This window comes from Symmachiella macrocystis, assembly GCF_007860075.1.
GTDB lineage: Bacteria > Planctomycetota > Planctomycetia > Planctomycetales > Planctomycetaceae > Symmachiella > Symmachiella macrocystis.
This window is the reverse complement of the sequence record NZ_SJPP01000001.1, coordinates 1,377,844-1,608,529: the sequence shown is the minus strand read 5'-3', so window position 1 is coordinate 1,608,529 and position 230,686 is coordinate 1,377,844. Positions and strand designations below refer to the sequence as shown.

Here is a 230,686-nt window from a genome sequence, read left to right as displayed (position 1 = left end):
CCATCTGCAAAAAGCGATCTGGTACCTGGAAGAAGAGTCACTCGGCGTGCACAACAAATACGTCGACTTGGCGTTGGCAGCCGGCTGGACCTCGATCGGCGATGTCCGCGTCCTGAATTTGATGCGGTACTCGAACGGTCAATTGATCAACGCTCAGGACCAACTAGTCCTGTTGGATCCCGGTCCCGAGGTCGCCCCGCCTCTCGTCCCCGAGCCTTCGACGTTCGCCCTGTTGGGCATCGGCGGCATGGCTTTGGTTGGCTACGGCTGGCGGCGGAAACGTCAAGTTGCGTAAGTGAATTGTTAGAATTCCAAAAACCGTCGGCGCGCGAGTGTCGGCGGTTTTTTTGCGCTCATAGGGTAGCAGCCATAAACTGTGGTTGTTCGGTCCGGAAATTCGCTGCATACTGAAGCCAGCGATTTGCTGAAAGTGGAAATTTTGCTCTACCGATGCACTCGCCCCAATGCGTTCAGGGGAGATCGGGTTATGACAAAAGAGAACCGCAGACCATACATTGAATTGCTAATTACTTTTACGATCCTCGTCTTGATGTTGGTAATGGCCTATTGGTTGGATCCCGATCGAGGAAGCATGGCATTCGCACGCAAAACACAATGTGTCAACAGGCTCACTAACATAAGGCTGGCTCTACTCAACTACCATGCCGACTATGGTTCTTTCCCCCCCACATGGGTTACCGATGAGAACGGGAAACCGCTCTATAGTTGGCGTGTGCTGTTGTTGCCGTACCTCGACCTGAAACCCTTGTACGATCTCTATCACCTTGATGAACCCTGGGACAGCCCGCAAAACATTCAGTACTCGCGAGCGAAATTGACCATATTTCAATGTCCGCTTAACGAACACGGCCCAGCAACGACAAACTACGTCGCCGTGCTGAGCGAGCACGGTCCCTGGCGTGGGGAGGAGGCGGTGTCGAAAGATGAGATTGGCGAGTTGCCGGAGGGCGTCTTGTTGGTTGTGGAACAGCATGGCGAGAAGATCCATTGGGCCGAACCGCGCGACTTGGATCTCGCCACGCTTCCGCTGTACATTAACGATGATTCCGGCCACGGAATCGGCAGCCCGCACGCTGACGGTGCGAATGTGTCGCTGTTGAAAAACGGCAGGGTCGAGTTTCTGGAGGATTCGTTGAGCAGTGCGGAACTCTTGAAACGTCTGCGTCTGGAAGCCGAGACGAAGCCCTGATACTTCAACCCGGCTCCGTGCGGTCTGCAGCTGCCGATTCTTGGATTAGCTGCCATTTGAGCATGAACAGGCTGCCTTGGCCGGGGTGGGATTCGACGAGGATGTCGCCGCCATGTTCGCGGATAATCTGGCGGCTGACCGCTAGCCCCAAGCCGGTTCCGCGGGCGCCTTTGGTCGATTCGAAGACCTGGAAGATTTTGCCCAGCAGTTCTTGCGGAATTCCCGGCCCGTTGTCCGAGACCAGCACGTTGAGGGCGCGGGCGAGGGAGTCGTATTCGGTGCTGATGATCACGCGGCCCCCCTCTTGACCTTCGACGGCGTCGATGGCATTGGTGACGATGTTCAACACCGCGCGATGGATTCCGTCGGGATCAAATTGGCTGGCGGGGAGATCGTCGGCCAGCCGCCGCTCGAATTTGACACCCAATTCCGCCGCCCGCGCTTGCATCAATTCGCAGACGTCAGCCACCGTTTCGTTTAGGTCTGCCTCAACCATGGCCGGCTGGCGTTCCTTGCTGACGGTCAGCATGTCCATCACCAGGTTGTAGATTTTGGTTTGGTTTTTATCGACAATGTTCCAACCCTTGCGGACGATCTCCTCGTTGAAGTCCTTGAGGCCCATCTCGATCAAGTAACTCCCGCCGCGGACGCCTTGCAGAATGTTCTTAATGTGATGGCTGAGCGTGGCGATGGTTTGTCCGATAGCGGCTAGGCGTTCCGCCTGGACGAGCGCTTGTTGATAGCGGTTGTCTTCGAGGGCCAGCGCCGATTGCCGGCCGATGGCCACCATTAGCCGCAGTAGGTCGTCATTGAACTTTGCCGCATGTCCGCCGTCGAGCAGGACCCGTTGCGGTGAAGTGGTGATGTCGACGTAGAGCACGCCCATCAACTCATAGCGGCCCTGCATGGGAACACAGATCGCTTCGCGGATGCCGGCTTGGAAGATGCTTTGCCCGGCGGTAAAGCGGCTGTCCGATTGTGCGTCGGAGGTGAGCACCCCTTGGCGATTGGCGACCACACTGTTGACGATCGTGTGCGAAATCGGCATGGGAGCGGACTGGTCGACGCCCCGGCGGTAACGGATGGCTTGTGGCGTCACTTGCCCCGTATCAACGTCCCGCAACAGCACGCATCCCCGATCCGCTCCAACGACGTCGATGGTCAAGTCGAGAATCCGCTCCAAGACCTGTTCAATCGAGGTCGAGTTCCGCACCGCTTCTTCAGAAATGCGATACAGCACCTGCAAATTGGCCAACGACTGGGCGACAGAATCCGGTTTTAAGTCATGGACGTGGGAAACAAGGTCGTGCCCTGCTTCGTGCCCAATGCTACTGACGATGCTGGAGAGGTCTTCGGCATCCCGTTCGGGAACGAAGGCGATTTTCTGCAAAGCGTCGGATTCGGCTGCCCGGTCCAATGATTGCGAAAAGAGCAGAACGGTCCGCCCGACCTGAATTTGATCGCCGTTTTTCAATTCCCGGCTACGAACGGATTCGCCGTTGACGTAGGTGCCGTTGGAACTATTCAGATCCGTGAGGACGTATTTGCCTTGTTCGGATTGAACCTGGGCGTGACAGCGGGAGATTTCCGTATCGTGCAGGCTGATGGTATTAACGACGTCGCGGCCGAGGCCGACCGGCTCATCGCCGATGTCATAACGAGTACCTTGGTCAATGCCTTGGATGACCAGCAACTTTGCATTTTCCACGATTCCGCTTCCGCAGTTCTGGGGGAATGACGATTCAGCCACCATGAACGGCGGCCTTCAACGGCCACCACAAAATCCGTGGCCACATCATACCAAGGCAAAGCGGTGCCTGGGGAGTCGGTCGCAAAAAATGCAGCGCATCCCTGAATTTTCAATCTGGGCGGGCGGCTGAGAGAAGCTGTTCAACCGCCTGAATCAATTCAGGAAACTGAAACGGTTTGGAGAGATGCCGCTGTGTCGCTGCGGGCCGCGGATCCGCTGGGATTGTTGCCGACCCAATAATCACCTGCGGGATTCCTTGCCAACGGACGGAAGCAGCCTGTTGTGATGGCAGTGAATCGGCATCGATGACCACGACGTCGGGAGCTTCCTCAAAGCGATTGAATGTGACCGGGGCAGCACGCTGGATGTGGTCGACGGTCAGGCCCCGCGGCGACAGAATCGCCTGCAGGACTTCCTGTGTCTCCGTAAGTTCGTCCACGACGAGGACATGTTGCCCGTCATTCACGGTAATATTCCTTGGGGAGTGAGAGAAATACGCGGCAGGAGGAGGGAGAATTGCCAGGTGGAGGGGGTGCTAATCAATGTGGGGCGGGAGCATAGCGAGAACCCCAATACGTGTCAAAATCAGTTTGAGTATTTCCGAATATCAAGATAAATCGGCTCGGAACTCGCCCGCGGACTCCAATCAATAGGAGCGACTTGACCGATTCGATATACTTCAAGTAGCTTCAAAACCCTCTGACGCGTCCTACGGACACTGATTTGCAAGTTTCGAGAACAAGCGCAACCGGGTTTTGAAGCAGGTTCTGGCGACACTGATCTTCTAGTGAGCGATTCGTACCATTTCGGAGAACGGCAACGATGCGACGTCAATGTGCTCTAACGTGTGGACTGATCTGGATGGCACTGCTTGTCACCGCTGTGGTGGTGCCGCTGCAGGCTGATGAACCGGCCACGGCCTTGGAGAGTCGTCTCTTAGACGGGGTGAAATATCTCGCTTCGGACGACCTTGAGGGGCGCGGAGTTGGGACAGACGGGTTGGACAAGGCGGCGGAGTTCATTCGAGAGCAATTCGAACAAGCGGGCCTCGACGTGCATGCCGTCAATGGGGGCGCGTTTCAAACATTTGAGATGACGATCGGCTCGAAACTGAGTTCGCCAAACACGCTGGTGTTTAACGGCCCGTATGATGCGACGCTGACGTTAGAAATCCCCAAAGACTTTACGCCTCTGTCGTTCGGCGGGAGCGGCAAGTTCTCCGGCGAATTGGCGTTTGTGGGCTATGGCATCGAAGCTGACGACAAGGGATACAACGAATTCACCGACATCGATGTGCAAGGCAAGGTCGTGATCATCATGCGTCGCAACCCGCAGCAAGGGAACCCGCACGGGAAATTTTCCGACGGGCCTCACGGCGGTGTTTCGCGGCATGCGGCACTGCGGACCAAAGCGGCGAATGCCTATGGCGCCGGCGCAACGGCCGTGCTATTCGTCAACGATCCCTACAGCGGTCAAGTCGATTTGGACAGTGCCAAGAAGCGCGTCGCCAAAGCCAAAGAGAAACTCATCAAAGCGGCCATTGCGTTTGAAGAAGTCGATCTCCAGCAGGCCGAAGCCTTAACGACGGCTCGGCAAAAACTTTCCACCGCTGTGAAAACGCTCGCAGAGCGAAAAGCAGATGTTGTCGCCGGGATGCCTGACGATTTGATGAAATATGGTTACGGCGGAAACACCGAACAGCATGCGATTCCGTTGATGCAAATCACGCGGGCTGTGTGCGATCAGATCTTAAAGACCAGCGGAACCGATTTGGCCACTCTGGAAAAAGAAATCGACAAAGACCTCAAGCCCCGCAGCCAAGTTTTGGATGGTTGGAGGGCTTCCGGCGAAGTGTCGATCGAGCGCGTGAAAGCCGAAGTGAAAAACATCATTGGCGTGCTGGAGGGAGAAGGACCTTTGGCCAATGAAACCGTGGTGATCGGTGCGCACTATGACCACGTGGGACGCGGCGGGGAAGGTTCGCTTTCCCCCGGATCGAACGAGATTCACAACGGAGCCGATGACAATGCGTCCGGCACGGTGGCATTGATTGAACTCGCGCGACGATTCGCTGCTCGTGACGAGAAACCACCGCGGCGGCTGGTCTTTATCGCCTTTACAGCCGAAGAGTTGGGGCTGTTGGGGTCGGCGCACTATGTCAAAGAACCGATTTTTCCGCTCGACAATACGGTCGCCATGATCAACATGGATATGGTGGGGCGGCTCAAGAACGACAAGCTGACCATCTTCGGCACCGGAACGGCACCGCGCTGGAACGGACTCCTGGACGAGTTGGGAAAAGAGTACGGATTCACCGTCACCAAAAAACCGGAGGGGTTTGGCCCGAGCGATCAATCCTCGTTCTACGGCAAAAAAATTCCTGTGCTGCACTTCTTCACCGGCACACACAGCGACTACCACCGCCCGGGCGATGATTGGGACAAGATCAATTCCGTCGGCATACGCCGCGTGGTGGATATGATGGAACGCACGGTGATGGACACAGCCAAGACGGTGGATCGCCCCAAATACGTGGCTGTCAAATCCTCGAATAGCGGCAACCGCGGCGGCAATCGCCCCTATTTCGGCAGCATTCCTGATTTCGGACAAGAGACACCCGGCTACCCGCTGATGGGGGTCAGCCCCGATAGCCCAGCGGACAAGGCGGGTCTGAAATCGGGGGATGTGATTGTCGCGATCGACAAGAAAAAGATCGGCAACCTCAGCGATTTTGACTTGGCGCTGCGGAAATACAAAGCGGGTGATACGATCGCCGTGACGGTGCTTCGTGGAAAAGATAAAAAGACGTTGGAAGTGACGTTAGACAAGCCGCGGTGATGGCTGAGTTACCCGTTTCAAAACCCAGTTGCGATTGTTCCAAGAACTTGCCGATCAGCGGGATGCGTGGGCGGGTTTTGAAACGGTTTGTAGAAAAGTACCGCGTGAAACGAGGATCGTTCGTATCCAGGAGGGAGCCTGCGAATGTCTGTCGGAGTGCCGAATCGCCCCGCCCCGGATGGGAATCAACGGGCTGTTGAGATCGAGGTGCGGATTGCCGAGTCGCGTCGCGCGTTGGCCGAGTTGTATGAACTCCGTAGCCACGATGTGGCTGCTGCTGGTCGTCCGGCAATCGCAGACCTCGCAACTGATGTCCCGAGCGAATCCGTACAACCGTCGGCCACGCATTCTCGCGCAAAGCGTTTGATCCGCACGGGACGCGATGTGCTGCGGCACGTTTGGCGATCGCCGACGGCACTGTTCGCTGATGTGGAACGCTACTTCGCGCGAAGCAAGCATCAACCGCAGCAGTGGTCAAATTCGATGAGCGGACGCGTGGCCGTCGAGGATCGGTTGCAGGATGTTTGGCCGCTCAACGTCGAGATACGCGCCCACCTTGCCCCCACGCTGAACGTCCTGCTGCCCAGCCTCCGCAAACAGGACCTGACCGGCGGCCCAAATACGGCATTGAACCTGACGTACCGTCTGGCGGCCCGTGGCGTGCCGGTGCGCTACATCGCCACCGATCAAGAACTGGATAGCGACGCATCATTCCTTCACGCGCATCTGCGCGCGGTCAGTGGAATCGACGAGACGCTCGACGACGTCCAATTTATCAGCGGCCGCAATCGTGGACGCGCGCTGGTGCTAGGCGCCGACGACGTCCTGTGTGGGACCGCTTGGTGGACAGCGCAGATGATCAAAGAGATCCAACCCCGGTTGCGGTCGCAGCGGTTTATGTACTTGATTCAAGATTTCGAACCCGCCATGTACGCTTGGTCGACCAAGCAAGCGATGGCCCTGGAGACCTACGACCTCGACTTCCAGGGAATCATTTGTGGCCGATTGCTCGCCGACTTTCTGACTAGCGAACGCGTCGGACGATTCAGCGAACCGGGATTTCTCGACAGCTGCGCCACGTTTGAGCCAGCCGTGGACCCCCAACGATTCGCACCACATTTTGATAGGTTGGCCCGCCGAAAAAAACAATTGTTGTTTTATGCGCGGCCCCAAGCGCCACGGAATTTGTTTGAGCTGGGCTTGGTTGCGCTCAAGCAAGCCGCGGCGCGAGGCGCGTTTCCTCCTGCGGAGTGGGAACTGGGATTCATCGGCGGCGATGAGATGCCCACGGCCGATTTGGGAGGGGGCGTTTTGGTCAAATCGCACCCTTGGCGCGACTACGAAGCGTATGCCCGTTTGTTGCAGTCGGCCGACGTGGGCCTGTCGCTCATGCTCTCCCCGCACACCAGCTATCCACCCTTAGAGATGGCCGCTTGTGGGGCAACGGTGGTAACGAATACGTTTTCCGTGAAAACGGCGGCGCGGTTGCAACGCATCTCGACCAACCTGCTACCGGTCGAGCCACGCGTTGAGGATATCGTGTCCGGACTCCTCGCAGCTGTCGAACGGGCCGAAGATCTGCCCGAACGCTTCTCCGGTGCCATGCTCGATGTGCCGTCGGATTGGGATGCGGCACTGGATCTCGTGTTGCCACGAATTCTTGATATGTGGAATGCCTGCCGCGGTCGCTAATGGATGCGTATGCGACGCAGCTAATCAATTCACCGAAAACATTTCCAAGCTATTCCAGTTGCCCCCCGATTTTTCTTCGCCTGTTTGGGGAACGGTAGTCGTAGGCAATGGTGCCGGCTCCAGCAGCACGCCGTACGGCCGGAACTTTTCGGTTTCGCCTGTCGAATCGTGGTAGAGCAATGCGCGATTGGGGCCCAAACGGCCGGCGGCGGGCGTGTCGATGATTTGACTGGAGTCGTTGGCGTTCATGCGGAAACAGACGCGGATTTCGATTTCCTTGAGCAGTTTGTTTCCCAACCAGCGATTGACGTTGTTGTAGGAATCGCACCACATCAAGACGTGTACGCCAACCGTTGGCCCGTCGGTGAGGATCTTGGCAAATTGCTTGCTAGCCGACAGCGGCTTGTCGTCGCTGCTGCCCCACGAGCCGAAATCGTCGTCGTCCTTGCGCAATTCGCGGAAGCCGGAGAGATTGACCGCGAAGAAATAAATCGGCGGCGCAGGTTCGTGCGGTGATTCGAGGCGGCGATCGACCACGGCCGCTAGTTCATCAATCATCCGCTCCACAGCATCCGGTCCACCGACGTCGACATTGTGCCGGGTGGGGCTAACCGCTTGATTCCACATGTCCAGCGATCCATGTTCGCTGGCGAGCGCATCGAGTACGTGGAATTGCACGGCAGGCTGTCCTGCTTCGTTCGGCGGCGGGTATTGATAACCCAAGCTGCTCAAGCAAGAGGTCAAGGTACCCAGCGCAGAATCGACGCTCTGTCCGGTGATCAGCAAATTGCTTCCCGCTTGTCGTGGAAACTCGACCGCTGAGGCAGCTTTGAGTTCCACCGGTTCGCCCAACCACACGCGGCCGCGTGTTGGTGGTGTTGATGGCGGAAAGGCGCTGATGAGTTCGTTGATCTCAGAATTATTCTGCGGATCCGAGGGGACGTTTCCTTCAAACACCACAGGCGGTTGGTGTGTCTGACCGCCGCGTAGGGTCGAGTTGTACATCCGCCGCAATTTTTCAGAGCGTTGCTCGTCGTTCAGCCAAGCGATCTGGAAGGGATGATTGCCGTCCAGCAGTCCATTTGCGTCGTTATAGATCGCTTCGCCCGGACGCGTGAGCAACCGCGCGGCCGTGTTGTCTTCACTGAGGATCAAATGCGCATCCGCTTCGCTACATTGCAGCGCGATCCGGACTGCGACTTGGCCCAAGGTGCTGCGTGCCAAGGAATACGCGCCGCCCAATGACTGTGAGCCGAGCAAAACGTGAATCCCAAACGCCCGCCCTTGCCGCACCAGCCGGTCCAGCAACAACGATGCGTTTTGCGACAGCTTGTCGTCTTCGGTGAAGAACTCTTGGAATTCGTCGACCAGCAGCATGATGCGAGGCATACGTTCGTTGGGCAAGGCATTGCGGAACATCTCGACATCCTGCACACCATGAGCACGGAACAATTCGCCGCGCTCGGTGAGTACCGCATCGAGACGTTGCAAAACGCTGACACCGAATTCGCGATCGCTCTCGATGGCAATCACGCGGGCGTGCGGCAGATGGCCGGTGGCGTATGCTTTGAATTCGACCCCCTTCTTGAAGTCGACCAAGTAGAATTCGACTTCATCCGGGCCGTAGTGCAGGGCTGTATTGGTGATCAACGCGTGGAGGAAGGTCGATTTTCCCGAACCGGTTTTTCCCGCGACCAATACGTGTTGCGATGTCCCACGTCCGAGCCGCAGATGTTGCAGGCTCGTTGCCCCCGCGCGTCCCAATGGGACGTCGATCCCGCTGCGGCTATCGTGTTGCCACATGTCGGCCTCAGCCGGAGCGATCCGGTCGAAGGGGACTTCGACACGACGAGCGTTTTTGGAGAGATCTCCTGCCCGGCGAACGATCTGGGTGAACTGGGCCGACTCCGGCGGAGCGTCGAGCTTTAAGGCGCTACCGGCCAGTTCTTCACCTACAAATTCAAAGTGATCGTCGTGCCAGACCAGATGGGTCGCGCTGCCGACAAAATCTTCGAGTTCGGTGCCGTGTGGCAGTGGCCGCGAGGGGTCGTAACTCATTAAGGTATTCACGCCGCACCGGGCACCGCTATTGACGATGCTGATGAGTCGCCGCGCGGCGACATCGCCGATATTGGCGGGAAAGTCGGCGACGACCAGAAAATGGTACGGCTCGGCGACTTCGCCGGCGAACTCGTTGTATTCCTCGATCGATTTGTATTCATTCCGCAGGTAGGTTTGGAAAACGTTTTCCATATGTTCGGTCAAATCGGCCAGCCGTTGTTCGATGTGTGTGCCTTCGGTCCAAATCCGGCTATTGATTAGCAACTCGTCGTAATCGGCCAGATGCATGAACGATGAAAACTGCTCGCCCAATCCCACAGGATCAATGATTGTGAACCGTACCTTGCCGGCCGGGAGTGAGGTCAATATACGCAGCATCACAGCTCGCAGTGTGTCGTTGGCTGTGCGGCGACCGGCGCCGTCGGCTTGTAAAAACAACGACGGACCGCTGGCAAAGGGAAGCAGAACGGGGAACTCCAAGGGAGATGCCGAGGCCACCCGTTCATCGTCCACCACCGCCGCGTCCGCACAGATGTCGACATCAAAGTTCCCAAACCGAATCCCCTCCGGAACTTGTTCCGGCAGTTGCCAGGAATCGCTTTGTAGGGCATCGTCAGACAATGCGCAGGCTGCGGCGCGTTGTGCGAGGTCTTGTTGTGTGGAAACGCAATTGGTCCAAAATTGATTCCAGCTTGCAACGATGTCGGCCGTCTCGGCTGTGTGCGTTTGTTCGGCCTGTTGCCGAGAAGTTTCGTACACCGACCGGATCGTCTCAGGATCCTGTTGTGTGCGACGGGCCAAGCTCGCCAGCGCTGCTTGCCGCCGGGAGTTGATCCGTTCCATCTGGGAATTGCGTTGCTGTTCCATTCCCTCAATTTGTGCGGCAAATTCAGTATCGAGTCGTTCCTGGTCCGCTTGCCGTTGCCGCGCGGCATGAGCCACGTTGGCTTCATGTTTTTCAGTTGCCTGCGCGACGGTGCGGTCGCGCTGTTCGATCCGGGAGTCATGCCATTGTTGAAACCGTCGCTGTTTCTTGCGCAGTTCCTGGTCCGACCACGATCGCCAATTGTGCAGAGACAATTCCGCTGTGGCAAAGGCATCTTCCATTTCCTGGATCGCTGATTCGCAGCGACTGGCGGCAATGGCATACAGAATCACCATCGCGACAACAGTCAGCCCCGCTGCGCTGCCCGCGGTCGTGGCGATCCATGCGATGCTGGATTGTTGAACCCCCGCGCCGAGTAATGTTGGCGGTAACAGCAGAAATGCCAATAGAAAGCACGCCGCGCTGGACACCACGAACAATACCGCTGGACGCCATCCGGTTAATAATTGTGACGGCACATCGCGCCGCAATTTCAATAACTGCCCCCGGCCCCGTTTGGTCGCCTTCTCACAGCATTCGTACGCCGCGTCCGGTTCGGTGGGAACGGGGTCGACTTCGGGAAGCAGACTTTCATGACGTTGCCGTCGCTGTTGCAAAATCGTCTTGGCTGTCTCAATGTCGTCAGCGAGAGCTTCGACGTTTTCGATCAAGTGCTCGCGGCTGTTTTGCAGCGTGTGCGTCAGTTCTTCCAGCTTGCGTTTGGGGCTGTCGCCGGAATCATCATCCAACACCGATGAGACCATCCAGGCCGTATCATCGTGCGTCTTTTTTGAAGCGGCGACGGCTCGGTCATATGTTCGATTGAATTCAGCTGTTTGCGCGCTGTAGTGATGGCGGGCTGCGCCAGATTCGGTGTTGTACTGCACTTCCACGTCCGCGGCCGCTACTGTCTGTTCATTTTCGATCACGCCCTGTGCGGCGGACAACTCCTCGTTGAGCGAGGTGAGGCCGTCGGCATAGAGTTCCTCAGCGGCTTGCAGCGCGCTGCTGTGTTGTTCTGCCGCGCTTCGCCAACGGCGATTTCGCGAATTGAGTTGGTCATGCAATTCAGCAACCAGCCGCCGCTCAACAGTTGTCGGATCCTCGTTCGACATAAAAGACTTCCTTTTTCCAGGCGAGCAACGCAAGCGTATTTGGTGACCGAAAAATCATGGCGGAGCGATGATCTCGCCCCGAGGGTGACACTCACAGTATCAATCATGAGCTTCGGCATTGCAGGCATTTTGAGCCTTCCGCACTACCGATCCGTAAAGCTGTGTCGACTCAATTGTTAACTTCACAGCATGCATCAGCGGCATTAACTCGGTTTCCTCAAAAGCGAGACTGTTCGCGTCGTTCCAATGTTCGCGCGTCTCAAGCCACGCCGCTTCCAATCGTTCGGCCGCTTTGGCTAACTGTGCTGATCCGCTACTGACGTCTCCTGCACGCATAGTTCTCTCTCCCCGTTATTCTTTTTTTGTCGGTCCGGGCGCTGTCGGTTTTGTTTCTTTGCCAGACTCCGTTGCAGAACTCTCCGTCGCATCTTGTCGCGGTAGTCGTTCGGCATATCGATCGAGTGATTCGACCATCCTTTGCAACTTGCCGATCGCCATTGGTAACTCGCGTTTGAGGATTCCTTCCAGGTGTCCGTTGCGTCCGCGAAAATCATCTGATTCGCGTTGCAGTTTGAGGGACCAATGCCGCACGACTTGGATTTGATCCTGCGCGAATTGCAGGCGTGCCTTAGCATTGGCCAGTCGTTTTCTTTCTTCGATACAAGCGGGGCCTTGGCCTTCATACGTGCGCATTTGGGCGATTTCCAACTGCGTGCGGGCTTGGGCGACGCCGTCGAAGTTTCGCTTCACCTGCTGTTTCCAATACCCCGGCCGGTCATGTTCGATCCATTCCATCGTCCGCAAGACCTCTTGCCGCAACGAATCGACCGCTGAGGTCGCCTCGTCCGCAAAACGAATCAGCGCTCCGCGAAAGGCATGCAGGGCTTCAATCGATGTGACGTGCGCAGGTGTTGTCATAACGGCAAATCGTAGTCTCGGTGTTTGAGGGAATTAGATCGCGGCAGCGCAACGGTTAACGTTGTTGCAAGTATTCCTCAATCCGTTCCGCTTTGCGCATCAGATAGGGGATGTGTTGTTCGTTGGCTTCGACAAAGCGGAGCAAAAACGTGAGGTGCTGTTTGAACTCTTCGGTGAATTTGATGTTTTCTTGGTCCCGCCAACTGGCGCCGAGAGCGTCGAGTTGCCCGGAAATTCCGGAGGCGCGGTCGACCAGTTCTACGTTGAATTTCTTCAGCGTCTGTGCGAATTGTCTCAGTTCACCCGGATCAACAACGGCCTGCGGCATAACGATACTCCACTGCGGACTCGACGCATTTTAACGGTTGTGGTGGAATGGAATCGTGCGGCGCGATGAAACCCATACTCGTTATACGAGAAACGGCAGCGACAATTCACAACAAATCGTCAGCCCATCGTACCGCCGCACCAGAGTATTCTACCGCGAACGGCCGACCGAAGTAGGTAGAATCGTCTTTCATTTGTTTGAGATAGCTAGGGCGGAAGGTTTTCTGCACAATCCCTGCTTCAGGGACTTGCCGCATCGAGCATGACTCTCGAAAAACCAGGCGGAAATGGGGGGCGTAGGGTGGGGCGGATGCGTTGACCGCAAGGCTGCGCTGCAGGCGGTTTCGTTACGGCTGCGCTGCCTGGAATGATGGCGAGCGAAAGACCCGCAAGGCCCGTTGATAATATCGGCGGTCGTAATCAGAGCCACCGTACTCGAAGCATTGATTGACAGTAAAACCGGTCGAGGACGATGCGCACGGTGTGACCGTGTGTGTGGATCGTCAGCGTAGTGACGTGTGCATCCTTGGTGCCGATCGAATGCCGGTGCGTGGGCTACTTTTCGCCGGAGAGGGCTTCGGCGACGTTCAACGCATGGTCGCGCACGCGAACGTACGAATTCAACGTCGATGTGAAGGCGACACTGACAAACGGTGCGACTTTTTCATGCGATAGCCATTCGACGTGTTGCTTCCGCAACTTTTTAGCAAGACGTTTGATTTCCGACGCTCGCCGTTGCGCCTCGGGCATCACATCTCCATGCCGAGCCTTGAACGATTCCACGATGAACTTGAGAAACGCCTCGGCTTCCTCGTGCAATCGATCCAGATCGGCACGATGTTTCTCATCAAAGCGGTGTCCTTGCTGCCGCAACTTGAGATCGAATTTCAGGATACTGCGAATGTAATCACTGATCGATTCCAATTCGTCCGCCATCCGCAGCTGCTGTCGGCCTTCCTCGATGATCTCGTGCGGAACATTCGCCGAGAGCAAGTTGGTCATGAAAACCACGACCTCGTCCTGAATCGAGTCGAGGACTTCCTCGCGGTGAAACAGTTTCTTTTTGAGTTGCTCGTCCGGCGTGTCCTGATGGATAAGTTCTTTCAACCAGGCCATCATTTTTTCGCAACCTTCGCCCATATGAATGATTTCGCCGCGCGATTGCTCGATCCCAATGACGGGAGTTTCCAGCATGCGGACGTCAAGGTTCGTCAGGTGCGGCGTTTCTTTAATACCCTTGTCGGGAACGAGCCATTTCATGGTTTTGGCAAACCGCCCGCCAAACGGAATAAAGACCAACGTATTGGCGATATTGAATACGGTATGCGTAGCGGCAATCGCCAACGCCACATTAGGAATGGTTTTCTCCGGCGGAACAAATTGACTGCCCGTTAAAAACGCACCCGTTCGAGGGAGGAAATCAAAAGTCAGCCAGGGGATAAAACGTACGTATTGAAAAAAGATGATCGAAATCCACAAGACGCCCACCATGTTGAAGATCACGTGGAAATAAGCGGCGCGACGGGCATTGGTTGTCGCACCGATCGAAGCCAGCAGCGCTGTGATCGTCGTGCCGATGTTTTCCCCCAAAACGAGCGCGGCTGCGGTTTCGTAATCGATCAACCCCTGCGTCGCCGCGGCAATCGTGATTCCCAAAGTGGCTGATGAGGACTGTACAAGTACGGTCAAAATGCAACCGACCAACAGGCATTGGACAACCCCCATGGCGCTGTCCGCCGTGAAGCGATGAATAGCCGCTTCAAAAGCGGGCAAATCCTTGATCAACGCACAGGAGTCTTTCATCAACTCCAGTCCGAAAAAGACCATGCCGACGCCCATGAATGTCATGGCGAGATATCGTAAACGGTCGTTTTTGCTGAACAGGTAAACAAATGCGGCAAACCCCAGCATCGGCAGTCCATATTTGCCGATTTTCAATACGAGAATCCAGCCCGTGATTGTCGTGCCGATGTTGGCCCCCATGATCACGCCGATGGCTTGGCTCAGTGTCATCAAACTGCCGTTGACGAAACCGACGACCATCACGGTCGTTACCGAACTGGATTGGACGAAACAAGTGACGACAACGCCCACAATCGTGGCCAAATAGCGATTGTCGGTCACGGCGCTGATCATGCGCCGCAAGCCGCTCCCGGCGACTGCCTGCATGCCTTCGGACATGTTTTTCATGCCCAATAAAAACAATCCCAAACCACCCACGGCCCCAAAAATCAGCTGAGTCAAGGTCGCGAGATCAATGGATGTCAGCTCGGTTCCGGCAGTTCCGCCGGCAGCAAAAAGAACGTCAAAAGGCATGTCTCACGTAATCCGTCGTTACGGGTGATTCCCGGAATCAAATCGGGGAGTGAATTTGGTGGTAGGTTAGTTGTGTAATGCGGCCAGACTATGAAGAATCCGTTAAGATTGTATGAATATCACAAGCTGCATCGCCACCATGGACGTCCCACTCCAGGGAATTATTTCACGAGTCAGTCCCATTGTGGTCCCTGGAGCCTCATTGTTGTCTCTACCGCTGGTCCTCCCTACAATAAACCGCGAGATTATCGTGGAATTACGAGAAATCGCCGTGTTTTCCGGACAAATGTGAGTCGCATGTTCGCCCCGCATCTACTGATTTATGAAAAGACTCCTCGTTGGGGGCCGGAACTCAAGCGGCATTTTCTCGGCAGCGGGGTGGTTTCTCGCGCCGCACGCTCCATTGCTGAGATCGGCCGATTGTTGACAACGGACCGGGAATGTCTGCTGGTGATGGATTTACAGGCTGGAGCGGGCGATTGTCTACGGTTTGTGGCTCAGGCACAAGAAACCAAATTGTGCGTACGTACATTGCTCATCGGTTCAGCACAAACCCGCGAATTGGAATGGGTGGCCCGAGAACTGGGAGCCGATCATTTTGTCGAGGAGAAGATTGGCGGCAGCGGATTGGCCCACCTGTGCCAAATTTATCTTGAGCAGTGCCGCACGGCCGCTTCCTCCAGCGACGGCCGATCGGTATCGGCAATATGACTTCTAAATTTCGTGGCTGGTCTGAAGGCGCAGCCGACGCTGTCCTACGTCAGCGCCGCAGGGTTCAACATTTTTCAAGATCCAACACGGCGGGCGGCCAAAGCCCGGTAAGCCGGCGGCAAAGCCCGACCGACAGACGCCAATTATTACCGCAACATATTTCGTAAAGGAACACTTTCGCTGGACGGTCGGCAGCCGCCGGCGAAAAACAAAGTTATGGCAGATACACCGATTTCAGAAGCAGCTATCATCGATTGCGCCGGTCGTGTGACCGATCCCGAACTGGGGCGTTCGTTCGCGGATGCCCACATGCTCACCGGCGCAACGGTCGAACCCTCCGGTGACATTCAAGTCCAGGTTGAGTTACCGACTCCCGCCTATCCAGGACGGGAACGCATCACCGACGCGATTGCCGCCGCTATCAAGGAAAAATTCCCCACAGCGGGACCTGTCACTGTCGATTACTCCTGGAAGGTCAGCGGCAAAGATTCCGGGGGCTCGATTGGATTGCGCTGCAAAAACGTGATTGCCGTCGGCAGCGGCAAAGGGGGCGTGGGGAAGAGCACCGTTGCGGCATCGCTGGCGTACGGCTTGCACACACTCGGGGCCCGCGTGGGTTTGATGGATGCCGATGTTTATGGTCCCAGTATTCCGCACATGCTGGGGGCTAGCGGCCAACCGGCGATGGTTGAAAAACAAGGTGAAGACGGAGAAACCGTGCGCCGCATCGAGCCGGTTGTCGTCGACGGGCTCAAAACGATGTCGATGGGTTATCTCGTGCCGCCCGAAGAAGCTGTGATCTGGCGGGGACCGATGTTACATGGTGCGATTACGCAGTTTCTAAAAGACACTGATTGGGGAGAACTGGATTACCTGTTCATCGACCTGCCGCCGGGAACCGGAGACGTCACGTTGACGTTGTCCCAGTTGTTGGGTTTAGCCGGTGCGGTCGTCGTCTGCACCCCACAGCAAGTCGCGTTGCTCGATGCGATCAAAGCGCTGAAGATGTTTGAGAAGGTTAAGATTCCCGTTCTGGGCATTGTCGAAAATATGTCGGGCGATATCTTCGGCCGTGGAGGAGCGCAACAGGCTTCGCAAAAACACAACGTTCCGTTTCTGGGGGAATTGCCCATCGATTCCCGCATCCGCATCGACGCCGATGCGGGCCACCTGCAAAAACTCTTCGACGACGACAGCACGGCCAAGCCGCATCTCTTGAAAATCTGTGAACGGGTGGCAATTGAAATCGCCAAGAACGCGCAAGTCAGCTCGCAGATGCCGTCGTTGGAAATTCTTTGAAGGGATGTGGCGAACGAGTTGATACCTGTCTGTGCAGGGGTTACCGAAATCCAGCCGAACACGCACCCATAACAGGCCGCAATGTACCAAAGCTTCAGCAAACTTTTTGAACGTGGTGAACTGGATGATTCCGGCGCGCGAGAATTTTTGGCGACTGTCGGTTTCACCGACCCGGCGGCGGCGTACGAACGTCTGACGCAAATCGCCGAAGCGGGGCCGCACCGTTCGGAGTTTTGCCGCTGCCTGCCGACCTTGCTGATTACGATGGCCGATATCGCCGATCCCGACGGCGTGTTGATTAAGTTTGATCATTTTTTGCAGAATGTGCCGGACAAACTGGAAATGTTCCGTTTCATGGGGGACTCGCCCCGTGCGGTGGAGATGCTCGTCGGACTTTATATGAGCAGCGAGTTTCTCTCCGAGATTCTTCGCAAAAATCCCGCTTACCTCGCGCCGTTGGCCCAGCACCAGCATCTGGCGGAATTGAAAAGTCGTCAGGAATTTTTCGCTGCGGCTCAAGAATCAATGGCCGGCATGGCCAACGACGCCGCCCAACTCGACGCCCTGCGCCGCTATCAGCGATGGGAATTGCTGCGAATCGGAGCCTGTGATCTGTTCGGTTTGGCCGACCTAAAATCCGTCACGGTTCAATTGTCGTTGTTGGCCGATGCACTGGTGCAATCCTGTCTGATCATCGCCGCACGGCAGGCAAAAGTTGCGACGGATAATTTTGCCGTAATCGCCATGGGGAAACTGGGCGGTGAGGAGCTGAACTACAGTAGCGACATCGATTTGATTTTTCTGACCAACGGCGATGCGGGGAGTTACCGGCGGTTGGGGCAAAACCTGATTCGGGGAATCAATCAATCCACCCAAGAAGGGTTTTTGTATCGCGTGGATATGCGGCTGCGCCCGTGGGGCCGGTCGGGCGAATTGGTGACGAAGGTTTCCGGGTATTTGGATTACCTCAATACCAATGCCATGCTGTGGGAGAAACAAGCGTTACTCAAAGGGCGGATCATCGCCGGCGAAATGGAACTGGGCAATGCGTTTCTGGCCGAAGCCCGCCAGGACATCTATGTGACGACCCCCGACGAGGTCCGCACCGGTGTGCATCGCATGAAGCAGCAAATCGAAGCCGATTTGAAGCAAAAGGGGCGCAAGTTCGGCGAAGTGAAACTAGGAGCCGGGTCGATACGCGATGTCGAATTTGTCGCCCAATACTTGCAATTGGCCTACGGCGGCAAACACGAACAGATCCGCACCTTCAACACACTCGACGCGCTAGTCCGCTTGGCGGATTTTGGACTATTGAACGCACAGGAATACCGCATCCTCACAGATGGCTATGTCTTCCTCAGAAAAGTCGAACACTCCCTGCAGCTAATGCATTACAAGCAAGCGCATACGTTGCCTAAAAGTGAAGAGGAACTCAATTACCTTGCGCGGCGATTGGACTTTCAGGACTCGGCTCATTTCCTCACGCACTATCGCAAACACTCCGAGGAAATCCGCAACATCTATCAACATCATTTCGAGTCAGACCGGGACCCGCTGGAAAACCTGGTCGTCGAAGTTCCCAAATCCGCGGCTTCTCCGACGCGGCCGCAAGATGCCGCTGAGAAGGACCTGTTTGCGCCGGAAGAAACTGCGCAGCACGAACGGATGGCGGCGCGTTTGTCAAACGACCATCTCGTCGAAGTCGCCGCCACCGCTGATGCGGACGGACGCTGGCAGGTGACCATCGTTTGCATGGATCATACGGGGCAGTTGTCGTTGATCTGCGGTTTGTTATTTGTGCATGGATTTCACATCGACGCGGGCAACGTCGTCAGCCGCTCTTATACGGACAGTTCAGCCGGGCAGGGCAACCTGCAGAGAATGGTGGCCGTATTGACCGTACGGCCCGACACGGGGGTGATTAGTGAGGAGCTGTGGACTCGTTACGCTGAGGAATTGTTGGAGCTGACCGCCAAAGTGCACTCCGGCGACCCGTTCGAAGCGCAAGGCGGATTGGCGCGGCGGGTTGGATTGGCATTGGGACAACTGTCGGGCGTTTCCACGACGTTGTATCCGATGAATATCAAAATCGACAACGATGCGTCCGCCGATTTTACGGTGCTGTACATCGACGCGGCCGATACGATCGGCTTTTTATACGAACTGACCAATTCGCTCGCGTTGAACAACATCTATCTGGCTCGTGTGGTGGTCCAATCTTCCGAGGATCGTGTGTATGACACGCTGTATATCACCGACGATCAAGGTCACAAAATCACCGACCCCGCGCAACAACGAGAACTCCGCGCAGCGACGGTACTCACAAAATGGTTTACACAGTTATTGCCAAACGCTCCCAACCCGGAATCGGCGCTACTCCATTTCCGGGAATTCGTCGAACAGATGTTCAGCCGCGATGATTGGCTTGATGAAATCGCGACGCTCTCCAATTCCAAAGTCCTAGAAGCACTGGCCCGCTTGTTGGGCGTGAGCGATTTTCTGTGGGCCGACTTTTTGCGAATGCAGCACGAGAACCTCTTTCCCGTAGTAAGCGATGTCGACGGTTTGGAGTCGGCCAAGACCAAAAATCAAATGCGGGAGGAATTGCTGGAGCTGCTCGAATCGGCAAAGGATCGTGAGGAAAAAGTTGAGCGGTTGAACAAATTCAAAGATCGCGAAATGTTCCGCGCGGATATGCGGCATATTTTAGGGCATGTCACGGAATTCGGTCAGTTTGCCTCGGAGTTAACCGACATTGCCGAAGTTGTCGTCGATGCGGCCTATCAACTAGTTATGACGCGTTTGCTACATCGTTTCGGTGAACCCAAGTTAAAGGACGGTTCTCCCTGCCCGATGGCCGTCTGTGCGCTGGGGAAGTGCGGCGGTCGTGAAATGGGTTACGCTTCGGACGTCGAGTTGATGTTCGTCTACGCAGGGGCGGGGCGGACGACCGGTCCTGAGCAAATTACGAATACCGAGTTTTATCGCAAGCTGGTGGAGCGGATTCCCCGCACCATTTCAGCCCGTCGCAAGGGGATTTTTGAAATCGATCTGCGGTTGCGGCCCTATGGCAAAGCGGGGGCGTTGGCCGTCTCTTGGGAGGCGTTTGATCAGTATTTCATGCCGGGCAGCCCGGCGTGGCCCTATGAGCGGCAGGCGCTGGTCAAATTGCGACCGATTGGTGGCGATGAGGAATTTGGCAAGCAGGTTGTCAGCCTGCGGGATCGTTGTATTTACGCAGGGGAACCGTTTGACGTGACCGCCATGCGGGGCATGCGCGAACGCCAATTGCGTGAATTGGTCAAACCAGGAACGTTTAACGCCAAGCTTTCTCCCGGGGGGTTGGTCGATGTGGAATACCTGGTTCAGGGTATGCAGGTCACCAACGGCCACACCGATCCGGAGTTGCGGGCCACGAATACTCGGGCGGCTTTGAAAGCATTGCGCAATGCCGGTATCCTGACGGAACTGACACGCAAGGAATTGCGTAAGGCGTATGTCTTTTTCCGGCGGCTGATTGACGCATTGCGGATGGTCCGCGGCGATGCCCGCGATCTCACCGTTCCTCCAACCGACAGCGAGGAATTTGAGACCTTGGCCCGCCGCCTCGATTATGAGGATGTCGCCGATCTGCATGACGATTTGATGCGACACTCACAAAAGGTGCAAGAATTGTCGCATTTGATTGATTGAGACACGCACAAGACACAGGCAACCACGAGACGATCGGCGCAGCCAGACCTTTTGGCCCGCCACACAAGGATAAGACATTGACCACACCGATTAGCAAGACCTTTGCCCAACTCAAAGCCGACGGACAGATGGCATTCATGCCCTTTATTACCGCCGGCGATCCCGATATCGAAACCACCGCCGCCTTGATTCGCGAATTAGCGACGCAGGATGTCGATTTGATTGAAATCGGATTTCCCTACAGCGATCCCATCGCCGACGGCCCGGTAATTCAGGCCTCCTACACGCGGGCGCTCGATCGAAAACTCCACGTCGACGATATTTTTGCCTGCGTGAAATCTGTGACCGAGTCTGCTACGGGAAAACTCCCCGATTTGGTCGCGATGGTCGCCTATGCCATTGTGCTGCGCGTTGGTCCGGAGACCTTCGTCGCCAAAGCTAAAGCGGCTGGGTTTGTGGGATTCATCATTCCCGACTTGCCCGCCGATGAGGCGGATGAGATGACACAGATTGTTCGCGGAGCCGGGTTGGATTTGATTCAATTGATCGCGCCGACAACCACCCGCGAACGGACGGCCAAAATTCTGGAACTCGCCTCGGGTTTTCTGTACTGCATCAGCATTGCCGGCACAACAGGTGTCCGCGACGACCTACCGCCGGAGTTGTACGAACAACTCGAATGGCTCAAAACGCAAACCGATGTCCCGCTGGCAGTCGGCTTCGGCGTCAGCCGCCCGGAACAGGTCGAACCGCTCCGCAAACTGGCGGACGGCGTAATCGTCGGCTCGGCCATCGTCCGCGCCGCCGAGAAGAGCCCCGAAGCGATGGGCGAATTAGCCGCCGCAATGACCGCCGCCGCACATGGCGGCTAGTAGCCCGCCCGACTCTGAAATGGCCTTGGTTTTTCGCAGCAAGTCAGTCCCGGCTGCGACCGCCCAGCAGAATCATGACGTAGTACAGGACCGTCATCAGTGTTTGCAGTGTGGCGGCGACGTACGTCCAACCGGCGGCGTTGAGTACGTCTTTGACGGCAATCGCGCCGTCACGGTCGACGATATTCAAGTCCGCCAGCACCGCCTTGGCGCGGTTACTGGCGTCGAATTCGACGGGAAGATTCACGAGCTGGAACAACAAAACGCCGCCGTAGCAAATCACACCCAACCACATCAGCCCCGGCATACTGAATATCAATCCCGCGAAGAACAAAACCATGAACGCTGTCGGTCCGTACATGGCGGCTGGGACGGCAAAATTGCGGATCACTAGCGGCGCGTACCGCTGCGCATCCTGCATGGCATGCCCGGCTTCGTGGGCGGCGATCCCCACCGCCGCCATCGAACGGCTTTGATACACCTCATGGCTGAGCCGCAGGACCTTTGCCTGTGGATCGTAGTGATCGGACAATTGCCCGCCGACTTCTTCAATCGCGACACTTTGGCAACCTGCTTGATCGAGAATATGCCGCGCCGCAGCTGCGCCGCTCAAGGGAGCGGGAATTTGCATCGCGCGGTGATACGCACTTTTTACACGTGCCTGTGCCCAGAGCATCAAAAGGAATGCTGGGGCCACAAACAGCAAATACCTGAAATCAAAACCAATCATCGTTCACTACTCCTCGCGCCGGTCGGTGGGCACGTGATTTTCATCTACCGTTTTCTTCGCAAATGAGCCTGCCGCCGAATATCAACATACTACAGCAGGAATCCGCTCACCAGAATTCTATTCCGGGAAAAATATCTGACAAGAGCCGTTCGCTGCCAACCGGCAGCGCAATCGGTACCTCCCACTCTCTGGGGGTCTCCCCAAAAATACGTCCTGAGGGCTATTCGTATTTGGTGAGAATATATTTTTCCCGCCCGCTTCAATTGAGAATCCGTCGCCAGATTGCCACACTGGGACCTACAAATCGAGAAACAGATACTAAACAGCCGGAACCTTTGCCGAAAATTGTGACGAGGAGCCCCCATGCGACTTTGCCGGTACGAACTGAATGGACAAACAGCAGTCGGTTTTTATACGGAAACTTCCGTCATTCCTCTCGTGGCCGCCGCTCAAGCAGCGCGTGTCGCACTGCCGGAGAGTAACAGCCTGCTCCCATATTTGACCTGCGGCGAATCGCGGGAAGCCGTTGCCGCTTTGCAGTCTCGTATTGAAAACCTCGACGACGCGGGCCGAGCGGAACTCTCCGTGCCGACCGATTCGGTGAAATTGCTGGTCCCCATTCCGAATCCGACGAAACTGTTGCTGCTCGCCGGAAACTACACAGCCCACATCGAAGAAGGGGGCGGCCGAGCGGAGGAACGGGCCGATACGTTTCCCTATGTCTTCATGAAGCCGCCACTGACGACGCTCACGCATCCCGGCGATCCGATTCGCGTGCCGGCCGTCTCACCCGATCATGTCGATTGGGAATTGGAACTGGGCGTAATCATCGGCCGCCAATGTAAAGGGGTCAGCGAAGCGGAGGCGCTGGACTATGTCGCCGGCTATACCGTCGTCAACGACATTTCCGATCGCCAATTCCAACCGAACCCCGGCCGCAAGCAGCGTGAGAAAGATGGCTTCTTCGATTGGTTGCACGGCAAATGGCATGACACGTTTTGCCCGATGGGTCCGTGCGTACTCGCCGCCGACGAACAACCCGACCCGCATACCATGAAACTGACCCTCCGCGTCAACGGCGACGTGAAGCAGGATTCCTCGACATCCGAAATGGTCTTCCCGGTCGCCGCGATTGTGGAGTTCATTTCCAGTTACGTGACTTTAGAACCAGGCGACATCATCTCCACCGGCACCCCCGCCGGCGTCGGCAAAACCACCGGCACCTTCCTGCACGCGGGCGACACGGTCGACGCCGAGATCGGCGGCATTGGAGTGCTACACAACCCGGTGGAATAGCTGCGTATCAGCCGTGCGACAAGGGAGGGCGAGGCTCCTGCCGAGCCGCGCAGCAAAAACACGCCGCAGCTCACCCCTTCACGCACTCAATAAATATCACCGGCTGCACGGTTAGAAACGTGTCCCAATAACCCGCCTCGTAGGCTGTTGTTCCTTCCGCGGAGACTCGCAGGGGCCGCCAATTGATTTCGCTAAAACCGGCACCGCGCAATGCCTCTTCGTGCGCTGATTGCGAGAGGTAATAATTTTCGATGTCGAACGTTTCGTTTTCTAGATAAAACTTCCACGTGATCGGCGCGCCGGGACGCAATTCGTCGCCGAACAATGCCTCGAAACCGTACTTTCGATAAGACGGGATTGTGGTCCAATCGATTAGTGGGCTGGAATTAACTGTTACAAACCGTCCGCCCGGCTTGAGGCATGCCGAGACAGTTTGGCACATTGCTTCAAGTTGCTCAGTCGTCGACGCGTAATTCAGCAGCCAAGCGGCCACTGCCAGATCAAATTCGCCCGCATGCACCATTTCGCGAACATCGCTCAACAGGTATTCGATCCCGGCTTGTTGCTCGACTTCCTGCTTGCTGGCCAAGTCGATCATGCCTTGCGACGAATCGACTCCCAAGACCCGCTGCGCGCCGCCATGTTTCAACAACCGCGAATAAAACCCCTCCCCACAAGCCAAATCAACAACCGCCTTGCCCGACAAATCACCCGCCAAGTCGAGCAAACCGTACGACTCGATATACATCCGCCAAGGTTGCTGCTTGGAGAGTTGGTATTGTTCCGCGATCGGATCATAGTCGGTTGTCATGCGCTGGGTGCCTTGAAGAGAATGGTGAGGCGTTCGGCGGAAAAAATAACACAAGCCGTCCGCCGCTGGTAGACCATCCTGCGCCGCGAGTTCAAGCACCCTTCGCGTTTTCTCCTCAAGCAAGACTCAGTCCAGTAGGTCCGGCTGTGCCGGACGAAACCGCGGTCAATTGAAGTCCAATTCGCAACGGCCGGTACAACCGGCCCTACCTTGCTTGGGACGGGTACGCCCGAATCACCCACCGCGCCGCGTCATCAAACACGACCAGCCCAACGGGCCGCGTAGGTCGGGGGCGTCTTCGAAGTAAAATGCTCGCAGTTGATCGATTTTGAATAGCTCCTCCAGGTCGCTGCACAGGTCGGCGGCGCGGAGGCGGGGCATGTTGTCGGTGCTGAGTTCGTCGCTGTTGCCGGTCAGCGTTAAGTACCGCGTGCCGGGGTGGGTGACGCGCTTCAGGAGGACCAACAGGCCCTGCAAATAGACCTTGCGGATGCAGTGGAACGCGCCGCGATCGAAAATGAAATCGAACGGCTCGGCGGGGGATTCGAAACCGCCGATGTGCGTGACCACAAAATTCACCTCGACACCAGCCTCCGTTGCTCGCGCACGGGCTGTTTCGATAGCGGTTGGCGAGATGTCGATCGCTGTCACTTGAAAGCCTTGGCCGGCTAAATAAATCGCGCTGCTGCCGGTGCCGCAACCGATTTCCAACACGCGGCAGGGGGCGATGTTTTGTTCGTCCAGCACGCGGCGCAATTCGGCCGAGGGGAGCCCGCTGTCCCAGGGCGTGTCGTCGTTGCGATACCGCTGGTCCCAATCTTTTTGCTTGTCTTGCTGATCTGGATGTTGCTCTGTGTGTTCTTCTGTACTCATGACATCACGATCCCGCCGTCTACGTTATAGGATTGTCCGGTAACCATTTTGGCATCGTCGCTGGCCAAGTAAACCGCCAACGGCGAAATGTCTTCGGGGACCAGCCGTCCGCCGATCGGTGTCAGCCCCGCTTCGTATTCGTCGTGGTCGACACCTTTGCGCTGCGCATCGTACTCAACACGGGCGTTGTTCATCACTGTCTTCACCGGGCCGGGGCAAATGCAATTCGAGGTGATGCCTGCGCGGGCATATTCGACGGCGACCGTACGGGCCAGGCCCATCACGCCATGTTTGCTGGCGTTGTAGGCGGCAGCGTGAAAACTGGGGATACGGCTATTGATCGACGCGACGGTGATTATGCGTCCCCAGCCGGCGGCTATCATATCGGGCAACACGGCTTTACAGAGTAGAAACGGCGCGGTGAGGTTCAATTGTAGGGTGCTATCCCAAAAGTCATCGTCGAACTCAGCGACCGGGGCGGGCTTGGCGCTGCTGCCGATGCCCGCATTGTTCACCAGGATTTCAACAGCCCCCATTTTAGCCTTCACCTCCGCGACCAATTCCGCAGCGGCGGAGCGGTCGAATAGATCTGCGGAAAAAGCTGCCGCAGTTCCCCCGGCAGCGGTGATTTCTTTGACGAGGCTGTCGAGCTGGTCTTGGGAACGGGCGGCGGCGGCGACGTGGGCGCCTTGTGCGGCGAAATCGAGTGCGATGGCACGTCCGATTCCCCGTCCTGCTCCGGTGATGAGTGCGATGCGTCCGTCGAGTTTGCCGGTCATGCGTTGTTCCTCTTTGCGCTTAATAGTGTGCGTGAAGTTCAATGCGCGGCAGCTTAATGGATGCGGCTGGGAGGGGACAAGCGTGCGGAGGGGGTATCTTGAAATCGGGGAGGTCGCTTCGTTTCTCCGACCGGCAAAATCTGCCGGTTCTTTTGGCGGGGACTCGCCTTGTTGGGAATCGGGCGCGTCGCTATTCTCCCGCCACTTCTACATACTCTCTCAACTCTACTCTCCTCTCAAAAGAGGCCACGGTTCGTGGGGACTGATTGGCAGTCCCTGCGAAAATGCTGTGGTCGATGCGCATGATCCGATTGGGAATCGTCGATTTCGATTCGTCCCACGCGGTTGAGTTCACGAAACGATTCAACCACGTGGGCGTAGACAGCGACCAATGCGTCGATGGTGCGCGCGTGGTGAGCGGCTGTCCCGGCACGTCGACGATGTCCCCGGAACGAATCGCGCCGCACTCCCAACAACTACAGGATTTCGGCGTGACGATCGTCGACGAGCCGACCGACATGATCGGCGAAATCGATGGCGTACTCGTGCTCTCTTTGTGCGGCGACGTCCATTTAGAGCGGGTCCGTCCGTTCTTAACAGCGGGCGTTCCGGCCTATGTCGACAAACCCTTTACCTGTTCGTTGTCAGCAGCACGGGAAATCGTGCGTCTGGCCGACGAAAGCAGCGTCTCGATCTTCAGCGCCTCAGCAATGCGATTCGCGGAGGAGGTGTTGGAATTCCAGCGCCGCACCGCGGACTATGGTCCGATATTGGGGGCGGTGAGCTACGGCCCCGCCTACCGGATGACGGGCAATCCGGGGCTGTTTCATTACGGCATTCATCCTACGGAATTGTTGTTTGCCGTCATGGGGCCGGGTTGCGGCGAAGTCACGAAATTGCTTACGGCAACGGCCGAAGTGGTCACGGGGCGTTGGCGTGATGATCGCGTGGGAACCTTGCGAGGACTGCTGCAAGGGGAGACGCGATACGGCGCGATGGCCTTTTGCGAACACGCGGTGGTGCCGATCCATGTTTCCGCACGCTATGCGTATCGAAATTTGTGCCGCGAAATCGTCCGCACTTTTGAAACCGGGACTGCGGGACTGACCACGGATGTGATGTTGGAAACGGTGGCCTTCATCGAAGCCACATTAAGCAGCGAGACCGCCGACGGCCGTGCGGTTTCATTGAATTAGACGACCAATCGAAGGACAAGCTGATGGCGTTAAAAATTGCATGCCTCGTTTGCATCAACCTATTGTTGATCTTTGGTGGTTCGTCGGTTCGCGCGCAAGACTTCACGGTGATTACCGAGACCGAACACGTCAATTCTGGCAAGATTGTCGGCCGCAGTCGGACGATCTTTCATGCGGGCGAGGCTTACGACCAAGTCCCGGGGTTGGGAGAAATTACGATCTATCAACCCGGGCGGCAACAATTCACAATCTTTAGCGAGGCGCGAAATTTGGCGACGACGATTTCGTTTGCTGATATCGTTGCCAACCAACGCGAATTCGATCGTCAAATCCTCAGTCATGTCGAACAGTTGGAACGCCGCGGGTCGCGCGAAACGCTGCAAAAGGCAGCGGAGTTGAAATTTCAATGGCAGCCCGAGTTTGATGAGCGCTTTGATGCGAAGAAAAACGAGCTGTCGATGACGAGCAAGTATTACTCCTACGTAGTTGAAACCAAACCGAATCTGCAGCCGCAGATTGTCAAGTCCTATTTGCGGTATGCCGATTGGACAAAACAGTTCAATGCACTGTTGGATCCGGCGTCGATTTTCCCCGCTCCACGATTGCTGGTGAATCAAGCGCTGCGCAAACGCGGCGCCATACCTTTGAGTGTTTCACTAAAGCACCCCAGCAAGAACGGCAAGAACGGCCTGCATTTAAAATCGCGGCACCAGATTCGGTGGAAGCTCACCGATTCGGACAGAGCAGCCATCGTCTCCTGGCAACGGTTCTTGGCTAAAGACGAGTTGAAGTGGATCACATTCCAGGAGTTCCAAGCGGCGGTCCGTCCCGCTGGGGATAAATAATCAGACCGTTTAGACGTTGTCGTCAATAGCGTCGTTGGCGGCCATTTCTTCCAGGAACCGGACTTGCGACCGCACGGGTGGTGTCCCTTTGCCGGGCTTGATGCGGCGGTACGATCCGTCGGGCTGCATCTCACGCGCCTTGACGTTGTCAGCTTGCAGCGTGGGGACGATCGACTCCATGATATGTTTTTTTAGCGTCGGTTCGAGAATGGGGAACATGGCTTCCACGCGGCGGCGGAAGTTACGCGGCATCCAATCGGCACTGGAGAGGTACACATCGGCATTTGAATCCGCGCCGAAGATGTAAATCCGGCTGTGCTCCAAGAAGCGGTCAATAATACTCCGCACGCGAATATTATCCGACAGCCCGGGGACTCCGGGGACCAAACAACAACTGCCGCGGCAAATTAGATCGATCTCGACACCAGCTTGAGACGCCTCGTACAGCGCTTCGATCACGTCGCCATCGACCAGCGAATTGAGCTTGCCGAATATCCGCGCCGGCTGCCCCTCGGACGCCCGTTTTGTTTCCCGATGAATGTGTTCTAACGTCTTGGCTTGCAGGTCATGTGGGGCGATGACTAACCGCTTCCACTGGTGCCCCAGTGAGTAGCCGGTGAGCATGTTGAACAAGGCGCTGACATCTTCGCCGTATTTTTGCCGGCAAGTAAATAGGCCTAAATCGGTATAAATCTTCGCCGTCGTGGCGTTGTAGTTGCCGGTCCCCAAATGCACATACCGCCGCAGTCGGTTCCCTTCGCGACGAACGACGAGTGTTGTTTTGCAGTGCGTTTTTAGATCCAAAAAACCAAACACGACGTGCACGCCGGCCCGCTCCATTTGCCGCGCCCAACTCACGTTCGCCCGCTCGTCGAAACGCGCCATGAGTTCCACAACCGCCGTGACGTTTTTACCAGCCTCAGCTGCACTCATCAGTGCGCGCACGATCGGACTTTCACTGCCCGAACGGTACAATGTCTGTTTGATGGCCAACACGTTGGGATCTTCGGCTGCTTGGTCGAGGAAATCAACAACGCAGCCGAAGGATTGGTAGGGATGGTGCACGAGAATATCCCGTTTCCGAATGGCAGCGAAGACATCGGCCTCTTCCGGGAATTCCGCCGGTCGTCGCGGCGTGAACGCGGCGTCGCGCAAGTGGTCGTATCCCGGCAAGCTCTGCCAAGACATGAGCGCCGTCAAATCCAACGGGCCGTCCACATGATAAATTTCTTCCGGTCCCAGCTGCATTTGCTCTGCGACCGTGGCCACCAGTTTTTCGTCAACTCCCGCAGTGACTTCCAACCGTACGGGGTCCCGATGTTTCAAGGCTCGCAGGCCTTCTTCAATGGCCTGCGACAAATCGTGCATCACTTCGTCGCCGTCGATGTCGAGATCCGCGTCGCGCGTCACACGAATGGTGGTCCAAGAGTTAATGTTCGACCCGCCGAACAGTCGGTCCAGGCGGGATGCGACCAATTGCTCCAACAGGATGAAATCGCTTCCCTTTCCCGGCAGTTCGACCATCCTCGGTAACACGGTCGGGATTTGCACCACCGCCAGTAGCCGTTTTGGCCCCCCGCGCGGGCGCAGCATCGGTTGGACCATCGCAGCCAAATACAGCCCGCGATTCTGCAAGTGCGGCGTCGGATGGCTGGGATCAATGGCCATCGGCGTGAGCACGGGGAACACCGTTTGTTCGAAATAGTCTTCGACGTATTGTTGCTGCGTTTTGGAAAGTTGTTCCGGTTCCAACAGGCGAATGCCATGTTGGGCGATCGCCGGCAACACTGCTTGTTGCAGGCAGGCGTATTGTCGACCGACCAGTTCGTGATTCCGCTCGTGGATGCGATTGAACAAATACCGCGGCGACGAACCGTCGGGTGTCTCATCGACCGGTTGCTCGGCGCCGTTTAATTGCGAGCGAATACCCGAGACCCGGACCATCATGAATTCATCCAGGTTACTGCTGACAATACTCAGGAATTTGACCCGTTCCAACAACGGATTGGTTTCATCCTCAGCCTCTTCCAGCACGCGCCCATTGAATTCCAGCCAGCTAACATCGCGATTGACGTAGCGGGGAGGGGATTCGGCGGAGGATTGTGCTTGTTCGTCAGCAATAGCCATGGGAAAACCGACTCATTCGTAGGGGAATCCAGGGAGTCAACATCCTTTGAAGGACGTACCGCACTCCGTTTTAGTCGGTACGACGAATACCAGAACGCTGCCCCCCCTCAGTCAAACGGGTGAGAATACGGAGCTGGAATCCGGTATGAATATCTTAGCATGTAAAAGGGGGCCGGTGACAGCAGTTGTATCGGATGTGGTGGCTTAGCTTATCGTTGGCCGGTAGGTCGGTCTCCGTTCTTACGCCGAAGCCTGCCGAATGATCTACATTTGACACGTTTTTGCCGCGATTGATTGCTCTGATCAGCAGGGCTTTTGCATTGCCCAACGGTTGGCTGGTAATGTCAGCCCCTTGCAACCAAGAGCGGACTGCTCGGTTGTTTGAGCCAATGCAGCACCAATGTTGAGATCATGGCCTCGTGAAATAGAACAACAGCGGCCAATTAACGACGGATGCAATCAATAACACCGCGGCCACTAACTCGCGCTTGTGATCTCCATGATTATTGTCCGATCGACTCCCACGCCATGCGAAGCACAGAGCAACCGGCGAGCCGAAAATCGCCGCCATTTCGCAGGTGATCCAAAAAACATGGAGAGCCTCAGAATGCCGACCGCGACAAATGACCGTAATCAGCACATTCAGAGCGAGCGCAATCCAAAGTCCCGTGATTGCTATTGTCAAAAATCGATTTGCCACATTCGATTGCGCTGATTTCATTATGGTCATGCTCAGCCCCAAATTGTCCATCACAGGTGCGGCTATCGAATACCAGGAATTCGCCGCCCGCCTACCAAAGTTTCGTCCGCAACACCTTCAACACCGGGCTTTGCTCGAAGTCAAGAAACGAGGGGATTTCTTCCGGGGTATTGCTTGCAGTGGTATTTTCTGAGGTGTCGCTTTGCACTTTGGAGGCCCGTTCCAGCAAGGAACGGATGTGCGACACTGGATACACAATCGTGATTTCGTCCATCGCAATTGCCGTCAGTGGGATCGCTTTTCCAAAATCCTCATTCCCTACCGCCAAGGCATCCGGGACACCGTCAACCGACACGCGGGCAACGACTTCTTCCAAGAAATCATTGAAGTCCTGGACCGATCCGCGCCCACCGGCACGTCCCTCCTTGAATTCAAAGATCCGTGCATTGACCAGCATACAGGTCTCCGCCAGACCGACGTTCATTGTTGCGTTGTACCGTCCCACGAATCCATTTCCATTGCGCAACGAACCGGCGACCGGTAGGTATTCAGCGGCATTGGCTTCCGTGCCGATCAATTTCAAGAAGTCATTTCGATGCATCGTGTACCTCGTGAATTGGGCCGTTATCGATCGTGAAGTGCAGCGGCGCTTCTCGACCCGACGATACGACAGCGACAAGATGGGAGAAAATGAAAAAATGAATGTCTGCCCGCATAGAGCGGACTTTATCAGTATCCAAACTCGTTCCCGGGAACGCAAGTTGCGATCTATAGAATCAGGCCGCCGTCTGTAAGCTCATCGTTGCAGATGCCGGTCGAAAAACTCGTAGGCCACCTGCCGCGCTGCGGGCGGGAAGTCGTGCGCACTGTCGGGATAGTTCGCTTGGAGATTGCCCGCCGCTCCAAGCAATTTGTAAATCGGTCGGGCAGCGGCGATACTTTCCTTGACGCCGGAGACTTCGAAATTGCTGTCACGCACCGGGGCACTGGCCAAAAACGGCCGCGGGGCAAACAGGGCTATGATTTCAGGGAAGTCAAACGGCACTTTGTCCGGGTCGTTTCCGTAATCGTTATTGATTGCCGGCATATAACGCGGACTCGTCCAGCCAACTAGTTTGCCGTCGTAATACTTGTGAAACCGGGTGAAGCCGCAGTTGGAGACGAGGCACTTGATCCGCTCATCGAACGCGGCGGTGAACATCGTGTTGTGTCCCCCCAGTGAATGCCCAATGCAACCGATCCGCTCTCCATCAACTTCGTCTAAATCTTGCAGCAAATCGATCGCGCGCATGTTATCCCAGATCGCCTTCATCGTTCCGCTACGAAAGCCGGTCTTTTTACGATCGAAGTCATATTCGTATTCACCGAACGAAGGATAATCGGGAGCCAAAGTCACGTAGCCCAGTTGCGCAAGATACAGCGCGTAGTGCAGGTTTGGCTTGCCTTCGAGGCCCGCTGGTTCACGTTTGCCAGGACGGGTTGTCTGATGCAAACACAACACCGCCGGCGTTTTTGCGCCTTCGGTTTTCGGCAAGAACAGATAAGCCCGCACACGCGTCGTTTTCTCGGTGTCATAAGCAATCTTGCACCGCACAAGGCCATCTTCGAGGACTGTTTCTTCCAGCACCTCAACATTGAGCGGAACACGTTTTTCGTCCCCCGGCACCGGTCCCATCACGGTTTGCATAGCTGCCAAAATCTGCCGACGACGGATCGCCCAATCGTCCGGCGTGCGAATGGGATGTCGTTTCCCTTCCGCATCGAGGTAGTAAGAAAGGTCCTGGTGTCCGGGATATTTCGGTAGTGGATCGGCTGCATCGGACACCGTCGCGAGCAGGCCGCCGAAGCTTACGACGGTGAAAATAGCGTGAAGCGGTCTCATAATTTCAAGCACTCGTTTTGGAGTTGATGGATGTGCCGACAGACTTCATGTGCGGGAAACTAACGCACGACATTGCTCATCCTACGTCGCCCAAACCACCCGATGCAAGAATCGCGGGGAGTTCCCGTAGGTCAAGATTGCCTCCCGAGAGTACGCCCACGACGGTTTGTTGTGAGAGTTGTTCGCGAAGTTTCCAAGCAGCAGCTAATGTAGCGGCACCGGCGCCTTCAGCGAGGTTGTGTGTCTGCCGCAGGATCTCAAAAGCGGCTTGCCGCAATTCCTCTTCGCTGACCAACACCACATCATCCATCAGTTGCCGCATGATCTCGAGGGTCATTGTGGCGGGGACGCGCGTAGCCATTCCCTCGGCCCAGGTCTCGGCTGAGGGAGCGGATTGAATCGTGCCCGACTGCCAGGAGTTTGCAACCGCCGCCGCCCGTTCGGATTGGACGCCGATGACTTTCGTGGCTGGCCGCAGATGTTTGGCAACAATAGCCGTTCCGCATACGCCGCTTCCCAGTCCGATCGGCACAAAAATAACATCCGGTGCGGGCAGTGTTTCAAAAATCTCGTGCGCCATCGTCCCCACACCGGCGATTAACAGCGGTTCATTCGCCGAATGCACGTAGCGATAGCCTTCTACTTTTGCTAACCGTTCCGTTTCCTCGCGAGCCTCATCAAAATCACGGCCATGTTCGATCACGGTCGCGCCCCGTTGCCGCATCGCGCGCACCTTGTCCGGATTATTACGTGCCGGAACGACAATCGTGCAAGGAACGTCATGCCGCTGCGCGGCGAATGCCAACGACTGACCGTGATTGCCGGTCGAACTGCCGACAATGCCCGCTTGTCGTTCCGCAGCGGACAATTGACTGACGAGGTTGACCCCACCGCGAACCTTAAAAGCGCCGACCGGCTGATGGTTTTCGTGTTTCAGAAAAAAACGTAGCCCCAACAATTGCGATAACCCCGGCCACTCCAAGAGCGGGGTAGGGGAGAGGTCCTTCCGGATGCGGGGCACAGCGGCGAGCACGTCGTCATAGGTGACCGGTAGCATGGCAGGGCGATCTTTGGATCCAGTGGAAGCAGTGCGGCAAGTGATGGCAACGCACACTCTACCCGATTCCCGGCACGGTCGTCAAAATCGCGCGGCGTCAATCAGCGAACCGACACCAGTCACAAACTGCTCGGTTTATTGCGTAGGTTTTCGTGGGCAAACTGGATGCGGCGTTCGTGATTCCAGCCTTGGCGAATGCCGTAGACCACACTGCCCAGGACGATCGAGGCGACTGTTGCGACTTTTCGGGGGAGTTGATAGTAGGAAAGATCGGCGTGCAATTGGTGTTGGCCGATAAACTCGCCGAATTTGTCGCCCTCGAACATCAATTCGATTCCGTGTAGATCCTTGCTCCACTGGTAGTCAAAGGGGCCGTATTCTTTGCCGCGATGCAACACCCAAAACGCGGTCTCTTCAAAGCGCAACACAATGCACCTCGCGGAGTCGCACGGCTTGTTTTTGCTCGCATAGCGGACATTTCATAATAGCGGCCCGTCGTTTTTAGACAGATGGATGTTTGATTAAGGAGATATGTGATACCAAATTTCCCCCACGCGCGGGAACACCAAACGTTTGCCATCGACAGCCGGGTGGTGCTTATCTTAAAACGACCGGTTGGACGAGACGAGCGAATTTTTGTAACCTGATAGACCAATGACCGGCCTGGATCGGGAATGGGCGAACAAGTTCCAGCGTTGCTCGTTTTCGGTGCATCGTCCGAATGTCCCCCAATGAAAAATGATGGACGCGGCAGAATGGCAAAAAAGCGCGCAGCAGGCTCTTCCGGAATTGCGATTGGCACCCTCGTGCGGGTCAAAGAGGGCGTCACGTCTCCCGACATGCCCGACTTCCCCTTGGCGGGCTGGACCGGCGCAATCGCCGAGGTCGCCAAGAAAAAACCGCCCCGCAAATACATGGTCGAATGGGACCAAAAAACCCTCGACAGAATGCCGGCCGAGTATCTGCAATTCTGCGAACAAAAACAGTTGTACCACCTGATGATTTGCTTGGCTGAGGACGAGATCGAACCGGCCGAGGCGGGGTGAACGGCCTTCGCAATAGCCGCTCGCCTAAAAATAGTTCGGGGCGGGCGCAGCCCGCAGGAACCCGCAATTGCCGCGCAGATTTGATTGAGGACTTTGCGAAACACTGCACGCGTTAATCGCGGCTTCTTGTGCCTGCGGCACACCGATTGCCTTTTGCAATCGCTGCCACCCGGTTCCGTTGTGAGTGATGCTCCTGCACCCGCAGATTGCCAGACTCACAAATTGCTGTTATTACGCCTTCACGGTTCGCGATTGCCAATCCAAACGCGTATCATGAGATATTGCCAACTGCGCTGACCGTACGATAACACCGCCGCGCGCGGTCGCTACTTTGTTTCAAGGATTCTCGACTATGTTCCGAAGTTTACTCGCAACTCTGATCTGCCTACTCTCCGCCACCTCAGTCCACGCCGCCAAACCCGACGTCGTCGTTATCGGCGGCACGCCGGGGGGGATCACAGCGGCGATTGCTGCCGGGAGGGCAGGGCGAAACGTGACGCTTGTTGAATACCACGACCACGTCGGTGGCATGATGACCGGTGGGCTGGGCAAGAGCGACATCGAACACCGTGAGATGGTCGGCGGAATCTTCACCGAATACATTGCGCGCGTTCGCGAACACTACGTTCGCACCTACGGCCGCGATCATGAAAACGTAAAAAAATGTCGCGACGGTTATTACTATGAGCCTTCGGTCGCCGAAGACGTGCTCGATGAGATGTTGCGCGAAGTCCCCACGATCACCGTGCTTAAAGGCTGGCGGCTCAAGTCGGCGACCGTCACCAACAACCGCCTGGTCGCTGTCGAAATCGTGAATCGCAAATCGGATGAATCGCGAACGCTCTCAGCAAAGGTCTTCATCGATGCGACCTACGAAGGCGACCTGTATGCTGCTGCCGGGGCAAAGTTCCGCATCGGCCGCGAATCGCGCGAGGAATTCAATGAGCCGCATGCAGGGGTGATTTATTTTGACTACCAAAACAAAACCATCCTGCCCGGCACGACCGGCGAGGCGGACGATCGGCTGCCCGCCTACACCTATCGCCTCTGCTTAACGACCGATCCGGCCAACGTCCATCCGCTCACCGAGCCGCCGGCCGACTATGACCGCACAAACTATCTGGGCTACTTCGACGACCTCAAAGCGGGACGGTTGGACGCACCGAAATCGTATAAACCGGGCCGCGGTTACAATCCGGCGCACTTCGGCACGCTGGTACGGGCGCTATCGGTCACGGAGATTCCCAACAATAAATCCGACGTGAACATCAATCCCCGCCCGTTGGGATTTCCCTTTCCCGAAGAAAATGCGGGCTATGTAGAAGGCGACGAAGAAACCCGCCAGCGGATCCGTGCGCGGCACCGCAATTTGGCATTGGGCCTTTTGTGGTTTTTGCAAAACGACGACGAAGTCCCGGCCGCTCATCGCAAATTGGCTAACCAACTGCATCTGGCGCAGGATGAATTCGCGGACAACGGGCATTTCCCGTTTCAGCTTTACGTCCGTGAAGCTCGGCGGTTGATCGGTGAGTACACGCTGACCGAACATGACATCACCGGCGACGGCCAAGACAACACGCCGCGTCATCACGACGACAGCATCGCTGTCGGTGAGTTTCCCATCGATAGTTTCCCCTGCCGCAAACGACAACCGGGAGACACGATCGTGCTCGAAGGTTATCTCGGCATGCTGGATCACATCACGCGGCCGTATGAAATTCCTTACCGCATAATGATTCCCAAAACGATCGACGGTTTGATTGTGCCGGTCGCTGCTTCGACGACGCACGTCGGGTTTTCGTCGATTCGCATGGAACCCACCTGGATGGCGCTCGGCCAAGCCGCCGGCGCCGCCGCTGACCTTGCCGTCGAGAAAAACGTCGCACCCCGCGCTGTTCCCATCGGACAACTGCAAGATCGCTTGGCGCAACGAGGCCAAGTCCTACGGCACAGCACTGCCACGGCGCCGCACCCCAAAGACAATCCGCTCTCACCGGTGATGCTCAAAGCCGATTGGGTGCCGGACGATCCGCACACGATCGATTTCGCCAAACTACCCCGCATCAAAAGCCAGCACACCGTGGTCAATGACGTGCGCAAATCGAAAGGAGTCAATCAACACAACTACCTGGTGCATCACGGCGGCAAGTATTGGGCGATGTGGAGTGACGGACCGGGTGTCGAAGACCGTGTCGGGCAGCGGGTGAAATTCGCCACTAGTCCCGACGGATTGAAATGGAGCGCGCCAAAATTCCTCACACCAATCCCACCCAACTCCGGTCCCGATTCAGAGCATTACAACACACGGACCACTAAGGGGTGGCGGTGGATTTCGCGCGGGTTCTGGCAGCGCGACGGCGAATTATTAGCGCTGGCCTCGCTGGATGAAGCCGCTGGGTTCTTCGGACCGGGGCTGGAACTACACGCCTTTCGCCTGAATCCTGCTGACGAAACCTGGGAGGACCAGGGGGTCATTTATGACAATGCGATCAATAACTTCCCGCCCCAAAAAATCCCCACCGGCCAATGGATGATGTCACGACGCCCGTACAATTACAAAAAAGCGGGCGTGCAGTTTCTCGTCGGCGGCGTGGAAGGCATCGACCAATGGGAGTCGTTTCCGGTGCTCGGTTCGAGTAGCGAACTGTCGGCGGAGGAACCGTTTTGGTGGCAATTGCCCGACGGCAATTTGATGGCACTGTTCCGCGACAACCGCCGCAGCGGATTTTTGTACCGTTCGTTTTCAGTCGACAACGGCCGGACCTGGAGCAGGCCGACCAAGACCGATTTCCCCGACGCCACCTCCAAGATCAACGGTCTGCGCCTTAAAGATGGCCGCTACGTCCTGGTCTCCAACGCCAACCCCAAAAAACGCGACCCGCTGGTCCTCTCGATCAGCGACGACGGCCTGGTCTTCACCCGCATGGGCTACCTGATCGGCGGCCGCCGCATCGACTACCCCCACGTGATCGAGCACGAGGGGCATCTACTGGTGGCATTTTCGGGCGGGAAGCAGAGCGTAGAGGTGTTGAAGATTCGGCTGGAGGACCTTGATGGGTTTGTGAATGGGGGTGCCGAATGATAATTGGCTTGCGGGGAAATCAGAATTCAGACTGCGATGCAAAGTGTTATTGAATTTCGTCCCGAGGAGCGGCTTGCCGTTCTAGGGCGTGATCGTGAAGGCGGCGAACTTTGGGTTGTTAATCTGCAGAAATGCCTTTTTCGCAAAGTGCGTTGCGCGGGCGGCGCCCACAACCTTCGCTTCCCTGAACCCACAATGTAGAATGTTTGGTGGCCCTCAATCATCGATCACCGGCTACGTCCTCAATTCACTCTATAAGAGATTCAGTTTGAGCGAAAGAAGTATAGACGAAAACAGAAACGATAACCCAATGAACGAGTTAAATGATCTGAAGAGAAGTGGGAGTTTGAGGCGTTTTTTGGCCGGAAGCGTCTTAATCGCAATGGTGCTGTTCGTTGTCTTCGGCATCGTTTTGCTGCGACCGAAGATCGATGAACTTCCGTTCGCATCGGAGACGTGGGTGGCCTGGGATCCCAACGATGTCCCCCGGCGCGATGCGAAGGCATTTACCATTCCTCAGAGAATGATTAATGACTTGGTTTCAAATCACCTTGTGGGCAAAAATAGGCAACAGATTGAAGCGATTCTGGGAGAGTCGCCGACGTGGAGTGAGGAAAGACGCCATTCCACATTCAACAACGTGTTGTCTTCGGATGGCACCTATTATGTCCGAAACGGCGAGGGACATTATGGAGATGAATATGAGTGGGACTTGATTTACGATATTGGTGCGTATTATCCACCGGAAGGGTTAGAATCATTCGGCGTAGATAGTGATATGGTTGACGAGCAATTGGTGATTCGACTCGACGCAAATGGGAGATTCGAAAGTTGGTATGTTATTGGCTCACCGGAATGGCCAAGTCGGTTAAGCAAAGAGGCTGCGAAGTGGTTTCGGCAGACACGGCGTGATCAATAGGTAATTATTGACGAAAACGCACGGTCCAAAGTGCCGTAGGGCAGCCTCCCGCCCATAGTTTCTTCGCACATCAACATTTCGATCACCAATAGCCCCCTCCGCGCTGCTCTGTGTCCTCTGCGGTGAGAATAGCCGACCGAAAGACATATGACGCAGCGACGCGCATCGAAGGCGAGTGGTCGGCGTTTGCGTGTCGGGGGGGGTGTCGGATGCAAGAGCATTGCAGCGCTGTTTTTGTGAGGAGGATCAATCGTCCTGCCTCGGAAGGTGCATCGCGATGCACTCGACGCTTGCTCGCAAACGGATGCCGCAAACCATCACACGACCGGGACACGGTGCCCCAGCCGTGTGAATAGCGGTTTTTGGCACGTGACTTCACTTCAGCGTGATTGTCACCTTGTCAATCTTGCCCGTGAACTTGCTGCCGGAGCGGTCGTACTCTTCCGACACAGGCGTTTCCATGTCGATGCCCACCCCAGCTGATTCGTCCGCTGAAAAGACAGAGAACTCCGTTTTGGGGATTTTAGTCGACGCGACTGACTTACCGTTTACGTAGAGGGTGGCTGTGCCGCCTGCTCCTGGTTTCTTTCCACCCTTATAGGCAAAGTCCATTTTTACGGTGGATTTACCGTTGGGTAGTTTGGTCTTGCCAGCGGCGACAGAATGCTCAAGGCCCAGATAGTTGTAGGTGTATCTTGGAATGCCGTCTTTGACATGCAGTGACCAACCGCCGAAGCGACCACCTTGAGCGACAATGACTCCGTTGACCGGTTTGTCTCCGCTATCAACCTCGGCAACGATTTCAAACGACGTGTTCTTGACGTTGATGAAATCATTTTCGAGCAATCCGTCCATCCCTTCGTACAACGTTAGTTCTTTGCGACCAAACATCAGGTCTGGGCGGCCGGCCAGTTTGGGGTTGAATAGTTCCTGTCGGCGGTCGTCCAGTGGCAGCACTTTGTACTTAACCGCTTCACCGAGAAATACTTGTTGCAGCTTGGCGAGGATGTCGGGATGCTGCTTGGCTAGATCCGTTGACATGCTGAAGTCTTCGGCGACGTGGTAGAGTTCCCATGTATCTTCCGGGAACCGGTTTTCGGGATTTGCCCAAGGCTTGACGTGAACCGTGCCGGCAAACCAGCCATCGAAGTAGATGCCACGGTTACCGAACATCTCGAAGTACTGGGTCGTATGTTGACTTGGCGCATTTGGATAGTCCCAAGTGTAGGCCATACTGGTTCCTTCGATCGGCCGCTGCGGCACGCCGTTCACGATTCGCGGTTGAGGCAATCCAGCCGCTTCAAGAATGGTGGGTGCGATGTCGATCACGTGGTGCCACTGCGAGCGGATCTCGCCTTTCGCTTTAATACGTTCCGGCCAATGCACCACCATCGCGTTGCGCGTGCCGCCATAATTGGACGCGACTTGCTTGGTCCACGTAAACGGCGAATCGAATGCGACCGCCCAACCGGCCGCCATATGCGGGTAGGTGGATGGATCACCCCAGTTGTCATAGTGCTTCAGCATCACGTCAATGTCCGAACCTTGCGGTTCAGCATTGAAGTACGTCATCTCATTGTACAGCCCAGTCATCCCGCCTTCGGCGCTGGTACCGTTGTCGCCTGCGATATAGAAGATCAACGTGTTGTCAAGTTCGCCCATATCTTCGATCGCCTGGATGACGCGACCCGTTTCGTAGTCGGTCATGTCCAGGAACGCGGAGAAGACTTCGGCCTGACGGGCGTAGAGTTTTTTCTCTTTGTCTGAGAGCTCGGACCAGTCCTTGATATCATCGGGCTTTTTGGCAAGCTTCGTATCGGCTGGGATGACCCCCAGTTTTTTCTGTTGCTCAAAGATCCGTTCACGGATCACGTCCCAACCTTCATCGAAGCGTCCCTTCTGTTTGTCGATATACGATTTTGGCACGTGATGTGGTGCATGCACCGCCCCTGGAGCGAAGTAAACAAAGAACGGCTTATCGGGTGTGAGTGCCTGTTGGAAACGCATCCACTCAATGGATTTCGTTGCCATGTCGTTCATGAAATGGTAGTCGGGATCGTCCGGCGTCTCCACGCGATTCAGATTGTGATAGACCGCCGGCGACCATTGATTGGTTTCACCTCCCATGAATCCGTAGAACTCATCGAAACCGACAAAGTTGGGCCAGCGCGTAAATGGTCCTGAAGGACTGATTTCCCAAACGGCTGTTTCATGGTGCTTGCCATATGCCGCTGTGCTGTAGCCGTTGAGCCTGAGCGTCTCAGCGACTGTGGCGATGTCGTTCGGCAACATACCTGTTGCGCCTGGAAAAGAAGTCGCGACTTCCGTGATCTTGGCCTGGTTGCACGAATGGTGATTGCGACCGGTGATCAAGGCTTGCCGCGTCGGCGAGCAAAGCGCCGTGGTGTGGAACTGGTTATACAACAGCCCGTTCCTGGCGAGCTTGTCGAAGTGCGGTGTTGGCAAGACGCTTCCCGTCGCGCCCGTGCCGCCGAAGCCAAGGTCATCAAGCAGGATGATCACAACATTCGGAGCATCCTTGGGCGCTTTGACTTCGAAAACTGGCGGCGCCTTAGCATCCCGTGCATCAAGCGTTGTGATGGGGGGATACCACGGTCCCTTGAGAGGAAGTTCGGTACGGTCGACCTGAGCCTTTTGGGCCATGGCGACCGTGGCACTCAGGACGGAGAGCATCAGCAAAGTAAACGCCCCAAGGAACACATTTCGTCTTTTCATTGTCATCTCCAAGCGTTTTTAAATGTACACAGGTCTATTCAACAGCAGCCGAGTTGGAATGATGAATTCTGCCGCCATGAACTTGCCAGACAAAAGCGCTTACAGCATCAATGAAGGGAGGCCAGTCAGCCGTGCTCTTTACGTTTGCTAGAACCAGTTTCTAAACCCGGTTGCATTGGTTCTCGAAACGTTTGGATCGGTGTCAGTGCGACGCGTCAGATGGTTTTGAAACTACTTGTAGAAATGGGACCAGATCTTCACGCGTCAAAGTCTTCCGGAACTTCGAATGCCGCATTAGACGAGCGACCATGCGCGCAGGGTGAGAGAGATCCGCCAGGAGTTTTATGCTAACCAGGACATCGCTGGCTCGCAATGATAAAATGTCCCGTATTCAGAGAATATTTAACACCCTGAGGGCGTATTTTGAAAATTTGTTTTTCGCCCTGGTCTTTCGGCCTAGCGGGAGGACCAAACTTCTACTGAGCCGCTGTTCGTCTGGGGAACATCATTCGCCCAACCTGGAAAGGTACTTCGCGACGCATCCTCCGCTCTGCTCAGAGTTGTTCTTTGGCTTCGTCCCAGAAGGCGAGGGCGCCGGCGGAGAAGTCGCTCAAGAATTCTGGTCCATAGTCTTTGCCCGGAATCACCTCCACGCCGACACGCTCTTCCCAAAACGGCTTCGCTTGGCGCCGCACTTGTTCGACGTCGGCGGGATACAACTTCGCTTCCTCGGTGCTATGCAGGCGATCTTTGTGGCCCAGTACCCAGGCTGTAAAATCACGGAATAGTTTTTTGACTTTGCGTCGATCGGAAAACCGCGTCTTCAAGTCTTCCCACGTCCCATCGAGCAGCGGCCCGGCACAGAACTCTTCCAGTCGCTGCAATTCCACAGGATGCGCATCGGCCATCGCCCAGTGCTGGCCTAGCACATAAGCGCGTCCGGTGGATCCACCATGCCGGGCCTCAGGTTCATTCTTCAGACGCCGCAACCGTTCGATGGCGTCGTCTTTGTCGGGTAGTTCGGGCATCGGCTGCTCCTTGTTTGCGTGTCCTGAGAGCCAGGCTTCAAATGCTTCGGACGCCACCGCTGACCAATTCACCCGCTCCCCGGCAGCTTTCATGCGCGCCTTGAGCTGGCGAGGAATCGTAATCGTGGTCCGGTCATAGGCTGACGGCTCTGCTTGACGATCCGTGCGGCTCCGCGGCCGCGTTTGTCGAGATTTACGTGGCATGATTTCCCTCCAGTTGGATAATATGCATTGATGCATAATTAGTCAATACCGGAAAGTGTGGCAGCTGGTCATCCACTGCTCATTGTTTGTTGTTTAAAAAACCGCTTCCCCACTAAAATAGCACGTGAGACCCACCTTCCATCGAAGCTGGTGCATGACGAAATTTGGATTCGGCGGAGAGCGTTAGAAATGGCCTATGACGAACAACTTGCCGAGCGGGTGCGGCCGTTGATGCGGCGGCGCAAGGGGTTTTCGGAAAAGAAGATGTTCGGCGGCGTGGGGTTTATGCTGTCCGGCAATATGTGTGTCGGCGTGTGGAAAGAATTTTTAATTCTGCGTCTGGGGGTGGAGAATTACGAAACGGCATTGAGCGATCCCGACACACGCGAATTCGACATCACCGGCCGGGCCATGCGAGGTTGGGTCATGGTCGAACCGGCCGGCGTTGAACTGGAGGCGGATCTGATCGATTGGATCGGCCAAGCGGTGAAATTTGTGCGGACTTTGCCTGCGAAATAAAAACCTCGCGCAAAGAAGCGGAGACGCAAAGAAAAATCGAATAGCCAGTTTATTGCGACACGTTAACAAACTAGGCATCCAACGGGCGGCGCAAGATTTCCTTGACGAGATATCGCCAATCTTCTTCAATCCAATTGTCTCCCCAAGGGACAGCGCGGATCACCTCCCAGCCTTCGATTTCCAATGCGCCGGTCATGTAAACCGCCCGTGGGGAATTGGTCGTGTGAATGATCACCGGGCAGCATGGCGGTTGCTCAACGAGAAAGTTTGCGACATCGAGCCCATCTCCCGGATCAATATCGGATTCGGTATACAAATCGTGGTCCAATGAAATAAATGCCACATTGTGCAATTCAGCTGGCGCTTCAGTGATCATGCTATGCGCAGTCTCCCAGACTATTAACCGCAGGGCAGAATTGAGTTTCGCAAGTACCTTGCGAAAACGAACAACGCGTTCTTCCTCGTCTTCAAGCATTAATACGCGATCAACAGTCATAGCAGTACCTTGCGTAGAGCAGCAGGGTCGACAAGGAAAGATCGGTCCAGCGCCCCGTTGTTGTCGCCAACAAAAAATCCAGCTAACATGGCCGGTGTCGCTGCGGCCGAAAGTCGTCGCCGACAGACCGCACCTCAATTTGCATTCTAATCCCCCAACGATCACGAGACCACCACCATGAATATCGAAACCCAATGCCTGCACGCCGGAACCGAGCCTGATCCGACAACGATGTCTCGCGGGGTGCCGGTGCATCGCACGAGTTCTTATGTGTTTCGCGATACCGAACACGCAGCTGACTTGTTTGCGCTGCGTGAGTTGGGGAATGTTTATTCGCGGATCATGAATCCCACGCATGACGTGCTCGAAAAGCGGGTGGCGGAGCTCGAAGGGGGCGTCGCCGGGCTGGCGGTCGCTTCGGGGACGAGCGCGATTTTTTACAGCGTAATCAACATCTGCGGCATGGGCGATGAAATTGTGGCCGCCAACAATCTGTACGGCGGAACGTTCACACAGTTCAACGACATCCTGCCGCAATTCGGCATCAACACCAACTTTGTCGATGCCCGCGATCCGGAAAATTTTCGTGGAGCGATCACCGACAAAACCAAGCTGCTGTTTTGTGAAACGATCGGGAATCCCGGACTGGATGTGACGGACATCGAAGCCATCAGCCGCATCGCTCACGACCACGGGTTGCCGCTGATTGTGGACGGAACGTTTTCAACGCCGGCCTTGCAACGTCCCTTGCAGCAGGGGGCGGACATTGTGGTACACTCGCTGACCAAGTGGCTGGGCGGTCACGGAACGGGGATCGGCGGCATCGTGGTGGATGGTGGCAAGTTCGATTGGGCGTCGGGAAAATTTCCGCTGATGTCCGAGCCCGATGCCAGTTATCACAACATCCGCTGGGCCACCGACCTAGGCGATCTGACGCCGATGGCCTATCTGCTGCGGATGCGGGTCGTGCCGCTGCGGAACCTAGGCGCCTGTATTTCCCCAGATAACGCTTGGATGTTTCTGCAGGGCATCGAAACGTTGCCGCTGCGGATGGAACGTCACTGCGAAAACGCCGTAGCAGTCGCCAGCCATCTATCGCATCACGACTCCGTCGAATGGGTAACATATCCCGGCTTGGAGTCGAATCCAAATTACGAGAAGGTGCAACGCTTGCTGGGCGGCAAGGGCGGGGCAATGGTCGTGTTCGGCATCAAAGGGGGCGGGGCCGCGGGGACAAAGTTCATCGAAAGCCTCAAAATGTTCTCACACCTCGCCAACGTCGGCGACGCCAAAAGCTTGGCGATCCACCCAGCAACCACCACGCATTCGCAACTCACGGAAGACCAACAACGCGCAGCCGGCATCACCCCGGAAATGGTGCGACTGTCGGTCGGGATCGAGCATATCAATGATATTCTGGCAGATCTGGACCAAGCGCTAGCGGCGGCGAGTTAGCATGCTCATTCCGCGTTCCCAAGCTCCACTTAGTTGGCGGTCCAGAGCGATGTGCTCTGGGCTGACTAAAATTGGCTTGAGGACTTTTGGACGAGTTGCCGGCAATCCACAGACCTCTGCGATTGCGCCGCCCCGAAAAAAACTTTCGGAGCGGTGGGTGCTCGATTTTTATTGCGTGTCGAGTCTCTCTACGGGATCCGTTTGAGCAACTTTTTTAGCAGGAGTTCAACCTGCGGCATTTCGAAAAAGCGGCGTTGCTAGAAAGCCCTGAATAATTACGGCGTTAGCGATGTCTAGAAAGAATGCTCCGACAAGCGGCACCACCAGAAATGCTTTTTGGGAAGCCCCATATTTTTCGGTGACCGCATGCATGTTGGCAATCCCGACCGGTGTCGCCCCCAAGCCAAGTCCGGAAAAACCGGCGGCGATCACGGCAGCATCATAGTCCCGGCCCATCGCTGGAAAAACGACGTACAAGGCAAACAGGACCATGACCGCGATTTGCGTTAGCAGAATGATCAACAAGTAACCAAACGCACCTTGCAAGCTCCACAATTGTAGGCTCATCAAGCTCATCGCCAAAAAGAGCTGCAAACTCACATCGCTACAGAGGCTGATCGAAGCTTTGTGTAAATCAATCTTCAGGACATCGAGACAGTTTGTAATCACGATACCCACAAACATTGCAGTTAGAAATCCAGGAAGCGGGATTTCACTGCGTTGTGTGTACCATTCATTGACAGCGGCCCCAGCGGCAATGCAAATCGCCAGTGCGAAGATCGAGTCGAGCATCCCATTCAGAGTCACGGGCCCGGGATCGCTCGTTTCATCCGGTCCGGGAACGAACGCCTGATTCTTGATTTCTCCGGACAGATTGTGCCCACTCATAAGTCGCCGAGCGATCGGTCCCCCAATGAGACCACCGGCGATCAATCCGAACGTGGCACTGGCCATCCCCAACTCCAACGCTCCAGGAAGGCCTTGTTCAGCGGCAAGTTGGCCGTAGGAAATAGCGGAGCCGTGACCGCCCGCGAATGCAATACTGCCCGAAATCAATCCATACGCGGGATGTTGCCCAAAGCTCATCGCCACAGCAATGCCTGCCACGTCTTGTAAAATCAAAAATCCTATTGAGCAGACGACCAGCAATGCCAAGGCCTTTCCGCCCGCGAGCAAGGTGCGAAACTTTGCCGACAATCCAATCGTGCTAAAGAAAACCAACAACAGCGTATCTCTCAGAGTCAAATCAAATGTTATCTGATGATTTGACATCGAGAAGACAATTGCGACCACGACAGAACACAGTATGCCCCCACTGACCGCCTCAGGGATATTGAATTCCCGCAAAAACCGGATGTGCGAGGTCGCAAATCGACCTGCATAAAGCACAATCACGGCAACAATAATTGTCCATGAACTATCGAGGTTGACGATTATGGGCTCGTCCATGTGGAATCCAGTCGATGCTGCACCGACGGGCCTTTCTTCAGCCAAGCAACGGGAACAATAGTCCCTGATGCCGTAGTCTTAACGCTTGTTTTCAAAATGAATGACTTGTTGAAAAGGTCTCGTTCCCGTTTAGGAAATAGGCATGTTGGAAACAATTCCCTTGACAACGTGTCGCGCGAAGTATGACATGGATCTGAGAGACGAACAATGGTAAATAATCCAGAAACATCTCTTGCGGCTGCTCGACTCTGAAATGAACATTGGGAACAATTCACGCGCAAGAGCGTCGCACTGAATGATGACCCGCCATATGATCGACATGACATTCAACACGATTTGCACCAACTGTGGGGAGGTCGGTACGTCAGGCTGCGAGACTTTTCACTTTCCAGGCATCTCAAACCACAACGTCAACAGCCCCGCGTACTGTTACTACTGTCCGATCTGCGGACTGCAAGTTCGCATTCATCAGAAGATCGATGGCCAAGTTCTGGAGCACATCCAAAAACCGCCGCAATCTGCCATTAGCTTTGTTGATCCGTACTACCACACGGTCGCGGATCGGCTCTACGCATTTTTTGATCCAGCACGGAAGTACTCTGTGATTTCAATTCCCCAGCTAGATTTGGAGTGCCCGCGTCACAAAAAACCAATGCTGCTCTCGGCAAACTGGCTGGCCCAGCCGCCACTTGATTGCCAACACTGTGGTGGCATCAGATTCGTCGTCCCCTTCGACGATCCACCCAACATGTGATAGAGCGGAAGAGCGAACTGTTGCATGGGAACCGTGGTCCGCATAATGCGTCGCGTTATCCCTCGTTCCCAAGCTCCCGCTTGGGAACGCATCTTCGCGAAGCTCCGCTTCGCTGGCGGAATTACACAATAGCGTTTCCAAGTTTCGTGTGCGATGCCGAAGCGGAGCTTCGGCGAATGAGGTTCCCAAGCGGAGTTTGGGAACCAGGAAAAGAATCCCATTGATCACTTCCAACGTACCAGCGCGGCTCAGCAGGATCTTCGCCCTCCCGTTACGCGTGAACTGTCATTACGCCCGTACCTTCACCCCTTGTTTATCCAGTCGTTGCAGCGAGATGGTGATCCTGGTGCTGAGTTCTTGGACGAACAATAAAACGCGGAGTTCTTCGAGGCTCGGCTAATTGTCTCCGCCATACATCACATCCGTGCGTAGCACGTATTTCTTCCCTTTCACAACAACAGATCCTTCATGTAGCTGTGGATGATGAAACACGAGGGCTAATCCCGTTTCAGGTTTTACACAGATCGATTCTGGTTCAAAGAATCTCGTTTCACCGCCATCAAAGTCGTCGTTCAAATAGACTAAGAACGTAAACTCGCTGCGTTGTCCATTGGTGCGGGCAAAATAACCGTCAAAATGCGGTTTGAACGTTTGTCCAACTTCATAGCGGTAGAACCGAAACCTTTCGTTGAATCCGACAGGCTTACGATAGGACCAAGTCGGTACCAAATACTGTTCTGCACGCGTCCAGAGGTCCTCCGCTAGCGCAACATCATCAACCATCACACGACTGTTATTTCGGACGTCCTTCCGCATTTCGAATCCTGACGACGTGGTGATCGGAGCATCTTCGAACCCTCGGATTTCACTCATACGGATGAGTTCTTTACTTTCAGAGTGCGAAAGAAAATTCTGAATCACAAAAACAGAGTCACCGAGTAATTGCACTTTTTGCATCTCAATCACCTAGTTAGGTCGTCATCCCAATTTATAAGGGAGCCTAAAATTAAGTACCACAGAAAACGTTAATTCCTTAGCCGTAGGCATGGGATGCGAACTCATACGCCCATTAGGGCACACGCATTAGCAGTGCGATCCGGCCAATCGTATCCGGCTACCTTCCGAATACCATTGAGACGAATCTGACGGGCACTAGGTTCGTCGAATGCCGTAGTTTTTTGCAATTTTCTCCTACAGCCTTAGGCCCGGACCTTCGCCCCTTGCTTATCCAACCGCTGTGGCGAGATCGTGATGCTGGTGCCGAGTTCTTGGACGAACAATGAGATGCGGAGTTCTTCGAGCATCCAGCGGTATTGGATCAGTTCTGGGTCGTACACGCCGCGCTGGTGATGTTCGGCGGCGCGGGTGCGGTAGGCGTTCCAGCGGGGTTGAATGACGGCGTGTTGCTCTTTGTCACGCGGGGCGCCGCCCTGGGCGAGTTTGTGGAGTCTACGACGAATGCCTTCGAAATAGCGCGGGTGTTGTTGCAGCCAATTCCACGGGGTGCGCGTCAAAAAACCGGCTGTGGTCAATTCTTGCAGTTGCAATCGCATGTCCGCAACGGCCGCATCCCACCCCTTGCCGGCGGCCGATTCCACGGCGACCAAGGCCTGTTGATAGGCGGTGAGCATCGGTTCCAACAGGCCCGCAACTTCCTGCACGGCGCGGCCGATTCGCTGATTGCCGGTGTGGCGTTGCTGTTCGAATTCTTCAGCCGAACGGGGAATCGCGTTGGTCGGTAAAAAAGCCCGGTCAGTGAGCAATTCGGCGATGCACTGCCGGAATATCGCAGAATCCGGCAGCGTTGCCGCATTGAGCAAAATGCGATCGATGTTCGGCAGCCAATCGGCCTGTGCTTTTAATTCGCGGCGCTCCGCTAGATAAAACAACCGCCGCAATCCGCCACGGGTTTCGAAGGTCGCCTTGAGCGGACAATCCAACAACCGTAGATTCACTGCTGCGCCGGTATCGATCAGTGCGGGATACCCTTTGAGCGCTAAACCCCCGTGCTGAATGTCGACCCGTTTGGGAAGCTCGCCGAAGTCCCACGTGACAATGCCGTCGCGGTTCCAAGTGGGATCGTCGATGGCGGAGAAATTCGCGGCCGCAGCGGCCCCTAGGCTCTTACGGATTTTCGTCAGGTCCCGCCCCTCGCCAAGCGCTTCGCCTTCGGAGTCGATCACGCGGACGTTCATCCGCAGATGATTGGGCAATTGCACCTGTTGAAACTCCGATGCGGCACAACGGGTGCCGGCGATCTCCGCCAACTTGTCTGCCACCGCCGTTGCGAATTCTCCTTCACCAAAGCTAATTTCCGCCGCCACCTTGCGGGCTGTCTCGGCCAAGGGATTCAAACTTCGCCGCGAGGATTTGGGCAGCGATTTGATCAGCGCCAGGATCTTCTCTTCAATCAATCCCGGCACAAGCCATTCCAATCGGTGCGGCTGCAATTGATTCAGACCGGCCTGCGGAATCGTCAACGTCACACCATCTTCGTCGCTGCCCGGCTCGAGATGGTACTCGAGCGGCAATTGCATTTTGTCGATAGTGATCGCATCGGGGAAATCGGTATCCGTAACAGCTTCGGAATGGTCGACCAACAGATCCGCTTGCGTCATGTGCAAGATGTTTGGCGTGGTCTGCTCAACTTTACGGAGCCACTTCCGCAGTCGTGCTCCATCATAGGCGTGCGGGGGAATGCGGCTGTCGTAAAATTCGTAGCGGGCTTCCTCGCCCAAAAAAAAATCACGGCGGCGCGACTTGGCGGCCATCTCTTCGAGTTGTTCGATGAGTTGCTGATTGTGCGCGAAAAACTTGACTGGGGTCTGCCAGTCGCCTTCGACCAGTCCATGTTGAATAAACATCTCCCGCGCCACCGGAGCATTGACGCTGCCATAGGGAATCCGCCGGCGCGGAATGATCGGCAGGCCAAAGAGCGTCACTTTTTCATACGCCATCACCGATCCGGTTTCGGGGACCCAATGCGGTTCACTGTGCGTGCGGACGACAAGGTGACCAGCCAGCGGTTCGATCCAATTCGGATTGATGCGGGCCACAACGCGGGCGTAGCGCCGTGTGGTTTCGACCAACTCAGCGGCGACAACCCACTTTGGTTTTTTCTCAAACGTCGCCGACCCGGGCCACAGGTTTAGCTTTTGTCCGCCGGCGCCGGTGTATTCATAGGTGTCGGTCCGGTTCGCGATCCCAGATAATAATCCGGTCAGCAGGGAGCGATGAATGGCATCGTAATCGTCGCGACGCGGCTGTTGTTTGAGTTTATTCTGCTCGACGATTTGCAACAGTTGCCGGTGAATCTCCTGCCATTCCCGCATGCGGTTGTAGGAGAGAAAATTTTGCTGGCAAGCCTTACGCAACCGATTCCGCGAAAGGTCATGTTTGAGACCTTCGTAGAAATCCCACAGTTTCAAGTAGCCCAGAAAGTCCGATTCTTCGTGAACAAATTGTTCATGGCAGGTGTCGGCCGCCTGTTGTTTGTCGACCGGGCGTTCGCGGGGGTCTTGCAGTTCCAATGCAGCGGCGATGATCAGAACTTCCCGCAAACAGTTTTCTTCGTGAGCGGCCAAGACCATCCGCCCCACGCGGGGATCGACGGGCAGACGGCTCAGTTTGCGGCCGATGTCGGTCAGTTGATCGCGGTCGTCAATCGCACCCAACTCAAACAGCGTGCTATAGCCTTCGCGAATGGCAATGGGTTTGGGCGGATCGAGAAACGGGTACTCTTCAATGGCGCCCAGTTTCAGCGACAACGTTTGCAAAATGACGGCTGCTAAGTTGGTGCGTTGAATCTCCGGCGAGGTGAATTCATCGCGCGTCAGGTAATCTTGCTCACTGTAGAGACGAATACAAATCCCCGGTCCCAAACGGCCGCAACGGCCTTTGCGCTGGTCGGCCGACGCGCGGGAAATCGGTTCGATCGGCAGACGTTGAACCTTGGACCGTGCGGAATACCGGCTGATCCGCGCGGTCCCCGCATCGATCACGGAACGAATCCCCGGCACGGTCAGCGAAGACTCTGCGACATTGGTCGCGATCACAATACGGCGATGGTTGTGCGACTGAAACACGCGGTTCTGCTCAGCAGTCGATAAGCGACCGTAGAGCGGAAGGATCTCGGTCCCTTTCCCCATGCGGCTGCCGGCGATTTGTCGCCCGCGGAGAGCCTGTGCCGTTTCGCGGATGTCGCGTTCGGTCGGCATGAAGATCAACACGTCGCCATCATCTTCGGCGGTTAGCTCTTCGACCGCATTCAGCACGCCTCGCTGCAGATCGGCCTCTTCGCTGTCATTGTCTCCTTCGAGCGGGCGATAACGAACTTCGACGGGATAGGTCCGTCCCGAAACTTCGATCACCGGCGCCGGTCTCGTCGCCGTGGCAAAATGTTCGCTGAACCGCTGGGCATCGATCGTGGCCGACGTGATGATCAACCGCAGTTCCGGCCGTTTGGGTAACAGGCGTTTGACGAAGCCCAGCAGAAAATCGATGTTCAACGACCGTTCGTGTGCTTCGTCGATGATGATCGTGTCGTACTGATTAAGAAACGTGTCCCCCTGCGATTCGGCCAACAAGATCCCGTCGGTCATCAGTTTGACATACGTGCGGGGACTGGTCGCATCGGTGAAGCGAATTTTAAAGCCCACCGACTGGCCGACTGTGCTGCCCAATTCTTCGGCGACGCGGGCGGCGACAGAACGGGCGGCGATGCGCCGCGGCTGGGTATGCCCGATCATGCCATCGATACCGCGTCCCATGTCGAGGCAGATTTTAGGCAATTGCGTCGATTTACCCGATCCGGTCTCGCCGCTGACAACCACAACTTGATGGTTGGCAATCGCATCGGCGATTTCCTGCCGCTTAGCGAAGATCGGCAGTTCTTCATCAAAAGTCACCGTCGGACGGCCTGCGAGCCGCGATTTCCTCAGCTGGACGCTCTGCTGGACTTCGTCCGCCAGCCGGGCTAGGTTTTTATCAAACGGCTGTTTGCGCTGTTGGGCTTGGCGAATGGACCGTGCGCGACGGCGCAAGCGATGCCGATCCGCCGCCAGGGCATGCTGGATTTGCCGTTCAAGAGCGGCCAGTGAAGGTTCGAGGGGAGCGGAGGACATCGAATCGATTTTTGCAAAAAACGGGGCCGTTGACGTGCGATATGTTAGCGAAGCAGCGCAAGGTAAACAATCAGATCCCGTGGTGGAATTGCAAAGCGGCCGCACAACCGATAGGACAGATGGTGTGGCAATCGTTGTCGACACGTAACAGCCGAGATTGGTTCGGGAGGTAGGGGGATGGTATGCCGATTCATGTGGAGTTATTCGGAATTCCGCGACAACGCGCCGGTGTGAAGGAATTGAACGTCACGGCCGGTGATTTGCGATCGCTGTTATTGGCCGTCGGTCGCGAACTTCCGCAATTACTCGATGTGTGTCTGGAGCGTGATGGTCGCCTCAAATCGGGCTATCTAGCAAACATCAACGGCCGCGCCTTCGTCACTGCCGCCGAAACCCCACTAACCGACGGCGACAACGTCCTCATCCTCTCCGCCGACGCAGGGGGGTAGGATTCGTGGTGATTTCAATCTGTGGCCAAGAGTTCTAATAAAAATCGCGGAATGCCTCACGGAATCGCGTAAAACGAGAAATCATGTCTTCTACCCCGCCCGGTTATCATGGTCGCTTTTTGCGTGTGGATTTGTCCGCGCGTACGGCGGTTGCGGTGCCGATTTCGGGGGAGGTTTTACGGCGGTTTGTGGGGGGGAGTGGGCTGGGGACTTGGATTTTGCTGCAGGAGAGCCGTGATGGGTTCGACCCGCTCGCAGCCGAGGCGCCGTTGTTATTTGTGTTCAGCCCGCTGGTGGGGAGTCCGCTGACGACGTCGGCTAAGTTTGTGGTGATGGGCAAGTCGCCGCTCACACAGCGGATCAACGATTCGCTCTCTTCATCGCACTTTGCAATCGCTGGAAAAAAAACCGGTTACGACGCTCTGGTGATTGTGGGTGCGGCCGAGGAACCAACTTGTTTAGTGATTGAGCCGGAGAGTGTGCGTTACGAGCCTGCTCAGGCGGCGTGGGGCCTAAGCAGTAGCGCTGCTTCAGAAACTTTGAGCCAACAACTTGGTCAGGGATTTCGATTTGCTGCGATCGGACCGGCCGGTGAAAACCTGGTGCGGTATGCCACGATTTCACATGACGGTCGGCACGCGGGACGCGGCGGCATGGGGGCCGTGATGGGGGCCAAGAATCTCAAGGCGGTTGCGGTGCGCGGTGATCGGCTCACTCCGTTTCATGATGCGGAAGGGCTGGTTGCGCTGAGTAAAACGCTGTCGAAAAAATCATTCGGCCCGGCGACAGCCAAGTACCGCGAATTGGGGACAGCGGGGAACTTGTTAGCGTTCAACCGGTTGGCGGTGTTACCGACGCGAAACTTTCAGACCTCTACTTTCGAGGGCGCAGCCACACTGGCGCCGGAGGCAATGGCGGTCTCGCACGAACGAACCCGCGCGTCGTGTGCCGCTTGCACGATCGGTTGTGAGCACATTTATCATCGCCACGACAACCAGGCCGGCGTGCGGATGGAATATGAAAACCTTTTCGCCTTAGGACCGCTGTGCGGCATCGCCGACCCCGAAGCGGTGCTGGCTGCGTCGGCATTGTGTGATGAACTCGGCATGGACACGATCAGCGCAGGCGCTACGATCGCTTTTGCCATGGAGTGCGCGGAGCGCGGTTTCTTAAAGGCTGCAGATCTGCGCTTTGGAAATAGCGCCGCCGTATTGTCGATGCTTAAGCAAATCGGAGCCCGGCAAGACTTGGGAGATTTGTTGGCGGAAGGGTCGCGAATTGCAGCGGCGCGGATCGGACAAAATACCTCGGATTTCGCGCCGCACGTCAAAGGACTTGAGTTGCCCGGTTATGAACCACGGGCACTGCAAACCATGGCTTTGGGATTTGCCGTCGGGACGCGTGGTGCAGATCATAATCGTTCGGGCGCCTATGAAGTCGATTTCAGCGCGCAGTATGACCGACTACATGCCGGTCCGGAGGTTGTCGCCCCGGCGATTGAAACCGAAGACCGAGCTGCACTGATGGATTCTTTGATCCTCTGTAAATTTCTGCGGGGCGTTCTCGTTGATTATCATGAGGAGTTGGCCGAGATGTTGAATTTGATCACCGGATTCGGTGTCACAGCTGCTGAACTGCGGACGACGGCGCAGCGGATTGTGACGGCCAAGAAGTTGTACAACATCAGGCAAGGCTGGACGCCCGCCGAAGATACACTGCCCGCGCGGTTTTTAAGTGACCCGCTTCCGGAGGATTCCGGCCCGAGCGGCGGTGCGAATTTATCACCGACACAGTTGAGTGAATTGGTAGCGGCGTATAATCTGGGGCGTGGATGGGATCGCGACGGCTGGATTCCTGCTTCACGACTGCAGGAGTTAGAAGCGGAGTAGGTCCTCTTTAATCACGCGCGAGAGCGCAAGGCCTGTGGGAGGCGCTCGAAAAATGTCGCTCAGTTTCTTCGTGGGAGATTTGGCCATCTGGATCTTTGCCGGCGGTTTTGCGCTGTTGGCGGTTGTGCTCGTCGTGTATCAGATTTTAAATCCATCCCGCGAGCTGGAAAAACAAAAATGCCCCGGCTGCAGCCGGGCGATTGCACGCATCGCCGATTTCTGTCCCGACTGCGGCAAACCATGGCCCTTCGGAAAGACGTGAGCGAGGTTGTCTGGGCGAAGCCAATTACAAAGGCGTCTTGTGCAATTCACCGGCGATTTCGCGCACGAATTGTGGTACCGCATAACCGGGCAGTCGTTTGCGCAATTCCTCAATGATGCCGCCCCCGGTTTGTTCCGGAACTTCAAAGTGAGCCGCGCCGCTCACCCGGTCGAGTTGGTGTAGGTAATACGGAATGACTCCCAAATTGACTAGACGTTCGCACAGCTCGGCTTGGGACTCGGTCGTATCGTTGATGTCCCTGAGTAGTACGGCTTGATTCAGCACCGTCACGCCGCCGCGCACCAATTCTCGCAGCGCGGCTGCGCAGTCGCCTTGCAACTCGTGGGCATGATTCGCGTGCATGACAACAATCGGCGTCAACCGCATTGTGGTGAGCATTTCCAACAACGTGTCCGTGACACGTTGCGGCAGCACGATCGGCAGGCGGGTGTGAATCCGCAAGCGACGCAAATGCTCAATGCGATCCAACCGCTCGATAAACATGGCCAGCCGCGCATCGGTCAGCATCAGCGGATCGCCGCCGCTGAGGATGATTTCGTGCAGAGAAGAATCGGCCGCGATATCAGCGAATGCCGGTTCCCAATCCTCCATCGTCCGTGGTTCTTCGCCGTAAGGAAATTCGCGGCGGAAGCAGTACCGGCAATGTACCGCACAGGCGCCGGTGGTGATCAACAGTGCCCGGCCGGTATATTTTTGCAACAGCCCGGGCGAGCGATGTGCCTGAGCATCCCCGACCGCGTCGGCAGAAAATCCATCGACGACCGCTTCCTCGTTCGCCAACGGCAGGACTTGCAACAACAGCGGATCGCGGGGATTGCCCGGTTCGATCCGCGCCAGGTAATCACGCGGGACCAGCAGGGGAAATAACCCTGCGGCTCGGCGAGCCGGTTCGCGATATACGTCACCCAGTCCTAGCAGGTCGATCAGTTCATCGGGATCACGCACGGCAGCGGCCAACGCGCGATGCCAATTCGCTGTATCTTCTTGTGGTGAAAGTGTTTGACGCGTGGTGGCGTGAGGAGTTGGCACGGGGAGTCACCTTGTGGGAAAACGCCCAAGGTTATGAAAATCCAGGAGGGTCAAGTCGCTGCAGGCATCGCATGGCGGCATGACCACGGCAGGTCCTCACGGTAGCTAAGCGGAGAGGATTTTGCTATTCTCGCGGCGATTTCCACGACCAAAACAGGTCCGCGGACTGCTTGTTATTGCTGATTCTAAAACAGCGGCGGCTCAGATTGCTGTGTCGCTAGGCTTTCATTCACCAGAGTTTTTCGAGTTCAATCCATGCCACAGATCAACGCCGGCGACTTTCGTAAGGGTGTTAAGGTCATCATCGACGGTGAACCTTACAACATGCTGGAATTAAACTTTGTCAAACCGGGCAAAGGGCAAGCCCTGTATAAAACGCGGCTGAAACACCTATTTAAGGGCACGATTTTGGATCGGACCTACAAGAGTGGTGATAGCCTGGAAGGCGCCGATGTCCGCCAAGGCGAAGGTCAGTTCACCTATCGCGACGGCGAAAATTTGGTCTTCATGGACAACGAAACCTACGAACAATATCCATTGGCCCAGGATGCTTGTGGAGATGCGGCGCAGTACCTGCAAGAAGGTATGACCTGCGGACTGCTCTATTGGAACGAGCAATTGATCGACATCACGGCTCCGCCACACGTCGTGTTGGAAGTCACCTATACCGAGCCAGCCGCGCGGGGAAATACTGCCAGCTCATTGACCAAGCCGGCAACGGTAGAAACAGGCGCCACGATCACAGTCCCGGCATTCGTCGAGACTGGCGAGAAGATCAAAATCGATACGCGAACCGGCGATTACATCGAACGCGCTCGCGAATAATGTCTTCGCCCTGTTAGACGGCTTTGGCCGATGCGGCTTGCGGCGCCAATTCCGAGGTGGCAGCAACGGGTGCAGCAACCCGTGGGAAATGATAGACCACCAACAGCGCAAATCCTGCCGCTACGAATTCCGCAATTTCCTCAAAGCTCCGTCCGGCGAACGTACTGTTCAACCACGATCGGTCGGAGATCTGCGAAGCGGTCAATGTGGTGAACCAAGCTAATCCAAAAATAGCCCATGGCTCGGCCCGTTTCAAATCACGTAGAGCCTGTCCCGTCATCCGCACCACAAAGGTAGCGATGATGGCGATGACAAATACTACGAACGCCCCAAAGCACAGTTTTTGCCACAGGGGGATCTCGGGCATCAGGTAAAAATCCAGGCGCGTATAATGTTCGCGGAGAAACTCCAACCGATGCAGGTCATGCTCGCGACCGGCGTAAATTGCCAAACCACAGGCTAACAAACCGAGGTTCACCCGATTTTGCGGACAACGAATCGCGAGCGTCGCGGCTGAAATCGTCGCCACAATCAGAATCGCCAATGTTCCCATCTGCACAAGTCCCGCGTCGGCAATGTATGCTTCGCCGACTTCCGGTCCGGAATACGTGAGCGCTAGCAGCAGCGCGGCACCCATGACGAACCAGATGGTGATCAATTGCAGAACACGGTCGTGTTGTTGTTTCTGTGGAGTTTTCAACTTCTAGAGTCTCGCAGAATTCTCGGTCAGCGGACGGAGTTGGAATTCGGTAGCCTGGAGCAACGGCTCGCGAATAAGGGGCGGGGATCATAATGAGGCGTCCCAACCCCGGCAAGGCGAATTTGGCAGGTTCGCCCTATCTCAAAAGACGCCGTTGTCAGTTTGATTCTGCAGGAACGGCACCCGCTCCGTATTCGCCCGAAAATGTGCAGCAACGCGGTTGAGTTGTTTCGCATTGTCGATTTGGGATAGGATGGCTGTCTTAAAACTTCAAGCCTACGAATTCCTCCTGTGGCGCAGTTCGTCGCCACGGATTTACAGGAATAGAAACACCGATCGATCGAGTGTTGCAGCGTCGCTGAGCGACTAACGACTGCCGCCGCCTGACGGGAAAGAGACAGACACCATGCCGACTGAATTAGAAGATGCCCAACAAAGCCCGGAACGGCAGATGCTCATCGAAGCTGCTCAGAAAGGCAGCGGAGCAAAACTTTGGACCTACCTGCGGCTCTCCGGTCCCGGTTGGTTGCAATCGGCGATCACACTCGGGGGTGGTTCGCTGGCGGGCAGTTTGTATTTGGGAGTGCTGGCCGGTTACAGCCTGATGTGGTTGCAAGTCATGGCGATGGTGATGGGCGTGATTATGCTCAGCGCCATTTCCTACGTGACCCTCTCCACCGGCAAACGACCGTTTCAGGCAATCAACGATCACATCAATCCGGTACTGGGCTGGGGGTGGGCCATCGCTACGCTGGTCGCAAACATCGTTTGGTGTCTCCCGCAGTTTAGCCTTGGCACAGCGGCGGTGACTCAAAACCTGTTACCCAGCATGACCTCAGATACGGACATCGCCATCATCTGCGCTGTGATGTTGACCATCGCCATCATCATTACATGGTTCTACGACAGCGGAAGTTGGGGCATCCGACTCTACGAAGGCATGTTGCGCTTGCTGGTCGGCGCAATCGTGATTTGCTTTTTTGGCGTGGTCATCAAAATCAGCCTCAGCGACGAAGGTTTGCCGTGGGACGAAATCATGGCTGGCTTCATTCCCAATCTCAATATGTTGAGCCAACCGGCAGCCACGTTTAATGAAGCTTTGGCCGCCACGGGAAGCTCCTCTGAGTTCTGGTCACAAATGATTGTGGAGATGCAACGCGACGTGATGATCACCGCTGTGGCGACCGCTGTGGGGATCAACATGACGTTTCTCCTTCCGTATTCTATGTTGCGTCGCGGCTGGGACAAACATTTTCGTGGCTTGGCCGTTTTCGATTTGTCGACCGGCATGGCGATTCCGTTCATCATCGCCACCGGCTGCGTGGTGATCGCCTCAGCCAGTCAATTTCATGCCAAGCCGGCAGCGGGGTTGTTGGATGATGGATCGGGCGTCACGGCTCCGGCGAAAATAGTGTCCGCCTATCAAGGGATTCTGCAATCCCGCGTTAGCAATCAAGCGGGTGCCGACTATGCCAATCTCAGCGACGACGAAAAACAAAAACTGGCCGATGCACTGCCCGAAGCGGACAAACGGATGGCAGCGATGCTGGTCAAACGCGACGCCTTCAATCTAGCGAATTCACTGGCCCCGCTGATCGGTCGAGACTTCGCAAATTATGTCTTCGGGTTCGGTGTGCTGGGCATGGCGCTGTCGACGATCACAATTCTGATGCTGATTTCTGGATTTACATTCTGCGAAATTCTGGGACTTCCCCCCGAGGGACTGCCACACCGTTTGGGGTGCTTGGCGCCGGCTATCGGCGTGCTGGGTCCGTTTGTCTGGTCCGGAAAAGCCGCGTTTTGGCTGGCGGTACCGACCAGTGTGTTCGGGATGGTCCTACTACCGATCGCCTACGGTACGTTCTTTTTGATGATGAATAGCCGCAGCATCCTGGGTAGTAATCTGCCACAGGGCGGAAAACGTATCTTTTGGAACGTCCTCATGCTAATCGCCCTGTCGCTCTCCGCCTTCGGCGCAGGTTGGGCGATTTGGTCCAAGTCACAATGGTACGGCGTCGCCGGCGCGGCCGCCTTTTTGGGACTGGCACTGCTCGTGCACTTCATTCGTCCGCCCAAACCAGGGCCGATTGATACGCCTTAAGTCTTTGCGAGCATCTCGCAATTCTTGGGCGAATAGGTTTTTCTGGATCGCCCAGCCCTATAGCGACGCTCAAGAAGGTTGGGCTGCCAGGTCCGCCAACGGATGCGTGCGTGATTCAAGTGGCAATTGTACGCGCTCGCCGTTTTTAACGTGCGAGGCAAACGCCGCATGAATCATCTCCACGATCGCGCGGCCATCTTCGGCACTGGAGAGCGGGGGGCGGTCTTCCGAAACGGCGGCCAGTAGATCGCGGGTCGCCAGGATGTGCTTCGACACCAGTCTTCCGAGATTCTCAATCGGCTCGGGCTTGCCGATGCCAGCGCTGCTGATCGGAATCCAAGGTCGCGCCTTGTCCGTGGGAAAGAAAGGGTTACCCGGCACTAAGTGCACCAACGGTTCAATGTCGATGCGGAAATCCATGAACCCTTTGTTCCCGATCAATTGCACTCCAAAATTCGCTTCCTTCACGCCTTGGTTTTTGATCGAGTCAAAATACAAGGGGATCCCGCTTTCCATTTCGTAACGGGCAAACAGTCGATCCCCGGCCAACGGCCCCAGCCCTTCGCCACCTTCGACAACATCCTCCTTCGTAACCGGCCGCGTCCCATTTAACAGCACCGCCGAACAGGCGGTGGCGTTTCCGCCGTAATAATGAGCCAAATCCAACAGATGCGTGCCCAAGACCCAAATGTCCTGTGCTCCACCGCGGTGGTCCTCTTTTCCTCGGCAACGAATCTCCAACAAATCGCCGATCACTCCCTCCTTCAGAGCGGCCATTGCCACCGGAACAGCCGGGTGATAGCGATTGCGATGCGCTAGCCCCAAACGCGTTCCGGACTTTTCGCAGGCTGCCACGATTTCATCCGCTTCCTGCGGGGTACGGCAGAATGGCTTCTCGCAATAAATGCCCTGCGCGCCGGCATCGATCGCGGCAAGAATCATGTCGTGGTGTTCGTGAAGATGCCGTGGGCTGACTGCGACGATGTTGGGTTGCGTCTGTTTGAGCATCTCACGGTAGTCGGCGAAATCCGGCACCATGCCGATTTTGCGATTGCAAGCAGCACGGCCTTTGTCGTTGGCATCGGCCAAGCCGACAATCTCGGTTTCCGGTAGGCTCAGCCAGACGGTATCCAAACCGTGACCGTAATTTCCCGCGCCGGTGTGTCCAATGACACCCACTCGCCATTTTTTCTCCGGGGCGGCATGGGCAAAATTCGGAAGCATGGCCGTGGCGGCCGCTGCCGTGGCGGCGGAAAGAAACAGTCGCCGATCGACTCCCGCATGCCGGACGCAAGCTGTTGTGTGGATATCGTTCGTGTGGCTGTCACGGGACTGATCAGGACGCATGAGTCACTCTCCGGATGAACGTACGAGACGGCGCTGCACCGCCATGAAGTGAACCAACAAGGAATTCGCCCCCCAACGGTCAATATCGTGCGTTACACATAGCGCTATGAAATCGTTGAGGTCAATTTCCATTAGCCATCTTTTTAGTGCAGAAAACAAGCGTCGTCCCGATTTTTTCCGCAGCAATTCACGCAACAAGTCGGCGGAAATTCACTACGATTTCCGACGGCTTGGAAAAATACCGAGAAGCTGTTTTCGCGGACTACTCTTTGTGGCCAATGACTGTCAACAATTCGCGGGGATAGTAGCGGATCGAACCTTGCTCTTCACCGCACAACAAATCGATCTTGCCGCGGCCGACGTCGAGCGGGATCGGGGAGCAGGAGTGAATCCCCAGCTTGATCCGTTCACCGTCAAAGGCCAACTGTTGGATGTACTCGAATTGTGGGTGAGTATTGTCACCGACGTTGCGCAGAAACAAAATCGAAGCGGCGCGATCGTCGCCATAATCGCTGGGCAAATGGAACGACTTCGACGCTGGAAACGACAGGCCGCGTGACGTTCCGAGCAACAGATCGACATCGCCATCGCCGTCCCAGTCATGGGCCACCAGTTTGGCACGACCGGTCTGCCCGGCTGCTTCGTCGACGTTGGCGGGGATCGGCGAACCATCTTCAAAGGTCAACAATTCACCGCGATCGACGTTTTGATCGTCGACGCGCCAGAATTGACGGAGCAAGTTTTTCTCATCCAACGCAATCAAGCAGAGCGGGCCGTCGGTTCCCCAGTCCGTGACTGCCGGTTGGTTGCGCCATGCCAAGTGGAGTTGAATGCCGTCGCCATACATCGTCTTGGGGGCGGAAAAGACCGGTTGGCCGTCGGACGTGGATTCCTCTTGCAACAGCAACATGTAGTCGCCCAAAGAACTATTGAGGATCACATCCTGCCGGCCATCGCCGTTCCAGTCGCACACCGTGGGACAAGTATAACCCCACATCGCTTCGCCGGGCCCTTGAATGGATCCGCGGTACCCGGGCTTGATATCCAACGGTTTTCCACCGACCAATACGGCCACAGGGTTATCGAATTCCGCGCGCTGCTTGGTGCCGATGTTTTTGACAAACAACAATTTGCCGGCATCATTTCCAGCCATGAGGTCCACGAGGCCGTCGCCATCCATGTCTCCCGGACTGATCACCGGCAGTTGGCCCAATGCCAATCGCAAACCTTCAGCTTTCACCGGCTGGGCTGCGCCGTAAATCGGCGAACCGTTTTCTGAGAACTGACCCGTGTGCGGATAAAACCAAACCAGACCGGTGTCGGTGACAATCAGATTCGACAGGCCTGTCTCGGGATTGGGAATCGCTTTGACAGCGGCGTTGATGACTGAATGCCGCAGGGCGACTTGGTCTTCGTTGTTGACGTACTGTTTGGGGCCGAGTTCTCCGGTATCGGGGTCAATGGGGAAAAATCGCAACACGCTTTGCTTTTCAGTCGTCACAATCCCCGGCGACCGTTCCGCGCCGAGATTGAGAACGTCCATTCCGTTCACGCTAAACAGGAACTCGCCGGGACCTTCCCCGCTGCGATGCACGCTCTCGGTCTTTTTCAAACGGAGCGAATCAAATCGGGCGTGGTACATCATGCGACGGGGAATTTTTCCTCGCCAAAACCCGGCGCCGTCATAAGGGATGTACGCCGGAGAATGATGATGCGGCCCCGGCGGGCGGTATGCGACGCCGTCGGAAATTGTAAAATAAACGTCCAGCTTGCCATTGTCGTCGATCCGCGCAGCCATCCCACCACCAACGCCAGCGGGCACATCCAGCTGTCCCGATTCGGCGTAAGGTTGGAACTCTTTTTTGCTACGGTCGAATTTGGAAACGCGGATTTTGCGGCGGTGTCCATGCACGCAATATATCTCATTGTCCGGACCGGTGAGGATCGCTCCCTCCATCCGCGCATCATGGTTTTCCTTGATCTTCACCACTTTTCCATAATAGGGCGTCCCTTGTTCATCAAATCCTCGAAATGGAAAAATGCGATCGGGGTAGAGAAACAGGTCATAGGGGCCGTTGCCAAATACATCCGCCGTCCCAATGACACGTCCCATGATCACCGATTCGAATTCTTCGGTATTGCCGATCTGTGCCAGTTTTCGCTGGGGGGAGACGGGAATCGATGCGCCGGGGGGGAAGACCTGGTTCCCGCTGCTTGTGTTTGATTTCGCCGTCGCGCGCGGTTTGGTTTTGTCAGCTCCGCTGGCGGGGATGGCGACGCAACTTAATAGAATAAGTGGTATGGCAATTAAGAGCTGTTTCATTGGGTGGTCCTTATTCACTGCAAGATGAACGTGGGATCGGCTCGCCTCAAGAATTGAGCCCATGAAAACAAATACAATGCAGATTCGTGCTGACCAGTAAGATTTCGCCGCGTCATATTGGCAAAAACTACGAATTCCGTGACCCGCGTCAACGACCGTTCAGCAAGGTGGTTTGCGTCAATAGTTGTGCAGAAATGCATGAACGTTAGCGCGATGTCGACACGCTGTGGGCGAAATGAACTTCAAAAACGGATTTCCCATTCATCCTCAAGCTACTTGCGACTTGCTGCTATTTCTACGGGAATTAAGAAAAACTTAAGGAAAATTTGAATAAAACTAAGAAAATCTTTTATTTATTTTACGGAAACGTTTATAAGTGTGGATGTTGTTTCAAATATTGCTGGGCAACTCCTGGCTGCGGCACTTTCAAACTTCACCGCCGCAATTCGTCGTCACTTCGACAAGGCATGACGCTCGGCACGACATCACCAATCAAAGGGAGGCACTTCACATGCAGACAAGAAACAGTCGGCGCGGATTCACTTTGATCGAACTATTGGTGGTCATCGCCATCATTGCCATCTTGATCGCGTTGCTTCTGCCAGCAGTGCAACAAGCGCGTGAAGCTGCCCGCAGGACCCAGTGCCGTAACAATCTCAAACAAATCGGATTAGCGCTCCACAATTACCATGACTTGTTCAGTTGTTTCCCGGCAGGATTTCTTGGTGACCCGCCCAATGAATCAGCGACTGGTTGCGATCAGGTATCGGCCTCACTCCTTGCGAATAAAGGCTGGGGTTGGGCGGTAATGATCATGCCGCACTTGGACCTGGGGAATTTGTACAAAGAGTTAGATCCCGGCAATAACGTAGTTGTGTGCGCTAAAGCGACGGGAGCTCAGGCTCTCGCCGGCAATGCCGAACTTCAACGTACGGTCATTCCCGCCTATATTTGTCCGACAGCTGTTGATCCGGACTTAAATCCGTCGCGTTGGGAACGCCCCCCCGCAACCGCAGGTGCTCACGGGAAATCAAACTACGCGGCTGTTGCAGGAATCGACTGGGATGGCTCGGGTATACATCCGGTGACTGGAAGGCAAGTCGAAGCCATGTTCGTGAACGGTACCACGGTCGGGCCTGTGCGGATGAAGCATATGACTGACGGTTCGAGCAATGTTTTCGCTATCGGCGAAAAGATTCGTATCGACGTCGACGACGATAAAACACGGGCAGCAGGTGCATTGTTCGAAAAATATGGCGCCTATTGGGTGGGAATCGCCCCCGATACGCGATCTGCTTCGTGTGCGATGCGACTGCAACCGGCGCCCTCGTCGTTTGCAGTTAATGGCACATCAGTGAATGCGTTTGCTAGCCAGCATACAGGCGGTTGCTTTTTCTTATTGGCTGACGGCCATGTCCTTTTCATCAGCGAAAATGCGGATCAGGACATGATATCCAACATCGGTCTTAGGAACGATGGCGAAATCATCGATGGCAGCATTGTTTCTAACTAATTCGTATCAGCCTGTATCGGCGTAATCAATCAAGTCTGTTTACGTCTCGCCCGCCAAAGGGCCTTTGGAGAAATCAATGTTCAGCGGTTGGAATCGATTATTGTTGTCTAGCATTGTCATGTTTCTGGTGACTGGTTGCGGTTCGAGTGATCAACCCGAGTTGGGCCAGGTCTACGGAACCATAACGATGGATGACGCGCCTTTGGCGGGTGTTGAGGTCTTGTTCGGTCCGAAGGGTGCCCGCTCTTCGGCCGGATATACGGACGCAGAAGGCCAATACACGTTGTATTATCTAGCCGGGGTAAAAGGGGCCGTACTCGGCGAGCACAGGGTTGAAGTGCGAACCCCCATTGAGGACGAATCCGACCCAGAAACGGAAGCAAACTTCGTTGAAAATATTCCCCCAAAATACAATTCCCAATCGGAATTAACAGCCGTTGTGAAAGCAGGGGATAATCCGATAGACTTTAATCTGAAATCCAATTGACTATTCTTGAATTGTCCGGCCGTCCATTGCACTCGCTGATCGAATGGGGATGTACTGATTTACTAGAGGAACGAATTCCGTGAAAGAAACCGTCACAATTAGAACCGTCGCGGAAGCGGCGAATTGTGCCGTCAGTACCGTCAGTCGTGCCCTGCGCGACGACCCGGCGATTAGCGAAGCATCCAAACAACGCATTCGAGAAGCGGCCGAGGCGCTGAATTACCGTCGTTTGCGGCGACCCAGCGTCAAAGAGGCGAACAACGGCCATGGCACCAACGCGTTGTCCGGCAAGCGGCTCGTCGTGGTTACGATGGGCTTGGACAGATCGTTGACGTCATTGCCGGTTGTGAACGCCACCCTGTGCGGCGTCGAAGATGCACTGTCCGGATTCGGACTACGGCTGCAAATGACGCATGTCCCCGACTTGGATGAAATTCCTGATCATTTAGATTCCAACGAACTCGATGGCGTTTTTCTAATCGGACCGTTGCAAGGTCGCATGTTGGCCGATTCCAATTGCCGGTTATTGCGAGAATTTCGGGAATTGCCCACCGTTTGGTTGCACGGCCGCCCCGACGGTTGCGACTGGGGTGACAGTGTTGGTGCTGACGACGTGCTAATCGGAAAAATGGCCGCGGATTTCCTGGCCGATCATGGCCATCAATGTGTGGCCTTTGTGAGTCCTAAGCCGAGTCAACTGCTGATGCTCAATCGGGAAACCGGATTCCTTGCGCAGGCTCATCGTCGTGGCTTACATGTTCAACGGTTCGTAGAACCACCAACCGGCGGGTGGACAATGCCTATCAAACCACCGCTCACCATTGAAACCGTGCAGCACCTGGTAGAAGCAGTCCTCGCTACCGATCCGAGGCCCACAGCCGTGTTCGCAGCATGCGACGGGGTCGCCACAGGAGTCTACGGTGCCCTCACAGCCCGCGGCATACAAGTCGGTAGAGAGATGAGCATCATTGCCGGCAACAACGATTGGGCTTTGATTTCAGGACTGCATCCTTCGCTGACAACTTTTGATATTCAGGCGCATGAAATCGGGCAATTGGCTGTGCGGCAAATGGAATCGCTGCTGCGTACGAAAGAGCAATTGCCAAACGCCTGTCTTTCCATCGAGCCGCGCTTCGTGCGGGGAGATTCGGTCGGTCATCGTTGAGAGCCCCCAGCGAAAGCGGACGGCTTCGCAGGCTTTCGACGTCGACACCGTGGTCATTGGGCAAAAAGAATGGCAGGGCGCTTGACTCGACTGTTCGCATTCGCCCAAACTAAAGACTATGAAAGAACTTGTAGGTGGAATTGAAGCTGGCGGAACAAAGTTTGTGTGCGCCATCGGGACCGGACCCGATGATGTCCGTGCCATCGAACGTTTTCCGACGACCAGCCCCGAAGAGACGCTGCAAAGATCGATCCAGTTCTTCGAAGCCCAGTCCACAGAATTTGGCCCGGTCGCTGCGATCGGTGTCGGCTCCTTTGGACCGGTGGATCCCCATTTGCATTCCTCGACGTTCGGGTACGTTACATCGACGCCCAAGCCCGGTTGGAGAGACACCGACGTCGTCGGTCCGTTGCATGAGGCGTTGGGTGTCCCGGTTGCCTTCGATACCGATGTGAACGCGGCTGCCCTCGGCGAATGGCGGTGGGGGGCGGCAAAAAACCTGGAGTGTTTCATCTACTTAACCATCGGGACGGGTATCGGTGGCGGTGGGATGATCAACGGCCAATTGATGCATGGTCTCATCCATCCGGAAATGGGACACGTCCGCATTCCGCATGACCTCAGCCGCGACCCGTACCCCGGACACTGCCCATTCCACGGCGATTGTCTGGAAGGCTTGGCAGCCGGCCCGGCAATCGGCGAGCGTTGGGGACAGCCTGCCGAAGAGTTTTCCGATGATCATCCCGCTTGGGAGCTCGAAGCGGAATACCTGGCGTTTGCACTGGTGAACTTTCTCTGCACACTGTCGCCTCAGCGAATCATCATCGGCGGCGGCGTCATGCGACCGCATCTTTTCGAACCGGTCCGCAGGAAAGTACAGGAACTTCTCGCCGGCTATGTAGACTCTGCATCCATCACCGATGCGATCGACACGTTCATCGTCCCGCCCGGCCTCGAAAGCCAAGCTGGCGTGCTCGGCGCAATCGCCCTGGGGCAACGTTTGTGCAATTCCTGAGGAATTGCGGCCATCGCAGCGAAACGCCGATCGATCCCCGGTAGTTAGCGTGGGCGTGAGTGTGTGTGAAGAGTGAGGCAACATCTCATCTATCCCTCGGTGTTATGCTGCGGATGACGAAACACCAGAACGCAGGCGTTGTGGATTAAAGCGGGTGCCATGCTGCGAGCGCAAACACGATGGTGATATAAAGAAACGCAACCGTCAGCCCATGGTAGCCAATCTTTAAGAACGTCGTGGTGAGGTAGGACTTGGCATCAAAGACAAAAAACTGCACGCCCAACCTCGCTCCCCAGAATATGGCAATGAACAGACAAACGCCTCGCGCGAGATGCGTACCGCTGGCCAGTTCGCCCGCACAGAACAGCGACAGCAACCCGAACCCAACAATCACCAGAACAATAAACGCACCATGCACCCACACCAATTGACGCGACAGGCTGTCGAGTTTGGCCAGCGAGGATTTCCAATCCAAAACTTGCGGCACGAGCGCGCTGGCAATCAGAATCCCAAAGTGCAGCATTCCGCCACAAAAAATGAGTAGTTCCAGGTTCATTGTCTAACTCCTATCCCAGCGGAGAATCGTGAGCATCGGTACAACAACGCGCTCTACAAATGGCGGATGGAATAACAAACCGACCGGTGCCAAAATCAGCGCCGCACAATAGATGCGGCCGACCGCGCCGTGCCGCAGCCCCAGATGTTTGCCCAGACGGCTACGCTCGAACATCACTCCCGCGCCTTGTACCACGAAATACAAAGTCGGCAGGCCGTACCCCGCCCGTGCAGGAAGGGAGATCACCACATCATGGATCACGCCCGACACAACAAATACGGCCATGGTGGCGGCGGCGATTCCCCATCGTCCCACGCACATTCGAAAGACATAGGTGTGCGCCAAATCTCGAAAGGCGAGGTTCCAGCGTTTTCCCCAGAAATTGTTAAGAGATGTCGCCAGCAGCGGGGCGTGCATTATCGGGCATGCGTCGATCCCCGCTTGCCTCCAAGCGGTCGACAGCAGATGAAATACTCCAAAATGCAAAGCCAACGTAATGCCCACCATTCCCATCCAACCTGCCACCCAAATATTCCAGTCCACAAGCGCAACCGCAATTCCGATCAACGCACATCCAATGACCGTTTTTGCGACGGCAGCGCACCATTCCCGCGGGTGAGGTGGTGCAACGTTTCGGCTTGTACTCAGAAATGACTTCGCATCCATTCCCGGCCACGCGACCAGATAACCGATGGCGCGCCGCACTGTGCAAACATGGTTTTCAACGTATTTGGAGTAACTCAGCCACTTGAGTCCCGCATAAATAGAAAACGCGAGCGCCCACATGCACAGCCAAGCCGCGCTGTTGCGCGTCGACCACATAGCAACGACCGGCAAAACAAACAGTGGCAACCATGCGGCGAGTTTTGCGTCGTGATTGGATCTCAAATTGGTGACGGATGCCATTTGAATTCCCCAGTGAAAAAAGACAACCACTGGGAGAGAAACCGCTACGCGATTCTAAGATTAACGCGAAACCGTTCAACTCCTTACTGATGCTCACCTTCCAATCCGCCGGGGTTGTCTGTCGCATGCATCGAAGCCCAATTGCTGGGTTAGCACACGTCTTGACAGTGTTGCCAAGGCTGTACTACACGATTTGCGTTGCTCTCTTGCTTCTGAGTTGCTCCGCATCTCATTTGTCCCCATCCGCGCACGCTGCACGGATTTGATCAACAGACGCGTGAATCTAGTCCGATACTACCGATTGTAACGGCTGCTTCGATTCCGGGCGGCTGGATGCGCTGAGCTTGGGAACCGTTATCTCCTATCCGTACCGTTCGCTTTTCTGAGAGAAGTTGAGTCATCATGGCGACGCAAACATCGACCGGGAATAATCTCGACAACCTCACGCTCAAAAGCCGAGGTTGGCTGGATACGATTTTCATGTCCCCCGTGCTCTGGGGGGCAGCGCTTACCGCCGGATTCTATGCGGCGTTGCCTTATCTACCCGTGCAACAGGCGCTCGCCCGCCGGTATTGCACGGGGCATATATTGTCCTATACCGAGACGACGTTGTTCTTTTTGGGCATCGCGATTTTGGCGATGAAGGCCCTCTCGCTTACCACACAACGACGGGCTTTGAAACTACAACGACTTTATGAGTTGCCGGGCGAAACCGACGACGCCGTGCAAAATGCCACACGGATGATGGTTGTCGTTTGCGAACTCCCCCGGCGGATTCAACGCACTTTTATAGTACGCCGCATCGCCGAAGTCTGCCAAAACGTGCGGGGATTGCGCTCAACAAAAAACCTATACGAACATCAACAGTACCTCTCGGATATCGGGTCGGAACGCTTACACGAAAGCTACAGCCTGATCCGCACCATCACTTGGGCGATTCCCATTTTGGGTTTTTTGGGCACAGTGATGGGGATCACGATCGCGATTGCCAATGTCAAACCGGAGCAACTCACCTCCTCGATGGACAAAGTGACCGGTGGTTTGGGAATTGCCTTCGATACCACCACACTCGGTTTGGGGCTGACGTTAGTGCTCGTCTTCTTGACCTTTTGGGTTGAGAAATCAGAACAGAACATTTTGCACGAAGTCGACGAACTCGCCTTCAATCACATTAGCAGTTGGTTCCCAGAGACGGATGCGACCAGTCCGTTGCTGCAAGCCGAACAACAGGCGGCTGCACAGTTGCTGACTCAAACAGAAGCCATCGTCGCCCAGCATGCGGACGCTTGGCAAACGAATCTCGGGCAATTGCGCGAGCGGTGGTCGGAGACCATGGAGAAACAACAGTCCTCCCTAGCCGCCTCGCTGCACGCCGGGACGGAGTCGACGTTGGCCGACCACGCCCAGCAATTGGCCACAGCTCGCCAAGAACTGCTCAGCGGTTACCAAGGTGTCTCACAGCAAATCGCCAGCATGATGGATGCCCAGCGCGAATCCATGACGGAACAACAACGAGCCGCGCAGGAATCGATGGATGAGCAGCGACAATTGTTGTTCAATCAAATTGCCACTGTGCGAGACGATCTCAAGGTGCAAACCGAACAGATCACCACCTCGATTTCTTCGACCGCCGAACACTGGAATTCAGAACTGAGCACCGCTTCACAAGCGATGACGGCTCAGGTTGGGCAACTGCAGCATCAAGGGGAGTTGTTGTCCCGCATCGTCGAACAGGAAGAAAACCTAGTGCGTCTGCAGGGAACACTTGCCGAAAACCTCAGCGCCATTCGTTCCGTCGAAGCGTTTGACGAAACGCTGCACAACCTCAGCGCAGCGGTGCACTTGTTAACGGTCCGCAGCAAAGCGGCGTAGTGTTTCGAGTCTTGAAGTCGCAAATTGTCCCCAGCAGGTTGTCTCCGACTTTCAACATCGCCTCACACAGCTTGCCTGTTGGGTTGATGTCCTCCCTCCCTAGCGGAAACCGGAATGAGCCGCCGTCCATCACGCTCTAATTTGACCGTCTCGCTATTTCCGTTTTTGGCGGTTTTGGTGTGCGCGATGGGAGCGCTGATCTTCTTGTTGATCGTCACCACACAAATGATCGGTGATGAGTCGGCGCAGAAGAAAAAAGTTGTGGAAGTCAAAGCCCCAGAGCCAACCCCCACACCCAATCCGTTTATCGAGGTCGCCCCCTATGAATCGCCGGATCGCGAGACGCTCGACGCCGCGCCGGAGTTTGTTGTGGTCCTTCCCAAAGTCGAACCGCCGCCGGAACCCAAACCGATCCCACCGCTCATCACCGTGCCGGATCCCAATATCAAACTCCGCCGCCAAATCGCGGATTTGAAAATTCAGCAAGAGCGCCGCCGGCAACAACTGGCTGAACAGTCCGCGGAATTGTTGGCAGCCCAGCGCGCATTGGATGCCGCGCGGCAGGATCTGAAACAACAACAGGCAGCGCTGGACAAATTGCAGACCGATCAATCGCGCGTTGGCGATGAGAGCCAGGAAATTCAAGCGGAGCGGAAGCGGTTGTTGTTGAAAATCCGCAAAACGGAAGAGAAATTGGAGGAACTGGAAAATCGCCGAGCTACGTCGCCCAGTAAATATGCGTTGATTCCCTACGACGGTCGTCAAGGAACAACGCGGCGGCCCATTTTTGTCGAATGCACAAAAAAGGGTATCCGTTTTCTCCCGGAAAACGTCTTTCTCGGGCCGTCGCAATTGGAAGGATTCACCGATGGCTACAACCCGTTGCTGGCCGGGGTCCGGGCGCTGAACGACCATTGGACCCGGTTAGCCAATGCGCCGAACGCTCTGAACGCGGAGGAACCGTATGTCATGTTGATCGTGCGGCCCGAAGGGAGTGTGACCTATTATATGGCCCGCAAATTTCTCACCGAATGGCAAGAGCCCTACGGCTATGAATTGATCGAAGAAGACTTCGCCTGGGAATTACCGGCCGCTGATCCTCAAGCACAGCAAGTTTTGCGACAAGCCATTGCAGAATCACTCAAAAATCGTAGCGACGTGATTCGCAAATACGCGGTCCGCGGCAGCATGGATGCATTGTCCGAGTTTCCTGACGAGGAAGAAATGGCCGACCCGGAACTGCCATTCTCTCAAGGGACCTCCAACGCCTCACGCTTTGCGGCAAAAGCTCGTCGGCATCGTCGTCGCATTGCCGAACAGGGAAATGCTTCGGGGGGCAGGGGGTCAGCTAGTCGCGGGACTCAGGGGCCCAGAACTCAGGGTCGCGGACCAGGCGGACGTCGCTTGCAACCAACACAGCCGAAACAGAATCCGCAATCATCGTTGCCGGGATGGGATGAAGTTCCGTCGCAGTACGGTCAAAACGGCTCTAAGAATCCGGGCGGGCATCAAATCCCAGCGACCCGTGCACCGGCAGAAGATCCGACCGACGCCTTTGAGCACGCCGGTGAAATCCCGCGACGCTTCCTCTCCCCGTCCGACGCGCAGGCCTTGGAACCGGGTTGGAGCCGAGGAGCTGCAAACGAAGACCAAGCGGCAAGCCTCGCTGGACTGGGACCTAAGGGGAGTAACCCACAGGCCTCCGGCAGGACGCAATCGCCCGGCGGGAATCCACAGTCCTCGGGGGGCAATCGACAGCCCTCGGATAGCGACAACGGCACCTCTCCGCTGTTCGATGATCTCGATCCAACGCAGGCGGGAACTCGCAACCCGCTTGAGCAGAATCTGAGCGGCAACAACAGCGGGCAAACCGGCTCGACAGAGCAAGGGGGGCAACCGGGAAGTCCGCCGCAAACCAGCACAGAGGCGAATGCGCGTGGACCGCAATCTCCTTCGAGCGATGGAAAACCGGGCCGCGGACAAGCAGGCCCTCAAGCGCATCCCACTGGAAACGAATTGGCCAAAGCGCCTTACGTCGGTCGTTCGACAGGCTCGCCGGGGCAAAACTCTGCACCAAAATCTCCGCAAGCTGGCGGAACGTCATCGCCGTCGGCGATTGGACAGCAAGGCCAACCCACTTTGCCGCAGTTGACCCTCAACCGTCAACAACAAATGGATCGGATGCAAAAGAATCTATCCAAGCGAGGCTGGGGTTTGTCGCGCCGCGCGGGAATCGGTATCGAACGGTCTGTCAACGTGGTGGTCACGCCTGACCGCATCCAAGTTGGTAAGTTGGAGATGGCGATCGTTCTTGGACATGGGGAAACAGAGCAACAAGTGGTGCGCGCGGTGATCGTGGACATTGATGAAAACGCCAAGACGTGGGGCGATCCCCCCTCGGGATTTTATTGGGTTCCCTATGTCAGATTTCGCGTCTCGTCGCAAGCGGTCCATATTTCCAAGCCAATCGAACAGGCGCTCCGCAAGGGGGGACTTTCGACTAAGACGACTTACGGAGAGGCAGCCGCTGTTGGAACAAAACAGGAGGTCTCCCGATGAGCCGCCGTCGCAAAAAGGGTGATCTGGAATCGGGATCCGACTCGTTTCTGGATATCATTGCCAACATCGTTGGAATCTTGATCATCCTCATCGTGATTGCCGGAGTCCGGGTGAGCCAGATGCCGGCCACTCCGGAGACCGAAACGGCGGCAATCCCCGCTGAACCCGTGCCCGCGCCGATTGTTGTGGAACCGCCACCCAAGATCGAAGTGGCAATGGGCGCTGCCACGGAATCACCCAGCGAGGAAGTGCTACCGCCCGAACCGCCCCCCCCTGTTGTCAAAGTCGAACCCAAGCCAAAACCGGAGCCGGTCCGGCCGCCGCAACCTTCTCCACAATTGCTGGCCGACATCACACAACTGCAGCGAGAGATTGACAAACTCAATCGCGACGTCGCAGATGTCACGCCGCAGCTTGCCAGTGCCATTGCCTCGCAAGACGAACTCGCGGCAGCGGCAACGGCAGCTCGAAAAGAGTCGAAGCAGATCCGCGCCCAGGTGGATCGGCAAACGGCAGAGCTCAACGCGCGCAAGCAGAACGTTGCGGACGATATGACGCACTTGGCGATCTTGGCCGACGAAATCAAAACCCGCGATACCCAACGACCGCCAGTCAAAGAAATCATCCACAAGCTGACGCCGGTCAGCCAAATTGTCGAGGGAGAGGAATACCACTTTCGTCTCGAAAACAATCGTATTTCCTACGTTCCGCTCAAACAGTTGATCGATAGTTTGAAAACCCATCTCGGGCACCGCCGCGCGTTGCTCTCGCGGACACGCACGCATCAAGGATTCATTGGGCCCATTGAAGGTTACCGCATGCGCTACCTCGTCGAACGCAAGCCATTGTCGATGGTCGATGAGTTGAAGCACGGTCCGGGAATGTTCCGCGTTGCGGTGACAGCGTGGCAGATGCAAGTGACATCGGAGGTGGATGCGGAAACCGCCGAGGAAGCGCTCCGCGTTGGATCGCGATTTGTGGAAGTCCTCAAAGGCGCCCCACCTGAGACGACCCTCACCATGTGGGTCTACCCCGACAGCTTCGGCTTGTTTCGCGAATTGCAAACGGTCGTGCACGCCAACGGCTTCAACGTCGCAGCTCGCCCCTTGCCGGAGGGTATTCCCATCGCCGGTTCGCCCGACGGTAGCCGCTCCGCAGGGCAATGACCGACGGCACGCGTGTCAGCGGACGTGGATCCCTGCGGGCGCCCTACAAAAATACAGCCACCGCAAGCGTATGGCTTACGGTGGCTGAAATCTGTCATTGCTGATCCGGCAGTTGCCTAAGCGTCGGCGGTTACCGGTTCGCCTTCGGCTTCAGCGTTTTGGAACTCTTGGCCGGGCAGGTCTTCCACAAACCCCTTGAGCTGATTGCTACGGGTGTGGTGCTGCAATTTCCGCAATGCTTTGGATTCGATTTGCCGAATCCGTTCGCGGGTGACTTTGAAGATCCGGCCGGTTTCTTCCAACGTGTAGCTATAGCCGTCTCCCAGCCCGTAGCGGAGTTTGATAATCTCGCGCTCGCGGTAGGTCAAGCTTTTGAGGACGTGGCCAATTTTGTCCTTGAGCAATTCGTGCGTTGCCGAATCGAGCGGATTGACTTCGGCGCCATCTTCGAGGAAGTCGCCGAAGCTGCTGTCTTCGCTTTCCCCGACAGGGATGTCGAGGCTGATCGGATGCCGCCAAGTCTTCATGATCCGTTCGGTCTCTTCGGTCGACAGTCCAACCGCTTCGGCCAATTCTTCACTCGTCGGTTCGCGACCAGTCCGCTGCCGCAACTCTTCGCTTTTGGCTTTGAGCGTCGAGATGCTTTGGAACATGTGCACGGGAATCCGAATCGTACGGGCATGGTCGGCAACCGCTCGCGTGATTGCTTGGCGAATCCACCATGTGGCGTACGTCGAGAATTTATACCCGCGACGATATTCGTACTTTTCGACGCCCCGCATCAAGCCGGCATTGCCTTCTTGGATCAAGTCCAAGAAGCTCAGGCCGCGATTACGGTATTTCTTGGCAATGGAGACCACCAGCCGCAGGTTTCCGCCGGAAAGCTGCTGTTTGGCCTCGGTCCAAGCTTCGAAGCGGCGGTTGACCTCTTCGACCCGCTTGAGCATGCTGTCAGGCGTTTCGAGGGTCATTTCCATCAACTCGTCCAATTCGCGTTGAGCGAGCTGCAATTCCGGATTGTGCCGAGTCTGTTTCCGCATGCGTACGACTTGCGATTGCAGATCAAGCATCCGATCGCAAATCTGTTTCATGCGTTTGGTGATCGGCTGCAGCCGTTGCGTCCGCAGGCTGAGTTCTTCAGCCAACGTGGCGGTTTTGCGGCGGCTGACAATCAATTCGGTGGCGAGTTCTCGCTGGCGTGAGGCGGATGCCGTGCCGGCTTGAATTTGGTGGAACGTATCGGCGTTTTGTTTCATCAACCGCGCCATCGTTTTCAGATTGTGCGGCATGCGACCGAGGATTTGTTCCTTCTCGACGTTTTCGGTTTCCGACGTCCGCAGGGTGCGCTCAAAGGGGAGTTCCCCGTCGAAGACTTTTTGCAGTGTGTCGATCGCGATCCGCAACGAGAAGTCGCATTCGAGAATCGCGCGGCGGAACCGCCGACGGGTCAGCTCGATTTTTTTCGCAAGAAAAATCTCGCGAGTCCGCGACAGAAGCGGAATGTCTCCCATTTGACTGAGGTACATCCGAATCGGATCGCGCGACGACAAAGACGCGGAGGGTTCTTCGGTAACGACCGGTGTCGAGTCCGACGGCGGCGGTTCCGACAATGTTGGACGAGGCTTAACGATCGTCGGGTCTTCGATGACCGAAATCCCTAATTCCTCTAGCGCTAATACAAGTTCATTCACGGTGTCGACACTACCACCCTCGTCGGGTAGGTATTGGTCGACCTCTTGAAAGGTGATGTAGCCCCGAGACAGCCCCTGTTCCATCAAGACCATTAGTTTGTCATTAAAATGATACACCGGTTATCACTCCCTTTCTGGAAAGTGGTCTACGCACGTCCGTGTACGGCCCCTGGTGTGCGGCCTCACTCTTTGATACGTCGGTTCCCAAAGTTCCATTCAATCTGTTAGTTTCTGTCGTTTCCGATCCAACGACAACATGCTATTCACCCGACATTTCATTGTCAGATGCGGCGCGTGGCCAGCGGTCTACGCCGTGGCCCTATCGCCATTATTTTCAGACAGAGTTTTATTCTGTTTGTTCATCCAGAGAGTCAGCAATGTCCCTGAGGGGCTTGTGGAGCGCAATTCATCTCTCCTTACACACCTCGGATGTAGAAATTTTGCGCCTCCTCGATGAGGAGCCGCTTGATTTCCTTCGCCTCCCCAGACGTGCGGCCACGTCGAGTGGGGCGGTTTTTGAAAGGGTCGCATCGTCGCTTGGATAGCGTCCATGTCTCTGTCGCGAAAACCGTATCACCCTTCTTTTTGATGTTGGGGGAAATCCAAAATACCCAGACTGTCGGACTACCATTCCGATCATCAAATCCTGGGCATTTCCCGTCCAGACTCAGACCCGGCATCACATTCGGCGTGACGAATCTCAATAGTTGGTGCTCCAATCACCGGCCGGACATCCCAACTCTGCCGCATTCCATTATTCGCAATTTGCAACTCACAAGTCAACCGGCAGCATCAACAACTTTCCCTGACCGTGCCCAATTCTTGAGGAATTGTCAACCGAACGGATCGTTTTTCTGACCTTTTTCAACAGATCATGCGAGCCGAGGAGAATTGGCACCGTTGTGGAGGTTCTCTCCGGCAACATCGGCTACCGACATCTCAATAAGCCAATCTGGAGTTCTTTGCCCTAGCGTTCCCCGCGCCGCCGCGCAAATCCGGCTTGTCATTCAGTTATTGCTAAAGTTCTTCAGGACACTTTGGACTCATCATGTCCAACTGCAGCCGGCCGTTCAGTGGGCCTTTTTCCGCAAGGGACCTTTCAGAGGATGATCGCCCACGTGTGCCGAATCCTGCGATAGTGGCGGCGTGCGCGTCGTCCGGCGGGGGCCTGTACCTACCGGTCCACGCCCGTCCTCCTCGTCAGCTGCACCGTTATCCAGCGAAATCACGTTTTCTTCGCTGTAGCCGCCGACCACCTGCAATGCGGTCCGCTGTTGGGACTGCACATGGTGCAACTTGCGATACAGATCGCACTCCTGGAGGAGTTCCTCGTGCGTCCCCATCGCCGTCAATTGCCCGTGATCCATGACAGCAATCCGCGACACCAGATTCAACATGCTTTGCCCCAGAGAATGGGTGATGATGAACGTCGTCCGCCCCGTGGTGAATTCCTCCAGAGTCTCGTGGATTAACAATTCACTGTGGGAATCGATGGCGCTGGTTGCCTCGTCTAAGATCAGAATCGACGGATTTCGCAAAATTGCCCGAGCCAGGGCGATCCGCTGCCGTTGCCCGCCAGAGAGCCGGCAACCTTTTTCCCCCACTCGGGTCTGCATTCCGGCGGGAAGCTTGGCCAGAAACTCCATCACGTGCGCTTGCCGCGCCGCTTGCTCCACCTCCGCATCGGTCGCCCCGGGGCAGCCGTAGCGGATATTGCTCTCGATCGTCTCGTCAAACAGCAACGTTTCCTGGGTGACGACGCCAATCTGAGCACGCAGATCCGCCAACCGAACATCGCGAATATCAATGCCGTCGACCATCACACTGCCGTGGTCCGGGTCAAAAAATCGGGGCAACAAATTGATCAAGGTCGACTTGCCTGAACCATTCGAGCCAACCACCGCGATCGTTTCACCAGCCATGACCGACATGTTGATCTCCCTCAGAGCCAACGGCGGCGTATGCTCCGCTTTGGAGTGATAGGCAAAATTCAAATCATTGAACTCGATTGAAACGCTATGCCGAGGCAATTGTTTCGGTTGCCGTGTCTCCACGACGGCCGACCGCCGGTCCATGAATGTGAAAATTCGATCCGCTGCGGCCGAGGCGCGTTTCAATTTCGCGTAAATGCTCGACAATTTTCGTGCCGGGTCGCTAATGCCCACCAGGAAGGAGTATAGCAACGCCAATTCCGGGAGCGTCATGGGTCCGTTGGCCAGTCGAATTCCCCAAATCGATTCATTGCCACTGAGAACCAAATAAACAGCCGGAAATAAGCCGAGCGAAACCGCCACCAAGCCCAAAAACTCTGTGGTGGGACTGGTCAACGCATCGATTTTGACCAACTTCATGGACTTTTCAAAAAATGTCTTGTTTTCGTGGTGAAATCGCCGCCGCTGTGCACGCTGCCCATTGAATGCCATGACAACTTTCAGCGAGTCAAACGTCTCGCCGATGACTTTGTACATCCGCGCCATACTCTCAATCGAGCGATGACTGGCCTTTTTCAGGGTGCGGCCAAAACGATAAAACACGATGCCCGCCAGGGGCGCGATAATGAACGAAAGCACCGTCAACCGCCAATTGATCCACAACGCCCCACTCAAGCAGACGACGGCTTTGATCGGCTCGCGAATTACCTTGCCCCCCAACAGGTACAAGCCGTTGGTTAGCACGTCCATGTCATACGTGAATCGCGATGTCAGTTCCGAGGTCCCTTCGGCCGAGAGAGACTGATAATCCAGCGCCAGCGTATTGCGAAACAGCCGTTTGCGAATGCTCATAATGCTCAATTGCACAACGCCACCGACGAGATATTCCTGAATGAAAACGCAGATCCCTTTGAGGACTGTCGCTACCAATAAAACCCCCATGATCGCAGCGAACGCGCTAAAGCGGTCCTCAGACAAATGCTTATAAACGTGTGCCAGCAGCCAGCGTTGCCAAGCGAGTTGGGTTTCCGTTTCCGATAGCTCATCCGTATTGACTTTGATTTCGGACTCAATTCGCGATTGGGCCCGACTACTCCCTGCTAGTTCCATTTCCTCATGGAGTTCGGCAATATCCTGCCGATGCTTTTCTTTGTCCGCTTCTAGTTTCGCGATCTCCTCCAGTGCATGCTGGTCCATATTCTGGTCCCCCAGCAATACCTCAAACACTGGGTACGAAATAGATAGATTGGTTCCCCACAACAAACCCACCGCTAAGGCAAAGAAGACCGACACCATCAGGCGGCGTCGGTAGGGCCAGATGAATGGAAACGTGCGGGCTATGCTGGTTAACACCGGTGAGTCGTCCTTGACTATGGCAAACCGAAGTCGAGGCGCGGCTTCGCTGCCGCGCGCATTTGAGATGGGGTTTTACTATGTCCGCTCAAAGAGGGCAAGACGAGGTTTCCCCACGACCCGCGACAAGGCCACCCAGTCCCTCTTACATGAGCGCTTGACTCTGTCGGCCACCTATCGACCCAATCGCCGCTAACCCGGTCTGGACCCCTCCTCGACACTTCGCATACTATCCCGCCGCCTTGTCTCGGCAACGATTTGGCTGTCAGTCGCCCTATCTCAAAACTGAGCAACTTTAAAAACGTGGAAACCAGCCTACACCGGCAACTCAAATCGCTCTATTGCACCGACGAGTCACAACAAGAAGTGACGCTCGCCGGATATCGCATCGACGGCATCGTGGATGAGATGCTGATCGAAATCCAATGCGCGTCGCTCGGCGCCATTCGCGACAAAATCCGTGCCCTGACGAAAAAACACGACGTGATCGTCGTCAAACCGCTTGCCGCTCGCAAACAACTCGTCAAATACGATCGCAAGCGGGGTAAAATCATCTCCCGCCGCGCCAGCCCCAAGCGCGAAACGTTCCATGACTTGTTTCTAGAACTGGTGCACTTCGTCAATGTCTTTCCGCACCCGCGATTGACGCTGGAAGTGCTGCTCACCGAACAACAAGAGCATCGCCTGCCCCCGCTCAAGTCGCGGCGGACCCGCAAGAAATATCGTGTCCAAGACCGTTCGCTCGAACGTGTTGTCAGCAAACTCGTGCTGCGGACCAACAACGATCTGCTCACCATGCTCCCCCCCGACCTGCCGACGGAGTTCACCACCGCCGACATCGCCCGCGGCAGCGAAATCCCTCGCTGGCTGGCACAAAAGATGGCCTACTGCCTCCGCAAAACCGGCGCCGTCTCCACCATCGGCAAACAAGGCAACGCCATGGTTTATCAATGCGAACAAACCAAACGCGAAAAAACCAAGCGCAAAGCCGCATAAGGTCGGGTGCGTCACGACGCACCTTTTTCACGCAGGACGACAGATCGCCCCTTCGCAAGGTGGTGATATTTGACAGCTGTGGTGCGAAAACCCTCACCCCGGCCCTCTCCCAGAGGGAGCTTGTTTGTTCGTGCCTGTCACGGTTGCAAGTACGCAGGGCGGTTGGCGAAACGTTTTAGTCCAATCTCCAGTCGTCCCACGCCGCTGGGGACCAAGTGGACCTGAAACGTCGGAGCATCGACTTGGTAGAACTGGTGTGGGTAGTGCACGATTTGGCGGACGGTCGTGATCTGGTGTTCGCCGTACGCACCGCCTTGGATGATCACATTCCGTGCTTCGGTCGGATGCAGGTTGACCAGTTTGAGTGAGATCCCCGCGTCGGTCACACGATCCACCAAAACCGCCACATCGGGGGGGACTCCCGCGCGGTGCCGGTCCGCATCGAAATACCGCACGCTGCAATTCACCAACCCGCCGTGATAAATGTGGTTCGGGCCGCCGAGCATCGTTTGCACCAAGCCCTCTAAAACCACTGGGTTCAATTTCTGCCAGTGATGCACATCCTGTTCGTGCGGCGTGGTGTGGTCGTTGCGAATCTCCTTCAACCGCCGCTGCGTTTCCAGCCAAGTGCTCTTGAGGATTTGCACCGGATAGTCGGGGTTCTCACCACGGAGAAATCCCAGCCAAGGCACAATGTGTTCGGCATCGCCTTTGGCTTTGTGGTAGTTGAGCGTTTTGAAATCTTCCGGTTCTGTGAATTTCAGCAAACGTTGCCAATCATCCTCGTCACGCGACAGAAACCACAATTGCGCCGGGTACTTGGGGTTGATCGGGCGATAGTCATACCAGCCATCATCCCCATGCCGATGCGGGACGACGATCTTGCCCTCTTCCTTCTTGGCTTGTTGTTCCACTAGTCTGAACACGTCGCGGGGCAACTCCAGAGAATCGGCATTGCCGGTCACCAGATAGGCGTTGCCGCCGCCGATGATTGTCGCTTCCATTTGATTGAACAGTCCGTGCGGCCACCGCCAACCGTAATAGCCGCCCCACCATTTGCCCTCCATGTTCTCGCCAATTTTCCCCGACAGCCCTACGTTGTCCGGTAGGATGCCGTTGTTCTGTTTCGTGCGCTTTTGCCAAGCAGCAACATAATCGGCGATCCAAGTTTTGTATTTCTCATCGCCTGTGAGCATGTACGCATTGGCGATCAGGCTCGTCGATGTCAGGTTCAGCGGCACATCCCCTTGCATCATCCGTTTGTTGAGTGCCTCAAGAATATTGGGAAACTTCGCATCATCATCCCAGTCGGCGCTGCTGGAGATATTCGGAATGTCGTCAAAGGGCAGGGGATACTCGGACAAAATTGGCCGATGCGTGACCCAATCCTCCGCCGTATTCACATGCCGTGGCCCCCGACTGCCGGTCAACGGCGAACGAATCAGATGTTTAGCCGCGTCGTAGTTCTTTGCCTCAGCGTCTTCGCCAAGATACAGTCCGGCAAACCGTGCCGCCCGTTCGCGAAATTTCGCGTTGGTCGGATCGGACATGCTCAAGAAGTAAAAGTAGGTATAACTTTCCCCGTGATGCATCCAATCGTAGTAGGCGTCGAATTCGTTGTGGACTTGCCCGTACTTGGTGAACTGTCGGGTCACCGCATCCCACAATTTGTCCGAGACGTCACGGATTTCCGTAGGGCCGCCCAGCGCATAATAAAGCGGGAAATTGTAGAAACTTTCATACCCATCATCCGAACCATCCATGCCGGGCCATTCGTCGCGCCAAATCAACGTGCCGTCGGGCCGCGTGTATTTGTGGACGAACTCCATCGCCGCCGGCGCGAGTTTGTCAATCAACTGCCGCTGCCAGAATGCCCATTCAGGCGGCGCATCGGTCGTCCAGATCTCGACCTGTTTTAATGGCTGTTGAGTCGCAAGGGTTTCCTCCGCAACAGCACTCCTAGCCTGTCCTACGCAGGTCAGTGCGGCAATGAAAGCAACGACAGCAAACAGCCTGTTGCGGCAGGTCTTAGAAATACAGATCACGGTCGGCCTTCCTGCTACGGCGAGGTCTGGTGAAGATCAAAGGTGCGATTCTTCATCATACCCGCATTCACAGGCAACAGCACTCAAAAACGGGGCCGTCATCAGAAAGGAGCTGATCACTGAATGGCCCTGTTAACCGCCTCCCAATGACGCGTCGCAACAATCTCCCCCTCTCCCTCTGGGAGACGGGCCGGGGGTGAGGGCCGGCGCAACGTGAGCCGGATATCGCGCACTCACTGCGACCACGAAAGCAAAAACCACGGATCCAGACAACAACCGCTGAATAGCGTTTGGGGCCTGCGTCAGTCTCCCGGCTTCTCGCTGACCCTCTTCCCTCATTCATCATCCTTGTCGCGGCGACCACGCTTGAACGCTTCGCGCAGTTCCTCGATGGTGATCAGATTGTCATCATCGGTGTCAATTTTCTTGAACCGGCCCCGCAATAACAGCGGCACTTCACTGACTTCGATTTTTTCGTCCTGATTGGCATCCAATCTAGCCATGATCGATTCCGGTGTCGGCCCGCGATTGCGCCGCGGGGGAGGGAAGGGCATCTCTTTTCCCGATTCCACCGGAAAGGCGACGTCGAAATAACCGATGAACATTTCATTCCAAGTTTGATCACCCCAGGCGACCGACTGGGTGGGGTCTGGATTGTTGAGGTTCTGCTTCGAGTTATCAAAAGCTCCCACGCAATGGATCGTCGTGCCGGCCGGTAGTTCTTTATGGTTCACCAGTCGATACGAAGTTTGCCAGTTGAAATCGTAATGCGGCACGTCCAACAACGTTTCTGTTTTTCCATCTGGATATCGCACCTCATAACGGAATGATTTTCCCCGGAGGTGCATATGCGGCATCATGTTGAGCAGTTGGCTGGCGAAGGATGACTTCGACGTATCCGCTTCGACCTTGTGATTCGAGGCACCGGGCGGAATCAAAAACTCGTTGGTGACCGCACTGTGCGTGCGGACTTCGTGCGTGACCGCTTCCGGATCCGCAAAGATCATCCCCAAGGAACTCAGATCGATTTGTTCTGTGCCGATCGGCGTGTAGTGCATTTGAAACACGATCTCCGAACCGGCGGGAATCTTTTTAGCCATCCCCTCGGGAAACGGCTCCGCCCGCAGGCCCGGTACATAGGCTGCTAAAAATCCAAGCGCCCCACCCCCCATACCGACGCGCCGTTGGCCTGGTTCGCGCGTCATGATCAAAATGTGATGCACGACCGCGCGATTGCCCGGCGCTGCTTGAAAGGCGGTCACCCATTTGTCTTCTTTAAAACCGGGGTCGACGGAAAAGTATTTGTATTCTACCGTCCCCGTGGCCGGCACACGATACGGTTCTTCTCGCATGTTGACCACCAAATCAGGCTCGCGAGGCAACTCCCATCCGGACACGAATTCCCGGGCGGGGGGAAGTTGAGTCTTGTCCCCTTCCGGAGCTCCGTTTTTCACCCAAGTAAAGATCTGTTCTTTTTCTTCTTTGGTCAGCGCGCGGTCGTTCTTGAATTCGCCATGTTTGGGGTTTGCATGCCAAGGGGGCATCCGTTGTTCATCCACGACCTCGGCAATCATCTCTGACCAACCCACGACCTCGTCATAATCGGTCAAGGCAAACGGAGCGATGTCCCCCTCGCGATGGCATTCGACACAACGATTTTGCAAAATGCGCGCGATCTGATTCGAATAGGTCACTTCGCTGTTTTCATTCGGCTGCTTGACGCGACCAATGTGACAGCCAACGGCGGCCGTCACCGGCGTGGAGACTGGCTTGCCGGAGAGTAACTCTTGCAGCGCCAATTCCAGATCGTTTCGTTGCGGTTGATCGCGCTGATAGCCCACGCCGTATTGATCGTCCACGCGTCCCCAATATCGCACTGTCCGATCTTTGTCGAGCACGAACACCTCCGGCGTACGGACGGCACTCATCTGATCGGCGACTTTGTTCCCGGCATCTTTGAGCATCGGAAAATCAATTTTGTGCAGCCGCGCATAAGCGGCCATCTCGGTGATCGAATCTTGCGAGTTGGCATTCACGGCAATAAATGCCACGCCTTGATCGGCGAATTTTTTGTTCAAAGCCACTAACCGCGGAGCGTACAGCTTGGCCAAAGGGCATTCGGTACCGAGAAAAGCGACCACCACCACTTTATCTTTGCCAATCTCCGAGAGCGATTGCTCCTTCCCTCGAAAATCGGAAAGCGTGAAATCGGGGATGACCTGCCCGATCGGCGACTTGGCTGGTTGGGTCTCAGCGGAGAATGCAGAACTCGTCAGCGTCAATACAACCGCAATCGTGGCAAACCGCAAACAATTCGAAGCGAGTCTCATGTGCAATTCTCTCAATAAGGCCATGGAATTCATGAGCAATTAATTCTGGACAATCGGCGACAACGGTTAGTATGCGAATCAATGCATGCATTAGCGATAGGGAAAAACCGGATGCCGTCTGCAGAATTTCGGCAAAACGCTGCTGTAGAACAATCTACCTGTCTACCAGACTAACCGGTCGGACGGTTTTGGGGAAGCACGGTTTTTTCAAAGGTGTGCCTGGGTAAGCAGTTTCGCTCGTCTCAGTCAATCGCCGATCAATACACTCTTGTTCGTGAGACCAGCACAAATCTTGAATAGGTGTTCTGACTTTCCTGATCAAGAACACTGGCTGCCGCGAATGGCCAATCTGGCGACTTCCTACAAGGTATCCGCCAAACGACGACGACACCGGCAGGGCTATCGACCCGACCGGTGTCTGGATGCGTCATTTTTGGGTTTCCGAAATTCGCTTGTCATTTGACCATCAGATTCGACTGTCGGCACATTATGCAGACGACGGATGGCTATTCGTCGTTATTCTGTCGATCACGATTGCGGCGCGGGCGATCCCCACGTTGTCGGTCTCCGCGTTGTCGATCTCCCCGTCCCCGACCGCCTAACCGGCGTTGCGGCATGTCGAACTTCTTGCCCTGCATAGCGGCAAATTGGGCCTGTTGTTCTTTGGTGAGAATATCCAGCACGCTGCTTTCGGCCGATTTGCGCAGTTCTTCCATCTTTTTCATCGCAGCTTCACGATCTCCGCTTTTGCGTCCTCCACGACGTCCTCGCATCGCTTCCTGCTTTTTTTCGCGGTTGGCTTCTTCGGCCGCTTCGATCTTGCCTTGTTGTTCGTCAGTGATTTCCAACTTGGCTGCCACTTCGTTGTCGTTGAGCGCGCGAACACCCTCGACCTGGATTTTAATTTCGTTTAGCCGTTTCATTTGTTTTTCGTTTAACACGCCAGCCAACATTTTTTTCGCTTCGGCGGCACGCTTTTCAGCGGCTTCGCGGCGTTCAGCGAACATTTTGGTCCGTTCTTCTTCGGAAAGATCGCGGAAGTTACGTCGTTCACCACGTTCACCCCGCTCGCCCCGCAGTTTCTTGGCGATTTCATCGACCGATTCCTCTTGTCCTGTTTCCAGCTTGATTTCCGTACGGACTTCTTCAATCCGTAGCAGCGAAAGTAAATCTCCCCCGCGTCGGGGACCAGCGCCGCCTCGTCCCCCGCGACCTTCACGTGGTCCGCCACCGTCACGCCTCCGCCGTTGCGGGCCTTCGTCTTGGGCCTCGACCAAACTCGTAAAAATGAACGTCGAAAACACGACACCTGCCAGCAAGGGAAACCATCGTTTTTGCATTGTTTTGCTCCTGTATGAGATATGTCGCAGCCACATGACCGGTCGGGAAGAGCCGATTCCTTATAGGGGCCCGTGCGGGTTGAACATTCGCCAAGTCGGTACGATCACCAGAAGTTGCAACCCCGCATCCAATAGAAACACCGCACTAGCAAAAAAGATTCGCCAGCAATAACAAAAAACAACGTTTTCCTAAGCTTTCCCAACATTTTCTTCTCACGCCGACCGAAGACGTCCCCTCGCCCCCAAAGCGTAATGTGCAAGTTCGTTAGCCCAAGCAGCACCCCATACCATAAACTGCTGAAGAACAAACCCTGGCCACTGGCCACTAATCACCGGCCACTTTTTCAGTACGGCCACGGTCCTTGCGACCAAAGCCCCCCATCCACATAGACGGTCTGCCCGGTGATAAAGTCCGCGCCGTCGCCGGCGAGATAAACCACCGCTTTGGCGACGTCGTCGACTTGCCCCACGCGACGCATAGGCGTCAGTGGACTCCAGGTTGCCGAATAGTCACCACTCTCCAGTTTCGTCCGTTCGATTTCGATGGCACCGGGGGCGACGCAGTTCACCCGAATGCCGTGTGGCCCCAACTCGACCGCCGAGACGCGCGTGAGGTTCTCGATGCCCCCTTTCGAGGCGGAGTAGTCGACCAGATTCGGAAAGGGGGTTTTATTGGCCCCCGAGCCGATGTTGATGATGCCCCCACCCCCTGAGTCCTTCATGTGCCGCGCGGCTGCTTGGGTGCACAGAAACGTTCCTTTGAGATTCGTGCGAATCGTGCGGTCGAAGTCCTCTTCGGTCAGTTCCAACAGTGGCGCCCAGGTTTGTACGCCGGCATTATTGACTAGCAGGTCGAGCGTCCCGGCTGCTGCCTCAAGTTCGGCAAACATGCTCTCGACTTGATCGCGGTAACCAATGTCTCCCTGGAGCACCCAAGCCTGTCGACCCAGCTCACTGATGGCTGCCGCAGTCGCAGCGGCACCGTTGCGGTCCCCGTTGAAATTCACGGCCACATCCCAACCGTCGCGGGCTAATCCGACTGCAATCCCCCGGCCGACCCCTTTGCTGGCTCCGGTAACGAGAGCGATTTTACGATCCGTATTCATGTTCGTCGTTCGTGTAAAATTGTTGCTTGAGAAGTTAGTTCGACTGTCGGGCTGCATGCTATCGAAACGCAACCGCGCGGCAAGATTTTACAATGCCAACAGTCATGCCGTCCACCAGGTGCCGCCGAACCCAATCGGTTGAGAATTTAGGTGATTGGCAAAACCTTCTCGCTCGAGCGGCATCGATAATTCGATTTGTTCAGAAAAAAGAGGAACCACGAAAACGACGAATGTCACGAAAAAGAACCGACGTTGTTCACCCAACTTTTTTTCTTTGAGTTCAACGGAAATGCCACAAGACGACGTCGCAGCCTCTGTCTGTATTTTCGTGTATTTCGCGTCTTTCGTGGTTGATCTTTTTACTGAGGGTAAACACAAAATTTCCGACGTTGGCAGCACGAGCACAGCTGGGGTCAGTCCCAGTCATCTGTTCCCATATCGGCGAATTCGTCGAGAGTCGTCGTTCGCAAGATCTCTCGCCGCCAACCCGGTTCGTGCACTGGCCAGCATTGGACTTGGAGGCCCCTCTGGCAATGCGTGCGGGACTTTTGGACCTGGTGCACATCCTGCCAACAATTCTTTTCTAGCGATTCCAACTGAGGCGGACTAAATCCGGTATTCGCGCGGCGGCTGGTGATGTGACCTTGGTCAAATATCGTAATCACCGTCGGTCGCAGCAGGTCCAACAACCGCCAAGCGATCGCTTCATGGCTGCTGGTGCGATAGATCGTTTTTAATTCCAACACATCTCCATTTAGCCGCGTTGCATCCTCAAAAAACCATTGTCGGGGCAACATCAACCGGGCAGCGAGAAGGTTGGCCCATGTCTCTCGGTCTGCTGCGGCCACATCCTCGTCGGGCAGCATCAATTTTTCGCAAACACGATAGGCGGTCGATTCCCCCAATTCGTGAGCGACGGCCCACTGCAGGCGTTCCGGGCGGTCGTCCGGTCGGACAAAAATCGAGGAGCGTCCCGACAACCGTTTGTGGACCCCTCGCGGTTGTAAGGAGCGATCGATTGCCACCGTAATCCGCAACCGCCGCGCGATGAGTGCCGCATCCACCGGCGGAGCGATGATCTGCGCTTCGTCGAGCATTTCTTCTGCGACAGCTTCCAAGGCCGCATTCCATTCAGCGATCGTAGTCTCTGTTTGCATGGATTCAGCGCTTTCAGGGAGGAGGTTATGTGTATGCATGTACACTATCCAGCGCAGGGTCGGATATCCAGTCAAAATCAATAATTCGGGTCGTGATTCCGAGATGATTTTAAATCGACTGTGCCGATTATGGCGGTTATGCACGATGGACCGACTCCGGAGTTCAAAACCCTTATACGGCGCGCCACCTAGTTTCGTGTTGTGATTAGTAGATTTGTGCCGAATCTAATCAATCGATGCGTCATTCGGGCCGATCCGAATGATGCTGTGGAATCGATTGCGATGTCGGGAATGCCGCCCGCTCTTCGAATTCCGATATGTATGGGCCCAATGAGACGTAGCCGCAGAGACTTGAAACAGTAGGGTGCGCAAAGTTGACTGATAAGCAAAAAACACGGAGGCAACTCCAAATGCACAAACCCGTCATCGAAACCGAACAGGTTGTCCAAGAGGATGATCAACACCTGCACCCCCGCCGGCCGCTCTTGGTGTTCGCCTTGGTGCTAGCATCGATCGGAACCGGATCAGGGTTGGCGCTCTGGGTGCAGCGTCCCAGTGACGCCGAGTACGTGGGCTACCTACACGTGGTCTCAAAACCGGTGATCGCTGCACGCAATGCGCGCATTGCCGAAGTGCTCGTCAGCGAAGGACAATCGATCGAAACCGGCGACCCGATGTTTGTACTCTCCGATGCGCAGTTGGATGCGGACCGGCTCAAGGCAGAAAATGCCGTGGAACAACTCGATGCTGAGTTGTCCCAAGCTCAGGCGCGGGCTGTGGTCGAATTGCAATGGCGGCTCGATGATCTCGATCACGAGATTTTCGAATCACGTCTCAAATCGGCGCGGTACCTGCAGGACAAACTTTCGCGCGAAGTCGATCAGATCGCTCACAAACAATTGATGAAGAAGTTCCAAGAGAACAACCGTCAGCGGACCCCGGTCGGTCTCATCCGGCAGATTGGGCAGGACGAACCCTCCTTTGTCGACGAGCAAGCCCGCGTCGTGACGATGCTCAAGGTGCATGAATCGGAAAATGCAATCGAAGTCGCCTCCGCTCAAATCGATTTATGCGAAGCCCGCGTGGCGGAATTAAAACAACTTCAAACCGAACTTCCGGATAAAGTCCGTTTGTCGATGGGGATTCACGTCGCCGAAGCCCGCTTGGCCGAAGCACAGGACACACTGCGGCGGTTGGAAGCGACGCAAGCGGATCTCACCGTGCGAGCCACCTTGCCGGGCACAATCGGCGTCGTCGCTGGAGAAGCAGGCGACACTGTCTCCGCAACGGAGCCGCTGGTCGAAATCTTGGATCCCGAGCAGCGATACCTCATCGTGAACATCCCCTCGACCCAAGTCAACAAATTCGAGAAGGGAAGCGAACTCGATTTGGAATTCCCCAACGACGTCCACCGCGTCGGTCGTGTGGTGAAGACCTCGTCCCAGGCGCTGCCTGCCACAGGATCCAGATCGCGCAGCAACTGCGTCACCGAAGTCGCTGTGCATGTTGAACAGGCCGGCAAACTGTGGCCGACCGTGCCCTATCGCACGACCATCAAGGTCCGCCCGCAGGACTAATTGCCTTGTTCAGGCCAGTCTGCTCAAATCCGGCAAAACAGCTAGATCCTTAGGACTAGCTGTTTGTGGATCCCATTTCGAATTGCCTGCGCAAACGCATCCTCGCTTTTGAGATCGCTGTGTTCTCCGCCACTGCTCACGTGGAAAATCCTGTAAGTTTCGCGGTGGATTCGCCAAATTGGCTGCCACTGCGTAGAATACGCGAATTGGGGTTTTCCTGAGTTTCAGCGGAGCGAGTTCTACGGTGGTGGCAAAACGTGTTGTGTTGGCGATGAGTGGGGGCGTCGATAGTTCGGTCGCGGCGCACCTGTTGCGTAACGATGGCTACGAAGTGATCGGGCTGTTCATGCGGTCGGGCGTGCATGAAGAGACGACCTGTGCCGTGGGGAGCGATGCGCTGCCGATTGTGGCGAGCCACAAACAGGGCTGTTGTAGTGCCAGCGACGCCGCCGATGCGCGCCGCGTGGCCGATGCACTCGATATTCCCTTTCACGCGGTCAATTTTCGCGACGCTTTCGGGCGGATCAAGGATTATTTCGCCGACGAATATCTCTCCGGGCGGACACCCAACCCCTGCGTGATGTGCAATAACTGGCTGAAGTTTGGCAAGTTGTGGGATTATGCGCGGCAAGTCGGGGCTGAAAGCATCGCCACCGGACATTATGCACGCCTGGTTTCCGCAGAGGGTGAAGACCGGCCCGCGTTGGTGCGTGGGGTGGATGACAGCAAGGATCAATCCTACGTCCTGTTTGGGTTGGATCGCGACCTACTATCCCACGTGCAGTTTCCTGTGGGGGAATACAACAAAACCGAGATCCGCGATATCGCCCGCGAGGTGGGGTGCCGGTTGGCGGAGAAGCCCGATAGCCAGGAAATCTGTTTCGTTCCCGATCAAGATTACGCCGGATTCATTCGCCGCTACCGCGGGGAATTTGAGACAGCCGGTGAGATTGTCGACACGGCGGGCAACGTCGTGGGACAGCATGCGGGTTACGAACAATTCACGATTGGCCAACGCAAGGGATTGGGAATTGCCTTCGGCAGCCCGCGGTACGTGGTCTCCATCAATGCTGACTCAAAACAGGTGGTAATCGGCGAGCGCGAAGATTTGGCCTGCCGAGAAGTGGTTGCGGACCGGTTGAATTGGCTGATCGATGACCCGCCGGGCAAATTCCGTTGCCGGGCGAAGATCCGCTACCTGCATCAACCCGCCGAGGCCGAGGTGGAAATCACCGCGGCGGACCGCATGACCGTCCACTTCGACGAGCCGCAGTATGGCGTCGCGCCCGGGCAAGCCGTTGTCTGTTACGACGACGACCGTGTTTTGGGTGGCGGTTGGATTTCGTAGCGCGCGTTATTTCAAAACGCGATTGCGTTGTGATATTCGGTGCATCGGCAAAATTATGTGCCGCCCTTTCAGGGTTGGATTGTTGCCGGTCCCCCTCGACCCAGGGCGGCGGTATGTTCGCTTTGCTCATGCACCTTGCCCTGGGCTGGCTTGTTTTGCCCCTGTGGGGCGGTGGACTGGCCCCTCTAAAGCATTCCTGTTTGACTGGTCTTGACCCATTAAGCAACTGTGCTTATTCTCCCGCCACTTCTCACCTCTCTCTTTAGACATTTCACACTATTCCGATCACAGTTCGTCACGATTTCGGCTCTGGCCGTGGTCGTGTGCTGTGCGGGCGGATGCGGCATCGATTTTCGGATTCGCGAAAACGATGGCCAAAATGCCGTGTATCCGGAATCAGGCTTACTCAAAATCGACGGAGCGATTTCGTGACCCGATCTACAAAAATGTTGTTGTGGGGCCTGTTGTTCTCAATCACGCTGACAGGCTGCGCCGAGATCATCAACTTTCGGTCTCAGACGCCTGAGGACGAAGAAAATATCGACCTCAACAACAATGCCGTCGAGACCGATTACCTGGCTAAAATGATCACCATTGCTGGAACGCAGGCGATGGAAGTCAAAGGGGTCGCATTGGTCACCGGCTTGGACGGCACCGGCGGAGATCCGCCGCCATCGATTTATCGCTCCTGGTTGTTGGATGACATGCGTCGCCGCAAGGTGCGCAATCCCAATAAAATCCTACGTTCTCCCAATACAGCACTGGTGCTCGTGCGGGCCTATATTCCGCCGGTCGTGAAGAAGGGGGATATTTTCGACGTCGAAATCGCGTTGCCTCCCAACAGCGACTCCACAAGCTTGCGTGGTGGTTGGATGATGGAATGCTTTTTAACCGAACAAGCGATCGTTTCCGGCCGTGCTCCGATGAAGGGGCATACTTGGGCGACCGCCAAAGGCCCGGTCTTGGTCTCAGCCAGTTCGGTCGAGGATAGCGACGCTTCCACGTTGCTCAAACGAGGACGTGTCCTGGCCGGCGGTAAAGCCCGCAAGGAACGGACGCTTGGCGTTTATCTGCAAAGCAAGTACATCAGTTTTCGGAACGCACGACGTGTAGAAAACCGCATCAACCAACGGTTCTTCGGCTACAAAAACAGCCAACGCAAAGGCCTAGCTACAGCCAAGACCGACGAATACATTCAATTGGACGTGCAGGAAAGTTACAAGAACAACCATTCTCGGTACCTGCAAGTCATTCGCCAAATCGCTTTTCGAGAAAACGCCGTTCAACAGCGGGAACGGTTGGTCCGTCTGCAAGAAAAAATGATGAGTCCTTCTCTAGCGGGTATTTCGGCCTTGCGGTTCGAAGCGATCGGCAAGCCGTCCATTCCGTTTTTAAAACAGGTTTTACAGGACAGCACGAGCCTGGAAGTTCGATTCTATGCCGCGGAAGCATTGGCCTATTTGGGTGACAATAGCGGAGCGGAAACATTGGTCGAAGCGGCTCGCGAGGAACGCGCGTTTCGTGTTTATGCCTTGGCCGCCTTATCGATCATCGACGATACGGTTTCCTATTATGGTTTGCGGCAGTTGATTAACGAAGAGAGTGTCGAACTGCGTTACGGTGCGGTGCGAGCCTTGTGGACGCTCAACAAAGACGACCCCTTCATTCGTGGGGAACATCTGAACGATCAGTTTACGCTTCGCGTACTGCCTTCGTCGGGTGAGCCGATGGTGCACCTGACGCGTTCGCAACGCTCTGAAATCGTAGTATTCGGCGATGAACAACGCATGCAGACTCCGGTCGCTTTAACAGCTGGACCACACATCATGGTCAATGCGCGATCTGGCGACGACAAAATTATCGTTAGCAAGTACAAATTGGGCGAGCCTGACCAGCGTAGAGAAGTCAGTACCCGTGTCGCCGACGTCATTGCGGCTGTCGCCGATATGGACGCCAGTTATCCTGATGTGGCCCAAATGTTGTCACAAGCCAGTGTACAGTTCAATTTGCCGGGCCGGTTGGAAGTTGATGCCTTGCCCCAAGGGGGACGGGTTTACATGCGTCCCATCGCCGGGAGCGAGTCGGGTTCGTCCGGCGGTCGTCGCAAGGCACGGGTTGGCGGCGTGAACCGCACACCGAACCTGTATCCGGTCATTCGTGACTCAAGCGGCGAAATCATTGTTGAAGAAAAAGAATCTGACGACGTCGAGGAATCGGACGAAGCCGGTGAGGCCTCGGTGACGGATGTGCGTCCCGACGAGGAGGCTGAACCGGAAGTTCTTAAGAAGCCGGGATTCTTAAGCGGGATTTTGAATTTGGACGACGAGTGATCGTCGTCATCGTCGGACAAGCCTCTTGGTCAACGGGAGTGGCGAGGCTTTCGCGAAACTGTGGATGCATCATACGGTTGCAAAAACAGCGGATCGAGAACTTCGCCCATCCCCGTTTTTGTGCGGAAAACAAATTGTCAACGCGCGACCGAACCTCGACCAAGTCACGTTGCATTACGGATGCAGACGTTTTCAATCATGTTTCCAAGTGTTAAGGGCTGCAGATGTTGAAGTCGCTCGAGATGTTCGGCTTCAAAAGTTTTGCCGACCGGACCCGATTCGATTTCGCACCCGGTGTCACGTGCGTTGTCGGTCCCAACGGGAGCGGCAAGAGCAACGTCGTCGACTCGATTAAGTGGATTCTCGGCGACCAAAGCGCCAAAAGTCTGCGCGGCAAGGAGATGACAGACGTTATCTTCAATGGAGCCGCGGGCCGTAAACCCTCGGGATTCGCCGAAGCGACGCTCAGCTTCGACAACTCCACGCGGTTCTTGGGCATCGAGGCGGATGAAGTCCAAGTCGGCCGCCGGTTGTATCGCAGCGGCGAATCGGAATATCTGATCAACAAGTCGCCCTCGCGACTGAAAGATGTCCGCGACTTGTTGATGGGCACCGGCACCGGCGCCTATAGCATCATCGAACAAGGCCGCGTCGATCAGTTGCTGCAAGCCAGTAATGTCAACCGCCGCGCGGTCTTCGAAGAAGCAGCTGGAATCAGCCGTTTCAAGGCCCGCAAAGTCGATGCGCAACGCAAATTGGAACGGGTCGATCAAAACCTGTTGCGGTTGAAAGACATCGTGCAGGAGTTGGGCGGGCGACTCAATACGATGCGGCAACAGGCGAAAAAGGCCTCCCGGTATCGCAAGTACTCCTCGGAATTGCAGGAATTGCGTGTCGGATTCGCCGCTGACGAGTATCGTGAGTTGACGACGCAACTGGGCGCGATTTCTCAAAGCCATGACGGTTGGCAATCTGAAATCGATGAATTGAAAGCCAAATCTAGTGAAATTGAAAAACAACAGGCCGCGCTCGACATCCGACTGACAACGGTCGAAGATGCGCTGCAGGAGTCACAACAACGGACCGCCGCCAATCGAGAAGCCATCGCCGGTTTTCAGGCGACCTCCCGACATCAAAGCGGTCGTCGCGACGAACTCTCGGCCGAACTTCAGCGGTTGATGTCGCAACAATCCAATCTCACGCTTCGCGCCCGCGATATCGCCGGAGAGTTGCAGCAGACGCTCGCCAGTTTGGAGGACTACGAACAAAACTATGAAGCCCGCAATGCCGCTTTGATCGCCCGCGAACAGGAGTTGTCGCAGTTCGGACAAACCCTGACCGACCGGTTGCAGCAATTGGAAGCGGCACGGGAACAAACATTAGAGGCAAAACAACGCGTCGCCGTGCTGGGCGGCCGGATAGCCACCAACGATGCCCGGATCAAAACCATAGAAGCTGCGTTGGTCGAAGACGAAAAACGCATCGGCGCCCGCCAACAGGAATTGACCGCGGCCAACTCAAAACTCGAAGTGCATCACCGCGAATTGCAAAATTCGCAAAACCGGCAAACCGAATTGCGGACCCGACTGACCGAAGAGCGGACACGGCTTGAAGAATTATCGCAAGCACGCATGGACGCCGAACACGCTTTCAACACACATCGCGAACAGCGGACCGGTTGGAAAGCCCGCTTGCAGGTTCTGGAGGATTTGGAATCACGCAACGAAGGCATCGGTGTCGGTGTCCGCGAGATTCTAACGCGTGCGCGGGAAAGTCATCTCACCCCGTGGAATCAAATTCGCGGAAGCGTTGCGGATCTGTTGCAAGTCGATTTGGAACACGCGGCTTTGATCGAAGTCGCCTTAGGAAGCCGTTCGCAATTAATCGTGCTAGAAGATGCGGATCCCTTGTTGGAATACTTGCAAGGCACGGCATGCCAGATTTCCGGGCGCGTCGGATTCTTAGCGGTCACTGACAGTACTGGACAATCTGCCGAAAACGGTCCCTCAGCGACGGTCGATCTGTCGGACCGGCCTGGCGTGATTGCGCGTGCGGACCAGTTGGTCAAATCCGCCGCAACGGTTCCCACCTTGCCGGCGGCGTTGTTGCGAGATACGTGGATCGTCAATTCGCTCAAAGTAGCTTTGGAATTAGCGGCCGGCGCCGGTCACGGTTGCCGGTTCGTCACGCTGCAGGGCGAATTGTTGGAAGCTGATGGACGTGTCTATGCAGGTACGTTTCAGGGAGAAACGACCGTGGTCTCGCGGCGCAGCGAATTGCGACGTCTGAAAACTGATTTGCAACGGCTCGATAGTCGTATCGAGGAAGCTGAACAAGAATTCATACAAAAACAGGCCGAATTAGAGGCCTGCACCGTGGAATTGCGGACACTCGAAGCGGAGCAGGAAACGCACGCCGAGACCTTGGCGGAAACCAAATCCGCTATGCTCAGCCAACAGATGGAATGCGAGCGACTGGAGCGGAGCGTTTCCGATGCCCGCGAGTCGGTTGTGGAGAAAACCAACGAACTCGAAACATGCCGCGCTGAGCGCATGGCGGCCGCCGAAGCGCTGGCGAAAGTGGAGTCGCAACTCGCCGATGAACAACAGTTGATTCATAACGGCGAACGCAAGGTCGAACAAATGGAACAGGAGTTGACCGCCCGCCGCGAGCAACTCAGTTCAGACAAATTGGAAATGGCCAAGCAGGAAGAACGGTTGGAAAACCTGCAATCCGCACGTTCCCGCCTGGGGGAAGAGCAATTTCAACGCGATGCGCATCGTGAGGAAGCGGTACGGCGGTTGCAAATCGTTCGTGAGAAACGAGACAACCTGACGTTAGGACTGCTCAATTCGACCGCGGCTTTGTCGGAGCACGCGTTGATTCAAGAGGGCCTGTCCATCGATCTCGCGCAACGCGAACGTGAGCGGGAAGAGGTCCGCGCGATTCGCAGCCAACTTTCGGCGGAGGAGCTGAAATATCGGCATGCGCTGCGCGAGTTAGAAGAACGCGCGCATGAACAGGAAATGAATCGACGCGACTTACGACACCAAATCTCAAATGTCGAAGAGCGGCTCCAAGAAGAATTCGGCGTCAACGTCGTGGAAGTTGCCGAACAGGGCGTTTCCGCGATTCAGCTGTATGTGGACGAAGCCCGACACGAACAAACTCCCGAAACCGCTGCCTCGAGCGAAGAAGAGGCCGGCAACGACGTCGATTCGGTAGAAACCGAGACGGAAACGGCCTCAGCCGACGATCCGGAACAGCATCTTGATGAAGCAGAGAAGCATCTCGACGCCGACCAGGAGCAAAACGAGGAGGCCACGATCCGCGAACCCAGCGAATCGTGGGAGGCACAGCCGCCGGAAGTGATTGTCGAAATTCGCAAAGCGATTGAATCTCGAATCTCAACGCTGCGCCGCAAACTCAAATCAATCGGCAATGTCAGCGTCGACAGCCTGCAGGAACTCGAAGACTTAGAATCGCGTCACGGCAAGCTCAGCGAACAACTTCAGGATCTGACGGACGCCAAAAGTTCGTTGGAAGAGATCATCCGTCGGATCAATTCCGAAAGCCGGCGGTTGTTTAAGGAGACGTTTGAAGAAATCCGCGGACATTTCCAAGGCTTATTCCGCAAATTATTCGGCGGCGGCGATGGCGACATCATCTTGGAGGATGCCGAGGACATTCTAGAATGCGGCATCGATGTGGTTGCGCGACCGCCGGGTAAGGAGTTACGCAGCATCTCATTGTTGAGCGGTGGAGAAAAAACACTCACCGCTGTCGCGATGTTGATGGCCTTATTCCAAAGCCGTCCCAGCCCGTTTTGTATATTGGACGAAGTCGACGCGGCTTTGGACGATGCGAACATCGAACGTTACGTGGGTGTGATCGAAGAATTCCAAGACACGACCCAGTTCATTGTGATCACACATGCCAAACGGACCATGGTCGGGGCGGATGTGTTGTATGGGGTGACGATGGAGGAGTCGGGCGTCTCCAAACGGATGTCGGTTCGTTTCGACGATGTCAGCCCCGATGGCCATTTCAAGATTCGTCCGCATGGCGATATCGATGAATCCGAAACGAGCAGCGATGCCGCTTGAGGTGTGAACCTTGCTCGTCGTCGGCGTGTCTGGCGAGCAGCGGTACGTTGTGTACGACTATTCGGCCCCGTTAAGGCCGTTGAAATTGATTGGTCCCTCAAAATCCGCACAAAATCCCGGGCCTCTCTACCTTTATGCGAGTTATCCGATTTGGTAGGGGAAACCGCCCCTGTTTCGAGTCGGAAAACCGCCGCTATCCTCGTTGCCGACAACACGTTGCGGTTATTCGGGCAAGCCGTGTCAATCGACAGGTCCCCGTCGATGGTTCCAGTGGAAAGCGTTGGTACTTTCGGTGTGGTCTTCAAAGAACCTAAAGTCGCACCCCCTGTTGGATCGAAAGTAGTACTCAGACGGTTTGGTTTTTCAACTCCTCGACTCAGTGCCAGAACGCGATTGGCGGCATGCAGGTCGAAGAGTCTGAAAGGCAAGACGTCTGAAGGGGGGAAGTTTCAGTATGGCATACCAGTCCTACCGCAGCAGCCGTGCGCCTAGACCTTTAGGCATTCGGTCCCGCCTTCAATTTCCAACACACGACGTGTTTTACGAACACATTGCGTTCTACAGCACGTAGAGCGTGCGTAGTGTGTGGAAATCCCACCTGACGGCACTGCCCGTCACCTTCCGACTACGTAATTTGTTCCCAATTGATTCCTTACCTCATTGAAGCGCAAGATTGGCCTGGCGAGAAACCTCAAGGCCGGTCTTTGACCAAGAAGCATGCCCCGACCCAGCCGTGACGGTTCGCCACTAGGACCCGAGGGCTAGGAAAGCCGGTCGTCATGGCGGAGTGTGATTCTGGAGGGCCCGCAAGACCCTCTGCGTTTGCATACATTGAACAAGTGATTGGAGAGCCGGCAATGAAGACGATCTTCACTACTGGACAGGTAGCCAAGATCTGTAAAGTTGCGCCCCGCACCGTCAGCAAGTGGTTCGACTCAGGTCGCCTTCGAGGTTATCGCATTCCCGGATCGCAAGACCGGCGAATTCCCCGCGAGCACCTCATTCGGTTCCTGAAAGAACACGGTATGCCCTTGGGCGAGCTAGAAGACGAAGCCGTTGGCAAAGTCTTGCTCGTCGGGTCTGACACGGTGATTCGCAACAACCTGACCGAACACATGCCCCCTGATGTGTTTAAACTTGAATACGCCAACAGCGGCTTTGAAGCGGGCATTCAAGCCGAATCGTTGCACCCTGACTGTGTCGTTATCGACTTTGTCATGGGACGTAACGATGCGATCATGATCGCACAGAACCTTAAAAAGAATAACGAGTACGCCGAAACAGTTTTGATCGGTCTACTCAACGACGAAGATAATTCGGCCGGATTCGACCGAACGATCTTCAACGAGACCTTCCGTAAGCCTTTCGACGCTGCCCTGCTCGCGGAACGTATCCGCACGCTGGTCGGTCGTCGCAAGCAACTTGCTTAGGCTCGACGACCAGACTCCAAAGTTGCAAGGAAACTGGGAACAACCGGGAATGCGGAAGTCGGAACGCCGGCTCTCAACCAACGGTGCTTCCAATCGCGACCTCCCGGAGCCAAAACGACGATAATCGACAACGTGTCGCTATTCATATCCGAAAGCACGAAACTCCGGTTTCGTGCTTTCGGCGTTCTTTGCCAGTGAGTAGCCCAATGTGTGTAGGGTGCGTCGCACCGCACCTTACTATGTAGGACAAGGAATTCCCCCATCGAAATGTGGTGATGATCGACAACAGTTGTGCGGAAACCCTCACCCCAGCCCTCTCCCAGCGGGAGAGGGGGAGGAATTTCATCGTGCGCCTTACGGCATGGCGGCTTTGCGTTCTTTGATCACTGTGTCGTAACTTCTCGGTGTTTGCTCCGCGTCGACGTACTTGGCCAAGTCCCCCAGTGATATCACCTTGTATTTGTGCAGATGCAAATACTTCATGAATGCGCGGAAGTTTTCTTCCGGGGTGTGCACCCAGGGATGTTCGTTGTCCGGGACGCCGTGAAATTGTAACACAGCGATCTTGCCGTCCCGCGCCTGTTCCACAGCACGGATCAGATCCGGCAGCTGCCAATCGGGCCGCGCGTCACCGGCGGAGGGGATCAACAGTGGGTGGTCGCGTCCCGGTTCGTAGGCAAAGCCCCGTCCATGATCATAGGGATACTCCGGCGCGCCGCCGCGGCGTGCGAACTTGATCCCCGCCTTTTTCAACAGCGCAAAGCCGTCCGGATCAAACGCATTGCCGGGATATGCAAAGCTGACGGTGCGTGGGATGCCGTGTTCTTTACAGCGGGCGTTGATCGCTTCGAGTTGTTCATGCACCTGATCCAGACTCTTAGCAGTCACCCCTTTGTGATCGCGGGTATGATTGCCGATTTCAAATCCATCGCGATGCAATTGGGCGATCTCTTCCCACGTCATGTAGTCCCGTTTGTTTGTCTTAAACGTAAACCCTTCGGTGATGAAGAAGGTCGCGCCGAACCCGTAATCCTTGAGAATCGGCCGCGCGTTGGTGAAGTGCGATTTCACCGAATCATCGAATGTCAAAACCACCAGCTTATCGGGGATCGGTTCTAAGGCGGCAGCCTGATTCGCAAATGCGCAGACAATCGCCAGGCCTCCCATGACCGCCAACATCCAATGCTGCTGGTGTAATTTTCCGTCATTGCCATTCATCTATTGGTCCTCCCCCGAATCCGCATCATCAATCCCTAATACTTCCATGCGACGATACAGTTTCGCGCGATTGATTTGCAACAGGTCGGCTGCTTGGCTTTTGTTTTGCTTGCATTGCCGTAATGCCCGTTGGATCAATTCAGTTTCGTACTCGGACGTCAGTTGTTCCAGCGGAATGCTGGTGAACTGTTCCACCGGCGGAAGGTGTTGAGCATCAAAACCGGTGCGGAAACGAAACGGCAGGTCCGCCGGCAGGACCATCTCTCCGGTCGCTGCGGTATGCGTTTCGCCAACGACTTTGAAGAGTTCTTCCAAGTTACCCGGCCAATTGTATTCGGTAAAAAGTTTCACCGCATCGCGCGCGAAACCACCAACCTGTTTTTCGCCACGGCGATTCAAATCCTCAAGAAAGTGCTGCGCGAGGAGTAGCAAGTCCTCCGGCCGGTCCCGTAGCGGCGGTACCTCGATCGTGACGGTTGTTAGTAATGCCTGTAATTCAAACAGCAGATCTTCGCGTTCGACCGCCTCGGCCAGCGGAAAACAACTGGAACTGAACAACCGCAATGCGGGCGGTTCTTCCCCATCGTGCGCTTTGACAATGCGGCGCTGCACGTCGCGGGGCAAATGTTCGACATGGCCCAGAAAGAGAGACCCTGCGGAAATGCCCAGTCCGCGCGCCGCAGGGTCGGTTGCAGCTTCTAAAAAACGCGTAACGGTGCGGTCGATCTCTGAGGCGGCTAGTTTCCGGCAGTCCACAGCAACAAACGCGGTGTTTTTCGCGTCCCCGCCGTAGTGTACCACCCGGGCAATATGTTGCTTGCCGGTTCCGGGTTCCCCTTGTAGAAAAACCGCTGCTCGGCAATGCTGCGCCAAATCGATTTGATTTAGCATCCGCGTTGTCGCCGGGCCTTTGCAAACCAGCGTTTGCCGTCCGAAGCGTTGCCGTAGATTGCCCCGCAAAGCGGCTAACTCGGCATGCACCGTTTGAGCTGCCGTAGGGTCGGCTACGTGCGGTGGTTGGGGAATCGCCGACACGATGCCCAACACATGAATCACCTGTCCCTGCTCATCGCAAAATGGATAGAAATTCAACATCCGCGGCAACGACGCGCCGGTTGCTGTGCTGAGATAAGCCGGAGCGCTGCGTTGCTCACCGGCCAATACCTCGGGCGGGGGGCAAAGTCCGGCCGTTAGTTCCTCTACCGGAGTCTCGCCGCTGCTGCCGTAATGGCTAATCCGACCAACAATGTCCTCCGCCGTAAAGCCGGTCAATTCTTCGCAACCGCGGTTAAACACCAACAGCTTCCGCTGTGCGTTCATCACGAACAGCGGCGTCGAACCGCCACCAAGTAGCCGCGTCAAATTGCCGGTCGTAGTTTGGCGGCGTTTCATAAATGTCGTAGTTTCAATTCGTTCAAACGAGAATTTCAGCTGATCCTAACCACCTAGGGTGGCGCGGCTTTGGCCGCTTACCCTAGGCTACGATGAACTACCCCTTCGGGGTAGGGGCAACACTTGCTGCCCAACAAAAACCAACCGACGAGAACAACAATTTCACTGGCCACTCTTTAACCTGCCATCAACGCTGCACACGCCCAGAACCGCTGCCGGAAACCAGAGCGTCAATCTCCGCTCGGGTAGCATAATTGAAATCTCCCTTGATGCTGTGTTTCAAGCAACTGGCGGCGACGGCATAACGCAAGGCTGCTTCTGGATCGGCCGATTCGGGTGTGTTCAAAGCAAAGACCAATGCCCCCGCAAAGGAGTCGCCGCCACCGACCCGGTCGACAATGTTGCGGATTTCGTAAGGCTTGTAGTTTCCATTTTTATCCAGCGGCGCCGCAAAACTGCGGTCATGAGCGACGTCGAACAACAAAGCGCCCCAGTTATTATGACTGGCAGAGAGGCTTTCGCGGAGCGTGATGGCGACTTGTGAGACGTTGGGATACTGGGCCACGATTTTTCTTGCGACGGTCTCATAGGCGGCGACGCTGATTTGCCCCGCTTCCACGTCGGTGTCGTCGGCGCGAATGCCCAACATCATGTCGGCGTCTTCCTCGTTGGCGACGATGACATCGACATAAGGCATGAACTCCCGCATGGTCTGCTGTGCGAGATCCTTGGTGCCGGTTCCCGGTTTCCAGTTCCACAGTTTCTTGCGAAAGTTCAGATCACAAGAAACAGTCAGCCCCTGCTGTTTGGCCTGTTTTATGGCGGCCAAACCCGCCTCTGCGGCTGCGGCGCTGATCGCTGGGGTGATTCCGGTGATGTGAAACCAATTGGCCCCGGCGAAGGCGGTTTCCCAGTCGTATGCATCGGCGGCTGTGAGGGAAATCGAACTATAATCGCGGTCGTAGATCACCGTACCCGCGCGTTGATTGGCGCCGGTTTCGACGTAATAGACGCCAAAGCGGCCCTCGTCGCTTCGTTGGACCAGTTCGGTTCCGACATTGAATTTGCGGAGTTCCGCCTCAAAGGCGTCGGTGAGTGGATTGTCAGGCAGGCTGGTTAAAAACGACGCAGAGCCTCCTTGCCGGGCGATTGAGACAGCCACATTCACCTCGCCGCCTCCAAAGGTGATCTCCAGCCGCCCAGGCAGAGCTTGCGGAATCCGCATGAATTCTTCCGGCGCCATACGAAGCATGACTTCACCGAACGTCACGACGTGCATTGCAACTCCCATTTCCCAAAGCGGTTGTGCGGTCGACTCAGAAAGTCAATGTAGCCAACCCCGGCGGGAAATGCATCCTTAGGCCGCCAGACGTGGTGCAGGAAGCTGCCATGGGATTGAGATTTAAAAAATTAGCACAACTTGAAACAGCTGTGCCAATGTGTTGTCACCGCTGTCTGCTAAATCAGATTCATCAGCCTATGTGCTCGACGGCGGTGGTTTTGCGACCCATGTTTAATTGAGATGGAATTGGCGTGGGCATGCCTGCTGCGAAATCACCGCCGTTTATTTTCATAACACCGCACCGGCCTGGGAAATCTCGCTCTTACCAGCGGCGGCCGCGCACTTAACGGATGAGCCAATCCCACACAGCCCGCGGAAAGAGGCTCGCGGCGATGAGCGCGAATGCCAGTGCGACGGCAACGAGACGTGCTATATGACCCTGTCGCGGCTGGGGTTTGTTCAACGGCGGATGGAAGAACATCAGGCTGATTGTGCGTACAGCAACGGCTGCCATGACCATCCCGCCGACGACGCCCGCGCCGGCAGCCGTGACGAAACCGCGGTGAAACGCGACTAGGTCGAGCGGATTCGGCACATACGCTGCTAAGGCCGTCCACAACAGAGCTGCTTGACTCCAAAAACCTAACAGTGGCGGAAGGCCTGCGAGGCTGAATAAAAATAGCAACACGGCCGCTGCCAACGTTGGCTCAGTCCGTGACAACCCGGTCAGTTCATCCGTGAACCGGCATTTTTCATCGCCACCTCCCAAGGACAAAAACACGGCGGACAAACCGGCCAGCGCGAGGGATGTCGCCCCTAATTGACCGGTCCAAGCGGCGCGTGCTTGTTGCAATTCCAGGCTGTCTCCTTGTTGGACGCGCCAACAAATGACCGCCAAACCGAACAGCCACCAACCGGTCTGGGCCATCGCCAAGTTGGCCAAGAGTCGTGGAACACGAGTTTGAGTCAGCGCCATCAACGCCCCTCCCAACATCGTGATCACCGCCAAAACCAACAGCAAAGCAACTCCGACGTGCGTCGCTACAGGGGAAGGCAGCAAGCAAATTCGCAGTAAGGCAGAAATCGCAGCCAGACGCGGTACGAGCAACAGGACCCCCGCCGTCCAACCGTCGACGCCATTTACGACGTCGACCATCGCGAAATGAAACGGCACAGCTGCCAGTGGAATCGCCAAGCCGGTGATCAGCAAGATCAAGGCGGCGCTAGGCATTGCTGTATGATGCGCTGCGGTCGTTGCGTTGAGATTCATTACCGACAGCGTCGTCGTGCCAGTCAATGCATACAGGAACACGAACCCTAAAACGGTCAGACTCAACGATAAACCCGCCATGATGGCGAATTTTAGCGTCGCTCCTTTTGCCGTTGGAGTCCGCTCACTAACAAACAGAACCAAAACCAGTGGCAAGTAGGCCAAGGCCAGCGCAGCGGTCAGCAACACCAGATCATCAGCCATCGCCGCCAACAGGCCTCCAGCTGTGCTGAACAATAGCATCGCCACACTTTCCACGGCCGATCGTTCGCCGCAAGAGCGTTGCGACAGTAAGCCGGCGAATACGCCACCGACGCCGAGCATGATCCACTGCAATGTCTCGATATGCGGATCGACGGTAACCTCGGCGATCTCTGTTGCATCAATGCCGGAGGAAATCCACGCTTTAGCGGCGCCGGCGGCGATGAATATGCAGACGCCGATCGCGCCCACCCATACTTTGCTGAGACGGCGATGTTGAAATACCATCAGCAACAAGCAGGCTGTGGCAACCAGAATGATCTGGGGACAAAGTATCGCGAGGGTCGGATTGGTCATACCTGCCTCCCCCCCTTTAGCGATCTAAGTTGCGGTCATCAATGCGTACGACGGCAGCAGGCAGCGACTGTTGCTGTGCGACAATTTGCGACACGGCCGTATCGGTGCGGCTGAAGAAAATTTGCGGCGCCACGCCGATGCACAATACTGCGATGATCAGCGGCAACACAGCCGCCATTTCTCGCAGATTCAAATCTCCGCGAATCGCCTGGGTGATGGTCTCTTGCGGCGTCCAGGAGGGATGATCGATGACCGGTTCGCGAAACGTTCCCCCAAACACGCGTTGCATGACTCGCAAGAAACACCACGTGCACAGCACAAGCGCCACTAGACCAGTGATCGCAAACCCCGGATGAATCTCCACGACGCCCATGGAGACTGTGGCTGTCGCGATAAATCCACTGGTCAACGGCAACGCAATCAGAGAAGCGACGCCAATGAACGTCACGCCTGCCAAGCGAGGATACCGACTCGCAAATCCGCTAAACGCCTCGGCTTCTCGCGTGCGATACCGCGTGAACAACGCGCTGGTCACACAGATCACGATTCCCAGCGACAACCCATGACTACACAGTGCCAACAGGCTGCCGTTGATGCCGATCACGGTGCTTGAAAACAGTCCCAGTACCGAAAAGCTGGCGTAACTCACCGTCAAGTTTGCCGTTAAGCGCTTGAGGTCATCCTGCACCAGCGCCAGCATCACGCCATAGATCGCACCAATAGCGGCCGGCCAGAGAAAATATCCGGAGAGGTCGCCGCACAGTCCGGGAAACAGCGGCAATAACAATCGCAACCAGCCATAGAGGCCGATTTTTATCCAAGCGCCGCATAGCATCAACAGTCCCGCCGTCGGCGCTTCGACTGCGGCATCCTGCAACCAAATATGCAGTGGAAACAATGGCACATGAATCGCAAAGCCCAAACCAATCGCCGCAAACAGCCACAATTCAATCCCGGCCCAATACTGAGCGTTTTCGGAACTGGCCGCCGCGAGTTGTGGCAATTCCGTGACCAATTGCTGCAGATTCAACGTGAATTCCGCGCTGCCCGACATCCAGTGGTGCGAAAGCACTAGCAGCCCGCAACCGGCAAACGTCAAACCGCTGCCGACGAGCGTAAACAAAAAGAACTTGATTGCCGCCGGCCGTCGATCGGTTCCCCCCCAACCGCCGATCAAAAAAAACAGAGACACCCGCGTCACTTCCCAACAGAGAAACAACCACAGAAGATTGTCCGTCACAAAGACTCCCAGCAGACCCGCTTCCAGAATGAGCAGGCATGCCAAATACAAATCAATCCGTGGATGGGCGCGGATGACGGTGATCAATACAGCGGCATAGGTCAGCAAGGCCGTTAAGACCAGCAACCAAACGTTGATACCATCGACGTGCCATGTGGGTGGAAAGAATAATGAACTGGATGTCGAATGTGTGTCGACGGCCAGTGGATCATAGGTAACGGCGATCCAGAGCGTTGCCGCCAATGTTGCTATGGTGAAGCCGGTCGCTATCCCCTGCGCCGCCCGCGGGCGCGCACGCCCCCCAACGAGCACGGCGATGGTACCGGCCAGTGGGAGCAGGACGAGTGAAGAGACTAAGTCGGACATCAAATCATTTCAGGCGACGCCAGAAGGGATGGTCAGCGCACGCCGGTGCCGGACCAGAGAACGACCGCGAAAATCATGGCCACTGCTGCCACGATCATCAAGGCATAAAACTGTATCAAGCCGTTTTGCAGCGACTGCGCGGACTTCGCGAATCTGACCGGCAGTCTCGCAAATGTGCCGATGAGTATGCGATCAATAAAAAACCAATCCACAAACCGGCAGAGCAACGACCCGGCGCGTAACGGCAGAGCGACGCCCAAGAAGTAATAGTCACGCAAATAGAATTCGCGGCTTCCCAAAGTCGTGAATGGTCGCAAGAGGCGCGCGACCGGGGTGGGAAGACGACTATCGGCAACGCGCGCTAGCCACGCCGTGATGACGCCGCCCACAACAGTCGCGGTGAGGATGGTTTGTACAAAGCGATCCTCACTCATCGGCGCGACGCCGGGCAATAGATAATTGTTCAGCCATCCAGTCAACGGACCAAGCACCGCACCCGCGGCCAAGGTCGCCCCGGCGAGCAGCAGCAACACGCCGTGTTGAGGCCAAGTCGGGGGCGCTGCCTTTGCATGATTCTCGCGCATGGCTGCGTCGTGGACAGCTGAGGGCCACAGTAATCGGAACAGGCCGACCGTCGTGAAAAAAATCGCCCCCACCGCACACCAGAAAAATACCGACCACCATGTTGATGTTGTTGCGTCGGCGACAACACCCGCATTGCGGACGAGGGAAAGAATCGCTGTCAGGCTCCAAAAACCCGACAGCAGGGGAACTCCACACAGCCCGACGGTCGCGCAAAGAGCGACTGTTTTTTCAATGCGAGAGCGGCCAGTCGCCAGACAAATAACTGCCATGCCGGTCGAGAGGATGGCCAACTGCATCCCGGCGACCGCGATACCATCCGGCGCGCCGGTTCCCACAGCCAGCCAAATCAATCCCAAGTACGCAATCGTAACAAAGGCGAGAAGTCGTGCACGTGACGTGAGCGTGGCGGCGATCCACCCGGCGGCCAGTGCCGTCCCGCTGCCGATAGCGGCCACCACCAACAATCCGTTGGGTATGTGCGCGAGAAACGTTTCGAAGCGTAGCAACAGAGAAATCCCGGCGACGCCGCTGCCCACACATTGCAAACAAGCCGCCACTATGGGGGATTCTTCACCCGCATCGGGCAACCAAACCCACAGCGGAAACTGTGCGCAACCCGCAATGGCCGCCACCAAGATGCCGATCCCGGCGATTGTCTCCTGACTGGTGAAATCTCGATTTTGAATAGCGGCCAATAGCTGCGCGCTTTCCAACGTTCCCGTCGTCCCCCACAAAATGCACGCTGCGATCAGCAATCCACACCCGCCGACTGAAAGCACTAGCGCGGATTTTCGCACGGCCATGCGACGCCGCAAATCGGCCCCTGCTTCACCCGCTAAGCCGCACACAGCGACGGCCAGCAATTGCCAGGCCACAATCAATTGCAGAAAATTCTCGGAGGCCAGCAACAAGACGGTCACGCTGACAGCACCTGAAAGCAGACACAACCGGCACCAATCCGTGGCTGCCGTTGAAGGCCCCATTGCCGCATGCAGAACAATCAGCCCGCCAACTACCGTGACGATAAAAATCAGCCATGCGGTCGTGTGGTCGGCAACCAGTGACAGCGAGACGGTGAACGGGATTTGTCCCGGCAGGGAAAACCATTCGCCCACGACCACTTGCAACGGTTCCGATTGTTGCGACGTGACATACAACAAGCTTGCGCCGGCGGCTGAGGTTGCCAGTCCACCGAGACCGGCGAGCGCCCGGCAGGCGCGGGGCATGCGCAGTAATCCCCCCAGCAACACGACCACGCAAGTCGTGAGTGGAATAAAAAATGTCGAAATGAGACTAACGTGGATCACGCGCGGCAATCTTCCTGTGGATGCCCGGTTACAGTTTCGATTGTGCGGCGGCGGGACAGGACCCGAAAAAATGTCACTGCCACGACGGTTTGAGCAGTGGCCAGGCCCCCGATGAGGAATAACCAAGCAGCGCCGCTGACATCTTCCCGCGATGCACTAAGCGCAGCAAGGGCGACGCACGTACCTTGCAGCATGATTTGTCCCCCCAAAAGCAAGTGGAACATACTCCGCCGACAGATCACGCAAAGAGTTCCTGCGACGAACTGAAACATCGCGAACACGAGCAGATTGTGCAACATCGCCGGATCGATTGTCATGCCGCTGTGCCCTCCGCAGGTTGCGCCGTCGGCTCCGAAGGTCCGCCCGTCATCATACGCGACACGGTTACCATGGCGATCATCAACAGCAGACTGACAACGGTCAGGCTGATGCCGTGATCGAACAACAGCGAACGTCCCAAGTCACTCCAGCCAAATCGACTGGAGGAATCTGCGATAGCTGTCGCGCGGGGCGGTTCTGTAGAGACGGCGGGTGGCAGTGCACTGAGTAGTCCTGTGAATAACAAAGCCGAGACCGCACAGGCGAGCCCGGTGATTCCCCAAGACGATTCGGGGGGCGATTCGTCGTTCGTCTCCGAAACGGCGGCAAAGAGGAGCAAGGTTCCGAGGAATCCCACGTTGACGATGAGGTTCATCACACCGACGATCACCGTGCCGCCGACAAAAAGCAGTACTGTATTGGCCAACACCGCAACAACAAACCAAGCCAGCCCACGGCGACGACTGCGGCTGGTAATGACGGCAATGGTAGCCACCAATCCACAACCGGCTGGAACCAGAAAGGAGAGCGTCGAAATAAACGACGACGAGATCGCGATGAGAGAATCGCCGCTGGTGAGTGGGAATAGGCTCAACAGGACGGCCAAGGCGATGATGGCGATAGCGGTTCCCGTGCGGCGCGGTGCGGGTTTGCGCTGTATTAGCAGCAGAGCGACTCCCCCAGCCCCCAGTCCGCAGACGATCAACGTCGTTATCGGCAGTCCTTGCACGCTCATCCGTGAATCCCTGGAAAAATCCTCACCTGGGGACGCGACAGGCGCTCGATCACGTCCCGCTCTTAAACAAACAGGGGCTAACAGCCGGTTTCTGTTTTGTCGACAACCATGCCTTTCCACAGCGCGGTTACGTGCGTGCGGTGAAACATCAACCCGTAGGTGATCATCCCGCCGGCAACGATCCATGACAACAACCCGCGCGTCATGAAGTCATCGGGACGTAACCACGTTTCGGTGGTCAACGCGATCATCAAATTCGTCCCCGCCACCGCCAGCAATAAGTTTCCGGCGATGTTCTCGACATCAGACGTTTGCCGTGCCGCACATTTTGTCCGCAACCATGCCAACCCGCACAAAACAGCCGCCAATTTGACGGCTACCACCATCGCCCGCAAAACCACGGCGGCCGTAGTGAAAGTGTCGTCGGTAGTGTACGTCGTGATTCCCCAGAAATACCAGCCTCCGCCGAACAGCCCGATCGTCAACAGCGCCAAGACGATGCACTGGAGATGCACAATCAATTCGATCTCCTGCGGAGGATCGGCCCGGCTCAGACACAGAACTCCTACCGCAAGCAAAAACACCGCACATCCCAACGGTTGAACGATTGCCACCCAGGATCCCGCTTGCGCTTGGACATTTGCAATATTGGCAAGATTATAACTACCGAACAAAAATCCCAGACCGGCCAGTGCGCAGACCATTGTCAACCAGGTGGTCATGGTGCGGAGCAGCGCTGAGAATTCCCCGCAACTCCCCACCACCGGAAGGTAACGTACGATTTCCAATCCGCCGCACGCGACAACCAGCCAAACGGCGATCCCCTGGGACGCTGGCCAAGCGGACATCATTTCGGCCAACACACTCCCCAGCGCCGCCGTCCAAGCAAAGAGCCGAAATGCCCCGCCGAATGCGTGTGCAAGGGATGCAGGCTGGGAGATCAGTCCCGCCCCGAAGATTTTTCGCCCACGTTGAACCAAACGGGCACGCGTGATGCGACGGCCGGTAATGAGGTATTCCTCAACGACGATCATCCAACAGACCGCTGCCGGAATTCCACAACAGAGGATCAAGAAAGTTGTCCACATGGTCGTCTCACTTCACATCCGGTCGCCCAAACCGGCAGCCATAGAAAACGCACAACAGTAACGGAGCCAGAAAAACCAACGTCCGCACAAACGCCTCCACGCGATTCGCCGCCACCGGTTCTGCAGCATGCAAGGCCGCGGCGATCGGCAGCAGCAATACCATGCCGGTGCCCAGCAGAGCGATCAAGATTGTCCGCCGCCACAAAGCAGGTCCCGGTGTTTTTATATCGAGTACTTGCGTGTCTGGATTCTCAAGGTTCGAATCAACCGAAGCACCACCGTCCCGCCGCCGCAGTCGCAGCGCATTGATCAACAGCACTGCAACGAGACTGCCGCAGACGACGAACAACAGTACCAAATTTGTGGAATTGACAAGCATGGGCGGATGTTGGCACAGATTGCTCAGTGGGTAAAGAGGAGTCCGGGGGGGGGACTAGTGGCCGGTGGCCAGGAAGAGTTGGCGGTAGCTAGTAGCCAGTAGAGTTGGTTGGGGATGGGTGTTTGGCAGTCATCGGGTGGCAGCGATTGCCAACGGCAATCGGTGTGCTGTAGGCACAAGAAGCAGCAATTTCAGCTGTCCCTACCAACAGACTCTGCTTGTTTAAGATCGCGGAAATTGCGGATTCTTGCGGGCTGCGCCCGCCCCGATAGCAGAGCTATCGCGGCCACCCCGGAGTTTTTCATTAACCGGACCAACGCCCGTTCTAACGCCGCCCTTTGGTCACGCGCGCACGGGCATCCAGATAAGCCCCTAAGGCGCGGGCGTAGGGCATTGCTGTGGTGAATGGGCAATAATCGACACCGATTCCAGTCGAGAGACCTCGCAGCTCGTTGCAGAATTCTCGGTACTTGGTCAAATAGTGCGAACGCAGGCGATGGGGGTCGACCAATTGCGGTGAATGGGTGCCTTCCAAGTCGCGGAATTGTGTGGGGCGGCTGAAGGGGAAATCTTCCTCTTCGGGGGCGACAATATGAAACAGTAGCACTTCGTGCCGCGCGTGCCGAAATTGTCGCAGCGCGCGGGATAAAGCGTCGAGATCGTCAAAGCAATCGCTCAGTAGGACCACCAAGCTGCGACGGCTGAGCGTCGGGACGATCCTTTCCAGCACCGACCCTAGACTGGTTTCGCCCCCCGGAACAACGTGACTCAATGATTGTACGAGTTGCGGGAATGCCTGCGGCTTGGCGGATGGTTCGATGTTGTCCCGAATCTTCGTGTCGAACGTCACCCAACCCACAGCATCGCGCTGTAGCAGCAACAGATATCCCAAAGCGGCCGCTAATTGTCGAGCATAGGCGAGTTTGCTGAGCGTCTTGCCCGCATACGCCATGCTGCCGGAGCAATCGACGATCAGTCGACAGCGGAGATTGGTTTCGTCTTCATACTCTTTGACGAAATACCGCTTGGTCTTTCCATAAGCCCGCCAATCAATGTGCCGGACTTCATCGCCGGGGTGATATTGCCGATGCTCCACAAATTCCACGCTGGAGCCTTTGTGGGGGCTGAGGTGTTGCCCCATCATGAATCCCTCGACGATCCGTTTGGCCACGACCTCCAGATTGCCGATTCCGGCCAAAGCGGTGGGGTCGTGCAGAGCGGCATCCTGGGGGGACATGGGCAGATCCGTGAAATCGGTGTAGAATCAGCGGTATCGAAACTCAGTATCGGAGAATCGAGGAGTCGTTTTTGATAGCGGTCTCCCTACCGTCCTACCGATCTGTGCTGATGATCGCAAGCGAAATGCCTGACCTTGAACTCGCGGCGACCCACAAGAGTACCTATAATTCCGCTATAGCGATCCCCTGTTTTCTCAACACGGCCGAGTTTAAAACGATGCCTGAGACCCCGCCCCGCAACAACATTTTTTTCCCTCTGACGATCGTCGCTGGGACATTGTTTGCGATCACAATTCTAGCCGTTACGATGGCGACGCTCAGCGACCCCCGTGCGCCGGTGGCGAAATTCCTCAATGCCTATGCCGGAATTCTGATCGGTGTCGAAGTGGGAGCCATCTTGACGCTCGGTTTTCTGGCCATGACCGTCGACCGGCTTCATACTTTGCGAGAAAACCGCATGACTATCACCAACCCGCCTGAAGCGGAAACCTCCACGAAAGGGCCCGAATCATGAAAGTTCGCAATCACGAAGCGATCACACAAACCCCGGTCGAGATGGAAGGGGCCGTCGGCGCCAAGGTGCGGTGGTTGATCGGCGAAGACGATGGAGCTCCCAATTTCGCCATGCGAATGTTCGAACTCGAACCGGGAGGCGAAACCCCCAAGCACAATCATCCCTACGAACATGAAGTCTATGTGCTCGAAGGCAACGGACGAGTCTACGAAGGGGAGACCGAACATTCGATCGCTGCCGGCGACTGCATCTACGTCGTCTCTGACGAGGTGCACCAGTTTCGCAATACGGGCGATGCTCCGATGAAATTTCTCTGCATGGTGCCGATCATGAACAAATGCACCGATTGAACACCGCGCAATTTCGCTGGGCGGGAGGGCGAAGCTCCCGCTGAGCCGCGCGCTACCCAAACGGTTTCCTCTCTAGCGGCCCGGCGGAAGTCTCGCCCTTCCGGTCAACCCCTTCTCCCATAGCGCTGCCCGCCATGTCTGCCAAAGTTCAAAAGCAAATCGAAAAGCTCCGCGACGAATTGCGGCGGCATAGCTACTTGTATTATGTCGAGGCACGCCCGGAAATTCCGGACCGCGAATTCGACAAACTGCTCAAGCAACTCGAAACGCTCGAACAACAACACCCCGAATTCGACACGCCCGACAGCCCTTCGCACAAGGTGGGCGGCGAACCGATTGCCGGGTTCAACACGGTCGAGCATCGAGAGCCGATGTTGTCGATCGACAATGTCTATGATGTCGACGCTGTGCGCGATTTCGACACGCGCCTCAAAAAACTGCTCGGCAGTGACGACGATTTGGCCTATGTAGCGGAGTACAAAATCGACGGTGTGGCCATTTCGCTGATTTACGAAAATGGTCTGTTGGTGCAAGGTGTCACCCGTGGCGATGGGCGGCAGGGGGATGACATCACGCACAATGCCCGCATTTTACGAGGCGTCCCGCTGCGGCTGCGGGGAGACAATCCTCCCCCCGTGCTCGAGGTGCGTGGCGAGGTCTTCATCAGTAATCCCGACTTCGCGCACATCAAAGCCGCGCAGGCCCAAGCCGGTGAGCAAGTCTTCATCAATCCCCGCAATTCCGCCGCCGGCGCGCTGAAGTTGCTCGATCCCAAGATCGCCATCCAACGCAAGCTGCGGTTTTTTGCTCATGGAGCGGGGTATGTGGAAGGCGTTGAATTCCCCACGCAGATGGAGTTCCTCACCGCCATCCGCAATTGGGGCATTCCCACCACTCCCGGCGTCACGCTATGCCCGTTCCTCGATGTGGCGCTGACCCAATGTGAAACATTCATTGAGAACTTACACTCGTTGGATTTTGAAGTCGACGGCATTGTGCTCAAGGTCAACGACCGGGAAGTCCAGGAGGAATTGGGGCGGACCAGCAAAAGCCCGCGCTGGATTTTGGCTTACAAGTGGGAGAAGTACGAAGCGGTCACGCAGATTGAAAGCATCGACGTGCAAGTCGGCAAGACCGGCGCGCTGACACCCGTAGCGCATCTCAAACCGGTGGAAATCGATCTGACGACCGTCTCGCGAGCCAGTTTGCACAATCGGGACGAAGTCGAACGGTTGGGTGTTCGTATCGGCGACTGGGTTGTGGTCGAAAAAGCGGGCAAGATCATTCCGCACGTCGTCCGTGTCGAGGAAGACCGTCGCGATGGGACCGAAGAGGAATTCCCATTCCCCAAGAATTGCCCTGTTTGCGAGACACCGGCGGTGCAAGACGAGGGAGGTGTCTACGTCCGTTGCCCCAACCCCGATTGCCCCGCGCAATTGCGCGAAACCTTACGGTTCTTCGCCTCGCGGGCAGCGATGGATATCGAGGGCTTGGGCATCAAACTGATCGAACAATTGCTAGCGGCAAAGCTGTTGACGAGCCTGACCGATGTGTATCGTTTGTCTGACCGCCGCGAAGAACTGCTCGCGCTGGAACGGATGGGAGAAAAATCAGTCGACAACCTGCTCGCCGCCATCGAAGGTTCCAAGACGCAACCGCTCTGGCGGCTGCTGACGGGCTTGAATATTCGCCATGTCGGCACGAACACGTCGCAGGTCTTGATGCGACGGTTCGGCACGTTGGATGAAATCATGCAGCAAACCGAGGAACAGTTGGCCGAAGTCGATGAGATCGGCCCGGTCATCGCCGCAGCTGTGTCCCAGTTTTTCCATTCCGAAGTCGGCCGCTGCATTGTTGAGGAGTTGCGGGGGTTTGGATTGAACTTCGGCGAACCAGTCGAAGCGCAAGAAACCGTGGAAGGTGATTTGGTTTTCGACGGGAAAACGATCGTCGTCACCGGCACGCTGACAAAATTCACGCGCGACGAGATCAAGGAGTTGATCCGCAATCATGGCGGAAAGGCGGCCGGTAGCGTCTCGAAGAAGACCGACTACGTCGTCGCCGGCGAAAAAGCGGGCAGCAAACTCGACAAGGCGACCAGCCTGGGCGTCCCGGTGCTGACCGAAGACGAATTCCTGGCAATGGTGAAATAACACCCCCCCTCAGCCCCCGGCTCCGCCGGGGGGTAACGCGGATGGGTCATTTCCCCCCCGGCAAAGCCGGGGGCTGAGGGATGAATTGGCGGAATTCGCGGGCGGATTATTTTTTGGCCTTCGCGTCGAGTTCGTCCATGGTGAAACGAACGCTGACGATATAAGGCTTCTTGCCTTTTTCCCAATGACCGTACGTGGTGGTGACAAACGTGCCATCGGGCAGCAATTCAACGGCGGGGTAGGCACAGTCGGCTCCGCGATGATTGTCCATCAACCGCACACGGTATTGCCCTTCGGTTCCGTTGACGATGTCGTCGTACGTTCCGACCCAGCCAACCCAATCCCCTTTGGTGGGACTCTCGTGTGTGGTGTCGCGGAACGAGATGAACAACCGTCCGTCGGGCGTATAACGCCCCGTATGCCGGTCGCCGGTCAATGCCGCCGGAAGTTGTCGCGGCTTGCTCCAAGTCTGACCTTCGTCGTCGGAGAAGATGACGAACGAATTCAGTGTGCGGCTATTTTCCCGCAGCAACACGGCGATCTGTTTCCCATCAGGCGAACGAATCCAACCCGGTTCGCACAGATGCGCTTGTGGGTGTTGGGCAATCACTTCTGGTTGGCTCCAAGTCAAACCTCCGTCGCTGCTGACGGTTTTATACAAATGGAACTGCACTGGTTTGGTTTGTTTGGAGTCCTTACGGAGAAAACGACCGTCGTCATGAAACAGCGCCATGTAGTCGCCATTGGCCAAACGGCCCACGCAGGACATGGTGACGATTCCGCCAAAATCACCGATCGGTCTCAGCGGACTCCAACTGGCGCCGTCATCTTCAGAGACCGCCATGCGAATCGGGTGTAGTCCCGAAAACATAATCAACCGTTTGACGCCTTGCTTGTCGATCACGCGATGGATCGTGGGAACTTCTTTTGATGTCGACCAGTTTTCCGGCACAGGCAGACGCTCCGACCAGGTCAATCCGCCATCGTTCGAGCGTTTCATCACAATCGCGCCACGGCCATGCCCCTGGGGATAGACGCAAATCATGGTCTGATTGTCTTCCAACAGCACCGTCGTCGGATGTCCCAAATATTGCCCCGGCTCACGGTCCACGACGACTTGCCGCTCGGTCTCGCCGGCCAAATCGACCACGGGGATCGTATAATCCCGCCGTAACGGTTTCTCAGTTTCGTCTCCTAGGACGGCGCTGCTGACGACAGTCAAAATAATGAGCGTACAAAACGGGACGAAAGCGCGGTGCATGGGGTAACCTCGTCGTTGTTCGATTGATAACCAGTTCGGATAGACCAATAACCATATCAGCATAAACGGTGAACTACCGGTGAGGAAAGCGAGCGGAGTAAAGAATTCGCACGGTGATGCGTCACTGTCGCCGGCCATTTCCCAAACCGACGGCGTGCCAAACGCTACGATTGTCGGTCGCCTGCATTTCAACCATTTCGCATGCGCGTTAAAGTGGTATCTCACCCGGCGAAAGCCGTTGCCGGGTGACCTCCACCAAAATTCCCACCACGAAGCGAATAGAAGGCCCTCAGCAAAATGTTGATTTTCGACGCCCACCTGGATATGGCTTGGAATGCTCTGGAATTCAATCGCGATTTGATGCTGCCGGTCAGCGAGATTCGCAAGTTCGAGCGTCAATTCACGGACATCGTACCGGGTGAAAACACCGTTTCCTGGACGGAGTTACGGAAAGGCAATGTCTTTCTCACCATCTCGACGCTGATCGCCCGGCTGCATCGCAAAGATGCGGTGCGAACGTTTTACCAGTCCCGCGAAGCGGACTATGGAGCTGCTCGCGGCCAAATGGCGTATTACCAAGCGATGGTCGAACGGGGCGTGCTGCGGCCGATCACCGACGCAGCGACTCTCGATGCGCACGTCGCCCAGTGGGAAAGCGGCGACACGGATGAGCTGCCGATGGGCTACATCCTGAGCATGGAGGGGAGCCAGCCGGTTCAAAATCCGGAACAGATTCACCACTGGTATGAGTTGGGTCTACGGATTTTGGGCCCCGCGCATTACGGCGAAAACCCGTATTGTTTCGGCACCGGCAGTAAAGGAGGCCTGAAAGCAGACGGACCGGCGCTGCTCAAAGCGATGGATGCCGTCGGCATGTTGCTGGACGCCACGCACTTGGCGGATCAATCCTTTTGGGAAGCACTGGACATCTTCGAAGGCCCGGTCTTGGCCAGCCACCACAATTGCCGCGCACTGGTCGACGCCGACCGGCAATTGACGGATGAGCAAATCAAAGCCCTGATCGAGCGCGGTTCAGTCATCGGCGCCGCCATGGATGCCTGGATGATCCAACCCGGCTGGGTCATCGGCGTCACACAACCGAGCGACGCGTGTACGTTGTCGACATTAGCGGACCACATCGACCACATCTGCCAAATCGCCGGCAACGCCAACCACTGCGGCATCGGCTCGGACCTGGACGGCGGGTTCGGCAAGGAACAATCCCCCCACGACCTAGAGACGATCGCCGATCTGTACAAACTGGGAGAAATCCTCAAATCCCGCGGCTACAGCGATGCCGATGTTGAGGGCATCATGTATCGCAACTGGGTGGATTTCTTCCGGCGGGCTTGGGCGTGAGTAGTAGGCGGTAGGCGGTAGGCGGTAGGCGGTAGGCAGTAGGGCTGGTCGGGGGCGGGATTTGGCTTTGGATCGCCTGCTGTTGAGCGGCTGCCAACCCTACGGTCTAAGGACTACAGCCTAAAGCCGAGCAAAGTAACGCGCGGTCGCACTTGTGCGAATTAGCGTTTCCGGCGGACAAGGCCGCCTTCACGAATCACGTAGGGATCGACCCAACAGGCGTGGCAATTGTTCGCGCCTCCTGGACAGGTTGTTCGCAGTTCCAATATTTCGACGTCGCGAATATCGATGGCAAAATCTTCGACTTGCTGAGCAGCTTGTTGGGGCTTTGATGTCCAGAGCAGGCGGTTGTCTGCGATAATGCTGAAGGTTACCGGCGATTCGCCGGAACTCCCTGCTGCGGCTGCGAGGACCGCTCCTCCGAGTAACGTGCCAAATTTTCCTCCCAGGTTGTATCGCGCACGCGAGTGCCCGCCGCCGGGAGGGTGCATGCCGATTCCATTCTCAACATGACTTCCATGGACCATGATTGGATCCGGATGATAGGCCCCTTTTTTACCGTGCTTGGCAAATCCCCACGGTCCCAGAATTAGGTCAAACTCCGGCAGATCGGTCAGGAAGAATTTTTGGTCAGGGAACGGGGCCTCCAAGGCCTGCTGAACGCGCGAAGCAATCCATTTCTGTTGAAAAGTCCCCGGTGTTGTCGTCGCCTGTTCATACCAATGTCGAGCACGTTGCTGGTAACGTTGCTGACTCTCTCCAGTGGCTCGTTCGGCTAACTTCCACCAGGCATCTCCAATCTGGGAGACGTCAGTCGTGTTCTGTTTCTGCTCAAGTTGAGCGGCCAATTTAATTTCCTCGTGATCGGACCGTGCGAGATAAAACGTTCCTTGTTCCCAATCGTTTTCCACAAAACAGAGGAAGTGCCCCAACGTATCATTGGCGCGGCCATCGAGCGGTTGAGTCTCTAAGAGTTTTCTCGCGTTCATCGCATCGGACGATTCGTCTTGCAGTTGCTGCGTTCGATCATGCACGACGCGTGTTTCCACCAGTAGCCTGGGATTCTTGGACTTTCGGGCGATGGCTTGCGACAACGCGGCAATTTTCGATGCCGATTCATAGCGTCTTGCGCGAAGTGCGTCTTGGGCATTTTGCAATGCTTTCTCGGCAAGTTTTGCGAAGGCTTCCGGTTGACGTGTTAATCGGAACTGTCGGCGTAAGATCGCATGTTTGAAGGCAAACACGTCAACATCGTACCAGCGGTCGAGCTCGGTCACTGATTCTTCGGCCAACTGGTCATCCGCAGCTGTGTCTGCCAGCTCTTTGGCCAACGTGAGGCTGACGTACCTTTCGGAGGGATCGAGGTCCTTTTGTTTCCCGAGTTCGAGTAGTTTTTTTGCCAGGGCCGTTTTTGCTTCTGTGCGACTGGCGTAACGAAAGTCTTTTTCGAACAGCTGGCGAATCTTTCGTTGCGCGACAATTTGGGAGGATTCATCGGGGATTTTAAGTTTCGCCTTATCAGTGATATCCTCGTTCGGCGTAACCGTAGTCGCTTGTTCCGTGACAGTGGGTGGGCGATCGGGTTGGGCGTCAACTTCGTTTTGAGCCGGATCCAGTTTATTGGGATCGGGATTGGGACCTGGGTCGATCACTATTGGTGGGGGCTCGACAATTGTGGACTCGTTGCGATTACCAGAGTCCTCAAGCACAAGCTGTTGATCAGCGTCGCTGACGACTTCAATCGAGTTATTCACAGCGGCCGATTCATTAGAAGGTCGGCGTAACTCCGCATCGTCCCCCGCGAGTTCACGGCCATGGCTGGGGGGAATACCGGCGTTGCTGTTTGGCGTCGAGATTGTCTGATCGGCGACGTCGTCGCGTTGATCTGTGTCTGCCACGCGCGATACGAAAACGAACACACAGATCAACACGGCGATGGCGGAGAGGGCAACGCTCATGAGAATGATGCGAAATCTTGCCGACCCGTGACTTGGGAAGGGAGAAGTCTTGGCAAGGCTCGCGAGTTGCTGATCGTAAAGGCGACGACGTTTGGGGTCTAATAAACAAACTCGCGCTGCAGCAAGTTCGTTGAGCAGACCTTGGGCGTCCGCGATGTGATCACCCGTGACATATTGATGCAGAAACGACATCCGCCGTTCTGCCGCAGCTTCAATGACCTCTGGATCGGATTCGTATTCATCAATTCCAAGCAAGCGATAATGGCTCGGTGGCTGGTCTCTCGGAGAGATGCCCAGCCACTTATGGTAAGGATCGAATTCTCCCATAATTCCCGCTCACTCCATACCAAACAATCACGCCTTGCAGCAGGATGAACGCCTACGAACAAGATTCTGTTACCTGTACAAGTCGTTTCAAAACCCTCTGGCGCGTCTCGCTGAGACTGATCTGAATGTTTCGAGAACAATCGCAACCGGGTTTTGAAACGGGTTCTCGCAATGAAACGAAATTCTAATCTCCGCACAACCGCAGCGACTAGCCGCGCACCGCTTCGGCCTCCATCGCTAACAAATTCTCTTTCAAACTGATGCCTTGCGGGGCGGAGTAGCCGCCCAGTTTTCCACCGGAGGCGACGACGCGGTGGCAGGGGATCAGGATGGGAAAAGGATTCGAGGACATCACTGTGCCGACGGCACGGGCGGCGCGGGGGTAGCCGGCCAGCTCGGCCAATTCGCCGTAGGAGACCGTCTGCCCGTACTGGATTGCGCGGGTGGCAGATATCACCGATTCTTGGAAAGCGGTCAGTTTCGAAAATGCGACCTGCACGTCGGAGAAGTCGACGTATTCCCCCTGACCGTATTTCTGTAAGCGGCGGCGCAAGTTGGGGAACCAGTCCGCATCGGCAGGCGGGGGATTGTGGTCGGTCGCCTGTTCTTGGCAGATAGACTCACGAACTTCGCCGTCGCTACTGTGTCCTACAGTCAGACGATAGACGTGGTTGCCGTTGCCGGTGAGTCCCATCCAACCCAGATCCGTTAAAAAGATCGACATCTGTTGATTCGAATTCGACGAATTGTCTCTTTGACCCATCTGGGCGTCCTTTATACAATGCACCTCTGGCAGACCGTCGCTGCCATTATACCGCAATGCGGCCAAGGAAACAGGATCGGGACGGGGGTCTGTTGGGACAACTTGTCACTGTTCCTGCCGAATGGATGGCGACCAAGTGCGGATGACCATATTTAAAAAAGCTTTTTTCAAGTTTCAACGAAACATTTGCCTGGGGCAACGACACTTTAGTGAGTGATTCACCTTACTTTAACAGCGAGGACAACCGAATGGACGAATTCAGTTCTCTCGCGGACGATTTTTACGTCAACATGAACCTCAACACGGAGATGCCGCTTCCGCAACAACGCGAAACCATCCTCAGCTTTTTCGAGCGGATTCAAAAAACCTATCCCACGATGCGGAATTTTTATACGCGGGATACCGGGGATTTTGTGCTCGAAGAAGATAAAGAGCACAACAGTTATCGCTGGATTTCCATCGAGCCGCGCCGCGTCTGTAGCGGCTATGTGAATCCTCCGAACCGCGAATTGGCGATGGATCAGCACAAATTGGTGTTGGAACTCATTCCGTACATGTTGTCGGTCAGCCCGATGGATTGCGAAGCTCTCGATTTCATGCTGGGCTTCGATTTCAATTACAAAGGCAACCACGACGCGCTGGTCGCCGAAGCGTTGGGGACCAGTTCAGCCATGGACGGGATGGTGGACTTTCCCGATGCCCGCGTGATCAATTACGAACCAGCCATCACGATCAGCCTCGACGACAGTTGCCGCCTGCAGGCGAGATTAATGATCGAAACTCGTACCAGCGCCTATCACGTGCGCCGCGACGACTATCCCGAAGAGCAGATCAGCGTCTACTTCACGACCCGCAAATATGGCAGCTTAGAACCGGGCGCCACGTTCGACGACACGTTGGATGTGCTCCGCGAACGGAACGACCATCTCTTAAAGAAATTCGTGATCGACGAAGTGCTCAACCCTCTGAAATCGACGATCTCCACCAAATAAAGAGGGGTGTCATCCCTCCGAATTGAGTGGCACTTGCCCGCTTGTTGTCTTTTGCCACTTGTTGAGGAATGAACGAACAGCCGCCAACAACGACCGCTCCGCCGCAGGCCACGCGGGCCATCGAACTGCGCGGCGTGCGGGTGCACAACTTGCGGGGCATCGATATCGATATCCCGCTCAAGCAGTTGGTAGTGATCACCGGCGTCAGCGGTTCGGGCAAAAGCAGCCTCGCGTTCGATACCTTGTATGCCGAAGGCCAGCGACGGTACATTGAAAGTTTTTCTGCCTATGCCCGGCAGTTTCTCGACCGGTTGGACAAACCCGATGCCGATCGCATCGATCATATTCCGCCGGCGATCGCCATCCGCCAATCAAGCCGCAGCCGCAGTGGACGCTCGACGGTCGCCACTGCAACGGAAGTCTATGATTTTTTGCGGCTGCTATACGCCAAAATCGGACGCCTGTATTGTCCCGATTGCAGCGTGCCTGTCCAACGGCATTCGACGGCCTATATTTGCCAACAGGTCGAAAGCCTGCCGCCCAAAACACGGTTCCAAGTCTGTTTTCCGGTGATTGCCGAAGGCTCGGAATCGTTCGATGCGACCATCGCCGGATTGCTCGAAGCCGGTTTCACACGCTGCATCACTGCGGGACAAACAGTCAATCTGAGCGACCATCCAGTTGGACTTGCCGAACCGTCCGCCGATGCGCTGATTGTGGTTGATCGGCTGTCGGCGGGGACCGCCAGCACCGCGCGGCTGGCGGATAGCATCGAAACGGCCATGCAGCTTGGGGCAGGGCAGTGTGTGTTGCTGATTGCCGCGGATGCAGATGCGGATTCTACATCGTCGATTGCAGTCGACGGCAAGCATTGGCAGCGGTGCGCCTTTTCCAACGGTTTGCGCTGCGAGGAGTGTGGTCGTGAATTCGAGTCACCACAGCCCTCGACCTTCAGTTTCAATTCACCACTGGGCGCCTGCCCGCAATGCCAGGGGTTTGGATCGGTCTCGGCGATCTCCTGGGAAAAACTGGTACCCAATCCAACGCTCACTTTGCAGCAAGGCGCCATCGCCTGCTGGACGACACCGGCGTACGAACATGAGTGGCACGAACTGTTGGCCTTGGCCAGCGACTATGATATTCCCGTCGATATTCCCTTCGCAGATCTCACGGACGATCAAGTTCAACGGATTCACGACGGCGTCCCGGAACGAAACTTCGGCGGGATGGTCGGGTTCTTTCGTTGGCTGGAACGCCGCAAATACAAGACATCCGTGGCGGTCTTTCTCAACCGCTGGCGCAGTTACGAGCCTTGCCCTGCGTGCCGTGGGGCGCGATTGAACCCAACCGCATTGGCGGTGCAAATCGGTGAAAAAAACATCGCTCAGTTTTGCGCACAGACCGTCGGGCAAGCTGGCAAGTGGCTCGATGAGGTTCCCGGCAAAACGTCATTCGATGCCTCGGGGGCCGCTGTCGCCGAAACGATTTTTGTGCAATTGCGCGCCCGATTGCGGTATTTGAACGACGTCGGTTTGCACTACCTGACACTCAATCGTGTGATGCGGACGCTCTCCGGCGGAGAAGCGCAGCGGGTGGCATTGACCGCTGCGCTGGGGTCGAGTCTGGTGAATGCCTTGTACGTGCTGGATGAGCCGACCGCCGGACTGCATCCTCGCGACACCGAACGCTTGATCGACGCCATCGGGCAATTGCAACGGGCCGGTAATTCGGTGGTTGTGGTCGAACATGACGAAGCCTTTATGCGCGCCGCCGAACAACTGATCGACATCGGCCCCGCCGCCGGACGCAACGGGGGGCAACTCGTCTTTCAAGGCCCGCCGGAGGAGATCGTCGCTGTCGAAGATTCCGTCACCGGCGGATTTCTCTCTGGTCGAAAAACCGTCGCCAACGTTTCGCAGAAACGCCATCCACAAGGGACCATCAACCTCCGTAATGCGCACCTGCACAACCTCAAACACATTGACGTCGACTTCCCGCTCGGAATGTTGTGCGTCGTCACCGGTGTCAGCGGCAGTGGAAAGAGTACATTGGTGCAACAGACACTCTATCCGGCGATTTGTCGCGCCTTGGGACAAGCCAGTGCGACCGTCCCGCGCTGCGACGACATCAGCGGCATCGAGGCGATCGACGAAGTCATCCAAGTCGACCAAAACCCCGTCGGCCGTTCTTCACGTAGCAATCCGGTGACCTATTTGAAGGCGTTTGATGAGATTCGCAAGTCGTTTGCCGCCACGGCTGAGGCCAAGGTCCGCAACTTTACGGCGTCGCACTTCAGTTTCAATTCCGCCCAAGGGGGCCGCTGTCCCAAATGCCAAGGGGCGGGGGCGGTCGAGATTGACATGCAGTTCCTTCCCGACGTAACCATGACCTGTCCCGATTGTCGCGGCACCCGGTTTCGCCGCGAGATCTTAGGCGTCAAATACCGCGGACGCTCCATCGCCGAGGTACTCAATATGACCGTCGGCGAGGCGTTCGCATTTTTCCGGGGCAAACGCAAATTGCAAAAGCAGTTGATGTTCCTCCGCGACGTCGGACTCGATTACCTGCCGTTGGGCCAACCAGCCAACACACTCTCGGGAGGAGAATCACAACGCCTCAAGCTCGCCGCCCATTTGTCCTCCGGCACAAAAACCCGCACACTGTTTCTACTGGACGAACCCACAACCGGCCTACACGCCGCCGACATCGTCAAACTGCTCGGTTGCTTCGAAGCTTTATTAGACGCTGGTCATTCGTTGATCGTCGTCGAACACAACCTCGACGTCATCCGCGCCGCCGATCACCTGATCGACCTAGGCCCTGACGCGGGAGACGGCGGCGGCGAAGTGGTAGCAAAGGGCCCGCCGGCGGAGGTGGCGGGTGTTGCGACGTCGTTGACCGGGCGGTATTTATCAAAATGATCAACGCTGCGTCATATCGCCAACATGAACGGTCCCCGTCCAGTTGATTCTCCCGCCGAATTCAGGTATCGAAACAAACGGAAGGAGAACAAGACCATGACCAACCGCGCATTTCTTGACGACCTGCAGACCCAAACCGACATGCTCCGTGATCAGGGGCTTTATAAGGCGGAGCGGACGATTACTTCGCCGCAACAAGCTTGGATCGAAGCCGACGGCCGCCGGGTGCTCAATTTGTGCGCCAACAATTATCTCGGACTGTCGAATCATCCCGCTCTTGTCGAAACGGCTCGTGAGGCGCTCACTCAATATGGCTTTGGCCTCTCCTCGGTTCGCTTCATCTGCGGCACGCAATCGATTCACCGTGAGTTGGAGGAAAAACTCTCCGAGTTTCTCGGTACCGAATCGACGATTCTGTATTCTTCCTGCTTCGATGCCAACGGCGGATTGTTTGAAACGCTGCTGGGTGTCGAGGATGCCGTCATCAGCGACGAACTGAATCATGCCAGCATCATCGACGGCATCCGGCTCTGCAAGGCGGACCGGTTTCGCTACAAAAACAACGACATGGCCGACCTGCGGCAACAATTGGATGCCGCTGCCGGCGCGCGGTATCGCATGATCGCCACCGACGGCGTCTTCTCGATGGATGGGAAAATCGCCGACCTCAAGTCCGTCTGCGACTTGGCCGATCAATCCGAGGCGCTGGTGATGGTCGACGATTCTCACGCCGTCGGCTTCGTCGGCGACGGCGGGCGGGGAACGCATGAAGCATGCGGCGTGATGGACCGCGTCGACGTAATCACCGGCACGCTCGGCAAAGCCCTGGGCGGCGCTTCAGGCGGATTCACCTCGGGACGCAAGGAGATCATCGACTGGCTGCGGCAACGTTCGCGGCCCTATTTGTTCTCCAACTCCGTCGCCCCGGTGATCGTCGCCACTTCGCTCAAGGTGTTGGAACTGTTGCAGTCGGGCGATGAATTGCGGACGCGCTTGCGCGAGAACAGCCAATTTTTCCGTGACGAAATGCAGCGACTCGGTTTCGACCTCGTCCCGGGCAGCCATCCCATCATTCCCGTGATGCTGGGCGATGCGGTCTTGGCGCAAAACATGGCGGCGCAGTTGATGAACGAAGGGGTTTACGTGATCGGGTTTTCCTTCCCGGTCGTCCCGCAAGGCAAAGCCCGCATCCGCACCCAAATGTCCGCTGCACATACCCGCGAAGACCTGGAAAAAGCAGTCGCCGCCTTCGAAAAAGTCGGCCGACGATTAGGCGTGATATAATGCAAGCTGAATGCTTCACCTCCTAACAATTCCCAAGACGACCGTTTGCGGTCGCGCACGGCGATCAACTCGGAGCGAACTCGCATATGAAAGCCCTCGTCAAAGCCAAGTCGGAACCGGGTCTGTGGATGCAGGATGTGCCGGTTCCCGAATATGGGCCCAACGACCTGTTGATCCGCATCACGCACACCGCCATCTGCGGCACCGATCTGCATATCTATCATTGGGACGATTGGGCGCAAAAGACCGTTCCTGTGCCGATGGTGACCGGCCATGAATATTGCGGCGTGATCGAAGCGGTCGGGGATCTCGTTGCCGACTTCAAACCGGGGGACCGCGTCTCGGGCGAAGGGCACATCACTTGCCGCCATTGTCGCAACTGCCGCGCCGGGCGGCGGCATCTGTGCCGCAATACGCAAGGAGTCGGTGTGGATCGACCCGGTAGCTTCGGCGAGTTCTTTTCGCTGCCGGCGACCAATGGCTTCAAAATCCCCGACGACATCCCTTCAGAAATCGCCACGATTCTCGACCCCTTCGGCAATGCCACGCACACCGCCCTGTCGCAAGACATGGTGGGCGAAGACGTGTTGATCACCGGAGCCGGCCCGATTGGTGTCATGGCCGCTGCCATCTGCCGGCACGTCGGCGCCCGGCACGTAGTCGTCACCGACATCAACGAATACCGCCTCGAATTAGCCCAACGGCTCGGCGCAACCTACACACTCAATCCGCAAGAGAAATCACTGCAAGCTGCGATGCAGGACTTGGGCATGCACGAGGGCTTCGACGTCGGCCTAGAAATGTCAGGCAGCCCGGCGGCGTTTCAATCAATGTTAGAAACCATGAACCACGGCGGCAGCGTCGCCCTGCTCGGCATCTTCCCCAAACCAATCGTCACCGATTGGAGCCAAGTCATCTTCAAAGGCCTGAAGCTCAAGGGCATCTATGGCCGCGAGATGTACGAAACGTGGTACAAGATGACCACCATGCTACAAAGCGGCCTCGACATCACCGGCGTAATCACCCACTGTTTCCAAGTCGACGATTACGAACTCGGTTTCCAAGCAATGGAGGAAGGCCGTTCGGGGAAGGTGATTCTAGAGTGGTGAAGGTTCACCACGGAGCCACGGAGGGCAAATGTAGGGTGCGTCGCGACGCACCTTTCTGTGTAGGACGAACGGCTTTCGGTGTAATAGAAAGTCGTAGCATTTTGTTGGGTTTATTTATAGCGTGCAGGGGAAGGAGCAGCGAGTTGGCGAGTGTTTCTAATGTCCAGCGATCACGTGCGATGCGGCTTCTTCCACCGATCTTGGTCGGGCTGATTGTCGTGGCGGTATGGTGGAATGCAGTCCCGCACGGCGGTCGCACTGTCGATGAGGCGACGGATATCGCCCCATCGAAACTTGAGGAAATGACGAAGGATCTCCCCTTTATTGAGTATGTCGGATCAGACGCTGCCCACCATTACTTACTGGTTGGTGAACTTGGATATTATCGCGTGCCGATTACGGAAAAGTCGCGAATGATGGGTTTGATGTCGCAGCTTTCGGGAATCCCATTGGACTACACAAGGTTGTTTGTAAAGATTGTTGATGGTGAAATCACGACTCCCGATCCCAAGGACTTGTCGGAGTTCATGAAGGAAATGAAAATCGACGAATAGCGAAGTACGTTCGATGGTCGCTTGGCAAGCTAGGGCTTTGCCAACTCTTAGTACCAATTTCTATCGTCATATCCCGTCACCGTGACAACCAAGAAACCGCCTTACCCTCCAATGCCGGCATTTGCGGGTTGCGGGCGAGGCGATAGCAAACGGTTGTTAGCTATGAATATTCATCACGAGATAAACGACGCACAAAGTGTTCGACAGCCTCCCGCAAATCTATCTCGCAAAAACGTGCGGCATCGTTCATGAGACCCTCTATGGATGCTCGACCAAATTTCAATGAGTTGTGTCCGTTTTTTTACGGTTCGCTACGTACCCAGTTGCGCTACCCCCAGCTGGCCGAGCTGTTTCGCAATCACGATTGGAAGGTTGTTCAAGTCGAGCCTCTGACAATGTGGCCGCCCAATTATGAAGTATTCAATCAGTGGGCCAACCTGCTGATAAGTGACGAAAACCCAATCATGTTGACAGGTCAAATTACTTCGATCGAAGTTGTTCTGCCGATGATTGAGGCCGTGTTTGCTGGTACGGACGTCGAATACAGCTATGAATCGTCGCTGATTCATGACAATCTTGTCCATGAGGTTAGCTGTAAGAATACTTCTGCCATCAAGCGACTTTTGGCCTCAGGAGTGAACCTCAATCGGCGGGGGCGTTATTCATTGTCAGCAATCGCGTGCGCGGCTGAAACAGATGAAACGGGCGAAATCATTCGATTGTTGGTGACTGCTGGCGCGGACGTGAACCTGCCGGATGCTCGTGGGACGACACCACTTTTTGTAGCCGTAGATGTCGCCATTGACGGGGCAATCCAAACAAATAAGCCAACATTTGATTGGTCGGCCGTCGCTGTGTTGCTGGAATCGGGCGCCGATCCGTATCTTAAAGACGGCCGGGGAAAGACCGTTTTCGATGTCGCTCGCGCCTACGGCCCGTATGCAGATACATCATTTCGCGCGTTCATGGAAACGCAAGGTCACTGACTCCTCCGTCACCGCACCAACCAAGAAACCGCCTTACCCTCCAATGCCGGTAATTGTGGGTCGCGGACGAGGCGATAGGTGAAGGCGCCCAGTAGATCGCCCCGGGAGACATTGTGGCATTCCAGGCATTGGTTGATCGCCACGATCGGGCCGAGCATGCGGATGTCGTTGTGGTCTTGGTGCACGACCAACGTTTCGCCTGCGCGCAGTCGAGCCAGTGCAGCTGTCTCGAATTCATCGAGCGGCCGCGTCGGTGCTGTGCTCAATTCATCCATGCGGGGCAGGTTTTTCGACTCGTACACCCGCGGCGTGTCGTGTTTTAGCAGGCTGACCAGTTCCAGCTTTTCGATCAGCCACCGCACCGACTTGTCGCTGTTGGTGAGCGGCTCGGGAAATTTGCGAAACGCATGCGGTTGAAACCCGGTTACGCGGTCGAGGTGATGTTCCAATTTGTGTTCATTGTAATTCCAGGATTCTTCGACATACCCGAACCCGATGGCATCGGCAAAATCGGCCATACCGTCTAAGTGGAATTGATCCAAGTACATTTTGTCGAGCGGAGTGTCGGGAGCCATTTTATCCTCCCGAACGAATTGTTCGGGTGTCGGCTCGGCTTGGGGTGAGGGCTTGGGAATCGGAATCGGTTTTGTTTCAGGGATCTCTATGAACTCCCTGCGTGCGGGGCGGCGGGGCATGCGCATTACGCCGGCTCCGTCTGCCGTTATAAATTCATGAACGAAACCTTTGTGGGCATCATTCAACGCAGGGCGATACAAAGAGGGGAGAGATCTCTTCCTCCGCGCGAAGACATCGTCACTCCAAAGTCTATCCTCATTTCCCAATTTGGATTCGACTTCGTCCAGGTACAAACTGGAATAGCCTGTTCGCGGATCCTCGTTGCCTGTTGCATCGCTTTCTTTGGAAGTCTCAGGCCGATTCTCATAGGCCAAGCGTTCGACCAACGACACTTGCGGATACTCCTCACGCAATGCTAGCCGTTCCTGGTATTCAGGGATGAACGCAACCGCCGTGATCAGATAGGCGGCTGCCGTCGCAGTGAGACCGCAGACTAATGTTCGCTGCACGGACCACTTCATTGAAGCAGCAACGATCGTAACCAACAGCAACAGGGCCCAATTCCACAACAACACTGGTGACATCGTGAAGGCGAAGAACCAAAAGAGCGTCACAAGCCCCCCGAACAGCAAATATCCAAAGGCCGCCCCGGCCCAATGAATGCGCGCCGAAGCAATACAAAACGCAAGCAACAGCGCCGAACAGATCAAGGCCCAACAGAGCCCCACCGGGATACTCGCCAGCACAGGAGTCATGAGCGTCTCTCCTTAAATCTGCGACTGCGGTTTTCGAAGCACGAACATCAACTGGTATTGTAACAACCTGCTGCTTTCCCCTGCGAATAAACGTCGAATACGTCGTTGGATTCATCAAAAATCCGGCCGGCATCAGCAGTTCCTCCATCCAACGCACTGGGGGCGGACTTTGTCCGTCCCCAGCCACCCTCAAACTATCACCCTGCCCCCGCCATTGAAGCAACCCCACCAAACCGGTATTCTCTCCCAAGACCGCCGAGGAACGGCCCCGGGAACGCCGGAACCCAATTCCTACAGCCTAAAGTTTATAGCCTAAAAACCTTCACCACACCGCATATATCAAGGAAACTCCAACCATGGGGATGTTTGACGGAAAAAAAGGAATGGTGTTTGGCATTGCCAATGATCATTCTATTGCCTGGGCGATTACCGAAAAATTGCACGCTGAAGGGGCTGAGATGGGGTTTACGCATATCCCCGACAAGAACCCAGAGCGGCCCCGCATGGAACGCCGTTTGCGCAAACTTGTCGAGCCGATCGGCGCCAAAGTCATCATGCCTTGCGACGTGCAAAATGAAGAAGACATCGACGCCGCCTTCGCTGCCGCCAAGGAGACGTTTGGCGAATTGGATTTCGTGCTGCACAGCATCGCCTATGCCCCGATGGACGACCTCAAAGGCTTGGTGGTCAATTGCAGTCGCGAAGGATTTAAACTGGCAATGGACATCAGCGCTTACAGCCTGATTGCCTTGGCCCAACGCGCGCAACACGTGTTGAAACCGGGCGGCAGCATTTTGACGCTGACCTACTTGGGTGGCGAAAAGGTGATCCCCGGTTACAACATGATGGGCATCTGCAAAGCCGCACTCGAAAGCACGACTGAATACCTAGCCAGCGAAATGGGCCCGATGGGAATTCGCGTAAATGCCATCAGCGCCGGTCCACTGAAGACGCTCAGTTCCTCAGCAGTGGGCGAATTCGATTTGATGCTCAAATTGTACGAAGACTTCTCGCCAATGCGACGCGGCGTGACTCCCGAAGAGGTCGGCAAGTCGGGTCTGTATCTGTTGAGCGACTTGGCGAGCGGTGTGACGGGCGAGACGCTGCACGTCGACGGTGGCTATCACATTATGGGTGGTCCGCCGGTTGAGCTCCAGGGGAAATAAAGGAGTGGCCGGTGGCCAGAAAAGTAGGCAGTAGGCAGAGAAGGACTGGTGGGGGGGCGGCATTTGGCTATCGATGGCCGAATGACGTGTGCCTGCCAACCCTATGGCCTACTTACTACAGCCTACGGCCTAACGAAGTGCCCAGAAATAGTTCGGTGATTCACCTGTTTCGCGATCCCTAGTGCTCCCCAAACCGACGACTTTGTCGTCGTGCGCGGCGGCCATTCTTCGATGGACTTATCCAACGGTTTTCGCGATGAAAACTCACTCACCGCAGGTCATCGGCATTGCCGTCTTGGAATCAGGTGGACGGTTTCTGGTCGGGTGTCGCGGTTCGGACGGGCCGTTGGCTGGTTATGATGAATTTCCCGGTGGGAAGTGTCGTGCGGATGAATCGCCAGCTGCTTGCGCCGTGCGGGAATGTGGCGAGGAAACTGGGCTGGCTGTTGAGGCGGTGGAATTGTTGTTGCGGCGGGAATTTGCCTACGCACATGCGACGGTCGACTTGCATTTCTGGCGCTGCCGGCCGGTCGATACAACGGGCGATGCGGCTCCCGAAAACGGTTTTCGATGGGTCACAGCGGACGAATTGGCGACGTTGCACTTTCCCGAGGCGAACGCTCCGCTGCTGGAATTGTTACGGTCGCTATGAACGTCGTAACTCTGCTCGGATTTTCGGCGAAAACGTCGGAACGGCGGGTTTGGGATGCTATGCTATCAGCAACACCGGCCTGAACTTGCGGCCGATCGCAGGCAAACCCTCGAACACAGACCATTCCAGCTCAACCGGCGCCAGAACCCCAGCCGGCCTTAGCGATGCAGACTATTGGAGATTTGATGACCAGCAGCACCCCAGCGCGGATCAGCATTTTTGGACTCGGTTATGTCGGGTGTGTCTCAGCCACGAATTTAGCAGCTGCGGGCAACACCGTGATCGGTGTCGAGTTGGTGCCGGAAAAAGTGGATGCGATCAACTCCGGCAGCGTACCGTTGTTTGAACCCGGCTTGGCGGAGTTGGCCGCCTTGCAGGTTGAAGAAAAACGTCTCAGCGCGACCGCCGACACGACGGCGGGAATTTTGGCGACCGATATTTCGTTCGTCTGCGTTGGCACGCCCAGTTTGCCGAGCGAGAAAATTGACCTCTCCGCCATCGAAGCGGTCTGCCGTGATATTGGAAAAGCCATCGCGCAAAAAGAGACGCGGCACGTGGTGATCATCCGCTCAACTGTTCTGCCCGGCACTTGTGATCGCTGTGTTGAAGTCATCGCCGAAGCCAGCGGCAAAAGTTGTCCTGAAGATTTCGCCGTGGTGAGCAATCCCGAATTTTTGCGAGAAGGAACGGCGCTGAAGGATTACGAACATCCCCCCTTTACAGTTGTCGGCGCATCGCGTCCCGAAGACGCACAAATCGTGGGCGACCTGTATGCCCACATCGACGCGCCGCTGTTCCTCACCGATCTGCGCACAGCCGAGACGATCAAATACGCCTGCAACTTGTTCCACGCCACAAAGGTCTGTTTCGCCAACGAGATTGGCCGCATCTGCAAATCACTGGAAGTCGACAGCCATGCGGTGATGGAGATCTTTTGCGCAGACGACAAATTGAACCTCTCGCCGTATTACCTAAAACCGGGTTATGCGTTCGGCGGTTCCTGTTTGCCCAAAGACCTACGAGCCATCATGGCGCTCTCCCGCGAACATCATGTCGCGCTGCCGATGTTGGAGCGGATTCTGGAATCGAATCGTCAACAAGTCGAGTTGGCGATCAAAACGGTGCTTGCCACCGGCAAACAAAAAATTGGCATGTTGGGATTCAGCTTCAAACCCGATACCGACGACCTCCGCGAAAGCCCGCACGTTGCCTTGGCTGAAGCGTTGATTGGTCGCGGTAAAAAGGTGATGATTTTTGATCCCCATATCCAGACATCACGGCTGATGGGATCGAACCGTAAATTTATTGATGAGAAGATCAGCCATGTTTCGGAACTGATGGTCGGCAGCCTCGATGAGGTGATCGAGAGCAGCGAATGCATCGTCATCGGGAATAAAGACGCCCATTACGAAGGCATTTTAGATCGTGTCCGCGAGGATCAGATCGTGATCGATTTGGTGCGGATCGATAAGGAGCGGACCTCTGCGGACGGTTACCACGGTCTTTCCTGGTAATCCCGAACTCTCCGGTTTGCTGCGAAATACGCCGGATTGTGCTTGACCGGTCGATTTCAAAGTGCGAAGCTCACATTCGTTGGTAAAAGCGTTTCTCCTTTATCACCGAAAGGCGGGCCATGAGCGATCGCATGCACCGTGCGCGCACAGCGCAGCAACCCCGGACGTCGAGCGGATCTTTCCCTCGACTCGACACCCAAGCTTCGTATGCGCGGAAATCGCGTAGACGCAACCGCGGCTCCTTGATCGCGGCGTGCACGTTGACGTTGGTGTTCGTTGTCACATCGATTGGAATCGCATCACGCTGGATGAACCGCCCGACGACAGTTACTGCCACGGGAAACCCCACGGCGGCTGCAGCAGTTCCAATAATTGTTCCAGCGGATGTGCAAACTCCGCAACCGGCGGACCTTCCCGCAGTCACACCTGTTGCGATTGCGAGTCCGGATGCTGAGGCCGAAGAAACTCCCACCGCTGTGGCCGCCGTCGCCCCGGCCTATCAACCGGTCTTCCCTGATTTGGTCGCACCGGTGGCAGCAGCAACAGCGGCTCCGCCCGTTGCGACGCGAGAGTACGGACCACCGGCACCACCCGCCGGGGGATCGGGAGCGGATTTTGATTCGCTGATCGATTTGATCACCACCACAGTCGAGCCGGATGGCTGGGAAGACGTCGGCGGCCCCGGCACAGTTTCCTCCTTCGAGACCGGCGTCCGCGCTGATCCGCACGGACAATTCGACCAAATAGCCCGCGTGGATCACGACCCCAGTTTGCAAAACTTGGCTGCGCAATCCGCGCCGGCCGCCGCACCTGTGGAAGTCACTGGTGGAAGTTCATTGCGGATCGTCTCATTGCCGAGACTGGAACGCATTGTCGCCCGCTATCGCGAAGCCGACGCGCCGCTGCCGGACGATGTGCGGTACTTGGCCGGTTTGACGGCTGTGCAGTATGTCTTTGTTTATCCCGAACAGGGCGACGTGATGATCGCCGGCCCCGCTGAATTGTGGCAACTGGACGACGAAGGCCGCGCGCTGGGCGTCGATTCCGGACGGCCGGTGTTACAACTCGATGATCTGGTCACACTGCTCCGCGTCTTTGCTCCGTCGGGAAATGGTAGTTTCGGCTGTTCGATCAATCCCCGCGAAGCGAACCTGAAACAGTTGAAACAATTCGTCGAAACCTCACAGGCGAACGGTCCGTTGCGCCCCGGTGCGCGGAATGGTTGGCTCCGCGAATTGCGCGATCACATGGGCCTGCAGGATGTGCAAATCTACGGCGTGCCCCGCGCGTCTCACGTCGCGCAAGTGATCTTCGACGCCGATTACCGCATGAAATTGATCGGCATCGGCAAACTAGATGGCGGGCCGAACGTCCCCAGCATCTTCTCGCTGTTGCGCCGCAACGATGATATTCAAGGCGTTCCCCTGGCGGCGCTCCGTTGGTGGCTGACGATGAAATACGAAGCCGTGCTGCACAGCCCGCAGCGCGACGCATTCGAAATCCGTGGTTCGTCCGTCTTGGTCCAGTCCGAAAACCAATTCGTGACCGCACAGGGCCGGCGGATCCAGACCGGCAAAGCGGAACCAATCAACCGCGAATTCGCTGAGAACTTTACGAAGCACTACGCCGAGATCGCCGAGCAATACAAGGTCTTCACTGAATTGAAAAACCTATTCGATATGGCGATGGCGGCTGCGATTTGCCAACGCGACGGTCTGTATGAATCCGTCGGCTGGGACATGGGCAGCTTCGCCCCCGACGGAGCGCATCAGGTCGCACAGGTCGAGACACCGACTGAAATCGAATCGGTCATCAACCATCGAGTCTACGGCGGCCGCGACATCGTCGTGCAAGTTGCCGGCGGGGTCGTTGGCAATGTGCGGAAGGTCGTCAACGATCGGTCACGACAAGTCGAATCGGTGGACTTGGTCCGCCCCCGTGAATTGGCCACGCTCGACGCAGCCGACTCCCAGCACTGGTGGTGGGACGCCACCCCCTAGGTTCCTTCCCACACCGTAGGGTGCGTCGCGACGCACCTTTCTCGCATAGGACGGCAGATTCCCCCAACGAAAAACGTTGGTGACCGACAACTGTTGTGTGAAAACCCTCACCCCGGCCCTCTCCCAGAGGGAGAGGGAGGTGCTTTTCGGGGGCTTTGTTATGTATTCAGTCGTCCTCAATGCGTGTGAGAACAATAATCGGTGTGCCGTAGGCACAAGACGCAGCAATTTCCGCTCGCCCTGCCACCGAGACTCTGCTCATTTATGAGTGCGGAAATTGCGGCCTCCTGCGGGCTGCGTCCGCCCCGAATTTTTACATAGAACAACAGATCACTCCAACGAAAAACGTTGGTGTCCGACAACTGTTATGCGAAAACCCTCACCCCGGCCCTCTCCCAGAGGGAGAGGGAGGTTGTTATTGGGGGTGTTGTTACGTTCTGAGTCGTCCACAATACGTTTCATGCGGCCACAATTGTTGACCTTCAAGTGAAGAATTTGACAGGCAAATTCTTGGCATCCGGATTGCGCGGGTCGCTAGCGGTAGGAAAACGGGCCGTTCTCCCTATAATACATCGCAATAACATCTCCCTGCGGATTGCCTCCATCCGCGCACTTAACGCATAGCGACGAGGAAATTATGGCTACCCCGGACGAAATGTACGACGAAGCGACCGCTCTTAAAGAAGCAGGCGACCTGGAAGGCGCCGTTGCCAAGCTGGAAGAAATCCTGAAAGAGGACGAAGGGCACCTGTTGGCACACTCCGCCTTGGCAGTCCATTTGCAGCGGTTGGGCCGCAATGATGAATCCATCGCGCACGCCCTGAAGGTTGTGGAGTTGGATCCCAAAGATTCGTTTAACTACACGCAGTTGTCAGTCATTTATCAGCGGTGCGGCAAGATTCAAGAGGCCGAAGATGCCATGGCCCGCGCCCATCAACTCCAAGCCGGCGGATGATGAACGCGCATGCCCGACCGATCGCGGTTTTACGTCACAACGCCGATCTATTACGTCAATGATCGGCCGCACTTGGGCCACGTCTATACGACGATGGTCGCCGACGTCGTCGCGCGGTATCACCGGCTGATTGGTGACGAGACTTTCTTTCTCACCGGCGTCGACGAACATGCGGCCAAGGTCTCGGAGAAAGCGGCCGAGATGGGGATGACCCCGCAAGCCTGGGCCGATCAAAACGCGGCCGCCTTTCGCGAAGTCTTTGAGCGGTTGGAAATCACCAATAACGATTTCGTCCGCACCAGTTCCGAGCATCACAAGGCGGCCGTCTCGCGCTATGTGCAAGCGCTGCTCGATTCGGGCGACGTCTACCAAGGGGACTACGTCGGCTGGTACGACGCAGGCCAAGAAGAATATGTCCCCGACAACAAGGCGCTGCAAAACGACTACAAGTCCGAGGTCAACGGCAAGCCGCTGATTCGCAAGTCGGAAAAGAATTATTTCTTTAAGCTCGAATCTTATCGCGAACCGCTCCTAGCGTTCTACGCACAGCGCGACGCGGACGGTGTGCCGTTCGTGCAACCCGATGCCCGCCGGAACGAAATCGTCAACCGCATCAAAGAGATGGATGACGTTCCCATCAGCCGCAGCGGTTCGGGCGGTTGGGGCATTCCCGTCCCCGGCGAAGCAGAGCAAACGATCTACGTCTGGATTGATGCGCTGTTCAATTACCTCACGTTTGTCGATACCGATGCCGACAGCCCCATGGGGGACCGCCGCAAATTCTGGCAAGCCGGAGCGGTGCATTTCATCGCCAAGGACATCCTCTGGTTTCACGCAGCCATTTGGCCGGCACTGCTGTTGGCGCTGCAAAAATGTCCTGGATTCGAATGGGTCAACCTGCCGCGACAGGTCTACTCCCACAGCTATTGGGTCAGCGACTCGGGCCAGAAGATGAGCAAATCGCTCGGCAACTTTCTCGACCCCGCAGCCATCGATAATTACGTCGAAACATTCGGCCTGGATGCCTTGCGTTATTTCCTGAGTACCCGCGGACCGTTGGGCGTTTCCGACAGCGCGTTCAGTCCTGAGTTGTTTATTGAAGTCTACAACAGCGATCTAGCCAATACCTTCGGCAACAGTTGCTCGCGGGTCGCCAACATGATTGGCAAGTATTTCGACGGACAACTCCCCGCACCACTGCCTGCCGACGATCCAGCGTACCTGCCACTCAAGCAATCCGACTGGGCCGGCGAATACATGCGGCATTTTGAAGTCCTGGACCTGACCCGCGCCGGTGACGCTGCCCTGCAACCGGTGCGCGACGTCGACAGCTTCATCGAACAAACACAGCCCTTCCGCATGGCCAAAGACGAAACACAACGACCGGCCGTCGGCACGGTACTCTATCAATGCACCGAAGCCCTGCGCATCGCCTCGGTCTTATTGTGGCCCTTTCTCCCGGATGCGTGCGAAATCTTCTGGCAGCGCATCGGCTGCGGGGCGTATGCTGACATGCTAGCCGACAACGGTAGCGGCCATTGGGAACAACTCACCACCTGGGGCCAATTGCAACCAGGCACGCCAATCGAAAAAGGGGCGGCGCTATTTCCACGGTATGATGCGGAGCGTGCGGGTTGAGAGTGCGATTGGCGCATCGTTGGTTAGGTTAATTGGTTGAGAATCAATTCCTCCCATTTGTTGGAAAACTTTCTTCGATGCAACGAATTATTCGCTTCTGGCGAAATGTTGGGATTTTGGGCGGGCTCGTTACGACTTTGATTAGTTCGCTAATCGTCATAACAATGTGGGGCGAAATCCAAACTGGTGGTTGGGTTTACACCTTACCAGTCCTTTTAGGGGCCGTTTTGCTCGGTTTCTTGATCCGGAATTTTCTGTTCGAACATTTCCCAATGTCAGGGAGTGTGTTGCACGTGAACTCAATTTTGATCGCTGTGCTCGCATCAATTTCGGCCGAATTCGCAGATTTGGATGCCCTTTGGTTACGTCTCACTTTTTATGCCGTCGTGGGATGCCACCTGAGCAGCTTGTTCTTCTTAATGTCCGATGAGCGCCTCGTCGCTGTTCGGTGAATCACATGCACTTTCCCACCCCAAGACCAAACAGCCACCGACCTTGCGGTGATCATCAGTCTGGTGCCGGATATGCCGCTGGACTGGGGGAATTCGGGACGGTTGATTCAAAAAATCCTTGCGTGTGCTAAGCGTATTTGTTCCAATTGATATGGAAAGTCGCTATGGACCGGGGCGGATTGCGTGGGCAATGCTCCAGGGTCGGCAACTTCAGGGCAGCACGGATGCTTCGAATACCATCAACTTCACGAGTGGTATCCACAAGACACAACGCCGTTTTGCGTCAATTTTTTCAGTGAGGCCTGAGACGCTCGCTTGCGGCTCAATTTCGGACACCTTGATCAGGAACACTTTGATGAATCCCATTCGACACAAAAAATCTTCGTTCATGTTAGCCGCCATCGCTGTGATTGCCTTCGGAACCTATGCGACCGGGCAAGTCCGTGTTGATGGGGAGCGCGGCGTTGGGGGAGCTTCCACCATCCATAACCACTTCAACTACGGCCACCATTACTATGGCGGGGGGTATGGCTTGGGCTATGGCGGGTACGGTGGATATGGGGGAATGACCGCCGGCGGTTCGACCGGTTATGGGATCGGCCAAGCGGCACAGGGACTCGGCCAAGCCCGGCTCGATACCGCTCAATCAGCGCAGATCTACGCTAAAACGGCCCATCAGTCCATGCAAAACCACAACTATGCGGTCAACAGCTACTACGCCAACAAGGATGTCCACGATAAGTACATGAAGGAACACGAAGGACCGCAAATCACTCAGGAAGAGATTGATAAGCTCGCCAAAGACGCCCAACCAGGACGTCTGGATCCAGCACAGTACAACCCGTCCAACAGCTTGATCCATTGGCCGCCGCTGTTGAGGGACAAAGCCTTCACCAAGTCGCGGAACAAAATCGATCACCTGTTCGATGAGCGCACTCCGGGAAATTCGGGTGTCGATTCCGACAGCTATGGCGAAATCCAAAACGCTTGCAAAGAAATGCATGCGACATTGCGGGGCATGATCAAATCCTTGCAACCGATGACCTACGTCGCCGCCGAGCACTTCATCAAAAGCTTGGCCTACGAAGCGGAATTCCCCCCCAAGAAATAATCGGGTGATTCTGTCGGCATGTAAACAAGAGCGTTCGCGGGGAAATCCGCGAACGCTCTTTTTGTTTCTTTGTTGTTTGCACGTCACTCACACCGCGGCCCCGGTTATTCATCCATGCGGTTTCGTTGGCGTTTTTTTATCAAAACCCGATCGATGCTCCATACACTGGCGAGTAAAGTGCACGTGAAAATGCAAACGAACAGGAAGTCTGTTATTTTTATAAACAAATTACGCTTATTGCCTCCAAGCAAATCCACTATGACACCGCCTCCTAATCCTCCGATTGCGGCAGTGCACCAATAAACAGATTCTGGCAGGACATGAGATTCTCGCCATATCGCATTTCGGTGTTCGGTCTCCTCTTTGGACTGTTGTTCGATCATATCAGCCCTTTCAGGTGTTAGCGCTGAATCCAGTAACTGCCATTGTCGGAAAACAGAGAACCCAATGACTACTAACATCCATATGGTGCAACCGAGAGTAATCGCGGAATCTAATGGGTTTGGCGCCCTATTTGCGAATCCCAAATGGATCATGTACGCAACAGGTCCAACGGCGACAATGAGCGTCAGGAAACTCCAGAGATATGTCGAAACGATCGACGAAATCGACAGTGGGAGTTTTTCTGCGACGATGAGTTGGTAGCTACTATTGTCTTCATCGTGCGCGTCTGCTCCGCCAAGATAGAGGCATCGTGCCCGGCGCAAAGGGAGCAGCGGGACATACAGCACGGTTAGCCATTGCGTAACGACAACATGATTATCCGGTTCCGGTTCGATACCGTAAAAACGCAAACCACACCCATGACTCGACTGGCTGTGCAGCACCATCTCATTCCACCCCCAACAACTTCCGCACCGCCCCCATCAATACCCCCTCCACCTCCGGGGCCGTGTTCGACGCCCGTGGGCTGGTTTCGTAACCCCCTTGGCCGTAAGCCTCCTCGGTGCCGATGTAGCCGGGCGAGTAATCGCCGTAGGCCGCCATGGCGACGAACAAGTCCGGCCGTAGTTTGGCGGCGTTGAGTTGATACTCGACAAACAGTTCGCCCGGCATGTGCAGCACGCGGGCTTTGCCGAGGGTCAGGCAGGCAATGTCGATCGTTGCTCCGGCGCGGGTCCGCTGTAGCATCGAGAGGTCGTGGGCGGCGGCCACGCGCGCAGCAGGCTTTGCCGATTCATCAGTGACGGTGGCTCGCAATTTCTCTTCGTCCAAGTGATCAGCTAGCGGCAATGAGACCGGGACCGTCTCCCAACCGAAAGTTTCGTCCGTGACGGGAAATTTTTCCGTCGCTTCAAAGGCACGCTGCATACCGGTGGCGAGTCGTCCCGCCAAACGCAAGCGGTTGTCGTGCGCGCCGTCGTTGTATTTGCCCGCTCCGATATTCCCACCCGCGCCATTGAAATGAATGTGCGGAACCTCCAGTGCGTCTTCGCGTAGAATCCGCGCCATACCGGGGAAATCGGTGTCGGCCGCTCCGGTGCGATAATAGCTTTGCGGATGCGTCGCATAATATGTGATCACGGACAGCAATTGATCGCCGTTATAAAAGCTGATCGATTTCAAAAGCGGATCGATGGTCCCATCGGGAAAGGCGCGGATTTTCGGATCCTTCGTAGCTGTGAACCGCATGTGCTTCACCTTGCCATCGGGTCCCAAAATCCGCCGATTGGAAGCGACCTTCTCCACCTTGGCTTGTCCCAGTCCGATGTGCGTCACCGGTTGGGCTTTGTCGACAGCTGCTTTTGCCGCCGCTGCGGTTTTTTGCATGACTTCGCGAGCAAAGGCGACGTCGAACATCTTGCCGGAGAGTCCCTGCTCAGCCAGAATCTCTTCGGTGCCCCAATCCAAACGTGGCGCATCATGTTGATGCAACGCATGCACGGTGACCCGCTCAGTCGTCGTGCCGACGGCGCGAGCGATCGCTTCGCGAAAGCGTGTGTTCCCTTCGCCCCCAATCCCAATCCAATCCACGGCGACCACCACGACCGGTTTTTCATCGGTGACAAACACCATCCCCTTCAGCCACAACGAATTCCCCGCCCGTTCCATGGGATTGTACGCCAAGGGAGCACCGATCGGCGGCGTAACATCGACCGTAAACGGCGCGACTTTGAGCGGCGTGTCGTCGGCCAATGAGGGGACCGCGGAGAAGGCGAGCAGCATGACGAGAATTAAAAATCGGGGGTACATCATCAATCGTAACCTCAGTTTTATCGAATAGCATGTGAACAACTTCTCCCCTCTCCCCCTAGGAGAGGGGTCGGGGGTGAGGGCTTTCGCACAGCGTGCTTTTTACGGTGTCGTCCGGATCTTTTTACCATACAGCCGCGTCAACGCCGTGGCGACACATGCGGCCATATACCGATTCCCTCGCGCATTGGGATGCAATCCATCATCGCTCAAATGCCGTGCCGCGTCGAGCCATAGACCGGGCGGTGCGTAGGGGCTCCATAGCACAAGGTTGCGAATCGCGCCGTCGGAGACCAACTCCAGATCGTTCTCCCGAGTGAACTCGCGTTCCAGGCCGCCGAACGGATCGATGATAAATCCACGCGGGACTTCCATCACGATCACTACCGCACCGATGTCGTGACAGGCATCGACGATTTTTTGCAGGTTCGCTTTCGTGGCTGCCCGCGTTTTGCCTTTGAGGAAATCGTGGCCGCCCAGTTCGATAACAACAATCTGCGGATTCGCCGCGATCAAATCGGGCAAGGCCTTCAAGGCATCGCTGGTGGTGATACCGTCGGTTCCTTGATTGATCACCGGAATGGTGAGCAACTTAGCCAATTCGTCGGGATAGCCAAACGAGGTGAGACTATCTCCAACGCAGACAACCGGACGCTCGCCCTGCAAGTGTGCCATCTCGCTACTCCGTGCGGACGTCCACCACATCCACGATAATGCCAGCCAGGCCCCCCAGAGGGCGATCATGCTGACGGCAATGCCCACGCGGTTGCTCGCGACAGGCGGCTGTTTTCGGGAATCAGCGCCGCGCCAAATCCCCACAGCCAACATCACGCTGGCCAACAAATAAATGGCCGACGGCCAGTCCACGTTTTTAACCAGCACAATGCTCGCGCATACCAGTAACGGAAGCCAACCCGGACGGCCACTCGCGATCAACACGGTCGAGTACAGCAACCACCCCGCAATCATCCAAGGCACAGCAGCGGGAAACGTGATCAGCGAGGCAATCACACCAGCGGCAATCGCCACGATCCAACCCAACCGCTTAGTCGATGTGGTCATGTGAGTCCGCCGCAGGTCGTCGTTTTACCATGGAAATTCTTGTGCGACGTTGTTACGAGATTTGTTTCGCTAGTCTCGCATTACGCGCATCGGGCAGCGTGACAGATCGATTCTAGCGATCAATGAACGACATAATCTGTTGGATAAATGCAGGGACTGTCGGTTCAGGACCGCTTCCGTAATTACTATGCGTTGAGTCTGACCATTCACATAACACGGTTTGCTCAGAATCGTCAAATGACATCCCCTTTTCCAAGGTGAAATACCTCGCCTCGACATTATCCAATTCTGTAGGAGTCTCCTCAGTCGTATCCAATAATGCGACTAATGCCACGAAATACGCTTCGGTCACGTCGACCGGCGGGGGCATTTGGATGACTGCACAGGGGTACTTCCCTGCTCGTCCCAAGTGAACTTCCAATTCATTGACACTAAAGTCCGGCTTACCGTGCTCTTGACATGTTTCGCACGTCGCGTCATAAGCGAATTGCAAAAACTCCTGAGACCGCTCTGACGCGAGAGTGCTTAAACACGCCAAAGGATTTTCTAAAGCGATAGTGCGAAACACTACGTGGGCGAAGGCATAATGATGATCACGTGGACTTGAGCTGCTAGGTTGAGGAGGAGGCGCTTCAGGCTGCTTACGCTTGCCGAAATTAAATAGTGACATGGTAGGAGATCGCTTTCTACCTTGTACCGTATTGCATCCTGCGACGGCTTGATGGGAAGAGACAAGCACGACTGTGGTTCGTTGTCCATGAGATGGACTGACAGGAATTACGCCGTTGAACGATGATTCGAGTATCCTCGCTGCGGTGACCTTTCGCAAGGCTAGGAGTAACCACAGTTGTTAGGCATTCTCTTCGTAGTTGTCAGCAAAATGTGTCCGATCAGCCGCCCAGCGCCCCTGCCGGCGTGTGTTCCGCTAAGTCAGCGATCATGTCCCGTGTTGCCGCTTCGACGGCGGACTCCCATTGCTCTGGGGCGAATTGGTCTTTGTACTTCGCGTTGTTGTAGGCAAAGATAATGCCGCGGCTGCTGTTGACGATGGCGCCGAGTCCGTCCGCGTCGAAGGCGGCGGCAATGTCTTGGGCGGTCCCGCCTTGGCTGCCGTAACCGGGGATGAGGAAATGCGTATGCGGCATCGCGGCCCGCAGCTCTGCCAACTCTTGGGGATAGGTGGCTCCCACAACGGCGCCGACGGCGCCATAGGTTTGCTCACCGCGCGTCTCTTGTGCCAATTGTTCAACCGCCGCTGCCACGTGGCGATAGTGCGTTTGTCCGTCGGCGATTAAGTCCTGGAATCCAGCAGCGCCGGGATTGCTAGTGCGGACCAACACATACAATCCCGCTTCGCGTTGAACAGCCACATCGACAAACGGCTGCAGCGTGTCGGGACCGAGATACGGATTGACCGTCAGCGAATCGGCCGACCAGGGAGCGGCGTTGCGGTCCGAGCCGGCAAGATAGCCGCGGGCATAGGCTTCGGCCGTACTGCCGATGTCGCCCCGCTTTGCGTCGCAAATGACTATCAGCCCTGCTTCTCGCGCGCGGCGAATGACTGACGCGAGCACGAGTGAACCGCTCGGCCCCAATTCTTCGAAAAACGCAGCTTGCGGTTTTACCGCCGGGACCAGGGGGGCAACAATGTCGATGATCTGAAAACAAAACCGTTCATACGCCGTGGCTGTCGCATCGGAATAATGCGAGTGCCCGCTCTTCGCAGACTCCATCAACCCCGGCGGCAATTGTTCCTTGCGGGGGTCCAAACCGACAACCACCGGGGCCCGTTTGGCGATAATGGCCGAGTTGAGTCGTTCGATATAGGAGGCCATGGCTGATTGTCGTCCTTGTGCTGAAACCAGTTTCAAAACCCGCTCGGGCGTGTTCTGGGAACTTACAGATCCATGTCAGCGGGATGCGTCAGTGGTTTTTTTAAACTGTTTTGTCGTGGGTACGTCCGTTTTTAAGGCCAAATCGCCGCAGATTCTCCCCTGTCCCGGCTGCGATGGGGGTAGCGCTACGCGGCACGAAGTCCGGAGTGGGAAATTGGGCGAAGAAAAAGGCGGAGGCCGTGAAATTGCCCGGATTTCTGTCGGAATTGCGGCTAGGGGCATTGTGTTGTTTTGCGGGGCAGAGATAAAGTATGGCGAGACGAGAATATGGAATTCCGCTGGAGAAATTGAAAATCACCTTAGCGTCGATTTTGCGGTTTGCCCGCGACTTCGCTGCTGTGAATGGCAACCTTGTGGATTCTCCTGTCTATTTACTTACCGCGCCGCACATTACCTTGGCTTGTTTCCAACCCATTTCAAAGCCCGATTACGCCTGATTTCGAGGTGAGACTTCGTTATTCTCCGCGTGATGCGTTCGAGGGTTTTAAAACGATCAGTAAGTAACGCGCTATCCCCTAAACATCCCCTGAGGAGTCAGACATGGCCAAAGACCAATCCGCCAGCGCCCCAGCGAATCCGACAGATGCTAAAGGCCAGCCGGCGCCGCAAATCAGCTTCGATTCCGAACGAATCGCCGCACTATACAGCAATTTCGCCCGAGTGACTGGGTCGCCGGAAGAGTTGATCATCGATTTCGGTTTAAATCCGCAGCCTTTCGGCGGACAGACCGAAGCGGTCCCGATTTCGCAAAGGATCGTGATGAATTACTACACGGCCAAACGGTTCCTGGGAGCCTTGCAGATGGCGGTGCAACGGCACGAACAGGCCTTCGGCGTGCTGGAAACCGACGTGAACAAGCGAGTCGTGTCCGGCGGTGCCCCAAAGAAATAGTGGGCTGCGGGTAACCAGTTTCGCTCCGCCTCTGGGAGTCGGGCAATTCCCACGGGGACCGCGCCAGGGGTAGCTCTGAGGGATTGATTCGTCGGGAACCGGGGAATTTTGGCTCCTCAACGTTGAATCAAGTGTCGAAAGTCGCTAATCTTGCACGTTTCCGTGCCAGTCACTAATGTGCTGCGCGGAAAGGCGTTGAGGCGGCTTTCGATTCTCAACGGCTGGCAAGCGGCCCAGTTGCTGTTCTTTTTGACGCAGCTGTAGCACTTGCCCAGCGTGTTAACCTATTGTGAATACGGGGGTTATGTTTAATCCCCGCTCCGTGTCCTGTCGGCGTCGAGAATCCGTTTCACGCGTCGACAACCGGACTTTATTAGTGTCACTCGCACCGTGTTTTTTGGATGGCGGTGCAAATTGTTGTTGGGAAGTAGACACGTGGCAAAGACCTACATGGCAAAAGATATCGACGTGCAGCAAGATTGGCACGTCGTTGATGCGGACAATCAAGTCGTCGGGCGTTTGGCGTCCAAATTGGCAACGATTTTGATGGGCAAACACAAGCCGACGTACACTCCGCACGTCGATTGCGGCGATTATGTCGTGGTTGTGAACGCCGAAAAGGTCCGTTTTTCGGGTCAATCCATCGCACATGAAACCCATCCGTACTTTACGGATAAAATGCTGAATAAAGAGTACGACCGCTACTCAGGTTATCCCGGTGGTCGCCGCGTGACAACGGCAGCCAAGTTGCTGGAAACCAAACCGGAATTTATTCTTCGCGAAGCGGTTCGACGCATGCTGCCCAAATCAAAATTGGGTCGTGGTATGCTGGACAAACTCAAATTGTATGTGGGTGAAAGTCACCCGCATCAAGCCCAAGACCCACAGCCTTTGGACCTGTAGGTTTTGCTCGTTGTTTAAAGTTTGAATCTTTCAATTCTCAATAAACGATTAGACTGTTATGGCAGACGAAGTCAACGAAACTCCGGAAATGACTCCGCAACCGACTGAGGGACTGGTTCCCCAGCCGACCGAGGAAATGGCGCCCCAGCCGAGTGGCGGTTTGCCGACTCCGGCCGCTGAAGAACCGGCGACGGAAACTGAATCCTTAGCTGCAGGGTTGAACTTGGGAGGCGAAGCGGACGAAGCGGGTGAGGAAGCCGAAGTGATTGCGGCTCCCGTCGTGATTCGCGGACACCTCGACAAGTTCGGCGTGGCCTGGGGAACAGGTCGCCGGAAGTCATCGGTCGCCCGCGTCCGGGTCCGTGAAGGCAACGGAAAAGTGACCATCAACGGCCGTCCGCTGGATGAGTATTTCCATGTCGAACGTGATCGTCACACAGTGGGTGCTCCGCTGGATGCAACGAACATGACCGATTCCGTCGATGTGATCGTCAACGTTAAAGGGGGCGGGACGACCGGTCAAGCTGGGGCCATCATGTTGGGAGTGGCACGTGCCCTGCAGGTGATGAATCCTGAACTCCACGAGACATTGAGTGCCGGACACTACCTGACACGTGATAGCCGGATGGTGGAACGCAAAAAATACGGATACAAAAAAGCCCGCAAAAGCTTTCAGTTCTCCAAACGTTGATCAGCCATATTGCCTTCTGGTCATTCGCACAGGGCTGTGTCTAACCAGAATGCCATTCTGCTTGCTTGGTCCCCTGATCAGAATTACTGGGGCGTGCAGCAGAGCGGCGACGATCAGGAACAAGAAATCACCGAACCCCCCGTTGGATTTACTCCGCCGGGGGGTTTTTTGCAAACAGTTCTGACTTGCCATTGTGCATGGCAGCTGCCGAACTGATGTGGTTTCGTTCGTACTGCGCGAGTGAATATCGACCAGCCCCACGACTCGCCGGTCGAGAAAGAATGCGCTGGTATGGTGGTGGGAATGAGGTTGCTGGATTCGATGGCCGTTTGGTTTGCGAGCAGATTGGAATGGGGCGTCGCGGTTTTTGGCGGCGTTCATTCCCGAGTAAACGTGTAGAGAGACACCCTATTGCCAGCACACGGTTCTACCGTCGGCATCAATGACCGGGGTTGAGGAGGCTTGTTATGTACAATCCACTGCTGTTGCCCGAAGTGCGGGAGATGTTGGATTCCGGTGACGATGCCGGCCTGATTGAATTCTGCACCGCCTTGCACCCGGGCGTGGTGGCCGAGGTCATTGAAGGGCTGAGTAACGAAGACATCTGGCGCGTGTTGTCGCATTGCGACGTGAATAGCCGCGTCCAGATTTTCACCTTCTTCGATTTGCCTAAGCAAGAAGACCTCGTAACCACGACGGACCGCAAACGGGTGTCGGCGCTGCTGGAAGAAATGGCTCCCGACGACCGCGTTGACCTGCTGGAACGCCTCGATCCCAAGCACGTGGATTTGTTATTGCCGCTCATCGCACAAGCGGAGCGTAGCGACATTCGCAAGCTGCTGTCGTATCCGGAAAACAGCGCCGGTTCGATCATGACGACCGAATATGCGTCGCTGCCTCAGGAAATCACGGTTGAAGAATCCTTGCGGCGGCTGCGGCGCATCGCGCCGGATCGAGAGACGATCTATTACGTCTACGTACTCGATGACCAACGGCATTTGCATGGGTTTGTTTCATTGCGACAATTGATTCTCGCGAAACCCGAAGCGATCGTGGCGGACATCATGGATCACGACGTGATCTCGGTGAACGTCAGCGATGACCAAGAAGATGTCGCCAGCATGTTGGGGCGCTATGACCTGTTGGCGATCCCCGTTGTTGATGACCACAATTGCCTCGTGGGCATCATCACGCACGACGACGTGATCGACGTTATTCAAGAAGAGGCAACCGAAGACGCGCATCGTGCTGGTGCTGTGGAACCGTTGGAGGACAGCTACCTCTCCACGCCGATTTTGACCATCACTTGGAAACGCGGCATTTGGTTGTTGTTTTTGTTCACGGTCGCCCAAGGAATTTCCGTGGTCGTGGACAGTTATAAAGAGATTTCTGAACACGTGGAATGGATGGGAACCTTCATTGCGCTGGTGATTGCCACCGGAGGGAACGCCGGTTCGCAATCGGCGGCGCTGGTCATTCGTACGCTGGCATTAGGCGAGGCGGGGCCGTCGGATTGGTTGCGCATCGCAGCCCGCGAAGCAGCAATGGGGCTCATGTTTGCAGTCGTGTTATCCACGCTCGGATTTTTCCCTGCCTGGGGACTACAAGGCTGGGATGCGGCGATCATCGTCTCGGCAACCGTGGCCATTATGGTGATGTGGGGCTCGATGATCGGCGCCATGCTGCCGATTGTGTTTAAGAAAATCGGCATGGACCCGGCCCTCATTTCCAACCCACTCGTGGCCGCGATTGTCGATTTCACCGGCATCTTGGTGTACTACGAATTCGCCCAATTTTGGCTCACACCGGTCGTCGAAACACTCCCGCACTGATTATTTCGAACCGATTCAGTTTGCCGCGCCGTGTGCCATTCGTCAAATCGGCCGCACATGGTACCCGTGCTTCTCGCGGCGCGCCCCAGCCAATCATGGCCGGGCCACTTTGGGGTAAACCGGGCTAGCCTGCTCTCTTAGAATCCGATATCGTTTGAAATTATAAGTTGTCCGAAACCCAAGCATCGTCTTGACGTTCCGTTGCCCCGATATTTCGATCGTTATGCCTTTCAACGACATCGGCAAATTCGTTGGTCGCTATTTCCAGGTTCTTGCCTGGCTGTCGATCATCTCGATGATCGTCTCGCTGATTTTCTTTGACTACTTCGTCTTCGAATTCGACCTCAGGTTCACGTTCATATTCATCCTGCTCTTCTGGGCGGCTCATCACCTCATCCGGCACAATGCTACCGCCCGTAATTGGACGATCGGCATCACGGGTTTCTATGTCGCTTTAATCATCTTGACGCTGCTTTTTGCGTCGCTCGTCGGTACAGAAGGCATGAGTGTCACTCTCGACGGTCGAATCATCGAGAACCCTTCGATTGGTCAAGTTGCCACAGTCGCAATGCCAGTTCTCCTCCTAGTTGGTATGCCGTTGGGATTGCTGTTAACACCAAAAGCGCGCCGAGAATTCGGCGTGGTGGGCGGACCTCTCTCGGCCGATGAAGCGTCACAGACTTGCCAGTAGCGTTGTCACGCGCCGCTATTCTTCGTCGTCGGAGGTAATGACGTATTCTTCCCCCTCGGCAATCACGCGGTCGCCGGGGCGGAGTTTGCGACGGCGACGTGTTTCGACTTCGCCATTGACGGTGATTTGTCCGGCTTGAATCAATACCTTGGCCTGTCCCCCCGTTCCGGCAGCACCGGATAATTTTAAAAATTGGTCCAGGCGGATCGTATTATCATCAGTGTCTGTCATGGCTGTCCGCGGATCGTTTTGATCGCGTTCCCGGGGTCAAGGATTCAGTTCCGCTGGTTTACAAACTTTGTGGGGCGGCCGTGCGGTCGTCGCTATCGAGATAATTTTGCAGCATGATTTGGGCAGCGACCATGTCCATCCGCGCTTTGCGTTTTTTGTTCGACAGATCCGCTTCGTGCAGATACAACTCGGCGATCAACGACGTATGCCGTTCATCCCAGTAGCGCACCGGCAGTTTGGTTAAATGGCTCAGCCACTTGCCGAAGTTGCGGGCCTGCCGCGATTTTTCGCTTTCGTCGCCGCTCATGTGCACCGGCAAGCCAATAACAAGTCCTACCACGCGGTATTCGTTGGCGATTTTTGATAGGAACTCGCCGTCCAACGGTTTTGTCCGCCGGTTGTAATTCTCCAGCGGACTGGCGATCGTTTGTTCCGGCGTCGAAATAGCGACGCCGATCCGCTTGGTCCCAAAATCGATGCCCAACAAACGCCCCTCAACGGGATACGTGCCTGCCGTGGGGGGATCAGAGGAAGCGGTCATAGCCCCGTTCCTCGATCAAGGCCACCAATTGTTTGATTGCATTTTCGTCATCTTTGCGGGCGACTAACGTGGCATCGGGGGTGTGTACGATCACACAGTCCTCCATGCCGATCGTGCCAATCAGATGTTCTTGTTCCGTTGAGCGAATGATGCAACCGGTTGTGTCGACGCCGCAATGCGGAGCATCAATTACGTTTCGGTTCTCGTCAGCCCCCAGCAACCGCTCCAAGGCGTGCCAACTCCCGACATCATCCCATTCAAACGGCGCTTCCAAAACCGCTACGTTCTCGGCATGTTCCAACACCGCATGATCGATAGAAATGGATGTCATCTGCGGGAACTCACGGTGCAGTGCCGCATCTTCATCGGGCGTTCCCAGCGATTCTCGCAACGTCGCCAAACGCCGCGAGATATTGGGTTGTTGAGCCTCCAAGGCTCGCAAGATGGCGTCGGCGCGCCAGACGAAAATTCCACAATTCCAGTAATAGCAGCCGGCGTCCAGAAATCCCGTTGCTGTCTCACGGTCCGGCTTTTCACGAAACGAAGCAACCTGATAGGCATCGTCCGCATCGTCGGTGAAGGATCCACCACGTTCGATGTAACCGAATCCGGTCGACGGAAACGTGGGGGGGACGCCAAACAGCACAAAGGTGTCGGGAGAATTCGCGACGACGTCGGTCGCGCGTTGGACCGCTTTTTGAAAGGTCTCCGTGGGGCGAATGACATGATCGGCCGGCACGACCAACATCACCGCATCGGGGTCTTGCCGCAACAGGTGAATAGCGGCCAAGCCGATGCAGGGTGCGGTATTCCGCCCGCATGGTTCGACGAGGATGTTCCCACGCGGGACGTCGGGCAATTGCGCCGCGGTCGCGTCAGCTTGCACCGCGTTGGTAACAACCCACGTTTGCTCAGGCGAAATGAGCGGGGCGTTGCGGGCGCTGGTCTGTTGCAACATCGTTGTCTCACCTGCCAATGGCAGAAGTTGTTTCGGCAGCGTCTTGCGGCTTTGGGGCCAAAAACGAGTCCCGCTCCCACCGGCCATCACGACTGAATGTAGCACGGCTACGTGTCTTTCTAAATGCGATTGATTCAAATATCAGCGAGGTCAATTGGGGCCAAGCGACCGGTGCAAGTATAGCGGCCCATGGAGTTCGTGGGCAGGCTGTTTGCATCGTTGAGCAGGTGATTCTTGGTTCGCGAAAATTGGAAGGCGGCTCTCTCACCTTGTGTTCCCGATTACAGTCGGAAACCGCCGACTTATCCAAAGGGATTCGGCACGGCTGAGGAATACCGGACCAGCAACGTAAAGCTATAAATCACGACGCATGCGACCAAGGCGGTGGCAAAATAGAGGATGCGGCGGGCGATGTCTTCGCGTTTGAGCGCGATGATCTGACACAGAACCGCCACAAAGGCCACCATCACAAATTTGAAATAGACTAAGCCCCGCGGGCCCCAATGATCGAGAAAAAATCTAGCGATCGGATTCGATTCGACAAAGCCGTCGGCGTGGTACTTATTCAACAATATCCAAGTCATCACCACATCCAGCGCGCTGGCGACTACAAACAGTAACGTTTCTCGCTCCAGCGGAATTTGACTTCCCAACAACCGTTTCGTGGGCGACAAGGTGTTGTCGTCTTGTTCTTCTGTTGTCTCATCCATTACCCGCTCTCCCCCCGGCGGTGCATTTCATCAGACAAGAGCGTGTTGATTCCAATGACGCTCTTCATGAGATTACAAACTATCCGATTCGCCTGAATTTCGCCAGATGATTTTGACGTGCTCCGCCGTTGCGGGTTAAACGTGGGACGGAGCGATGGGCGAAAGGTAGGTGGTGATTTCCAAGTCTTGACCGATCCGAATTCGCACAGTTTTAATTGAGCGGCGGCAAGCCGGTGCGGTCGCAGCACTTGAGCAGGGGGCATTCCGGGCATTGTGGACGGCGGGCGATGCAGATTTCGCGTCCCAGAAAAATCAACCGGTGCGGCGTTTCGATCCAACTCGATTTGGGCAACAACCGCGTCAGGTCCCGTTCGATCTGATCGGGATTCGTTTTTTTGGTCAGCCCCAACAGACGGCTGATGCGTTTGACGTGCGTGTCGACGACAAATCCGCTGGGGATGTCAAATGCATTTCCCAAAACCACGTTGGCCGTTTTACGACCGACACCCGGCAATGCCGTCAATTCCTCCAATGTCTGAGGAACTTCGCCGTCATGTTCTTCTACAAGCGCCTTGGCCATGCCTCGCAGGTTGGTGGCTTTGGCGCGAAAGAAGCCCAGTGAATGGATGATCTTCTCCACCTGTTTCTGCGACGCGCCGGCCAGGGCTTCAGGGGTGGGGAACTTGTCGAACAACTTCGGCACGACCATGTTCACCCGTGCATCGGTGCACTGGGCTGAGAGAATCACCGCCACCAGCAATTGAAAGGAGTTGTCGTGCTTCAGGCTGCACTCAGCCACGGGATATTTCTTCTTCAAGGCACGCAGGATTTTGCGGCCTTGTTGCTTCCGGGCAACATCGCTGCCGGTAGATTCGGACTTGGGCATAATTTCTCCGGGCTTGTCCTCACAACGGCCATGGACAATGCCAGGGGAACGCGTTTAGACTCGATATTTGGAAGTGACTGGATTATGGAAATGACCGGTCGGCGCACAACCCCTCAGCCCTCACCCCTGAGCATATCGGAGCACGAGGCTATGGACGGGCCGCACGAATATCCCCCAAAATACCTGGAAGGGTTACGGCTTTTCAATGACGAAGAGTTTTTCGCCTGCCACGATGCCCTCGAGGAAATCTGGACTGAGACGGTCGGTGCGGAGAAACAGTTCTACCAGGGACTGATTCATGCCGCTGTGTCGCTGTTTCATTTCGAAAACGGCAATCTGGGCGGCGCGCGAAAAATGCACCGGTCGTCGTTGAACTACCTCGAACCATACGGCAAACATTATCAAGGCATCGACGTCGAAACCTTGGCGGCCCAATTGTGGTTTTGCTTTCAGGAACTTCGCGCAGCCACGGATCCCTCGGCGGATTTGCAACTCGATCGGACTTTGATTCCGAAGATACTGATTCCAACATCGATTGAAGAATTATGACGCATACGACGGATAATGACGTGGACAAGATGGGCGGCACACTACCGATTTTCGCGCAACCCCACTTCGTGCTATTCCCCGGGACGTCGCAGATCATTGCCGTCACCACAGAACCGCTCCGGCAACTGGTGGCTGATGTGCTTCGCGATCAAGGACTGTTGGCCGTTTCGCTGTGCTCGGCGGTTGACGATTTTGTCTGTGTGGCGCGGATTGTCACTCCCATGTTTTTTTCGCCGGCGGCGAACTGCATTCACATTCAGGGCGTCTGTCGCGCACAGATCAATTCTCGGCATCCGGCGGACGACTTGTCTCAGCGGGCGACGATCACCGCGCGGCCCGATCACTACGCCATGACACCCGTCATCGATCGTCACCGTCGCCATGAGGAATTGTTGGCTGCATTTCGCGAGTTGTTTCCGCACATCCTGCGCAACGATCTGTTCCAACTGTGGGCAGGCGACCAGCTTACCTTGGGTGAGTTGTGTGACCAGCTTGCCGACCAATTACCCCTTGCACCTTCCCACAAACAATCAATGTTGGCAGAACCGAATGTCGACCTGCGCAGCGATTTGTTGCTCGCCCAATTGCGCGAATTGCTCCGCGGACAAAGGGAAGCCACGATCGAGCAGTCAGCGAATCCACAATTCAGCGTGAATTGATCGGTTTGGCTAGGGATGGTCCACTGTGACGTCATTGAGGTTTGAGGTTTCAATCGCCGATGATTGACCGTCGCTGGGGCAACACGTAGAATCCCGTTGCTTTTCTCTCACACATTTTTGCCTCCCAGACGGTCGATTCATGGAACACGGACCTGTTGATTTGCCTCGTATTGAGCGCGCGGTGCGCGAAATTTTACTCGCAGTCGGAGAAGATCCCGACCGGGACGGGCTACTCGAAACGCCCGCCCGTGTGGCACGCATGTATAAGGAGCTGTTTTCCGGTCTGCATTCCGAACCGGGGCGGCATCTGGAGAAGGTCTTCGAGGAAAAGTACGACGAACTCGTGCTGGTTCGCGACATTACTTTCAACAGCACCTGCGAACATCATCTGCTGCCATTTTTGGGAGTCGCCCACGTTGGCTATCTACCCAACGGCCGTGTCGCCGGGCTGAGCAAGTTAGCCCGTGTGGTGGACGAGATTTCCCGAAAACCGCAGGTGCAAGAACGGATGACGCATCAAATCGCCGATTTGCTCAACAACGAGCTCGACGCCAAAGGGGTGGTCGTGGTCTTGGAAGCGGAGCATACCTGTATGTCGATCCGCGGCATCCGCAAGCCGGGCGCATTGACTGTCACCAGCGCCGTCCGCGGGCTGTTTAAGTCCAATCCTCCCAGCCGGGCGGAGGCGATGGCGCTGATCAATCGCAAGTAACCCCGCCCCCGCGCTAGGCAACGAGTGCTCAATAAGAAAACCGGCCTTTGATCGGGTGTTCTAAGGTGTCGTAATCCTCGAAGCGCATGCGGATCGCCTCTGCGTGGGATTGGTTTTCAAAGACGATCTCTTCATCCTCCGCCAACGAACTGTCCATCAACGTGGGAACGTCATAGAGACTGCCGAAGGGGGGCATGGCTCCTGGTTCACAATCGGGAAACATGTGGGCGATTTCATCTTCGCTCGCCATTTCCACATTCTCTTCACCCAGACGGCGGCGAATGCGTTCCATGTCGACATAGTGGGTGGCCGGCAATACGACCAGCACATAATCGCCTCCACTACGCAACAGCACAGACTTGGCGACCTCTTTGCCGGGAATGTGCAGCACCTGTGCCATGCGATTGGCTGTAAAAGTAGGCCGGTGCTGCAGGGATTCGAAGTGAACATGACGGCTGGAGAGCATTTCATCGATTCTCATGGTCTTTGCTCCTGACGATGGGGATAGCGACGACTTAAAAACGCAGCGGTCAAAGAATTTGATCGTGCGGTGATTGCCGAAGGCGAGAGAAAAGCGGGCCAATCATCAGTCGGTCGCCAGGAGTTTCTTACCCAGCCGCATCGGACATTATACCTGGCCAGTCGTAGGAATTCCAGATGTTAAATTCGGGAGCGAGTGTGGAATCGTGTCATTCTCGTTCCCAAACTCCATTTGGGAACGCCCCTTCACGAAGCTCCGCTTCGCTAGACACAAAGAACGACTCGCCGAGTCTGAGTTTTGTTGAACAGGATTCCTGATCTAGTCTCCATCCGCCCTAGTCCCGCGCAGCCGTCCCCGTAGCATAAACGCCAATCCCCAGGCCACCACGACCACCAAGCACAACCCGCCCAGCGCAATCCAGCGAGAATCGTGGTCCCAGTACCCTTTGACTCCCAGCGCCAAAAACACCACCGCCGCAAACAGATTCAACAGCCACAGCCAGGTTGGCATCCGTAGCATGCGCGGCAAAAAGCGGTGGTCCATCCAGGGATTAAGTAGGCACAACAGTCCGCACAGCAACACACCGGTAAAGAGGTTGGCTGGTGTCATCACCACCAACAATGCCCGCGGTTTATCGGCTCCGCCGCTGGTGGTATAAAAATATTGCCATGTCAACACGCCATAGGCAATCAGAGCGCACCAAGCCACCGTGTAGGATTTCAATCGCCGCTGATGCTGCACTGCCCAAGCATCGTTGACGCTACGAGCCATCTCGTTGAGGACCGTATGGGCGACTTCCAATGTACCGTACAGCGTACCGAGCATCGTCAAAAACGCCCCGGCCACGTACAACGGTAAAAGGACAGGACTGAGGCCGACGACGAATTCCGCCTGCAGGTTCAGCAAGTTCTTTTCGTCGGGGATCTTGTGTTCGGGAGCGAGGATAATTGTGCCCGAAGCCACGAACACCGCGCTGAATGCAATCACGATGATGAAACTGATCGAACAGTCGATATACGGCGCCCGCAACCAGCGGCGGACGGCGTGGTTGGGATCGGCGGCGATTGTTTCCAACCTCTGCCGCGTAGCGGGAGCAGTCCCGGCGTTGCCCCACCGTTTTTCTCGTAGAAACGAAGTATAGGCTAGATAGTCATAGCCCGCTCCGCCGATGACGCCGACATAGCGCGTCGTCTCGACCCAGACAGGTTGCGTGGCGATTTTGGGGTACTCACCAATCCAGTTGGGATATTCGTAAGCCGACGGAATGACCGCCCCTTTGAGCAGCGCCCACCAGTCGGGGCTGTAGAGGACTAAGGAGATCCCAGCACAGATGATCAAGGCGGCGACGATCGCCAATTGCACGCGTTCGAGCACCGTATATCCCTCAGTGGCGGACAACAGCAACAGTCCGGAGAGAATGGCCGCTCCCCAAACGAAATCGGCGCCGCCGTTAAACATCGCTTCGGTTCCTGAAACCCAAGAGGTCAAGTTGCCCAACACGCCGCTATGAAAGCTGACCCAGATGGGAATGCAGACGGCAGCCAAAATAAAGAAAGCCATCGGTGCCCAACCGCGGGGACCGGGAAGGTCCATCATCCGCTGAAAGGGATGCACACCGGTGAGTACCATGTGCCGGGCTGTTCCGAGCACGAGTCCCCACTTGAGAATGGAAATCACCACGAACAGAAACAGGATGTTGTAGCCGAACAGCGCGCCGCCGCGGGTGGAGAAAATCAGCTCGCCAGTTCCAATGGTCAACGAGGCAATGATCGCGCCCGGTCCAAAAACCTTGATCCACGATAACGGATTGCCGGACAACAACATGGGCGGAGCCGATTGTGGCGGACCAGGCGTGACGTTGAGAGCTTCGGACATGGGTTGCTCGTTTCTCATCCAGCAGTAAATGGCATGTTGGGTGGTGCAGAGAACCACCCTAAACCGCCGCGGTCGGCAATTCAAGAAATGTCCCAGAACACGCTGCCGCTGGATTTGTGATGCCGCGAGTCACGTTTTTAGCGGATTTTGAAAAAGTTTTCCGATTTCTTTGTAACAAATCGCGGTGGGTTACGCTGGCAAGAGTGTCGAGAGAAATAACGAGCACAAAACCGCCCACCCATCCCTGCCCAAAGCCCGGTACGAGACAAGTGTTGTGTTGTGTGTGTGTGAACAGCGGGTGGCCATCGCGCCGCCCGCTGTTTTTGTTGCCTAGAAGGGGGGCGGCCCTGCGCTGAACGTTCTCCGCTATTCGGCGACGCGCATGCGTATGCAGGGGGATAGTAGCGACTTGAGTTGGTTCAACTCCGCTTCAGCGGCGCGCATTTGGCCCTCGGTTGCGCGGTGTGTCATGATGAATACCGGGACAACGGAGTTCTTACTGGATTCCACTTCCGGGCTCTCATGCTGGACTACCGAAGCGATGCTGATTTCGTGACGGCCCAGAATATCGGTGATGTCTGCCAACACGTGGGGACGATCCAGAGCGTTAAAGCGTAGATAAAACTTGCTGAGGATTTTGTCCGTCGGTTGGACACGAAACGTCGTCCGCCCGCCGAAGAGGTCCAGCGTGGGAAAGGTCAGTTGTGACCGGCCGACTGCCATGTCGACAATATCGGCTAGAACCGCGGAGGCGGTGGGAAGCTGCCCGGCGCCTTGCCCGGAGAACCAAGTTTCCCCGACGACATCGCCGGTGACTTTCACAGCGTTAAAGACGCCTTGCACATCTGCCATCGGCAAATTATTACGGACCAACGTCGGCGAGACATGCATCTCCAGTAGGTTATCCACCAGCCGCGCGACCGCGAGTAGCTTCACCATGTAGCCAAGTTCGGCGGCGCATTTCAAATCTTCCAACGTCAGTGTATCGATTCCGCTGCAAGGAAACTCTGCGACGGCGGCACGGACACCAAAGGCCAATTGGCTAAGGAGCACGAGTTTTTGTGCGGCATCGGTACCGTCGACATCCATCGCAGGGTCCGCTTCGGCGTAGCCCAATTCTTGCGCCCGTCGCAAAGCCTGTTCATAGGTCTGATTCTTATCGGCCATCTCGGTGAGGATGAAATTACTCGTCCCATTGAGGATGCCCGAGAGCGAGGTGATTTGATTCCCGGCCAGCGCGCTGCCAAACGCGGCAATAATCGGGATGCCACCAGCGACGGAAGCCTCGAAGGCGATCGACCGTCCTAATTCCCGGGCGCGGGTGAACAACTCGTCGCCATGTTCGCACAACAGCGCCTTGTTGGCGGTGACGACGTCTTTTCCTGCGGTGAGCAGGGCCAACATGATTTCACGTGCCTCTCCGGTTCCCCCAATCAATTGCACAGCCACGTCGATTTCCGGATCGTCAATGACATCCTGAACTCGATCGGTCAAGATTTCGGCGGGCAAATCCACGTCGCGTTTTTTCGTCAGATCGCGGACCGCGACCCGCTGTAGAACAATCGGACGTTGCGCGCGGCGTTCAATGCGGTCGGGGTGCTGGGTGAGGATCTTGGCGACGCCCCCGCCCACGGTGCCCAATCCAATCATGCCAATTTTCAAAGGAGTCATACGTTGCTTTCTGTCGAATCCGTCAGCCGCTCGATTTCGATTGTGATTTTCTGTTGAGTCGTCGTTTCAAAAACCGTTGGACGCATCCCGTTGACACTGATCTGCAAGTTTCCGGAATAAGTGTAAGCGGGTTTTGAACTGGTTCTCGGTGCGGGTTTGTGAACGCTTTTTAATACGGCCCACGATCATTCGTCGCTCACGCGTTCCACATATAACATCTCGGCGGCCGCTTGGCCCAATGTGACCAGTTTTTCCTGCATTTGTACTGCGACAATGTCACCCGCGTCGCTGTTTTCCTGCACCGTGCCAACAGCGCCCAGTGCCATTCCGTTATCGGCGAGGTACCTGAGAAACTCCGGTTGCTGGTTACGGACACGGATAATACGAACTGTGTCACCCGTGTCGCTATCAGACAACGGCAGACCGCAGTCCTCCCCGGTCAAAGTCCCATCGGCAGAGGGAATCGGATCGCCGTGCGGGTCGACCTGCGGTCTCTCCAAGTATTCGTCGATACGATCAATCAATTCGTCGCTCACGGCATGTTCCATCCGCTCGGCTTCGTCATGGACCTGATCCCAGGTCAACTCCAAGGTGCGGACCAGAAACAATTCCAATAATCGATGTCGCCGCAACATCCGCACGGCCAACATCCGGCCCTGCTTGGTCAGCTTGACGCCGGAATACGGTTTATAGTTTGCCAAACTGCTGTCGGATAGCGTCTTGAGCATGCTGGTCACTGTGCCGGGCGAGACGTTCAGCGCGGTGGCGATTTGACCGGTCGACGCCCATTCCGAATCGGCTTCGATGCAGATTTGCAGGACGGTTTTGAGATAGTTTTCGACAGTCAAACTGGGCATAGGGCCGATCCGTGATTTTGGTTAATCAAAAAATTAGTTTGCGTCGATATTGACTTTGTTCGTGGTCGATGAGAAAATATATTGAACCGGGTGCAAATTCTCAGCGGACGCCTGCGTTTCGTCTTACCGATTGTATGCGGAGATTCGCCCCTTTGCTATTCGCATCGGTCGGCAATTGAGGGGGTGGGTGTTTTTCTCCGCCTGCCAATTCGCCCGTTAACCAAACATTCTCTTTAGCGGAACAATCGCGGCTGAGACGCGCGCCGAATTTTGCGATTTTCCGCATGACCCCTGTATTGGGTGGCCATGTCACCGGACTGTACCAACTATGTCTCTCCACAGTAATTCAACCAGGAATTTGCTGAATCGCCTGCGAACAATCTCCACAACTGCATTGTGCAGCTGGTCATTGATGCTTCTGCTGGCCGGGGGGCTATCGGGCTGTTCGTCCGATGCGAAAACCAGCGAGGTCGCGGGAGGGAAGTCGGCGCCGAAATACAAAATCCTAGCGACGACGCTCATGATCGCCGACGCTGCTCAGCGGATCGCTGGCGAGGAGGTCCAAGTCGAATGGCTGATGGGGCCGGGAGTGGATCCGCACCTGTATCAGCCGACGGCCAAGGATCGCATCAAACTGCAATCGGCCGACGTGATCTTGTATCAGGGACTGCACCTGGAGGGGAAAATGGTCGACACGTTTGAGTCGATCGCAAAGCAAGGGCGCACGGCTGTCGCGGTTTCACGCGACATCCCCGAAAGCGAATTGCTCTCCTGGGAAGGCGGCTTGCACGATCCGCACGTCTGGCATGATCCAAAATTATGGAAACAATGCGTGCAAACAATGCTGGAGACGTTGATTGCTCAGGATCCCGAATACGCATCCGCGTATCGCGAGCGAGCGGCCGCGTACGTGGCCGAACTGGACGAGTTAGACGCGTTTTGTAAACAGCGCGTCGCAGAGATTCCCCCTGAACAACGTTGGTTGATCACCAGTCACGATGCGTTTCACTACTACGGTCGCGCGTACGGATTTCAGGTGGTGGGGATTCAAGGGATCAGCACCGAGAGCGAAGCGGGGCTGAAGGCAATCACCGACGCTGTCGATTTGATCAAAACACACAAAATCGGGGCAATCTTTCCCGAGACCAGCGTGCCACAGGCAGCGATCAACCGCGTGGCCCACGACAGCGGAGCCAAATTGGGGCCGGAATTATATTCCGATGCTTTAGGGGGTGTCGGTTCCGGTGCGGACACGTATGTCGGTATGATTCAGGCAAACACCAACAGTGTGGTCGACGGCCTGAAGACTCCTTCCGTCAGCGTGAAATGACTTGGATGGGGTCATCCTCGTTACGGATCGATATTCCTAACGAAAGGCCATTGATTCCGATGTCTCCGGTCGAAAGTTTGATGCACGCGATGACACAACCCCGCGCCAATCCGCCGGTAGATTCCGACGCCCTACCTGCGCAGGACAAGGCGTCCGGGAATTCCCCTGTGCCGGAGGCGTCTCCGCTGCCACTTGAGGTTCGGGACCTAACCGTCAGCTACGATCGTAAAGCGGTGTTGTGGAACGTGAACCTGGACGTGGAGGCGGGCCGGATTGTGGGGATCGTTGGCCCCAATGGTGCGGGGAAAACGACGTTGATCAAAGCGATCATGGGTTTGCTGCCGCAGCAAGCGGGAACGGTGCTCATCAATGGCGGTCCGTTACAAAAACAGCCGGGCGCGATCGGTTATGTGCCGCAACGCGAATCGGTCGACTGGGATTTTCCGGTCACGGTGCACGATGTGGTGATGATGGGCACCTACGGCCGCCTGGGTTTGTTCCGGCGTCCGGGACGTCGGCAACGCGAATTGTGCGAGCAGTGCTTGCAGCAGGTGCAGATGTTGCCGTTCGCGCACCGTCAAATCGCCAACCTGTCGGGCGGACAGCAGCAACGGGTCTTTTTGGCTCGCGCTTTGGCGCAGGAAGCCATGATCTATCTCATGGACGAACCGTTTGCAGGGGTGGATGCGGTGACTGAATCGGCGATCATTGATTTGCTACGCAAGCTCCGCGACAACGGCCGCACGATACTCGTCATTCACCATGACCTGCAAACAGCGACCGAGTATTTCGACGAGATCCTCTTGCTGAACCGTCGCGTCGTTGCCTATGGGCCGACTAAAGACGTCTTCACAACAGAAAATCTCCGCGCGACCTATGGCGGACGATTAACCGTCATGCCCGATACCGTAGGCGGCGAGACATGAACACCGCATTCTCCCTCGCAGCTTCGCTGGGCGGCGTGGTGGCGGCGTCCGACTTTGGCACGCAAATGCGCCGCTTTTGGTCGCTGGAAGATCCGTCCGTGCGTACGGCGATCCTGGGCACGTTGTTGTTGGGGATGACCTGCGGCTTGTTGGGAAGTTTCGTTGTGTTGCGGCGGTTGTCACTATTGGGGGACAGCTTGGGACATGCCGTGCTCCCGGGGATCTGCGCCGGATTTTTGGTGACGATGACCAAAGACATTCGCTGGATTTTCACTGGTGCCGCTCTCTCCGCCATGTTGGCCGCCGGCGTGATTGCGCTCATTCAACGGCGGACGCGACTCAAACAAGACGCCGTGATGGGGTTGGTCCTCTCGGGCTTTTATGGATTGGGCGTGGTGATGCTTACGCGATTGCAGAATTCTTCCTCGGGAAATCAGAGCGGGTTAAATCGATTCTTGTTCGGCCAAGCCAGCGCCATCTCGACGGAAGAACTGAAGATCATGGCTGTGCTCGCCGGGATCGTGCTTGTGGTCGTGTTGTTGGCCTATAAGGAACTGGCGGCCACCAGCTTTGACGAAGAGTTCGCCGCTGCCTGCGGAATTCCGGCGCGGGCGATTCACTATCTGTTAATGATGCTGGTCGCGATTGCGATTGTGATATCGATCCAAGCGGTAGGAATTGTTTTGCTGTCGGCGATGTTAATCACCCCGGCGGCGACTGCGTATTTACTCACCGATCGTTTGAAAGTCATGATCCTGTTGTCCGTCATGTTCGGCGCGGTGGCCGGTGTCGCGGGGGCCAATATTAGTTTTCTGGAGAGTCATTTACCGACCGGTCCGTTTATCGTAGCGGTCTTGACGTTGTTTTTCGTCGCCGCATTTTTCTTCAGCCCACAGCAGGGTTTGCTCACGCGATTGCATCGTCGGCACCGCCGCCAACGACAGACACTGGCCGATCAACTCGTCCGCTTATTGCATGTCGGTACTTCCTCGCAGGCGCAAAGCATCGAGAAATTGGCGCAAGAGATGCATACCTCAGACTCTCAAGTCCGCAAGGCGGTCAATTTATTACGCGGCGATGGGCTCGTGAAAACCGATGCAGGCGGATTGCAATTGACCACGATCGGCCGGGAATACGCTGAGATGTTAGATCGCAATGCAAAGTTATGGGAGTTGTTCTTGGCGCAGGAAGGAACAATCGCCGACGTCCCGTTTGACCCCGATACAGACGACATCGAACAGGTGCTCGGTGTGGATTTGAAACGACAGTTGGAGGGGCAGTTGAATGGCGTGCATTAGTACGGGGGAAGAAGTGGCCGGTGGCCAGTGGCTAGAAAAAGGGGGGGCTCGTTCGGTATGCACTAGCAAACAGCCAGCCGTCGCCAATCCAACAGTCTAAGGTCTACAGCCTACAGACTGAATACGCGGGATTCCGAGACCCGCACCGAATCTGTCCAACGGAATCGTAAATGACCATACAGCAATGAACGTTTCTTCACTCATACCGCCGTTTGATTTTCAGGACCACGTCGTCGGACTGTGGGCGTCGCCGGATATTGCGGTGGGGACGGCTTGGACGATTGCGGCGGCCTGCTTGGTGGCGATTGCCTGTGGATTGTTGGGCTGTTTTTTGATCGTGCAGGGATTGGCACTGATTGGCGATGCGATTAGCCATACCGTTCTGCTGGGCATTGTGGTGGCATTTTTGCTTACGGGGCAATTCAGCGGACCGGCGATGTTTGTCGGTGCCGCGGTAACGGGAATTCTGACGGCTGTCTTGATCGAATTCATCCATCGGCATAGCCGCGTGAAACAGGATGCGGCTATTGGGATTGTGTTTTCCTCGCTGTTCGCCCTGGGGGTGATTCTGCTGAGTACAATGGCCACGCACGCCCATATCGATGCCGACTGCGTGCTGTTCGGCAAGTTGGATACAATATCGTTTGATAAAATGGCAGTGGCGGGATTCATGATTCCCGTGTCCGTCGTACAACTCTTGATTGTGACGGCGGCGGTGATGTTGATGATCGTGCTGTTTTACAAAGAACTGTTGGCAGCGGCATTCGACCCGCAATTGGCCGCTGTGCTGGGGTTGCGTCCCCGCGTGGTGCAATACGGATTGATGGGCATGCTGTCGCTGACCGTCGTCAGTTCCTTCACAGCTGTGGGAGCGATTTTGGTCGTGGCGATGATGATCGCGCCACCGGCAACTGCTTACTTATTGACCAAACGGCTGCCGGTCATGCTTTTGCTGTCTGCACTGTTCGGCGTGACCTCGGCCGTACTCGGTACGCATCTCGCGTTTTGGTTGGACGCCTCGACGGCGGGAGCCATGGTCTGCGTCGCTTGCGGGCTATTTACGCTGTCGTTTTTATTCAGCCCCAGCCAAGGTTTGATCGCGGGGAGTTATCGGCGACATCAAATGAAAGGGAGTGCGGAAGAACCACAATTTGCGCCGTAGGGGAGTTTGTACGCCGCCTTTGTGTTTCCGCGTCCAAGGCCTCGACGCAGAGGTATTAGGTTGGATTGTCACTGAGTCCTCGGTTAGAATCGCAAGTCGCATTGTTCCACACGTCTGTGACTGGAGACGCGACGATGATCACCATGCTGGGAAGCCCGCGACGTTGTTGTGATGGCCTTACCCGTCGCGAGACACTAACCGCCGGCGCATTGACGGCTTTGGGCGGAATTGGTCTGCCGCAAATGCTGCAGGCAACCGAAGCAGGACAGGTCCGTCCGGCGAAGGCCAAAAGCGTCATCTTGCTGTATCTGCTGGGCGGAGCGGCGACGCAGGATATGGTCGATCTCAAGCCGGAAGCTCCACAAGAAACTCGCGGGGAATTTCAACCGATTCCCACGAACGTGCCCGGCATCGATGTCTGCGAGCATTTACCCAAGCTGTCGCAGTGGATGCACCGGATGGCAATCATACGGTCGGTGAACCATAAGGCGGGCTGCCACAACTGTTTGCCCAGCTATACCGGTTGGGAAGTGACACCCAAAGATCAACACCCTTATCCGACCGACCCGCCCAGCATGGGGTCCGTCTGCGAATACCTGAAACAACAGCGCGGTCCGGCGGCGCCGGGCGAGTTTCCGGATTACATGTATTTGCCCTGCTACCTCGGATGGGGTCAGGCATTTCGGCGGGGCGGCCCTTATGGCGGCTTTCTTGGTAAGCAATTTGACGCTCTGACAACGGAATGCCAACCATTTCGAGACGAGTCAATTCCCGCTCCGGTCGCCGGTAAGCCGCAAACCGTGCTCGGCAAACCGGAGCTACCGAATAGCGTGCTTGAAAAGGATATCACCATCGACCGGCTCAGCGCGCGGCGGGGGTTGCTGCAGCAAATCGATGCGCAATTGCGGCGGCAAGAGTCGCGGGGAGATGCTGGCCAATTCGGTCGCTATCAACAACGGGCGTTCGACATCCTGACCTCGTCGCGTCTCAAAGCAGCATTTGACGTGATGACCGAAGACCCCCGCACGTTAGATCGCTATGGACGGACGTTATTCGGACACAGCACATTGATCGGCCGCCGCTTGGTAGAACAAGGGGTTCGCTTCGTTAATGTGACGTGGGACCTGTTCTGGGATCGGATCAAAATCGATTACGATGCCTGGGATACGCACACAAACAATTTCGCGATTCTCAAAGAAAATAAACTCCCCACCTTCGATCAGACTTATTCGGCGCTGATGGAAGATTTGGATTCGCGCGGATTGTTGGATGAAACTCTGGTGGTGGTGATGAGTGAAATGGGACGTACACCGAAAATCAACGGACGCGCAGGTCGCGACCATTGGACGTATTGTTATTCTGTGATGCTGGCCGGTGCCGGCATTCGTGGCGGCACGGTGTACGGCGCTTCCGATGCACAGGCAGCCTTCGTTAAAGATGCGCCGGTCAGTACCTCGGACATTTGCGCCACGATTTATGAATGCTTGGGGATCGACCCGGAAATGCGGGTCAATGATCGCGGCGGCCGACCGGTGGAAATTGCCCATGGTGGGCGGGCGGTGCGGGAGGTTCTGGCGTAATTTCTACAAGTCGTTTCAAAACCCTCTGACGCATCCCGCTGCCACTAATTTTCACGTTGCGAGAACAAGCGCAACCGGGTTTTGAAGCTGGGTTCTAAGGACTCGTCGTTGCTATGCGTCAATCAGCGCATCGACGAATGCATCGGGGGCGAAGAGTTGCAGGTCGTCGATTTGTTCGCCAACGCCGATGTATTTGACCGGCAGCCCCATTTCGCGGCGGATGGCGACGACGACTCCCCCCTTGGCGGTCCCGTCCAGTTTGGCCAATACGATTCCCGTGCACTTGACCGCTTCGGAGAAATTCTTGGCTTGGCTGATGCCGTTTTGGCCGGTCGTTGCATCCAGGACCAACAACACTTCGTGCGGGCCTTCGGGAATGACTTTTTGAATCACCCGCTCGACTTTGGACAGCTCGTTCATCAAGTTTTTCTGCGTCTGCAAGCGACCGGCGGTGTCGATGATTACCACATCGATTCCCTTTTCCACCGCAGCGGAGCAACCGGCATGGGCCACAGCGGCCGGGTCGGTGCCGTCCGGTTTGGTGACAATCTCGCAGTTCAGCCGCTCGCTCCACATCGTCAATTGTTCGACGGCGGCGGCTCGAAAGGTATCTCCGGCGGCTAGCAGGACGGTCTTACCCTGTTTTTGCAGAAAATTGGCGAGTTTAGCAATCGAGGTCGTTTTCCCCACGCCGTTGACCCCGGCGACCAGAATCACCGTCGTCCCTTCGGGACTCAGATTGAGGGGCGAAAGGGGATCCTCGGGATCCCATACGACGTCGTCTTCGCCGGTCAGCAGGCCTTTGAGCGTGTCTTTGACCGTCAGCCAGAGGGCATCGACATCAACGGTGCGGCCCAGGTGTTGTTTCCGCAATTCGTCGGTTATCGCTTGCGCGGCGACGACACCCATGTCGGTGGAAATCAAACGGGCATGAAACTGTTCGAGCTGCTCCTCGCCCAAAATCTCGCCCGCTTTGAACAAGTCGCGGACGTCGGTCGTCAGCAGGGCCTTGGTTTTGGCCAACCCTTGTTTGAATTTGTCAAAAAATCCCATCGATCCCCTCGTCCTCGTTTCCGCATTGCCTGTTTCGCGAAAATCATAGGTGTTCCGGCGATGCGCGACAAGCGAGGTGGATTTGGGGGAAACGAGTGGCCGGTGGCCGGTGGCCGGTGGCCGGTGGCCAGTAGGCGGTGGCCAGTAGGCAGTGGCCAGTAGGCAGTAGGCAGTAGGCGGTAGGCGGTAGGCGGTAGGCGGTAGGCGGTAGGCGGTAGGCGGTAGGCAGGAAAAATTGTGTGGGGGGGGACTTGCTTCCAAACCGACGGCTTTGCCGTCGCTATCGGCGCGATCGACCGGATCAGCGTCCGATTAGTAATACTTCTTGCGAGCGGTTGTTCTTTGAGAGTGCGTATTGGTAGCGACCTAACGGGATTTGTTCGACGCGCGATTTGTGACGCTGCAGCAGTGTTGTGAGTTCGTCGATACTGGGGATTCCATCGCTACGGTAGGAGACGACCAGAATCGACTCGGCGAAACGGGCGAAGAGGTTGTCGAAGGCGGTGTGGATTTGGCGGGGGTCGGTCCACGGTGAGCGGGCTCGGGTCAGTGGACGGTGTTTCCGCGTGTGGTCGATTTGCGACTCCCAATTCTTGTAGTCCACCAGACCTTCTAAAAAGTGATAGAAGTCACGGTAATCGACGCCGGTCCCGCGGCCGTTGATGTAGGGGGAATCGATGTAGACCAGGTCGAATTGACTGTTCACATCCAAGACATCCTCGCACGTTGCGCGGCATGCGACACCGCTGTCGAAGATCGTGGCATTGGCGGCAGCAGCGTGGCGGCGGAAATGGTCCTCAAACGGTTTGTCCCAGGTGGCTTTGTTCCCAAAGCTCCGCTGCACTTGCGCGGTGCGCATATAAAGGTTTCGGCGATGAAAGAGGTTATACGGCCGCTTGGCAATCGCCGCCTGAAACAACGCGTAATACGCCAGCGCCCGTTCGTTATCGTCGGCGATGTGCGGAAGATTCTGGGCGACGACATCCAGCCAACGATTTTCCTCGTCGGTAAAATAGATTCCCGCGAACGTCCGTTGAATCAAATCGTCATAGTCACGCCCCGGCTGGGGTTGCAAGAGAGCGTCGATCGTGTCGTCGGCGAGAAAGGTTCCCTGGTTTTCAATCAATGCTCGCAATGACAGTTGATTGGAACGCAGGTAATCGTTGGCGGTGACCTGTTTGCCCAAGCTCTTGAGTAGATAGGCGACCGAACCGGTTCCGGCGAAGGCGTCGAGCGCAGTTGTGAAATCCAGTTTGTCGAACTGGCAGCTCAGTTCCGGGAGTAGTTTGAATTTGCTCCCTTGATACCGCGTGGCTGGCGGGCGGCGGAGTGGTGTTTGTGTGGAATCCATTCGTGCCGCCGAAATCGATAGGTCTTACTCGGAGTCGCGTAACGACAGGCAGTATCCATTCGTGGGTACTGTTTTGAGATTGTCGTTGAGTTCTCAATTGTTGCAAGGGTAACGTTTCGGACATTGTGAATTTGGATGAGTTCATAGGCGACAATTATTGCGACGCCATGATCCGCTAAATAATTGAGATGGGATCTGTCGCGTCGGCGTTCGGCGAATGGAATGGATTTCGCCAGTAAATCTGCGGAGAGCGGCAGAATTTCTGCGGACTGCGGTTGGTTTGTACCGATAAGGTAATCCACGGGCTGAGAAAACCGCCCACGAAACACTCGACGGTCATCGCTCCACCCACACTCGCTGAAAGTATCAGGACATCGGCATGAACGAATCAACGCAGCCTTTGGTCTCGCCCCATTTCGCACTTGGCGATACGCCTCAGCCGCCGCAAGTCGACGCGCAGCCCACACAGGCAGAGGATGCGGAGATGCTGCGGCGAATCCAAGCTTGCGTCGATGCCTGTGAAGGGATCTCCACCCAAGAATTGGAAGAAGGCGTCGTGCAAGACATGCAACGCGTGCTGCGCGAAGTGGCCCCCATCATCGCCGAGTGGAGCCGCGAACAACAAAATTAGAAGCTGGCATTAGCAACGAGCGCTGAAGCAGTGGCACCCCATTCTGAGGCCGAATTCGAACTCGCTAGAGGGCAGTGGAATTCAAAAAGTCCGCGCCGGCGGCCATCGTGGCGGCGCATTGCACGGCTTCTAAAATCTGCTCGTCATTGAGCCCCAGTTGACGGGCTTTCTCGACATGGCCCGATGTGCACGGCTTGCAGCCGTTCATGTCGCTGATGGCGATGTTGATCAATTCCACCGTCGAGTCGTCCAACGTCGTATTGGCGAACGTGTGCGCGCGGAGTCCGACCGACATGCCGTTGAAGATATCGCTGCCGGCAATGTCGCGGAACTTGAAGAAGATGTTGTACATCCCACAGGTGGCAGCCACGGCAAGCACGTCGGCCACTTCCTGCTCGGTTCCGTCCAGCGACAAAATCCGCTCTTGCATGCGCTTTGTCCAGACGTCGTTCCCCTTGGTCACGCTGACCGCCAAGCCGATGATGGCTTTGGTTTTTTCGTCGAGCTTCCCAGCGGTCCACACGAACTTTTTGAAGTTCATGTAGAAGTCCTGCAGGAAAGCCGGTACGCCTCCGTAGGTCAAAAACGGTTCGGGGACCGTATCGCTGCCGAACATTTCCTTAATCCGGCCGTAGGTCTGCGCTGTTTTATCGACGGCGTCCGCTTCGGGTAACGGTTGGACGAGTGACATGAATTCGAGTCTCCCCTAGTCGTGGCTAAGCTACGAAAAACCGGCGGCCCGGTCATCTCCGCGCCGCCGGTTGTTGGATTCCAATGCAACTTCAACGTATCCGGCAAGCTGATGCCCACCGTTCATCGCGTTAGTTCAAAGTCGATTCGCCTTTGTTCCAATTGCAGGGGCAAAGCTTATCGGTCTGAAGAGCGTCCAAAACACGCAGCACTTCGGCGACGTTCCGGCCAACGCCCAGATCGTGAATGGCCAACCACCGCACGATGCCGTTGGGATCGATCAGAAACACGCCGCGGTAGGCGATGCCTTGATCGGCTTTCAGCACGCCGTAGTCTTCCGACATTTGATGCGTGGTATCAGCCAACATCAAGTAGTTGAGTTTGGCCAGATCTTCGTGGCTGTCGCACCAACCTTTGTGCGAAAAGGCGCTGTCTGTGCTGGCGGTCAAGACTTCGCAGTCGCGGTCTTGGAATTCACCCAATTCATTATTGAAAGCGACGATTTCGGTCGGGCAGACGAAGGTGAAGTCCAGGGGATAGAAGAACAAGCAGACCCACTTGCCTTTATAATCCGACAGTTTGATGTCCTGGAATTGGTCATCCGAGCCATCTTTGGTGCGGTCGTAAGCTTGGACAGAAAACTCGGGTGCGGGTTGGCCGACTTGAACGGTCATCGTAACGTACTCTCCTGAAGGTTAAATAGTGTCTATGATTCTCAAACGCGGCCGGCGCGGCCGCATGTCCCGACTGTACGTACAGACCGGGAGGGGACGTTTTTTCACAATCACGGGCAGCCGCCCGCGAATACTAGCGTTCACCGCCCGTCTTGAGCGATAGAGGCAGCGGTGGCAGGGTCGCCGGAGTGCATCACAGCACTCCAAACGGCCTGCAGGAAAGTATAGCCACCACGGTCGGGCTTTCAAGCGGTCAACTATATCCCCCGCCGCGACGGTCCATTATCCTGGTTCCGGTAGGTCATGCTGTGCATGACTGAGCTGGAATCGGGCTGAATCACTTTAGATTCGTCATGCACAGCATGACCTACGGCTGAACCTGATTCCTCGTTGTTCGACAGTTGAAAAACGCCTCATTTAGGAATCCTTAACGCTATGAAAATTGTCAAAGTCGAAGTCATTCCGCTGATTGGTGGAACTGTGGATGGGGGGTGGCCGCAGGGGCACGAGCCGGAAGAGGACCTCAATACGCTGATCGAGGTACAGACCGACGAGGGCATCACGGGCGTCGGAAGTTGTTTCACCTCCGGAAGTTTGGTTCAGGGAGCGATGAAACTACTCTGGCCGTTGCTCGACGGGGAGGCGGCCGTGGAGCCGGAACGAGTGACCGAGACCTTGCGGGAAGCGACATTTTGGCAAGGACGGGGAGGAGCGGTCGAGCACACGATTTCAGGACTGGACATCGCTCTGTGGGACATCATGGGCAAAGCTTGCGGACAACCGGTCTCGCGGCTATTAGGGGGCAATTATCGCACGCGGATCAAACCGTACGGTTCGATGTTGTTTGACGAGCCGGATGTGCTCCGCGACCAATTGGAGTCGACCGTGGCACGCGGGTTCCAGGCGATCAAACTCGGCTGGCGGCCGTTTGGCCGTCGCAATCGCAAATTCGACGAACTGCTGATCCGTACCGCCCGCGAGACTGTCGGCGAAAATGTGGAGCTGATGGTCGATGCGGGGGGCAGCGAGCAATTTTGGCCGCACGGACTGAACTGGGCCCGCGAAACAGCCAAGATGTTGGCCGACTATGGAATCGTCTGGTTCGAGGAACCGTTGCCGCCGGATGACATTGAAGGGCACATCGAACTGACGCGAACTTCCCCCGTGCCGATTGCCGGTGGCGAGGTCTTAACGCGCCGGCAATCCTTCATGCCGTGGCTCGAGCGGCGAGCGGTCGACATCATTCAACCCGATTCGACCAAAAACGGCGGATTGAGCGAAACCCGCCGGATCGCCTGGTGCGCCTACGACCACAACATCCAAGTCGTCACGCACGGCTGGAACACCGCCATCGGCTTGGCAGCGGACCTACAAATGGCCGCTGCCATGCCCGTCGCACGCTACGTCGAATACCTCACGCCGTGCGCCTACCTCGAAGAACTCACCGTCGAGCCCTTCACCCTCGACGCGGAAGGCTACCTAGAGATCCCGCAAGGACCTGGTCTGGGAGTGGAGTTAGACCACGAGCGGCTAAAAAGATTTCGCGTCAGCGAAATCTGAGGCTTTAGGCTGTAGACTATGGGCCTTAGGAAGGACTTTGCATGAGTGACCATACTAAGTTGAAGGCGTTTCACTTGGCGGATGAGTTGACTCTCGAGGTTTATCGAGTGACATCTCGGTTTCCGGATGATGAACGATTTGGCCTGACAAGTCAGATTCGGCGTGCGGCGGTTTCTATGACCTCCAACATCGTCGAAGGTTGTGCACGACTTTCAGAACGCGACTATCTACGGTTTCTCGACATGGCATTCGGTTCAGCCCGTGAGGTCGACTACCAACTTTCCTTAGCACACCGACTCAACTACATCACTCAACTCGACTATGATTCCCTAAGGCAATCCGCTCTAGAAACGTCCAAAGTCCTCGGCGGCCTCATTCGCTCTTTGCGTCCACGATAATAACTACAGTCTAAAGCCTAAAACCTACAGCCTCCCCCAACCATGCAACTCCAACACGGTTTCCAAAATCCTGACTGCTATCGCCATGGATTTGTTTCCATTGGCAACTTCGATGGTGTGCATTGTGGGCATCGGGGGATGATTTCCGCTTTGGTGGAGAAGGCGCGGAGTGGGGGGGTGCCTTCGGTTGTGTTTACGTTTGACCCGCATCCGATCACGCTGTTGAGGCCCGGGTCGACGCCGCCGCCGCTCAGTACCGTGCAGCGTAAGGCGCAGTTGATTGAAGAGTTGGGGGTCGATTGCATGATCGTTTACCCCACCGATCAAGAATTGTTGGACCTGACGCCGCGGGAATTCTTTGAGCGAATCATTCTCCAGGAGATCGCCGCCAGTGGAATGGTAGAGGGGCCGAACTTCTTTTTCGGGCGGGACCGAGCGGGGGATATTCACAAGTTACACGAGTTTTGCGACGAAGCGGGACTCGATCTGAAGATTGTGCAACCGGTCGGTCTGGGCGGCCGTATGGTCTCTTCCACAGCCATTCGCGGCCTGATCGCTACGGGACACGTTTGTAAAGCGGCGGAATTGTTGGGGCATCGGTACCGCATTCAAGGTACGGTTTCCCGCGGGGCGATGCGCGGCGCGCAACTTGGTTTTCCGACGGCGAATTTGGAATCGATTCCCACGGTCATCCCCTGTGATGGGGTGTATGCGGCGATCGGCATCGTGGGAGATCAACGCTGGCCGGCGGCGGTCAACGTGGGGCCGAACCCCACATTTGGCGAAATGCAACGCAAGTTAGAGGTGCACTTGATCGACTTTACCGGCGACTTGTATGGCCAATCGTTGGGTGTGGAATTTGTGGAACGGTTGCGGGCCACGACTTCCTTTGCAGGCATCGATCCACTAAAAGAGCAACTGGCGCTGGATATCGCACAGGCCCGTACATTGGCCTCGGCAGCGATACAGGAAACGGCGCGCCCCTCCGACGAAGTCTAATTGTTGAGGGTGCGACGCCATCTGCAAATTTTGTTCACCGGCAATACCAATTGGAAAAGCGAATGACGATCGACTGGGAGCCGCTGGGCAAGATTATTAACGACCATCAGCGATTTGTGCTGACCAGCCACGTACGCCCCGACGCCGATGCACTCGGCTCGGAAATCGGCATGGCTCGCATTCTGGTCGCGTTGGGCAAGCAGGTGAAAATCGTCAATCAATCGCCCACGCCGCCGCGATTGGGTTTTATTGATACCGAAGGTTGGATCTGCCAGCTCGGAAAGGCAGCGACGGCCGAAGAAGCTCTCGATACCGATGTGCACATCATTCTCGATACCAGTGCCTGGGGCCAGTTGCAGGATATGGGCAAAATCCTGGGCAAGACCTCAGCCGTCAAGGTGGTCATCGATCACCATGTGAGCAGCGACGATTTGGGCGCGATCGTGTTCAAAAACACCGCTGCCGCCGCGACGGGTGAAATGGTTTACGAATTAGCGGTCGCCTTGGGGTACACAGTCGATGCGATTGCTGCGACGGCCTTATATTGCGCAATGGTGACCGATACGGGTTGGTTTCGTTTTCCCTCAACAACGGTAAACACGATGCGCGTCGGTGCCGCACTCATGGAATTGGGAGCAAACCCCGCTGCGCTGTATGAACAACTTTATGAACAGTATTCCCTAGCCCGCATGCGTTTGGCGGGGCGGTCGCTGCAACGGATTACGCCGGAATTCGATGGGCTCCTGACGCATACCTACATCCGCTGGGACGACTATGCGGAGACCGGCGCCGTCCCCCCCGATACGGAAGATCTGGTGAATGAGTGCATGCGGATTGCTGGGTCACAGGCTGCGTTCATTTTAATCGAACAAAGTAACCGGCAGGTGAAATGCAGTTTTCGTAGTCGTGTTGGAATCAACGTGGCAGCTGTGGCGGAACAATTTGGTGGTGGCGGGCACCAACAAGCAGCCGGCACGATACTGCCGGGGCCGATCAGCGACGCACGGCAAAAGGTGTTAGCGGCGCTGCGTCCGGTAATGGAACAGGTGAAGAAGGCTGGGGTTTAACGCAATTAAGCGGCGGAAGCGGGAGTCGAAAATTCAGGGATGGAATGAGGTTGGGTGACTATGGCGGAAGTTATTCATGGGAAGGTCTACGACTATCCCACCTATTACGACATCATCTTCGCGGCCGATTGGCGGAAGGAAATCGCCTTTCTTGAGGCTTGTTTCGACAAGTATGCCAGTGGCACGGTGCGGCGCGTGTTTGAACCGGCGTGCGGCACCGGGCGGTTGTTGATCAAACTGGCGCAGGCGGGTTACGAGGTTTCCGGCAACGACCTGAATCCCAAGGCGGTCGAGTTTTGTAATCGGCGACTGGGGCGACGGGGTTTTGAACCGACCGCCGTCGTGGGGGACATGGCCGATTTTCGCTTGCCCCGCAAAGCGGATGCTGCCTTCAATTTGATCAACAGTTTCCGGCATTTGCCCGACGAAAATGCAGCCACGGCGCATATGCAATGCATCGCCCGCGCCTTGCGTAAGGGGGGCATTTATCTGTTGGGCCTGCACCTGACCCCCACGAATCATCGCATCTGCGACGACGAATGCTATGCCGCCCGGCGGGGAAATGTTGGGGTGCAATCGCGGTTGTGGACCATGTCGGTCGACAGCAAAGCACGCGTCGAAATGGTCGGCATGACGCTCGACGTCACGACCCCCAAACGGCGCTTACGGCTCGTTGACGAAATGCCTTTTCGAATGTATACAGCCCGCCAATTTCGCCAACTTCTGACCCGCGTGCCGGAGCTGGAGTTGTTGGAGACATTCGATTTCGACCTCGACATCAACGCGCCCATCAAGGTCAAGGGGCATAGCGAGGACGTCATCTTCGTGCTGCGAAAAACGTAACGGACGGTCATCCGCGCAGTCCACGGACTGCCGTAACGACAACCTCAAGGGCACGGTCGATTTCTACGGTCGTATTGAATCGTCCCAAACCAAATCGCAAACTGGCGCGCGTGAGTGCGTCGCTGACTCCCATCGCCCTCAAGACGTGGCTCGGTTGCGGGTCGGCGGACGTGCAGGCCGATCCGGAACTGACGGCGATATCCCGCATGCTATTCATCAGCGCATCACCCTCCACGGCGTCGAAGCTTACATTGAGATTGCCCGGCAAGCGTTTTTGTGGATGACCGTTTAAGGTGAGCCCGTCGAGGCGGTCTTGCAATCCCGTCCACAATCGCTCTCGCAATTCCAACAGCCGCGCCGCTTCGTCGACCATCGTTTCACCGCACAGTTCACAAGCTGCGCCCAGCCCGACGATCAATGGAACCGGCAAAGTGCCGCTACGCAGGTGCCGCTCATGGCCACCGCCATCGAGTTGCGGTTCCAGCTTGATCCGCGGAGAACCATGCCGCACGAACAATATGCCGATGCCCTTGGGCCCGTAGATTTTGTGTCCCGACAGACTCAGCAAATCGATCGGTGTCGTCGACAGGTCGAGCGGAATCTTGCCCGCGCTCTGGGCCGCATCGGTGTGGAAGTGGACTCCGCGTTGGCGACACAAGGCGGCGATTTCAGCGATGTCGTTGAGCGTTCCCACTTCGTTATTGGCTGACATGATCGAAACAAGCACCGTGTTGGGGCGCAGAGACTCGGCGATCTGTTGCGGATCGACCATGCCATGTTGATCGACGGGTAGTACCGTCACTTCGTAGCCGCTACGAGAGAGGCGTTTGGCCGGATCGAGCACCGCTTTGTGTTCAGCGGCGGCGGTGATCAAATGGCTTCCTGGCACAGCAGCGTGCAGGACCCCTTTCAAAGCGAGGTTGTTCGCTTCGGTGGCGCCGCTGGTGAAAATCACGTTCCGCGCGTCAGTATGGAACAGCTCGGCAATCTTGCCCCGCGCCGCTTCAACGGCGTCACCGGCATCCCAACCAAAACGATGGCTGATGCTGGCGGCGTTTCCGTAAATTTCGGAAAAATACGGCAACATCGCATCCAGCACGCGGGGGTCGACGCGCGTGGTGGCATGGTTGTCCAGATAAATCGGAGTGGCAGTCATGTGTGGTCTTGTTAAGTAATACAACGGATCAAGCATCCATTGTCCTGCGCCGTGCTACGGGAATCAATGCGGCTGGTTGTCCGATTCTGGCCGTTCGTGGTAGGCTGGCGACAGATTGACCTCTCTCATTCCGCTTAGGAGCATGGCTGTCGTGAATCTCTACCGATCAACCCTCAAAGCGGCTGCGGCGTTTGCCATTTTTGCCTGTATCTCCTCGCAGACTGTTGCTGACGAACCGCAAATTGATTTCACCGCCGTGTTGGATGCGATTGAAGTTCCCGACGATATCGAACTGGGCAAATGTTCTGGCGTCGGTGTCGACAAACAAGGCCGCATCTTTTTGCTGCATCGCGGCAAGCGACCGGTGTTGAGTTTCGACAAATCCGGCAAGTTTCTGCGCGCGTTCGGCGACGATTACGTGGCCACCGGGCATGGCTTAAAAGTCGATCAACAAGGGCACGTGTGGGTGACCTGCACCGAGCATCATATGGTTTACAAATTCAACGGCGACGGCAAACTACTATTCGCCCTGGGGCAAATCGACAAACCGGGTACCGGCAGCGATCCGCCACAATTCGATCAACCGACCGACGTCGCCATCGGCCCGCAGGGCGAGATCTACGTCGCAGACGGTTACGGGAACAGCCGGATGGTGAAGTTCTCCCCTGAGGGAAAATTTCTGGCAACGTGGGGCCAAGCGGGCGAACAACCGGGGCAGTTCCATGCTCCGCACCAAGTGGTCGTCGATTCCGATGGTCAGGTGATCGTCGCCGATCGCGACAACAATCGCCTGCAGGTTTTTGATGGAAACGGAAAATTCCTCAAAGCCTATCCTGTGAAGACGGCCTTCGGCGTGGCGCTGAATACATATGGTGTGCTGTTTGCCTGTAGCGGAGACAAGGTTCATCAACTCGACAAATCGGGCAGCGTGGTTAAGTCGTGGGGCCAGGAAGGCAGCGGCCCGCTGGAGTTCGGCATCGGCCATCAAATCGCCATCGATCAGGCAGGGAATCTTTATGTCGCCGAGGTGGGTGGCAAACGTCTGCAAAAGCTTCAGCGGCACGGCCGCTAGGTGCGAGCTTCCGCTCGGAGTTGGGTGAGCCGCTCCCGTTGGTCGCTGCGCGATGAAGTTTGTGGGGCGGCGTTCTGTATATTCTGTTTGCAAACCCTCCCAGCCTTGGCGGTAACTCCCAACACGCTCCTTTTAGCAGCCTGTTATTTCTCAATTCTGGGAAAGGTCGGTATTCCCTTTCAGGGCTGCTGGAAAACAGCATTGGGGGAGGGCTAGAATGCATCGCGGGTCGGGAACTTGGTTGTGACGATTGACGGCTGGCATGCATGCGTTAAAAATAGCCCGGCAGGCTATGTTTCGCGGCGGCAATCGTCCCGAATCCGCAACAGCCCACTCCGATCGCCAGTGACTGCGGACTCTCGCGTTCACAGGTTTTCTTAACGGTTGCCGGGCAATCGCCGCGTTTTTTGTATTTACTCACGCTCCTTACTCTCCATATAGAATTGCTCGGTTGAGATGATCAGAATTAAGAAGGGCCTGAACCTTCCGATTTCCGGTGATCCCGTGCAGGAAGTGCAATCCGGTCCAGTGGTGCGATCTGTGGCACTGATCGGCGATGACTACGTTGGTATGAAGCCAACGATGCACGTTGAAGAAGGCGACTCAGTGAAGGTCGGGCAGGTCCTGTTCTCCGATAAAAAAACCGAGGGTGTGCAATACACGTCCCCAGGTTGCGGAAAAGTTGTCGCCCTCAATCGAGGTGAAAAACGGGTCTTTCAATCGCTGGTGATCGAACTCTCCGGCGACGACCATGTGGAATTCGCCTCCTACAGCGATGGTGATATCGCTGGGCTGAGCCGCGAAAAAGTGATCGAAAACCTGCTGGCTTCGGGCCTGTGGACGGCATTGCGAACACGGCCTTATAGCAAGGTCCCTTCGCCACAATCGGTTCCGCACGCGATTTTCGTCAACGCCATGGATACGAATCCTTTGGCCGCAGATCCCGTTGTGGCCCTGCAGGGTCAAGAAGGAGATTTTCGTCACGGTCTGGCACTGGTGGAAAAACTGACCGACGGCAAGGTCTTTTTAAGCAAGTCCCCCGGATCAGCAATTCCGACCGACGGCGTGAGCGGCGTCGAAGTCACGGAATTCCGCGGGCCGCATCCGGCTGGCCTCGTCGGCACGCACATTCACATGCTCGATCCGGTCAACCCACAGAAAACGGTGTGGCATCTGGGCTATCAGGATGTGGCTGCCATTGGCAAGTTGTTTGTGACCGGCCGTTTGCCGCTGGAACGAGTGATTTCACTGGCCGGCCCGGCGGTCAAGCAGCCGCGGTTGTTGCGAACGCGATTGGGCGCCAATCTTACGGATTTGACAGCGGGCGAGTTGGTGGACGGCGAAAATCGTGTGATTTCCGGTTCGGTGCTCAATGGCCGTGCGGCGCAGGAGCCGTTTGACTATTTGGGGCGATTTCACCTGCAAGTCTCGGCGCTGCCAGAAGGCAACCAGCGCGAATTTCTGGGCTGGCAAAAACCGGGGTTTGACAAGTTTAGTATTAAGAATGTGTTCGCTTCAGCCATGGACCGGTCGAAGAAGTTCGCATTTAGCACGTCCACCGAAGGCAGCAAACGGGCCATGATCCCAATTGGCATGTATGAGGAAGTGTTGCCGCTCGATACGGAGCCAACCTTTTTGCTACGGGCCTTGATCGTCGGTGATACCGATCAGGCGCAAGCTCTGGGTTGTTTGGAGTTGGATGAAGAAGACGTCGCCTTGTGCACGTTTGTCTGTCCTGGCAAATATGACTATGGGCCGATCCTGCGTGAAAACCTGACACAGATCGAGAAATTCGGATAACAGATGAAGCCCTTGCGACGTTTTCTAGATCGTTTGCATCCCCTGTTTGACAAAGGGGGCAAATTTGAAAAATGGTTTCCGCTCTATGAAGCAGCGGACACGTTTTTGTATACGCCGGGCGAAATCACGCACGGGCGAACGCATGTTCGTGACGGCATGGACCTAAAGCGTATGCTTGGCACGGTCGCATTTGCGTTGGTGCCCTGCATGCTGATGGCCATGTACAACACCGGCTATCAAGCCAATGCCTACATGATGGACCAGGGCATCGAGTCCACGGCTGGTTGGCGGGGCAGCGTGATCGACGCCCTGGGCGTTGGTTATCACCCGGAGAATATCGTTGCCGACTTTGTGCATGGCGCGCTCTATTTTCTCCCGGTGCTCATCGTTTGTTTCGCGGTGGGCGGCTTTTGGGAAATGCTGTTTGCCACGATTCGTAAGCATGAAATCAACGAAGGCTTTCTGGTTACCGGCATTTTGTTTCCATTGACGTTGCCTCCCACGATTCCGCTGTGGCAAGTCGCGGTGGGGATTACCTTTGCTGTGATATTCGCCAAAGAAGTTTTTGGCGGCACGGGCAAGAACTTTTTGAATCCCGCTTTAGCCGCTCGGGCATTTTTGTACTTCGCTTATGCCACCGATATGACCGGCAGTACGATTTGGACGGCCGTTGATGGTTTCAGCGGGGCGACCCCGTTGGGGGTCGTGCAGACTGACGGCATGCAAGCTTTGAATGTTTCTTGGTCGTCCGCATTTTTGGGGACGATGCAAGGCTCGATGGGGGAAACCTCTGTATTGTGCTGTCTGATCGGGGCGGCGATTTTGATTGCCACCGGTGTCGGTTCCTGGCGAATCATGGTCAGCGTGCTGGTCAGCTCGCTGGTATTTTCGGCATTGCTCTGGGCGTTCGCTGGTGAGGATCCCACCAACAAAATGCTCACCATGCCGCCGCATTGGCATCTCGTTGTCGGCGGGCTGGCGTTTGGACTGGTCTTTATGGCAACCGATCCGGTTTCGGCATCCATGACCGAAATGGGCAAATACTTCTACGGCGCACTGATTGGATTTATGACCATCTTGATTCGCGTGCTCAATCCCGCCTTTCCCGAGGGCATCATGCTGGCGATTTTGTTCGGCAACGTGTTCGCACCGTTGATCGACTTTTGCGTCGTTCAACTGACGATCAAAAGGAGGGCTCTCCGCCATGCAGCGTAACTCATTCGTGTTTACGTTTTTGGTTGCTACGGTGTTGTGCGTCGTCTGTTCGGCGATCGTCTCCACGGCCGCCGTCATTTTGCAGCCGCGACAAGAACGCAATAAAGAATTGGACCGCAAATCCAATATTCTCCGTGTTGCCGGATTGCTTGGTGCTGATGAGGCCAGTGACGGCGCAAAAATCGACGAGCTTTTCAAGCAAATCGAAACCAAAATTGTGAACCTCGAAACCGGGGAATATGTCACTGATATTGACGTCGATTCATTCGACCAACGCGATGCGGCTGACGACCCGGAGCAAAGCGTTCCCATCCCTCCCGAAGAAGATGTCGCGAGTCTGAAACGACGGGAAAAGCTGTCGGCCGTCTATTTGTTGAATCAAGATGGCAAACTGAAAACGCTAATTTTGCCGGTCTATACCAAGGGTTTGTGGTCGACGATGTATGGGTTTTTGGCGTTTGAAGGTGATTTGCGGACAGTCCAGGGACTGGGGTTTTATCAACATGGAGAAACCCCCGGACTGGGAGGCGAAGTCGACAATCCCAAGTGGAAAGAACAATGGGAAGGCAAGCTGGCCTACGACGATGATGGGCATATCGCGCTGCACCTAATCAAAGGAACGGTTGATCCCAGCAGTCCCGAAGCCGCCTTCCAAATCGACGGCTTGTCGGGGGCTACAATCACCTCACGGGGTGTGACAAATCTGATTGACTACTGGCTGGGTCCCGATGGGTTTGGACCGTACCTCGAAAAAATGAAGTCGGGCGGAGGAAACGATGGCAAGTAAAACCAAAGACATCCTGTTCGATCCGCTGTTTAAGAAAAATCCAATCGGTAAATTGGTCCTGGGGATTTGTTCGGCACTAGCGGTCACGACGAATCTCAAAACCACAGTCACGATGTGCTTGGCAGTGATTTTCGTTACCGCCTGCTCCAACACCGCCGTGAGCATGATCCGCAACTATATCCCTTCAGCCATTCGCATTATCGTGCAGATGACGATCATTGCTTCGTTGGTGATCGTCGTGGATCAGTTTTTGCAGGCCTATGCTTACGGCACAAGCAAAGCCCTTTCGGTTTTCGTGGGGCTGATCATCACGAATTGCATCGTGATGGGGCGTGCGGAGGGGTTTGCCATGAGCCATACGCCCTGGACCAGTTTTCTGGACGGGGTCGGGAATGGTCTTGGGTACAGCGTGATCCTCCTATTCGTCGGCGCATTTCGCGAGTTGTTCGGCTCCGGTTCGTTGTTCGGGTATACGATTTTGGCGAAGACGACCGACGGGGGCTGGTATCCAGCCAATGGCTTGATGCTATTGTCCCCCAGCGCGTTCTTTTTAATCGGGTTATTTATTTGGGCGGTCCGGACTTGGGATCCCAGCCAGAACGAGGAGGCGTAGATCCGCGATGGACTATATTAGCCTTTTACTGAGGTCGGCATTTACCGAAAACTTGGCACTCTCCTTCTTCCTGGGGATGTGCACGTTTCTTGCTGTTTCGAAAGATGTCAAAACCGCGTGGGGACTGAGCATGGCGGTCGTCGCCATCCAGACCATTACCGTCCCGGCCAACAATTTGATCCTCACCTATCTACTCAAACCAGGTGCTCTCACCTGGACGGGTATCTCTGGTTTGGAAGATGTCGACCTAACGTTTTTAGGATTAATCAGTTACATCGGCGTCATTGCCGCTATGGTGCAAATCCTGGAAATGCTTCTCGATCGCTTTATGCCCGCGCTCTATAATGCCCTGGGAATCTTTCTTCCGCTGATTACTGTGAACTGCGCCATTTTGGGCGGCTCGTTGTTTATGGTCGAACGGGACTATAATTTCCCTCAAAGCGTGGTGTTCGGCTTCGGTTCCGGAACAGGCTGGGCAATCGCGATTTTGGCATTGGCTGGCATTCGCGAAAAACTCAAATACAGCGATATCCCGCACGGACTGCGCGGTCTGGGAATCACCTTCATTACCGCGGGACTGATGGCAATGGCGTTTATGGCGTTTTCAGGAATTTAAAATTTAACGGCAAATGGCGAACTCAAACCGCCGGTTTCGCACGGCGGGAATTACGGCAGTGGTTTGTACGCAACAAGCAGCAACACACGCCGCTCGCCACTGCGAGCTAAACGGACCGAACTCATGGATATGACAATTCTCTACGGCGTCGGCATGTTCACTGCCATTGTCTTGGCGCTGGTCCTCATTATTCTTATTGCCCGTAAAGGGCTGGTCGCCAGCGGCAATGTCGACATTGTCGTCAACAACGAACGCACCTTGTCGGTTCCTGCCGGCGGAAAACTGCTCAATGTCCTGGCCGACAGCAAGATTTTTGTATCTTCGGCCTGCGGTGGCGGTGGCACCTGCGCGCAGTGTAAAGTGCATATTGAATCGGGCGGCGGCGATATCCTCAAAACCGAAGAATCGCACATCACCAAACGCGAAGCGGCCGAAGGTTGCCGGTTGAGCTGTCAGGTTGCCGTCAAACGGGACATGAAAATCGAAGTCCCCACCGAAGTCTTCGGCGTGAAACAATGGCGGTGCAAAGTCCGCAGCAACGAAAACGTGGCCACCTTCATCAAGGAATTGGTCCTGGAACTTCCCGAAGGCGAGGACGTGGGCTTTCGCGCCGGTGGCTATATCCAAATCGAATGCCCGCCGCACCATCTGAAATACAGCGAATTCGACGTCGAAGAGGAATATCGTCCGGACTGGGACAAATTCAACCTGTGGCGATTTGAGTCGTCTGTCGACGAGACTGTCACACGGGCCTACTCCATGGCCAACTATCCCGAAGAAAAAGGGATCATCATGCTCAACGTGCGGGTTGCCAGCCCGCCGCCCCGCGCTCCGGAAGGGACGCCGCCGGGGAAAATGTCCTCCTACATCTTCAACCTGAAACCGGGTGATGAAGTCACCATCTCGGGTCCCTTCGGCGAGTTTTTTGCCAAGGAGACCGACGCCGAAATGGTCTTCATTGGTGGGGGAGCTGGTATGGCTCCTATGCGGTCGCATCTGTTTGACCTGTTCAAACGTGTGCATACCAAACGCAAAGTCAGCTTCTGGTACGGTGCCCGCAGTTTGCGGGAAATGTTCTACGTCGAAGATTTCGACATGCTGGCGCGCGAGAACGACAACTTCGAGTGGCACGCCGCCCTCTCCGAGCCGTTGCCGGAAGACAATTGGACCGGCTACACCGGCTTCATTCATCAAGTGCTCTACGAAAACTACCTCAAAGATCATCCCGCTCCGGAAGATTGCGAATACTACATCTGCGGTCCCCCCATGATGAACGCAGCGATCTTTAAGTTATTGGACGACCTGGGCGTCGAAAAAGAAAACATCCTGTACGACGACTTCGGGGGTTGAGGTTTTTAGCGACAAGCCCCTAACCCACGTGTGACTTGGTTCCCAAACTCCGTTGGGGAACCGATCTCACCGAAGCTCTGCTTCAGCATGGCACGCGAATCGTCGATAGCTCTGGGGGGTGAGCGAAGCGGAGCTTCGCCAAGGTGCGTTCCCAAATGGAATTTGGGAACGCGTGAAGAACCAATAGCAGTGGTGACACTACTAAATATCAACCCATTCGTGTGCATCCGTGGCTAACCAACATTTCCCCGAGCAGCGTCTTGTCAGCTGGTTACTCAGTTGGGCGGCGATTATTGCAATCGGGGGATGCGGGGCACCGACCGTCGAGTCGCTCTCGCTGAACGGTGAGACGATGGGGACGACATACTCCCTCACCATCGCCGACCCGCCGCCGGAATTAGACGCTGCCGCTCTGCAGACCTCCGTCGATGCCGCGTTGGAGACCGTGAACAATCAAATGTCGACGTGGCGGCCCGACTCGGAGTTGTCTCGATTCAACGCTGCTCAGACGACCGAATGGGTTCCGGTATCCCCGGAATTGGCCAAAGTTGTTGCCGCAGCGCAGCAGATCAGCGAACAGACCGGCGGCGCGTTTGATGTAACCGTCGGGCCGTTGGTGCAGTTGTGGGGTTTTGACAGCAACGGTCGGCCGGAGAAGGTTCCCACCCAGGAACAAATCGACGCGGCCCGCGCTCGGTGCGGTTATACCCAATTAGAAGTCCGCAGCAGCCCACCGGCTTTGCGCAAAACAAGAGCCGACGTTTCGGTGAACCTCTCCGCCATCGCCAAGGGATACGGCGTGGACCGCATGGCCCAGTTGATGCGTGACGCGGGAGTCGAGCGGTTTCTCGTCGAAATTGGCGGGGAAGTCCGCACACGCGGGAAAAATGCAAGTGGCCGCGATTGGAACATTGCCATCGAAGCCCCGCAAGCAGGACTGTTGCACGAAGTCTATCGCGTGGTCGCTCCCGGCGAGCGCGGAATGGCGACATCGGGGGACTATCGCAATTTCTACCAGCAAGACGGCAAGGTCTATTCACACACGATCAACCCCCAAACCGGCCGGCCGATTGAATCGACACTAGCTTCGGCCACGGTCTTGGCCGACGACTGTATGACGGCCGATGCCTGGGCGACCGCTGTGATGGTTTTAGGACCTGAGCGGGGCATGGAATTGGCAGGCCAACACAATTTGCCGGCGATGCTGATTGTCCGCGAAGAGAACGATCAATTCCGTCAGGTTGCAAACGCAAAGATCGAGGCTTTGTTTCGAGACCCTGCGGCGGCTCCGGCGGAAACATCACGGATGACCTTGTTTTTGGTTGCGCTGACCGCCTTCGGTTTGGCACTGATCGGCATGTCGATTGGCGTGATGATAAGCGGTCGCCGAATCAAAGGTTCCTGCGGTGGGCTGAACAACGCAATGGATGAAGGCGGCCGTTCGATCTGTGACGTCTGTACCACACCGCCGGAAGAATGCGACCGTGTCCGCGCTGCCGTGGCGGAAGGGGCAGATCAGCACGGAGGCACGGAGTGAGAAGGCTGTAGGCTTTAGACTGTAGGCCTTAGAATTATGCTCACTGGTTCCCAAACTCTGTTTGGGAACCCTGAATCCCGAAGCTCTGCTTCGGTCCGTGACTTGTAGAATGCCGAGGGAGCTTTGAAACGGAATGCGAAGCAGAGCTTCGCTACAGTGCGTTCCCAAACAGAGTTTGGGAACGAGTGAGACGAGTGGTAATCTGACGCGAACATCACCTGGATAGACCAACTGCAGATGCAACAAACCGACGTCGCAATTATCGGAGGGGGGATCGTCGGGTTGGCGACCGCTCATCGTCTGGGTGAGCAATTCCCCGACCTGAAGATCACGGTGTTGGAAAAAGAACCCGCCGTCGCCGAACATCAAACGGGGCACAACTCCGGGGTGTTGCATACCGGTATCTACTACAAACCGGGTTCACTTAAGGCGACCAACTGCCGTGCCGGGAAACTGGCCATGCAGTCATTCTGTGAGACCCAGGGAATCGACTACGACATCTGCGGCAAGGTGATCGTGGCGCTCGATGAGTCGGAGTTGCCGGCGCTGGAGCGGATTTACGAACGCGGCCAAGCTAACGGCGTCAATTGCGAAATCATCGGCCGCGAGCGGTTACATGAACTCGAGCCACACGCTGCTGGCGTCCAAGCGATTCATGTTCCCGAAGCGGGCATTGTCAATTATCGCCAAGTTTGCCGACGGTTGGCAGAGATTATCGTCGAGCGGGGCGGATGCGTGCAGACCGATGCACGGGTCACGTCGATCACTCCGGGCGGCCAACGGGTGGTGGTCGCCAGCACAGCCGGGGAATGGGAGGCGCAGTATCTCGTCAATTGTGCAGGCCTGCAGTGTGACCGTGTCGCTAAGTTGGGAGGTCAAAAACCGTCGGCGCAAATCGTGCCGTTTCGTGGCGAGTATTATGAACTCAAGCCCGAGGCGCATCACTTGTGCAAGACGTTGATCTACCCAGTCCCCGACCCCAGCTTTCCATTTTTGGGTGTGCATTTTACGCGGATGATCGAAGGGGGAGTCGAGTGCGGCCCCAACGCCGTGTTGGCCTTTGCTCGCGAGGGGTATCGTAAAACGAACGTCAACCCGTATGATCTGCTGGAGTCGCTGACGTATCCGGGTTTCGTAAAATTGGCGCTGAAGTATTGGCGGGTCGGTGCGGGAGAAATGTGGCGGTCGTGCAGCAAAGCCGCATTTGTCAAAGCCCTGCAGCGGCTTGTGCCGGACATTCGCAGCGAGCATCTGGTAACCGCCCCCGCCGGCGTCCGCGCGCAAGCCGTGTCCCGCGACGGCAGTATGGTGGATGATTTTCTGATCGATGAAACCGAGCGGGTCATCAACATCGGCAACGCCCCCTCGCCGGCGGCAACAGCGTCGCTGAATATTGGAGCGATGATTACGGAGAAACTGGCAGCGCGGTTTTGAACTGAACCTAGAAGTTGGTTGGCATGGCAGAAAAACCTCAAACGTGCACGTTTTCGCACGAGTACCTCGAAGACTTTACCGCGAAGGTTTTCGTGCAGTTCGGCATCCCACAGGCCGATGCGCAGCAGGCGGCGCTGGTGCTGTCGGCGAGTGATTTGCGGGGGATTGAGTCGCATGGCGTGGCGCGGCTGTTGGCCTATGTCGAACTGCTCAAAGAGGGTTTGATCAATCCGCGGCCGAATTTGAAGATCCTCCGCGAGACCCCCAGCACCGCTGCCATCGATGCCGACAACGGTTTGGGACTGGTGATTGGGCCGCGGGCGAATGAAATTGCCATGGAAAAAGCCGAAGCGGTTGGCAGTGGCTGGGTGACGGTCAGCCACACCAATCATTTTGGCATCGCCGGTTATTATCCGCTGCAGGCGCTTGAGCGGGATTTGATCGGCTGGGCGATGACCAATAGCTCGCGGATGGTTGCCCCGTTGTGGGGAGCGGAGCGGATGTTGGGGACCAACCCGATCGCGATTGCGTTTCCCGGCGACGAAGAACCACCGATTGTCATTGATCTGGCCACCAGTGCCGTCGCCTTCGGAAAAATCGAAATGGCTGACCGCAAGCAACAGGAATTGCCGCTCGGTTGGGCGATCGACGAAACAGGAGTGGAGACCACGTCCCCGGCGGCGATGATGGAGGGCGGGGCATTGTTGCCGGTGGGTTCGAACCGAGATCGGGGCGGACACAAAGGGTATTGCCTGTCGGCGATGGTCGACATTCTGACCGGCGTGTTGGGAGGCGCGAATTGGGGGCCATTTGCGCCGCAATTTGTGATGCGGCACCGAGTCGCTGAGCGGGAGCGGACCGTCGGCAAGGGGCTGGGGCATTTCTTTGGGGCGATGCAGATTGCCGGGTTCATGGATCCGGCCGAGTTCAAAACGCGGATCGATGATTGGATTCGCACCTTTCGAGCGACCAAACCGGCGCCCGGCAGCGACGGCGTGTTGATACCCGGCGACCCGGAGCGCGCAGCAGAGGCAGAACGGAGGGAACAAGGCATCCCGTTGGTCTTGCCCGTTGTTGAGGACTTACGCAAAGTTGCACGGATTTCCGGCGTCCCGTTTGAAGCCGAGTGACTTGTGACATCTCAGGGGGCGTCGCTACGATCGAGGCAACTGACACCCACGACCCATCCTGAAATTGTGCCCACCCCGATATCCAACCCGAGGAAACAGACGTGTCCCAACATATTTTCGGTGCTGACAAATTCTCTCTCGACACCCCGGTGCTCTGTATCGACTTGGATGTGATGGAGTCCAACATCGAGAAGATGGCCCGCTATTGCCGCGAGCATGGCGTGGATTGGCGACCGCATTCGAAATGCCATAAAACGCCGGCGATTGCCATGCGTCAAATCGAAGCAGGCGCAATCGGCACGACCTGCCCGAAAACGTCCGAAGCTGAGGTCATGGCCCAGGGGGGCGTGCGGGATATTTTGATTGCCAATATGGTGGTTGGCGAACGCAAACTCGAACGGATCGCCGCCATGCGTCGCTGGGCCGATCCGATTGTCGCTTGCGATCATTATGCGCAAGTCGAACCGTTGGCTGCGGTCTGTCGGCGGCGAGGAGTCACGGTCCGCGTGCTGATTGAGGTCAATATCGGTCTGGATCGCGTCGGGATTCGCCCAGGCAGCGATACGCTGGCATTAGCGCAAGCAATCGACAAGCTCGAAGGAGTCGAACTGGCCGGAATTATGGGCTACGAAGGACATCTGCTCACGATTTCAGACTTGTCTGAGAAGGAAGAAAAAATTCGCACGGCGATGAAAGTGCTGGTCGGTTGCGCCGAATCGATTCGCGCCGCCGGGATCGCCTGTGACATCGTCAGCGCGGGCGGCACCGGGTCGTTTCACATCACCGCGCAGTGTCCGGGCATCACGGAACTGCAAGCGGGAGGCGGGATCTTTATGGATCCGTTTTACCGCAATACCTGCCAGGTGAAGGACCTGGAGTATGCGTTGACGGTGTTAGCCACAGTGGTCAGCCGTCCACAATTGGATCGCGCCGTCTTAGACTGCGGCCGCAAGACGATGAACCCCGACGTTCACATGCCGGTGCTCGCCGGAGATCATGATGCGGAGGTCGTGCGGCTCAGCGCCGAGCATTGTGAATTGAAACTCGGTACCAAGTCACAGGGGCTACAAATTGGCGATAAAGTCGAATTGGTCGTGGGTTACGGCGATTTCACAACCGTCCTGCACGACGAATTCTTCGGTTTCCGCAAGAATCAACTGGAGACCGTTTGGCCGATTTTGGGGCGTGGCAAACTGCAATAAGGTTTGCCGGACATTTTGTCAGGGGCCGATGGCATTGTTATACTCAAGGGAGCCACAAAGCACGCGTGGCTTGTACACATAACGCGTCTGTTTGCGGGAGGAACGTTTGCAATGAGTCGATACACATTGACGGGAATGCTGTTGATTGGTTTTTTGGGCGGGCAGGTCGCCACGGCGGAGGAGGATCCTCAAGCGGCGGAAAAATCAAAACAGGCGGTCGCCGAGATCAAAAAAATGGGCGGCCACGTGATGGAACTGGCCCAGGACGATGACCGGTTGGAAATTGCCTATCACTTGATCGGAGAAAAAGCGACCGATGAGTCGTTGGCGCCGCTGCCGAACGTTCAAAAGCTGGTGCACTTGAACCTGCGGGGCACAAAAATCACCGACGCCGGATTGGCGCAGCTCTCCAAACTGACCGGCCTGACACGGCTGCATTTGGAAAAAACAGCAATCACCGACGCCGGTCTTCCGCACATCAAAGGACTGGTGAATCTGGAATACCTGAATCTCTACGGAACTGCCGTCACCGATGCGGGGCTGGAACAACTCAAGGAGTTGAAAAAGCTCAAAAAGTTGTACCTGTGGGAAACCAAAGTCACCGACGCCGGAGCCGCCTCGCTGCAAACCGCGCTGCCGGAACTAAAAATCAACCGCGGTGTCGAGTTGGTCATCAAAGTCGAAGAGAAGAAGGAAGAGCCGAAAGAAGGCGAAGCCAAGCCGAAAGAGAAGAAAGACAAGAAGGACAAAGACAAGAAGCCCGAAGAGAAAAAAGCACCTGAGAAAAAAGAGCCGGAGAAAAAACCCGAAGAAAAGAAGCCGGACGAGAAGAAACCTGAGGAAAAAAAGTCGGACGATAAAAAGCCGGAAGACAAAAAGTAAAGCAGTCACCAACCTACAAGTCCCGTTTACGGGACTTTTCCCGCCGCAAGCGGGTATGAGCCCCGCCGTTTACGGCGGGGGAGAAGCCAAGTGAACCCCAAGACCGACTCACAGACCGTTCGCGTTGAACTCGGGCCGCGCAGTTACGATATCGACATCGCCAGCGATCAGTTGGCAGCCTGCGCGCGCTCCGTGGAACGCTGGGCGCAGGACCGTGATGTTTCTGCCCGTCAGGCGTTCATTGTCACCGATGCCAACGTCCACAAGCCGCACGCCGCCGCTGTGATGCGGAGTCTGCAGGATGCCGCTTGGGAGACGCATCTCGCTAAGGTCTCGGCGGGAGAGACTTCCAAGTCGTTGACCGCGGTTGCGGGGTTATACGATCAACTCGTCGACATCCAAGCCGGGCGGCAGACGTTGGTGATTGCCGTGGGCGGCGGAGTCGTCGGCGACTTGGCCGGATTTGTTGCCGCCACCTATACCCGGGGCGTGCCGTTTGTGCAGGTTCCGACCACGCTGTTGGCGCAGGTCGATAGTTCCGTGGGCGGCAAGGTCGGTATCAATCATGCACAGGGCAAAAACCTGATTGGCGCGTTTCATCAACCGCTGGGTGTATTCATCGATACGTCGCTGCTCGATACGCTGCCCGAACGGGATTATCGCAGTGGCTTGGCGGAGGTCATCAAATACGGCGTGATTCTCGACGAGGAGTTTTTCGCCTATTTGGAGCAAAACGTCGAGGGGTTGAATCAACGGGCGCCCGACGTCTTGCGGCACGTGATTGCCCGCAGCTGTGAACTCAAAGCCCAGGTGGTCGCCGCCGATGAATACGAGCGGACCGGTCTTCGCGCGGTGCTCAACTACGGTCATACCTTCGCGCATGCCTACGAGGCGCTGTGCGGATACGGGGAATTGACTCACGGCGAAGCGGTGGCGATCGGCATGGTCGATGCCGCCCAATTGGCCGAGCAACGCGGTCAAGTCGACGGATCGTTGGCCCAACGGCAGATCGCGCTCACCGAAGCGGTCGGACTGCCGAGACAGCTTCCCGAGGGCTGTGAGTTGAAACAGGACGACGTGATCGCGCGGATGAAACTCGATAAAAAAACCGTGGCCGGGCAATTGCGGTTTGTGCTGCCCACGCGATTGGGGCATGTCGAGGTCTTCACCGATGTCGACGAAGCAGACGTGCGCCGCGTGCTTTCCTCATCATGACGTTTCGAGGGCAACTGTCTCAGATTCGCGCGGCGGGGGTGAGGCAAACAACTGCACGAGTGCGAATCCAATAATTGCCACGACACCCGCGCCGATCAACCACGAGGCAGGCAGGTGTTGCCGGTCCTGGAATTGCGGAAAACGAGCCTCCAGCTGGCGGGCATAGTGCGCCATGATCAACAGAAAACCGTTGTGACAGGTGTGCATCACGATGCCGGGCCAAATGCTGTCAGTTTTGTATCGCATCCAACCCAGGATGATCCCCAGCATCGTGCTATTCGCCAGTCGCTCCATCGACAGCGCGCCTTGCGTTACAAAATGAAACAGTCCGAAGATGATTGCCGTCGCCAAAATCGTCTGCACCGCCGTCGTGCGTGGGCGGATTGCGTTATACAGATAGCCGCGGAAACAGAATTCCTCGAACGTCGCCGGAATCACGGCATAGGCTAAGACCAACAGCACGGGGGGTATCGCTTGCACCTGTTCGATGATCCGCTTTGCCGTTTCCTGGAAGCGATCATCCAATTGAAACGTGTTGGTCATCAATGTGAATTCATGCGCGAACGGCCACAGCGAAAGTCCGAGCAATATGCCACCCACAATAGTGACCAGTTGGGGACGCCACAGAGAAAACCCAGCTATCAGCCGCACTCGCCCCAAATAAGCCGCCGCCAGTGGAAACAGGCCGAATAAAAATCCAGTCGCTCCTGCCGACAGCAACACACGAGTCGCCACCGGTAAATCCTCTGCCCGAGCCGTCAAACTGCTAATGATGAAGTAGGCCGGAAACAGGCACGCCAAGCAGAACATGGCGTTGGTGAGCGAAGGTGTGCCGGTTGGTTCGTCGGGACGCCTGAGGAAATCAGACCAACTCCCCTGCGTGCTGTAGAGCACCCCCTCGGCACCGAAAATTTTCCCGGCAATTGCAATGGCCACCAACGAATAGATGCTGGTCGAGACCACGACCGCCACCAAGCTGGACAATTCCACGTTGGATTGCATTAAGTCGCGGCCCAACAAGACGATGTTGATCAACGGCAACACAGCCAAGGTGCCGGTCAGTTCCAACCCAGGCATCAGGCTCATGACACCCGGTGCCAGGGACAACAGCATCAGCGGAATCAAATACGCTTGCGCTTCCTTAAAGCTGCGGGCGAAGCTGGTCAGCGCCAACAATACCGCCGAAAAGAACATGGCAAACAGCACCAACAGGCAAAACACCTGAATCATCATCTGCGGCGACAATCCGTTGCCACCCAACAATTTCTCTCCCAGTCCGCTCACACTGATCGTGACGGCCATCATCGCCAAATTGACCGAGGCTGTTAACATAGCGACCGTCATCACGGCAATGTACTTGGCAATTAGTAGACCCATCCGCGGAATGGGAGCTGCGATCAAAATCTCCAAGGTACCCCGTTCGCGTTCGCCGGCGGTCAGGTCGATTGCTGGATAGACGGCGCCGGTGATCGTCATCAGAATCAAAATCAACGGAATCACGCTGGTCAAGGAGACGGCGGCTGTAGCGGCGTCGGTTTCCAATTCCTCGATTTTCGTTTGGACAGGCACCGCGCGTTGGTCGACGCCCAACTGTTCCAACCGCTGCTGGAGAAACTCCTTGTTTGCGATGTCGACCGCCTTGCGAATGATCTGCGCCGCCTCATAACCGTTGGCCGAAGTGCTGTCGTAGATCAACTCACAACGCGCCGTGAGAGCATGTTCGGGACCGATGCCGCCGGGAGATTCGATTTCGAAATCCAGACCGAGGTCAACTTGCCCATTTTGGATAGCCGCACGCAAATCGGGCGCCTGGAAGTATTTGATTTTGGGTTTGTCGGGTTGCGGCGCCGTCGATTCATCAGCTTTTAAGTCCTCCGACGGCGCATACCGCGCGAAGAAATTCGTCATCTCAGCGTATTGCTGGTCACTTTTAACGCCGATGATATAGACGGGCTGTTGGAAATCGCCGGCGCGGGCTAAAAAGAATTGCTGAAACGCGATGCTCAAGAGTGGATAGACCAGTACCGGCATCAGTACCAGCGTGATGATCGTACGCCGGTCGCGGAGAATTTCCCGCAGTTCCTTGGCTGCCAAGCGACCCAAGCGTCGCCAACGATTGAGTACGCCGGTCGAAGGCGCGTACAAGGGTTGTTCGTGTTCCGGTGTCGGGGTCATGCGGGGCCTCCTCCGAACGAGGCTGCCAACGCGGGGCCGCTGCCCGACAATTTGAGAAACATGTCTACCAACGATTCACAGCCGGTTCGTTCCCGCAATTCCTGCAGTGTGCCTTCGCTCACAATATTGCCGTGATGCATCAATCCAAAGCGGTCGCACACCCGCTCGGCTTCGTGCAACCGGTGTGTACAGAGAATCACCGCTTTGCCTTCGTCGCGGAGGTGCTCAATAAATTCGACGACGACCTGGCTGCCGAAGACGTCCAGTCCCAACGTTGGTTCATCCAACAACAAAACAGGCGGACGATGGATCAAAGCCCGTGCGAGATTCACGCGCTGTTTTTGCCCGGTACTCAACGTGGAGCAACGTTGGTCGAGGAACCCTTGGAACCCGAGCAGTTCACTGAGCCGGACCAGTTCCTGCTTCGCTTCGGGGACGGGGACGCCATAAACATCGGCGAAAAACAGTAGCATTTCTCGGACGGTCAGCCATTGGTAAACCCCAGCATTGGCCGCCACCAAACCGACGCGGCGCTTCACCTCGTCGGGCGCGTCGCGGGAACGAAATCCGCCAATCGCCGCCCAGCCAGACGTCGATTGTAATAACCCCAACAGCATGCGGATCGTCGTAGTTTTTCCCGCCCCATTCGGCCCCAGCAGGCCATACACTTCACCAGCCGCCACGGAAAAAGAAATCCCATTGACCGCCGTGAGTGGCTCACCACCCGGGAGTAAAAACTCTTTGAACAATCTGTGGACTTCAATCATGGTCCGCCCGATTAGGTAGTGTCCGATGAAAGCCGCTGGCCGTGACGATAAATTACTCGATAAAGCTGTGAATTCTCGTGCGGCGGACGAGCGGAGCAGACTGGCTGAGAGCCGCCCCCAACACAATGTTCGCGTCTTCAAACTTCTGGATCGCCACAATCAAAATCCAACACCCACGTTACGGTGACAACACCGGTGCGGCAAGTCTGAATTCAGGTTACAGTTGTTGACCAGCGGCGCATGGCGGGCCAATTGTTGACATCGGTCGCGACACGGGTACAATAGTTAATATTCCTCTCCGCTCCTCCTACCTGCTTTCACAAGGCGGGCAAACCGAGTGGACATCCCTCAGTACCGCACCATTGTGTTTTCGGTGGTCGGGGTGTTCGCCTCCGTTTTTGTCGAATCTCTCCCCCGCATGCAGTGCACGCTTTCACTGGGATTGAGTCCGTGTGGATTGTGCGTAATCTGCCGGTATTAACCTCTGGGCTTGGAATAACCAGTCTCGATTGTTGCCGTGGAGTGACCTCGGCGACGCGTTAGTTGGAATAATCAACGCGCCATAGGGCGGTTTGTTGTCCTAGACGCGAATCGGGATTGGAATCGTCATTAGTACTCGCCATAATGGAAGGCGAGGTGGTTCAGCCGGGTATTGTGTCAGCCCAAGGACGTGCTGTCGACTTGGTGACCTTTGCCAGCGGATGCCGATGCGAATCGGTCAATCCCCCAATTGAGAAGGACTACCGATATGTCGTTTGGCCCTTACGAAATGATCATTGTCGCTGTCGTGGCCCTGTTGTTATTTGGCAAACGGCTGCCGACGGCAATGCGATCCGTGGGTGAGAGTATTTCAGAGTTCAAAAAGGGAATCGGCGCAGCTACGGACGATGCGACGAAGTGAGTGAGCTGACAGTTTGGGTTGGCGGTTTCCACAACAGTAAAAAACGTTCGGTGTGGCGTAGGCGGTGTGAAGCATGCCCCCGCCCCCATACGGCCACAACAATACATTTGGGAGAAGATTTCATGCACACTCCAATTTTGGCTTTCTTCGGTGCTCCTGGCCCGATGGAAATGATGATTATTGGCGGAATCGCCTTATTGCTGTTCGGCAAACGGTTGCCCGAAGTGGCCCGCAGTATGGGCAAGGGGATTGTCGAATTCAAAAAAGGTGTCAGCGGCATTGAAGACGAAGTCGATAAGGCAACGTATTCCACGTCCACCCCGAGTTCGTCCGCGCGTCCCATCGCTAATGATGAGACCGAGCCGGTAACCTCGCCCAAATTTGAACCGCCCGTCGCCGAACCGACCGACGTCAATTCCGAATCGGTTTGAAATCTCTCGGTGGACAACGGTCTGCATCGGGTTTTTGCGGAGCGAGCGGCGCTGCTTTTTATAGGGTGCCGCATCGCAATCGATCGCAGAGGGCTGCTTGAAGTTCCCGCTGCCAGCCGATAAGATCGTGAGCTTCCCGGGCGGCTAACTCAGTGGTTAGAGTGCTATCTTCACACGGTAGAAGTCACTGGTTCGAATCCAGTGCCGCCCACTGGCCGGTATTGCGCCCCGTCGCACACGGCCGCAGACCCCTGCAATCGCGGGGGTTTTTTCATGCGCGGTTCGATTGCCTGACGACGGTGGTGTATTCAATGCACGCCGGGTGCGTCGAAGGCGGTGCGGATTTTTCGCCCCTGGGCGGCTTGGGGTTTGGGTACAAATTCGTACAAGTCCACGTAACAGTTGTGCTTGAATTCTTTGTCTTTGTGCAGCACTTGAAACGGATACTGTTCGTGGGCCAATAGTTCGTACGACTCTTGCATTCTCGCCAGCCATGCGTCGAAGCCCTGCTGGTTGAAGTCCCAACGCGCATCGCGGAACATCGCGCAGCGGAGCGGGTGGTCGGCTGAGACCCGGGTGAGATCGGGAGGCTGGCCGGCCTTGTGTCGCTGGGAATAGATTTTTTGGTTGCACAGGTATAACGACGATACACTCCCCTCGAACGTGGAGGGTGAAAAATCCAAATTCAAATCGGTCTTCAGGCAAACCAGTTCCGCATCGTAGGCCTTGTTGAACCAAAACCATTGTGCGAAACCGCGCGTTCGCAATATGTCGCGCGTTTTGTAGGGCCGGAAAAAGTCGCGCACCATCGTCCCGCCGCCGATCAGCGTTAACCCTACCAGCATCGTCAGCACAACCTTACGGCTGGGGAACCGTTTGGTGAACCATGCCGCAATACATGCTGCCCCCAGACCGGTCAAAAAACAAAAGGCTGTCCCGGAGTAAAGGGTGAACCGCACACCGCCGCCGAAGGGATAGCGCTGCATGCCGGCTGCGACCAGATTCAATCCCAGTGGGGCGAGAAACAAGATCGCCAAGTCCACGCGACGATTGCTCCACAGACAGACCACCGCAATCAGGCAACACAAAACCGTGCCGGAACTTCCGCCACGCATGCTGCCGACAGGAAATGGCGCAACCTCGCCCGTGAGCATGTAGACAAACCAATGCAGAGTATGCAGCGGATTATCCAACGGTGGAAAGGCCCGCTCCCAGCATTCGCGCATGCCTTGCAAGTCCGCCGTCGCCATCTGCCGTAGGGCCAGTTGCAGCCCCACAAAACTGCCCAAAAACAGCACATTCCACACCAGGTATGCGGGAACATGTTTCCAGTCTCGGTGATGAAACAACGACCAACCCACCGCTAGGCTGAGCCCGCCAGAAACAAAAACGGAGGGCAGTGAAAACCACAACAGTGAGCAGGAGGCAGCGGCCAGAATGCCCAACCACTTCAAGCTGCGTCCTCGTTGGTACCATTCCACATACAATGCCGCTAGCACCATGCCCACGAACAAATCGCAACCATATGGTTTGGCCTCAGCCGAGTAACGCACCGCTGGATAAGCGACCGCATACATCGCCACACAAAACAGATAGGCAATGCCGCTGGTCAGTCGGGATGCCAAATGCCGGAAGACAAACAAGCCGGCAATTCCTGTGATGAGCGAAAACAACCGCAACGAGTATTCGTTGAAGCCCAGCAATTTGACGATCGTCAATTGAATCCATAGATATCCGGGCGGCGCGACCTGATGGAAGGCGAGCGGTTTGGTCAGCATTTCGAGATAGCTGTGATCCAGATAACTGGCGGCGAGATATGCCTCATCGGGCCACAAGGGGACGCAGAGCAGGAACCGCAAACTGCGGGCCGCAATGCCCAGGAAGATGAATCCCCAAACCCAACGTTCGAGATTGGCAAGCGGTTTTAGATTGAACCGTTGGAATTCCAGATAGGGAAGTGGCGAAGCCATCGTGGCGGACGGCTTCTCTGTGGGGATCGATGTCGGCATCCTGCCTCCTTGGGTCAGTTCCATTTGCGCGATGCAGCAGTCTCAGTCCGCTATGGCGCGGGAGTTTATGAATTTCAGCCATGTGTTACAAGATGGAAATCAAGCTGCGGTTTTAGGCGGGTGGTCTACGTGCCTGAGGCCGACTAAACGATTCTTCATACTTCGGCAGGGGAAATTCCTGTTTCTCAATATGGCAATTTGTATTATTTTCCCGCACATGAAACATTGGAAGCGATACCTGGGCATCTTGTTGGTCGTCTATGTCTTGAGCATCGGGCCGGTTTTCGGCTTGGCCCTCAATCGGCAAGCCTATCCAGCTGCGCTGGATGAACCGACCGGCCAGGCGTTGACGATCGTTTATTTCCCCGTTGACGCGGTCGCCGATGCGGTGCCGTTGATCGGTATCTCACTACGGCGATATCAGATGCTATGGTTTCGCATCTTCTCGCGTTGAGACTGTTTGCGCACGTGCTGATTTTAATGTCCGGCCGATCGCACGCCGGCGGATAGGGAAATACGAACGATGAGCGAGAGACGGCGCAGGATTGTCATCACTGCCATCACCGGAACTTTTCTGGCGATTGCGGTCTACGCCACGCAGCCGAAACCTTCGGATGCCGAGTACCGTGCCACCGTACTCCCCGACAGAATTATTCTTTCTTGGACGCAAGACCCGGCCACCACCCAGGCGGTCACTTGGCGAACCGACACATCGGTCCGTCAATCGTTTGCACAGATCGCCGTTGCCGAGGATGGACCGGGATTTGAGCAGCATGCTGCGCAAGTCTCGGCGACCGTTGTACCGATTATCAGCGACTTGGGGAAATACCATTACCACTCCGCCGAATTCACCGGTTTAACTCCCAAGACCACATACGCCTATCGCTTGGGGGATGGCGAAAACTGGAGCGCTTGGAATAATTTTCGCACCGCTGCAGCGGAGGCTGAACCGTTTAGCTTTGTTTATTTCGGCGACGCGCAAAAACGGATCCATTCGCATTGGTCGAGATTGTTGAGAACTGCCTATTCGGCCGCTCCGCACGCCCGGTTTTTTATGCACGCGGGCGACTTAGTTGATCGGCAAGGGCGCGACTCGGATTGGGGCGAATGGCACGAGGCGGCCGGCTGGGTGAATGCCGTCACTCCCTCCTTGGCTGTGCCGGGAAACCATGAATATGAGCATGGAGTCGGCCGCACGACCAAGCAGCTCTCCGTCTTTTGGCAGCCGCAATTTCAGTTCCCCCCCAATGGCCCGCCCGGACTCGAAGACACGACCTACTGGCTGGACTACCAGGGAGTCAGGTTCATTGTCCTGAACAGCAACGAACGGATCGAGGAGCAGGCGGTCTGGTTGGAAAAAGTCCTCGCGGACAACCCGCACCAATGGACGATCGTCATGCACCATCATCCGTTGTACTCGGTCTCGTTCGATTCCGATAACAATGCGCACCTGCGAAAGGCTTGGCAGCCACTATATGACAAGTACGGCGTCGATTTGGTACTCCAAGGGCACGACCATTGTTACGGCCGTACGAGTCTCCGGGGCTACCAAGACAAATCAAGCGGCGCCGGTACTGTTGTTTCCGCGGGTACGGTGTACGTCGTTTCGGTCAGCGGTCCGAAAATGCGACGCGTCGGTAAGCTTGGTTTTTCGTCGAGCGCCGAAGGAATCCAGCTGTTTCAAGTGATCACGATTGACCACGATTATCTCAAATACGAATCGCGCACCGCTGTGGGACGACTCCACGACGCCTTCACGCTTCGCAAACGGGAGGGGCAGACGAACGAATTGATCGAAAGCTTAGCTCCCGGGGAACGGACCGCCGCGGAACCGGCAAACTTTGATTAGCTGCCAAGCCGCTAGTCGAAATAGGCGATCGCATTGCGAAACAATTGAATGCCGTCGCCGTCATCCACTTGCGGGCGACGCGTCCATTGCGGGTGTTGCGTGCCGTGAATGAAGCGTTCGGGATGCGGCATCAACCCTAACACGCGGCCAGTCGGATCGCTCAGCCCGGCGATGTTACCGCCCGAGCCGTTGGGATTGGCAGGGAAGGAAACGGCGGTCGCTGTCAATTCGCCGACAGCAGTGGTGGCCATCGCCGGTTCGCGATAACAAAGCGCCACTTGGCCGTGCTCTAACCAATTCTCCACCGTCGCCGGATCGCGGACGACGATACGTCCCTCGGCGTGGGCAATCGGCAGGTCGATTTCGTCGATGCCCTGCAAGAAGACGCTGTTACTGCCTTGGCAACCCAACGTCACCCAGCGGGCGGTGTATTTTCCGTTGTCGTTCCAAGTCAGCGTCGCTGTCGGAACGCGGTCCGCACCGGGCTGCCATGTCTCGCTGCCGCCGGGCAGAATGCCCGCTTTGAGTAAGACCTGAAAGCCGTTGCAGATGCCGAGCACCAATTTGTCGGCCGCTAGAAACTCGCCCAAAATCTCACCCAACTTCACCCGCAATTGCCCGGCGAAAATCACACCGGCTCCCACATCGTCGCCGTAGCTAAACCCGCCGGGAATACACAGCACCTGATACTCGTTGAGTAACGACGGTGACTCCAGCAGCTGAAACAGGTGCACCCGTTGTGCGTCACCGCCAGCTGTGGCAAAGGCGAACGCCGTTTCGACGTCGCAATTCGTTCCAGGCGCGCGGAGAACACAGACTTTCGGTTGGGCCATCGTATTTCAGTTCGTATGCAGGAAAGACAATCAGGCGGGTGGAGTCATCGAGAGCAATAATAGAGGCGCGGATATCGGTTTGCAAGACGTTGCCCGGTTCGCGCCGGCGTCCCAGGGGATCGTCAGTTCACCACGTGGTTGGTTTTTTGAGAGAAAAATTCGGTTCCCTGTTTGAGTTCTGGTCGCGCAAACTGCGGGGAGGTGGCGAAGCTTGCGGGGTGATGTGCTTGCTGCCGGCGCCGCAACCTCGGGCGTGAATCCCGCAACCCGCCCAACCGAGACGAGGTCGCGCTGGGGGCCGTGATTTGACAATCTCAAAATGCGCGTTTCATCTTAAAGCGGCCAATTTTCCACGTCGATAAATGAGATAGGAGTCACGCGTTTGGTTCCAAGATAGACGCTTGGCAACCGCGTCGCCCTCTGTTGGTCTCCTTGGGCAGTTGTCCCAACGACAGAATCCAACGAGCCGCTGCGACAACGTGACGCTCACACTCGACGCCTCAAAATAATCTGCGCTAGCCGCAGCTATGGGCGTCGCAACTTTGGGTCTGACCACGGACCTCAAACTACTTTGAAAAATGAAGGATCGGAAATCTCATGAAATGGTTCACTCTCTGTGGAGCGATTGGCATCGCCCTGTTTTCAAGCAGCACCACAAACGCCGGATGGTTCTCTGGTCATGGAGACGCGAAAAGCTGTGATTGCACAATGACTTGCCAACCGGAATGTTGCCAGCCGGTGGTTTATCGCCCGGCCTGTCCCACGAAATTCAATTATCAGCGCTCGTGTTGCAAACCGGTCTGCTGCACGCAGACTGCTCCCCTTTGCTGCGCTCCGCAATCTTGTTGCGCACCGCAAATGGGCTGTGGCAATACGACCTGCTGCGACGATAACGTGCACCTGATCGCGCATTACATTCAGAAATCGCAAACGGCCTGTTACGCACGGCAGCGTCGGCGGGCGATCGACAAGTTGGGCGACAAGTTCAGCTGCGCGTGCAATCCAGAAATCATGTGCGCCTTGACCTATGCCTTAAACGACAGCGATCACCGAGTGCGGGGTGAGGCGGCTGACGAAATTGGCGATCAACTTCGCAAGAATCCTTGCTGCTGCAACCAACAGGTTATCTGTGCGTTGACGCAAGCTTTGGGAGACTGTAATCGCCGCGTACGCCGCGAAGCGGAAGAGGCCTTGCGTGTCGCAGGATACAAGGTCGAGGACTGCTGTGCCAATACTTGCTGCACAGCCTGTGCACCGGCCTGTGGAACGAACTACGGACCGGCTTACAGCCCGGAAATGGCACCGGCTCCGGTGGATGACGGCACCCCGCCGCCAGCTCCCCCGGCGGACGATACGGTGAGCAGCAAAGTACGGACCAGTTTCGTGCGTTTGGCCACTCTGTTTCGCTAGACCTGTTGTGTTTAGCCAGTACGGTCGACGGGCGGTTATCCACCGCCTCTGAGAAAACGAAAAGACGCGCCGGTCAATAGTGACCGGCGCGTCTTCTTTCGATTCGTAGATCCGTATTGTACAACGCAGGTTGTACAAGGAATGCTTTTTGGCGGGTGAACCGCCGCTGCATTCCATCGTGCTGCTTACGGGTGCTCGCGATTGACGAAGGGGAGCAGACCGATAAAGCGTGCGCGATGCACGGCACGACGCACAGCGTGCTGATATTTGGCACAGGTACCGGAACGTTTGCGGCCCAAGATGTGCCCGTCGCGGCTGAGCATCATCTTCAAGGTGCGCAGGTCCTTGTAGTCGACGTACACCGGTCGGGGTGAGCGATCACAACCATCGGGACAAAAACGGCATTTCAGCTTTCTCTTCAGCCGTGCCTTTCTGCGCCGTTTTCTGGGGGGGCCGCCCCTTCCATTAGAAATCATACTGTGCTGTGTACCTTGAAAATAGAAAAATTGTGTTTTTCAGTCTGGGGGCGCCGCCCTGCGCTCCCTGGAAAACCCTGTTATTCACCCCAATTTTGCTCGGCATGGCCGGCTCTCTTAGGATGGTCTGATTGGCTGTCATGCAGGCGTAGGACGATTCCTGGACATCCTTTGCATGGCCATCTCGGAATTCAGGCCTGATTCTGCGGCTTTCGCCCGGATCAATCGGTCAGCGAAAAACGCATTTTTCGCGCGCCGCAGGCCAGAGTCGAGTCGCAGATTCTACACAATGCCCGCCCCGTTTCGCAACGGACTGGGCATAGCGAATGAAAACTTAATCTATCAATTCAGTTGCGTCAATCATGCTGACGGTACAATTCAGGGGTGGTTTGTCGATTCGCGTTGACCGGGAGTCATTTTCGGGCCATTTTCGCGACTTTTGCGGCGGCGACTTGCCGGATCGGGCTTTTCGGACCTGGGGGTTCTTGTTATTAAGCCCGCCTCACTCCCCGGCGGCTAAGTCGTTATTGGTGTCACACGCATCTTAAAAATTTGACGTGCGAAAGGATTCGCGCGTTGATCAATTCTTCAAGGATGATGATATGGGGTCAAACCGAGTCTGTTTGGCGACAGCGATGTGGATAGGTTGTTTTTTGCTCGCCGGTTGCCAGGTCTTCTCCGGCGGCTCGCCGGCGACTTTGGGACGATTGTCCCCCTTCAATCGTCTGCCTTCCCAGTCGGAACCGGAATTCCGGGATATGGACGCGCTCGAACCCTCGATTGGTAGCGATGACGAGGATTCCATGGATGTTTCCGCGATTCCATCGCAGGAAACGGAAGATGATCGCGGCAAATTCGAACGTCAAGGCCACCGTCCATTGCCGGTGACGGAATCTCGTCCGGCCATCACCGAAGATCAAGCGGCTGTCCCCAAGGCGATGCCTGCTGGGTGATACGACCAGGATCTCAGCGATTTTGACCTCCCAATCCGAGCGTTTGCCAGATGCGCATCGAATGACGTTAGGCAGCGTCGATGTCGCAACATCTCTGCTTTCAGGGTCTTGTGGCGACTGTCGTGAGCGAAATGCTCCGCACACTCCGCTTTGAGAGCACGAAATTTCCTGCTCCACATTGCCTGTGCGGTGGCGTCTGCCACTGGCAATTGTCGTGGCGCAAGGCTACACTCGCGGAAACGTCTTGTTGTCCGGCGACGGAATGCAGTTCCGTACATCGTTGCGAAAGTCGTTACGGACACGGCATGTGTTCGTCGCCGCGTAATTTCGCCGCTGTTGGTTGCGCATTTTCGATTGAATTGACGATGCGAATGCGCCCACTACAATGCTGGGGATGTTAGGGGACTCCCCCTTCGGTCATTCTGATGCCGAGGGGTGGCCGCTGCCCGTCTGCCTTGATGCGCGGTTGTGCCTCAAGACGTTTGTTTTGACGTTACGTATTTATTTGATTAGTAGAATAGTTGAATTTGTCGCGTAAGCGGGGGCATGGTTTGTGACCGGCATCCCGCGGGGACGAATGGCCAGTCGGCAGTCAATTGGCAAGACGCTGAGATTGAGGAGTATTGTGCGGTGCAAGTTGCGATCACGAGTCGCCACGGTGAATTACATCAAGACGACCATGAATACATTGCTCAAAAGTCCGAGAAGCTGTTGACCTTTTTTGAGCGGGTCACGGCGATTGGTGTGACCGTTGATTTTGAAGGCAAGGATCGCGTGAAGGTCGAGATCCTTGTTGATGCTGAACATAAGCATAACTTTGTCGCTAGCGACGCGGGCGCATCCGCGCGGGCGACGTTCGACGTGACATTGCACAAGATGGAACAGCAAGTCAGGAAATACAAGGAAAAACTTCAGGATCATCGCCGCACACCCCCGATGAATGAGGTCGTGCAGTCTGAAGAGCCGGACGTTGATGAAGAATCGGCGGATTGATTCTGCCGGGAGATGTGGAAGCTGCCGTGAGAAACGGTGTGCGGAGCAGTCGTTTGGTGTGGTGCAAATGCCCGCAGAGCGAATGCAGCTGTGTTTTTAGGCACGCACGATGTGGTTTCAGAGAGTGGCAAAGAGATTAGTGTTGGGCTGATTTGTGTTTCGAGTAGTCATGCACGGCAAGAGGCGTTTTTTCGGGCCGCCGCCAACTGCGTGGGTTTGGACTTCGGAAACATGGAATCAGCATGTCTATGTCAGCAGTCAAATTTTCCCATTCAAAAATGGGTGACAGGGATTTTCGGGTCCAGGCAACTCGGAGATCGTTTGGTAAGGAGTCATACATGAAGTTGTCGGACTTCGTGGTTTCAGAGGCGATTCTACCGGATATGCAATCGACGTCCAAAGAGGACGCGATTCGCACGATGGTCAGCAGCCTGGGAACGACGGGCGCTATTCAGGCGGAAGATCAAGAGAGTATTGTTGCGGCCATTTTGAAACGTGAGGAGTTAGGCTCCACCGGGATTGGTAATGGAGTCGCTGTTCCTCACACGAAACACCCGTCTGTCGATCGACTTGTGGCGACAATCGCCATTGCTCAGGATGGTGTGGACTTTGCGAGTCTGGACGGTGAATCCGTCTATATTCTATTCTTGCTGGTTTCACCGCCCGACCGTCCTGGTGATCACTTGCGAGCATTGGAAAGCATTTCTCGTCATTTGCGCAACCAGAATTTCTGTAGCTTTCTACGGCAGTCCAAAACGGGCGAAGCAATCGTGGAATTGTTGGACGAAGCGGACAACGACCAACTCTAGGTCGCCGCCTCAATGGGTTTCGGTGGCGGGAAGCCTCGATTGATTCTCTCGTTTCCGTATTGATTGATCGCAATGAGTGTTCAAGCAGCTTTGTGAGTTTCGGCGTCGCCGAGTTTTATCGACTCATGTTCGCTGCGTTTTTGAAGCGGTCTGGTTGTCAATCAATTTTTGTCTCGTCTCAAACATTCCGTGTCTTTTCGTATGAGTACACCATCTGCTTGCACTCGTGAAGTGACCGTTAACCTGGAAAACGGGTTGCATATGAGTCCCTCGGCTCAACTTGTGCAAACCGCCCAGGCCTTTGGTTGCGATATTACGATCCGCAAGGGAGACAGAACGGTGGACAGCAAAAGCATGTTGGATGTGTTGACTTTGGCTGCGGAAAAAGGCACGACGTTGGTGCTCGAGGCAAATGGAGACGGTGCGCAGGAAGCAATTGACGCGTTAGATCAATTGTTCAGAACAAATTTTGCCGCGAGTTGAACGCACGGCATTCAATAGAGGCGATTAAGCTCTCAGTGGATTCGGGTATGGAAATAAAGCGCGGAATCGCCGTATCTCCTGGAGTTGTTCCAGGACCGGCCTTGGTATTAGGAACGGAAGATTTCCGGATACCGCGGCGATTCGTCAGCGTGAATGTGGTCGATATCGAGGTGGCTCGCTTTCGGTCGGCTATCGATTCGGTATGCACCGAGATTTCCGAAAACGAGCGTCTGGCATCTGAGCGTCTCGGCGCCCAATATGGCGCGATTTTTACCGCACACTTGAATCTGGCCCGCGACCCCAAGCTCCGCGAAGAAATCGAGGAGTTGATCCGCGAACGGACCTATGCCCCGGAGTTCGCCTCCAGTCGCGTCCTGCGACGCTACGCCAAGCTGTTTCAGAATCTCGGCAATCAGTATATGGCCGAGCGAGCGGTCGATATTTTCGACCTCGAAAAACGGCTGTTGCGGCATCTGTTGGGAACCGAAAGGGAAGAGTTAGCGCACATTACCGAGCCGGTGATTGTCCTAGCGACCAATTTAACGCCCAGCGAGACGGCCAGTCTGAATCCCGAATTCGTGTTGGGTTTCGCCACAGAAGTCGGCGGCCACACGAGCCACACAGCGATTCTGGCCGGAGCTTTAGAAATCCCCGCCGTCGTGGGAGTCGGTCCATTTTTGAGCGATGTCTCCGGGGGAGACACGATCATCATTGATGGGAATCACGGCGAAGTGATCATCGATCCGGATGAGCCGACCCTCAAACGATATCGTGTCACACGGGATCGGATCAAAACGGCCAACCAAAAATTGGAACTCTTGGGCCAACTGGAATCGAAGACGGCTGACGGCGTTCCCATCAAATTGTATGGCAATATCGAATTCCCCGAAGAGGTCGACCACTGCATCAAGCGGGGGGCTGAGGGAGTCGGGCTGTACCGCACAGAATTTCTGTATTTGAAAGGTGACCTGGAACCGAGTGAAGAGGATCACTACAACGCATATCGTCGTGTGGTCGATCCGATTCCGTCGCTACCGGTTGTGGTCCGCACGCTGGATTTGGGGGCGGAGAAGTTCCCGCACTCGCTGGAGGATTTAGCGGAAGTCAGTCCCAATCCAGTACTTGGGTTGCGGAGCGTTCGGTTCACTTTGCGGAATTTGGGATTGTTCAAAACCCAACTGCGCGCTATCTTGCGAGCCGCCGTCCATGGCGATATCCGGATCATGTTTCCCTTGGTCACTTCGGTGCTGGAGTTGCGGCAAGCGAAGATGATCCTCGGGGATGTCATGGAGGATCTCGAGGAGGAAGGGATCCCGTTTTGTCGAGATATTCAAGTCGGCATGATGGTGGAAGTCCCGTCGGCCGCTTTGTTGGCCGACCGGTTCGCTGAGGAGGTCGATTTCTTTTCGATCGGCACCAACGATTTAATTCAATACACATTGGCGGTGGATCGGGCCAATCCGACCGTCGCAGATCTTTACAGTGCAGCAGATCCATCTATCCTGCGGCTGATCCGCATGGTGGTCGCAGCTGCTGCAAAAAAGGATACTCCGGTTGTTGTATGCGGGCAAATGAGCGGCGACCCATTGTATACGGCTGTGTTGATCGGCATGGGGATCCGCGAGATGAGTGCGACCCCGTTTTCGCTTCCGATTATTAAGCAGGTCATCCGCAGCATTACGATTCCACAGGCCGAGGAAATTGCCGCTCATGCGGATACCTTGGATGTGGCCCGTGATGTCGAAAACTATTTACGAGGTGAGTTGAAGAAAATATCGCCGGACGAATTTTCCTGAATCATCATTCGGGGGAACGTTTGGCAATCCGCCGCCGGTGCTGAAGTCAGCGCATGGCGACGGGCTGGCGATCGATTCCCACCCCTGTGGGAATTCGAGATTCAGTCGTTCTGAATCACGTCGGCAAAACCCAACGGAGACAATTTACAATTGTACAACGGACATAGGGAACTTTTTCGTGTCGAATCGCGACTCGTCAAACCTTCCCGCGTCACCCGGCCATGTTACGGCAGCATTGCCCGGGACGGATTGATTCAGGTTTGAATCATAGTGCGAATTCCTATTCAACAATCAGCTAGGCCAAGTGAACGCGGTTGTCTGCTCGATGACGGCGCCGTCGGCAATTGCGCCACGGCCCGCGAGCAGAGAGTCCGGTCGAACGGCTCTTGGCAAGTCCCTGCCTGCCGGCAGGGTCAATTCGGATCCCCGAGTGAGTACGCCGTCGAGCGACAGTTGCGTTCGACATCAACGGCGGATGCACTACTCGTTGTGATTAGTCGCTTCCGACGCAAACTGTCGGCGGGACGATACCGCGAATTGACATCAGCCAGGCCCGGTCGCCTGTTCCTCTCGGCGCCACCGACATGCGATTTCGCCTGTCGTACGCGTCGCGCGAAGAAGTCGCTGAAGACATTGAATAGGATAGGCTTCGATCAGGATCGCATCTCGCCGAGACCCGCGAACCAACCCGCGCTACCGTCGACAACGCTCTTCGCTCACGAAGCGTGTTTCGGTAATAGCGAAAACGGTTGGTCGGTCCTCGGAGGGAAACGTTTCCACACCGCGACGACGTGTCACGCCGCTGCGGCTCAGACATCGAAGCCCCGCGCTTTTCGTCAATGCCGACGAAGGGTACTCCATGAAGAAGGAAATGCTGGTCAATGTTCTCCAGCCGGAAGAAAGCCGGATCGCTGTCGTCGAAGACAGCGTGTTGGAGGAATTGTATGTTGAGCGCAGTAGCTTAGAGAGCTACGTCGGAAACATCTACAAGGGCAAGATCGTCAACATCGAGCCGAGTATTCAAGCGGCTTTTGTTGATTTCGGCGTGGGCCGCAACGGCTTTTTGCACGTCAGCGACGTCGAATACCAATATTACAAGCACCTCCCGCAATCCGGCGGCAACGGTCGCGGTCCGGGCCGCCCGACCAAGGGGCGCCGCCGCCCCAGCGAACGCAATGAGCGCAGCAAGCCTCCGATTCAGGAGATCTTCCGCCGCGGCAGCGAAGTGCTCGTGCAGGTCATTAAAGAGGCCGTCGGCACCAAAGGCCCGACATTGTCCACCTACATCAGCATCCCCGGCCGGTACTTGGTACTCATGCCCGGGCTGCAACGCGTCGGTGTGAGCCGAAAAATCGCCGACGATGACTTGCGGAAAAAACTGCGGACGATCCTCGAAGAACTCGATCCACCCGAGGGCTTAGGCTTCATCATTCGTACCGCCGGTATCGACCGGACGAAAAAAGACCTGCAGCGCGACCTCAGCTATCTGTTGCGATTGTGGCGAACGATCGTGCGCCGGTTGAAAAAGACCGTCGCGCCGGTGGACATCTATCAGGAAAACGACCTGATCATCCGCACGATTCGCGACATCTACAACAACGAAATCGATGCGGTCTGGATCGACGAAGAAGGTGCCTATCAACGGGCGCGCGAATTTGTCAAAGCCGTGCTACCCCGGCACGTGAATCGCATCAAATTCTTCGAGGGGAAGGAACCGATCTTCCACAAATACAACATCGAAGAAGAAATTGCCCGCATCCAGCAGCGGCAAGTTCCGCTGGAGGGGGGCGGCTCGATCGTCATCGACCAGACCGAAGCGCTGGTGGCTATTGACGTCAATAGCGGCAATTTCCGTGCGGATAACAATGCGGAGGAAACCGCCTATCAGGTGAATTTGCGGGCTGCGACCGAGATCTGCCGGCAGTTACGTCTCCGCGATTTGGGAGGCGTGGTCGTCAATGACTTTATCGACATGCGTGACGAACGGCATCGCCGGTCGGTGGAACGGACCCTACGCGAGGCAATTCGCCGCGACCGAGCCCGGATCAAGGTACTCCGAATCAGCCCGTTTGGTTTAATCGAAATGACGCGGCAACGCATTCGCCCGTCACTGAAACGGAGCGTGTTCGAGGATTGTCCCTGTTGTAAGGGGGCCGGATTGGTCAAAACTGCCGAAAGCATGGCGATTGAGGTGATCCGCGTGTTGCTCAATACGATCAGCCGCGAGGATGTGTCGGGGATTTCTGTGGAAATTCACGAACAGGTGGCCGATTACCTGAACAACAAAAAACGCCGCGATATTGCCTCATTCGAGGAGCAAGGCACCGTGGATATCAATCTCGTCTCGCGGACGGACGTGAGTCCCGAACATCTGATCATGCGGTGCACCGATGCGACCGGAAATGAAGTCAAAATAATGGCCGAGAATGGGTCGAAATCTCGTAAATGACCCGCTACAATGGTGCGTCCTATCCTTTCGGCGCTACCGGTCTGCGGAAGCAGTGCGTAAGGAATCATGGTATCTAGCCGGTGGCGGACATGCCCCCCAGATGTCAGCTTCTCTGATCCCCGAAGCAGGGAGAGAAGCAGTTGACATGGACGGAGACGAGTCGGGCTCGCCCCAACAGGCTTTTTTCGAAAAAGTTTAGAGCGAAATAAGGTTTTGGCGATGTTTGCAATTTTTGAAGATGGCAGCCACCAACATCAGGTGCAGGTCGGTGACCGACTGACTGTCGACTATCGGGAAGCTGCGGCCGAAGGGGACAGCCTCAAGTTTGATCGCGTCCTGTTGGCCAACGACGGCGAAACCAGCTCCATCGGAAAACCGATGATCGAGGGTGCGGCCGTCGAAACCGAAGTTCTCGAGCAGACCAAGGGCAAAAAGCTCGAAATCGTGAAGTTTCGCCGCCGCAAAAACTCACGAACCCACACCGGACACCGTCAAAAGTACACCTCTGTCCGCGTGACGGGAATCACGGTACCCGGCATGGTCTTCACCGCCCCGCCAGCCGACGAACCGGCCGCCGCTGCTGCCGAACCAGAAGCTGCTGCCGACGATGCAAAAGCCGAAGCCGAAGAATAGTCGCGGCTTCGAAGTGGCAAGCAGTCAGCCTTCACCCGGCTAACCGGTCGTCGCTGCGCAAAGCGTGCTTGCCCCCATTGCTGTTCGTTGGCTGAACAGCAACCATTAAAAAGCCCCCAAACGGGTGCCACTGGCGGCTCGTCCACCAGTGTGGCTGCCCCAGGTCGAATCTCTCTGGGCCAAAGATGCCGGTGGGCGGACTTGCCGCAAAGTTTCTGGCGATTCGCAAACCTCTTTCACGGCTGCGCCGTCCCGCGAGGAGTATCTGTCGGGGCTACTCAGCGTTCCCGCAGATAGTACCGCGGCAGCCTTCGGGCCTTGGGCGTCGACTACATTGCAATCATATATCGAAACCGGACATCTACTTTCGCTGCCGATTTCAACACGGCGCGAAACGACTCAAGTTCCGCCTCCAATTCCTTGTTAGCGTCTGCGGTTACTTCATCACCGATTGCTTCAAGCAATGCCTCAACCGTCACTAATCCCTGGCTGGCATCAAACCACTCCACCGATGGGATCTCATCCAGTCCCTCGATGTCGTCGCCTAGAAAATCGGCACAGTCGACTTCGTCCATGGATGTAAAATCAGACAATGGCTGGACTCCACATTTTTCGGCCAGGTTGTCGAGCAATTTCTGTTCAGCAAATATTTGTCTCCCCTCCAAATCGTCCGGAGAGATGCCCGGCAGGTTGCGGTCGAGCAACAACATTACTGCGATATCCATGGCTTACCTCGTGAGCACACAAATCGAGTAGGCTTCAATTCTCTTTCGCATAAATCTCTGACATCTTGCGGAAATAGGGAATCGCGTATTTGTCGATCATGGAAAACATGTGATCGACGCGAACAAAGACATTGACCTCATCATCACACAAGGGCTCGGGGTATAGCTCGGGATGATCCGCCATCCATTCCCGCTCTTGATCCCGTGTAAACATGAAGTCCAAACTGTCGCCGAATAACAGGTCCCACTCGGCTGGTGGCAATTCGTATTCTTCCCTGATGCACCACGAACAGGCTACATTGTCCCCAAACATGCTAATCGCAAATTGAATTCCATTGTTATTGAGCTCGACATCACTTGGCTGTCCATATCGGGCGAATGCCGGAGATTTATCATTTGGAACGACCGCCAAGTGGGGCGAAAACTGTCTTTTACGTCCGTCTACGTACAAAATCAAATAGCAGCGGAGGCCACTAAACGATTCGCATCGATGAACCAAATCATACTCCAGCCCTTCGCATTTCACCTTCTCAAAATCGGGATAGCTTTCCTTCAGCCGCTGTTTGAATCGCGACTCCACAAGTTTCCGAACACCCTTCATCGCATCCTCTGGCGACTTGAAATTGAAGATGAATTGTTTCCCAACAAATAGTGCGGTCGGTCAGACAGTCGCTCGACGTATTTTTCGCGTCAGGCGGGAGCCTGACCTACGCAAGACTCTCACCCATCACGTGGTTTTGGGCAGGGCGGGCCAGGGTAGTTGTGTGAGTCGCGCGTAGTGTTCGGCGACTAGTTTGCGGTCTGCTTCTGCTGGTAATCCGGTTCGCGAGCCGAGTTCGATTTGCAAAGCTTGGCGGAAGAGTGCGCGGTGGAAAGCGGGGTCGGTTGTGCGGCGTGAGACTTGCTCGATCATATTTAGCAACGAAAGTGTGACCTCTAAGTTGCTGCTGCCATATTGCCGCAACAGGCTAAAGGCGGCGTCGGTGATGTGTTCGGGGGTTTGTTTCGTCACCAGCAAGCGCGCGACGCCTTGGCTGTCGGTCAGTACGGGCGATTTCATGGCATGTTCGGCAATGCGGCACAACCCGGCGCGCAATTGTTCGATTGCCATCATGGCTGTGATGGGATCATTGATCGCCGGCGAGAGCGACCGGATGGCCAGTTGGACCAGTTGATTGACGGGGAATTCGACATCTTGTTCGTTCGTCCGGTCGACGCCCAGCAGCAAGGCCGTGTTAACGGTTGACGAGAGCAGATTGGGATCGTCCAGTTCAGCGGACGTAAAGGCAATCGTGTCGCCGGGAACGACAAAGTCACCCGATCGGACCGGCACGTGAACTAGCAAATCATGCTTTTCGGCCATTTGCAGCAGCTCAGTATGTTCGATCGCTTGGATGTAACCACGGCTGGTTGCACCAACGGCAAACGTGGCGGATGCGAACAAGTCATCCGCGGCATTGGAATCGAATTTCTCATCATCCAACGTCGCATCGAATTCACGATTGATGGTGATGTCGAGATCCGCACCCACCGCCGCGATGATATGCGAGGCTTGCAATGATGCGGAGAGATGATTGATAAAATAGATCAGCACACCCAAGCTGAACAGCGCCAGTAGGATTGCTGTCCGCACGGAGATCTCCGGAACAAACGGATCATTGCCACTGGCGTGCACGGTTCGCAGCACGAGCACGCAATACACAAACGTGCTGATAAACGTGCCGATGGCCACTTGATCGACGCGATCGCGTAAAAATGTCCGCAGTAATCGCGGCCCAAATTGTGATGAGGCGAGCGTCAGTGCCACGATGACGATGGAAAACACCACCCCAAAAATGGTCACCATCGAAGCGGCCAATGTCGCTAAGAGCGCCCTGGCCCCGTCGGCGCCGCCGGGGTAGTACCAGTTTGTGCCGCCTTTGTTGGCCAGCAGAGTGTAGTCGATCTTGAGCGTAACCAGAGACAAAATCATCGCGCCGCCCGCCATCAGACAGGGCAAAAACCAATAGCTGGAACGAATCGAGTTCCAGGTGATCGCGAATTTGATTTTCATAAGGGCCGTTGAAATGCGCTGGAGGGAACTCGAAGGATGACGAGGGGTGCGCCGGGAGGCTGCTTTGCAAAGCCACCGGCGGAAGCGATGTTAGTGCACCAGCGTTTGAAGTACAAATCAGGTTGCGGTGGGTGGTTACATGCCTGATGGGATCAGAGGCGTGAAATACTAACCGCGTCATGCAGCGCAAGATCTACGTCGTGATGGCCTGCAGTGCTTCAACGGCGGCGTCGATATCCTCTGCCGTTGAAAACGGCCCAGGGCTGAGGCGGACGGTGCCGCCTGCCTGTTTGGTGCCGAGGGATTCGTGGATGCGGGGGGCGCAGTGGAGGCCGGCGCGGGTTTGGATGGCGAAGCTGTCGTCGAGGATGCCTGCCAAGTCCTGCGGGTCGAAACCCTCTAGCGTGATGCTCACCACGGCGACGCGCTCTGTCGGGTCGGTGGGACCGTATTGTGTGAGGCCGGGGATGGCGGCTAGGCCTTCCAACAATTGTGCGGTCAGTTGCTGTTCGTGGGCGCGGATGTTGTCGATGCCGCGCTCGGTTAGAAAATCGAGCGCCGCCACTAGGCCGACCAAGCCGGGGGCGTTGTGATTGCCCGATTCGTATTTGTCAGGCAGGCTGTCCGGTTGACGGTCGTCTTCACTCTGCGTCCCCGTGCCCCCTTGCCGCAAGCTCCGCAGCCGCTGTTCGATGCCCGGCCGCACGTACAACAATCCCGTCCCCAACGGGCCGAGCAGGCCTTTGTGTCCGGCGCAGCACAGCACATCGATCGGCAATTCGGCCAAATTGAGCGGAATGTGCCCGGCGGATTGAGCGGCATCGACGACGAAAGTTGCGCCGGCATTCCGCGCGATCTCACCAATGTCAGCGATTGGTTGAATCGTGCCGGTGACATTCGACGCATGATTCACAGCCACGACACTTGTGTCGGGTCGCATAGCAGCACGAATCTCTTCCGGGGCGACGCGGCCGACAGCATCGACGGGGACGTAGGTGACTTCGATACCCAGCCGGTCCTGCAATTCCCGCAGCGGTCGCAGGACGGAGTTATGTTCCACATCGGTCGTCACGACGTGTGCGGAGGAGTCGATCAAACCGTGCAGGGCGGTGTTGAGGCTATCGGTGCAATTGAAGGTGAAGGCGATACGGTCGGGCGACTCGGCTCCCAACAATTCCGCCGCCCGCGAGCGACAACGATTCACGCTCCCTTGTAACTCAACTGCCTGGTCAAACGCCCCGCGTCCGACGGCGATGCCCAGGTGACGATTGTAATGATCGACGGCATCGTAGACGGCCTCCGGTTTGGGAAAACTGGTGGCGGCGTTGTCGAGATAGATACGGTTGACGGGATTCATGGCCACAGATTGAACACAGATGAAACACGGACATGGAACTCGTTCCCATGCTCTGGCTTGGGAACGCACATTCGCGAAGCTCTGCTTCGCTAGCGGCGGCTTGTTTGGGAATTTGGTTGGCGCTGGGGGCTCTCGAAGCGGAGCTTCGAGAAATGGGGGTCCCGAACAGAGTATGGGAACCAGATGATCCGTGTTAATCCGTGGCTAATGTTATCCCCCGATGGAGTACATCGGCCGATCGGGTTGGATGAAGCGGGCGGTGTTGATTTCGTGGCCTTCTTTTTTGGCAGCGATGGAGGCGCGCATGGCTGTGGCAATTTCCTCGTCGCTGCCGCCGCCGCGAATGATCGATTTCACGTCGGTCTCTTCCAAGCTGAACAGGCAGTTGCGGAGTTTGCCGTCGGCAGTGACGCGGAAGCGGTTGCAGCTCATGCAGAAGGGTTGGCTGACCGAGGCGATCAAACCAATCCGTCCGCGGCCGTCGGCGAATTCAAAATCGGTCGCCGGTGCGCCGGGATCCGTTTGTCCGAGCGGAGTCATTGGCCCGAATTCGCGGCTGAGGATTTCAATGATCTCATGGCCAAAGAGCACCTTGTCGCGTTCCCAGGCGTTGTCGGCATCGAGCGGCATGAATTCGATGAAGCGAATTTCGACGCCCGTGCGGCGTGCGAATTCCCCCAACGGAACAACCTCGTCCTCGGTCAGTCCCCGAACAGCGACGGCGTTGATTTTGACTGGGTTGAAGCCGACTTTCTGCGCGGCTTGGATGCCTTCGATCGCTTTTTCGAATCCGTCGCGTCGCGTGATTTCCTTGAACTTGGCGGCGTTCATGGCATCGAGGCTGACATTGATCCGTCGCATGCCGGCGTCATACAACTCCTGAGCTTGTTCGCCCAGCAGGATGCCGTTGGTGGTGACGCCGATATCCTGAATTTCCGGAATGGCGGCGATCTTGGCCACCAGTTTGTGCAGGTCCCGACGGACAAGCGGCTCGCCCCCGGTGAGGCGGACTTTATTCACCCCCAACCGCACGGCGACTTGGACAAGACGTTCGATTTCCTCAAACGTGAGCAGCAGTTCCCGATCCATGAACTGTACATTCTCCGCCGGCATGCAGTAGAAGCAGCGGATATTGCAACGATCCGTCACACTAATCCGCAAATTCGTATGCACACGTCCGAAGCTGTCAATGAGTTGCTGAGTCATGATCACGGTCGCTGGTTAAAGGTTTTAGCCACGGATTAACACGGATGAAACACGGAAAAGTAACCGTCAGTAAACTAATCGTTTGAACTCGGCTTTGCGTTGACCGAAGTTAATTAACAGGCCCGTTTTGATACCGGTTGCTTTGAGTTCGTTTAATCACTGTGGCTCATCATTTGAATTGTACTCCTTGGCGACTTTGATCTCCACAAGGACAACGTCCTCGACAAGCAAATCCGCGCGATATTCTCCCACAATTGTGTTCTTGTACACCACTTTGATCGCTGTTTCGATCTCGGATTTTAAGCCACGACTTTGCAATTCGACCTGCATGGCCCGTTGGTAGACCCGTTCTAGGAAACCGTAACCGAGTATTTGATGTACTTCAAAAGCCGCGCCGATGATCTGTTCGGTGATATCTTTGTGAGCCAATTCCATCATAGCTCTTTTCCGTGTTTGATCTGTGTGAATCCGTGGCTAGTTTCCCGTTTCGCCGGACTCTGGGGTGGTGCCGGGGTGGACCCATTCTGTGGTGCCGTCGGTGAAGTTTTCTTTTTTCCAGATCGGGACGATTTCTTTGAGGCGGTCGATGAGGTGTCGGGCGGCTTCGAAGGCGTCGGGGCGGTGGGGGGTGCTGACGGCGACGGCGACGCTGACTTCGCCCAGCTCCAAATGCCCGATACGATGGATCATCGCCACTTCGATCACCGGCCAGCGATCGCGGGCTTCGGTCTCCAGTTCGGCCAATTTGGCGAGCGCCATTTCGGGATAAGCGTCGTAATCCAGAGCGGCGGTTTGTCGTCCGGCGGTCATTTCTCGCACGGTGCCGAGGAATAACACGACGGCTCCCGCTTGGTCGGAACGGACCGATTCGGTGAGGGTGGTGTAGTCAATCGTGTCGCGGGTCAATTCGATCATAGGTACGGACCGTCGTTGAGGCGGAGTGGTTTTTGTGAGAAACAGTCACCCGCCGCTGACGGGCGGGAAGCAAGCGATATCGGCGTCGGGAGACAGCACGGTCTCGCTCGAGGCATAATCAGTGCCGATGGCGATCAATAGATTTGGTGACAGCGGCGCTAGCTGAGGAAATTGTGCGGCCAATACTTCGCGAAGAGCGGCGACCGTGCTGCTGTCGGGCAACTCTACGGAGACATGTTCGGCCCCGGCGAGTTCACGGGCCTGGGCAAACAGACGTACGTCGAGTTTCATGTGACGACCAGTGGTTTTTGGGGAGGCTTCAATTTCTCGCGCAGTTCCGGCATCAAGCCGTAAGAGAGCGCGAGGAGTTTGATCGGATGCAGCGTCGGGATCCGCGCGCCTTGCTCCATTTGCATTTTGCAACTGCTGCACTCGGTCGCCCCGATGTCCAGGCTGTCCTCCCGCAACTGGGTGATCAATCCCCAGCCAATGCGGAGCGATTCGCGGAAATTTTGGGTCGATAAGCCGAATGTCCCCGCCATGCCCGAACAGCCTTGCTCAATTTTACGCAGCTTGAGGCCGGGAATCAATTCGAGCAAGTCGGCCAACGGAGTTCGGTCCCCCAGTGCCTTCAAATGGCAGGGGGTGTGATAGCCGACGGTCAGGTCGAGCGGTTCAAAATCGACTTTCAAACGGCCTTCCGCATGCAGATTGGCCAAAAACTGGCCTGCTTCGGTCGTTTGCTCGGAAATCAATTCCAGGTCAGGGTGATCAAGCAGGGCGGGGTATTCCCGCTTTAGGCACAGCGCCGCTGTCGGTTCGGTGCAGACGATCGGAATCTCTTCGCGGGCGAATTCCGCCAATTCGCGGATGTTGTCCTTGGCGATATCGCGGGCGGCATCCAGATCGCCGGTCGAGATGAGCGCCATGCCCGAGATTTGTTGTCCGGCGGGTGCATGCACGGGAATGCCGTTGTGCCGCAGAATGGCGACAAATGCTTTGCCCAATTCGGGATCATGAAGATTGGCGTAGTGATCGACAAAATAGACGACACCTCGACTTTTTCCGCTACGGGACGGATTGCGGGTGAGTGCTTTGTGCGACTTGAGAAACGGTCGTCGGGCAAACAACGGGAGCTTGCGTTGGCGGGCGATGCCGAACATTCTCTCAGCCGCCCAGCGCGAAAGCGGATTTTGTATGGCCCAATTGATCGCCAAGGAAGCGGCACCAATGATTCCGCCGAACAGGTGAACTCGTGACAAATACCATTCGGTCCGTGACAATCCGTTGGAGGCGACGTGCGCGGCCTTGGCTTCGACCATCAAATGCGGGATGTTGACGTTGGTAGGGCATTCCAGTTCGCATTGTTTGCAGTTGAAGCAGAGATCGGCAACCCGTTTGAAATCTGCGCTGGCCAGTAGATCGGCGTCCAGCGTGCCGGCCGCGATTTGCCGCATCAGGTTCGCCTTGGCGCGCGGGCTGGCTTCCTCCAGGTGGCTGGTGCGAAACAAGGGGCACATCCGCTGATCGGCGTCTTGTGTGCGACACGATCCGCAACCGTTGCAACGGACTGCTTCTTCGGCGACCTGCTCCCAATTCCAGTTCATCTGCAGCGGGACAAGATCCTCCGGTGGTTGCGTTGGGGGGCGGAGGTTTTTGATCGTCAGGTGCGGGTCGTCGCTGATGATCTTGCCCGGATTCATGATGTTATGCGGGTCAAAGATCTGTTTGATTTGCTTAAAAACGGCATACAGCGCGCCGTATTGCGAGCGGAGAAACGACGTGCGAGACAACCCGTCGCCATGCTCGCCGCTGATGGTTCCGCCGACCGAAAAAACGACCTGATACAAGTCGCGGGCGATCTCCTCCAACCGATGCGCGTCGGCCGCTGTCGGCTGCGTCAGAAACGGCCGCATGTGCAATTGCCCGGCGGCTGCGTGGGCATAAAGCGATGACGTGACCTCGTGCTTTTTGAAGACGTTCTGGGCGCGAACCAAAAAATCGGGCAAAGCTTCGGGAGGGACGGCGACATCCTCTACGAAGGGCAGCGGATGGGTCGGCCCGGGAAGCCGCATCAATAACGGTACGACTCGTTCGGGCAGGGACCATAAAAACTCGACTTCGTCCGGTTCATAAGCCTCGTGCGTGACCACATTCACGCCGGAAAGGTCGTGCACGGTCGAGATGACCATGCGGATGCGATCGCGAATTTGCCGAGATGTGAATCCAGTCTGTTCGACCAACAGCGCTGCCTCGCCGGTGGTGGGGATCATATCGGCAAACCGCGGATGGGAGTCGCGCGCTAAGGAGAGCACACGGCGGTCTAACAAATCGCAGGCGCTGGGCTGTTGCGGAGCGACGGCCTGCACGGCTCGCAAGGCCGATTCCAACTGTCCAAAGACAATCAACACCGCACCGCGATGCGCCGGCAGCGGACTGGTGTGCAGCGTGGCTGCGGTGAACAGCCCCAACGTCCCTTCGGATCCGACCAGCATCCGCGCCATATTCAAATGCGATGGGGTCAGCACACCGCGCAGGTAGTAGCCCGAACGATTGCGGATCAAGGGGGGTTGGTGAATGCGGATCAACTCGCTATTGTCGTCGAGCAATTTTGCGAGTTTGCTGATCAAGGTCCGTTTGACCGTCGGTGCATCGCTCCCGGAGTCGAGACCGGCGGGACTTTGGGATGAGTGAAACGGTGCCGGAGCGTAGGGTTGACCGGTCAGTTTGGTCAGCGGTTCTTGTCCCAATTCGACAACGTGTCCCCCGGAGAGCACCACTTCCAACTGCCGCACGTGGTCGCGTGTGGAACCGATTCGCACAGAGTGTGAACCAGCGGCATCCAGCGCAAGCATGCTGCCAATGGTCGTGACTCCTGCACCCGAGGGATCGGGGGGGAAGTACCGTCCATTTTTGCGGAGTTCGCGATTCAACATCGAACAGACCACGCCCGGCTGCACGCGGACCGATTCGTCGTCGATGATCTCGATATGACGCATGTGTCTGGAGAAGTCGACGACGATTCCACGTCCTAGCGATTCCCCCGCCAAGCCGGTACCCGCCCCGCGAGCCACCAAGGGAGTGTCGGTTGACGCCGAGTATTTCGCCAACGTGACCACGTCTTCCTGATCACGGGGATAGGCGACACCGGCGGGCGGGATTTGATATAAGCTCGCGTCGTCGGAATACATCGCGACCGTCAACGAGTCACATCGGATTTCTCCTTTGAGGACCCCGCTTAGGTCTTCGGAAATTCGCGTCCGTAATTCATCCACGCGTGAAACCGTTGCTGCCTGCGTTTATTGACGGAAAGGGGTGGTGGAAATGGGTCGTGCGGCGGCCCAGTCATCGGCCAACATTCATTGTCGAGAACCAGTCGGGACAATCAAGTGCGCGGCACCGCCGGGAGGCTGGGGAGGAGCTGCGTTGTTAGCGGTCACAGCGAATGTAGCGACCGGCCGATTCCCCAATCGTTAAGATCCCTACAAAACGAGTCCCCGAGTGGATCGCGATGAGAACGAGGAATAGCCGTCGCTCACATCTCGTGTTTTTCCGACTGCTCTTGCGATTCGGCCAGACGGATCGCCTGCTGTCGATAACGTTCGGCCACTTCCAGGTCAAACGTCGGATGCGGTTCGTTCTGCAGATTTGTCCGACGATGGGCCGCTCCGCAACGGTAACAAACCAACACGTCGGCCATGAACCAAAACAACAGCATATCGACCAATGCAAAAACGACCAACACGGCAATAGCCGTTTTGATCCAATAGTTGTAATAGGCGATCGTGCTGATGAGGATGCCAACCCCCACCATGGCGACACCGATTTTTTGTGGAAAGTCCTTTTGCCGCCAAAGGTCATCGCAACCGCACATCAGACACCGCCGCGGGCGGTTATTGACAATGTCATCTGAAATGACCGGCCGCGACCAATCGCAAGCCTCACAGTGCAACCGATCCGCCGCCGAAGAAATCTCGGCCCGGACCGCTTGTTGACAACTCGGACATCCCCCAGAAACACGCATCGTCTCATTCGCCTATAAAAAATCAATCACCGCACACAAATAACCGTAGGGTGCGTCGCGACGCACCTTTCTAGGTAGGAAGGTGCGCGTCACTCACAAAATACGTTAGCCACAGATTGAACACGGATCTAACAGGGGCTCTATGGCCATTAAAACGTCGCTCCCAACTCAAAGAATAGCAGGATGCCGCTGAGTTCTCCAAGGAAGGTGACAATCACCCCCACGAACAACACCCCCGTCGCCGCCTGGGTATTGCGATATTTTAATATTCGCCAAGCCATCCAATACGTGACCAGCGGGGCCAACACGCCGAAACACCACCGCATCAACAGCAACATCACCATCGTCAAACCGGCGATTTCCGGCCAACCCCACCACAGGGCGACCGCTGAGACCAACAACCGGACCACAGCAGCGACACCGTAGAATTTCGTCATTCGCAGCAACGGGTCGAGCGACATCTCCGGAGCGGTCAAATACCAATGTCCCAACAACATCCCCGTCATCGCCCCGCCCAGAATCGCGCCGGAGGAAACATCGGATATCCATTGAAACCATACCGGCGAAACTGCGTCGCTGTTGCGGAAGGCACCCATCGCCAAACCGGCAACCGCCGCTGCTAAAATCAAAAGGACCAGTCGATAAGCACCGGCTTTGCGTTCCAGCATCCAGAGGACCGACCCCAGAAACGCCAAGACGGCAATCACGACGCAATCAACCGTCAGCCAGGTTGAGGAGAGCATCGCGTTTTGTTCGATCGTCCCCCCAGTGCCGGCGAACATCGACGCCAGCACGCCCAACCCCATGACCACCAGCATTTGAATGCGGTAAAACCCCGACGAGGTTTTCCGGTAGTCGCTGGTCGCGAGCATCAGCGCCATGCCGCATATCAGCCGCAGAGTAAATTGTGTCAGAGCCTGGGAGAGCATCGTAAGTTATTCGGGAGAAGGAATTCGGAGAGCCCCCGGGCGGACGGAGACCGCAAGCATGGAAAAGTGTTCGACCGCCAGCCACGCACCGGTCTGGTCCGCCTAATTATCACTTTTTTTTCGGCTCACTAGGATGGCGCCAAGGATAGTACCGAAAAAAATTACTATCACGACAAGCAATAACCATCGTGGCAAAAGGCCTGGGATCGAGATGTATTTCGCAAACATCAATCCATCTCCTTGGTGAACCGTCTGCATTACTGGGTTATTTTTTCATTACCCAGTCTTCGTCGAAGACCGCATGATAGATTTGCGTGCGGCGTTCGGTGAAGATCACGTGGATTTTTCCGTCGCGGGTTTGTATCGCATAAGGGTAACCCAAATCGACGTGGGACGCTCCCATGATGACGTTGCGGTACGGATAGGATTTGTCCATGTCGGTCGACAGGGCGACCGAAAGCGGGATGCGGCTGTTGGGGCTGTCGTTGTAGACCATCAACAAATTGCCGCTTTGCAGTTTCAGAAAATCCATGGCAGCGTTGGGATTGGGGAATTCGGAATTCCGGCCTTCACTCCAGGTCTGGCCGCCGTCATGCGATTCACTACGGACGATGAAACCTTTTTCATCCGGACCGTAACCGCCGCCGCGACGGCAATAGGCGACGACATAATCCTTTTTCAATTCCGCTCCCGCTGGTTGGATATTGCCGTTGGGAGATTTGATCCGTTCGCTTTCAGTCCAAGTCTTGGTTTTGGGATTGAAGCGAAAGAACATCGACGTGCTTTCCGGGCCAACGATTTCGCGATCATCGCCCCGTTCGCAATAGGCCGGGAGCATGTAATCGCCGTTGGAGAGCGCAAACGGCCGGCCTTGGACCATCATGCCTTCTTCGAGTGTCAACAACCGGGAGTCGGTCCAGGTCTTGGCGCCGTCGTGTGAGATTTTGTACTTGATCCGCGACGAGGACCATGTGTCGCCAAAGCGAACGACGTAAAACAGATAGACGTCCCCATCCGGTGCCTGCCAAACCACACCGTTGCCGTCGGTACGGTGCGGAGTATTCGCCAGCACGACCGGTTTGGTCCAGGTGCTGCTCCCCTTGGGCAATCGTCCGCCGTAAACGGCTGTATCGGCCGCATACTCCCCATCGCCGCCGTAATAGGCGACGAACAGGTCACCGTTGTCCAATTCGGTGATTGAGACAGGGTGCTTGTATTTATTGGGCAAATCCGGCCCATAAACCTTAGTGATTTTCAATTCACTCGCGGTCGCGAAGGACGTACTGCAGGCCATTATCAGGCAGATGAAAAGCTGTCGCATGGAATTTCCCGGTGTTTTCGCAGTTTTATTGAGAGTATCGATGAGTCATGCATTTTAAGCTGCGGGCGGGGTGGAATGCGAGCCTGCGGAAGGGCGGGGCGGTGGGAATACTTAGCGGAGAGGCGATCTGCGGGTTCAATTGTGGGATTGAGCGCAGGGGGACGCGGTGAATAGCTGGGACGAATTTTGAGAACGCCTAGCTACCGAGACGTTTCTCATTGTTTTGACAGGCGTGGCCACCATGTCGAATTATTCTAGTCGATGCCCTGGCTGGGGCTGATGCAACGAAAACCGAGGCAGCGGCCGCGGGCATAGGGGGCTCGGCCGCGACGGAAGGAGCTGCGACACAACTCAACCGGTCCGACCCAGCTTCCGCCGCGTTCGCTACGCACCTGACCGGCAGTCCGGTTGACGGGATTAGGTGCTGTTGCTTCCGGTGTGCGGTAAAAGTTTTCGTCATACCAGTCTCGGCACCACTGCCACACATTCCCCGCCACGTGGTGCAGGCCGAACGGCGACATGCCGAGTTGCTCATTGACGTCGGACAAGGGAAGCGTTTGGATTTGATATTCGACCGATTTGCGATGCCGTCCAAAATTCATGTGTTGTTGAGTTGGTGCCTCTTCACCCCAGGGGTACTGCCGTGACTTCGCTCCACGCGCGGCGTATTCCCACTGGGCTTCGCTGGGCAAGAACGATTCACCATCCTGCTCCGACGCATGCCGATAGCCGCGCCAATCACGGCCGTTGGCCCACAGGGAATAGGCATTCGCGCCGTACCAGGAAACCAGAATCATCGGCCAATGTTCGGTCCCGGCAATCGGTTGCCAGAGCTGGTCCCGCCGTTCGACCGGCATATAAATCACCCGGTCGTCGCTCGAATCGAGAATGAAGAATTCGGCGAAAGTTTCGGCCGGGACATTTGAAATAGAATTGAGGAATCGGCAATAGGCGGTCGTTGAGACCGGCTCCGCATCAATTAAGAACGCATCTATACCAACGACGTGCTGCGGTTGTTCATCCGCTCGCGCAGCGGGACCACTATAGCCGATTTCGACTTCAGCGGTCGGGATGAAAAGGCAACGCATGCCATCGATGCGACGACGATATTGCGGTGGTCCCTCATTGGTTTCCAACTTCTCGAACGTGGGGACATTGTTGTTTTGTTCCGGTTGCCAAATACCGTCGAGTTGAGAGAAGGGGACAATCGGTCCCGGTTTTGGATCGACAATGGAATATCGCCAACCTTGTCGCTGCGGTTGCCCGGTTCCCTGTTGCAAGTAAACCAATTCCGCTAAATCAGCCAGTCGAAACGGCTGCCGCGTGAAAACCGCCTTGTAAACCGAATTGGGATCATTGTCAGGAATCGTGACGTCGAACGACTCTTCCACCTCCATGATCAATTCGATGATATCTAGGCTGTCGCAATGCAGGTCCTCAATTAACCGCGAACGCGAGGTCACCTCCAGGCGGGGTATTCCCAAATGCTCTGAAGCGATGTCGCAGACCTGATGTTCGATCTCGGTGAGACGGAGCCGTTGTTGGAGCGTCATTGTTTATCTTCTCGCTATTTCAATGCGATGCGACTTATGAGCGTGGTCGTTCAGTCGATTCAGCATACCACACGCTATCGGAGATTGGTAAACCGGTTTGCCCGCGCTCGGCCGGTTGGGTACGATAAATTCTAGAACCATGCCCTCTCCCTCCGCACAGCAGGAGCCGTTCGATGACGCAGCCGTTAGATCGCCGAGAGTTTTTGTCGCACGCCTCCGCCACAGCTTTGGCCGCCGGAGCTGGGGCCGTTTTTCTGCCGGGACGCACTCCTCATCTGAAAGCCGACGACGTGAACGATCTTGCTACGATGCCCATCATCGATACGCACCAACATCTGTGGGACCTCAGTAAATTCAATATCCCCTGGACCAAAAACGAAGGGGTGAAAGTCCTCAATCGCGATTACCTCACGACGGACTACTTGAAGGCGACCGAGGGGCTGAACGTCGTCAAAGCGGTCTATATGGAAGTCGACGTGCATCCCGACCACCAAGTGAAAGAGGCGGAGCACATCAAACGGTTGTGTGCCAGTGACGACAATCCAACCGTGGCGGCGGTGATTTCGGGCCGGCCCAGTTCGCCGGAGTTTGCGGCATACATTAAAAAAGTGGCTGACGGCAAATACATCAAAGGAGTCCGGCGGGTCTTACACGATGCACAGATCCCGGCGGGATTGTGCCTGGAGCCACAGTTCGTCAAGAACGTTCAACTACTGGGCGACATGAATCTCAGCTACGACCTCTGTATGCGCAGCGGCGAGGTGATCGACACGGTCAAGCTGGTCGATCAATGCCCCGAGACGCGGTTTATTCTCGACCATTGCGGCAACATGGATGTCACCAGCACCGATGAAAAAGCGATCAACACCTGGAAGCGGGGCGTGCGGGAATTGGCCGAGCGGGACAACGTGATCTGCAAGATTTCCGGCATCGTTGTGACGGCCAAGCCCAAGACCTGGAAGCCGGCCGATTTAGCACCGGTCGTCAACTATTGCCTCGACAGCTTCGGCCCCGACCGCGTCGTCTTCGGCGGCGACTGGCCGGTCTGCACGCTCAAGGCCTCCTACGCGCAGTGGGTGAACGCCCTCAAGGAAATCGTCAGCACGAGGAGTGCGGAGGAGCAACGCAAGTTATTCCACGACAATGCGGTACGGCACTACGGTTTGTCGTGATTGCCGCCAGTGGCACCTTAAAATCAATTCCCTGATCAATCGTCGCGGTGGAATTTCAGATACCGGCCCGGAACGGTTTCGGGTGTTTGATCGACCGCCACGCCATCGGCGATGATCGGGACGCCGTTGACCAGCACGTGTTCGATGCCGGTCGATAATTGACGGGGATCTTTAAACGTTGCATGATCCGTGACGGTCTCCGCATCGAACACCACGACGTCGGCATAGAATCCCTCGCGGAGTTCGCCTCGATTGACGAGACCGAATCGCTGTGCAGGATACCCGGCGAGTTTGTAGACCGATTCCTCCAACGAAAACAACTTCCGGTCGCGGACCAAGGGGCCTAATAACCTCGGGGCGGAACCGTACATGCGCGGATGCACGGGACCATCTTCGCAATAGATGCCATCGGTGCCCATCATGTAAAGATCGTGTTGCAGAATTGGCTCGATGTGCCGGTCGTCCCCTTCGTTAAAGACCAACAGCACACCCAATCGCTCTTCGATCAGCAGATCCATCAAGGCTTCGGCGGCCGGCTTGCCGGTTTCGGCGACGTATTCATCGAGCGGTTTGCCTTGGTGCCGGGAATTCTCCTTGGAGTGGGTCCAGGCGATATGGATTTCATCGAGCGGGAGTTTGTAGTTTTTCAAGCCGACTTCCGCCCGTTCTCGAATCACGGGGTCAGCCAGTTTGCTGATGGCATGAATTGGTCCTTGTTCCCAGACGTCGTAAGGGACGAGGTAACTCAACATCGTCGAGCCGGGCGAATAGGGATAAACGTCAAAGGACAGATCCACTTCTCGCCGCGCGGTTTCTAGGTATTCTAGAATTTCCTCGACCGCTTGAGGGTCACTCCCCTTGAGGTGCGAAATGTGTACGGGGACGCCGGCGCGACGGCCGATGTCGACTGCCTCGCGCATGCCGTCCAACGTGCCGCGTTTGTATCGCACGTGCGAGACATACAGCCCGCCGGCGGCCGCCATGGCTGTGCAGGCATCGGCCAATTCGTCGGTGGTGGAAAAGCATTGGCAGATGTAATCCAGCCCCGTCGACAGCCCCACACCCCCTTGCGCCATCCCCTCGGTGATGGCAGCTTTGATCTGCCGCATTTGAAAATCGTCGACCGCTCCGCGGCCCCAGCCCCGCACATTGGCGCGAATGTTCGCATACGGAACGTGCGTGGCCACATTCTGCGCTGTGCGGCCGTCGAGCAAGTTCAGATAGTCTTCAAGGCTTTCCCAGCCGCTGTAGTCGGCCAGTCCCAATCCGTTGAGCGCCTTGAGGTAAAACATCCAATCGCGAGCGGTGAGCGGCGTGACCGGCGCATAGGAAATGCCATCGGCCATCAGGACTTCGGTCGTGAAGCCTTGCGTGGTCTTGGGCAGCAGATGCGGCTTTTTCAGCAGCCAGCCGTCGCTATGGTTATGTACGTCAACAAAACCGGGGGCGACAATTTTGTTGCGGGCGTCGATTCGCTGCGTCGCTTGTGCCGCACTGAGGTCCCCAATGGCGCGAATTCGGTCGTCGGTGATGCCAATGTCGGCACGGACACGCGGGGCTTTTGTCCCGTCGATGACCGTACCGCCTTCGATGATGCTATCAAACAATGTCAGTTGCTCCTGGTGTATCGTGATCACTCTATCATCGTGAAAAAAAAGGAATTCGCAAGCCGCTCGGTCTCCGGCAGACGGCGCGAAATCAGCATTGCCCGCTGCATCCTTGCCCGGTAGGCTGTATTTTCGCTTGCGGTAATGCACGGTGAGGGATTCCAAACAGACCTGTTAGGAGACGATCAATGAGTGGCGCGCAAGAACAGACCGTTATGTTGAAAGACCGTCAAATGGCCTACCTGCAAGAAATGGCGGACAAACATGGTCTCGCCGACGCTTCAAAGGCCTTGCGTTGCTTGATTGATTTTTCAATCTCCAACGCCGCTGAAGAATCGCGGATCTTCACCGAAATCCGCTGCAACGATTGTTGATCCGCATTTTTACTTCAGCACGATTCAACGACACATGAATTCCAAAACGATTCTCATCGCCGGGACTGCACTACTAGCCTGTGCGGCCGTGACGGCCACCGACGCCGATGCGGCTGATGCGGCTGATGGAGCGCGACCGAATATTATTTTTCTGCTGTCCGACGACCAGCGCTTCGACACGCTCGGTTCCATGGGAAATCCAATCATCCAGACCCCGCACCTGGATCAATTGGCGGCCGAGGGGGTATTGTTTCGCAATTCGTTTGCGACGACATCGATCTGTGCCACCAGCCGGGCGAGTTTTTTGACCGGTCAATATGCGCGGCGGCACGGCGTGCACGACTTTCGCACGATTTTGTCACCCGATGCCTTTGCCAACACCTATCCCATGTTGCTTCGCGAAAGCGGTTACCGAACCGCATTCATCGGCAAATGGGGTGTCGGTGGAAAACTTCCCGCAGAGAACTTCGATTACTGGGACGGATTCGCCGGTCAAGGCCGCTACTTCTATCCGGATGATCCGGTGCACATCACACAGAAACTGGAAGAGAGTGCGGTCAAGTTTTTGAAAACTGCCAAGGCGGATGAGCCGTTTTGTATGGCGATGAGTTTCAAAGCCGCCCACTGCCAAGATGGCGACCCCCATCCTTTTCAACCCGACCATCGCTACGATGCGCTCTACAACGACGTAACGATTCCCACGGTCCCCAAAACCGAAACGGCGGTGTTCGAGAATCTCCCCGAGTGGTTGCAAACCTCCGAGGGCCGCGTCCGTTGGCAGATCCGTTTTGCCACGCCCGAGATGTATCAAAAATCGGTCAAGGATTATTACCGGCTGATCACCGGCCTCGACCGCGTGGTGGGGACGATCGTCGCGCAATTGCGCGAGCAGAATTTGCTCGACAACACGGTGATCATCTACACCGCCGATCACGGGTTTTTCCTGGGCGAATACGGTCTGGCGGGTAAGTGGTTGATGTATGAGGAATCAATCCGCACGCCGCTGCTGATCTATGACCCGCGACTTTCCCAAGCAGCGCGTGGCAAGATCTATGATGAGATGGTGCTCAACATCGACATCGCGCCGACCATTGTCGAACTCGCCGGCGCGAAACGCCCCGAGACGATGCAGGGCGCGAGCCTCGTCCCGTTGCTCAATGGCGAGTCACCGGAATGGCGGGAGGAGTGGTTTTATGAGCATCTGTTTCCGCACAAACGGATTCCCAAATCCGAAGGGGTCCGCACCGCGCGTTGGAAGTACATCCGTTACGTCGAATCCGATCCGCTTCGCGAAGAATTGTACGACTTGCAAGCTGACCCGCAAGAACTAGACAACCTCGCCGGGAACGCACAACATCAATCCGCACTGACCGACATGCGGCAACGCTGGGAACGACTCCGGGAAGACCTCCGCTAGTGCTCAGCCGACACGTCATCACTCAGCATCATTGGGTGATGGCGAGCGATCCAGTACCCAATACAAGGCTCCGCCAGCGGCCAAGGTGCCCAGGCCGGCGATGGCAACGTTTGGCTCGCGATAGATCACCATTCCGACTATCCACAGCGTAAACAGAATGAACAACAGCGGCGTCAGCGGATATCCTGGCATACGAAACGCATCCGCTGGTTGGGGATGACGACGGCGTAAGACGAAAATCCCGCAGACAGCCAACGCGGAAAACAAGGACAGCGTAAATCCGACATAGGCCATCAGGATCTGCAAGTTGCCCACAATGATCATGATGACCGCTACGGCCGCTTGCACGAGCAGTGCAACGTGCGGACCACCTCGTCCGCGGCGTAAGGCGAACCAGCGTAATTGGCGAAAGTCCTGACCAACCGTTTCATAAACCCGCGATCCGGTCATGATCAGCGCGCCGGCCATCGAAACCAGTCCCAGCACGATCAGCAATGTCATCCAACGGGCCGCTTCGGTGCCGAATAAGCCGATGATTGCCGTATTGGCCACCGTTTCTACACCGGCCAATTCCGCGCGGGGGACCGCTGTCAAGTAGACGACGTTTAATCCTAAAAACAGCGCCGTTACGATCAACGTCCCCAGACACAAGGCGATCGGCAAATTGCGCCGCGGCTCTCGAATCTCCCCCGCCATGTAGGCCGCGGCATTCCAACCGGTATACGCATAGGAGATGAAAACCAAGCCAATCGCGAAACCGGGGGTCAGAATCGCTTCGAAAATGGGCCGCTTATCGCCGGTAATCCGCGACAGATCACCTTGCGACAATCCGGCAATGATCAAAACAGACAGCAAAACGACTTTAAAAATCGTAAACAGATTTTGAAAGCGGCTGCCGTGCGCTACGTGCAGTAGGTGAATCGATGTCAGCACCAGCACCAATTCGATCGCGATGCCGCTGTTCACCCATTCGAGAGATCGGGACGAGGTGTCGCCTAAAAGAAACGCCGCCATCTGCTGATAACCATCCGGGATGACCGTCTCCAGGTATTTCGCAAATGCCAGTGCGGTGGCCGCGATGGGTGCGCAGAATCCAACAATCAATGATACGAAAGCCGACATAAAGCCAATCGCCGGGTGAAACAACCGCGAGAGAATGTGATATTCACCCCCGTTGCGAG

At 56.0% G+C, this 230,686-nt stretch carries 191 protein-coding genes, 1 tRNA gene and 1 pseudogene (2 of these 193 running past the window's edge); 102 read left to right on the top strand and 91 right to left on the bottom strand.

The genetic code is table 11. The features are described from left to right. Window positions 1–295, top strand: the 3' portion of a protein-coding gene (locus tag CA54_RS06260) for a PEP-CTERM sorting domain-containing protein (protein WP_146369963.1). The gene continues 425 nt to the left of window position 1, outside the view; the window shows 295 of its 720 coding nt (coding positions 426–720); its start codon lies beyond the left edge, outside the window; its stop codon occupies window positions 293–295. A 192-nt stretch (window positions 296–487) separates the two neighbouring features. Then, entirely contained in the window at window positions 488–1,210 is a 723-nt protein-coding gene (locus CA54_RS06255; protein WP_146369962.1) for a DUF1559 family PulG-like putative transporter, read from the top strand. 4 nt (window positions 1,211–1,214) lie between these two features. Here CA54_RS06255 and CA54_RS06250 read toward each other — a convergent pair whose 3' ends face one another. Together CA54_RS06250 and CA54_RS06245 are read right to left on the bottom strand one after the other, a co-directional pair. Beyond that, complete coding sequence (locus CA54_RS06250) at window positions 1,215–2,918, bottom strand: ATP-binding protein (RefSeq protein ID WP_231962986.1); 1,704 nt, start codon at window positions 2,916–2,918, stop codon at window positions 1,215–1,217. Window positions 2,919–3,069: 151 nt separating this feature from the next. Then, entirely contained in the window at window positions 3,070–3,426 is a 357-nt protein-coding gene (locus tag CA54_RS06245) for a hypothetical protein (RefSeq protein WP_146369960.1), read from the bottom strand. A 395-nt stretch (window positions 3,427–3,821) separates the two neighbouring features. On the opposite strand from CA54_RS06245, the gene CA54_RS06240 reads away from it, so the two are divergent. Then, entirely contained in the window at window positions 3,822–5,798 is a 1,977-nt protein-coding gene (locus tag CA54_RS06240) for a M20/M25/M40 family metallo-hydrolase (protein WP_197532233.1), read from the top strand. Window positions 5,799–5,942: 144 nt separating this feature from the next. Next, on the top strand, window positions 5,943–7,490 hold the full coding sequence (locus CA54_RS06235) for a rhamnosyltransferase WsaF family glycosyltransferase (protein ID WP_146369958.1): 1,548 nt from the start codon (window positions 5,943–5,945) through the stop codon (window positions 7,488–7,490). A 24-nt stretch (window positions 7,491–7,514) separates the two neighbouring features. Here the strand turns inward: CA54_RS06235 and CA54_RS06230 are convergent, their stop codons facing one another. The 5 genes from CA54_RS06230 to CA54_RS06210 form a co-directional block, all read right to left on the bottom strand. Continuing rightward, window positions 7,515–11,531: an FtsK/SpoIIIE domain-containing protein gene (locus tag CA54_RS06230; protein WP_146369957.1), complete on the bottom strand. Its 4,017-nt coding sequence runs from the start codon at window positions 11,529–11,531 to the stop codon at window positions 7,515–7,517. 99 nt (window positions 11,532–11,630) lie between these two features. Beyond that, window positions 11,631–11,867: a hypothetical protein gene (locus CA54_RS06225; protein ID WP_146369956.1), complete on the bottom strand. Its 237-nt coding sequence runs from the start codon at window positions 11,865–11,867 to the stop codon at window positions 11,631–11,633. Window positions 11,868–11,882: 15 nt separating this feature from the next. After that, the gene (locus tag CA54_RS06220) at window positions 11,883–12,449 is read right to left on the bottom strand and encodes a hypothetical protein (RefSeq protein WP_146369955.1); all 567 of its coding nucleotides are present in this window, start codon (window positions 12,447–12,449) and stop codon (window positions 11,883–11,885) included. A 55-nt stretch (window positions 12,450–12,504) separates the two neighbouring features. Then, window positions 12,505–12,777, bottom strand: a complete 273-nt coding sequence (locus CA54_RS06215; RefSeq protein ID WP_145374111.1) for a WXG100 family type VII secretion target — start codon at window positions 12,775–12,777, stop codon at window positions 12,505–12,507. A 554-nt stretch (window positions 12,778–13,331) separates the two neighbouring features. Beyond that, window positions 13,332–15,092 carry a Na/Pi cotransporter family protein gene (locus CA54_RS06210; protein WP_197532232.1) on the bottom strand — a complete coding sequence of 587 codons (1,761 nt, stop codon included), beginning with the start codon at window positions 15,090–15,092 and terminating at the stop codon, window positions 13,332–13,334. A gap of 297 nt (window positions 15,093–15,389) precedes the next feature. On the opposite strand from CA54_RS06210, the gene CA54_RS06205 reads away from it, so the two are divergent. The 4 genes from CA54_RS06205 (at window position 15,390) to trpA (ending at window position 21,667) form a co-directional block, all read left to right on the top strand. Further along, a complete protein-coding gene (locus CA54_RS06205) occupies window positions 15,390–15,803 on the top strand; it encodes a hypothetical protein (protein ID WP_146369954.1) in 414 nt (137 codons plus the stop codon). A 216-nt stretch (window positions 15,804–16,019) separates the two neighbouring features. Next, the gene (locus tag CA54_RS06200) at window positions 16,020–17,102 is read left to right on the top strand and encodes an Mrp/NBP35 family ATP-binding protein (protein ID WP_146369953.1); all 1,083 of its coding nucleotides are present in this window, start codon (window positions 16,020–16,022) and stop codon (window positions 17,100–17,102) included. 81 nt (window positions 17,103–17,183) lie between these two features. Further along, the gene (locus tag CA54_RS06195; protein ID WP_146369952.1) at window positions 17,184–20,795 is read left to right on the top strand and encodes a [protein-PII] uridylyltransferase family protein; all 3,612 of its coding nucleotides are present in this window, start codon (window positions 17,184–17,186) and stop codon (window positions 20,793–20,795) included. A 77-nt stretch (window positions 20,796–20,872) separates the two neighbouring features. Further along, the gene (trpA, locus tag CA54_RS06190) at window positions 20,873–21,667 is read left to right on the top strand and encodes a tryptophan synthase subunit alpha (protein ID WP_231962985.1); all 795 of its coding nucleotides are present in this window, start codon (window positions 20,873–20,875) and stop codon (window positions 21,665–21,667) included. A gap of 43 nt (window positions 21,668–21,710) precedes the next feature. Here the strand turns inward: trpA and CA54_RS06185 are convergent, their stop codons facing one another. Next, window positions 21,711–22,397: a zinc metallopeptidase gene (locus tag CA54_RS06185; protein ID WP_146369951.1), complete on the bottom strand. Its 687-nt coding sequence runs from the start codon at window positions 22,395–22,397 to the stop codon at window positions 21,711–21,713. A gap of 363 nt (window positions 22,398–22,760) precedes the next feature. On the opposite strand from CA54_RS06185, the gene CA54_RS06180 reads away from it, so the two are divergent. After that, window positions 22,761–23,693, top strand: coding sequence for a fumarylacetoacetate hydrolase family protein (locus CA54_RS06180; protein WP_146369950.1), 933 nt, complete (start codon window positions 22,761–22,763; stop codon window positions 23,691–23,693). A gap of 70 nt (window positions 23,694–23,763) precedes the next feature. Here CA54_RS06180 and CA54_RS06175 read toward each other — a convergent pair whose 3' ends face one another. The 3 genes from CA54_RS06175 to CA54_RS06165 form a co-directional block, all read right to left on the bottom strand. Further along, window positions 23,764–24,504 (bottom strand): class I SAM-dependent methyltransferase, encoded by a 741-nt coding sequence (locus CA54_RS06175; RefSeq protein WP_146369949.1) that lies wholly within the window; start codon window positions 24,502–24,504, stop codon window positions 23,764–23,766. A gap of 234 nt (window positions 24,505–24,738) precedes the next feature. Continuing rightward, window positions 24,739–25,377, bottom strand: a complete 639-nt coding sequence (locus tag CA54_RS06170) for a class I SAM-dependent methyltransferase (RefSeq protein WP_146369948.1) — start codon at window positions 25,375–25,377, stop codon at window positions 24,739–24,741. Beyond that, the gene (locus CA54_RS06165; protein WP_146369947.1) at window positions 25,374–26,156 is read right to left on the bottom strand and encodes an SDR family NAD(P)-dependent oxidoreductase; all 783 of its coding nucleotides are present in this window, start codon (window positions 26,154–26,156) and stop codon (window positions 25,374–25,376) included. Before CA54_RS06165 ends, CA54_RS06170 begins: the two co-directional genes overlap by 4 nt. A gap of 296 nt (window positions 26,157–26,452) precedes the next feature. Between CA54_RS06165 and CA54_RS06160 the strand changes: the two genes are divergently transcribed. Beyond that, window positions 26,453–27,352 carry a Gfo/Idh/MocA family oxidoreductase gene (locus CA54_RS06160; protein WP_197532231.1) on the top strand — a complete coding sequence of 300 codons (900 nt, stop codon included), beginning with the start codon at window positions 26,453–26,455 and terminating at the stop codon, window positions 27,350–27,352. A 23-nt stretch (window positions 27,353–27,375) separates the two neighbouring features. Beyond that, entirely contained in the window at window positions 27,376–28,197 is an 822-nt protein-coding gene (locus CA54_RS06155; RefSeq protein WP_146369946.1) for a hypothetical protein, read from the top strand. A 9-nt stretch (window positions 28,198–28,206) separates the two neighbouring features. Here the strand turns inward: CA54_RS06155 and ppk1 are convergent, their stop codons facing one another. The 5 genes from ppk1 to CA54_RS06130 all read right to left on the bottom strand — a co-directional run bounded on the left by ppk1 (window position 28,207) and on the right by CA54_RS06130 (window position 34,391). Beyond that, a complete protein-coding gene (gene ppk1 / locus CA54_RS06150; RefSeq protein ID WP_146369945.1) occupies window positions 28,207–30,324 on the bottom strand; it encodes a polyphosphate kinase 1 in 2,118 nt (705 codons plus the stop codon). Between the two features lie 791 nt (window positions 30,325–31,115). Beyond that, entirely contained in the window at window positions 31,116–31,625 is a 510-nt protein-coding gene (locus tag CA54_RS06145) for a hypothetical protein (RefSeq protein WP_146369944.1), read from the bottom strand. 195 nt (window positions 31,626–31,820) lie between these two features. Next, window positions 31,821–32,906 (bottom strand): alpha/beta hydrolase family protein, encoded by a 1,086-nt coding sequence (locus CA54_RS06140; RefSeq protein ID WP_146369943.1) that lies wholly within the window; start codon window positions 32,904–32,906, stop codon window positions 31,821–31,823. A 76-nt stretch (window positions 32,907–32,982) separates the two neighbouring features. Beyond that, the gene (locus CA54_RS06135) at window positions 32,983–33,963 is read right to left on the bottom strand and encodes a threonine dehydratase (protein ID WP_146369942.1); all 981 of its coding nucleotides are present in this window, start codon (window positions 33,961–33,963) and stop codon (window positions 32,983–32,985) included. A gap of 119 nt (window positions 33,964–34,082) precedes the next feature. After that, window positions 34,083–34,391 (bottom strand): hypothetical protein, encoded by a 309-nt coding sequence (locus tag CA54_RS06130; RefSeq protein WP_146369941.1) that lies wholly within the window; start codon window positions 34,389–34,391, stop codon window positions 34,083–34,085. Between the two features lie 327 nt (window positions 34,392–34,718). Here CA54_RS06130 and CA54_RS06125 point away from each other — a divergent pair, with 327 nt between their 5' ends. The 3 genes from CA54_RS06125 to CA54_RS06110 all read left to right on the top strand — a co-directional run bounded on the left by CA54_RS06125 (window position 34,719) and on the right by CA54_RS06110 (window position 39,010). Continuing rightward, complete coding sequence (locus tag CA54_RS06125) at window positions 34,719–35,009, top strand: hypothetical protein (protein ID WP_146369940.1); 291 nt, start codon at window positions 34,719–34,721, stop codon at window positions 35,007–35,009. 352 nt (window positions 35,010–35,361) lie between these two features. Next, on the top strand, window positions 35,362–38,091 hold the full coding sequence (locus CA54_RS29755) for an FAD-dependent oxidoreductase (protein ID WP_231962984.1): 2,730 nt from the start codon (window positions 35,362–35,364) through the stop codon (window positions 38,089–38,091). Window positions 38,092–38,185: 94 nt separating this feature from the next. Continuing rightward, window positions 38,186–39,010: a hypothetical protein gene (locus CA54_RS06110; RefSeq protein WP_146369939.1), complete on the top strand. Its 825-nt coding sequence runs from the start codon at window positions 38,186–38,188 to the stop codon at window positions 39,008–39,010. 375 nt (window positions 39,011–39,385) lie between these two features. On the opposite strand, the gene CA54_RS06105 is transcribed toward CA54_RS06110, so the two are convergent. Next, window positions 39,386–41,746 (bottom strand): arylsulfatase, encoded by a 2,361-nt coding sequence (locus CA54_RS06105; RefSeq protein WP_231962983.1) that lies wholly within the window; start codon window positions 41,744–41,746, stop codon window positions 39,386–39,388. A gap of 554 nt (window positions 41,747–42,300) precedes the next feature. After that, a complete protein-coding gene (locus CA54_RS06100; RefSeq protein WP_146369937.1) occupies window positions 42,301–42,978 on the bottom strand; it encodes a hypothetical protein in 678 nt (225 codons plus the stop codon). A gap of 189 nt (window positions 42,979–43,167) precedes the next feature. Between CA54_RS06100 and CA54_RS06095 the strand changes: the two genes are divergently transcribed. Continuing rightward, window positions 43,168–43,497 carry a TfoX/Sxy family protein gene (locus CA54_RS06095; RefSeq protein ID WP_146369936.1) on the top strand — a complete coding sequence of 110 codons (330 nt, stop codon included), beginning with the start codon at window positions 43,168–43,170 and terminating at the stop codon, window positions 43,495–43,497. 70 nt (window positions 43,498–43,567) lie between these two features. Here CA54_RS06095 and CA54_RS06090 read toward each other — a convergent pair whose 3' ends face one another. After that, window positions 43,568–43,993 carry a cyclic-phosphate processing receiver domain-containing protein gene (locus CA54_RS06090; protein ID WP_146369935.1) on the bottom strand — a complete coding sequence of 142 codons (426 nt, stop codon included), beginning with the start codon at window positions 43,991–43,993 and terminating at the stop codon, window positions 43,568–43,570. Between the two features lie 177 nt (window positions 43,994–44,170). On the opposite strand from CA54_RS06090, the gene CA54_RS06085 reads away from it, so the two are divergent. After that, window positions 44,171–45,448, top strand: a complete 1,278-nt coding sequence (locus CA54_RS06085; protein WP_146369934.1) for an O-acetylhomoserine aminocarboxypropyltransferase/cysteine synthase family protein — start codon at window positions 44,171–44,173, stop codon at window positions 45,446–45,448. Window positions 45,449–45,673: 225 nt separating this feature from the next. On the opposite strand, the gene gltS is transcribed toward CA54_RS06085, so the two are convergent. Next, window positions 45,674–46,897, bottom strand: coding sequence for a sodium/glutamate symporter (gene gltS, locus CA54_RS06080; protein WP_146369933.1), 1,224 nt, complete (start codon window positions 46,895–46,897; stop codon window positions 45,674–45,676). Window positions 46,898–47,192: 295 nt separating this feature from the next. Between gltS and CA54_RS06075 the strand changes: the two genes are divergently transcribed. Continuing rightward, window positions 47,193–47,651, top strand: a complete 459-nt coding sequence (locus CA54_RS06075) for a hypothetical protein (protein ID WP_146369932.1) — start codon at window positions 47,193–47,195, stop codon at window positions 47,649–47,651. A 288-nt stretch (window positions 47,652–47,939) separates the two neighbouring features. On the opposite strand, the pseudogene CA54_RS30165 reads toward CA54_RS06075, so the two are convergent. From CA54_RS30165 to hrpA, 3 genes and pseudogenes are all read right to left on the bottom strand, one after another. Then, a pseudogene (locus CA54_RS30165) lies at window positions 47,940–48,029 on the bottom strand (hypothetical protein); the annotation flags it as partial. A gap of 18 nt (window positions 48,030–48,047) precedes the next feature. Continuing rightward, a complete protein-coding gene (locus CA54_RS06065) occupies window positions 48,048–48,608 on the bottom strand; it encodes a prolyl hydroxylase family protein (protein ID WP_146369931.1) in 561 nt (186 codons plus the stop codon). A 242-nt stretch (window positions 48,609–48,850) separates the two neighbouring features. Continuing rightward, window positions 48,851–52,774, bottom strand: coding sequence for an ATP-dependent RNA helicase HrpA (gene hrpA / locus CA54_RS06060; protein WP_146369930.1), 3,924 nt, complete (start codon window positions 52,772–52,774; stop codon window positions 48,851–48,853). Between the two features lie 182 nt (window positions 52,775–52,956). Here hrpA and CA54_RS06055 point away from each other — a divergent pair, with 182 nt between their 5' ends. The 3 genes from CA54_RS06055 to CA54_RS06045 all read left to right on the top strand — a co-directional run bounded on the left by CA54_RS06055 (window position 52,957) and on the right by CA54_RS06045 (window position 55,374). Beyond that, the gene (locus CA54_RS06055) at window positions 52,957–53,223 is read left to right on the top strand and encodes a MoaD/ThiS family protein (RefSeq protein WP_146369929.1); all 267 of its coding nucleotides are present in this window, start codon (window positions 52,957–52,959) and stop codon (window positions 53,221–53,223) included. A gap of 83 nt (window positions 53,224–53,306) precedes the next feature. Continuing rightward, the gene (locus CA54_RS06050) at window positions 53,307–55,112 is read left to right on the top strand and encodes an aldehyde ferredoxin oxidoreductase family protein (protein ID WP_146369928.1); all 1,806 of its coding nucleotides are present in this window, start codon (window positions 53,307–53,309) and stop codon (window positions 55,110–55,112) included. Window positions 55,113–55,164: 52 nt separating this feature from the next. After that, window positions 55,165–55,374: a hypothetical protein gene (locus CA54_RS06045; protein WP_146369927.1), complete on the top strand. Its 210-nt coding sequence runs from the start codon at window positions 55,165–55,167 to the stop codon at window positions 55,372–55,374. A 24-nt stretch (window positions 55,375–55,398) separates the two neighbouring features. On the opposite strand, the gene epmB is transcribed toward CA54_RS06045, so the two are convergent. Then, window positions 55,399–56,424, bottom strand: coding sequence for an EF-P beta-lysylation protein EpmB (gene epmB / locus CA54_RS06040; RefSeq protein WP_197532230.1), 1,026 nt, complete (start codon window positions 56,422–56,424; stop codon window positions 55,399–55,401). Between the two features lie 255 nt (window positions 56,425–56,679). Between epmB and efp the strand changes: the two genes are divergently transcribed. Continuing rightward, window positions 56,680–57,249, top strand: a complete 570-nt coding sequence (efp, locus tag CA54_RS06035) for an elongation factor P (RefSeq protein ID WP_146369926.1) — start codon at window positions 56,680–56,682, stop codon at window positions 57,247–57,249. Window positions 57,250–57,262: 13 nt separating this feature from the next. On the opposite strand, the gene CA54_RS06030 is transcribed toward efp, so the two are convergent. After that, window positions 57,263–57,949: a hypothetical protein gene (locus CA54_RS06030; RefSeq protein ID WP_146369925.1), complete on the bottom strand. Its 687-nt coding sequence runs from the start codon at window positions 57,947–57,949 to the stop codon at window positions 57,263–57,265. Window positions 57,950–58,355: 406 nt separating this feature from the next. Between CA54_RS06030 and CA54_RS06025 the strand changes: the two genes are divergently transcribed. Further along, complete coding sequence (locus CA54_RS06025; protein WP_146369924.1) at window positions 58,356–60,050, top strand: divalent metal cation transporter; 1,695 nt, start codon at window positions 58,356–58,358, stop codon at window positions 60,048–60,050. 69 nt (window positions 60,051–60,119) lie between these two features. Here CA54_RS06025 and CA54_RS06020 read toward each other — a convergent pair whose 3' ends face one another. Together CA54_RS06020 and CA54_RS06015 are read right to left on the bottom strand one after the other, a co-directional pair. Continuing rightward, the gene (locus tag CA54_RS06020) at window positions 60,120–61,397 is read right to left on the bottom strand and encodes a Gfo/Idh/MocA family protein (protein WP_146369923.1); all 1,278 of its coding nucleotides are present in this window, start codon (window positions 61,395–61,397) and stop codon (window positions 60,120–60,122) included. 262 nt (window positions 61,398–61,659) lie between these two features. Then, window positions 61,660–63,720 (bottom strand): FG-GAP-like repeat-containing protein, encoded by a 2,061-nt coding sequence (locus CA54_RS06015; RefSeq protein ID WP_197532229.1) that lies wholly within the window; start codon window positions 63,718–63,720, stop codon window positions 61,660–61,662. A 511-nt stretch (window positions 63,721–64,231) separates the two neighbouring features. Here CA54_RS06015 and CA54_RS06010 point away from each other — a divergent pair. From CA54_RS06010 to CA54_RS05995, 4 genes are all read left to right on the top strand, one after another. Next, window positions 64,232–65,233, top strand: a complete 1,002-nt coding sequence (locus tag CA54_RS06010; RefSeq protein WP_146369921.1) for a DUF1559 domain-containing protein — start codon at window positions 64,232–64,234, stop codon at window positions 65,231–65,233. 187 nt (window positions 65,234–65,420) lie between these two features. After that, window positions 65,421–65,720 carry a hypothetical protein gene (locus tag CA54_RS06005; protein WP_231962982.1) on the top strand — a complete coding sequence of 100 codons (300 nt, stop codon included), beginning with the start codon at window positions 65,421–65,423 and terminating at the stop codon, window positions 65,718–65,720. A gap of 79 nt (window positions 65,721–65,799) precedes the next feature. Then, window positions 65,800–66,885, top strand: coding sequence for a LacI family DNA-binding transcriptional regulator (locus CA54_RS06000; RefSeq protein WP_146369919.1), 1,086 nt, complete (start codon window positions 65,800–65,802; stop codon window positions 66,883–66,885). 118 nt (window positions 66,886–67,003) lie between these two features. Beyond that, window positions 67,004–67,900 (top strand): ROK family protein, encoded by an 897-nt coding sequence (locus CA54_RS05995; RefSeq protein ID WP_146369918.1) that lies wholly within the window; start codon window positions 67,004–67,006, stop codon window positions 67,898–67,900. A 145-nt stretch (window positions 67,901–68,045) separates the two neighbouring features. Here the strand turns inward: CA54_RS05995 and CA54_RS05990 are convergent, their stop codons facing one another. Continuing rightward, window positions 68,046–68,456 carry a hypothetical protein gene (locus CA54_RS05990; RefSeq protein ID WP_146369917.1) on the bottom strand — a complete coding sequence of 137 codons (411 nt, stop codon included), beginning with the start codon at window positions 68,454–68,456 and terminating at the stop codon, window positions 68,046–68,048. Between the two features lie 3 nt (window positions 68,457–68,459). Further along, window positions 68,460–69,362, bottom strand: coding sequence for an MBOAT family protein (locus CA54_RS05985; protein ID WP_146369916.1), 903 nt, complete (start codon window positions 69,360–69,362; stop codon window positions 68,460–68,462). Window positions 69,363–69,764: 402 nt separating this feature from the next. Between CA54_RS05985 and CA54_RS05980 the strand changes: the two genes are divergently transcribed. The 3 genes from CA54_RS05980 to CA54_RS05970 all read left to right on the top strand — a co-directional run bounded on the left by CA54_RS05980 (window position 69,765) and on the right by CA54_RS05970 (window position 74,959). Beyond that, window positions 69,765–71,234: a MotA/TolQ/ExbB proton channel family protein gene (locus tag CA54_RS05980; protein ID WP_146369915.1), complete on the top strand. Its 1,470-nt coding sequence runs from the start codon at window positions 69,765–69,767 to the stop codon at window positions 71,232–71,234. A gap of 114 nt (window positions 71,235–71,348) precedes the next feature. Further along, window positions 71,349–73,793: a hypothetical protein gene (locus CA54_RS05975; protein WP_146369914.1), complete on the top strand. Its 2,445-nt coding sequence runs from the start codon at window positions 71,349–71,351 to the stop codon at window positions 73,791–73,793. Beyond that, complete coding sequence (locus CA54_RS05970) at window positions 73,790–74,959, top strand: hypothetical protein (protein WP_146369913.1); 1,170 nt, start codon at window positions 73,790–73,792, stop codon at window positions 74,957–74,959. Before CA54_RS05975 ends, CA54_RS05970 begins: the two co-directional genes overlap by 4 nt. Before the next feature lie 116 nt (window positions 74,960–75,075). On the opposite strand, the gene CA54_RS05965 is transcribed toward CA54_RS05970, so the two are convergent. Beyond that, window positions 75,076–76,767 (bottom strand): sigma-70 family RNA polymerase sigma factor, encoded by a 1,692-nt coding sequence (locus tag CA54_RS05965; protein WP_146369912.1) that lies wholly within the window; start codon window positions 76,765–76,767, stop codon window positions 75,076–75,078. A gap of 953 nt (window positions 76,768–77,720) precedes the next feature. Beyond that, window positions 77,721–79,934, bottom strand: coding sequence for an ABC transporter ATP-binding protein (locus CA54_RS05960; protein WP_146369911.1), 2,214 nt, complete (start codon window positions 79,932–79,934; stop codon window positions 77,721–77,723). A gap of 303 nt (window positions 79,935–80,237) precedes the next feature. Here CA54_RS05960 and CA54_RS05955 point away from each other — a divergent pair, with 303 nt between their 5' ends. Beyond that, on the top strand, window positions 80,238–80,930 hold the full coding sequence (locus CA54_RS05955; protein WP_146369910.1) for a hypothetical protein: 693 nt from the start codon (window positions 80,238–80,240) through the stop codon (window positions 80,928–80,930). 137 nt (window positions 80,931–81,067) lie between these two features. Here the strand turns inward: CA54_RS05955 and CA54_RS05950 are convergent, their stop codons facing one another. The 5 genes from CA54_RS05950 to CA54_RS05930 form a co-directional block, all read right to left on the bottom strand. Further along, window positions 81,068–82,975, bottom strand: a complete 1,908-nt coding sequence (locus CA54_RS05950) for a hypothetical protein (RefSeq protein WP_146369909.1) — start codon at window positions 82,973–82,975, stop codon at window positions 81,068–81,070. Window positions 82,976–83,310: 335 nt separating this feature from the next. Then, the gene (locus tag CA54_RS05945) at window positions 83,311–85,305 is read right to left on the bottom strand and encodes a redoxin domain-containing protein (protein ID WP_146369908.1); all 1,995 of its coding nucleotides are present in this window, start codon (window positions 85,303–85,305) and stop codon (window positions 83,311–83,313) included. Between the two features lie 506 nt (window positions 85,306–85,811). Next, window positions 85,812–86,645 (bottom strand): Spy/CpxP family protein refolding chaperone, encoded by an 834-nt coding sequence (locus tag CA54_RS05940; RefSeq protein WP_146369907.1) that lies wholly within the window; start codon window positions 86,643–86,645, stop codon window positions 85,812–85,814. 344 nt (window positions 86,646–86,989) lie between these two features. Then, a complete protein-coding gene (locus CA54_RS05935) occupies window positions 86,990–87,751 on the bottom strand; it encodes an SDR family NAD(P)-dependent oxidoreductase (protein WP_146369906.1) in 762 nt (253 codons plus the stop codon). A gap of 413 nt (window positions 87,752–88,164) precedes the next feature. Then, on the bottom strand, window positions 88,165–88,908 hold the full coding sequence (locus tag CA54_RS05930) for an ImmA/IrrE family metallo-endopeptidase (RefSeq protein WP_197532228.1): 744 nt from the start codon (window positions 88,906–88,908) through the stop codon (window positions 88,165–88,167). Window positions 88,909–89,318: 410 nt separating this feature from the next. Here CA54_RS05930 and CA54_RS05925 point away from each other — a divergent pair, with 410 nt between their 5' ends. The 5 genes from CA54_RS05925 to CA54_RS05905 all read left to right on the top strand — a co-directional run bounded on the left by CA54_RS05925 (window position 89,319) and on the right by CA54_RS05905 (window position 99,699). Then, window positions 89,319–90,485 carry an HlyD family secretion protein gene (locus CA54_RS05925; protein WP_146369904.1) on the top strand — a complete coding sequence of 389 codons (1,167 nt, stop codon included), beginning with the start codon at window positions 89,319–89,321 and terminating at the stop codon, window positions 90,483–90,485. A 247-nt stretch (window positions 90,486–90,732) separates the two neighbouring features. Beyond that, a complete protein-coding gene (gene mnmA / locus CA54_RS05920; RefSeq protein WP_146372289.1) occupies window positions 90,733–91,833 on the top strand; it encodes a tRNA 2-thiouridine(34) synthase MnmA in 1,101 nt (366 codons plus the stop codon). Between the two features lie 428 nt (window positions 91,834–92,261). Beyond that, window positions 92,262–94,163, top strand: coding sequence for a flagellar basal body P-ring protein FlgI (locus CA54_RS05915; protein ID WP_197532227.1), 1,902 nt, complete (start codon window positions 92,262–92,264; stop codon window positions 94,161–94,163). 224 nt (window positions 94,164–94,387) lie between these two features. After that, entirely contained in the window at window positions 94,388–98,269 is a 3,882-nt protein-coding gene (gene smc, locus CA54_RS05910; RefSeq protein WP_146369902.1) for a chromosome segregation protein SMC, read from the top strand. An 857-nt stretch (window positions 98,270–99,126) separates the two neighbouring features. Then, window positions 99,127–99,699: a helix-turn-helix domain-containing protein gene (locus tag CA54_RS05905; protein WP_145374236.1), complete on the top strand. Its 573-nt coding sequence runs from the start codon at window positions 99,127–99,129 to the stop codon at window positions 99,697–99,699. Window positions 99,700–100,053: 354 nt separating this feature from the next. Here the strand turns inward: CA54_RS05905 and CA54_RS05900 are convergent, their stop codons facing one another. The 11 genes from CA54_RS05900 to CA54_RS05850 all read right to left on the bottom strand — a co-directional run bounded on the left by CA54_RS05900 (window position 100,054) and on the right by CA54_RS05850 (window position 112,675). Next, window positions 100,054–100,917, bottom strand: a complete 864-nt coding sequence (locus tag CA54_RS05900) for a polysaccharide deacetylase family protein (protein ID WP_231962979.1) — start codon at window positions 100,915–100,917, stop codon at window positions 100,054–100,056. Beyond that, on the bottom strand, window positions 100,918–102,309 hold the full coding sequence (locus CA54_RS05895) for a sigma 54-interacting transcriptional regulator (protein ID WP_146369901.1): 1,392 nt from the start codon (window positions 102,307–102,309) through the stop codon (window positions 100,918–100,920). 187 nt (window positions 102,310–102,496) lie between these two features. After that, window positions 102,497–103,588, bottom strand: coding sequence for a sugar kinase (locus tag CA54_RS05890; protein WP_146369900.1), 1,092 nt, complete (start codon window positions 103,586–103,588; stop codon window positions 102,497–102,499). 346 nt (window positions 103,589–103,934) lie between these two features. Beyond that, window positions 103,935–105,419, bottom strand: coding sequence for a proton-conducting transporter transmembrane domain-containing protein (locus CA54_RS05885; RefSeq protein ID WP_146369899.1), 1,485 nt, complete (start codon window positions 105,417–105,419; stop codon window positions 103,935–103,937). A gap of 16 nt (window positions 105,420–105,435) precedes the next feature. Beyond that, complete coding sequence (locus CA54_RS05880) at window positions 105,436–107,025, bottom strand: complex I subunit 4 family protein (RefSeq protein ID WP_146369898.1); 1,590 nt, start codon at window positions 107,023–107,025, stop codon at window positions 105,436–105,438. A 32-nt stretch (window positions 107,026–107,057) separates the two neighbouring features. After that, the gene (locus CA54_RS05875) at window positions 107,058–108,917 is read right to left on the bottom strand and encodes a proton-conducting transporter transmembrane domain-containing protein (protein WP_146369897.1); all 1,860 of its coding nucleotides are present in this window, start codon (window positions 108,915–108,917) and stop codon (window positions 107,058–107,060) included. Further along, window positions 108,914–109,234: an NADH-quinone oxidoreductase subunit NuoK gene (locus CA54_RS05870; protein ID WP_146369896.1), complete on the bottom strand. Its 321-nt coding sequence runs from the start codon at window positions 109,232–109,234 to the stop codon at window positions 108,914–108,916. Before CA54_RS05870 ends, CA54_RS05875 begins: the two co-directional genes overlap by 4 nt. Beyond that, a complete protein-coding gene (locus tag CA54_RS05865) occupies window positions 109,231–109,971 on the bottom strand; it encodes an NADH-quinone oxidoreductase subunit J (RefSeq protein WP_197532226.1) in 741 nt (246 codons plus the stop codon). Before CA54_RS05865 ends, CA54_RS05870 begins: the two co-directional genes overlap by 4 nt. Before the next feature lie 77 nt (window positions 109,972–110,048). Then, window positions 110,049–111,059: a hypothetical protein gene (locus CA54_RS05860; RefSeq protein WP_146369894.1), complete on the bottom strand. Its 1,011-nt coding sequence runs from the start codon at window positions 111,057–111,059 to the stop codon at window positions 110,049–110,051. 7 nt (window positions 111,060–111,066) lie between these two features. Continuing rightward, the gene (locus CA54_RS05855; RefSeq protein ID WP_146369893.1) at window positions 111,067–111,438 is read right to left on the bottom strand and encodes a hypothetical protein; all 372 of its coding nucleotides are present in this window, start codon (window positions 111,436–111,438) and stop codon (window positions 111,067–111,069) included. A gap of 325 nt (window positions 111,439–111,763) precedes the next feature. After that, a complete protein-coding gene (locus tag CA54_RS05850) occupies window positions 111,764–112,675 on the bottom strand; it encodes a DUF58 domain-containing protein (RefSeq protein WP_146369892.1) in 912 nt (303 codons plus the stop codon). A gap of 125 nt (window positions 112,676–112,800) precedes the next feature. Here CA54_RS05850 and CA54_RS05845 point away from each other — a divergent pair, with 125 nt between their 5' ends. The 3 genes from CA54_RS05845 (at window position 112,801) to ligA (ending at window position 115,693) form a co-directional block, all read left to right on the top strand. Beyond that, window positions 112,801–113,190, top strand: a complete 390-nt coding sequence (locus tag CA54_RS05845) for a hypothetical protein (protein WP_146369891.1) — start codon at window positions 112,801–112,803, stop codon at window positions 113,188–113,190. Next, complete coding sequence (locus tag CA54_RS05840) at window positions 113,187–113,540, top strand: cupin domain-containing protein (protein ID WP_145374251.1); 354 nt, start codon at window positions 113,187–113,189, stop codon at window positions 113,538–113,540. Before CA54_RS05845 ends, CA54_RS05840 begins: the two co-directional genes overlap by 4 nt. A gap of 134 nt (window positions 113,541–113,674) precedes the next feature. Next, a complete protein-coding gene (gene ligA / locus CA54_RS05835) occupies window positions 113,675–115,693 on the top strand; it encodes an NAD-dependent DNA ligase LigA (RefSeq protein WP_146369890.1) in 2,019 nt (672 codons plus the stop codon). A 106-nt stretch (window positions 115,694–115,799) separates the two neighbouring features. On the opposite strand, the gene CA54_RS05830 is transcribed toward ligA, so the two are convergent. Continuing rightward, the gene (locus CA54_RS05830; protein ID WP_146369889.1) at window positions 115,800–116,954 is read right to left on the bottom strand and encodes a sialidase family protein; all 1,155 of its coding nucleotides are present in this window, start codon (window positions 116,952–116,954) and stop codon (window positions 115,800–115,802) included. A 297-nt stretch (window positions 116,955–117,251) separates the two neighbouring features. Between CA54_RS05830 and CA54_RS05825 the strand changes: the two genes are divergently transcribed. Beyond that, window positions 117,252–118,313, top strand: a complete 1,062-nt coding sequence (locus tag CA54_RS05825; RefSeq protein WP_146369888.1) for a dipeptidase — start codon at window positions 117,252–117,254, stop codon at window positions 118,311–118,313. A gap of 161 nt (window positions 118,314–118,474) precedes the next feature. Here the strand turns inward: CA54_RS05825 and CA54_RS05820 are convergent, their stop codons facing one another. Beyond that, window positions 118,475–120,598 carry an NPCBM/NEW2 domain-containing protein gene (locus CA54_RS05820; RefSeq protein ID WP_146369887.1) on the bottom strand — a complete coding sequence of 708 codons (2,124 nt, stop codon included), beginning with the start codon at window positions 120,596–120,598 and terminating at the stop codon, window positions 118,475–118,477. A 208-nt stretch (window positions 120,599–120,806) separates the two neighbouring features. After that, window positions 120,807–121,322: a methylated-DNA--[protein]-cysteine S-methyltransferase gene (locus CA54_RS05815; protein WP_197532225.1), complete on the bottom strand. Its 516-nt coding sequence runs from the start codon at window positions 121,320–121,322 to the stop codon at window positions 120,807–120,809. Between the two features lie 287 nt (window positions 121,323–121,609). Between CA54_RS05815 and CA54_RS05810 the strand changes: the two genes are divergently transcribed. From CA54_RS05810 to CA54_RS05785, 6 genes are all read left to right on the top strand, one after another. After that, the gene (locus CA54_RS05810) at window positions 121,610–122,353 is read left to right on the top strand and encodes a hypothetical protein (protein WP_146369885.1); all 744 of its coding nucleotides are present in this window, start codon (window positions 121,610–121,612) and stop codon (window positions 122,351–122,353) included. Window positions 122,354–122,421: 68 nt separating this feature from the next. Continuing rightward, complete coding sequence (gene uvrA, locus CA54_RS05805; RefSeq protein WP_146369884.1) at window positions 122,422–125,274, top strand: excinuclease ABC subunit UvrA; 2,853 nt, start codon at window positions 122,422–122,424, stop codon at window positions 125,272–125,274. 96 nt (window positions 125,275–125,370) lie between these two features. Continuing rightward, window positions 125,371–126,558: a glycine C-acetyltransferase gene (locus CA54_RS05800; RefSeq protein ID WP_146369883.1), complete on the top strand. Its 1,188-nt coding sequence runs from the start codon at window positions 125,371–125,373 to the stop codon at window positions 126,556–126,558. Between the two features lie 86 nt (window positions 126,559–126,644). Next, window positions 126,645–127,667, top strand: a complete 1,023-nt coding sequence (gene tdh, locus CA54_RS05795) for an L-threonine 3-dehydrogenase (protein WP_146369882.1) — start codon at window positions 126,645–126,647, stop codon at window positions 127,665–127,667. Window positions 127,668–127,846: 179 nt separating this feature from the next. Beyond that, window positions 127,847–128,221: a hypothetical protein gene (locus tag CA54_RS05790; RefSeq protein ID WP_146369881.1), complete on the top strand. Its 375-nt coding sequence runs from the start codon at window positions 127,847–127,849 to the stop codon at window positions 128,219–128,221. 464 nt (window positions 128,222–128,685) lie between these two features. Beyond that, window positions 128,686–129,207: an ankyrin repeat domain-containing protein gene (locus tag CA54_RS05785; RefSeq protein ID WP_231962978.1), complete on the top strand. Its 522-nt coding sequence runs from the start codon at window positions 128,686–128,688 to the stop codon at window positions 129,205–129,207. 8 nt (window positions 129,208–129,215) lie between these two features. Here CA54_RS05785 and CA54_RS05780 read toward each other — a convergent pair whose 3' ends face one another. Then, complete coding sequence (locus CA54_RS05780; protein ID WP_146369879.1) at window positions 129,216–130,538, bottom strand: hypothetical protein; 1,323 nt, start codon at window positions 130,536–130,538, stop codon at window positions 129,216–129,218. Between the two features lie 356 nt (window positions 130,539–130,894). Between CA54_RS05780 and CA54_RS05775 the strand changes: the two genes are divergently transcribed. The 8 genes from CA54_RS05775 (at window position 130,895) to CA54_RS05740 (ending at window position 140,026) form a co-directional block, all read left to right on the top strand. Then, window positions 130,895–131,704, top strand: coding sequence for an enoyl-ACP reductase FabI (locus tag CA54_RS05775; RefSeq protein ID WP_146369878.1), 810 nt, complete (start codon window positions 130,895–130,897; stop codon window positions 131,702–131,704). Between the two features lie 256 nt (window positions 131,705–131,960). Next, window positions 131,961–132,356 carry a (deoxy)nucleoside triphosphate pyrophosphohydrolase gene (locus CA54_RS05770; protein ID WP_146369877.1) on the top strand — a complete coding sequence of 132 codons (396 nt, stop codon included), beginning with the start codon at window positions 131,961–131,963 and terminating at the stop codon, window positions 132,354–132,356. A 185-nt stretch (window positions 132,357–132,541) separates the two neighbouring features. After that, window positions 132,542–133,870: a nucleotide sugar dehydrogenase gene (locus CA54_RS05765; RefSeq protein ID WP_146369876.1), complete on the top strand. Its 1,329-nt coding sequence runs from the start codon at window positions 132,542–132,544 to the stop codon at window positions 133,868–133,870. 308 nt (window positions 133,871–134,178) lie between these two features. Beyond that, window positions 134,179–135,870, top strand: a complete 1,692-nt coding sequence (locus tag CA54_RS05760) for a DUF1598 domain-containing protein (RefSeq protein ID WP_197532224.1) — start codon at window positions 134,179–134,181, stop codon at window positions 135,868–135,870. Window positions 135,871–136,507: 637 nt separating this feature from the next. Continuing rightward, window positions 136,508–136,825, top strand: coding sequence for a tetratricopeptide repeat protein (locus tag CA54_RS05755; protein WP_145423453.1), 318 nt, complete (start codon window positions 136,508–136,510; stop codon window positions 136,823–136,825). Between the two features lie 9 nt (window positions 136,826–136,834). After that, window positions 136,835–138,463, top strand: a complete 1,629-nt coding sequence (locus tag CA54_RS05750) for a class I tRNA ligase family protein (protein WP_146369874.1) — start codon at window positions 136,835–136,837, stop codon at window positions 138,461–138,463. A gap of 77 nt (window positions 138,464–138,540) precedes the next feature. Continuing rightward, window positions 138,541–138,915, top strand: coding sequence for a hypothetical protein (locus tag CA54_RS05745; RefSeq protein WP_146369873.1), 375 nt, complete (start codon window positions 138,541–138,543; stop codon window positions 138,913–138,915). A gap of 355 nt (window positions 138,916–139,270) precedes the next feature. Beyond that, window positions 139,271–140,026 (top strand): hypothetical protein, encoded by a 756-nt coding sequence (locus tag CA54_RS05740; RefSeq protein WP_146369872.1) that lies wholly within the window; start codon window positions 139,271–139,273, stop codon window positions 140,024–140,026. A 104-nt stretch (window positions 140,027–140,130) separates the two neighbouring features. On the opposite strand, the gene CA54_RS05735 is transcribed toward CA54_RS05740, so the two are convergent. The 5 genes from CA54_RS05735 to pyrF form a co-directional block, all read right to left on the bottom strand. Beyond that, window positions 140,131–140,856 carry a hypothetical protein gene (locus CA54_RS05735; protein WP_146369871.1) on the bottom strand — a complete coding sequence of 242 codons (726 nt, stop codon included), beginning with the start codon at window positions 140,854–140,856 and terminating at the stop codon, window positions 140,131–140,133. Window position 140,857: 1 nt separating this feature from the next. After that, window positions 140,858–142,222 (bottom strand): hypothetical protein, encoded by a 1,365-nt coding sequence (locus tag CA54_RS05730; protein WP_197532223.1) that lies wholly within the window; start codon window positions 142,220–142,222, stop codon window positions 140,858–140,860. A gap of 99 nt (window positions 142,223–142,321) precedes the next feature. Continuing rightward, complete coding sequence (locus tag CA54_RS05725; protein ID WP_146369870.1) at window positions 142,322–143,281, bottom strand: GDSL-type esterase/lipase family protein; 960 nt, start codon at window positions 143,279–143,281, stop codon at window positions 142,322–142,324. A gap of 112 nt (window positions 143,282–143,393) precedes the next feature. Continuing rightward, window positions 143,394–143,690 (bottom strand): hypothetical protein, encoded by a 297-nt coding sequence (locus CA54_RS05720; protein WP_231962977.1) that lies wholly within the window; start codon window positions 143,688–143,690, stop codon window positions 143,394–143,396. 481 nt (window positions 143,691–144,171) lie between these two features. Then, a complete protein-coding gene (gene pyrF / locus CA54_RS05715) occupies window positions 144,172–145,116 on the bottom strand; it encodes an orotidine-5'-phosphate decarboxylase (RefSeq protein WP_146369868.1) in 945 nt (314 codons plus the stop codon). 311 nt (window positions 145,117–145,427) lie between these two features. Between pyrF and CA54_RS05710 the strand changes: the two genes are divergently transcribed. From CA54_RS05710 to CA54_RS05685, 6 genes are all read left to right on the top strand, one after another. Further along, window positions 145,428–145,613: a hypothetical protein gene (locus CA54_RS05710; protein ID WP_146369867.1), complete on the top strand. Its 186-nt coding sequence runs from the start codon at window positions 145,428–145,430 to the stop codon at window positions 145,611–145,613. A 103-nt stretch (window positions 145,614–145,716) separates the two neighbouring features. Continuing rightward, the gene (locus tag CA54_RS05705) at window positions 145,717–146,067 is read left to right on the top strand and encodes a DUF3467 domain-containing protein (RefSeq protein ID WP_146369866.1); all 351 of its coding nucleotides are present in this window, start codon (window positions 145,717–145,719) and stop codon (window positions 146,065–146,067) included. 450 nt (window positions 146,068–146,517) lie between these two features. Next, a complete protein-coding gene (gene rplM, locus CA54_RS05700; RefSeq protein WP_146372286.1) occupies window positions 146,518–146,970 on the top strand; it encodes a 50S ribosomal protein L13 in 453 nt (150 codons plus the stop codon). A 136-nt stretch (window positions 146,971–147,106) separates the two neighbouring features. Beyond that, the gene (gene rpsI / locus CA54_RS05695) at window positions 147,107–147,661 is read left to right on the top strand and encodes a 30S ribosomal protein S9 (RefSeq protein WP_146372285.1); all 555 of its coding nucleotides are present in this window, start codon (window positions 147,107–147,109) and stop codon (window positions 147,659–147,661) included. A 467-nt stretch (window positions 147,662–148,128) separates the two neighbouring features. Then, window positions 148,129–149,493: a magnesium transporter gene (mgtE, locus tag CA54_RS05690; RefSeq protein ID WP_146369865.1), complete on the top strand. Its 1,365-nt coding sequence runs from the start codon at window positions 148,129–148,131 to the stop codon at window positions 149,491–149,493. A gap of 223 nt (window positions 149,494–149,716) precedes the next feature. Then, on the top strand, window positions 149,717–150,184 hold the full coding sequence (locus tag CA54_RS05685) for a hypothetical protein (RefSeq protein WP_146369864.1): 468 nt from the start codon (window positions 149,717–149,719) through the stop codon (window positions 150,182–150,184). Window positions 150,185–150,199: 15 nt separating this feature from the next. Here CA54_RS05685 and CA54_RS05680 read toward each other — a convergent pair whose 3' ends face one another. The 5 genes from CA54_RS05680 to nth all read right to left on the bottom strand — a co-directional run bounded on the left by CA54_RS05680 (window position 150,200) and on the right by nth (window position 153,510). Next, window positions 150,200–150,415, bottom strand: coding sequence for an RNA-binding S4 domain-containing protein (locus tag CA54_RS05680; RefSeq protein ID WP_146369863.1), 216 nt, complete (start codon window positions 150,413–150,415; stop codon window positions 150,200–150,202). A gap of 58 nt (window positions 150,416–150,473) precedes the next feature. After that, complete coding sequence (gene ruvX, locus CA54_RS05675; protein ID WP_146369862.1) at window positions 150,474–150,956, bottom strand: Holliday junction resolvase RuvX; 483 nt, start codon at window positions 150,954–150,956, stop codon at window positions 150,474–150,476. Then, on the bottom strand, window positions 150,940–152,019 hold the full coding sequence (locus CA54_RS05670; RefSeq protein WP_146369861.1) for a mannose-1-phosphate guanylyltransferase: 1,080 nt from the start codon (window positions 152,017–152,019) through the stop codon (window positions 150,940–150,942). Before CA54_RS05670 ends, ruvX begins: the two co-directional genes overlap by 17 nt. Window positions 152,020–152,216: 197 nt before the next feature. Further along, on the bottom strand, window positions 152,217–152,624 hold the full coding sequence (locus CA54_RS05665; protein ID WP_231962975.1) for a DUF5658 family protein: 408 nt from the start codon (window positions 152,622–152,624) through the stop codon (window positions 152,217–152,219). Window positions 152,625–152,835: 211 nt separating this feature from the next. Next, window positions 152,836–153,510, bottom strand: a complete 675-nt coding sequence (gene nth / locus CA54_RS05660) for an endonuclease III (RefSeq protein ID WP_146369860.1) — start codon at window positions 153,508–153,510, stop codon at window positions 152,836–152,838. Window positions 153,511–153,660: 150 nt separating this feature from the next. Between nth and CA54_RS05655 the strand changes: the two genes are divergently transcribed. From CA54_RS05655 to folE, 3 genes are all read left to right on the top strand, one after another. Next, window positions 153,661–154,059, top strand: coding sequence for a DUF309 domain-containing protein (locus CA54_RS05655; RefSeq protein ID WP_197532222.1), 399 nt, complete (start codon window positions 153,661–153,663; stop codon window positions 154,057–154,059). After that, window positions 154,056–154,718 carry an LON peptidase substrate-binding domain-containing protein gene (locus CA54_RS05650; protein ID WP_146369858.1) on the top strand — a complete coding sequence of 221 codons (663 nt, stop codon included), beginning with the start codon at window positions 154,056–154,058 and terminating at the stop codon, window positions 154,716–154,718. Before CA54_RS05655 ends, CA54_RS05650 begins: the two co-directional genes overlap by 4 nt. A gap of 139 nt (window positions 154,719–154,857) precedes the next feature. After that, window positions 154,858–155,430 carry a GTP cyclohydrolase I FolE gene (gene folE, locus CA54_RS05645; protein ID WP_146369857.1) on the top strand — a complete coding sequence of 191 codons (573 nt, stop codon included), beginning with the start codon at window positions 154,858–154,860 and terminating at the stop codon, window positions 155,428–155,430. 28 nt (window positions 155,431–155,458) lie between these two features. On the opposite strand, the gene CA54_RS05640 is transcribed toward folE, so the two are convergent. The 4 genes from CA54_RS05640 to CA54_RS05625 form a co-directional block, all read right to left on the bottom strand. Next, window positions 155,459–155,911 (bottom strand): aminoacyl-tRNA deacylase, encoded by a 453-nt coding sequence (locus CA54_RS05640; RefSeq protein WP_146369856.1) that lies wholly within the window; start codon window positions 155,909–155,911, stop codon window positions 155,459–155,461. Window positions 155,912–156,229: 318 nt separating this feature from the next. After that, window positions 156,230–157,786, bottom strand: coding sequence for an Nramp family divalent metal transporter (locus CA54_RS05635; RefSeq protein WP_146369855.1), 1,557 nt, complete (start codon window positions 157,784–157,786; stop codon window positions 156,230–156,232). Window positions 157,787–158,152: 366 nt separating this feature from the next. After that, the gene (locus CA54_RS05630; RefSeq protein ID WP_146369854.1) at window positions 158,153–159,457 is read right to left on the bottom strand and encodes a homoserine dehydrogenase; all 1,305 of its coding nucleotides are present in this window, start codon (window positions 159,455–159,457) and stop codon (window positions 158,153–158,155) included. Between the two features lie 185 nt (window positions 159,458–159,642). Then, window positions 159,643–160,314: a metal-dependent transcriptional regulator gene (locus CA54_RS05625; RefSeq protein WP_146369853.1), complete on the bottom strand. Its 672-nt coding sequence runs from the start codon at window positions 160,312–160,314 to the stop codon at window positions 159,643–159,645. Window positions 160,315–160,726: 412 nt separating this feature from the next. Here CA54_RS05625 and CA54_RS05620 point away from each other — a divergent pair, with 412 nt between their 5' ends. From CA54_RS05620 to CA54_RS05600, 5 genes are all read left to right on the top strand, one after another. Further along, entirely contained in the window at window positions 160,727–161,644 is a 918-nt protein-coding gene (locus CA54_RS05620) for a metal ABC transporter solute-binding protein, Zn/Mn family (RefSeq protein ID WP_197532221.1), read from the top strand. A 59-nt stretch (window positions 161,645–161,703) separates the two neighbouring features. Continuing rightward, complete coding sequence (locus CA54_RS05615; RefSeq protein ID WP_231962973.1) at window positions 161,704–162,570, top strand: metal ABC transporter ATP-binding protein; 867 nt, start codon at window positions 161,704–161,706, stop codon at window positions 162,568–162,570. Next, entirely contained in the window at window positions 162,567–163,868 is a 1,302-nt protein-coding gene (locus tag CA54_RS05610; protein ID WP_146369851.1) for a metal ABC transporter permease, read from the top strand. Before CA54_RS05615 ends, CA54_RS05610 begins: the two co-directional genes overlap by 4 nt. Window positions 163,869–164,052: 184 nt before the next feature. After that, a complete protein-coding gene (locus CA54_RS05605; RefSeq protein ID WP_146369850.1) occupies window positions 164,053–165,030 on the top strand; it encodes a metal ABC transporter permease in 978 nt (325 codons plus the stop codon). Between the two features lie 134 nt (window positions 165,031–165,164). Beyond that, window positions 165,165–166,610 carry a DUF1501 domain-containing protein gene (locus CA54_RS05600; protein WP_146369849.1) on the top strand — a complete coding sequence of 482 codons (1,446 nt, stop codon included), beginning with the start codon at window positions 165,165–165,167 and terminating at the stop codon, window positions 166,608–166,610. 111 nt (window positions 166,611–166,721) lie between these two features. Here CA54_RS05600 and ftsY read toward each other — a convergent pair whose 3' ends face one another. Continuing rightward, entirely contained in the window at window positions 166,722–167,663 is a 942-nt protein-coding gene (gene ftsY / locus CA54_RS05595) for a signal recognition particle-docking protein FtsY (RefSeq protein ID WP_146369848.1), read from the bottom strand. A 301-nt stretch (window positions 167,664–167,964) separates the two neighbouring features. Next, window positions 167,965–169,014 (bottom strand): DNA adenine methylase, encoded by a 1,050-nt coding sequence (locus CA54_RS05590; protein ID WP_146369847.1) that lies wholly within the window; start codon window positions 169,012–169,014, stop codon window positions 167,965–167,967. A 379-nt stretch (window positions 169,015–169,393) separates the two neighbouring features. On the opposite strand from CA54_RS05590, the gene CA54_RS05585 reads away from it, so the two are divergent. Continuing rightward, entirely contained in the window at window positions 169,394–169,645 is a 252-nt protein-coding gene (locus CA54_RS05585; protein ID WP_146369846.1) for a hypothetical protein, read from the top strand. Window positions 169,646–169,709: 64 nt separating this feature from the next. Here CA54_RS05585 and CA54_RS05580 read toward each other — a convergent pair whose 3' ends face one another. Both CA54_RS05580 and CA54_RS05575 read right to left on the bottom strand, forming a co-directional pair. After that, complete coding sequence (locus CA54_RS05580) at window positions 169,710–170,336, bottom strand: carboxymuconolactone decarboxylase family protein (RefSeq protein WP_146369845.1); 627 nt, start codon at window positions 170,334–170,336, stop codon at window positions 169,710–169,712. A gap of 130 nt (window positions 170,337–170,466) precedes the next feature. Then, a complete protein-coding gene (locus tag CA54_RS05575) occupies window positions 170,467–171,009 on the bottom strand; it encodes a peroxiredoxin (protein WP_146369844.1) in 543 nt (180 codons plus the stop codon). A 435-nt stretch (window positions 171,010–171,444) separates the two neighbouring features. Here CA54_RS05575 and CA54_RS05570 point away from each other — a divergent pair, with 435 nt between their 5' ends. From CA54_RS05570 to CA54_RS05550, 5 genes are all read left to right on the top strand, one after another. Then, complete coding sequence (locus CA54_RS05570) at window positions 171,445–172,569, top strand: mandelate racemase/muconate lactonizing enzyme family protein (protein WP_146369843.1); 1,125 nt, start codon at window positions 171,445–171,447, stop codon at window positions 172,567–172,569. Window positions 172,570–172,610: 41 nt separating this feature from the next. Further along, entirely contained in the window at window positions 172,611–172,967 is a 357-nt protein-coding gene (locus CA54_RS05565) for a four helix bundle protein (RefSeq protein ID WP_146369842.1), read from the top strand. 42 nt (window positions 172,968–173,009) lie between these two features. Beyond that, complete coding sequence (locus CA54_RS05560; protein WP_146369841.1) at window positions 173,010–173,966, top strand: bifunctional riboflavin kinase/FAD synthetase; 957 nt, start codon at window positions 173,010–173,012, stop codon at window positions 173,964–173,966. Window positions 173,967–174,028: 62 nt separating this feature from the next. Next, window positions 174,029–175,033 (top strand): DHH family phosphoesterase, encoded by a 1,005-nt coding sequence (locus CA54_RS05555; RefSeq protein ID WP_146369840.1) that lies wholly within the window; start codon window positions 174,029–174,031, stop codon window positions 175,031–175,033. 60 nt (window positions 175,034–175,093) lie between these two features. Then, window positions 175,094–175,876 carry a class I SAM-dependent methyltransferase gene (locus CA54_RS05550; protein ID WP_146369839.1) on the top strand — a complete coding sequence of 261 codons (783 nt, stop codon included), beginning with the start codon at window positions 175,094–175,096 and terminating at the stop codon, window positions 175,874–175,876. A gap of 7 nt (window positions 175,877–175,883) precedes the next feature. Here CA54_RS05550 and CA54_RS05545 read toward each other — a convergent pair whose 3' ends face one another. After that, the gene (locus CA54_RS05545) at window positions 175,884–177,032 is read right to left on the bottom strand and encodes a cysteine desulfurase family protein (protein ID WP_146369838.1); all 1,149 of its coding nucleotides are present in this window, start codon (window positions 177,030–177,032) and stop codon (window positions 175,884–175,886) included. 151 nt (window positions 177,033–177,183) lie between these two features. Between CA54_RS05545 and CA54_RS05540 the strand changes: the two genes are divergently transcribed. Then, complete coding sequence (locus CA54_RS05540; protein ID WP_197532220.1) at window positions 177,184–178,104, top strand: peptidyl-alpha-hydroxyglycine alpha-amidating lyase family protein; 921 nt, start codon at window positions 177,184–177,186, stop codon at window positions 178,102–178,104. Between the two features lie 271 nt (window positions 178,105–178,375). Here the strand turns inward: CA54_RS05540 and CA54_RS29160 are convergent, their stop codons facing one another. After that, entirely contained in the window at window positions 178,376–178,525 is a 150-nt protein-coding gene (locus tag CA54_RS29160; RefSeq protein WP_197532219.1) for a hypothetical protein, read from the bottom strand. A gap of 35 nt (window positions 178,526–178,560) precedes the next feature. Here CA54_RS29160 and CA54_RS05535 point away from each other — a divergent pair, with 35 nt between their 5' ends. The 12 genes from CA54_RS05535 to aroB all read left to right on the top strand — a co-directional run bounded on the left by CA54_RS05535 (window position 178,561) and on the right by aroB (window position 191,885). Continuing rightward, window positions 178,561–179,904: a Na(+)-translocating NADH-quinone reductase subunit A gene (locus CA54_RS05535; RefSeq protein ID WP_146369836.1), complete on the top strand. Its 1,344-nt coding sequence runs from the start codon at window positions 178,561–178,563 to the stop codon at window positions 179,902–179,904. A 3-nt stretch (window positions 179,905–179,907) separates the two neighbouring features. After that, a complete protein-coding gene (locus CA54_RS05530; RefSeq protein ID WP_146369835.1) occupies window positions 179,908–181,119 on the top strand; it encodes an NADH:ubiquinone reductase (Na(+)-transporting) subunit B in 1,212 nt (403 codons plus the stop codon). Further along, a complete protein-coding gene (locus CA54_RS05525) occupies window positions 181,109–181,906 on the top strand; it encodes a Na(+)-translocating NADH-quinone reductase subunit C (protein WP_146369834.1) in 798 nt (265 codons plus the stop codon). The genes CA54_RS05530 and CA54_RS05525 overlap by 11 nt, the downstream gene beginning before the upstream one ends. Next, window positions 181,896–182,519, top strand: coding sequence for an NADH:ubiquinone reductase (Na(+)-transporting) subunit D (locus CA54_RS05520; protein WP_146369833.1), 624 nt, complete (start codon window positions 181,896–181,898; stop codon window positions 182,517–182,519). Before CA54_RS05525 ends, CA54_RS05520 begins: the two co-directional genes overlap by 11 nt. Window positions 182,520–182,526: 7 nt before the next feature. Continuing rightward, on the top strand, window positions 182,527–183,135 hold the full coding sequence (gene nqrE, locus CA54_RS05515) for an NADH:ubiquinone reductase (Na(+)-transporting) subunit E (RefSeq protein ID WP_146369832.1): 609 nt from the start codon (window positions 182,527–182,529) through the stop codon (window positions 183,133–183,135). Between the two features lie 129 nt (window positions 183,136–183,264). Next, on the top strand, window positions 183,265–184,485 hold the full coding sequence (gene nqrF / locus CA54_RS05510; protein ID WP_146372282.1) for an NADH:ubiquinone reductase (Na(+)-transporting) subunit F: 1,221 nt from the start codon (window positions 183,265–183,267) through the stop codon (window positions 184,483–184,485). A 229-nt stretch (window positions 184,486–184,714) separates the two neighbouring features. Next, window positions 184,715–186,022: an FAD:protein FMN transferase gene (locus tag CA54_RS05505; RefSeq protein WP_146369831.1), complete on the top strand. Its 1,308-nt coding sequence runs from the start codon at window positions 184,715–184,717 to the stop codon at window positions 186,020–186,022. 237 nt (window positions 186,023–186,259) lie between these two features. Beyond that, on the top strand, window positions 186,260–187,456 hold the full coding sequence (lhgO, locus tag CA54_RS05500; RefSeq protein WP_146369830.1) for an L-2-hydroxyglutarate oxidase: 1,197 nt from the start codon (window positions 186,260–186,262) through the stop codon (window positions 187,454–187,456). A gap of 23 nt (window positions 187,457–187,479) precedes the next feature. Further along, complete coding sequence (locus CA54_RS05495) at window positions 187,480–188,586, top strand: Ldh family oxidoreductase (protein ID WP_146369829.1); 1,107 nt, start codon at window positions 187,480–187,482, stop codon at window positions 188,584–188,586. A gap of 101 nt (window positions 188,587–188,687) precedes the next feature. Next, entirely contained in the window at window positions 188,688–189,788 is a 1,101-nt protein-coding gene (locus tag CA54_RS05490) for a DSD1 family PLP-dependent enzyme (protein ID WP_146369828.1), read from the top strand. A gap of 111 nt (window positions 189,789–189,899) precedes the next feature. Next, on the top strand, window positions 189,900–190,670 hold the full coding sequence (locus tag CA54_RS05485; protein WP_231962971.1) for a hypothetical protein: 771 nt from the start codon (window positions 189,900–189,902) through the stop codon (window positions 190,668–190,670). A 90-nt stretch (window positions 190,671–190,760) separates the two neighbouring features. Further along, a complete protein-coding gene (gene aroB / locus CA54_RS05480; RefSeq protein WP_146369827.1) occupies window positions 190,761–191,885 on the top strand; it encodes a 3-dehydroquinate synthase in 1,125 nt (374 codons plus the stop codon). Here aroB and CA54_RS05475 read toward each other — a convergent pair. After that, window positions 191,880–194,060: an ABC transporter permease subunit/CPBP intramembrane protease gene (locus CA54_RS05475; RefSeq protein ID WP_146369826.1), complete on the bottom strand. Its 2,181-nt coding sequence runs from the start codon at window positions 194,058–194,060 to the stop codon at window positions 191,880–191,882. The genes aroB and CA54_RS05475 overlap by 6 nt on opposite strands. Then, on the bottom strand, window positions 194,057–194,827 hold the full coding sequence (locus CA54_RS05470) for an ABC transporter ATP-binding protein (protein WP_146369825.1): 771 nt from the start codon (window positions 194,825–194,827) through the stop codon (window positions 194,057–194,059). The genes CA54_RS05475 and CA54_RS05470 overlap by 4 nt, the downstream gene beginning before the upstream one ends. 748 nt (window positions 194,828–195,575) lie before the next feature. Between CA54_RS05470 and CA54_RS05465 the strand changes: the two genes are divergently transcribed. The 3 genes from CA54_RS05465 to CA54_RS05455 all read left to right on the top strand — a co-directional run bounded on the left by CA54_RS05465 (window position 195,576) and on the right by CA54_RS05455 (window position 196,370). Then, the gene (locus CA54_RS05465; RefSeq protein ID WP_146369824.1) at window positions 195,576–195,728 is read left to right on the top strand and encodes a Sec-independent protein translocase subunit TatA/TatB; all 153 of its coding nucleotides are present in this window, start codon (window positions 195,576–195,578) and stop codon (window positions 195,726–195,728) included. A gap of 122 nt (window positions 195,729–195,850) precedes the next feature. Then, on the top strand, window positions 195,851–196,159 hold the full coding sequence (locus CA54_RS05460; RefSeq protein WP_146369823.1) for a Sec-independent protein translocase subunit TatA/TatB: 309 nt from the start codon (window positions 195,851–195,853) through the stop codon (window positions 196,157–196,159). 138 nt (window positions 196,160–196,297) lie between these two features. Continuing rightward, window positions 196,298–196,370 (top strand) — tRNA-Val (locus CA54_RS05455). 97 nt (window positions 196,371–196,467) lie between these two features. On the opposite strand, the gene CA54_RS05450 is transcribed toward CA54_RS05455, so the two are convergent. Next, on the bottom strand, window positions 196,468–198,168 hold the full coding sequence (locus tag CA54_RS05450; RefSeq protein ID WP_197532218.1) for an ArnT family glycosyltransferase: 1,701 nt from the start codon (window positions 198,166–198,168) through the stop codon (window positions 196,468–196,470). On the opposite strand from CA54_RS05450, the gene CA54_RS29155 reads away from it, so the two are divergent. Continuing rightward, a complete protein-coding gene (locus CA54_RS29155) occupies window positions 198,131–198,622 on the top strand; it encodes a hypothetical protein (protein ID WP_197532217.1) in 492 nt (163 codons plus the stop codon). The genes CA54_RS05450 and CA54_RS29155 overlap by 38 nt on opposite strands. 69 nt (window positions 198,623–198,691) lie before the next feature. After that, window positions 198,692–200,017, top strand: a complete 1,326-nt coding sequence (locus CA54_RS05440) for a purple acid phosphatase family protein (protein ID WP_146369820.1) — start codon at window positions 198,692–198,694, stop codon at window positions 200,015–200,017. Between the two features lie 11 nt (window positions 200,018–200,028). On the opposite strand, the gene CA54_RS05435 is transcribed toward CA54_RS05440, so the two are convergent. Continuing rightward, complete coding sequence (locus tag CA54_RS05435; RefSeq protein ID WP_146369819.1) at window positions 200,029–200,850, bottom strand: phosphoribosylformylglycinamidine synthase subunit PurQ; 822 nt, start codon at window positions 200,848–200,850, stop codon at window positions 200,029–200,031. 597 nt (window positions 200,851–201,447) lie between these two features. Between CA54_RS05435 and CA54_RS05430 the strand changes: the two genes are divergently transcribed. Beyond that, window positions 201,448–202,260 carry a HEAT repeat domain-containing protein gene (locus CA54_RS05430; protein ID WP_231962970.1) on the top strand — a complete coding sequence of 271 codons (813 nt, stop codon included), beginning with the start codon at window positions 201,448–201,450 and terminating at the stop codon, window positions 202,258–202,260. A 185-nt stretch (window positions 202,261–202,445) separates the two neighbouring features. On the opposite strand, the gene rpsR is transcribed toward CA54_RS05430, so the two are convergent. Then, window positions 202,446–202,736: a 30S ribosomal protein S18 gene (rpsR, locus tag CA54_RS05425; RefSeq protein WP_145374325.1), complete on the bottom strand. Its 291-nt coding sequence runs from the start codon at window positions 202,734–202,736 to the stop codon at window positions 202,446–202,448. A gap of 602 nt (window positions 202,737–203,338) precedes the next feature. On the opposite strand from rpsR, the gene CA54_RS05420 reads away from it, so the two are divergent. From CA54_RS05420 to rplU, 7 genes are all read left to right on the top strand, one after another. Next, window positions 203,339–203,689, top strand: a complete 351-nt coding sequence (locus CA54_RS05420) for a hypothetical protein (RefSeq protein WP_146369818.1) — start codon at window positions 203,339–203,341, stop codon at window positions 203,687–203,689. Window positions 203,690–204,235: 546 nt separating this feature from the next. Continuing rightward, the gene (gene hpf, locus CA54_RS05415) at window positions 204,236–204,682 is read left to right on the top strand and encodes a ribosome hibernation-promoting factor, HPF/YfiA family (RefSeq protein ID WP_231962969.1); all 447 of its coding nucleotides are present in this window, start codon (window positions 204,236–204,238) and stop codon (window positions 204,680–204,682) included. Window positions 204,683–205,020: 338 nt separating this feature from the next. Then, a complete protein-coding gene (locus CA54_RS05410) occupies window positions 205,021–205,491 on the top strand; it encodes a PTS sugar transporter subunit IIA (protein WP_146369817.1) in 471 nt (156 codons plus the stop codon). Between the two features lie 201 nt (window positions 205,492–205,692). Continuing rightward, window positions 205,693–205,974 carry an HPr family phosphocarrier protein gene (locus CA54_RS05405; protein WP_145380528.1) on the top strand — a complete coding sequence of 94 codons (282 nt, stop codon included), beginning with the start codon at window positions 205,693–205,695 and terminating at the stop codon, window positions 205,972–205,974. A gap of 47 nt (window positions 205,975–206,021) precedes the next feature. After that, window positions 206,022–207,770, top strand: a complete 1,749-nt coding sequence (ptsP, locus tag CA54_RS05400) for a phosphoenolpyruvate--protein phosphotransferase (RefSeq protein WP_146369816.1) — start codon at window positions 206,022–206,024, stop codon at window positions 207,768–207,770. 859 nt (window positions 207,771–208,629) lie between these two features. Further along, the gene (locus CA54_RS05395; RefSeq protein ID WP_146369815.1) at window positions 208,630–210,219 is read left to right on the top strand and encodes an Rne/Rng family ribonuclease; all 1,590 of its coding nucleotides are present in this window, start codon (window positions 208,630–208,632) and stop codon (window positions 210,217–210,219) included. Window positions 210,220–210,438: 219 nt separating this feature from the next. Next, the gene (rplU, locus tag CA54_RS05390) at window positions 210,439–210,852 is read left to right on the top strand and encodes a 50S ribosomal protein L21 (protein ID WP_146369814.1); all 414 of its coding nucleotides are present in this window, start codon (window positions 210,439–210,441) and stop codon (window positions 210,850–210,852) included. 329 nt (window positions 210,853–211,181) lie between these two features. On the opposite strand, the gene CA54_RS05385 is transcribed toward rplU, so the two are convergent. The 13 genes from CA54_RS05385 to CA54_RS05325 form a co-directional block, all read right to left on the bottom strand. Continuing rightward, complete coding sequence (locus CA54_RS05385) at window positions 211,182–211,562, bottom strand: hypothetical protein (protein WP_146369813.1); 381 nt, start codon at window positions 211,560–211,562, stop codon at window positions 211,182–211,184. Window positions 211,563–211,611: 49 nt separating this feature from the next. Beyond that, entirely contained in the window at window positions 211,612–212,178 is a 567-nt protein-coding gene (locus CA54_RS05380; RefSeq protein WP_146369812.1) for a hypothetical protein, read from the bottom strand. Window positions 212,179–212,304: 126 nt separating this feature from the next. Beyond that, the gene (locus CA54_RS05375; protein WP_146369811.1) at window positions 212,305–213,630 is read right to left on the bottom strand and encodes a DUF2254 domain-containing protein; all 1,326 of its coding nucleotides are present in this window, start codon (window positions 213,628–213,630) and stop codon (window positions 212,305–212,307) included. A gap of 193 nt (window positions 213,631–213,823) precedes the next feature. After that, window positions 213,824–214,987 (bottom strand): aminotransferase class V-fold PLP-dependent enzyme, encoded by a 1,164-nt coding sequence (locus CA54_RS05370; RefSeq protein WP_146369810.1) that lies wholly within the window; start codon window positions 214,985–214,987, stop codon window positions 213,824–213,826. Between the two features lie 210 nt (window positions 214,988–215,197). Then, the gene (gene moaA, locus CA54_RS05365) at window positions 215,198–216,193 is read right to left on the bottom strand and encodes a GTP 3',8-cyclase MoaA (protein WP_146369809.1); all 996 of its coding nucleotides are present in this window, start codon (window positions 216,191–216,193) and stop codon (window positions 215,198–215,200) included. A gap of 156 nt (window positions 216,194–216,349) precedes the next feature. Beyond that, window positions 216,350–216,631, bottom strand: a complete 282-nt coding sequence (locus CA54_RS05360) for a GxxExxY protein (protein ID WP_197532215.1) — start codon at window positions 216,629–216,631, stop codon at window positions 216,350–216,352. Window positions 216,632–216,667: 36 nt separating this feature from the next. Beyond that, window positions 216,668–217,108 carry a molybdenum cofactor biosynthesis protein MoaE gene (locus CA54_RS05355; protein WP_146369808.1) on the bottom strand — a complete coding sequence of 147 codons (441 nt, stop codon included), beginning with the start codon at window positions 217,106–217,108 and terminating at the stop codon, window positions 216,668–216,670. Window positions 217,109–217,153: 45 nt separating this feature from the next. Beyond that, window positions 217,154–217,399 (bottom strand): MoaD/ThiS family protein, encoded by a 246-nt coding sequence (locus CA54_RS05350; RefSeq protein ID WP_146369807.1) that lies wholly within the window; start codon window positions 217,397–217,399, stop codon window positions 217,154–217,156. Continuing rightward, window positions 217,396–220,383 carry an FAD-binding and (Fe-S)-binding domain-containing protein gene (locus tag CA54_RS05345; protein ID WP_146369806.1) on the bottom strand — a complete coding sequence of 996 codons (2,988 nt, stop codon included), beginning with the start codon at window positions 220,381–220,383 and terminating at the stop codon, window positions 217,396–217,398. The genes CA54_RS05350 and CA54_RS05345 overlap by 4 nt, the downstream gene beginning before the upstream one ends. Window positions 220,384–220,643: 260 nt before the next feature. Beyond that, the gene (locus CA54_RS05340) at window positions 220,644–221,132 is read right to left on the bottom strand and encodes a hypothetical protein (protein WP_146369805.1); all 489 of its coding nucleotides are present in this window, start codon (window positions 221,130–221,132) and stop codon (window positions 220,644–220,646) included. Window positions 221,133–221,281: 149 nt separating this feature from the next. After that, complete coding sequence (locus CA54_RS05335; RefSeq protein WP_146369804.1) at window positions 221,282–222,013, bottom strand: hypothetical protein; 732 nt, start codon at window positions 222,011–222,013, stop codon at window positions 221,282–221,284. Window positions 222,014–222,326: 313 nt separating this feature from the next. Then, window positions 222,327–223,382: a sialidase family protein gene (locus CA54_RS05330; protein ID WP_146369803.1), complete on the bottom strand. Its 1,056-nt coding sequence runs from the start codon at window positions 223,380–223,382 to the stop codon at window positions 222,327–222,329. Between the two features lie 254 nt (window positions 223,383–223,636). Continuing rightward, window positions 223,637–224,935, bottom strand: a complete 1,299-nt coding sequence (locus CA54_RS05325) for an SUMF1/EgtB/PvdO family nonheme iron enzyme (RefSeq protein WP_146369802.1) — start codon at window positions 224,933–224,935, stop codon at window positions 223,637–223,639. A 173-nt stretch (window positions 224,936–225,108) separates the two neighbouring features. On the opposite strand from CA54_RS05325, the gene CA54_RS05320 reads away from it, so the two are divergent. Beyond that, window positions 225,109–226,107, top strand: coding sequence for an amidohydrolase family protein (locus tag CA54_RS05320; RefSeq protein WP_146369801.1), 999 nt, complete (start codon window positions 225,109–225,111; stop codon window positions 226,105–226,107). Between the two features lie 35 nt (window positions 226,108–226,142). On the opposite strand, the gene CA54_RS05315 is transcribed toward CA54_RS05320, so the two are convergent. Beyond that, on the bottom strand, window positions 226,143–227,744 hold the full coding sequence (locus CA54_RS05315) for an N-acyl-D-amino-acid deacylase family protein (protein WP_197532214.1): 1,602 nt from the start codon (window positions 227,742–227,744) through the stop codon (window positions 226,143–226,145). Window positions 227,745–227,902: 158 nt separating this feature from the next. Between CA54_RS05315 and CA54_RS05310 the strand changes: the two genes are divergently transcribed. Both CA54_RS05310 and CA54_RS05305 read left to right on the top strand, forming a co-directional pair. Then, window positions 227,903–228,088, top strand: a complete 186-nt coding sequence (locus tag CA54_RS05310) for a hypothetical protein (RefSeq protein ID WP_146369800.1) — start codon at window positions 227,903–227,905, stop codon at window positions 228,086–228,088. A 34-nt stretch (window positions 228,089–228,122) separates the two neighbouring features. After that, window positions 228,123–229,505 carry a sulfatase family protein gene (locus CA54_RS05305; protein WP_146369799.1) on the top strand — a complete coding sequence of 461 codons (1,383 nt, stop codon included), beginning with the start codon at window positions 228,123–228,125 and terminating at the stop codon, window positions 229,503–229,505. Between the two features lie 18 nt (window positions 229,506–229,523). Here CA54_RS05305 and CA54_RS05300 read toward each other — a convergent pair whose 3' ends face one another. Beyond that, on the bottom strand, window positions 229,524–230,686 hold the 3' portion of the coding sequence (locus CA54_RS05300) for an APC family permease (protein ID WP_146369798.1). It continues 226 nt past the right edge of the window; the window shows 1,163 of its 1,389 coding nt (coding positions 227–1,389); its start codon lies beyond the right edge, outside the window; the stop codon is at window positions 229,524–229,526.

Bases quoted from the DNA above. Each gene is read 5' to 3' on its own strand.
- CA54_RS05550 (WP_146369839.1), top strand. From the start codon at position 175,094: ATGGCGGAAGTTATTCATGGGAAGGTCTACGACTATCCCACCTATTAC.
- CA54_RS05945 (WP_146369908.1), bottom strand. From the start codon at position 85,305: ATGAGACTCGCTTCGAATTGTTTGCGGTTTGCCACGATTGCGGTTGTA.
- nqrE (WP_146369832.1), top strand. From the start codon at position 182,527: ATGGACTATATTAGCCTTTTACTGAGGTCGGCATTTACCGAAAACTTG.
- CA54_RS05900 (WP_231962979.1), bottom strand. From the start codon at position 100,917: ATGAATGGCAATGACGGAAAATTACACCAGCAGCATTGGATGTTGGCG.
- CA54_RS06015 (WP_197532229.1), bottom strand. From the start codon at position 63,720: ATGAAACAGCTCTTAATTGCCATACCACTTATTCTATTAAGTTGCGTC.
- tdh (WP_146369882.1), top strand. From the start codon at position 126,645: ATGAAAGCCCTCGTCAAAGCCAAGTCGGAACCGGGTCTGTGGATGCAG.
- CA54_RS05885 (WP_146369899.1), bottom strand. From the start codon at position 105,419: ATGACCAATCCGACCCTCGCGATACTTTGTCCCCAGATCATTCTGGTT.
- CA54_RS05405 (WP_145380528.1), top strand. From the start codon at position 205,693: ATGAGTACACCATCTGCTTGCACTCGTGAAGTGACCGTTAACCTGGAA.
- CA54_RS05545 (WP_146369838.1), bottom strand. From the start codon at position 177,032: ATGACTGCCACTCCGATTTATCTGGACAACCATGCCACCACGCGCGTC.
- CA54_RS05520 (WP_146369833.1), top strand. From the start codon at position 181,896: ATGGCAAGTAAAACCAAAGACATCCTGTTCGATCCGCTGTTTAAGAAA.
- mgtE (WP_146369865.1), top strand. From the start codon at position 148,129: ATGTACAATCCACTGCTGTTGCCCGAAGTGCGGGAGATGTTGGATTCC.
- CA54_RS05355 (WP_146369808.1), bottom strand. From the start codon at position 217,108: ATGATCGAATTGACCCGCGACACGATTGACTACACCACCCTCACCGAA.
- folE (WP_146369857.1), top strand. From the start codon at position 154,858: ATGGAACACGGACCTGTTGATTTGCCTCGTATTGAGCGCGCGGTGCGC.
- CA54_RS06215 (WP_145374111.1), bottom strand. From the start codon at position 12,777: ATGCCGCAGGCCGTTGTTGATCCGGGTGAACTGAGACAATTCGCACAG.
- CA54_RS05590 (WP_146369847.1), bottom strand. From the start codon at position 169,014: ATGGATTCCACACAAACACCACTCCGCCGCCCGCCAGCCACGCGGTAT.
- CA54_RS06225 (WP_146369956.1), bottom strand. From the start codon at position 11,867: ATGCGTGCAGGAGACGTCAGTAGCGGATCAGCACAGTTAGCCAAAGCG.
- CA54_RS06050 (WP_146369928.1), top strand. From the start codon at position 53,307: ATGTCTTCTACCCCGCCCGGTTATCATGGTCGCTTTTTGCGTGTGGAT.
- CA54_RS05340 (WP_146369805.1), bottom strand. From the start codon at position 221,132: ATGCGTGTTTCTGGGGGATGTCCGAGTTGTCAACAAGCGGTCCGGGCC.
- rplM (WP_146372286.1), top strand. From the start codon at position 146,518: ATGGCAAAAGATATCGACGTGCAGCAAGATTGGCACGTCGTTGATGCG.
- ruvX (WP_146369862.1), bottom strand. From the start codon at position 150,956: ATGACCGCTTCCTCTGATCCCCCCACGGCAGGCACGTATCCCGTTGAG.
- CA54_RS06065 (WP_146369931.1), bottom strand. From the start codon at position 48,608: ATGCAAAAAGTGCAATTACTCGGTGACTCTGTTTTTGTGATTCAGAAT.
- ligA (WP_146369890.1), top strand. From the start codon at position 113,675: ATGTCTGCCAAAGTTCAAAAGCAAATCGAAAAGCTCCGCGACGAATTG.
- CA54_RS06105 (WP_231962983.1), bottom strand. From the start codon at position 41,746: ATGAAAAGACGAAATGTGTTCCTTGGGGCGTTTACTTTGCTGATGCTC.
- CA54_RS05825 (WP_146369888.1), top strand. From the start codon at position 117,252: ATGTTGATTTTCGACGCCCACCTGGATATGGCTTGGAATGCTCTGGAA.
- CA54_RS05750 (WP_146369874.1), top strand. From the start codon at position 136,835: ATGCCCGACCGATCGCGGTTTTACGTCACAACGCCGATCTATTACGTC.
- nth (WP_146369860.1), bottom strand. From the start codon at position 153,510: ATGCCCAAGTCCGAATCTACCGGCAGCGATGTTGCCCGGAAGCAACAA.
- CA54_RS05535 (WP_146369836.1), top strand. From the start codon at position 178,561: ATGATCAGAATTAAGAAGGGCCTGAACCTTCCGATTTCCGGTGATCCC.
- CA54_RS06195 (WP_146369952.1), top strand. From the start codon at position 17,184: ATGTACCAAAGCTTCAGCAAACTTTTTGAACGTGGTGAACTGGATGAT.
- CA54_RS06180 (WP_146369950.1), top strand. From the start codon at position 22,761: ATGCGACTTTGCCGGTACGAACTGAATGGACAAACAGCAGTCGGTTTT.
- CA54_RS05560 (WP_146369841.1), top strand. From the start codon at position 173,010: ATGCAACTCCAACACGGTTTCCAAAATCCTGACTGCTATCGCCATGGA.
- CA54_RS05410 (WP_146369817.1), top strand. From the start codon at position 205,021: ATGAAGTTGTCGGACTTCGTGGTTTCAGAGGCGATTCTACCGGATATG.
- CA54_RS06075 (WP_146369932.1), top strand. From the start codon at position 47,193: ATGATGACCCGCCATATGATCGACATGACATTCAACACGATTTGCACC.
- CA54_RS05485 (WP_231962971.1), top strand. From the start codon at position 189,900: ATGAGTCGATACACATTGACGGGAATGCTGTTGATTGGTTTTTTGGGC.
- CA54_RS05335 (WP_146369804.1), bottom strand. From the start codon at position 222,013: ATGGCGCTGATGCTCGCGACCAGCGACTACCGGAAAACCTCGTCGGGG.
- CA54_RS06205 (WP_146369954.1), top strand. From the start codon at position 15,390: ATGTTCGCCCCGCATCTACTGATTTATGAAAAGACTCCTCGTTGGGGG.
- ptsP (WP_146369816.1), top strand. From the start codon at position 206,022: ATGGAAATAAAGCGCGGAATCGCCGTATCTCCTGGAGTTGTTCCAGGA.
- CA54_RS06220 (WP_146369955.1), bottom strand. From the start codon at position 12,449: ATGACAACACCTGCGCACGTCACATCGATTGAAGCCCTGCATGCCTTT.
- CA54_RS05730 (WP_197532223.1), bottom strand. From the start codon at position 142,222: ATGATGTACCCCCGATTTTTAATTCTCGTCATGCTGCTCGCCTTCTCC.
- CA54_RS05360 (WP_197532215.1), bottom strand. From the start codon at position 216,631: ATGATGGAATTGGCTCACAAAGATATCACCGAACAGATCATCGGCGCG.
- CA54_RS05615 (WP_231962973.1), top strand. From the start codon at position 161,704: ATGTCTCCGGTCGAAAGTTTGATGCACGCGATGACACAACCCCGCGCC.
- CA54_RS05440 (WP_146369820.1), top strand. From the start codon at position 198,692: ATGAGCGAGAGACGGCGCAGGATTGTCATCACTGCCATCACCGGAACT.
- CA54_RS05930 (WP_197532228.1), bottom strand. From the start codon at position 88,908: ATGCAAACAGAGACTACGATCGCTGAATGGAATGCGGCCTTGGAAGCT.
- CA54_RS05705 (WP_146369866.1), top strand. From the start codon at position 145,717: ATGGCCAAAGACCAATCCGCCAGCGCCCCAGCGAATCCGACAGATGCT.
- CA54_RS05580 (WP_146369845.1), bottom strand. From the start codon at position 170,336: ATGTCACTCGTCCAACCGTTACCCGAAGCGGACGCCGTCGATAAAACA.
- CA54_RS06055 (WP_146369929.1), top strand. From the start codon at position 52,957: ATGCCGATTCATGTGGAGTTATTCGGAATTCCGCGACAACGCGCCGGT.
- rpsI (WP_146372285.1), top strand. From the start codon at position 147,107: ATGGCGCCCCAGCCGAGTGGCGGTTTGCCGACTCCGGCCGCTGAAGAA.
- CA54_RS05775 (WP_146369878.1), top strand. From the start codon at position 130,895: ATGGGGATGTTTGACGGAAAAAAAGGAATGGTGTTTGGCATTGCCAAT.
- CA54_RS05905 (WP_145374236.1), top strand. From the start codon at position 99,127: ATGAAGACGATCTTCACTACTGGACAGGTAGCCAAGATCTGTAAAGTT.
- CA54_RS05375 (WP_146369811.1), bottom strand. From the start codon at position 213,630: ATGAAAATCAAATTCGCGATCACCTGGAACTCGATTCGTTCCAGCTAT.
- CA54_RS05350 (WP_146369807.1), bottom strand. From the start codon at position 217,399: ATGAAACTCGACGTACGTCTGTTTGCCCAGGCCCGTGAACTCGCCGGG.
- moaA (WP_146369809.1), bottom strand. From the start codon at position 216,193: ATGACTCAGCAACTCATTGACAGCTTCGGACGTGTGCATACGAATTTG.
- CA54_RS05665 (WP_231962975.1), bottom strand. From the start codon at position 152,624: ATGGATGAGACAACAGAAGAACAAGACGACAACACCTTGTCGCCCACG.
- CA54_RS05830 (WP_146369889.1), bottom strand. From the start codon at position 116,954: ATGCACCGCGCTTTCGTCCCGTTTTGTACGCTCATTATTTTGACTGTC.
- CA54_RS05600 (WP_146369849.1), top strand. From the start codon at position 165,165: ATGATCACCATGCTGGGAAGCCCGCGACGTTGTTGTGATGGCCTTACC.
- CA54_RS06240 (WP_197532233.1), top strand. From the start codon at position 3,822: ATGGCACTGCTTGTCACCGCTGTGGTGGTGCCGCTGCAGGCTGATGAA.
- CA54_RS05780 (WP_146369879.1), bottom strand. From the start codon at position 130,538: ATGACTCCTGTGCTGGCGAGTATCCCGGTGGGGCTCTGTTGGGCCTTG.
- CA54_RS05465 (WP_146369824.1), top strand. From the start codon at position 195,576: ATGTCGTTTGGCCCTTACGAAATGATCATTGTCGCTGTCGTGGCCCTG.
- CA54_RS06255 (WP_146369962.1), top strand. From the start codon at position 488: ATGACAAAAGAGAACCGCAGACCATACATTGAATTGCTAATTACTTTT.
- lhgO (WP_146369830.1), top strand. From the start codon at position 186,260: ATGCAACAAACCGACGTCGCAATTATCGGAGGGGGGATCGTCGGGTTG.
- CA54_RS05820 (WP_146369887.1), bottom strand. From the start codon at position 120,598: ATGGGAGAATTCGATCCTTACCATAAGTGGCTGGGCATCTCTCCGAGA.
- CA54_RS05800 (WP_146369883.1), top strand. From the start codon at position 125,371: ATGACCAACCGCGCATTTCTTGACGACCTGCAGACCCAAACCGACATG.
- CA54_RS05565 (WP_146369842.1), top strand. From the start codon at position 172,611: ATGAGTGACCATACTAAGTTGAAGGCGTTTCACTTGGCGGATGAGTTG.
- CA54_RS05655 (WP_197532222.1), top strand. From the start codon at position 153,661: ATGGACGGGCCGCACGAATATCCCCCAAAATACCTGGAAGGGTTACGG.
- CA54_RS05380 (WP_146369812.1), bottom strand. From the start codon at position 212,178: ATGAAGGGTGTTCGGAAACTTGTGGAGTCGCGATTCAAACAGCGGCTG.
- CA54_RS05925 (WP_146369904.1), top strand. From the start codon at position 89,319: ATGCACAAACCCGTCATCGAAACCGAACAGGTTGTCCAAGAGGATGAT.
- uvrA (WP_146369884.1), top strand. From the start codon at position 122,422: ATGAACGAACAGCCGCCAACAACGACCGCTCCGCCGCAGGCCACGCGG.
- CA54_RS06155 (WP_146369946.1), top strand. From the start codon at position 27,376: ATGGCGTTAAAAATTGCATGCCTCGTTTGCATCAACCTATTGTTGATC.
- CA54_RS05740 (WP_146369872.1), top strand. From the start codon at position 139,271: ATGAATCCCATTCGACACAAAAAATCTTCGTTCATGTTAGCCGCCATC.
- CA54_RS05895 (WP_146369901.1), bottom strand. From the start codon at position 102,309: ATGAAACGCCGCCAAACTACGACCGGCAATTTGACGCGGCTACTTGGT.
- CA54_RS06210 (WP_197532232.1), bottom strand. From the start codon at position 15,092: ATGCCTTTTGACGTTCTTTTTGCTGCCGGCGGAACTGCCGGAACCGAG.
- CA54_RS06005 (WP_231962982.1), top strand. From the start codon at position 65,421: ATGGATGACGCGCCTTTGGCGGGTGTTGAGGTCTTGTTCGGTCCGAAG.
- CA54_RS06160 (WP_197532231.1), top strand. From the start codon at position 26,453: ATGCGCATGATCCGATTGGGAATCGTCGATTTCGATTCGTCCCACGCG.
- CA54_RS05880 (WP_146369898.1), bottom strand. From the start codon at position 107,025: ATGTCCGACTTAGTCTCTTCACTCGTCCTGCTCCCACTGGCCGGTACC.
- CA54_RS05625 (WP_146369853.1), bottom strand. From the start codon at position 160,314: ATGCCCAGTTTGACTGTCGAAAACTATCTCAAAACCGTCCTGCAAATC.
- CA54_RS05525 (WP_146369834.1), top strand. From the start codon at position 181,109: ATGCAGCGTAACTCATTCGTGTTTACGTTTTTGGTTGCTACGGTGTTG.
- CA54_RS05840 (WP_145374251.1), top strand. From the start codon at position 113,187: ATGAAAGTTCGCAATCACGAAGCGATCACACAAACCCCGGTCGAGATG.
- CA54_RS05470 (WP_146369825.1), bottom strand. From the start codon at position 194,827: ATGATTGAAGTCCACAGATTGTTCAAAGAGTTTTTACTCCCGGGTGGT.
- ppk1 (WP_146369945.1), bottom strand. From the start codon at position 30,324: ATGGCTATTGCTGACGAACAAGCACAATCCTCCGCCGAATCCCCTCCC.
- CA54_RS05650 (WP_146369858.1), top strand. From the start codon at position 154,056: ATGACGCATACGACGGATAATGACGTGGACAAGATGGGCGGCACACTA.
- CA54_RS05680 (WP_146369863.1), bottom strand. From the start codon at position 150,415: ATGACAGACACTGATGATAATACGATCCGCCTGGACCAATTTTTAAAA.
- nqrF (WP_146372282.1), top strand. From the start codon at position 183,265: ATGACAATTCTCTACGGCGTCGGCATGTTCACTGCCATTGTCTTGGCG.
- CA54_RS06045 (WP_146369927.1), top strand. From the start codon at position 55,165: ATGTCGCTCAGTTTCTTCGTGGGAGATTTGGCCATCTGGATCTTTGCC.
- CA54_RS06025 (WP_146369924.1), top strand. From the start codon at position 58,356: ATGCCGACTGAATTAGAAGATGCCCAACAAAGCCCGGAACGGCAGATG.
- CA54_RS05370 (WP_146369810.1), bottom strand. From the start codon at position 214,987: ATGAATCCCGTCAACCGTATCTATCTCGACAACGCCGCCACCAGTTTT.
- CA54_RS05710 (WP_146369867.1), top strand. From the start codon at position 145,428: ATGGCGAGACGAGAATATGGAATTCCGCTGGAGAAATTGAAAATCACC.
- CA54_RS05755 (WP_145423453.1), top strand. From the start codon at position 136,508: ATGGCTACCCCGGACGAAATGTACGACGAAGCGACCGCTCTTAAAGAA.
- CA54_RS06145 (WP_146369944.1), bottom strand. From the start codon at position 31,625: ATGCATCGAAATGACTTCTTGAAATTGATCGGCACGGAAGCCAATGCC.
- CA54_RS05990 (WP_146369917.1), bottom strand. From the start codon at position 68,456: ATGAACCTGGAACTACTCATTTTTTGTGGCGGAATGCTGCACTTTGGG.
- CA54_RS05890 (WP_146369900.1), bottom strand. From the start codon at position 103,588: ATGCACGTCGTGACGTTCGGTGAAGTCATGCTTCGTATGGCGCCGGAA.
- CA54_RS05610 (WP_146369851.1), top strand. From the start codon at position 162,567: ATGAACACCGCATTCTCCCTCGCAGCTTCGCTGGGCGGCGTGGTGGCG.
- CA54_RS05860 (WP_146369894.1), bottom strand. From the start codon at position 111,059: ATGTGGACAACTTTCTTGATCCTCTGTTGTGGAATTCCGGCAGCGGTC.
- CA54_RS05685 (WP_146369864.1), top strand. From the start codon at position 149,717: ATGCCTTTCAACGACATCGGCAAATTCGTTGGTCGCTATTTCCAGGTT.
- pyrF (WP_146369868.1), bottom strand. From the start codon at position 145,116: ATGGCCTCCTATATCGAACGACTCAACTCGGCCATTATCGCCAAACGG.
- smc (WP_146369902.1), top strand. From the start codon at position 94,388: ATGTTGAAGTCGCTCGAGATGTTCGGCTTCAAAAGTTTTGCCGACCGG.
- CA54_RS05555 (WP_146369840.1), top strand. From the start codon at position 174,029: ATGACGATCGACTGGGAGCCGCTGGGCAAGATTATTAACGACCATCAG.
- CA54_RS05815 (WP_197532225.1), bottom strand. From the start codon at position 121,322: ATGTCGATCTTTTTAACGGATCTGGGTTGGATGGGACTCACCGGCAAC.
- CA54_RS05725 (WP_146369870.1), bottom strand. From the start codon at position 143,281: ATGACCACATCGACTAAGCGGTTGGGTTGGATCGTGGCGATTGCCGCT.
- CA54_RS05995 (WP_146369918.1), top strand. From the start codon at position 67,004: ATGAAAGAACTTGTAGGTGGAATTGAAGCTGGCGGAACAAAGTTTGTG.
- CA54_RS06230 (WP_146369957.1), bottom strand. From the start codon at position 11,531: ATGTCGAACGAGGATCCGACAACTGTTGAGCGGCGGCTGGTTGCTGAA.
- CA54_RS05855 (WP_146369893.1), bottom strand. From the start codon at position 111,438: ATGCTTGTCAATTCCACAAATTTGGTACTGTTGTTCGTCGTCTGCGGC.
- gltS (WP_146369933.1), bottom strand. From the start codon at position 46,897: ATGGACGAGCCCATAATCGTCAACCTCGATAGTTCATGGACAATTATT.
- CA54_RS05980 (WP_146369915.1), top strand. From the start codon at position 69,765: ATGGCGACGCAAACATCGACCGGGAATAATCTCGACAACCTCACGCTC.
- CA54_RS06170 (WP_146369948.1), bottom strand. From the start codon at position 25,377: ATGAGTACAGAAGAACACACAGAGCAACATCCAGATCAGCAAGACAAG.
- CA54_RS05935 (WP_146369906.1), bottom strand. From the start codon at position 87,751: ATGAATACGGATCGTAAAATCGCTCTCGTTACCGGAGCCAGCAAAGGG.
- CA54_RS05460 (WP_146369823.1), top strand. From the start codon at position 195,851: ATGCACACTCCAATTTTGGCTTTCTTCGGTGCTCCTGGCCCGATGGAA.
- CA54_RS05640 (WP_146369856.1), bottom strand. From the start codon at position 155,911: ATGAGAATCGATGAAATGCTCTCCAGCCGTCATGTTCACTTCGAATCC.
- CA54_RS05330 (WP_146369803.1), bottom strand. From the start codon at position 223,382: ATGCGACAGCTTTTCATCTGCCTGATAATGGCCTGCAGTACGTCCTTC.
- CA54_RS06235 (WP_146369958.1), top strand. From the start codon at position 5,943: ATGTCTGTCGGAGTGCCGAATCGCCCCGCCCCGGATGGGAATCAACGG.
- CA54_RS05940 (WP_146369907.1), bottom strand. From the start codon at position 86,645: ATGCAAAAACGATGGTTTCCCTTGCTGGCAGGTGTCGTGTTTTCGACG.
- CA54_RS06140 (WP_146369943.1), bottom strand. From the start codon at position 32,906: ATGAGACCGCTTCACGCTATTTTCACCGTCGTAAGCTTCGGCGGCCTG.
- efp (WP_146369926.1), top strand. From the start codon at position 56,680: ATGCCACAGATCAACGCCGGCGACTTTCGTAAGGGTGTTAAGGTCATC.
- CA54_RS05735 (WP_146369871.1), bottom strand. From the start codon at position 140,856: ATGGTGCTGCACAGCCAGTCGAGTCATGGGTGTGGTTTGCGTTTTTAC.
- CA54_RS06010 (WP_146369921.1), top strand. From the start codon at position 64,232: ATGCAGACAAGAAACAGTCGGCGCGGATTCACTTTGATCGAACTATTG.
- CA54_RS05305 (WP_146369799.1), top strand. From the start codon at position 228,123: ATGAATTCCAAAACGATTCTCATCGCCGGGACTGCACTACTAGCCTGT.
- CA54_RS05845 (WP_146369891.1), top strand. From the start codon at position 112,801: ATGCCTGACCTTGAACTCGCGGCGACCCACAAGAGTACCTATAATTCC.
- CA54_RS05495 (WP_146369829.1), top strand. From the start codon at position 187,480: ATGGCAGAAAAACCTCAAACGTGCACGTTTTCGCACGAGTACCTCGAA.
- CA54_RS06175 (WP_146369949.1), bottom strand. From the start codon at position 24,504: ATGACAACCGACTATGATCCGATCGCGGAACAATACCAACTCTCCAAG.
- CA54_RS05475 (WP_146369826.1), bottom strand. From the start codon at position 194,060: ATGACCCCGACACCGGAACACGAACAACCCTTGTACGCGCCTTCGACC.
- CA54_RS05630 (WP_146369854.1), bottom strand. From the start codon at position 159,457: ATGACTCCTTTGAAAATTGGCATGATTGGATTGGGCACCGTGGGCGGG.
- CA54_RS05985 (WP_146369916.1), bottom strand. From the start codon at position 69,362: ATGGCATCCGTCACCAATTTGAGATCCAATCACGACGCAAAACTCGCC.
- CA54_RS05435 (WP_146369819.1), bottom strand. From the start codon at position 200,850: ATGGCCCAACCGAAAGTCTGTGTTCTCCGCGCGCCTGGAACGAATTGC.
- CA54_RS29755 (WP_231962984.1), top strand. From the start codon at position 35,362: ATGTTCCGAAGTTTACTCGCAACTCTGATCTGCCTACTCTCCGCCACC.
- CA54_RS05765 (WP_146369876.1), top strand. From the start codon at position 132,542: ATGACCAGCAGCACCCCAGCGCGGATCAGCATTTTTGGACTCGGTTAT.
- CA54_RS06125 (WP_146369940.1), top strand. From the start codon at position 34,719: ATGGCAAAAAAGCGCGCAGCAGGCTCTTCCGGAATTGCGATTGGCACC.
- CA54_RS06020 (WP_146369923.1), bottom strand. From the start codon at position 61,397: ATGCGTCCTGATCAGTCCCGTGACAGCCACACGAACGATATCCACACA.
- CA54_RS06185 (WP_146369951.1), bottom strand. From the start codon at position 22,397: ATGATTGGTTTTGATTTCAGGTATTTGCTGTTTGTGGCCCCAGCATTC.
- CA54_RS05320 (WP_146369801.1), top strand. From the start codon at position 225,109: ATGACGCAGCCGTTAGATCGCCGAGAGTTTTTGTCGCACGCCTCCGCC.
- CA54_RS05635 (WP_146369855.1), bottom strand. From the start codon at position 157,786: ATGTCCGAAGCTCTCAACGTCACGCCTGGTCCGCCACAATCGGCTCCG.
- CA54_RS05870 (WP_146369896.1), bottom strand. From the start codon at position 109,234: ATGACAATCGATCCGGCGATGTTGCACAATCTGCTCGTGTTCGCGATG.
- CA54_RS05970 (WP_146369913.1), top strand. From the start codon at position 73,790: ATGAGCCGCCGTCGCAAAAAGGGTGATCTGGAATCGGGATCCGACTCG.
- rpsR (WP_145374325.1), bottom strand. From the start codon at position 202,736: ATGATTTCTAATGGAAGGGGCGGCCCCCCCAGAAAACGGCGCAGAAAG.
- CA54_RS06095 (WP_146369936.1), top strand. From the start codon at position 43,168: ATGGCCTATGACGAACAACTTGCCGAGCGGGTGCGGCCGTTGATGCGG.
- CA54_RS05770 (WP_146369877.1), top strand. From the start codon at position 131,961: ATGAAAACTCACTCACCGCAGGTCATCGGCATTGCCGTCTTGGAATCA.
- CA54_RS06085 (WP_146369934.1), top strand. From the start codon at position 44,171: ATGAATATCGAAACCCAATGCCTGCACGCCGGAACCGAGCCTGATCCG.
- CA54_RS05420 (WP_146369818.1), top strand. From the start codon at position 203,339: ATGGGGTCAAACCGAGTCTGTTTGGCGACAGCGATGTGGATAGGTTGT.
- CA54_RS05810 (WP_146369885.1), top strand. From the start codon at position 121,610: ATGGACGAATTCAGTTCTCTCGCGGACGATTTTTACGTCAACATGAAC.
- CA54_RS06135 (WP_146369942.1), bottom strand. From the start codon at position 33,963: ATGCTACCGGTCACCTATGACGACGTGCTCGCCGCTGTGCCCCGCATC.
- CA54_RS05865 (WP_197532226.1), bottom strand. From the start codon at position 109,971: ATGAGCGTGCAAGGACTGCCGATAACGACGTTGATCGTCTGCGGACTG.
- CA54_RS05620 (WP_197532221.1), top strand. From the start codon at position 160,727: ATGCTTCTGCTGGCCGGGGGGCTATCGGGCTGTTCGTCCGATGCGAAA.
- CA54_RS05785 (WP_231962978.1), top strand. From the start codon at position 128,686: ATGTTGACAGGTCAAATTACTTCGATCGAAGTTGTTCTGCCGATGATT.
- ftsY (WP_146369848.1), bottom strand. From the start codon at position 167,663: ATGGGATTTTTTGACAAATTCAAACAAGGGTTGGCCAAAACCAAGGCC.
- CA54_RS05530 (WP_146369835.1), top strand. From the start codon at position 179,908: ATGAAGCCCTTGCGACGTTTTCTAGATCGTTTGCATCCCCTGTTTGAC.
- CA54_RS05605 (WP_146369850.1), top strand. From the start codon at position 164,053: ATGAACGTTTCTTCACTCATACCGCCGTTTGATTTTCAGGACCACGTC.
- CA54_RS06200 (WP_146369953.1), top strand. From the start codon at position 16,020: ATGGCAGATACACCGATTTCAGAAGCAGCTATCATCGATTGCGCCGGT.
- CA54_RS05385 (WP_146369813.1), bottom strand. From the start codon at position 211,562: ATGTTGTTGCTCGACCGCAACCTGCCGGGCATCTCTCCGGACGATTTG.
- CA54_RS05790 (WP_146369881.1), top strand. From the start codon at position 127,847: ATGCGGCTTCTTCCACCGATCTTGGTCGGGCTGATTGTCGTGGCGGTA.
- CA54_RS06090 (WP_146369935.1), bottom strand. From the start codon at position 43,993: ATGACTGTTGATCGCGTATTAATGCTTGAAGACGAGGAAGAACGCGTT.
- CA54_RS05850 (WP_146369892.1), bottom strand. From the start codon at position 112,675: ATGTCCCCCCAGGATGCCGCTCTGCACGACCCCACCGCTTTGGCCGGA.
- CA54_RS06165 (WP_146369947.1), bottom strand. From the start codon at position 26,156: ATGACCGGCAAACTCGACGGACGCATCGCACTCATCACCGGAGCAGGA.
- CA54_RS05745 (WP_146369873.1), top strand. From the start codon at position 138,541: ATGCAACGAATTATTCGCTTCTGGCGAAATGTTGGGATTTTGGGCGGG.
- CA54_RS05325 (WP_146369802.1), bottom strand. From the start codon at position 224,935: ATGACGCTCCAACAACGGCTCCGTCTCACCGAGATCGAACATCAGGTC.
- CA54_RS05570 (WP_146369843.1), top strand. From the start codon at position 171,445: ATGAAAATTGTCAAAGTCGAAGTCATTCCGCTGATTGGTGGAACTGTG.
- CA54_RS06100 (WP_146369937.1), bottom strand. From the start codon at position 42,978: ATGCCACGTAAATCTCGACAAACGCGGCCGCGGAGCCGCACGGATCGT.
- CA54_RS05575 (WP_146369844.1), bottom strand. From the start codon at position 171,009: ATGACCGTTCAAGTCGGCCAACCCGCACCCGAGTTTTCTGTCCAAGCT.
- CA54_RS05975 (WP_146369914.1), top strand. From the start codon at position 71,349: ATGAGCCGCCGTCCATCACGCTCTAATTTGACCGTCTCGCTATTTCCG.
- hpf (WP_231962969.1), top strand. From the start codon at position 204,236: ATGGTTTGTGACCGGCATCCCGCGGGGACGAATGGCCAGTCGGCAGTC.
- CA54_RS05585 (WP_146369846.1), top strand. From the start codon at position 169,394: ATGAACGAATCAACGCAGCCTTTGGTCTCGCCCCATTTCGCACTTGGC.
- hrpA (WP_146369930.1), bottom strand. From the start codon at position 52,774: ATGTCCTCCGCTCCCCTCGAACCTTCACTGGCCGCTCTTGAACGGCAA.
- CA54_RS05450 (WP_197532218.1), bottom strand. From the start codon at position 198,168: ATGCCGACATCGATCCCCACAGAGAAGCCGTCCGCCACGATGGCTTCG.
- rplU (WP_146369814.1), top strand. From the start codon at position 210,439: ATGTTTGCAATTTTTGAAGATGGCAGCCACCAACATCAGGTGCAGGTC.
- CA54_RS05310 (WP_146369800.1), top strand. From the start codon at position 227,903: ATGAGTGGCGCGCAAGAACAGACCGTTATGTTGAAAGACCGTCAAATG.
- CA54_RS05430 (WP_231962970.1), top strand. From the start codon at position 201,448: ATGAAATGGTTCACTCTCTGTGGAGCGATTGGCATCGCCCTGTTTTCA.
- CA54_RS05760 (WP_197532224.1), top strand. From the start codon at position 134,179: ATGAACCGCCCGACGACAGTTACTGCCACGGGAAACCCCACGGCGGCT.
- CA54_RS05395 (WP_146369815.1), top strand. From the start codon at position 208,630: ATGAAGAAGGAAATGCTGGTCAATGTTCTCCAGCCGGAAGAAAGCCGG.